Genomic DNA, 230,686 nt, shown 5'->3' with positions numbered 1-230,686 from the left:
TAGGGGATAGGAGTCAGGAGTTAGAAAGCTGGTGGTCATTTCGAATTCCTGTCCCGAGCTTGCGAGGGAGCTAGGGAATATGAGAAATCTATCGTTTGGCTTTTGGACACGTATTGCACAAATGTTCACGGATTGCAATGGCCCTGTCATTTCGAACCAACCGAAGGGAGCGTGAGAAATCTATCATTTGAGATTTCTCAATCGTCATTTCCCTCCTCATATCGAAATGACTTGGAGCCAGGTTTTCTTATTTGTGTTTTGGCATTCCGACACGAATGGCACCAATGTTCACGAACTGTATTGGATTTGTCATGTCGAGCGCAGTTGGGACATCAATGGGATTTCTCGTCGTCCCGACAGTCATCGGGACTCTGTCGAAATGACGTTCGGAGTCCTACAGAAAGGGTTTTACAAAAATGGCAACGAGGATATCCATAAAACCGGCCCCGATGGGGGACAACCAGAAATAATCGGCCAAGAAGAAAATGCCCAAAACAAGTATGGGGGAAACCAAATCCACCCATACCGCTTTCTTGCGCTTTGCCCAATCCAAAGCAAACAAGACCAAAGCAGGGAACATCTGTACTCCTTTGTTAAACAGTTGACTTTCATTTAGTTGCAGGTCAAAGGATGCCCTAAAAATCGCAGCGCTGGTGCACATTACCATACAGCCGAGCATCAGGCGCTTGTGTAAAAAAGCTTTTTTTCGGTAGGCAAATGCCAGAACAAACAAGAGGTATGCAGAAAGTAACCGAAACACATTGTGTCCGGCCGCATCTACCGTATTGGTCCCCGCATAGGCTTTGTAGACCACCGGGAAAAGACCCGTGGGTACCATGGCAGCCATGATCACTACACCGAGTATACCCAAGGTCATGTGTGTTTTGTAGTTTTTAACCCGAATCAAAAACACCTGTACGGCGTACAGCAACACCCACAAAGTAAATGAAATTCCATGTACCACCAGATGAATGGGCAATGGCTCTGGGTTGTCAAAATATTTGGAGAGATAGAAGGACGGCGCAAATCCCCAAAACACGATTAGGATAAACCAAATGGCCGAAAAGGCAAAATATTGATTTTCTGACGAGGCTTTCATACCCTGCAATGAATTGATACTGAAATGACTACCGGGGGAGATGGACAAGTTCGCACATTCTGCCCGAATCACCAACAGTTATGTACACAAAGGGACAGATTTATGAAAGCCGTTGGTTTACAGTGTATTCAAAAAGGTGATAAGGTCCGTTTCCTTGTCCAGCCCCAATTTCTTTTTGAGGCGGTATTTGGATTTTAGGATACTGTCCGGCAATACGTTGAGGGTGGCAGCAATTTCCTTGGTAGTAAGGTTCATGCGCAAAAAGGCGGCCAAGCGTATCTCCTTTTCCGAAATATCGGGATAGAGCGTCTTGAGTTTTTGGTCAAAGTCGTTGTGCACTTCGGCAAAATAGGTCTTGAAGATTTCCCAGTCCTTGTCCGAGGCATTTTCCTTTCTCAACAACATTACAATGCGGCGGAACTCTGTCTTGAACTTTTCGGGGGACGATTTAATGTTTTCCAGATTTTCCTTGAGTTCTTGGATAAAGGTGTTCTTTTGCACCAAATGCAGGGTCTGGCTGGTTAGCTCTTTCTTTTTGTGGGCGATTTCCTGTCGGTAGATTTCCTCCTGCTTCTCGCGCTCCACTTTGTTTTTCTTCATTCGCTGCCGGAACCCAAAGACCAACAGCCCTGAAAGGGCTAGGGCAGAGGCCATGCCCCCAGCGTAGAGTCCTTTGGTGAGTTGGTCCACCTCAGCCTGCGCATTCAAAGTGTTTATTTCTTCTTCCTGTAGGGCAATCTCAGCTTCTTTTTTTTCGGTTTCGTAGATGGTCTGGAGTTCGGAAAGGCGTTGGCCGTTTTCAATATTGTAAATGCTATCGTTCACGGTTTTGTATTCCTTAAAATAGGTCAAAGCTAAACCTTCCTTATTTTGTTTACTGGCTATTTCGGATAAAAGTTGGTAGGCCTTGGCCTGATTTTCCAACAGTTCGTTTTCTGTTGCCAGGGATAAGGCTTTTTGGGCCCATGACGCTCCTTCTTCCAGTGCACTCTCTTCTGTGGAAATTTCGGCCAAATGGATTTGGTTGACAACCACGTTTCCTGTTTGACCTATTGAATCCGCCAGAAAAAGTGACCGCTTAAAGTATGTTTTGGCTTCAGGGAATTCGCTTTTTAGTTGGTAGTATCTCCCCAATCCAAATAATGTGTTTATCTGACCCAATGGAAATTTCATGCTTTGGGAGAGTTCCCAGCTTTCATCATATTGTTTTTTGGCGGTTTCCAGACTATCCTTTTTATTCAGATATATATTGCCCAAATTGGTAAGGGAGGCAATAATACCATGTTTATCGTTGTCTTGCCTGTTCATTTGTTCCAATTGTAACAGATAGTTGATGGCGTTTGCGGTATCACGCATCTTCAAATAATTCCGGGAAATTCCTCGCATGGCATCTTTTAAACTGTTTCGGTCGTCATACCGTTCGTAAATGTCCATGGCCTTAATATTGTTTTCCAAGGACAATCGATATGCACCCTTGGAGAAATGCATTCCAGCAATAACATTATAACAGGCCGCAATTCCCGTGGAATCGTTCTTCTTTGCAAAATTCTCCATGGACTTGTTGGCATATAACAAAGTACTGTCATGCTGACTCATAATGGAATGGTTAATGGCTATGTTGATTTGCATGGCGGCGGTTGAGCGATACTCTTGGGCTTTTTCACTCAGTTTAATGGCTTTCCGGTAGTAGGTGTTGGAAGAAGGATAGTCATCTATATAGGAATAGGCAATCCCCATTCGTTGGTACCCGGTGTGTTGAATGGGAACGTTGTCCAGTTTCCTTCCCAAGTCAATAAGTTGGTCAGCATAGCCGAAAGCTTTGTCAATATCCCTGTTGATGTGTGCTCTCCATAGATCGACCAAAATGGGTGTTCGGGAAGAATCAATCGGGGATTTTTGCAAGGCATTCAATAAGCTGTCAATAACCTGAGGACTGGCATCATATTGCCCATAACCATCAAAGTGGGTTATCAAAAAACAGACAAGGAGAGGAATATATCGTTTCATGGTTCAAGGTTGATTGCTTTACCAAGATACCGATTAATTCCATTGGCCAGACTTTCGTTTCCATATGTAAAAACTCACTTGTCCATGAAAAGTCTATAAAATTTTCAGATTGATTTGTGTTGTATATCTCTGTAAAGTATTGATTTTGAAAGGTTTTTTTAATAAAAAACATATTCTTAAAAAACGAGCTGTCCATGCTTGGTTTTGATGGAATCCTAGGTAGCTGTCCATACTTTGTCCATGCCCAAAAATAGGTCGGTGGGTGATTGGGGGCTAATTTCGACAGCGTTGAACCCATTAAACCAATACGTTATGAAAACAATTGTAAAAAAATTAAATGTGTGCTCCTTATTCATTTGGGCCATGACTTTATGCATTGCTGTTTCGTGCAGTAAAGACAGCGGAACCGACCCGCCAGTAGAAAATGGGGGCGAGAATGGCGGTGAAAACGGAGGAGATGAAGAGAACAACAATCTCGAAGACATCAACTCTTCCATTGCCAGCCTCACCTACAACTCTGATGAGCTCTTGAATGTACAGGATACGGGAGGAGCCGCCGCCGAAAGAACCATGAATTCAGACAACACAGCCAATACAGGGCCCACTTTGGGCCAATTGTTCGAGTGTAGGACCATGGACTATAGCTTGGAATCCAATTATGACGATGTAGCCATCTTGCGGCCTACCAATGGTGTGGTCTATCCCGGGGCCTTGGTCATAGGCAATGCCGGAATGCTGGACGGTGCTCCCGACCCCTTGGCATTGGACCGTGCCCCGGTGACCCTTCGTTTGGATCTCCCCGGGATAGGAGCCCAAGGCAATATTGTGGTGGACAATCCCACCAATTCTTCCGTGCAATCCGGTATAGATGATGCCTTGGAGTGGTGGAATGCCAACGCCTATCAGGATGGTTATGTGAATGCATCCAATTCATCCTATCAAGCTTCGGAATCGTATTCCTCTAAACAATTCAGCATGGATGTGGGATTGAATTTGGAATGGGCCACAGGATCTTTGGCTTCCCAGTTCGATTATGAGAGCACAACTGAAAAGCGTTATGCCGGGGTGGTGTTCAAGCAGGTTTTTTATACGGTGACCATGGATACCCCAAGTTCGCCCGGCAGTGTTTTTGATGCTTCGGTGACCCAGGCACAGGTTGATGCCGCCATTGGTTCCGATACCCCACCAGCTTATGTGAGTTCCGTGTCCTACGGCCGTATCATTATGGTGCGCATGGAAACCACCAATACGGATACCTCCATTGAACTGGATGCCGTGTTGGAATATGCAGGGGGCGTAAGTGGCGTAGGGACGGTAAATTCCACGTATGATGAGATATTGAAAACCTCCAGTGTTACGGTGGTGACCATCGGCGGAAACGCCGAGGCAGCTTCCGAGGCCATTAATTTAGCGGATATCGACTCCGGTTTTGGGTCACTCAATAGTGTAATTACTGGGGAGAATGCCGTTTACAGTCGAGATAATCCTGGGGTGCCCATCGCGTACACCATTCGGTATCTTAAGGATAATTCGCTGGCTAAAATGGGTTATACCACAGATTATAGGGTGGAAAGCTGCCAAACTTTTAAGTATGACCATGCCAGTGTGGATGTGGACAATAATTCCATTTTTGATGTCCGTTACCGATTTGTCTATAAGACAGCAGGGACCAACAATACGGTTATTGGAGGGTATTATACCGTAAACAATGGTCAGCGTTCCGTGAAGAGTCCACCAGATGGTTCACATGATGTAGAGGTGGAGTTCCAGTTTCAGGATGCTTTTGTATGGAGACAATTGGGCAGTCCAAGATCCTATGGTTATCTGAGTAGTCAGAAGTGCTTTGAGGTGACCAACAACCTATTGCTGCAAATCACTTTGGCTCCCATTAGCTGTAATTGATATAGTGTCGACAGTCGGCCGCTCAGGTGGGGTTCAACTACCTGATGCCGGCTGTTTTATTCCAGTAAAAAAGGGAATCTGTTTTTTATTGGTATTAGGCTATCCGACACGAATTGCAATGTGCCTGTCATGTCGAGCGCAGTCGAGACATCCGTGGGATTTCTCGTCGTCCCGATCTTCGTCGGGACTCTGTCGAAATGACGTTCGGAATCTTATGGTCATTTCGAACTCCTGTCCCGAGCTTGCGAGGGAGCTGGGGAATGTGAGAAATCTATCATTTGGGATTTCTCAATCGTCGTTTCCTTCCTCATATCGAAATGACTGGCAGGAGTGAGGGAAACCTATTCCTCCCAATTTTTAAGTCGGTCTATGTATAAGTAGTCTTCCACAAACTGCCGATGCTCGGGACTGGTCATTTTTTCAACCAAATTCAAGGCCGAAATATAACTGGTCAAGTTTCCGTTGGAGGAACTGAACTTTCCATCCTCGACAAAAGTGACTACACTATCGTCCTGGACCTTTAAATTGGGATAATTCTCCTGTAATTCCTTTCCACCACCAATATAGGTAACGATTTTATGTCCGTCCGCAATCCCGGATTCTCCGATAAGCTGGGCTCCTGCACAATTACTCACTATGTATTGGGTCTCCTCGTTTTTCCTTTGGATGAATTCTATCATTTTCTGGTTACGGACCTGGGCATACATATCGTAACCACTTGGAACAAATAGCGCCGTGAGCTTGGGGCAGTTCTCAAAAGTATAATCGGGGACAAAATGCATGCCTTCCTCGGTGGTGATGGGTCTTTCGGTCTCCGCTATGGTGATTACGTTAAAAAGTTGCTCCATGTTTTGGTTGGGTTTTCCAAAAACATCCGATGTGGCAATGACCTCTCCCTGCAAAACGCCATTGAACATGAGAAGTCCTATGGTGGGCAATTCCGGATTGAACGGTTTTAAGTGTTTGGTAAGGGTATCCGAGGGTACCTCCACATAGTCAGTTTGCCCAACCTCAGAGCTGGATTTTGATTTTTCGGTATTGCAGCTCAAAAGAATGGCAGCAAAGAGTAGGGGTGTCAATAGTCCTAAATGTTTCATGTTATGTGTTATTTCTTTCTGTGGGTTTAATGATCATTCTAAAATATTGGTCCTTGTAGATATAATATCCGAGCCAGTTGTACAACGTGCGCACTTTGTTTTTAAAGTTCACAAGCCCCATAATGTGCACAAAAATCCATATAAGCCAGGCACCAAAGCCTTTTAGGGACCGTTTTTGTCCAGGGAAATCCAACACGGCCTTGTTTCGGCCAATGATGGCCAGGGAACCTTTGTCGGTATAGTGGAACGGTTTCCAATCTTGGCTTTTCCGTTTTAAATTATCAGCTAAATTTTTTGCTTGTTGTAGCGCGGGTTGTGCCAATTGTGGATGTCCATTGGGGTAGGCCTTATCCCCGAGGACCAAGGCACAATCTCCCAAGGCGTAAATGTTGTCACACAAATGCACTTGGTTGAAGGAATTTGTTATTAACCGTTTACCGGCCCCAAAACTGTCTTTTGGAAAACCCTCAAAGGTTTTGGCGGATACCCCTGCGGCCCAAATCAGGTTTTTGGATGGAATTTCAGTGTCATTGGACAATACAACAGTTTCCCCGTCAAAATCCTTGACTAGTGTGTTCATGGTCAAGTTAACGCCCAATTCCGATAGTTTTTTGGCGGTATAGGTCTGGGCATTCTTGGACATGGACGCCAAAACGGAATCTTGTCCATCAATTAGGTGGATTTCCCCTAGGTCTTTCTCCAGAAGTTCCGGATAATCCTTGATGATGATGGTGGCCTTCATTTCTGCCAATATGCCCGAAAGTTCAACTCCCGTAGGCCCTGCACCTGCAATGACAAAGGTGAGGTACTTTTTTCGTTCCTCTACATCATCGATTCTGGTGGCACGGTCCAAACGGGTCAGGATGACATTTCTAAGGGAAAGGGCATCACTGATGGTCTTCATGGGCAGGCTGTACTTTTCAATGTTGCCATTTCCAAAAAAGTTACTTTCCGTCCCCGTTGCCATCACCAGAATGTCGTATTCCAGCTCCCCGTTGCTCAACAATATTTTGTTTTCTTCGGGCATCACCCGTTCAAGAGAGCCTAACCGAAATCTAACATTCTTTAATTTCCTCAAAATCTTGCGGAACGGATAGCTTATGGCCGATGGTTCCATAAAGCCCGTGGATACTTGGTAGATCAAGGGTGGAAAAAAATTGTAGTTGTTGCTGTCCACCAGGGTGATTTGATATGATTCGGAATTCCCCAATTGTTTTACAAGTTCCAGACCTGCAAAACCTCCGCCTACCACAACAATTTTTTTAGTGTCCGCCATGTGTTTGACCTTTTCCCTTATTCGGGTAATACAAAGGTGGCCAAATGAACTTCAATAAAAATTAAGCTGGTTTAAGAAAATCACTTTCTTTTGATTTCGCTCAGGTATTCAGGGGTCAGGCCAAGAAAACTTGCGAGCACGTATTGGGGCACACGTTGCACAAATTCAGGGAAACTCTCCCGGAAACTGAAGAACATTTCTTCTTTGGAAAGACTATTGATGTATTTGATACGCATAAGGGCCGCTCCATAGGCCGTTTCGAAAATGGACCTATAGTATTTCTCCATTTTCGGGAATTTTTCCAGCAGCTCTTGGTATTTTGAAAAGGAGATGGATAAAACCGTTGATTTTTCCAAGGTTTCCACATAGAAATTGGAGGGTCTTTGGTATTGAAAGGCCAAAAAATCGGTCAGCCACCAAGTTTCCATGGCAAACTGGGTGGTCTTGGGGTTGCCCAAATCATCAATGAAGTAGAGTTGCAAACATCCTTTTGCTACAAAAAAAAGCGTGTCACAACGTTTTTCGGCATGCAGTAATTTTTCTTTTTTGCGATAGGATCTAATATCAAAAAAGCGGATGATTTCCGATAATTCCTCTTCTGAAAAGTTGACGTAGCTGCTGATGTGTTCCGTTAGGATCTGTTCGCTCATGGGCTAGGGCATAACAAGCAGTAAAGATACGCATCTGTTCGCTGAGTTTTCCAATCTTAGCAAGCCTGAACTTTTAATTAATTTTCTCCATTTGGACCCAGAACGGAAATATCTTTTTTTTGTCCACAAGATAATAGGGCAGTATTTCACATTCCATGTCTGGGAGATAGACATTGTTCATTTCAATAATATCCGTAATGGGACCTTGCACTTTTTTTCTAGTGACCACACTTCCTGCTTCAAACAATAAGTTTCCTCCGGTTGCTACAGGTTTGATGAACTTCAACTTTATATGGTACGTTCCGGCATTGACCTTTACGTTCCACTTTCCATAAACTTCCTCTTGGTTCCAGATGCCCCGTTCCCCATCCGCATCATTTCTGTTCAATATGGTGGGATTCTCGTTGGCATTTCCAATTTCAATGCGGGGAGGGTGTACAAGGTTCTCCGAGGAAATCAGTTCGTAGTATAAGGTGTCCAAATCCTTTTTGAAGGTTTCCGCAAGCTCTGTGTTTTTTGAAATGATATTGGATTGTTCATAGGGATCCTTTTTTATGTCGAACAATTCGAATTCGGTAATATGGGAATCATAGGAGGTATGCCCTACCAACTTGTAATCCCCTCTTTGTATGGCGATGTTGTTGTATAGTTCGGGATAGCGACGGGTCCAGTAGAAGAACAGGTGCCTTTCCGGCCAATCTGCAGACGTGGAGTTGATCAAGGGCACCAGACTGCGCCCATCTATCTTTTTGGATTTGGGCAAATCAACACGGCAAAGTTCTGAAATGGTGGGCAATAGGTCTATGTGTGCTGCTGCTGTTTCAACTTCTGTATTACTTTTAAATGAGGGGTTTTTCATAAAAAATGGAACCCTAACGCCGCCTCGGTACACACTACTCTTTTTTCCTCGCATACCCGCTATATATCTGGATTGCTGCGGACCATTATCGGTCATAAAAATGATAATGGTGTTATCAGCGATATTCAGCTCTTCCAGGGTATCCAGCAATTTACCCACATTCTCATCAATATTGGTGACCATACCATACACTTTTCGGGCGTCTTCTTTATCTTTTTCCGACATATGGGGAAACGGTCTGTCATCATTTTCAAAACCAGAGGCCGGGTCTATGTCCTTGTACATTTGGTAGTACTTATCGGGTACTTGCAAGGGCGTATGCGGGGCATTGAAGGATAGGTAGCAAAAGAATGGTCGTTCCGAGTTTTCTTTAATGAAATCCATGGCCTGTTCTGCAAAGATGTCCGAGCAATAACCGGTATAGGCTTCCTGTACCCCGTTGTGCCAAAGTACGGGGTCAAAATAGCTGCGGTCTCCCTTAAAGTAGTTGGTAACATCTCCCACTTGTCCCATGCCTCCGGCCAGATGGATCACCGATTCATCAAACCCTTGATCGTTCGGCCTGAACGGATAATTGTCCCCCAAGTGCCATTTGCCAAAAATACCCGTACGGTAGTTGGCTTGCTTGAGCATTTCAGCAATTGTCACCTCGTTTTGGGCCATGGTGGCACCACCATTGTAGGTGTCCCTGACCCCGGTGCGCAAACTGTATCGGCCTGTCATGATACTGGAACGTGTTGGTGCACAGACCGGTGATACATAAAAATTATTGAAACGGACACTCTCTTGGGCAAATTTATCCAAAACAGGTGTTTTTATATGGGGATTGCCGGTACTCCCTAAATCCCCATACCCTTGGTCATCGGTTATTATAATGATCACATTGGGTTGATTAGGAGCTTGGCCAAAAGCCAAATGGGCCATGCAAAAAATAAGGGTCAGAAGGAAAAATGTTGTCTTTTTCAAAGTGTTACTTTTTTAATTGCTCCAATCTGTTGATGGCGTTTTGGCTTTGTGGGTTCAATGCCAAGGATTTTTCAAAACTTTCAATGGCTTTATCCGTGTTGCCCATGAATAAATATCCCTCTGCTAGACTGTCATAGAGATTGGCAGAATCTGGGAAAAGTCGTGTGGCCAACAAAAACACCTTTATTCCTTGCGAAGATGTTTTTGGGTTGAAGACCAATTGTAACCCAAGCGTGTTCAGATTGCCTTCAGGGATGGAAAAAGCAGGATGACTTTTTACTATGGAGTCGTACAATTGGGATAGGTTGTTATAATTCTGGCCCGAAGCCAAATCGTTAAAATCCTGAAACGTGTAGGCTCTTTTTTTCGATGGTTTGATGCTTTGGGTTATCAAACCATCGGCAACTCCGTTTTTGGAAGGGTTATTTTCAATAAAATGCAGGGCGTTTTCATCCTTTTTTAGCACGGCATCCAAAAAATGTAACGCATAGGCCGATACCCATTTGTAGGACTCCATGATTTCCGAGTCATCTTTGTCCTGTCTCTTGTCCCTATCGGCAAAGAGAATCCCAAGGGTACTGAAATAGCTGTGCGTAAGGTCATGGAACTTCAATTGGTACGAGGTGGCTTGGGTTATGCTGTCGTACAACTGGAACTTTGTGTTGAGTTCAGCATCGATCTTGTCCTCTTTCAAAACGATATCGGGAATGTCTTTCTGCGCCATATGGATGTAGGGTACATCTATTTTTGCGGCGTCAAAAAAGTGGGATTGCTCCAGTAGTGCGTATTGATATCTTTCTGTGCCATCCAGACTTACAATGGCTTTGATATTATCATTTCTATTTTGCACGATGATATTGGATAGACCGCCAAAACTGAAGCCCATTACAGCAATCTTGTCATGATCTACTATGGGAAGTTTCCCAACTTCTTTTATCAAAAACTCCATATCCCTCGCCTGGGTTTCCATTTCCTTGGCGTAGTTGTTGCTGAACCAACGGGTCTCTGTGCCTCGACTTAGACTGGACACTACCACATACCCGTGACTTACCAAATATTCACAAAGCGCAAAGTTTTCTATGGAGGATGCCATGAAACTGGGGGCATAGACAACCACCGGAAATTTCCCCTTCAAAAAATCCAGTTCGGGATATGCTGTTGTTGGTTCTACAAGGTGTTTTTGGTTGTCGGGGGTGTTACGGTAGTAAAACCAATTCAAGATCTGTTCATTGGGCAAATGTTCCCATTCCTCTTCCTCTTTTAGTATCTCAAGGTAATCCAGAACCTGTAAGGGTTTTATGTCATCTGCAATTTGCCCTGCGGGATACCAAAGGCTTATGGAAATGGGTCGGGCCATCTTTTTGTTGGTATAGTCCATGGCCCTGTGGTACGTTCTTGAGCTATCCAGAGTAGGGTAGTGGCGAAACCCCACGGTGTACTTTCCGTTTTCAAGGTTGATTTTCTCGAGAGAAGTTTGTGCAGCCACCATACTGGCATGGAAGAGGACCAAAATTTGAAGAACCGGCAATCTTATACTACATCGGTCAGTATTCATTTTTTTTCTTTTGTAAGAAACTGCTTTTCTATGACTCACTCAGATTCTGTTTCATTGGTATTTTCCTCAAGTAAACTTTTATTGGTCGGTTCGGTAGTGCCATTAAGTCCAATTGGATTTGTAAGTGAATTCAGGTTCTTTATTTTTTCAACGTCGCGGCCACTAACTCCAATTATTTGGGATTTTTCAGAAAGGTACTTGTTAAAGGAGTTTATCAAATAAGTATTTGAGCTTTCATTTTTGTCCAATGAGACCACATAACGAGGTGAATGATCAAATGGGTCCGCCTTTCCAAGTCGTATAAAACTCACTGAAAGTATACTGGAACTCACAAATTGTAATGAAATGCTTGATTTGGTCACCTCATTTCTAGATTCCACGGAATCGTTCAACCCTCTTCCCGCTGTTATTCGGGACGATTTGTATTCTCCATTTCCATCTACAGAAATCAAAATGGATTCAAAAGCAAATTCCGATAGGAATAAAGTGCTTAGGGAGATTAATTTTAGACCAAAATTTATTATTCCCAAAGTAGTGACGGTAGAAAGTAAAAGTCCAATGAAAGTTTTGGCACCGCTGACAAAAGCTACTAATGCAATTAAACCGACTATTGCTCCTGCAAAGCCAATCTTGGATAAATTCTTGGCACTTTTATTCAATACAGTATCATTCAATGTAGCCTTGGGAATGGGTTGTGTCTCTTGCATTAATGCCATGCTGAATTTGCCATTGCCGGAGTGATAGTAATCGTCATAAATTCTGTTCACTATGCTTGAGCTGCCAAGTTCCGCCAAGCGATTTGAGATAATCCTGCGAATTTCATCAGGATGGACTCCAAGGTCAACATCGGTTTTGGATACGGATATCTCGTCATTAGTGTCTTCTATGTATACTCTTCTCTTCAATAAAAAGAAGAATGCAAAAAATATTCCCGCACTCAAAAGCACAAATATCAAGGTCACCAGGAATACACTTTTGGGTATTTCAGGGAGTTCGTAGTTAAAAGAAGATGTTTTGAGTATTAAAAACGTACCGATGGAACATACAGACAAGATTATGGCAATAATACTTTTTTTTGACTCATTCGTAATGGGACTAAAAGGGCTCCATGAAAATACCACTGAAATGGAAACCAATAACAATAGCCATTCAAACCTACTTCCGTAAAAAACATCTATGATTTCCAGATAGTCAAGGAACAATGCAACGAACAGGATCAAGAATGGGGAGAATGAAGATATCAGTGCATTTAGGAAATTTTGGGAAACGATAAAATATCTGGGTGGAATTTTTTTCAAACCCACAAACACCCTTGTGGTTATATTTTCAATCAAGGTTGTAGGCTTTATCAATTCCAGGTCTTTTTCCTGTAAAAGTTTAAACAATGAACCTTTATTATAAGCATAAGTTGATTTTTTACTTGAATTAAGGTCCTTTGCTAAACTTTCAGTTAATTTTTTGTCGGGGTCGAACTTAAATACAACGGATAAAGCAACGCGAAGATATTTTACGCCTATCCCCAGAAGAAGTGATCCTGTAAAAAGCTTTAATATAAATTGGCCAAAAGGTATTATTTGGCTCCCATCTTGACTTGAGACATGCTCTCTAAAGCTCTGAAAATCCCCTTTTGTCAACAACAAGAGCACAATGCCGCAGATTAGACAAATAATTGAAAATATTCCCCACAGTTTTCCTATCTCTTCAAATGGGTTTCGGATTGATTTTGTGTCGTTGTTTTCCATTTTTTGTTAGTTGGTTTATTGGTTTAAATCTTGGTTGATGCAATGGCGTATCTGCTTTAATTTTAAAAGTGTGATTTTTGGTTTGTCACCAATGGTTAAATACAATAATGGTTAAGGCTTTGGGGGAAGATGTGATAGCCTACCGATAAAGTTAATAAATTAGATCAGTTGCGGTACTGTTACCGCCTGTAATTAATTGTGTGTTAAACGGATATTTTGTTTTCGTTCAACTGTTTTTATCTGTTTTTTCAGTTGGATTTCAACATTCACGGGCTCTTTCGCGGAATACAGATTCCATGAAGATGGTAGAGTTCATCATGGGGCAATTGGCTTTTCAATCATATATTCTAATTATCTCCCCATTGCCTTTTCCGCGTACACTTCTCACATATCCGTTAAGTACTTTTTTCATTGGTATTGGATTATGTCCAGGGAAATAGTCCTTATATTTTTCATATGCGTCTTCTACCATTCCAGAAGAAACAACATTGACTCTTATACCATTCTCAATTTCAAGCGCTACTGCCTTGACAAAACTATGTATTGCGCCATTTACCATTGAAGCACTTGTAGTTTTGATTACCGGGTCATCAGCCAATATTCCTGTGGTCAAAGTTATTGAACCATTGAGGTGTAGATAGTTTTGCCCAATACGAACAAGATTCACTTGCCCCATAAGTTTGCTTTTCAGTCCAACGAAATAGTCTTTTTCTGAAAGTTTATTAAAATCATCCCATTTTGCTTCTCCTGCAATGCAAATAATGGCATCAAATTTCCCGATAGTTTCAAACATTGCCTTAATCGATTTACTATTGGCTATATCAACCATTATATCTCCTTTTGTTCGTCCAGCTATCAAGACTTCATCGTTTTGGTTAAAATGGGAAGCGACTACTTTTCCTATAGTTCCGTTTCCTCCAATGATCAATATTCTCATTTATTTTTGACTTAGTTTGTATTCAAAATGAAATCCAAGGACTTTGAAGTTTTGATTATAGTAGAATTTATGGGAACGTGTATTTTGTACATAAGTATTTAAACCAATGGATTGATATTCATTGGCTAGTGCCCATTGTTTGATCTTATCAATAAAATAGTTGCCAAAACCTTTGGATTGAATCTTTGAATCAATGATTACATTATCCAGTTCCAATTGTTTCCCACAATAGATCCTTACTGTTGTCCAACCGGATGAGATACCTATTAGTTTTTTACCTTCAAAGAGACCAAAGCACCTATAATTAGGTAATTGAGACATTTGATGTAATAACTTTTCTATGGTATCACTAGTCATTTCTGGGTTTAGAAGGTTAAGGAGATAAAGCACTCTTTCAAGGTTTTCAAGAGGGTCTATAAGTTCAAATCGGATGTTTTTCATATCTTTACTTCGGTATATATAGATGTGTTGAATTAAATAAAAACTAGTTTTTTAGAAAAAGACAATACTGATCGATCAATTTTTCATTTCTCCTTAAGTAAGACCACTTTCCGTGTCTTGTTGAAATTAAAAGCCCACACTTTTCCATATTGGTCAAATAGGTTGAAATTGTTGATTGAGAAAGTCCAGCTTTTTCTTGAATGTACGTTACGCAAACACCATCGTTAAAATGCTTTAAGGTTTCATGCGGCGGAAAGTTTTTTTTAGGCTCTTTCAGCCATTCCAATATTTGTAGTCTGGTCTGGTTAGATAAACATTTACCAATTTCGGTTGCACTTTTTAAATCCATGACGCAAATATATCTATAATTCTAGATATATGAAAATAATTATTTTGAGGTTCAGGTTATTTTGACTTATTGCCTAACGGTTTTGTGCAACCGTTAGTTACGGGAATTAAGGTAATGATTTTCGGTCAAGGGGTTATGAGGGCCATTTGGGGAGGATTCCAGACTGCTTCAAGCACAGTGGAAAGTAGGAGGGAAAGGCTCCATTTTTAGTTGAAATGTATTTTCATGCCTTCGTGGGAGGCCCTAAATCCTAACGCTTCGTAAAATTGAATCGCTTTTGGTCTTTTTTTGTCCGTGGTCAGTTGCAATAAATGGGCGTTTCGTTCCTTGGCTCTCTGTATGGCCCATTCGAACATGGTTTTTCCAATACCGAGTCCTCTTTGGTCTTTTCTGATCCGTACGGCTTCTATTTGAGCCCTGATTCCCCCTTTATAGGTAAGGTATTGAATAAAAGACATCTGTAAAGTCCCGATGATTTCAGCCCCTTCGTTTTCAACAACGATCAGTTCTTGGTTTGGGTCGGCATCTATTTTTTCAAATGCGACAAGATATTCCGTGGGCAAGGGGACTTGATAATTCTCCCTTGTTTTTCCGAGTTCATCATCCGCGATCATTTCCACAATTTTGGCCACATCGTTTTGGGTCGCTTTTCTAAATTTCATTTTTTGAACGGTCTTGGTTATGATTTCGTTGTGGGAAGTTTTTGCTCAATAGTCATACATTTCCAATTCGTCAAAGTCTTTTATGTTAGACAGTTTTATTACATGTTCTATTTCAACATCACTCCAGGTTTCATTGAATATCTCATCTCCGCCTTCTGCATTTTCATTGGTGTTTTCTTTGATCAGTTTCTTTTTTGTCAAGAAGTTGATGCTTGTTTCCCTATTTATGATTGGCCCATAATTACTGCTTGAATCAAACCCTATCAATTCAAAATTTGAGTTTTGAAACCTGAAAGTGTATTTCCAAAATCCATATCGGCCGTGTCCGTAGTGCACGTACAATTTTTCATTTTTGATCTCAATACTTAATTGGGGCGGGAAGTAAACCCCTCCATCTTCATTTTCGGATGAAAAACAGTCATAATTTTTATCGGCCAAGCGGTACTCTTTCCCGTTTTTGAATAGCACAATGATTCCACGCCTATTTCTATCCACTTTTTGGTCAAATCTGTTGGTGACGATATTTGCCGTATCGGTCTTTTTGATCAGCAAAACACAATCTTCCTGTCCATCATTGCTTAGGTCTCCATAATAGTTTTCAAACACTGCATAACCTTTTGGAATAAAATCGGACGGTTCATGGTTTTGCGCCTTGCAAGCAGCTATTATCAACAGAAAAAAAGGTAATAGTCTTAAGGTTTTGTTCATTCAATATTCACTTTGGTCATTGCCATGGAATCGTACTTCTATTCCGGTTTATGTACTTCAAGTTCGATTTCCACCATAAACTCTGGTAATGCCAATCCCTTGACTTCAAGCCAAGAGCCAGTTGGAAATCCGTTTTTATAAATTTCAGCCCGATATGCTGATTTTTCCAGCATTTGTGCCATATCAGTTGTAAAAATATCTTCTTTTACCACATCGTCAAATGTGCAACCAAAGTGTTTTAATATTTTGTCCAAATCGGCATAACAGTTTTTCATCTGTTGTTCCAGATCGCCAATTGCCGTTGGATTTCCTTCATCGTCCATACTTACAGCTCCGGATATTTTAATATCATTTCCAATTTTTACGGCGTGGGAATATCCGTAGGCCTTTTCCACTTCAGGTCGCAAAAGGAAATATTCAGGTTTTTCGGGTTCAGCCAAAACTTCCTTTTCAATTTCTTTGGTTTTTTCCTGGTGTTTTTGTTCACAACTTTGGCATATAACAGCCCATACTAAAAGTGCAGTGAGCAAGGTCAGTCGGTTGGTTGATTTTTTCATAATTCAGATGGTTTGGGCCTACTTTGGTCGGTTTTCGGCTATACCGGTCACCATTGGGTATCGTTTTGAGCGTATGGCATAACGATTTGCAAACCCGTTGGTTACGGTGTTTAAGGTAGTGATTTTTGGTCAAGGAGCTGCGTGGGTAGTTTGGGGAAGACTTCATGCTACCCTAAGGAAAGCGAACGGGCAGGTAAGAACGGTGCCATTACGTATAGCCACTGTTAATTTTACTCATTGATAGGTCTTATTCCAAAAATCAGTAAATAACCTATCATCCAAAATTCTCCAATGGTTGCGGGTAGAATAAGAAATCTATTAAAGCTAAAATCAATTCCTGCGTAGCGGATAACGGTGCTAATTAGATAGCCAATACCACCTAAAACAATAACTCTTCCTAACCAGACAGGCATTCTTTTAGATTTGATGACTATATATCCCATAGGAAATAGCCAAAGTCCAAAGAAAAGACCACCAATACCCCAAGCATTTGAAATTATATTTTGAAAAACCTGAATTAGTAAAACTTTGTCTGCCATAGCGCCTATATCAGAATTGGCAACACCTATGGCAGAGGCGATTGAAATTGCACTTATCATAATGGCTAAAGCATTCACCATTCCCCATATACCTAGAGTCCAAGCTTCCCATTCATAATTGTCTTTAAATAATCTATAAAACCAAACTGCGGTAAGTGCTTGTGATATTACTATGGCAAACTCTAATAACAACCTAATTCTTGCAGTAGATTTTAGTTCCACTAAATTCGTTAGCGTTTGTTCAGGATTACCAGATACAAATATTTCAGAATGAAAAATCATAAACCCTAAAATCCCCGAAATGGCCATCAATAAATACCATACACCTGTTATTCTTGCAGTTTTAATCGATTGCTTCTGTTCTTTATGTAAACCCATAGAATATTTGCTATTCGTGTTCATAATAAATTTGACGATGTAACAGGATTATTGTTACAGTTTTGCTCTAATGGCATACAACGGTCTCGGCTATGAGTAGTTGCGTGGTTTAGCACTTAACTTTGTAAGTACACACCAAACTGAAAATCCGCAAGGATTTTCAGAAGCCTGTCCTGAGCGAAGCCGAAGGGTAGGCGAGAACGGTGCCATTATTTATAGCTATTGTTGTTGCCAGTCGAGCTTAAAATCTGAAAACTTTGTCGAATAATCTTTCAGCAATCTTTTCTGTTCTCTCGATTATATTGGACTCATTCCAGTCAGTCGCATTTTTAATTTCATCATCAAGAAACACATTAGATCTTAAGTATATTGGATGTTTGATAGCGTAAGGCTTGTTGCCAAGTTTCCCGTTCAAACTCTCATCTATTAATAGTAGATTTCCTATTGCCCCAACATCCTCAATATCTATAGGTTTTGAAGTGTCTTTTTCCGCATGAATGTGCTCTATAGTCATTAAGTCATAGTCGATCGACGTGCCGGTCTTTGCTTTTTGAGAATAGTAATAGTCGTATTTTGTAAGAATGTATTTGACTAACGCCTTTTCTTTTGTGTAAACCGAACTATATTCGATTTCTAAAAAGTTTGCAATAAACTCATCTTTGGATGGCAATTTCTCACGTAGTTTTTGTTTTAGCTCATCCAAAGCTTTGGTCTTATCGTTTGGGGTCGCTTGATCTAGTTGTCTCGCATGGTAAGCGTACATGAATGAAATTCCTCCAGAAGATCTTTGTGAAGTCACTGCAGTAAAAATAAAGTGAAAACACTCTATGGCGTTTACTATGTCCTTAACTCTTCTGAGTTTTAAACCACCATTTTCATATTCACGCATTACAGAAAGTAGCATGGGTATTTGTTGCTTCACCCTAAACACAATTAATGCTTCCAAGGATTTCTTTAATTCAAATTCTTCTTTTCTCCATTCTCTGTATGTTGGATCTAGTGTCTCTCGGTAAATACGTGTCTCGTTTAAGATATCGTTGAGGAAATCTTTAGCATTTTTTTTATTGACAATTTGTTTTATTGACTTAAAAAGCTTTTTCTGTGTGGTATACTCATATTTTGAAAGCCAAAAGTGATGCAGGAAACTATCCATGTTTAAATCTGCATTTGAGCCCTCAATTATCGTTCGTGATTCGGTCCATTTATCTTTTGACAAATCAACAGCCTTATTTTTTTTAGGCAACATTTTTGTGAGGTGATTTTTCACTAAATCTGACACTCTTAAATCTTTCCCCCTTGTATTTAATGTCTCGAATATGATATACGCATCATCTTCATTCCCTAACTCTATATATATGACTTTGAGATTTAAAATTTTATCTCGAATTTTTTTTAACGCATCAACTTTTTCTGCTTGCTTTTCTTTGACTGAAAGTGTAGTGCTATTTTCAATTGACTCCAATTCTTTTAGCACCAATGATGTCAATAAATCAAATCCCTTTTTGATATGTTCCTCCTCCTTTTTTTCGGGAACATCAGTAACATCAGAAACATCAAATTTTTGAATATTTTCATGGAAATAGGGATAACTACTCTCTGTTTGAAGTACATAATTTAAATCATCATCTAAATCTTTTCTTTCAATCATTCCTTGCGTGCCTTTGGCAAGACTATCCTCACCAATACTCTTAAAAGCCTCTCTAATTGCTCCTAGAAGCATTGTAATGGTCGTCAAGCGTTGTTGCCCATCAACCACACCATAAGTGTCATCGGATATTTCATATACAACCATTGATCCAATGAAATAATCACCAGTACTTTCTCTGATTGAGTCATTCCAAAAATCTTCGATATGCTCCTTCTCCCAGGAATAGGGTCTTTGAAATCTAGGGATTTTATAGTAACTAGATTTTAGAACAGTCCTTATAGTTTTATCTATACTTGATATATTCATATTTTCTTTAATTGACTACAACTTGCTTGTATAAGCATACAATACATCTATATACCCCCAATATAGGCATAAAACCGATGAAATAGATCATCCTTATATTTTTGCCCAACCAAGGTTGGAGCTATTAATTTCACCCATTCTTGGCTTACTGCCAACCCTTTAACCCGTACAATTTCAAAGAGTTATCAACCACATTGCATTTAAAGTGTATATTTGCCTTGCTACACTTATCGAAATTAAGATGCCCTCTTCAACCTCATTGAATCAAGATTGGGCAGGCAAATGGGTGCAAGTCCCTAGACCTTCAAGGCATCGCTTTGATGAGTGTAGCTGTGACCTGTCCTCTTTGTTCAATTTTTAAATCTTTTGTTATGCTACACTCAAAAGGTCAAAAAAACTGTTCCTGTTGCACGCAGGGCGGTGCCGAAGATGAGGTGAAAATCACCCCCAAAATTTCCAAAATGCTCAGTCCCGCGCAGGTACAACTGCTGGACTACACCCATTATCTGGATGCCCCGGATTTGGTCAAGGCCCTAAAATTGGTACATGATGTTACCATCTACCATTCCCATGAACTCTTGGACGAGGCCGAGAAAGACGCCCTATTCAGTGTAAAAGGGCTTTGGGAGTGCATTGAGCGCATCAAGGAGTAAGATCTAGGAATCAGGAGTTAGGAAATAGGGGTTGGGAATTAGGAGTTAGGTGGTGGGGTGGAGAAAGAAAAGAGCCGCAAAATATCCCTGAAATCTGATATCAGAACTCAGACGTCAGATATCGGATATTTATTTTGCGGCACTTTGGTATAGTGTGTTGCCGGGTTACATTTCCCAACCCTCACGGTAGGTGCGGGTAACAAACTGGTTGGCATCCTCAAAGTTGGTCACCTTCATGTTGTCCCCGTCCCACAGTAACTTCTTACGACCGTAGAACTCCATGTTGCCATCGCCGTTGGGGCGTTGCAGCATATAACTTCGGATGGCCAGGTTGCCCATGAGTACGGTCTCGGTCATGGGACCGGCATACTCAAAGGAAGAGGTTAGGCCCATATGCTCGGGACTTCCGTATCCTGCTTTGCAGGCATCCACCCATTTGCGTTGGTGGCCGTATTCAGGTTCCGGCATGTCTTCCACTTCCGGACCAAATTCGGTGGTACCATCATTCAGGTACAGTTTGGGCGTCAATGGCGAACTGTCGTTGATGTTCGTGGAAATGACCCCGTTCTCGCCGTGGATCAACACGCCGTTTTGGCTTCCCGGACCTCCAATATCGCTATCGGCAGGGATGATCTCGGGGTGGGAGGGGCGTATGCCCCCATCGCTCCAGGTCATGATCAAAGGTGCCCCTGTTTTTTCGGTGGCATCATAGTTCAAGGTGATGAACGAGGTGGCCGGACATCCTTCTGGGTGGTAATCGGGGTTCCACATTTGGGAGAACACCGTGCCCACGCTACATTCGGCGGCAGTGGGGTAGCCCAGTTTCAAGGTTCTGTAGGGGATATCCACCAAGTGGCAACCTACATCGCCCAAGGCACCGGTTCCGTAATCCCACCATCCACGCCAGTTAAAGGGGTGAAGGTTGGGGGTATAGGGTTTCAACGGGGCTGGGCCTAACCAGAGGTTCCAATCCAAATCGCTGGGTTTGCTAGAAGGGTCTGGCTCGGGCATGGCATAGCCTTGTGGCCATACGGGCCTATTGGTCCAGATTTCTACCTTGGTGATCTTGCCCAGTTTTCCAGAATCCACCCATTGTTGCACCATGCCCAATAAAGGGTTGGAGCCACCTTGGTTCCCCATCTGTGTCACCACTTGCTTGTCACGCGCCATTTGCGTCAACATACGGGCTTCGCGAATATTGTGGGTCATGGGTTTTTGTACGTATACGTGCTTTCCGAGTCCCATGGCATAGGCCGCTGCGGGGCCGTGCACGTGGTCCGGGGTACTGATGGTAACGGCATCGATGCCCTTTACCTTATCCAGCATTTCACGATAATCATTGAAAAGCTTTGCTTTGGGGAATTTTTTCACCGTGTTCTTGGCCGATCCGGAAAAATCCACATCGCAAAGGGCCACCACCCGCTCACGGCCATTGACCGATGCATTGCTGATATCACTGGCACCTTTACCGCCCGAACCGATGGCCGCCAAATGGAGGCGATCACTGGGGGCCAAATATCCGGGGCCGCCCAGAACGTGGCGTGGAACGATAAAAATACTGGAAGCCAGTGCGGTACTTTTGATAAAACTCCGTCTGCTGGAGGGGGATGGTTTTTCTTTCATTGCTTGTTAAGGTTTGTTGAGATTAATTTTCCCCAACAAGATAGAAAAAATAGTGTTGGGAATGGTTTGGTTTTTTGTGATGTTGATTTTGGGCCAACAGAAAATAGTGGGTTCCGTTGATGGCTTAATCAAATTGAACTGGCTTATTTTTTCACTTTCGGAGGGCGTGGTTTAAGAAATTGCTGTTGCTGCAGCTGTTGTTGGGGTCTTTGCGGCATCTGCTGTTGCTGCTGTTGTTGCTGTTGTTGCTGTTGTTGCTGTTGCTGCTGTTGCTGCTGTTGCTGTTGTTGTTGTTGTTGTTGTTGTTGTTGTTGCCCTGACCTATATTGATATTCTTCAACTTTAATAAAATTCGGATGCTCAATTGGAGAATCAATTTGGTGTATTTCGGTCAATGTCCATCCCAAACCTTGCCTTTTTTTCATGGTATTTGCAATAAAGCCATATAGTTCGATCACATTAATGGAATTTGGGATGATAAAATCTGCATGTAGCGAATCTGATTCACCCGGTTCAATCTCAAATGGACCTTTATCCCAGTCCCATTTACGGTCGGCAATCAATGGCCATTCGACCTCGGTTCTATGCTGCTCCACGGGATCATAGCCTAAATTTATCCAGTATGTTACATCATCGGGAAAAGGGGAAACCTGTCGGAGTCGAACCTCTGCGTTACCTGACCTAAACACTACTGATCCAACATTGTCAATCTTCAGTTCAACATGTATCAGTGTCCAATGATTGAAGGTGCGGACATGGGTAATGGCCGGTACAATGTTTACTTTAGGCAATGCTAAACGTTGTCTAACAAACAACAAATAAGTCCATAGCCCCGCTATGATTATAGCTAGACCTTCAATGAGAATTTTTAAAATTTCCAAAACTTCTTTTAGCTCTTTCCAGTCCATTCAATCGAGTGTGGTTAAAGTAAATAATAGAGATATTTTAAAAATATTAAATACAGGATTGATTTTCAAACAAACAGGAATGTTTGTGCTAACTGTTATCATTTCGAGTGAGTCCCGAAGCCTTCCGGGACGACATTCGTCATTTCGATATGAGGCACTTAGTGCCGATTGAGAAATCTTTTAAGTTAGATTGGATTTCTCACGCTCGCATAGCTCGGTTCGAAATGACAAATGAACTGGTGTAACTGGTTCTTTGACTCTCTGGCCGCTCAGCAGCAATGTTATGATAAAGGTCATTTAGAGTGAGTCCCGAAGCCTTCCGGAACGACATTCGTCATTTCGATATGAGGCACTTAGTGCCGATTGAGAAATCTTTTAAGTTAGATTGGATTTCTCACGCTCGCATAGCTCGGTTCGAAATGACAAATGAACTGGTGTAACTGGTGCTTCGACTCTCTGGCCGCTCAGCAGCAATGTTATGATAAAGGTCATTTAGAGTGAGTCCCGAAGCCTTCCGGAACGACATTCGTCATTTCGATATGAGGCACTTAGTGCCGATTGAGAAATCTTTTAAGTTAGATTGGATTTCTCACGCTCGCATAGCTCGGTTCGAAATGACAAATGAATTGGTGTAACTGGTGCTTCGACTCTCTGGCCGTCCGGAAGGCGGGCGCTAACCAGTCACAGAAAAGGAGAAAATTACTTAACGAGGATGTATTGTCATTCCGCACTAGATGCGGAATCAAAATGAGGAAACAGTAGTGGATCCCTGCTTTTTTATCCCGTTGAAGTACGGGGCGCAGGAATGACATTGGTTATTTTTTGGCTTCCACCAAATCCAATTGGTCCACACTCACGTTGGTGGTGAACATGCCGTAATTCACAATGGCCTTGCCTTTTTCCAAGGCGTCTATACTGCCCACGGCCTTACCGTCCATCATGCGTACACGGTCGCCCACCTTAAAAACAGGTCTGGGTTTGTTCTTTTCGGCCTGGATCTCCTTTTTCTTTTTGATTTTCTTTTCTACCCTGACCTTCTTGATCTTTTGTTCCAACTCTTGGGCCACCTGTTGCTGCTGTTGCTTTTTCTCCTTGGCCTTTTTGGCGGTGGTTTTCTTGCGCTTGCTGTTTTCGGTCTCCACAATGCGGAGCATTTCGGATATCAAAGGACGTTTTTTGTTATCCAAGAAGTATTTCTCGGCCGCCGTGTTGATCTTGTTACCCAATTGGATCATCCGTTGGTTGTGGTCGTACAGTTCCTGATAGTTCTCCAATTTGGATTTGATTCGGGAATTCAGTTCTTCCAAACGGCTGGCCTCTTCACGGGCTTTGCTTTCCTCTTCCTTGAGTTTGGAGCCGGTCTGTACCATTTTGCTGCGCTCTTTCTGAAGCTTGGCGATTGTGGCATCAAAACGGACCTTGCTGCGTTCTATCTTTTTCTTGGCCTTGTTGATCAAAGAGTAGGGAATGCCGTTCTTTTGGGCCACCTCAAAGGTGAAGGAGCTACCTGCTTCGCCCAATACCAATTGAAAGGTGGGTTCCAAGGTTTTGGAGTTGAAACGCATGTTGGCATTGGTGGTATGCGGCAATTCATTGGCCAAGGCCTTTAAATTGGCGTAGTGGGTGGTAATGACCCCGTAAGCCTCACGCTCGTAGAACACTTCCAGAAATGCTTCCGCCAATGCACCTCCCAATTCGGGATCACTTCCTGTTCCAAACTCATCGATCAAGAACAAAGTGCGGTCGTTGCACTTCTTTAGGAAGTGGTTCATGTTCTTGAGTCGATAACTATATGTACTTAAATGATTTTCAATGGATTGGTTGTCTCCGATATCCGTTAAAATCTTATCAAAAAGACATACTTTGCTACGTTCATGAACTGGAATCAATAGGCCACTTTGCAGCATAGTCTGAAGTAGTCCAATGGTCTTTAGGGTGATACTCTTTCCTCCCGCATTGGGTCCAGAAATTACGATAATCCGATTCTCTTTATGCAGTTGAATGGTCTGCGGCCATGTCTTTTCATTCTTCCGTTTGTTGTTCAAGTACAGCAGTGGATGGTAGGCATCCCTGAGAAAAAGCTCCCGTTTCTCGCTGATTTCAGGAAGCAGTGCGTCCATTTCGGATGCGTACTTGGCCTTTGCCGCGGTAATATCGATATCTGTAAGATAGGTCTGATATAGTTTTAAAAGCGGGGCAAAAGGCCTGATGTTGTTGGAGAGTTGATTGAGGATGCGTTGGATCTCCTCCTTCTCTTCAAACTCCAGATTGTTGAGTTCCCGGGTGTGGGCTACGGTGGACTCTGGAATGATGTAAACAATGCTTCCGGTCTTGGAACTGCCCATTACGGTACCCTTTACCTTGCGGCGGTGCATGGCCTTTACCGCCAATACCCTTCGGTTTTCCACAACGGATTCCCGGATGTCGTCCAGGAAATCGGAAGATTGATACCGCACCAATGCGGCCGAGAAACTTTGGTTGATTTTGCCACGCACGCTATTGATTTGCGAACGGATGTGGCGCAACTCTTCGGAAGCGGAATCCTTGATTTCCCCAAACTTGTCTATGACGTGGTCAATGGCGGCCGGAATCTCGGTATTCGGCTCCAAAGCTTCGGACTTTTTAAAAAGTAAAGGGTAATACTCCTTGAATTTCTTGAAAAATTTTTGATGGATGGTAACCGTCTTGCAAATGCTTGAAATTCGCCTGAAACTTGGAATTTCAAGGGTGCTGTTTTCAATATTCAATAAGGACAGTTCACTATTGATGCTGTCAAAACCATGGTTTGGAATCCGGTTGTCATTGGAATAGGAGGCCAAGTACTCCGAAGTCTGCCCCAAAACCTCCAACAACGCTTCTTTGTCATCAATCGGAGCAATTTCCAATGCGGAATCCTTTCCCAATTCGGTATTGCAACGCGAGGAAATCTGTTGCAATACGGTGGGAAACTCTAAATCCTGTAATGTTTTGGGGTGAATGTTCTGCATCTTTTTCAACTGGCGGGGTAAAGATAGGATTTTGGCTTGGGAGGGAAAAAGGGTTTTTGCCGACAACTTGGCCATTTAAAGACATTCTATGCTTACATTTGAAAAAAACAGTGTCTTTTAGGCGCAAATTCTCATACAATGGGCAGGGACAACACCTTGATTTATGTAATAGCAGGTATCATCCTGCTCCATTTTATCGTGGGAATCGGTTATTTGCTCTACAAACTGACCAAGAAAAAATAGCAAGTATTTATGGATGTCAATATTGATCCAAGCTGGAAAGCCCATTTGGAGCAAGAGTTTCAAAAACCCTATTTCCAGCAATTGGTGCAGTTTGTGAAACAAGAATATAACCAGCATACCTGCTATCCCAAAGGCAAGGATATTTTTGCGGCCTTTGACCATTGTCCGTTTCAGGAAACCAAAGTGGTGATCATAGGGCAAGACCCCTATCACGGGCCCAATCAGGCCAATGGGTTGTGTTTTTCGGTAAAAGATGGTATCCCACATCCACCTTCACTAGTCAACATTTTTAAAGAAATCAAGGTGGATGTTGAAAAACCGTATCCTACAAGTGGGAATCTGGAACGATGGGCCGATCAGGGGGTGTTGTTGCTCAACGCCACCCTTACGGTTAGGGCACATCAAGCGGGCAGTCATCAGAATAAAGGCTGGGAGCAGTTCACGGATGCTGTCATCCGTACGGTTTCGGAGCAGTTGGACGGGGTAGTGTTTCTGCTTTGGGGCGGATTCGCCAAAAAGAAAGCAACTTTGATTGATAAGGGAAAACACCATATTTTGACTTCTGGACACCCCTCACCGTTGAGTGCGAATAGGGGATTGTGGTTTGGAAATCAACATTTCAGCACGGCCAATGGCCTACTTTCCCAACTGGGCAGACAACCGATAGATTGGTGATTTAAATATGGAAAAAACACGTTTCATTCGATAAAATTCGAGTAGTTCGTGTCAATCAGGGATTATTAGATTGTTGGACTATCTCCAGAGAAAGTTCTCAACAGGTTTCATTCCATCCACTAAATTAAGGTCAAATAATCTCGATTGAACCTCGTTTAGTGTTTTTTCTGAAACTTGTTCCTTTCCCCAAATGGTCTTGGACAGCCATTCCTGAATATCCTCCAATTTTTGTTCGTATCTGTTGGATAGCGTGCGGTCTATGCTTGGAATTTGTTTGAATTCTGAGGTGTAGGTATTGATTACTTCCAAAATATGGTCCAATATTCCGGAGTTTTCCTCCAGAAAAGCATTGGTTGCCGCCAAAACGAAACATGGCCATGGGGTAGGGCAGTCGCCCAACCATTTAAAGGTGCCCTCATCCACCAAAGGCTTGGTGGTAAAATGCTCCCACATAAAATAAGCTCCCGAGCCGTTGCTCAGGCTTTCCACGGCCCCGTCGAGGTTATTGATGGTTTCAAACTGCAGCTGGGCAGGGTCCCAACCTTGGTTATCGGCATTGACATAGGCCATTAAGTGGCTGCCACTGCCCAAACGGCTAATGGCCGCCTTGTCATCTTTGAGCTCGGATACGGATTGCCTTGGGCTGCCCGCAGCTACATGGATGCCCCAAAGTAGGGGTGAAGAGATGTACTCCATTACAATCTTGCTGGGATTCCCTTGGGAAATGCTCTTGACCATGCCTTCGGTAAGGATGATGGCTAAATCCGTTTCGCCATCTTGTAGCATTTGGGCCATTTTACCCGTTCCTTCGGGAACATCGGTCCAGATTAGTTGTATGCCACGATTTTCAAAAGCACCATCTTCCATGGCCAAGTGCCATGGCAGGTTGAAATGCTCGGGAACTCCAATAATTTTTACCTTTTTCATAAAGAGCAATCTTTAGTGTCCAAAAATACCCATTCCGTTTGGTATGATTTTTATGTTGAACAAAAAATCAAGGGATAAGATGACTTGAAACCAATTTTTCAAGAGTGAACTTGATAAGGTCTTCCACGGTCTTTCCCCCAACTTTTGAAAACTCACCAGTGGCACGGTTTGCAAGAATGGCATTCAAGGAAACGGCACGGTGTCCATGCATTTTGGCCAATCCGTATATGCCTGAAGTCTCCATTTCCAGATTGGTTATCTGCTGATTTTGATAAGTAAATGCGGCAAGGCGTTCATTGAAATCGGAAATCTTGGGGTTAAGTCGGAGGCTTCTTCCTTGTGGGCCGTAAAACCCTGAATTTGTACATGTTATTCCAAATCGTATACGATTTGAAGTGAAAATCCCCTCTAATGTTTTGTCGCAATCAACCGCATAGGGATGAATCTTGTGGCTACTCCATCTCAGAAATTCGTCAAGCTTTTTCTCTAGGTCGATATTGGTGCACTGTCCAGATTCATAAAAATGTAAAAGCCCATCAAGGCCAATGGCACTGGTGCTCTTCAAAAAGGAATCTACAGGAATGTTGGGTTGGATGCTACCCGATGTACCAATCCGTATAAAACTGAGCTGTATTTTATTGGATTTAACTTTTCGTGTTTTAAAATCAATGTTGGCCAGGGCATCCAATTCATTGAAGACAATGTCGATATTGTCGGTACCTATGCCTGTTGAGATTACGGAGATGCGTTTCCCTTTTAGAAATCCGGTATGGGTGTGGAATTCTCTTTTTTGCTTTTTAATTTCAATGGAATCAAAGTGCTTGCTCACGGAAGCTACCCGGTCAGGGTCGCCAACGGTAATAATGGTCGTGGCAATATCCTTTGGAAGAAGATTGAGATGGTAAATGCTGCCATCAGGGTTCAGAATCAGTTCTGAGCTTCCTAAGGACATTTTAGAGTTTTAGAATGCGGTCTGTGGATGTGTTGTATAGGAAGTTATACTTTAAAGAGCCGCCTAAATATAATTGATTATCACGTATTTGCGAATAATAATTAGTTTGATTATCCAAAACTTCCTTGCCTTTTTTGGTAAGTCTTACCGGGTTAAAGGAGCTGAACAGTGGGCGTAATGAAGTAATGATTCGTTCGTATTGTGTGTCACCAAAACCATAATAACCCTGATCGGTCAAAAGAGTTCCCAACAATTCCTTTCTTGATTTAGGCTTTTGGTTAAAGGATGTTTCCAAAATCTTGTTTTCCAATTCGTTGAGTCCATTTTTTATGGATGGGAATCGTTTTAGGTGGGTTTTCAAGGCATCGGCCAGATATTCAAATTGAAAATCGTTGTGGGCAATCAGGTTTTCCAATCGGATAGGATTGTCACTACAGTACAATTGCCAAACATAATCGGCAAATTCAATGTCATCTTGTGTAAGTATGGTTCTGTCCTCGTAGAGTTTTAAAAGCTTTTCGTCGCTCAATTCGTTCAGACCGTACATTTTGTCCGTTTCATCCTCTTTCCCACTGCAAACCAAGGATATCTCGGCATGTCTTCTATGGGTTTTCAGCCAACTTAGAACAGCCAGCATGTTTATCTGGCAGAAGAGGTCGTATTCAAACCAGAGGACAATCTGGTCCTGTTGTTTGTGGTTGCATAGAGACCGGTACTCTTTTAGGGTCTTTTCAACAAACCAAGACTTGGTGACCTTGTAGTTTTTGCTTAAAAAATCGAATCGTGTTTTCCAAAAGGATTCACTGCCTACAGTACAGAGGGTCTTTCCTTCGCAGAGCATTTCGCGCCATGTGATAATGTCTCCTTTTAACTGCAGTGATTGTAATCTTGACGTGAAACCGTCGCCGTTGGTGATGTGCAACAGTGATTTCATTTTCAGTTCAGTTTTCGTTGGTTAGGAAGAATAAAAGTAAGGTTTAAACCAAAAACACAAAAATTTTTTCGTAAAACATTGGTTATCAATGTCGAAATTTAACAGGGTTGAAATGTAAAATACACTTTTCAAAAGGCATGTAATCAGCCTCCTACCCGTTTTACCCTAAAACCATGGTCTTTTAAAAATGCCATGATTTTATCCCGATAATCCCCTTGTATGATGATGGAATCGTTCTTATAGCTCCCGCCAACCCCTAAATAGGTTTTAAGGTCTTTCGTCAATTTTTTAAAATCGGAATCAGCACCATTATATCCATCCAAAATGGTTACCGGTTTTCCTTTTCGTTTTTCGTATTTGCAAATTATGGGGTCATCTTGCAGCCAATACGATGCTGTTTCCTGTTCTGTGCTTTCCACTTCTTCCGGTTCGTGGTCCGGAAAAAGGTTTTTAAGTTGATCCTGTAGGTCCATAAATTATTTTTTCACCAATCCCAGTTCCACAAGCCGTTCATGCAAATATTCTCCTGCGGTTGTATCCTCAAAGGCTTTGGGGTGTTCTTCGTCAATACAATCTTCAAGACAATTGAGCGGCATATCGCTCACGGGGTGCATAAAGAAGGGTATGGAGTATCGTGAAGTGCCCCAGAGTTCCCTGGGTGGGTTCACTACTTGGTGTATGGTTGATTTGAGTTTGTTGTTGGTCAAACGGGAGAGCATATCGCCTACATTGATCATCAACTGGTCAGGGCGTGCAATGGCATCTACCCATTCGCCCTCATGGTTCTGGACCTGCAATCCTTTTCCGTGGGCGCCCATAAGAAGGGTAATCAAATTGATGTCCCCGTGTGCCGCCGCTCGTACCGCATTCTTGGGCTCTTGGGTAATGGGAGGGTAGTGAATAGGACGGAGAATGGAATTCCCATTTTTGATGTAATCGTCAAAATAGGTCTCTTCCAGTCCCAAATGCAGGGCCAAGGCCCGCAACACATATTGGGCGGTCTTCTCCAGCATTTTGTAGGTTTCCTTTCCCACGGCATTGAACTTGGGTAACTCACGGACGGTTACATTGTCTGGGTACTCCGCTTCCAACATTGGATTGTTTTCCACGTATTGTCCAAAATGCCAAAACTCTTTCAAATCACCCTCCTTCTTGCCTTTGGCGTGCTCTTTTCCGAAGGAGGTGTAGCCCCTTTGTCCTCCAATACCCTCAATCTCATAGGTATCCTTTACATTTTGGGGCAATTGGAAAAACTTTTTGATTTCGGCATAGAGCTGGTCTACCAGTTCGTCCGAAAGAAAATGACCGCTCAGGGCCACAAAACCGATATCTTCAAACGCGGCACCGATTTCTTTGACAAACTTTTCTTTTCTAGCTGGATCTCCTGAAACAAAATCCTCCAGGTTCACACTTGGAATTGCGCTCATGTCGTCAATTTTGGATTACATTCAAAAGTAATGATTTCAATGGAACGATTGGGAATTTGATAAAATATGAATGCTTTTTTTCTACTTTTATCAAACACGAATTTTAGGATATGCGATACCATATAGGGGATTTGGACCAACAGAAATTACTGGACTTGTACGCGGCGATGCTAAAGCCCAGGATGATAGAAGAAAAGATGTTGGTGCTGCTTCGGCAGGGGAAGATTTCCAAATGGTTCAGTGGAATTGGTCAAGAGGCTATTTCGGTAGGGGTCACCCATGCCCTGAAGGCTGAGGAGTACATTCTGCCCATGCACAGAAACTTGGGGGTGTTCACTTCCAGAAATATTCCTTTACACCGTCTTTTTGCACAATGGCAAGGAAAACAAAGCGGGTTTACGCAGGGACGGGACCGAAGCTTTCACTTTGGCACTCAAGAATACAAGATTGTGGGGATGATTTCCCATTTGGGCCCTCAATTAGGGGTTGCCAATGGTATTGCCTTGGCCAATATGCTGAAGCGCAACAAACAGGTGACCGCAGTTTTTACTGGTGAAGGAGCCACTAGCGAAGGGGATTTTCACGAAGCGCTCAATGTGGCCTCGGTTTGGAGTCTTCCTGTGCTGTTCTGTATTGAAAATAACGGTTATGGCCTATCCACGCCCACCAACGAGCAGTACAATTGCGAGAATCTGGCAGATAGGGCCAGGGGGTATGGGATGGAATCCCGAATCATTGACGGGAACAACATTCTGGAGGTCTATTCCAAAGTGGATGAGCTCTGCAGGACCATTCGCAAACGTCCCCGCCCCATTCTTCTTGAGTTCAAGACCTTCCGTATGCGAGGGCATGAAGAAGCCAGTGGCACCAAGTATGTTCCGGAAAAGCTGATGAAGAAATGGGCCAAGAAAGACCCTATCGCCAACTACGAATCCTTTTTGTTGGATGAAAACCTGATTGCCAAGGATGAAATAGAGGCCTTGAAGGAACGGATATCGGAAGAAATCAATGAAAATCTGCAAATGGCCTTTGATGAACCTGCTATTTCTTCGACTGAAAGTAAAGAGTTAAGTGAAGTATATCAAGATTTTAAATTTAAGGAAGTTAAAAATAGTAGTGAAATAAATAATATTCGTTTTGTTGATGCCATTTCCGAAGGTTTGGAACAATCCATGTACCGTCATAATGAACTCGTTCTTATGGGGCAGGATATTGCCGATTATGGCGGGGTTTTTAAGATTACCGAAGGATTCACTTCAAAGTTTGGAAAGAGCCGTGTGCGCAATACACCCATTTGTGAGTCGGTGATTGTATCTGCGGCGATGGGACTTTCCATCAATGGTATGAAGGCCGTGGTGGAAATGCAGTTCGCTGATTTTGTGAGCAGTGGATTCAATCCCATAGTGAACTATTTGGCCAAAGTGCATTATCGGTGGAATGAAAAAGCCGATGTGGTCATTAGAATGCCCTGTGGTGGTGGGGTTGGGGCCGGGCCGTTCCATTCCCAGACCAATGAGGCCTGGTTTACCAAGGTGCCCGGGCTCAAGGTGGTGTATCCTGCTTTCCCGTATGATGCCAAAGGATTGTTGAATACCGCCATCAATGATCCCAATCCTGTGTTGTTCTTTGAGCACAAAGGATTGTACAGGAGTGTTTATGGTGATGTGCCATCGGATTATTACACTTTGCCCTTGGGAAAGGCCAGTTTGGTGAAGGAGGGAGAAGCGGTTTCCATAGTGAGCTACGGCGCCGGGGTGCATTGGGCTCTGGAAGTATTGGAAAAATACCCGGAAATTGAAGCAGATCTCTTAGATTTGTGTACGCTACAACCTCTTGATGCTGATGCTGTCTATACTTCGGTAAGGAAGACAGGAAAGCTCATCATTTTGCAAGAAGATACGTTATTTGGCGGTATTGCGAGTGACATCTCTGCAATGGTCATGGAAAATTGTTTCGAACATTTGGACGCGCCCGTAAGAAGGGTGGGGAGTTTGGAAACACCGGTACCATTCGCTAAGGAATTGGAGGAGAATTACCTGCCCAAGAAAAGATTTGAAACAGCATTATTGGAGCTGTACAAGTATTGAATTACTGACGCATTAACAATTTTTTAATACCCCAAGAGGACATTTTAGGTGTCTCACTCGTATATATGTAAACTTAAACTCCAATTCTTATGGTAAAACAATCATTTTTAATCATTGCACTGGCAGGACTTTTACTTACGTCTTGCTCCGTGTCCAAAAGCGCAAGAACGCAACGTAACTTATTTAGTGGCACGTGGATTTTGGACAACATCTCCTACGAGAACAATTCCGGAAATTTTAAATCCGTCATCTTCAATGATGCCGAAGATATCTGCTTTGAGGGAAGCCAATGGTTCTTCAGGGACAACAACAGTACCGGAAGATACACCATTAACCAAAGTACCCTCTGCCAAGGCGGAGACCGTTTTTTCAGATGGTCCGTAGTGGAACCCTCCCAGAACTACAGCAGTCAATTGCAGTTCAAGTTCATCGATGAAAACCGAAAGGACATTTCCGGAGGATATGGGTACCGATTGAACATCGTTAACCTTACGGAGCAGGCCATGACACTGAAATCCAATGTTTCGGTGGATGGACAGCCAGTAACCATAGTTTATGAATTCACAAAAAGCTAACACATGAAAAGAGTTATATTAAAAAGTACAACAGCAGTCTTGGCATTGAGCCTTATTTTAAGCTGTAATGCCGTAAAGAATGCCAATAATACCCAAAAAGGCGCCGCCATAGGTGCCGGTGGTGGAGCTGTGATCGGTGGAATCATCGGGAACAACGTAGGAAAAGGAAACACGGCCCTTGGTGCCATCATTGGTGCCGTAGTGGGTGGTGCTGCCGGTGGTTACATCGGTAACCGAATGGACCGACAGGCGGAACGTATCGAAGAAGAGATCCCCGGCGCAGAGGTAAAACGTGTGGGTGAAGGTATCAATGTTACCTTTAGCGGAGAAAACGGAGTATATTTTGATACAAACAAATCCGATATCAAAGGAGCTTCCGCAACTACCTTGGATAAATTGGCCGGTATTTTTAAGGAATATCCAAAATCCAACATTTTGGTGGAAGGACATACGGATAGCGCTGGAAGCGACGCCTATAACATGACCCTGTCTCAACAGCGGGCACAATCCGTAACCAACTACTTGATGTCCAAAGGGATTTCAAGCGGAAGGTTTACCACCAAGTGGTATGGAGAGACCCAGCCTATAGAAAGTAATGAGACCGCTGAGGGAAGGGCCCAGAACCGCCGTGTGGAGCTTGCCATTGTAGCTAGCGATGAATTAAAGGAAGAAGCTTACGAGCAGACCAAAAACTAGTAAGCCACTGTAATAGACCAAAGCCCGATGTATTGCATCGGGCTTTTTTTTGCTGCATGATGAGAATTAACACAAATTTGAAGTTTGTTTTAAGGTTTAAATGTAGGATAATCATTACCTTAAGGGAAGTTTTACAGACTCCTAAAAACTCCAAAATATCATGAGTGATATCCTTGAAAATAACACATATCAGATTCAGGAATTATTGGTGAGAATGGAGCGAAATAACAAATTGATTCAACGTCTTGCCCAAAAGCTGGGTTCCTATACCTGTGAACCCCATGACTATTCTTGTTTTGAGAAGTTATATGAGCTCAAGCGAAGCTTCAAGGAATATACCAATGACCAAAAGCGCATTATGGATAGCCTCAAACAGAAAAAGGGACAGTCCACAGAGGATTTGGATGGGGAAATTGAACATCATTTTGCGCACTTCAAGCAGTTGGAAAAGGATATAGCTGCCTATTTATTGGATACGGACAAGTATAGTTGATTTTCAGCACTCTACTTTAAAATTCACTTTCTTTATAAACTAAGCAGGGAAATGTTTCATACTCCTGCAAACATCCGTAATATTGTAGGGCGATAAACCAGTCTTGCAATGGGAAAATCCTCAAACTCCGCCCTAGTTATACTAGCTTTTTTTGCCATATATGTAATCTGGGGGTCCACATACCTTTTGAACAAGATCGCGGTCATGGAATTGCCCCCGTTTATGCTGGCCTCATGCCGATTTACCACTGCGGGACTGTTGATATTTGCCTTGGCAAGATCCATGGGCATTTCACTAAAGATCACCAAAAGACAATTGTGGAATACCATAATCGCAGGAATCCTTTTTCTGAGTTTTGGAAATGGGGTAGTGGTATGGGCGCTGCGGTATGTGGATAGCGGCTTTGCCGCCTTGGAAATATCCGCCCAGCCTTTGATCATTCTTTTGTTGATGCGCTTTTTGCAGGGCAAAAAAATTCAGCCCATGTCTTTGGTGGGAGTGGCCCTTGGTATTATCGGAATCTACTTGTTGGTAAGTCAAAAACAGATTATTGCCCAAGAAAGCTCCATTGTGGGGATGATCATGATATTTTTCTGTATGCTCAGTTGGGCCTATAGCAGTCTTTTTGTCTCCAAGGCCGATTTGCCCACCAACTATTTTGTGAACACGGGATATCAAATGTTTATGGCAGGTATTATTCTGGCACTGATGAGCTTGGGTTTTGGGGAGGAATGGATATCTCCGTTGGATTGGAGCGGAAAGGTACAATTGTCTATGGTATTGCTGATTGTTTTTGGAAGTATCGTGGCATTTACATCGTTCAACTATTTGTTGAAAGCGGTATCCCCGGAAAAAGTGGCCACTTCAACCTATGTCAATCCCATTGTAGCGTTGCTGTTGGGATGGTATTTTTTGGACGAGCAGATAACGCTTCAATCTGTCATGGCAGCCGCAATATTGTTGACGGGGGTGTATTTTATCAATACCAAAAAGACCTTGGCTATTTTTGAGCGCTTCAAACGATAAGATGTACCGCCATTTAATTCAATAGATCAAAACGGTGGGTATATTTAATGGTAAGGGTCTGATTGTCCACGGCATCGATCAAATCATCGTCCTTCACCACATTGAATACCACAAACAAACCGGTATTGGCATTCTGTAACCATCCAAAACGGGCATTCACCGAAGTGATGTTGGATACGTTGTTTCGCTGGATGAGGCTCTGGATAAAGATTCTGGGTGTGAAGGAATAGGAAAGCCGCAATCCGCCCACCAAGGCCGTTAGATCCCCGGTATCCAGTTGAATATCGCTATGGCTAAAGGTCAACGAACTGTTGAATCTATCCCCGACCCTGTATTTGGCCGTCCCGCTGTTGGTGATTTGGTGTCCATTGAAATAGCCCCCGATAATGGTTCGCGTGTCAAAAGAAAGTGCGTTGTTGGGATTGGTAGTGATTACAAGCTGCAACTCTTCATTTTCATAATTGCCCACGGGTACGGTGACATCCGAAATGGTAAAATCCTCCAACACCCGTTCCGTGGTAAAGTTGATGCCGGTATGGACCTCAAAACCACTCTTGAATACCCAGTGATTGTCCACATGCAGGAAACTGGTGATCAATTGGTCGTCAAAATTCCAGTACCCACGATAAGAGACGTGTGGACGTATCTCCAGCATTTGCCCCGCATTTTTAAAGCGATGGGCCTTAAAGACCAGAAATTCAGGTTTTCTAAAGGCAGTTCGTTGTAAAAAGCCCACTTCAGGGTTGAATCCTTCACCAACTTCGGTATATCCCGCATTGATGTTCCAACCACTCCACTCATAATTGCCCAATATCTTAAAGGCATGGTCCCCATTTTCAATGCCCGGGGTGACACTTTTGGCCACAAAACCATTGATCGTGGCCTTGTTCCCAATGCCCCATTTGCCATCCATGGCATAGACCCGATTGTAGTCATCGTCCATCTCACCCAGACCGGCCCGGTTGACAAAAATGCCGCCCAAGGAAGATCGTGTCCCTCCAAAGTTGTGGTTGACGCGGGCCACGGTAAAGTTGTTCTTTTCAATATTGGCCTCGACCACATCATCTGTGAACATGCTCAAAAACCCTACGTTGGTCTGTCCCACTTTTCCGGACAATCGTGCCCCGCCTATGATGGGGACCAAACTACCCTCTTCTCCGATACCGATGCGTCTGCTGAAGAACAGGTCCACCTCTCCGGGGCTTCCCACGCCAAACTGACCTGCATTTTCCAAGAAAAATGCCCTTTTCTCAGGAAAAAAAAGGTTGAAGCGGTCCAGGTTCACCTGTTGGTCATCCACCTCTACTTGGGCGAAATCCGTGTTATAAGTAAGGTCCAGCGTAAGACTGGGTGTAACACTATACTTGATGTCCGCCCCCGCATCAAAATGGGTGTCCGTTTCGTTGGGTGATACCGATTTATCGTTCACATACTGTCCCAGCACATAGGGAATCAGTTTCAGGTTGCCGGGATTTCTCAGGTTCAATCCGCTTAGGTTTCCGGCCAAGGACAAACGTTTCATGTCAAAGCCCAAGGGGAGGGAGGTCCAGTATGCGGTTTCGGTGTTTTTGCTGATGTTACGCTGAAAATTGAGTCCCCAAGTCTTGTCTTTGCCCGGCGCAAAGCGCAGGGATCGGAAGGGAATGGCAAACTCGGCACTCCAGCCATAATCACCCAATTGCGAGCGTACCTTCCAAGTGGCATCCCAATTCAGGTTGGTGCCCCCAATGACACCGCCCTGTTGCCGATTGGCATTATTGTTCCCCTTACCCTCATTGTCAATTTGGGCATCATATTCCATCCCTTGCGCATTGGTGCCAAAAAGAAAGCCATTTTGCCTATCATGGTAGGTGTCAATGATAAAAAGGAAACTATCCTCGTCGTTCAAGTCCGCATCGCGTCTAGAGTCCGAGACCACAATTCCTTTCGCATTCTTGTCGTAACAGACCACGGCCACATAAAAGGTAGTTGCCGTATATGCCACTCGTACTTCGGTCCGTTCCGAGACCGCTTCCCCGTAATTGGGTTTTATCTGTATCAAATCCGTTATGGCAGGAATGTTCTGCCATAGAGGGTCATTGATGATTTCGCCGTCCACTTGAGGGTCGGTTTCAAGTTCCGTGGCAAAATAAGTGGGCTTGTTATTTTGGGTCGGGGTTTGTTGTGATGACGCAAAAAAAACGCTCAACAGCGCTAAGACCACAAAGGGTTTTCCGAAGGCAATTTTCATAAAATGAGGTCTGGTTTGGTGTTAAATATACTCTTTAAATCGGAAATCTTTCAGGGATTGATTATTTTGTAAAGACCTTAAACCATTGCAATGAAGACGGTTATAAAATATATATTCGTGGTATTGATACTAGGGGCCGCAGGCTGTGCCTCCAACCCTGGGTCCAAAGTTTCGACTGCAGAATTGGAAGCATTGAACAACGCTATTTCACAAAAATCCATTGATATCACTGCTCGTTGGGCCAGACCCATGCCCGATCAGGCCTTGACCAGTATTGCCAATGCAGGATTGATTTCTCCCGGCAGCTCCATTAACCGTATAGACATTACCGGAAGTGGCAGTTACTTGCGGGTGGTTCAAGATAGCGTTATGGCGGACCTCTCTTATTTTGGTCAAAGGCAAATAGGGGGTGCCTACAATCCACGTAAAGGGGGAATCCATTTTAAGGGATTGGCCAAGGACTTCACTGTGGAACCTACCAAAAAGGGGGACGGATATACTATTCAATTTTCGGTAAACGAGGGAGTGGAGAACTATCAAGTGACCGCCCATGTGTTCCCATCCCAAATCAGTAATATCAGTGTTGTAAGCTCCCATAGGGGACCTATCTGGTATGATGGCACATGGGAGCCTTATAACCCGGAATAATTTACTCCTAGTCTTGAATTACATCTTTTTGTCATAGCTTTATGCAAGAAATCCATAGCACTTAAAAATAGCGTGATGAAATATTCCCAAGTACCCTACAAATTGATTCTTGCATCGGCCATTTCTTTTATGGTCTTCTCCTGTAATGGAAAAAAGGAGGAAACCAATGAGGAACAAGCCAATGACCAAACCGAACCAGAGGTTATCCACACACCTTCCGAATCCAGCTTGCCCTTGGAGTTGTTGAACCTCCCCGAAGGGTTTAGGATTGGCACCTATGCTGAGAATGTGGAGGGCGCCCGTTCCATGGCTATAGGGGACAAAGGGACTCTTTTTGTGGGAACACGTAATGAAAACAAGGTATATGCCCTGCAAGATCTGGACGGCGACCTAAAGGCCGAGAAGATTTTTGAGATCGCTTCCGATTTGGAACAGCCCAATGGAGTGGCGTTCAGGGATGGGTCTTTGTATGTGGCTGCGGTGAGCAAGCTCTTGCGTTATGACAATATTGAGGACAATTTGGCCAATCCGCCGGAGCCTGTGGTGATCTATGACGATTATCCCACAGAGTTCCATCATGGGTGGAAGTATATCGCTTTCGGTCCGGATGGAAAATTGTATGTGCCCGTTGGTGCTCCCTGTAACATTTGCGAGCGAAGCAGTGAGGACGAGCGCTTTGCCACCATTACCCGTATGGACGCTGATGGAACCAACCGCGAGATTTACGCCAAAGGTGTTCGGAATACCGTTGGGTTTACCTGGCATCCAGAAACAGGGGAATTATGGTTCACCGATAACAACCGTGACCTGATGGGGGATGACCTTCCTCCGGGAGAACTTAACCGGGTGATCGAGGCGGGACAACATTTTGGCTATCCGTACTGCCATGGTGGCACCGTGAAAGATCCCGAATTTGGAGACCAGCGCCCTTGCTCCGATTTTGTGGCACCCGCACAGGCCATGGGTGCCCATGTGGCCCCATTGGGGGTGAAGTTTGATACCGGCTCCATGTTCCCCACCGAATACAAGGGACATGCCTTTGTGGCCGAACACGGCTCGTGGAACCGGTCTTCCAAGGTAGGGTACAGGGTCACTTTGGTGAAATTGGAAAACAGCGAGGCCGTGAGCTACGAGCCCTTTATCGATGGGTGGTTGGACGAAGAGAAACAGGAGGCCTTTGGCCGTCCCGTGGACCTTTTGTTCATGAAGGACGGTTCCCTATTGATTTCCGACGATGTGGGCAATGCCATCTACCGGGTCACCTATCAGCAGTAACCTAGACAAAAAATTTAGGGATTGGAAGGGGTAAAATCCTCCATTTTCCATGTGCTTGATGGATTTCCCTCACTGGAGATTTCCAAAAACACATGGGAGGCTTTGCCATATCTGCTCCTGGATACAATACGTTCAATGGTATAGGTCCATTTGCCGTGCTCAAAGATGAACTCGGCCTTATCCTTTCCCTTGCTTTTTTTCATGCGTCCGTTTTTCAGGACAAAGCAGGGCAGTTCCAAGGAGCTTTTTGGCCTTCGCCAGCAACAGTATTGGATGTCGCCGTGCGGCTGTTGTGTTATGGCGATGGTAAATTGTAGGTTTCGGCACAGGATGAGTGTCCGTCTCGGGGTCGGGTCAGTAAAAGAAATGGCGATTATTTTAGGTTGATTTGGTTTAAGAGGAACGGAATCCGTCAGTGAGTATTGTCACTAAAGGATATTTTTCCTTTTCCAACTTGTTCCATGGATGAATCCAAAGATGTAGATGATGAGTCCAACACAAATAAGACAAAAAATTTGTAGGGTATTTATAGTTTCTAGAGTAGTCATTTTCCTAAATTTTTTGGAAAGCTAACAAAGTCATGGGGTATTGCGCACTCCCAATTGATGAATGGCCCGTTTTAATTGATGAATGACCCATTTGAATTGACGGAGGCATTATTCTGCGTTTCAAAACCCCAAAAATTCTTCATACTGGGGTAGCTTTTTGTCCCGCCAATTTGTTATTTTCATAACCTAGGTGTAAGAAAACCAACACCTTGCACAACGACTAATTCAAAATAGACCGACCTCAGCATGAAAAAACTCACTTTCCTTTGCTTGGCATGCCTATGCATGGCCCCCTTTTCCTTCGGACAGCGGAAAAGCACCACACCCAACATCACCGAATCCCTGTATGGCTCCATGGCCTACCGCAACATCGGCCCTTTCCGGGGCGGTAGGGTAACCACCGTTGAGGGGATTCCCAACGACATCTTTACCTATTATATGGGTGCCACGGGCGGTGGCCTCTGGAAAACCACCGATGGCGGCGCTACTTGGAACAACATTTCCGATGGCTTTTTCAACACCACGGGCATTGGTGATATCACCGTGGCCCCATCGGACCATAACATTGTGTATGTGGGCACGGGCGAATCCTGCATCCGTGGGGTAAAGACCTCCCATGGCGATGGCATGTACAAATCCATCGATGCGGGCAAGACCTGGAAACACATCGGCCTGGCCGAGACCCGTCATATCGGCGAGGTGTACGTACATCCCAAGAATCCCGATTGGGTCTACGTGGCCGCACAGGGCAACCCTTGGGGCAAGGACGAACACCGTGGCCTCTACCTCTCCAAAAACGGAGGGGAAAGCTGGGAAAAGATTTTATATGTAAGCGATGACTCCGGCATTGTGGACATGACCGTAAGTGATGAGGACCCCAATTTTATGATGGTCACTTCGTGGCAGTTCCAGCGCAAGCCCTGGGCGCTTACCAGCGGTGGACCCAACAGCAAGGTCTTCAAGACCACCGATGGCGGCAAGACCTGGAAAGAGACCGGCAAGGGCCTGCCCCAGCTTAAGGGCAAACTGGGCATCGACATATCGCCAGCAAACCCCAACATTGTGTACATGGTGGTAGAGGCCAAGGAGCGCGAGGGCGGGGTCTACCGTTCCGATGATGCCGGGGAAACCTTTAAACACACCAGCAACGATGCCACGACCTTCGCACGGCCGTGGTACTACATCCACGTGATCGCCGACCCCAACGACGAGGACGAAATCTGGGTCATGAACAGCTTCGCCATGAAATCCATTGATGGGGGCAAGACCTTTAGCGGGGAACCGTTCACCCATGTGGACCATCACGATATGTGGATCAACCCCAACAACAGCAACATTATGATCAATGCCAACGATGGCGGCGCGGCCGTCACCTACAACGGCGGCAAATCGTGGTCCAGCATCTACAACCAGCCCACCGGGCAGTTTTACCGCGCGTTGACGGACAACGGCCATCCGTACCGGGTGTACTCCGGCCAGCAAGACAACAGCACCATCGCCATAGACAGCCGGGTCATGGACGACGGCATTGGGGAGATGCACTGGGACGTGATGCGCGCCGGGGAATCCTCCACTGTGGCCCTGGACCCCAACAATCCCCGTTTTGTGTACTCCACCTATTTTGCCAGCAATTTTGTGGAGTGGGACCGCGATATCGACAATACCCGCATGGTGCGGCCCTATCCGGAGCGCATCAGTGGGGAGCAGCCCAAGAATCTAAAGCTTCGGGCCAACTGGAACGGTCCCGTGATCGTATCGCCCCATAACCCCAATGTGATCTATTACGGCTCGCAGTACGTGATGAAATCCACCGACCGTGGTGTCACTTGGGAGACCATCAGCGAGGACCTTACCCGGAACAACAAGGACCACCAAGGTGAGGGGGGAGGGCCCATCACCAATGAGCAGATCACGGCCGAGAGCTACAACAACCTCTTCAACATAGAGGAATCGCCCCTGCGCGAAGGGGTGGTGTGGGTAGGCTCCGACTGCGGGCTGGTGCACGTGACCCAAGATGGCGGAAAGACCTGGGCCAACGTCACCCCCAAAGGATTGCCCGAAGCCATCATCAATGTGGTGGAACCTTCGCCCCACGATGCGGCCACGGCCTACATTGCGGTGGCGGGCTACAAACTCAACAATTTTACCCCCATGATCTACAAGACCACCGACTACGGCGCCTCTTGGCAGAAGATCACAAACGGGCTTCCCGGCGACACCTTTGCGCGTAGCGTGCGCGAGGACCCGGACCGCAAGGGACTGCTCTATGCCGGGACCGAGACCGGGATGTACGTCTCCTTTACCGATGGCCAACAGTGGCTGCCCCTGCAGAACAACCTGCCCGAAGTGCCCATTACGGACCTCCGCGTGCAGCGCAAGGACCTAGTGGTGACCACCCAGGGCCGTGCCATTTGGATCTTGGACGACCTTACGCCCCTTCACCAGATCACCGATGCGGTGGCCGCGGCGGACCATTACCTGTACCAACCCCGCGATATCCATGCTGAGCTCTCCGTGGCCTACAGCATAGATGGCGGATATGGCCAGAACCCGCCCAAGGGCGTACAGCTACATTACCTGAACAACAAGGCCGTAGGGGAGGGCACCCCCATGGCGTTGGAGATCTTGGACGGCAACGGCACCGTGATCCATGCCGAGTATACCGATCGCTCCCGTACCGGTTGCGATACCTTGGTAAAGCCCCAACTGAAAAAGGGCCTTGGCGCCCACCGCTATAGCTGGAACATGAAAGTGGGCCGTTTTGACTGCCTTACCGAACTCCATACCACCAACCGCGACCTGAGCGCCTACGATGCCGCCCCCGGCAACTACCAAGTGCGCCTTACCGTGGGGGACCAGGTGCAGACCCGCAATTTTGCCATAACCGTGGACCCGCGGATCAAGACCAGTGTGCAGAACGTGGAGGCCGCCTATGCCGAGCGCGATGGCCTCTCCCGATCCATTTACGAGGCCGCCACCCAAATGGCCAAGGGCGTGCGCGACCTGCGGAAGATCAAACAGCAACTGCATTTTGTGCTGGGCGAGACCCAGGATGCCCAATTGCAGGAAAAGGGCAAGGCCCTGGACCAAGCCGTGGATGAGTGGATCGCGAAGATCTTGCAAAAGGAAATGCGCACCTACCAGAGCAATTATATGTTCGAGGCGCGGCTATTGATCAAGTTCAAGGATTTTTTGAACGAGATCGGACAGGGCAATTTGCCCGTGAGCCAGGGCATGCGCGATGTTACCCGTGACTATCTGGCGCAATGGACCGCCCTAAAGGGCGAGCTGCAACATATAAAGGCCCAAGACGTGGCCCAGTACAATACGCTCTTACAGGAAGCGGGGCTGCCGGAACTGTATTGGCCGTAACTAATTTAAATAATATGAATTGAGAAAAGGGAAGGCTGAAGGGTCTTCCTTTATTTTATCTACAAATTATTAAAAAATTACTGGTTCCATATCGAATTATTTGCGTAATTCCTTCTTTTTGACTAAGAACTATACTACTTTTATTGGTTTTTATAACCAACGGTATGAATTTTGTAGATTTATTTTCAGGTGCAGGTGGATTATCTGAAGGGTTTATAAATGCGGGTTTCAATCCTATTGCTCATATTGAAATAGATAAGCATGCTTGTAGTACACTCGAAACTAGGCTTGTCTATCATAAACTAAAATCTGAAAATAAATTAGATTGTTATTACGATTATCTTACCAGAGCTATTTCTCGAGAAAAGTTAGTTGAATCATTTGGAGATAAATTGTTAACAGAATCCGTGCTCAATATTGAAATTGGAGGCAAGAACAATAAGCATATTTTTAACAAGATTGATGAACTAGCAGGTAATAAGGAGATTGATCTTGTAATAGGTGGTCCTCCATGTCAGGCATATTCCTTGGTTGGAAGGGCTAGGGATAAAGAAGGGATGAAGGATGACCCAAGAAACTACCTTTATAAGGAATATGCAAAGTTTTTAAAAAACTACAGGCCTAAAATATTTGTCTTTGAAAATGTCTTAGGACTTATCTCTGCTGAAAAGGGGATGTATTTTAAAAACATGAGGGCATATTTCAAACGCGTGGGTTATAATCTGGATTATTCTATTCAACATTCGGAGAATTTTGGCGTTCTCCAGAAAAGAAAAAGGGTTGTTCTTATTGGTTGGAGAAAGGATATTGACTTTAAATATCCAGAGTTTCATAAAGTTGAACATGATTTTAAGGTTAGAGATATTTTATCCGATTTAAAATCTTTAAAACCAGGTGAAGAGAACAACATTTCTGAATATTCAACTGGGACTACTGATTATTTGCAAGAATTTGACATAAGAAATGGAGTAGATTTTGTTTCCCAGCACATAGCAAGGCCACATAACCAAAGAGATTTATCTATTTATGAAATTGCCATTAGAAAGTGGCAAAACAAAGAACGACTTAAGTATCCTGACTTACCGGAAAAACTAAAAACACATAAAAATCAAAAATCCTTTTTAGATAGATTTAAGGTTGTGGATGCAGAAGGTTTATCTCATACCATGGTGGCACATATAGCAAAGGATGGGCACCATTATATTTATCCTGACACGAAACAGGTACGATCATTATCTGTTAGAGAGGCAGCTAGAATCCAATCTTTTCCTGATGATTTTTATTTTGAAGGAGGAAGGAGTGCTGCTTTTAAACAGATTGGAAATGCTGTACCTCCTTTAATGGCAAAAAGTATCGCGGAATGCATAAAAAGGGATTTATGATAGAAGTACGAAGGCATTCATTTTTACCAGGAGCAAGGTCAATCATACAAATGGGTGAAGAACTTATCGGGCACCCAACTTCAGCAATAAATGAACTGGTTAAAAATGGATATGATGCAGATGCAATAAGTGTTGATGTTTATATCCATATCGAGCCTAGCGTCGAAGATTCATTTGTTATTATAAAGGATAATGGAACAGGAATGTCTTCAGATGTTTTGTTCGGTGAATGGTTGCAACCCTCTGTGAGTTCCAAAAGAAAGAAAACACATAGTGAGGTTTTTCAAAGAAAATTTTTAGGGAATAAAGGCATTGGAAGATTAGCTGCGATGGCATTAGGCCAAAGATTAACAGTGATATCGAAAACCGATGGATGTAATTTATATAATTGGCTAAGTCTTGATTCTAATCAATTTCATGAGGAAGTTTTGCTCAATAAAATTGACTTCCCTGGTGATGAAATAGGGGAGTATAAAAAATTGTTTGAGGAAGATGATTATCTCTCATTGAGAAATCAAGATAAAAATGAGGAGTTAATTTCATTTTTAAATTCTAGCCATTGTGGCCACTTTTTGGAAGGAACTATTATTGTCATCGAAAACATAGATTATAGCCTTCATAACTTAATGCTGGATGAATTTAGTAAAAGTGAAAATGATTTAAAGTTTGAAGATACTAGTATAATGAAATCGCTTGGCGTTTTAATTACACCGCTGGCCATGAATGACATTATACAAAGAGAGTTAATGGAAAAGGGTGTTTTGTCCAATAAAGTTTCGATTGCAAATGAAAAGAGCACTTTTGAACTGAATTTTGGAACAAATCTACTTGATGGAGATTCAAGCTATTTTTATTTACATCAAGTTACTGCATTAAGAATTTTAGATGGATATAGCTATAGGGCAATTGGAAAGATTGATAATGATGGTCATTTGAAAGGCTATTTCTATTTTAATAGAATAGAAGGCGAATCTTTCTCAGAGAATTTAGATTTCGACGTTTCCGATTATAATAAAGTAAAGTCAAAAAGGAAAGAAAAGATAGAAGTTCTTGAGTTGTCTGATGTTGATAGAAATAAGGATATTGGTGAGTTTATTTTTGATATAAGAATTTATGACAGGGAGAAAGATGCTATAGAAAAATTAGGTAGGTTGTTAAATTCAAATACATCAGAAACAAAGAAAACACTTTCTAATTTACTTGGACTTCGGATATCAAAAAATGGTTTTGGAGTGAAACCATATGGTGATATAGATGGAGTTCAAGATTGGCTTGGACTTGGCCAAAAAAGGGTTCAAGACCCAGGTAAAAATATTGGCCCAAACCTTGTTCTTGGTTATGTTTATTTGTATTCACCACAAAATGACGGATTGAAGGAGAAAACAAATAGGGAAGGATTTTATGAAAACAGGGCATTCAATCAACTTAAGGGTATGCTTTTGAGAACTATGCAAGAAATAGGACAATTAAGATACAATTATAGGTTGAATAAGAACTTAGGTAGACCTACTGTAAAATTCAATGTTAGGCCCGAATCTGAGGAATACTTAAAGTTTGTCAATGAGAATATTAAAAATACATCTATTCTTAATCGAACAAGGGATTTTATAAAGGAAACAAATTCTGCCTTAGATAATGCAGAATTTAGACTCACACTTGCCGAAAAGCTAGCTTCGTTAGGTAGTAGTTTGGAACTCTTATATCATGAGTTGGCGCAACCTATAACCATTTTAGGTGGAGCAGAATTGGCTATTCATGATTCTAGTGATGAAATACAGCCTGTTGAAATAAGAAATAGAGTTTTAATTCAATTAGATTTCATTTCAGAAGCAGTTGCTACATTAGATGACCTGAAAGATTCCTTAGAGCCTGCGATAGGAAAATCTGTCAGTAGAAAATTTAAACCATTAACTTCATTTTCTAAAGTGCTGAGACTTTACAAAAAAGATATAAGTGACCACAATATTACCATTGATATTGATCAATCTCTTCAAAATTATTTTATAGTGGATAATGAATATGCATTATGGATTTCTTTTTTGAATGTAATAAATAATGCGATTTTTTGGCTTAAAACTAATTCCAACAATGATAAAAGGATTCTCTTTAGTCTTGAAGGTGAAGATATGGTAATAAGTAACACAGGCCCTTTAATTGCTGAAGAAATTATTGATATTATTTTTGAATATGGTGTTTCTAATAAACCAGGGAAGAATAAAAGTGGTCTTGGATTGACATATACTAGAAGTATCCTTGAAAAAAATGATTGGTCAATATTCGCTGAAAACAGAGATTATGGGCCAGCATTTAGATTAAGGAAAAATATTTAATTGAAACGAATGGGAAAAATTTTAATCTATGATGATGAAGAGTCAATTGTTAGACAAATTAAGTCAAGTGTTCGAAGGTTGAGACTAGGCTTAGTTCCGATTGAATTTACTTCTTTGGATACATTGAGAGAATACATCTATTCTGAAGATAATTGGGACGATGTAAAAGCAGTAGTTTTTGATTTGGCTCAAAAGAAAGAGGAGGATGAAGGAATAATGGATTTTGAAATCTTAGAGGATATAAAATGGTGTTATTTGAACAGAAGAATACCAATTTTTATTCATAGTGCATATGCTGATCAATTAGAAGTGCTCAAACAGTATCCAACTGTTTTGTTGTTTAAAAAGGGTGGGCAGTCTATAAAATCTGTAAGGGAATGTCTTGAGTTATTTGAGAAGACAGGTTTTTTTGATTTATTCTGTGAGGGTCCTTTAATAAAAGATGTTGTGAACCAGTTGAATAAAGACTTAAAATGGGGTGACGAAAATGTTAAGAAAATTATTCATGAAGGATTTATTGATTCATTTAAAGGTGGAGATATTATTCAGGAATTAAAAGCATTATTGGACGGAGAAGATGTTAGTAGGCAAACATATCTTAAATATTTAGAACCTGTAGAGGAACAAATAAAGAATTTAAAATAATATTTTTGAGTTATTTTAAATCCCCCCAATAACCTTCATACTCAACCCCGTATACTTTTTAATGGTTTCGGGATCTACGCCATCAGCTTTCATCCTTTTAGCCGCCTCCTTTAACCCTTCTTTTTTCGCCCGCTTGCGTTCCGTTTCCAGTTTAAACTCTTCCAGTTCTTGGCGTTCGGGGCTGGTGATCTCAAACAGGCCGCTTTCGCTCAGTTTGTCCATAAGCCCCAGGTCCTTAAAGCTCACATAGCCCTCCTCGGTAATGATCAGGTGGTCCAGTACCTCGATCTGTAGCAGTTGGCCCGCCTTTAGCATATGGTCGGTAAAGATCAGGTCGGGGTCGGTCACCTCCAGCGCCCCGCTGGGGTGGTTGTGTACCATCACCAGCTTGTTGGCCAGTTTGTAGATCGCCATTCTAAAGACATCGGGAGGTTCGGCGGTAATGCGGTTCACCGCACCCAAGCTGATCAGCTCCACGAACATGATCTTGTTGATGTTGTTGAGCCCCACCACCCAAAAATGTTCCTGGTTGCGGCGGATCTTGTTCTCGCGCAGCAATACCTGCTGCATAATGCTGTAAATGTCCCTGGCGTTGAGCACTTTGATCTTTTGTTCCTTGGTGAGCCGTACGTTCATAATCTCAAATTATACAAGTTATACAAGTCTGCAATGTGCTGGCCAATGCGCCTTTGGAAAATTGTCCATTCAGTGGCGTGCATCGTCCATTTTTTGAGGTTATGGATCGCGTCAACTTTGTACCATCAAATTAAGTATAATAATTTTTAAGTACAAACACCATGAAAAATGTATTCACAACACTAGTAGTCTTTACTACAACCATTACAGGGCTTTTTGCCCAATTGCCAGAACCCGGTTTCATTATAGACGAGCATACCGCCATAGTGATCACCGACCCACAGAACGATTTCCTTAGCCCCGATGGCGTGGCCTGGGGTGCCGTGGGACAGAGCGTACAGGAGAACAACACCATTGAGAACCTGGAAACGATCTTTAAGTTGGGCGAAGAGCACAACATTCCCGTATTTGTTTCTCCCCACTACTACTACGAGCACGATCACGTGTGGAAGTTCGAAGGGGTCTTGGAAAAACTCATGCACAACATTACCATGTTCGATCGTGGGGACCAATTGAACGTGGAAGGTTTTGAAGGTTCCGGCGCCGACTGGTTGCCCCGCTACAAAAAGTACATCAACAAGGATAGGGTAGTGGTGACCAGCCCACACAAGGTTTTTGGTTCCGAATCCAACGACTTGGCCCTGCAACTGCGCAAACAGAAGATAGACAAGGTGATCTTGGCCGGAATGTCCGGTAACCTTTGTGCCGAATCGCACATGAGGGAACTTGTGGAGAACGGTTTTGAGGTTGCCGTGGTGGGCGATGCCACTGCTTCGGCCAAACTCCCCGGACTGGATGGCGACCAAGCTGCACAGACCAACTACAAAATGATCAGTAGCAAGGTATACACCACCCAAGAATTGGTGGGCGAGCTGAAAATGCATAAAAAATAAATTCTGTGTTTAGTGTGATGGTGCGGTTGGAAAGGGGCCAGACTTATGTCTGGCCCTTTGCTTTTGGCGCAAATGGACATTTCGGGAAAAATGTCCAAGAGGATGTGAAGTTTGTCCATTTTATCCCACGACCCCGCGCCGCAACTTTGTACCATCATTAATCCATAATAAAAAACAAGACTATGACACGTTTACAAGCATTGGAACCCAAGGAAACTACCGGACGGTCCAAAGAACTTTTTGACGGTATCCAGAGCAAATTGGGCATGGTGCCCAACATGATGCGCACCATGGGAAATTCCCCAGCCGTTCTGGAAGGCTACCTGAACCTGAGCGATGCCTTGGGCAAAGGAAGCCTAGGCGGAAAATTGGGAGAGCTTATCGCCTTGGCGGTAGCGGAATCCAACACCTGCAACTATTGTTTGTCCGCACACTCCTTTATCGGGGAAAAATTGGTGGGCATTGACACCACCACCTTGGAAATGGCCCGCGAAGGGAAGAACAAAGATCCCAAGATCGCCGCAGCACTCTTTTTTGCCAAAACTTTGGTGGAAAAACGCGGTAGGGTAAGTGCCGAAGATGTAGCCGCCGTTAAAGCTGCCGGCCATTCGGATGGTGCCGTGGGTGAGATCGTGGCACATGTGGCCCTGAACGTCCTTACCAACTATTTCAACAACACCGCCAACACCGATATCGATTTTCCGGTAGTGGAGGCACAGACTGTTTAATCACGCAAATCAAATAAAAACAAGAATCATGAAAACAATTAAAAATGTAATTCTATTGGGATTGGCCCTTGTATGGGGAGCCCTTGCCCAAGCACAGATCGATCCCGTAAACGCAGATGGTTTGGCCATTGGCGGATACGATGTGGTGGCCTATTTTTCCGGAACGCCACAAAAAGGGACCAAGGCCCATGCGGCCAAGCACAACGGGGCAACCTATTATTTTGCCAGCAAGGCCAATAAGGACGCCTTTACCAAATCGCCCAGCAGCTATTTGCCCGAGTTTGATGGGTACTGTGCCTGGGGAGTAGGCGAAAAACAAGCCAAATTCCCTATCAATCCAGAGACGTTCGACATCATCGATGGAAAACTGTATCTGTTTTTCAATGGCGATTTCAACGGGAAACCTTTCAACACCTTCCCAGATTGGAGCAACCGCACCACCCAATTGGAAAAAGCGGCACATGCCAACTGGCCCAAGGTCAAGAACAGCAAATAATTTTTAGGGGCAGGTCGATGTTTTTCGGGCTGCCCTTTTTTCAACACACAAAAACACGCACAATGACACAAGAGAAAAAATTTCCGTTGCCTCCCTTTACCGAGGAAACGGCCCAAGAAAAAGTACAATTGGCAGAAGATGCCTGGAACAGCCAAGACCCCGAAAAAGTGTCCAAGGCATACACCGTGGATACCGAATGGCGCAACCGCTCCCAGTTTGTAAATGGGAGGGAAGAGGTGGTCGCCTTTTTGACCGATAAGTGGAAAAAGGAAAAAAATTACAAATTGAAGAAAGAATTGTGGGCCTTTACCGACAATAAAATAGCAGTTCGTTTTGAATACGAATACCAAAATGCCGAAGGAGCGTGGTTTCGCGCGTACGGGAACGAGAACTGGGAGTTCAATGAACATGGATTGATGCAGAAACGCTACGCGAGCATCAACGACCTGCAGATCACCGAAACCGAACGACGATTATAGTCAATAAAGGTTTGTCAGGTCGAGCGCAGTCGAGACCTCATTTAAGCAGTTGGGACTGAAGACTTCTCGACAGCTCCTTCGACTGCGCTCAGGATGACAGCTCGAAGTGACATATTCAATTTGTAAAACCAAAAAATGGACATCTACAATACCAACACGCTCATCAACGAACAGACCGGGAACCTTGCTTTTAAACTTTCCAGTTTTGAGGACGATTGCCAGTTCTGTTCCCTCAACCGATTCAATTATTATTCCTTGATCTGGATAAAAAAGGGGAGTGGCACCGCCCAAATAGATTTTACGGAGTTCGATTTTACACCCGATACGATGTTTGCCCTAACGCCCTATCAACCTTTTACTCTCAAGGAAAAAGATAAATTAGAGGGTGTGGTGTTGAATTTCCATCCAGATTTTTTCTGCATCCATAAACACAACGAACAGATTGCATGCAACGGGGTGTTGTTCAACAACATTTACAGTCCGTCCTATTTCTGCGTTACCGATGATACCCGCGGGGAATTTGAAATGATCCTTTCCCAGATGAAATCTGAAGTACGGAAAGCAGATCTGGCCCAATACGAGCTATTGGTCTCCTATCTGAAGATATTCTTGATAACGGCTTCACGGTCCAAGGCCAAACAACAACCGGAATCCTTGCAGGACACCCCCGATGAAAAGGAACCCTTTATCCTTCAAAAATTGAAGGACCTTATCGAGACCCACTTCAAGAGCAAACACTCTGCAGGGGAGTATGCAGATATGCTGAACATCAGCCCCAAGGCGTTGGCCAAGATGACCAAGAACCACTTTAACAAGACCATGACCAACCTTATTTCGGAACGCATTGTCATTGAAGCCAAGCGGGAACTCTACCTCACCGATAAATCCGTCAAGGAAATTGCCTTTGATTTAGGGTATGATGACGAGCACTATTTTAGTCGGTTTTTTAAGAACAATGCGGAGATATCGCCCAAGGTTTATCGTGATACTGTAGGCTTTGCCCGGGCCATGGCCTAAGATTTGGTATATTGCGCAGCATGAATCCAAAAGTCGATTTCTTTTTTGAGAAAGATACCCCATGGCAATCAGCTTACAAGCAATTACGGAAAATTATCTTGGATTGCGGATTGATTGAAGAACTGAAATGGGGCGTTCCATGCTACACCCATAATGGCAAGAACGTGGTGTTGATCCACGGGTTTAAGGACTATTGCGCACTGTTGTTCCACAAAGGTGTACTATTGAAGGACGCCGAAGGAATTCTTGTCCAACAAACCGAAAACGTACAATCCGCACGGCAAATTCGGTTTACGGGAGAAGCACAGATCCAAGAAATGAAACCTATCCTAAAAGCGTATCTGTACGAAGCCATTGAAGTGGAAAAAGCGGGGTTACAGGTAAAGTTGAAAAAGACCTCAGAATTTGAAATGCCCGAAGAGCTTCAAACCAAACTGGACACGGATACCGAATTCAAAACTGCTTTTGAAGCCCTCACCCCAGGGCGACAACGGGGTTATATGCTCTATTTTTCCCAACCCAAACAGTCCAAGACCCGCATATCCCGGATTGAAAAAAGTTTTCCAAAAATTTTGGATGGGAAGGGATATAATGAGCGGTAGACTTATTGAAAAAAAGGTCAATTAAAATCCTCATCAATAATCACTTTATCCGTGAGTAGATCTTGCAAATGCACTTTGGCCACTTCCCCCGCTCCTAAAAACTGGAATCGCATGCCCGCAATGTCTCCCATGGATTCGTTGTAGTTTCCAGTAAAAATGGGTTGGCCCTCAAGGAAGACGGTCAACTGCTTTTCCTGTACTTCAAGGGTAAGGTTCTTGAATTCGGACAGATCCACACCAAGACTGGACAGGTCGTGCTTTTTGCCACTGAGGTACACATCGCTCATCATCACCCCAATTTCCGAGACACAGCCAGGAATGGAGGTGCTGATCACCATACTGCTCTTGGTACCCAAAATAATGATCTGGGTTTTTTGGCAGACGGCCCATTTTTCGTGATAACTGTTTTTCAAACGGGTGGTGAGCCTAAAATTGTCCCCGGAAATGGCCCCAAAATCATCCACTATATGGAAGGTTGATGAAATGGGCTCGTCGCTTGCCTTTATTTCTTCCAATAGGGAAGGAGCGAATGCCAATTTACCTTGTAGGATATCCTTTTCATCTACATACTTGGGAATGGGTTCGTAATCCACAGTGCCCAACCACCCTTCGGACTTGATGAACAGGTCGTGTTGCTTAATGGCTTTGCCATCAACCACCAACTTGGCCCTAAAATACCCGGGATAATAGTATTGCCCCGTGGCCTGTTTCTGTCCCATTTCCAATGTAATGGTCTTGGTGGGGTCCCAAAACTGCTGAATGTAGATACTATCCGATTGGATGGAATCGATATCCAAATCAAAGACCACCGAGTTGGGAAGGCCTTTGGCGAGAGGCCTACTGTTGAAGTATACACCGGAGGTGTTGAGTTCCGTATCGGGTTGGGAGCCTTTTAAAGAATAGAAAGAGATAAAGACCACCGCCATTACCGAAGCGGCCAACATAATAATGCCCAGATTGGAATTCACTTTACTCAGCACTGAGATCTTTTTGGAGTCCTTGTTCTTGTTCTTGTTCTTGTTCTTGAAATCCCTCCAATTTTCAAAACCCGCAAACTGGGCCAAGGTGTTCAACGTAGTGATACTCGGGGCACTTTTGTAGTTCACTTTTCCCCAAACACGCTTCAGGGTAGTGGGGCTCAAAAGGACTTGGGTTTGGTTTTGGATTTTTTCGCTCAATTCAGAAAAGACATCGTTGTGCCAATGTTCGGAAGGCCCCCAACCAAGGCTTTGTTCAATTTGGGACAAACATTTTTGCACTAATGGATACTCCGGATACATAGGCGAATATTCTTCTATTGCAAATGTTGGAAAAAATCCGATACATGAACCATAATGAATCAACTTGCACGGGATTGTTTCCGCAAAAACAAAGGAATACGGGACCTTTCGGCCATAAATCATTCATCATGAAAAAAGCGAGCATTATCATCATAGCCCTTTTGGGCTGTTTTTTGGGGAAAGCCCAAGACATTATTCCTTTGGATACCATCAATTGGAACTTTGAAGCGGAGTCCTATATTTTGGAGGAGTTTAAGGGCAAAAAGTCCATTTACCTGCAAGGGGGGTCCATCATCCTAAAAGATGGCGATTTTTTGAACGGCACCATTGAGTACGACATCTATTTAAAGGAAGTTCAAGCCTTTCCGGGGGTCTATTTTAGGATGAACGGCAATGATGCCGAACACTTTTACATTCGTCCACACCAAGCGGGCAATCCAGATGCCAACCAAGCCATTCCCTTGACAAATGGGATTTCCCCGTGGCAGTTGTACTATGGTGAAAAGTATGCCTTTCCCTATGAATACAAATACGATGATTGGACCCATGTGAAACTGGTGGTCCATGAAGACAAGGCCCAAGTGTTTCTGGATTATTCAGAGGAACCGAACCTTTCTTGGCAATTGTTCCATGAACCCGTGGAGGGCGGCATCTCGTTGAATGGCGGAAATGCCCAAGGCATGCATCTGGCCAACATCAAAATTGATAGGGCCAAGCACGAACTCAAGAATTTTAAGCCCTTGGACCGCAAGCCCATTGAAGGACTTGTTCCGAAGTGGCAGCTCTCCGATAAGTTCGAGGAACAATTGTTGGATGATCATTCCAAAATCCCACAAATCATTGCCGACAGGACTTGGGGTGAATCCGTCGTGGTAGAAGAAGGTACGGCCGCCAATATTTCCCGAAAAGTGGAACGCTTCAATGATACCCCCGGCAACACTGTATTTGCCAAAATTGAGCTGGACGCCACATCGGATATGACCAAACTCTTTGAGTTTGGCTACAGTGATAGGGCAGTGGTTATCCTTAATGGCAAACCCATTTATAAGGGCAACAATAGATACCGTTCCCGGGACTATCGCTATTTGGGCACAATCGGTCTCTTCGATGCGGCATATCTCCACTTGAGAAAAGGAAAGAATACACTTTTACTGGCCGTTTCAGAGGATTTCGGCGGATGGTTGGTCACCGGGAGATTTGTGGATACCAAAGGATTGAAAATACAATAACACATCAAAAAAACGATAAAAAATGAACCTACGATTTCTAGTAATCGCATTAAACTTTGTAGTAATAAGTTGCCATATGGCCTTGGCCCAAGATATGTTGGTGGCCACAAAGGTCAGCCAGCGAGCCAGCATCATGCAGCGAATCGGCACAACCGATGTAACCGTGACCTACAACAGTCCGGCTGCAAAGCAGCGCAAGATTTTTGGCGGCATCGTACCCTATGATTTTGTGGTCGATGGGGTAGAATACCCTTGGCGTGCCGGGGCCAACGAGAATACCACCATTACTTTTACCCATGACGTAACGATACAGGGAAAACCCCTTGCCAAAGGCACCTACGGATTGCACATTTTTGTGCGGGATGGGGAGTGGACCTATATTTTTTCGAAGAACCATGAAAGTTGGGGAAGTTTCAGTTATGACCCCAAAGAGGATGCCCTTCGGGTTACCGCAACACCTGAACCAAGTGAATACCGGGAATGGCTCACCTATGAGTTCACCACAAGGGAGGCCGAAGAAGCCGTTTTGGAATTGCAATGGTCCACAGTGAAATGTGGAATTACCATCGGCACGGATGTTACCGCCAATGTACTTTCCGATTTAAAATCAAAGGAAGAGAAAACCTCTGATGACTACATCAAATTGGCACAATTGACCTTGACCCAAACCAAGAATGTGGATGCGGCCTTACACTATGCCGAAAAATCCATTGCCATGGGAGAGGAGTTCCGTAACCTGATGTTGAAATCCGAACTCTTGGCCCAAAAAGGAATGTCGCAGGAAAGTAAGACTTACGAGCAGAAAGCATTGGAAGTGGGAGAGGGCTTTCCCTATTTTTACTACTACCCTCTGAGTTTTATGCTATTGGAGGGCAATCCTGAAAAAACCTTTGAAATTTTGTCCGAAATGCTCCATAAAAATCCCAATAATTGGATTGCCAACCTGGCCATGGGAGAATACTACATCAAATTAAAAAACCAAGAGAAGGCGACCTATCATTTTGGGAAGGCCCATGAGTTTGCTGGGGAGCGGTCCAAGCCCTATGCCCGTTACATGTACCTCTCCAATACGTTGATATTGGATAGGATGTAGCGGTACTGATCGTGGGTCATATTGATTTTTGCGGAAATAAGGCAGGGTCTGGTCCGGATGGCTTCCGTAGTTTTCCTATATTTATGGACTCCCCCAGACACCTATTTGTTGTAGCCCAAAAATATATTGAAATGCGGAACAAGATTGCCTTTTTTCCATTGTTGACCCTATTTTTTTTATGGATAAGCCTTACCTCATTCCTTCCAAAAACAGAAGATGAACCCAATTTGGACGGACAGTCTTTGGTGTTCAATACCGATGGATTGTACTTTGCCGAATTTTACGATTACATTTTTCGGGGTCATTTTGAAAGTGTGGACATCAAAAGGGAAGATGTGATGTTTCCCACCATCTTTGGGGAGTATCTCAAAACCTTTGGCGCCCAATGCCCCAGTGCGTTGCCAGCGGATAAGGTGGAAATCATGAAATGGGTCTGTGCAAGGGAACAGGTAACCACCAACGGATACGGAATAGAGACCAGCCGGGTCTGTATAGATTGGGAGCTGGTGGGAACTGGCTTGTATGCACGCCGCGATCTGTACCACGCCAAACTGGTCGTGGAAAAAATTCAAAGCGACGATGCACTACGCACTACTTTGACCATGATGACCGACCCCAATGCCATGGGGAATTCGCTGGACATGGTACACAGGGCGAAGGGGCTACAAAACGATATGGCACAGATTTTTTCCTTGAATCCCTGTAACAGTGCCGGTTTGCGCCGTTTTGAGGAAAACCTGAAACGCTTTGCTTTGAACGAGCCTGCCATTCGGATGAAAGGTGCCAGTAAATATACTTTGATGAAGGAGTCGGGAGGTCCTACGGGAGCGCAGGATTTGGGAGAATTAGTGGAAGACCTCGTTGCCGATCAGGCCAGGACATGGGCCTTTAACCGGTTTGAGGCGGGGAGCATTTCCGGGGTAAGCACTTCTGAGGACGGACAGGGGAGGCCCAGGGAGCTCAGGGCCAACTATCGGTTTCGGGGATTCAGTGGCAGCAGTGCGGGCTCTGTGCGGATTGTTTTTGAGAATGGTCTGCCCAAGTGTATCTATTTCTTTGATTTCCCCCAAAACTGTAAGACCCCCAACAGTGGTATTTTGGCCGCTTATGCACAGGGGAAATACGCAAGGTAGGGTGTGAATTGGGATGGGCAGAACCCATTTGGACAAACCAATGCCCAACTTCTTCGTTCAACCATTTTATACCTCATATATTTGCAACGTTTTGATTATAAAACTGTAAACCAAAATTATGAGTAAAGTAAAAGAGAACGACACGGTAAAAGTCCATTATACCGGAAAACTGACCAATGGGCAAATTTTTGACAGCTCGTTGCAAAGGGAACCTTTGGAAGTGGCCTTGGGACAAGGTCAGCTTATCCCCGGGTTTGAAAAGGGACTTATTGATATGGCCGTGAATGAAAAGAAAACCATAACCATAGCCAAGGAAGAGGCCTATGGAGAGGTCAATGAATCGCTTTTTCAAAAAATATCCAAATCCCAATTGCCCGAAGATATCAAACCCGAAGTGGGAATGGGCTTGGTAGGCTCCAATGCCGATGGACAGCAACAGCAGTTCCGAGTGGCAAAGGTGGAAGCCGATGACATTATCTTGGACGGGAACCATCCTTTGGCCGGGCAAGACTTGGTGTTTGATCTGGAATTGGTTGAAATACTTTAGAAGACAACACCGCATAGTTACAACGTCTTATTCTTTTGGGTAAGGCGTTTTTTGTTTTATGCACCATGGATTTTTAGAACAGCCTCCTTAAGTTCCATGAGTACGTGGCAGGTGTTCTGCCGTTCCAATTCTGAAAAGGCATCTATGGACAGGTAGTGGAACATGTAAACGGCCTTGTCCAGCCATTGGGCAAAGGAAAGGAGATTGCCCTCGTGGCATTCTTCAAAGTAGGCGAGGAGGGGGTGTAGGTCATCTGGATTTAAGCTCATTTTGGATGATTTTTCGATTCGGGATGGCTTAAAACTAGTCAATATCAGATTTACAAGCAATCGAAAATTTTAGGGATGCATTTCAAACATATAGAAACATTGTTTTGTTCTATAAAAGTATATGGTAAAAGCATAAAAATTTTTCTACCTAAAAATTGAAAGTTTGTTATCAATCCTAGTTTATCATAATACTTTTAGGGTATTTTTTTGACTTTACCTGAAAGATACACTTGATAAAACCCCCAACATTTCTAAGGTTTTTCTGCAATCCGTTCCGGCAAACATTTTTTATCTTTAAAGAGTCAGGATAGCCTTCTTGATTTTTCCCCCGAACATCTATTTGGTCATCAAAAAACAACCGTCATGAGAAAATCGGGCACCAACAACGGCTTTAAACTGAACGTGATATCTGGCACCTATGTGGTGATGATGGGGTGGCACTTGCCCCAGAACCAGTGCGGGGGGCTTATGGGCTTTTCCATACACCGCGAGAGCCCTTCGGAGAACGAGGCCTTTTATTTAAAGGGCATGAAGGTCTTTCCAGAGACCGACCCGGGATTTCCACCAGGATCCATGTACGAGACCAGCAAGCAGCCCATTCAAGGGTTCCAATGGTCCGATTATTCGGCCAAACCGGGACTTACCTATACCTACACGGTCACGGCCTTGAAAGGTACCCCGGCCAATCTGCAGGACTTCAGTTCTGTTTCGGTGGACATTACCACCGAGAGCCCCGAAAATGGCGACCAAGATGTCTATTTCAACAGGGGTATCGCAGCCTCACAGGAATATGTGCGCCGTTTTGGGGACCAAAGACCGGAAGATGTGCCCAACGACAAGGCTTTTGAGTGGCTGTCGCGAGGGTTGTACGAGGCCTTGGAGAGCTACATCAACAGTTGTACGCCCGGAACGGACGAACTCTACATTGCCGCCTACGAATTTTATTATGACAAGGTGTTGTTGCTCATCAAAAACGCCATTGATAGGGGAGTAGTGGTAAAATTTGTGTACGATGCCCGCAAGGACAGCCCAAAAATTAAAAACCAAGAGGCCATGGTCACTTTTGGGTTGGACACCCATCCCTTCGCGTTTGAAAGGACCAGTCCAAAATCCTATATCTCACACAACAAGTTTATCGTAAAAGTGACCAACGGCGTGGCGAAATCGGTCTGGACCGGGGGCACCAATTTTTCGGAAGGGGGCATTTATGGACATTCCAATGTGGCCCATGTGGTAGAGGATGAGGCCGTGGCCCAAAAATTCAAACTGTATTGGGATGCCCTGGTGGAAAAACCGGAAAAGAGCAGTACCCTTAAGCAACGGGTGGAGGCCCTTTCACCGCTTCCTGTCAATAACCTGACCGACGGCACCCATGTGGTGTTCAGTCCCAGAAAAACCATCGATGCGTTGGATTGGTACGCACAATTGGCCAAAAATGCCCAAGAAGGGCTTTTTATGACGTTTGCTTTTGGGATGAACGACGTGTTCAAGGATGTTTACGAAAATGGACAGGCACCGTTCAGGGTCGCCCTGTTGGACAAACTCACCCGGGGTTTCCGTGACCCAGCAGACAAAACCGCCGAGGAACTGAAGATGCAGCTCCTTAGAAACAAAAAGGAAAATGTGTTTGCCGTGGGCAATTTTGTCCGAACCCATAAAATCGATGGTTGGCTCAAGGAGAAATTGACCACATTGAATTTCCACGTGCGTTACGTGCATAACAAGTTTATGCTGATTGACCCCTTGTCGGATTCACCCATTGTAGTGGCGGGTTCCGCAAATTTTAGTGAGGCCTCGACCATCAAAAACGATGAAAACATGGTGGTGGTCAAGGGCAATACCCGGGTGGCCGATATGTATCTGGGAGAATTTATGCGCTTGCATACCCACCATGCTTTTAGGGAATCGTTGGCATGGCGCAAGCCTAATGACCCACCTAGACCTTTGGGTACGGGCAATTGGTGGCAAGATTATTTTGGGGAAACCCCAAGGTCTATCCGAAGGCGGTTTTTTGCCAGGTTGGATGAATAAGATAATGTTGGAAATCAATTATTTGTCATTTCATAGAGAAACAATTAAAAGTTATAATCATGGGGTATGAAATTTTACATCACACAGAAAAAGATGAACTGGAAAAAATGGTCCGGAATTATTTAGAGCGTGGGTGGTCTCTGCAAGGAGGGGTTGCCGTAGGCGTTAAGAACGGTAATTCGGAAGCCTACTTTCAAGCAGTGAGCAAAAATTGATCATACCACTCTTTTTTAGGAGTTGGGCAAGTGCGCAATTGGGTTCTTGGACCGAGTTTCTTTTTATGGGCGGGAACATGTATTGTGTGCTCTGCAATGGCTGATATTTGTATTTTTTTTGTAAGTTGCTGTAGGCCAAAACCATATTTGCCAACCTCAAAGCTTTAAATTCCAGAACTTCTCTTTTTTTGAATTCGCTATGGTCAAAAGCAATTTTACCATGGAGAAACTCATCAAGCTTGTTGGACTGATGCATAAAAGTCCGATTATTTTCAATCTGGCAGTGTATACTTTTTTCACCATAAGTATCAGCGCTCATAGCGCCAAACTTCATAAAACCATTCCAACCGACAGCATTACGTTGGACGCCAGATATTACATCGAACTCAACACCTTAAAATCCATAGCTGCCGATCTGGATGCTTCAAACCCGCTCGATGTAAACGACGAGTGTGGGGAACAGACCTGCCAAAGTTTACGGGAGTACCACCACAAACTCTACAATCTAGAAGATGACTTAAGGGTATATCAAAATCTACTGTATTACAGCATCTATGCTTCCACACAAATTTTTGAAACCTATGCAGAGACCACAATAGCAAACGAGGAGTTTAAAAACAAGCTGCAAAATAGACTAATAGTAAAGGAAGGCATAGCCCAGTTTGCCTCGCTGCTTGCAGATATTCCCTCCATCTATGACCATATCAAGAATGGTAGTGGTCCGTTACCCAAAAAGACAGGTGACAAATTAGTACAATTGCTGAACAAAGCGGATGCCAATCTTACCGTTCTCAATAACGTGGTCAAGGTGGCCAAGCGAGATGGGGGTACTGATGCTGTCACAGAAATTACCGGCAGCCAAAACTGGTCCAATGTGTATGCGAGCCTTAAATCTGGTATAGATGCCTTAGTCTTGAATGAGCATTTCAAGACCTTGGTCGGTTCGGGCAATGCCACCAAGGTACAGTATTCCAGGGCCAGGGCAGGGGTTAGTACCCTTATTTTTAGATTGTTGGGCGTTTGGGCCAACCATGAACAGCAGCTCATGAGAGAATCCATCGGCGAACTGGATGAATATTTGCGGGTCAATCAACATGTATACCAGCAGCATTATCAGCGAAAAGTGTTGAAGCGTAGCATTTATGACTACATCGACACCCTGAAGACCAGAGTCCAAAAGCAAATGCGGAACGTGGAATGTAGCTCCCGCTTTTCTCGGGAAGACCGAAAAGATTTCCTCATGAACAAAAACACCTTTGGTGCCGGTCTTCTCTACTACAAGGAAAAGATAGTCAATGCTGCGGCTGACCATGGTTTAGTTTGGAAAAGCCCTCCCTGTGTAACCTATGCGCATCGCTTTTCGGTTAGGGATGGTGTGGGGAAGGAGTTTCCGGCAGAAATTAAAGTTGAGCAGTGGACCGGTACCAACAGTAACAGAAAAAAGTTTGAGGGGATTGCCAATGGCAACAAGGAATTCATGCTCCTACCAACCACCTATCTCCTTAGAATCCCACAGCAAACGGGTCCTGACCAAGTGTCCAAAAGCGATATTATACTTTGGAGTTATAAAATACCGGACAGCCAAAAACAGGTCATAAAACCCAATTCTGCAAGCAAAGATTCCATTCGCCAGATCACGGTAAAACCTTATGGAAGAGTTCAATTGGAAGTGTTTGACCCACAAGGAAACCCTATGCCCTTTAGCTATACTATTTCCAAAGGGAGTAAAATCGAGAGATCCACTACGTACCTAGGCAAGATATCCGAAGCCAAGAATGAAACCACCCAACCGGTTATTTTGGACCTCCCTGCGGGTGATACCCTATATCTGGGATTGGAAGACTTAAAACGTATTTTGGCACCTAGAGAGGTCAAGGATTTTGTCCTGGAGCCTGGAAAACTTAGAAAGTTCAGCTATACCCTTTACCCACATCCCTACAAGTTTACCATTATGGACGGTGTGGGTAAACCCATAACCCCTTACATCAACATTGCAAGGGTTTCCGATGGCCATGTGGTTTACGATGGACCCAGCAAATCCGAAGACATACGGTTAGCCCCGGGTAACTATAAGATTCATATCAAGGAATCTATCGATTTGAGTTTTTTCAGGGTATCCGAAGCTACCATTTCCTATCATAACATTTCGAGCTACGACCCCTATAGTATTACCCTGAATCCGTACGGTAGAATCAATTTGGATGTAGTGGACCAAGCGGGCAACCCCATTGATTTTAGATATGCTTTTAAAAATCTATCCAACGGCAAAACAATAGCTTCTTCGCTAACAGCACAAAACAAGACGGTAACTACCGATCTGCAAGCAGGGGTAGAACTGCAATTGGAGCTTATACATGCCAATGATTCCGATACCAAAGAAGTTGTGGTGGTTCCTGGAAAAATAAACCAACTCAAATACGTCTATGACAAGAGGAAGTTTTACGAGACCCCAAAAAAAGTCACCGATCCACAACCGTTGAATTCTAAACCAAATTCCACGGCCAAAACACTAAAGGAAGCTCCAGCTGGTTGGGCAAAGGGAGTTTTGTACAATTCAAATGATGGGACTTGTAAAAGATATACTGGATTGACCTTAGAGTTTGTGAACAGGAACAGTGAGTTCTTCAATTTGGAGACTGGGGAACGTTCTGAACGTATTTTGGTACCGCCCGGTCAGCAAGCACAGGTGGCCGCACCAAACAATGGCGGGCATTACCGGGTACAGGTGGTTGAGAAGGATGGTTCAAAAAATACCGTTTCATTTTGGTATTTGAAACGATCCGTGGACGGTTGGTGGTTTGCCGCAGGATGTGATGACGGTACAAAGCCAGAATCTTCCAATTGCTTTAACGGCATTGACAATAGGGGAGGGAAAAGCTATTCGGAATGTAGAACACTAGGAGAATAGTAATAAGTATTTCCATAGCTGGGCTATACGTAATTTGTAACCCCCATATGTTTCTTTGCTTTGAAAAGCAAAGTTTACTTTTCCAAGCTTCCAGAAAAGTTGAGCTAAAAACTTCCTTTTATAAATGTAATGGAACACTTATTTGTCGAGCCTGCGGAGTAGGGGAAGAAATGTGTGTGGAATGGGCTTTAAGCACAATTAGTTTGCTCAAGATGGATTTTTAAAACAGCTTCTTTTAACTCCATAAGTACATGACAAACATTTTGGCGCTCCGTTTCTGAAAAAGCATCTGTGGGAAGATAGTGGAACATATAAACGGCCTTGTCCAACCAATTAGTAAAAGAAAGCAAATCTCCCTCATGGCATTCTACAAAGTAGGAGAGTAGGGGAAGTAGGTTAATTTCATTGGGATTCATGGAGTTGGTTATTTAATTGTTGAAAAAAGCATAAATGACAGATATGATACGTTTTAATATTAAAAAATTAATTAAAACGATGCATAATTAAATTAAAATGGAATACAATTATCGTTTAAAGTTAATAATTAAATGCGAATTAGAGAACTAAGTTTGTTTAAAATGCTACAGATTTAACGTAAAACGATTCATATGAGCACTAAAAAGCCAATCAATAGAATTAGAGTAGTCCTTGCAGAACAGGATAGAACCAATAAATGGCTGGCCGAAAAAGTAGGGAAGAGCAGAACTACTGTTTCCCGATGGTGTACAAATGAGATGCAACCCTCACTTGAAACTTTGCGAGAAATTGCAGAAGCTCTGGGTGTGGATATTAGAGAGCTGTTAGTACCGAGCAAATAAAGAAATGTTTTGCAGATAGGGCATGAGATTATAAAATAAACAACCTTAAACTATAAAATGAATCAGGATTTCAATTTTATACAAGATCAGATTTTTAAAAGGATTCTAATTCGTGATTACATCGAAATGAATAATTGCCTTGAGGCTAAAGCATTCAAGGCAGTATTGGTTTTATCAGGTTCCATAATCGAAGCATTACTTCTTGAATTTCTGCTTAATAATCCGCCAAGCGGAACTACAAAAAATAAAATTGGCAAGTTGAAGTTTATTGAACTTATAGATTTATCAGAATCTGTTGGCCTAATCTCAAAAACAACAAAAGATTTAAGCTCTGTAATTCGGGAGTATAGAAATTATGTTCACCCAAATAAAGAGCTTAGGTCTAAATCAGAAATAAATGAAGACAAAGCAATTATAGCATGTAGACTTGTCAATATGGTTATAAATAGTGTTGAACACAAGCATCCTGAACTCTACGGTAGTAAAGCTGAAGATGTTTTCTCCAAACTCCAAACAGATGCTCATTCCAGGAAAATAATTAGACATATACTGGATAAAATGAACCAAAATGAAATAGACTTATTGTATCAAAAATTTATTTCCTTTTATCTTAACTCCGAGGAAGAAGATAATTATTCAGCAAGAACATTTGTTCAATTCGGTATGGAAAAATTAGAAACAGTTGTTTCGGAACATATAATCAAATCATATGTGTTAAAAATTGAAAAAGAAATAACCAATGGCAGTAGGGAACAGGCTGAAAAATTATTTCAGCTTTTTGGAGATAAATTGCACTACTATTCTGAAGAAGTGCAAAATACAATTCTTATCTATATGTATTCGTGTCTTGGAACATGCTCCCGATATCTTAACAATCCAAACTTACTCAAATACTCATCAAGAGGAATTATCGATAAAATGAACTCATATTTAGATAGTTCAAAACCATATTACAAAACGCATTTAAATGTAATGAGAACAATAGTCGAGAATATTGCAGATATTAAAGAAGATCCAGATAAATATGATGCGCGTGAAGCATTTAAAGCCTTAAAAAATGGAATTTCAGATGAGGAATATAATAAATTCATAGGTCAGGAAGCTTTACAACCAAACATTCCTGATTTCAACAAAATTTTGAATGATAAAGAACTGTTCCCATTTTAAAAAGGTAGAGTTAGGCCAGAAGAAAATGCGGGCCGGCGTCGGGGTGAATTTGTGGCTGGGCACACGCGATAAAAAGTGATTATCCAGTGGATGATTACTTTTTTCGGCGAGATGGAGAATGGAGCATTGCCACCAACGCGCCATCTGGCTCCTTCACTAAAAAGGTCTACCAGACCTTTTCTTTACGTTCGGCCCTGTGTGGGCGTAAACGCCCAAGTAGCGAAGCTATTAAGACACAAAGAGCGCGTGGAAGCATATTTTCTTCTTGATTTTTTGTTTCTTTTTTATCAAGAAAAAAGATAGGAGAATATAGCATAATTTTAATAGAAATGAATTTAGAAAAACCGGTAAAGAGCTTTGATGAAGTTAGTATCACATTCATTGTTCTAATCTTTATCTCCATTATTTTTTCAATTTCAATTGCTTTAATGGCAGATATTTCTGCTAGCTCAGGCCATGGAGGATTGATTTATGTCATCGGACCAACTTTGGTTGGATTACTGCTCATAGTTATCTATCTGGTCGTTTTGATCACTAAACCCCAATGGAAATATATTTTTGGAACCGCATTTATCATTGCGAATCTCATTACAGGTTTTATTTTCATGAATACAACTTTTTAAAAGCTATTTTAAAAAAGGGAAAGTTAGCAAGTGCTTAGAAATTTATGCGCTAGCTAAATTTTAAGCTTTTGCGACAAGCTGATGATATTTTCCTGAAATTTTTCTTTTCCAGATTTTCAATTAAACCAAAGGTTTCAACAAATACGAAAAGCTGAGCTTTTAATGGCGCTGGCCAAGTGGCTGAGAATTGCGTATAAAAATAAATGCAAGGGCATTTACTTTTTATGAAAGCAATGTGCTGTTGGCCGAGCGGCTATTTTACATAACGACAAATTATAGGTACAAATGTGCTTGCACATTCACGAACACCCGTAAAATAATTAGCACGTGAGTAAATGAAAACTAACGGTGCGCAGCACACCGAATTGGAATTATACATGACCCTGTTGCAAATTTCAATAAATAACGCTCACATGAGGGATATTTTACATAATGGAAAATTATAGCTTACGGATGGCGAAACCCTTAAAATACAACATGACGACATTTGTACTATAATTTACATTATGTAAAATAGAAAATGTATAAAGAAAGAGAAACCAATAATACTTCCCCTATTTTATTTAAGCCATCACAAATATCGGCACATTGGATTTCCGGACCAAATGCCTGGCCTGTGCCTTGTTGGGTACGCATAACAATTCTGTGTTGGTCCGGGATAGATAACTCACCAGACCATCCATGGCATTGGAACCTTCAGTAAATTCATAAGAAACTGTTTTTTGCCATAAACTTTGGGGTTGGTATGCGGTATCATGCTTCTTTATACGGAACAATCGCATGGGCTTTTCACTGTCGCGTTTTAAATCCTTAATGATTTCCAGACCTTTATTCTGTACCTCATTCCCAAAAAAGCCCAAATTCAAATCCTTGAACGTATGGAATTTATGATCTTCATCCATAACCAATACATTGGTATTGGCTTCCGATACCACATAATCGGCAAGACTATCGTTCCAAAGCCCCAACATTGACCTACGTTTGCCCAATACTATGATATCAAAATGTTGTTGGTCAAGATGTTCTTTAATGGTACTCTTCGCATTTCCGTACACCAAGGTATAGTTAATGGGAAGCCCCTCCCCTTTCTGAATATCTTGGATTATACGCTGCATCTTGGAACGGGTTTTTCGGTCGTCCTTGTAGATGGTGTCCAAGGCGGAAAACTGACTTTCCCGCTTAACCACATCGATGGCGGGCTTAACGTGTAGAACATCAATGGTTGCGTTGATTGCCTTGGCCATTTCCACGGCATTGGCCAATACATGTTCTGAGTTTTTGGATACCTCCAGCAAAACGGTAACTCGGTACTTCGCGGTTGTGTTTTTAGGGCTCATTTGCTCAAGATTAGATGTGTGACCTAAAGATACGACACAAACCCAAACCTTACCATAGTTTAACGTTTGATTATCGCAATAATTGTTTGATGCTCAACGATATGTGTTCAAAATTATGGATTCTTGACATTTCTAAAACAAGTGTCGTATTTTCTTGATCCAGCGTATGGGAATCTTATACGGAGCGTATCGGAGGGGTACATCCAACCAATTGGCACGTTTTACCACGGCCTTGTGATGGGAAAATAGGTCGAAGGAGTGTTTGCCATGGTACCCTCCCATTCCCGATTGCCCTACCCCGCCAAAGGGTAGCTGCTTATTACTGATATGGATGACAGTATCATTTATAGCACCGCCCCCAAAACGGTATCGGGACATGATTTTTTTCTGAAATGCACTTTTCTTGGAAAATACGTAAAGTGCCAGAGGTTCGGGATGACTTAAAATATATCGGTCCAGATCAGCTTCGGTGGTATAAGATATTATGGGTAATATTGGGCCGAAAATCTCCCCGTTCATCAGTGTGTCCTGCATATCGGGTTCATCCACCAAAGTGGGGGAAATATATTGGTCCGCATCGTTGCATTTCCCACCAAAGAGCAACTTCTGTCCGTCTAGGCTTTCCTTGAGTTCTTGATAATGCTTTGTTGTGGCCATTCGGGCAAAATCTGGGGAAGCTTCCGGCTCTTTTCCATAAAATTTTTGAATCTGCTGCTTTAATTCCCCCACCAATTGGTCTTTTACACTATCATGCACTAGAATATAATCCGGGGCCAAGCAGGTTTGTCCCGCATTGATGAACTTTCCCCAGGCAATGCGCTTTGCGGCCAGTTTAAGATGGGCCGATTCATCCACAATACATGGATTTTTGCCACCTAGTTCCAACGTAACGGGAGTCAAATGTTCGGCAGCGCTTTTATACACAATTTGCCCAACACGCGTACTCCCCGTAAAGAAGATATATTCCCATTTTTTGGACAAAAGTTCCTGAGAAACCCCCACTCCACCCTCAACAACGGCCACATACTCTGGTGGGAACACTTTTCCAATGATATCGGCGATGATTTTTGAGGTATTTGGACTTAGTTCCGAAGGTTTTAGCACTACCGTATTTCCAGCGGCTATGGCGCCTACAGCCGGAGCCAATGCCAGCATAAAGGGATAGTTCCAAGGAGAAATAATCAATACTTTGCCATAAGGTTCGGGTTGTATCCAATCTTTTGATGGGAAATTGGTCCAAGAAGTTTCCACGGGGGTTGGACGACTCCATGTAGCACATTTTTGAATAGCATATTTTAACTCGGCGAGCACCAATTGGGTCTCGGTGGCCAAGGCCTCAAACTTCGGCTTTTTAAAATCGGCATAGAGCGCGTCGCAAATGGCATCTTCACAATCTTTGATCTCTTGCATCAGCCGTTTTAGGTATTGCTTCCTAAAATGTACCTCCTTTGTTTGTTGCGAAGCAAAAAATTGGTTCTGCTGTTGTATTAGGCCTTCCACCATATTATATGCCGAATGATTTCCCTAAATATAACGAAACTGAATGTAGAAGCTCCAAGATCTTTTGGATTGAGGGCAAAAAAAGCACCGATTTAATCGGTGCTTGATATCTTTTTTTGAAGAATGGATTATATGGTTATTTCCTCAGTCACTTCATTGGGGTAGATTACAGTAGCTTTATCATCACATTCGCCATCACCAAAATCAACAGTCACTACAAGACCATTCTTGGAAACTATCATGGTACCTGTGGTGAAGTTTCCACATTGGGCATCGATTTCTACGCCATTGGTCTCGATGGAATAGGTATTTCCATTGGCTTGTATGGCCCAAGATCCCGAAATTCCAATAGTGAAGTTATCCAAGGTCTCACCAAAACTGAATGTGAAGGTTTTGTCGCCGGTTTCAACAATGCTGCTTCCATCAGCCAATTCAATGGTGATATTGCTGGTCACTGTGAATGAAATGGAATTTCCTTCGGTATCACCGCTCATTGTGAAATTCCTGGTTCCATTGATCTTGATATCGCCTACGTAAAAATCGCTATACGCTACACTGAATGAGGTAGCTTCCCCACTGGTGTCATATGTAGCAACAACGGTTCCGTTCACATTTTCGGTTCCGTTCAGGACACAATTATTGAAAGTGGCCGTAAAACCGGTTTCGGTATACTCGGCACTGTAACATTCGTTTGTTTTTGCCGTTTTGGCGGTCTCTCCATTATCGGCGAAGAGTTCTGCCAAAGCATTATCAGCCACACTGGTTAATTCGTCAGACGTCAAAATGGTCTGTACTTCTACTTGGGTCAGTTCTTGGTCACTTGGCGGTTTTGCATCATCGCTACAAGATTGCGCAATAAGCAAGGCCAAACCTATGAAAGCTATTTTTCCAATGTTTTGTATGGTTCTGTTCATGTCGTGTAAGTTAAGGTGTTACGGTGCTTAAACGGTCTTGGAAATACTTTAGTACATTTATTGGGTGTAGATCGATAAAATGTTAGGGAGCATTCAAATATTTTTTCTTGAAATCTGTTATTTTGATATATCAATCTAAAAACTCATGAAAAATATCTACAAAACCTTTTTGGGAATTGCTGCATGGATACTCGTTTTATCTTGTAGTAATGATGATGGTGCTGCTACTGGTGCTGCTAACCTAGAAGTGATAGGCATATGGGATTTGGCCCAAGTCAATGTCAGTTCGGCACAGGATATTGATATGGACGGCACTTCTTCAACCAACTTAATGAATGAGCTGGATTGCATTTCGGGTACTCTTTTGATTGATGGAGATATGGTATGGACCTTTGAACAAACCGGTATTAACATCACAGCCATTACCAATGGGCAGTTTGTGGCCCAATGTTCAGGCTCTGTGGCGGCCACTGGGGCCTGGTCTTCCTCAGGTACCGAAGTTGTCCTGCAGGGAAGCAGCCTTTTGGGTACCCTTACCATTGATGGAGATCAATTGACCAAGGATATTGGAGATGATTTACCGGGAATCCGCAGTTATGTCTATGTCCGAAGACCTCAGTAGTCTATAAGCGGGTCAAGGCTTTTGCGCCACAATGACCCACATTTGTTTATCGTCTTCACGTTCCCATTTCCCATGGTTTTCGATTTCCGAAATGATCGTGAAACCGGCCTGTTTCAGTTCTTCCCGGACATAGTCGGCAGACAGTGAATGGGATGCCACTTGCGTTTCCCTGGATTTTCCACGTACCCAATCCTTGAGTTTTTCCAGAACCATCACTTTTCCACCGGGTTTCAGAGCCGACTTTACATGCTGGAGTATTTTTTGATGGGCATCCATTTCATGGTAGGTATCCATAATAAAAATCATATCCAACTCCCTTTCGGGCAGTTTGGGATCGTCATAGTCTCCCAAAATGGTCACAATGTTTCCCAAGCTTCGCTTATGGGCATTCTCCCTTAGTTTTTCCAATCGGTCAGAACGGACATCAACCGCATACACTCGACCACTTTCGGTTACTTTTTTGGATAGATGCATGCTCAAGTAACCTTCATGGCATCCTATATCGGCCACTTTGTTGCCCTGCCCTACCCCGATTAGGTCCAGCAAGAATTCCGTTTTCATCCATTTGTCCCGCTCCTTCCAATCGGCTTCGGTGTATTGTCCCAATAGTGTTGTGGGTAAAGCAACCAAGAGCAATAAAAGGAAGGAACGGATGGATGATGTTGGCATAATTCGATTAGTTTTCAATAAGTCCTTGTCCCTCGATCCATGGAGCGCCTGCTGTTTTTAAGTCGGCTTCCAAGGAAGGCAAGGTATTTTGGACCAAGGTGGACAATTGTTTCTTGATTCCCTGCAATTGGTCATCAGCCCTTTTTAGGGCGGCTTTGTGGTTCCCGGTCGGGCCATAGGTATTGGCCAGTGCCACCATACCCACAAAATTGCCATCCCCAGGTGTAGGCGGATTGCTCTCCCCTATCTCATTTTTCGCAGGGTTTCCATTCATTTGTTGATTCAATTCCAGTAACTGCATTTTGGCCGCATGGATTCTTGAGGATAATGCTGCATTGGGATTCACGGCCTCATCCATGGCGCGTTTCATGGCATTCACTAGGCTGATACTTTTGCTTAACACCGTATTGGTGGCCGTAAGATCTTGTTGAAACTGTTGGAATTGGTTTCTAAAGGCATCTATTTCGGCAATCGGCTTGGAAGGCAAGGCTCCTTTGCCCAAAGCCTTTACTTCAAAAGTTTGCGGATTGGACAGTGGTTTCAGTTCTCCATCAACACGCTGGTATAATTCCACGGAATAGGTGCCGGGCGTAGCTAAGTATGGAACTGCAAAGTAGTCTTCATCACCACCTTGGGGACTCTCCAAGGAAATCCCCCCTCTAGATGCATAGGAAAGGTCCCATGCTACCCGATTAAACCCTTTTTTATTGGTTCCGGACACTGTATTTACCACTTTGCCGGAACCATCCTTGATCAAAAGGACCAATGCAGGCTCTTCTTGAGTGGTTTCCTGTGCCAGTTGATCCCATCCTGGGAACGGAACATTGCTCTTTTGCTTGTTGAGCTCTTTTTCCTTTTCGGTACGGATTTCCTTCAATGACTTAAGTTTTTCGGGAAGATAGTAGGTGAAAGTTGCCCCGAAAGATGGATTTTTGGCCGCATACTCGGAATGCCCTTGGCCATACACCTCATCTTTTTCAATATACCAATAGGCAGGTTTCACCTTGAACAACGTGGGAGTTTTGACTGAGGGGTCAAAATCCCGTAAAGGCGAAATATCATCCAAAATAAAGATGCCCCTTCCAAAGGAACCGCCCACAAGATCATCTTCCCGGCGCTGAATGGTGACATCCCTAAAGGAAATGGTAGGGACTCCCCCATCCAATTTGGTCCAACTGCTTCCACCGTTGTTGGTGAAATAGATGCCGAACTCCGTTGCGGCAAACAACATCCCTTTCTTTTTGTGGTCTTGGACGATTCTCCACGTAACCAATCGTTTGGGCAAGTTTCCGTTGATGAAGGTCCAAGTGTTTCCTTTATCGGTACTTTTTAATAAGTAGGGTTTAAAATCCCCTTCCTTGTGATTGTCGAGCACCAAATAAACCGTGTTTGCGTCGTGCAAATCGGCACGGACGTCGTTGACAAAGGCTCTATTGGGCACCCCTTTGATGTTGCCCAACATGATTTTTTTCCAAGTATCACCACCATTTTCAGTGACTTGCAGTATCCCGTCATCGGTTCCGGCATAAATAAGACCCTCTTGTAATGGAGATTCAGCTAGCGAGGTAATGGTATTGTAGTTGGACATGGCCCCGACATCCCACGGATTGTCCCAACTCTGTTGGCGCCCCATGATGGGTAATGGTAACCGCTCCTCGTTCCGGGTGAGGTCTTCCGAAATAGGGGTCCAGTCGTCTCCCCTATTTTCTGATTTCCATACGCGGTACGAAGCAAAATACAAACGTTCCGGTTTGTGTGGACTCACCAAAATGGGGGAATCCCAGTTGAAACGTTCAGAGGGTTCCCCTGCTCTGGGCTGGGGCTGTATGAATACAATTTCCCCGTTGGTCTGGTCTATTCTCCATAACCAACCTTGTTGGAATTCACCATAGGTGATGTCCGGATTTCCCGGTTCCGTGGCTGATTGGTGCCCATCGGCCCCCAAAGTGATCCACCAGTCTGAATTTAGGATACCCGCCTTGCTCTTGGTGCGCGAAGGTCCGCCATGGGAACCATTGTCTTGGGTGCCCCCAAAGACATTGTAGAAAGGTTTGGCATCATCAACCGCAATTTTATAGTATTGGGTCACGGGCAGGTTGGCAAAGAAACGCCATGTCTGGGTGTCATCATAGGATTCATAGAGACCACCATCGGTTCCAAATAGCACATAATCCGGGTCCGAGGGCTTAAACGCAATGGCGTGACTGTCCACATGCTTTTTGTCTTCGTTCATTGGTCGGAATGTTTTACCGTGGTCATCCGAAATCAAAACGATATAGCTCATTAGGTACAATCGCCCTTCTTGATGCGGCGAAGTATAGAGTTCTTGATAGTAGTGGGGTCCCGTTCCACCGGAAACCGCGTCGGACTGTTTGGTCCACGAAGCTCCGCCGTTTGCTGACATGAATACCCCTCCTTTTTTTCGGTCCAACTCAATGGCCGCATAGATGGTTTCATTGTCAAACTGGGAAATGGCCAAGCCAATTTTCCCCAAATTGGAAGTGGGAATACCACTTTTGAGTTGGGTCCAGCTTTCCCCTCCATCCGTACTTTTATGGATACCTGACCCAGGGCCACCACCCATATAGGCGGCAACCGTTCTGTGACGGTCCCAAGTGGCAGCATAGAGTACATCGGGATTGGTGGGGTCCATAATAAGGTCCGTAGCACCGGTCCATTCACTGTTGCCCAAGGTTCTGTTCCAGGTTTTACCGCCATCTGTGGTCTTGTAGAGGCCCCTCTCCCCTCCTTTTGACCATAAAGGCCCTTGGGCAGCGACCCAAACAATATCCGAGTTTTCAGGGTGTACAATGATTTTGGAAATATGTTCTGAAGTCTTCAGTCCCATATTGGTCCATGTTTTGCCTTCGTCATGGCTTACATAAACACCATCGCCAAACCCTACGTGTCTTCCACCTACATTTTCCCCAGTACCAACCCAAACCGTGCTAGGGTTGTTGGGGTCTATGGTAACGCATCCAATGGAATAACTGGATTCTTTGTCGAAAATTGGGGTCCATGTGACCCCAGCGTTCGTGGTCTTCCATACATTGCCCGATCCCACGGCAACATACCATGTGTTTTCATTGTTGGGGTGTATGGCAATATCGGCAATACGGCCCGATGTGAGTGCAGGTCCCAGATTTCGAAACTCCAGTCCCGCATATGGGGATGGCTCTGGTTTTTGGGCTTTGGAAGTAAAAGTTAAGGTGAAAAATAAAAATAATAGAGCGTAGACTTTGTAGTAATGTCCCATGTGTAACAGTTTAGTCGGTTTAGTAGTGTAATATAACTAAAAGCCTGTAGGTCAGTTCTAAAAGAAATGTGAAAAAAATATGAATTATAGTGGAGATAGGGTCATTTACGGTCTTTAAGGCGGTAGACAAATTTCAACCCGCTCCAGTCTTCATCGATAGCCGCAACTTTAGTATCCACAAGACCGATGGAAAGTAAATGCTCACGAATACGCTCTCTATTGAGATCTGTTTGGATTTTGGAGGTTCCCTTGGGCCAACTCACCCACAAACTACCGTTGGGCTTTAGATGTTCTTTGCAATGCTCGGATTGTAGAATCATTTCCTCTTGGGTAGTGATAAAAAGATGGATGAAATCCATTTTGCCCCTTCCAAAGCCCTGTTCTATGTTCAAGTTATTTGGAAGGTCAGTAAAGAGATGCCAATATTGTTCCGGGGCTTTAAGTACCAAAACGGAAAAGTCTTCTTTAATACCTAGTTTTTTGGCTAGCGGGGTTCCTGAGTATCCTGATGAATTCATTGTATAATCAAAATATGCAACCAAAAAGTTGCTTGTTTTAAAAACTTTCGTAAATTAGCAACCAATAAGTTGCATGAATATAATCAAAAAGCGATAGATATGAATGATGTAATTAAAAAAGAGCATGTATTTGCCCATCCCATTCAAAAAGTCTGGGATGCCATTACCAAAGCAGAAGAGATCTCCAAATGGTTTCTGAAAACAGATTTTAAAGCCGAAAAAGGCTTTAAATATACTTTTCAGTCCAGTGGAGAAGCGGACTGTACCCAAATTACCGGTGAAGTGAAAAGTGCGGATCCCTACATTTTAATCTACACATGGGTTGTGATGGATACCAATGTTGATACCGTGGTACGTTGGGAGCTACAGGAAATCAAAGGCGGGACAAAACTATGTCTCGAACATTCCGGTATCTCAAACTACCCTGAAAGTTCTGCCGTCACATTCTTCAATAGTTTCAATTCAGGTTGGGACCACTGTGTAAACGATCTTGTATCATTTTTAATGGAAGAGGTACATGCAAGATAACATTACAAAAATCCTCAAGGCCATTGCCGACCCAACAAGGCGTGAAATATTTCACGCCTTGGTCATTGCAACCTCTGCCCTATCCATTACACAGATTTGTGGTCAGTTCAGCATGAGCCGTCAAGGGGTAACCAAGCATATCAAAACCTTGGAAGATGCTGGCTTGGTGGATATTACCACAAAGGGCAGGGAGCGGTTTTGTTTGGCCGATGTGCAACCGCTCAAACAAGTTTCAGAGTGGATGAAATTCTATGAAAAATTCTGGGATAGTGCATTGGGCAATTTAGGTACTTACTTGGACGAAAGTTAATCGATTCTTCATTGACTAATTTAGAAGGGTTAAGCTAAGGATTTGTATTTTAGGGATATGAATCCAATTGGTGCCCTTCGGGATACAGTGAAAAACCACCTCCTTGTCCAAATCCAAAATGGAGCGTTGGAAGTGGGTAAAACTATTAATTTAGCCCAACTGTCCCGAGATATTGGAATAAGTGTTACCCCAATTCGGGAAGCTTTGAGTCAATTGGCCTATGCCGGGGTAATCAAGGCTGTTCGAAATAGAGGTTTTGTGGTTGCCCAATTGAGTGAAGAGGAAGCCAAGAATCTATATGAAACCATAGCACAACTTGAGGTGATGGCCTTGGAAGATTCCATTTTTACGGTAAACTCCGTGGAATCGTTACAGCAAACTTTGCATTTGTTCGATACTGAAAGGGACCCTGTTAAATGTTTAAACCTTCGGTTTGTATTTCATCATTTGTTGGTTCAGAATTGTCCTAACACCATTCTATTGCAAACCTTGGACAATTTAAAACTCAGATTGCGTTTTTATGAGCAAGGCTTGGTCAAAGACCCTACTTTTTATGCAGGAATGAAGCAGCAGAACGAGGCAATCCTACGCGCCATTGAAGAAGATAATCTGCCTACGGCCTGCCTTATTTTAAAGATGAGCTGGATGGGCGCTTTGGAATATATCACCAAAAAAATGGAAACCCCTTGAGTGCCAGAAAATAAATTCGATAGGATTCCGTTAAACACAAAAAACAACTTCGATGCAATTTTTGAATAGGGAAATAGAAGCATTGACCAAACGAAAAAAATCCAGGACATTGGTCAAAAGACAAGTGTCATGTGGAATTTTTCAGGATTTGGATACCGAGGGACTTCGTATCAATAAAAGAGCCCCAAGAAAATAGACTATTCTTTGAATAGTGACTTATCCAAACCGGGGATGAGCCCCAATGCATTCTTGTAGTATACTTTCTTTAGGACTTCATCTGGCAAGTCCAGACCATACATGGCCCAAAAGGCGTGGTATTTTTTATAATAGGGAAAATACTCATCGGCGGTTTCCAAAACCCTAAAATAGGTGGGGAACTCTTCAGGTTTCCAACTATCCTTTCCAAATAGTATCCGGTCTTGGTATTTTATGAAAAATGCCCGTGCCCGTTTGGGTTGTCGCCCCAACTCGGCAATAATGGCTCCAATACCCACATACATATTGGGCATTTCTTCCATACAGGCCTCCAATTTGTCCAAATCATTGGCGTACCATCCCATGTGCGCATTAATGAACTTGGTTTTCGGATGTTTTTTGAACATCCGATGCTGTTCGTCAATAATCTGTTGCCACGGGGCTGGGTCTGTTGCGGAGCGTTTCCTTCTGGGGTGGGTCTTTAGCTCCAGCCATCTTTCATTGTTACTGTCCATAGGGTCCCAGAATGACTTTGGGTCCGCTGAATGAATCAATACAGGGATTCCCAACTCGGCGCATTTTGCCCAAATGGGGTCCAATCGTGGATCATCCACGGCAATCCGATTGCCATTGATATCGTTGTTTCTGAGTCCTAAACTTTTGTACACCTTTAAACCTTTGGCGCCACTTTTCACATCTTCTTCCAGTTGTGATGAGGCTCGTTCTCCCCAATCGGGAGTTCCCACTCCGCTAAAGTCCACGTTGGCAAAAACAGCAAACCGATTGGGATAGTGTTGGTTTACATTTCGCAATTTGGCTTTCAGCTCTTCTCCAGAACCCCCGCTCAGATTCACCATAATGCCCTCATTGAGTTTATCCATATCTCTTACCAAGGTTGACAAATCTTGGGACCCCATACGGAACTGATGGCTATGTACATCGATAAAGGTGAATTTGGCCCGCTCCACAGGGTGTTCAGGAACCACTAAAGTAGACTTTGGGTTGTATTCCTCAAATCCCATTTCTTGCGCATTAATGGTTAAAAGAGTGGTGAAAAACGCTAAAGACAAAGCTATGCTTTTGATTCTCATGGTGTGGTTTTGGTTAACTGGTTATAGGTTTCTATGGTGTCAATATCAATTTCCTTTCCTTCTGGTTGAAGGACAGAGATTTGTTTTTTATGGGCATTGATAATTTGTCTTGCCCCAAAATCCCCACTCAATTGGGTAAGTTCCAAAAATAGATGTTTGGGGAAAATGGCGGGTGCTCCAACTTTCTCTCCATAAGCCGTGGCTGTAATCTTCGATAGGTCCTTTTCAAACCCACTTTTGAGTTGGTTCAGGTAAGGGGCGTCCAGCAGGGGTTGGTCCACCAACGTGATCAAAATTCCATCCGGGGAGGGATTCTCTTTCAAAATATGTTGCACACCTTTGGAGATGGAACTTCCCATTCCCAACTCCCAATCGGAATTTTGGATGGATTCGACTGTATTGGGAATAGCACTCTTGATCTGTTCCGAATTGGCACCATATACCACAGTGACGGAATCCGACACTTTTTTTGCTTGCACTATGGCGTGCCCTAACAATGTGGTGTCTTTCCATGGGAGCAATTGTTTGGCCTTGCCCTTCATTCGCGAAGAGGCTCCGGCTGCCAATATCAGAATGGAAATCTTGGCCATGCTAGGTATGTATTTTTCCCATTTTGTCCTTCAGGAGCTGCGGCTCCTTTTTGTTGATCACGGATAGAATTTCGGATAAGATGGAGATGGCAATCTCCTGAGGGGTTTCCGCGCCAATATCAATCCCTGCAGGACCATGGATTTGGTCCAGAAATGTTTCCGAAACATCAGGGCAACGTTCCAAAAGTTCATCAAATAGTTTTTCCCTTCGTTTAAAAGGTCCCAATAGCCCAATATAAGCACCGAGTTCATCCTTTAGGGCCATGACAAACTGTAGGTCCTTGACAAAACTATGGGTCATGATGACCACGGCCGTTTGTGGGTCCAGACTATATTGAAATGCTTCTGGTTCCACCTGAATCAGTTTATGGATGCCGGGGAAATCCTTTTCCGATTTTTCTTCCCTCGGGTTGACCACCACGCTTACCTCCCAGCCTGTAAGAGTCGCATATTTACACAATTGAACGGCATCGTGTTCCGCGCCTATGATCAACAACTGAAAGCAAGCCTGCATTTCTTGTTCAAAAACGGCAAGCCCTTCTTTTGGGCCAACTTCATCGGTCACGGGGAACATGTCGTCTCCAAACTGGAACTCGGAATGATAGTTATCGTTATCACTCTGTTCTTTTTGATAATAGGAAATGATTTGGAACGGCTTTCTGTTTTCAATGGTATTCCAGAAATGGGTCAAAAAGGTTTTATTGGGCTTAAAGATCTCCAACAAGATGTACAGAATACCTTCGCAACCCAAGCGATAACGTCCATCATACACCATGACCCGGGAGATTCCTGTGGTAAAGACGGTTTGGGCTTGTCGTAGCACCTCTTTTTCCACACACCCCCCACTTACGGCTCCGACCATGCCCCCATTTTCAAAAATCAGCATACGGACACCGGGTCTGCGGTACGATGAACCGTCCAAAGCGACCACGGTGGCCAGAACAGCGGCCTCTCCCCTTTCCTGATAGTTTTGGATGATGGTTTTTAACTCGTGTGTCATTGCCAAAGATTTCGGGTTGGTATAAACGTTGTTGTAGCTTCTTTCTGCAGGGTTTCCTTTGGGGGAATCGATACAAATCCATCTACTTTGGTAAGTCCTGCCAAATCCCCAGAACCGGATGATGATAGAACTTTCGCCATCAACCTTCCCTCCTTCATATCAATTTTGGCCCCAATAAATAGGGTCAAATCTGTCTCATTGGTATAGGAATCACTTAAAAATACGGTAAATCGTGGAGCTACCCTACCCAAAGTTTTGTTAAGCCAAGCCTTAAAATACAAATGATAGTTGACAAAGGTCGATACAGGGTTACCGGGGAATGAAAACAAAATGGTCTTGTGTTTCAGATGTTTTCCAAACCAAAACGGTTTTCCGGGGCGCTGCAATACCTTATGGAAGGCCTTTTCCACTCCCAGAACTGCAAAAGTTTCTGGCAAGAAATCGAACTTTCCCATGGAAACGCCTCCGCTGAGGAGCAAAACATCATAGGTTTTGATGAGATGCTCCAATGCTTTTTGGATGGCTGACGGTTCGTCCACAAGATGATGGATGTCCGCTGCAATGAGTTCCGTTTCCAAAAGCGCATAAAGGGAATGGGAATTGGACTTTCTAATTTGAAATGGTAACGGGGTTTCCTCTACATTTACCAATTCGTTCCCTGTGGAAATGACTGCAACTTTGGGAAGTTTTTTTACCACGACCTGTGCTTTTCCGACTGAGGCCAATACCCCTATTTCGGCAGAAGTAATGGAAACCCCAGATTGAAGTAAAACTTCACCTTGAGTAATATCACTACCTTGATAATGTATGTTTTGACCTTTTTTTATGGGCTTTTCAACTGTAAATGTGTCACCCGAGTTTGAAGTGTGCTCATACATGATTACTGTGTCGGTATTCTTGGGGACTATGGCACCGGTCATCACCTCTACACAATGCTCCGCTTGTTCCAAAGTAGCCTGTGGACTTCCGGCCTGTGCAACACCTTCGGATATAAAGGCTTGCTCTGTGGATTTTAGAGCTTCAAAACAGATGGCAATACCATCTTTGGTAGATCGGTCAAAGGGAGGGAAATCCCTATCGGCCAAAATGGTTTCGGCCAATACCCTTCCGTGGGATTTATCAAGTGGAACTATTTCGTTCCCATAGTCTTGTGCATGGTCCAGAACTTTTTTTAATGCATCGTTGAATCCAATCATGAAAAGAGATTTATTTCCAATCCATTTTTGAGCAGTACCCGAATCCCCACAAACAGCACCAAAAACCCGGTCAGCATTCGAATGCGTTTTGCCGATAGTTTTCCGATACTGAGCCGTACACCTAGTTGTCCGCCCATCAACACAGCAAACAACAACCCCAATATTTCGGGCCAGAAGATTTCAAAAGAGTCGCTGACAAACAATCCTCCAATACCTGAAACGGAATTGACCAAGATGAAAAAACTGGCCAAAGAGGCAATGACAATCGGTTTGTCCCATTTCATATGGTTGAGTACGGGCGCCAAGAATATCCCCCCGCCAATGCCTACCAAACCGGATAAAAGGCCAATTCCCGCTCCCAGAAGATAGGAAACATAGCTTGGATATTCTTGTAGGTTAAAGTTGGAGCGTAAAGAAAGGGTTTGATAAATCAGCGCTATGGCCGATACAATCAAGGCCAAGGCCAACAAAATGAAGAAAACCTGCTCCTTCAACCGGAATGAGGCCCCCAAAAAGGCCATGGGGATACTGGTGACCACAAATGGAACGAACTTCTTCAGGGGCAAATGCCCGTTCTTGTAATAAAGATAACAGCTTCCCGTAACCACGGTGAGGTTACATAACAAGGCAGTTGTCCGGATAGCAAAGAAACTCGTCAGGACCAAGGTAAGGATGGCCAAGTAGCTGGATCCACCTCCAAAGCCTACGGCAGAATACAGGGTAGCTACTACAAAGAACGCAAGGGTCAGTAAAATAAAATCTCCAAAGGCTAAGGACATAGGGTCATCATTTTGTTCATCCCACCCAGCACGTTGTAAAATCTTTTATTGGGATAAATGGGATCCAGTTGTCTTATGGCCTGCTCACTGCGTTTTCCCGATTGGCATATGACATATACTTCTTCCGCCCCAACAATGTGTTCCGAAGCGGATTCCAAATGATCCAATGGAGTATTGACGGATTTATTGAGGTGTTGACCACTAAACTCCTCAGGAGTACGCACATCCAATACAATGATACTTTGTTGGGAGTCTAGCAGAATCTGAAAGTCTTCCGCAGCTATTGAAGGGACCAGACCACAATCCAATAGCTCATATTGGTCCTGTAATTTTTTGATTTTTTTATTTTCGGGATTGGCTTTAAAACCAATTTTGGTGGACTGTTGGGTCAGTCCATCAAAGAGCAATAATTTTCCTGATAGGACCTCTCCTATTCCGGTCAATACCTTTACGGCCTCCAGAGCTTGAAGGGTACCAATGATTCCAGGAATTACGCCCAAAACCCCATTCTCGTTGCAATTGGGAACTTCTTCAGGACTTGGCATGTTGGGATATAAACAGCGATAGGTGGGGCCATTGTTGTAATTGAACACGCTCACATGTCCTTCAAAACTGTGCAATGCGCCATAGACAAAAGGTTTTTCCAAGATAACACAGGCGTCGTTGATGAGATACCGTGTTGGAAAATTATCTGTGGCATCCACGACCAAGTCATACGATTTAATGACCTCCAAGGCATTGTCCTTGGTCAAAAAGGTGTCATGTAAAATAAATTGTGTGTCAGAATTTTGTGCGCTCAATTTTTCATGGGTCACCTCCAGCTTCGACCTTCCCAAGTCATTTTCGGTATAGAGGGTTTGTCTTTGCAGGTTATGCAGTTCAACAACATCTTGATCCATCAATCCCAAAGTGCCCACACCCACGGCATTGAGGTATTGCAAGGCAGGTAATCCCAGCCCGCCCAATCCAACGACCAAAACTTTTGCGCTGGCGAGTTTTTGCTGTCCTTCCGGACCAAAATCCTTCAATTGGGTTTGTCTGATATACCTATTCTCCATGGTTCAACGCGATTTTTGATTTCGCAAACTCGTATTCCGATAATGAATTGGCATTGTACAACACCTCGTCATGTTCGGGGAATACCAACTTGGTATCCGTATTGAGTAAAAACTTTCGGGGACAGGAACTTTCAGATGTTTCCAAGTGGGTTATGGCCTTTTGAAGCCCTTCGGGTTCCCAAATGGTAATCAACGGCTCGGGAAGCTTCGTTTGGTTGGTGGCAAAGGAAGTGGCCGATGCATTCGGGTCCCTTTGTTCCACCAATTGTTTTATGCTTTCCAAATCCAAGAGAGGGAGGTCACAGGCCAACACTAACCAAGCAACATCTGGGTGCGAAGTATATGCGCTGAGGATACCATTAAAAGGACCGCGATATTCATTTCTGTCCACAATGGTCCTATATGCTTTGTCAACAGTTGATTCTTGTTCTTCGCGAACGCTCAAGAAAACAGTATCGCATAGCTGTTCCAATAACTGGTAGAGATATTCCTGCTGGGGAACGTCATGATAGGTAATCAACCCTTTATCAGACCCCATCCGGGTACTTTTTCCTCCCGCGAGGACCAATCCGTACAATTTGGGTGTTGTTCTTTCCATTTCGCTGCTGTAATCAGATCAAGATTTGGGGATTTACCCACCGATAGAGGTCATTGAATTGTCAAAAACGGTATTGGAATGCTCGTTTTGCGCTTCAAATCCTGTTTTGGCCCTCGAACCAATGGTTTTTAAAATGATTTCCTTTACCTTTTCTTCTGAGGACTCTTCACGAATGATATCCCGGAGATTGGCTTTGGATTTACCATACAAGCAGGTGATGACATCCCCGGTGGCCGTAATCCGCAAACGGTTACAACTACCACAGAACGTTCTACTGAAAGATGGGATAATGCCGAAAGTGCCTACATGGCCATCAATCTTATAATTAATGGATGTGGACTCCTTGGGCGATTCCAGTTTTTGGTAATTGGGGAAAGTGCCTGCAATGTGTTCCAGTATGGCCTTATAGTTCCATTTGATGGTGTTGAAGTTTTTACTTCCCCCATTGAATGGCATTTCTTCCAAAAATCGGACGGAAACCTTATGGTGTTTCATCACATCCAAAATAGGGATGATGTCCTGCTCGTTCTGCCCTTCCAAAACAATGAAATTGATGCGTACATTAAAACCTTCGGTAATCAGTCGTATCAAATTGTCATGGACAGTATCAAACTGTTTTCTGCGGGTTATACGTTCAAAGGTTTCCCGGTTGATGGAATCCAAACTCACATTGATATTGGTAATCCCCAATTCTTTGAGTTCATCAATATGGGGACCGATCAATGTGGCATTGGTCGTGACCGAAATATCATTCAGCCCTTCCAGCTGTGCCAAATGGCGTAGCAACACCATTAAGTCTTTACGGACAAAGGGTTCGCCTCCCGTGATTCGGATTTTGTCAATACCTTGGGAAACCAAAATCTCGCTTACTTTTTTAAGTTCCGGGATGGAGAGCAATCTATCATTTTGGACAAAGTCTATCCCTTCGGAAGGCATGCAATAGTTGCAACGGAGGTTGCATCTGTCGGTTACCGCCAATCGTAGATAATTAATTTGTCTTCCGTGATTGTCTATCAACATAAATCTAAATAACTGCTTTGTAATGGAAAGATACCGATTTTATGCGGATTATCCCCCACTCACTGGGGGGATAAGCGCAATCTCATCGTAGGAATTGATGGCATCGTCATCATCGGCATAGTTGTGGTTTACGGCCACGGCCAAGGAGGACAATTTGTTGAGTTCTGGGTAGTTGTTTCCCAAAAATTGTTTCAATTCCCTTACGGTTTTTGGTATTTGTTTACCGGTTACACTGGATGTGGGAACAGACAAAGTGGGACTTCCCACAATGTCCTTCGTGATTCCAAACAAAAGTATCGTCATATGATCAACCTATAATTTCCTTTTCTGGTACTTTTAAAAGTTCTGGTGTTTTGGTAAATGGTTGTTTATAAAGTCTATTTCCGGTAGCGGATTTAAAAGCATTGGCCACTGCACCTCCTGCTGGCGGCAGTGTGGGTTCGCCCAAACCGGTAGGTGAAAGCCCATTGTCTATAAAATGGGTTTCCACAACAGGGGCGTCCTTAATCCGGAGCAATTGATATCTGTCGAAATTATTGGCGGTGGGCTTCCCGTCCTTAAATGCCAATTCCCCGAACATGGAATGTCCTACACCATCCAACACACCGCCTTCCACCAAGTTTTTGGCTCCGAGGGGATTTACCACAATCCCGCAATCCACCACACAGGTGATTTTTTTCAGTACAGGCTCTCCATTTTCAATTTCAACATCGGCCACTTCGGCCACGTGGGTGTTGTGGCAGTAATAGTTCACAAAGCCTTGGTGTACATCCTCCGGCTTTTTGCCCCAACCTGATTTGTCGACCGCCACTTTGATGACTTCTTTCATGCGCTCGGGAGAATATTGGATACGTTCATCTTCCTCAGGATTTACGTTATCCAATAAATCCAATCGCAATTGTATTTTATCCACTTCCATCAGCTCGGCCAGCTCATCAAAGAAACTTTGTTCGGCATAGGCCAAAAAGTTGGTATATGGGGCACGCCATGCGCCTGTGGTAATGTTACTGTCGTATTTAGCGGTATCCACTTGGTAATTTTCAATGGCACCGGCTGGGAAGAAATTGGGAACGAGGCCGTACATATTGGAATTCACGGCGGCCTCTTTTAAGTGGTAGGCCGTTACTTTTCCATCTTTCACTCCTGCTTTAATACGGTATTTGATGGACATTCGGTAGATTCCATCTTCCATATCTTCCTCTCTGGAGAAAACCAACTTTACAGGTTTCTTCGCTTTATCGGCAATTTCAGCAGCTTCAATGGCAAAGTTACCATAGAGTCTTCGTCCAAAGCCACCACCAATACGGGTCATTTCCAAATGGATATCATCGGCTTCGCGGCCTAACAATTGTGCCACAAAACCAGCAGTGCCTTCTGGAGTTTGTATGGGGCCCACTAGGTGCACTTTCTCTTCGGTCACATTTGCGAAGAAATTCATGGGTTCCATACAGCTGTGCGGCAAGAAAGGAGATTCATAGGTGCGTTCCAGCACTTGGTCCGCTTCTGCCAAGGCTTTTTTTACATTGCCGTCCGAACGTAAGGTCTCAAACTTGTTTCCATCCAAAAGGTTGGTCAATATTTTGTCATGTTCCTCGGTACTTTCAGCTTTGGTTACCTCTTCCCATTCGGCCTTGATGGCTTTTTTGGCTTTCATGGCCTCCCATGTAGAGTTGGCGAGCACCACTATTTTATCACTGTCACTTATAATGCCTGTAATTCTTGGGACTGCTTCTGCAAGTCCTCGTAGTTTTTCACCTATGGTGAAGATGTCCACCACACCGGGCATGGCCCTTGCGGCGGAATCATCATAGGAAACCAATTTTTGTCCAAAAGCAGGTGGACGCAGTACTGAGGCATAGACCATGCCCTCGGTTTTGTAATCCATCCCATAAAGAGATTTTCCAGTGATGATTTTATCAATATCCACATTTGGGGTGTCTTTCCCCATAATCTTATATTCCGAAGTTTTTTTCAAGGGAACATTCTCAGGGACTTCAAGTTGGGCGGCATCTTTAACGACATCGCCATAGCCCAGGGTTTCTCCTGCTGCATTGGTGATGACCCCTTCACTCACGGTACATTCCGATGGGTCCACGCCCCAACGTGCTGCCGCCGCACTGACCAACATCTGTTTGGCCGCAGCCCCGGTCTGGCGTAGGGCATCCCATCCAAATCGGATGGATTGGCTACCCCCAGCCACCTGTCGGGTGTAATTATTGGTATCCAAAATACCTTGTTCCACATACACATTGTCCCAAGCAACATCGAGTTCCTCGGCAATGATCATGGGCATGGAAGTCTTTACCCCCTGCCCTACTTCGGGATTGGGAGAAAATATGGTGACCGCACCATTGTCTGCAATTTTGATAAAGGCATTAAAGTCGTTGTAGTCCAAACTGGCCAAATCTATGGCGGGTTCGGCAATGACCTTAGGTTTGCACGCCTGGAAAAGGTTGAAGCCAATGAGCAAACCTCCTCCGGCCAAGGAAGAGTTGCGCAAAAAGGCCCTTCTATTTAAAGTGTTGAATGTATTGTTCGTTGACATGATTCTGTTTTTAGGTGAAAAGCTGGTATCAATCCATATTCTCCGCAGCGATCTGCACCGCTTTGCGAATTCTGGTATAGGTAGCGCATCGGCAGATATTGCCGTTCATGGCGTTCTCAATGTCCTCTTCGGAAGGATTGGGGTTTTTCGCCAAAAAAGCGGAAGCGGTCATGATTTGTCCCGCTTGACAATACCCGCATTGGGGCACATCCACTTCTTTCCAAGCTTCTTGAACAGGATGTGTACCATCCTCTGATAGCCCTTCGATGGTGGTGATGGATTTCCCATCAATCTGGGCAAGGGTAAGGGAACAGCTTCTCATGGCAGTGCCATCAACATGGATGGTGCATGCGCCACATTGGCCAATTCCACATCCGTACTTGGTGCCCACAAGATCAAGGTGATCACGTAGCACCCATAAAACAGGGGTGTCTTCGGCCACATCTACTGTTTTGGATGCGCCGTTGACATTGATTTGATACGTTGGCATAGTTTTTTGATTTGAATGAATATAGTTTGTATGCTGTTGAAGTTACCAAAAAATGAATCGAACCTTACATTTTTAACAGCGACACACTTATTTTAACTTTTCTTTAAATCTATTGCGCATTTTGGGAATAATTTTTGGAGCAATTGAACGTTCTGCATGTTGAACCTTAACTTTTATGAAAATGAAAAATGTACTTCGTTATTTTTTCCTAACCTCTTTGGTCCTTGTTTTCTTTGCTTGTGGCAATGCTGATGATGATGTGAATTTCAACATCAATGATGGTGAGTTGGGTCAGGGCAAGGAACCGGACGACTGTCTAGGCTTTAGTGATAATGAGTTGTTACTTTCCATACAGGACCAGTTTACCACCTTACCGGGAAAAGTCTCCATTTTGTTCAAGGTTTCGGATGACATGGGAAATCCTATTTCTGGATTAACGGCCGACCAGTTCACCATTTATGAGCAAGGGAGGAACGACGATTGTTTCAATATTATATCTTCTTCGGAGTCCCAAGCTCGGATTTCCCCAAACTCCCAAGTATTCAACAACAATACGTTATTGGTGTTGGATTTGAGCAATAGTGTATTGGAGGGTAGTTTGGAGGAGTTAAAATCCGCTTCTGTCAGTTTTATCAATAATGTAATGCCTACGGGTGAAGAAGCAACAGGCTCCTTTAAAATGGCCATTTATTGGTTTGATGGGGAAGATGAATTGCATGCCTTGAATCCCTTGTCCTCAAACGCTGAAGAATTGACCGCTGCCGTAAATGGGATCACTGCCGATATCAGTAATGACCCTTCCACGGATTTGTATGGTGCGGTGATCAAGTCGACCAAAATAGCGGAAGACTTGCTCAAGGAGAACAATAACAGTGAAATCATTGGTGCCGCATCCGTAGTTTTGTTTACCGATGGAACGGATCAAGCTTCCCGATATAATGAGGCCGATGCGCTGAAAGCTGTAGATAACGCCAATAAAAACATTTCCTATTTCTCCATTGGACTTGGTGCGGAGATCGATACCGAGGTGTTGACCAAAATTGGAAAGACCGCCAGTGTATTTGCTTCCAATAAGGAAGAATTGGAGAATACCTTTAACCAGATTTCCCAACGAGTGGCAGAACAGGCCAACAGTTTCTATCTTTTTGAGTATTGTACCCCAAAACGTGATGGTAGCGGGGAAAGCAATTTGGTCATTCAGTTGACCGATGGTAACAGCAAAGGGGCCGTACAGACCAAATTCAGTGCCAATGGATTTACCGGTGGTTGCGAATAGCGGGACTTTTGAATAATCCCTATCTTGGGCGTCATAATTAATAAACAAACTATGACTTTCAGGAAAAAAACCTTGTACACTTTATGTTGTGCCCTATTCCTTGGGGCCGTCTTTGCAATGAATGCCCAAAATAAGATTCCATTGGAAGGTCGATGGGATTTGGAAATGGAGTTTGAGGGAAAGACCGTTCCTTCTTGGTTGGAAATCAAACATTCAGGGCATGCAACGCTTATAGGCCGCTTTGTTTTTGCTTTTGGTAGTGCTAGACCAGTTGCGGAAGTAAAGACCTTTGGAGACAACCAGTTTTCTTTCAGCATTCCCCGTCAGTGGGAACCCGAAGGAACCGATATGGTTTTTCATGGTGCCTTGGTGGATGGTAAACTTAAGGGAACCATGATCTATACTGATGGGTCTGTGAACCATTGGACAGGTGTTAGAGCCCCTAAATTGGCTTATACCGAAAATCCAAAATGGGATAAACCCATTGAAGTGTTCAACGGAAAAGACCTTGCAGGATGGCATACCGACCGAGACCCAAACCAGTGGGTGGTCAAAGAAGGCATTCTCACCAGCCCGGAGTCGGGAGCCAATTTGATTACTAATGAAAAGTTCCAAGATTTTAAACTTCATGTTGAGTTCCGCTATCCAGAAGGAAGTAACAGTGGTATTTACCTTCGTGGCAGGTATGAGGTGCAAATTGAGGATGATGAAGGATTGGAACCTTTGGATATTTATATTGGTGGGGTCTATGGTTTCTTGGAGCCTACGGAAAATGCAGCCAAAGCTGCAGGGGAATGGCAAACCTATGACATTACGTTGATAGGGCGAAGGGTTTCTGTGGTACTAAATGGCAAACCCGTGATTACCGATGCCACAATTCCCGGGATTACCGGAGGGGCTTTGGACAGTAAGGAAGGAGAACCTGGTCCATTTATGATCCAGGGAGACCATGGCCCAATTGAATACAGAAGCTTTGTGGTCACTCCATTGAAGAAATAATATACGTATTGATCGAACATAAAAAAAGCCGGAATTTAATTCCGGCTTTTTTGTATTTATGATTTTAGGGGTACAATCTTAATGTTGCGCCAGTTTACTTTAATGCCTCCTCCGTCATGAATCTGAAGTGCAATGGAACCTTTTCCTTCGCCAATCTTTTCATCGGTCAGTGTAACCATTTCAACTCCATTCAACCATGAGGTGATTTTAGATCCCTCTGCACGGATTTTCATGGTGTTCCACTCCCCCATTTTAAGGTTTTTGTCTTTCTCTGGGTCTGGTTTGATCAACCAGCCACGACCATAGGATTCGTAGATTCCTCCAGTATCCTTACCTGGAGGGGCCACTTCCACTTGCCAGCCACTTACTTTGGTGCCATCAACGGTAGAACGGATGAAAACGCCACTATTGCCATTGGCTTCTTGTTTGAATTCCAAGGTCAACTCAAAATCATCATAAAAATCATTGGTAGACAGATATCCATACCCGGCTTTAGGTCCACTTTCACAGATGAGCAGTCCGTCTTCCACGTACCATTTCTCATCTCCATGAACAGTCCAGCCGTCCAGATTTTCCCCATTGAACAATTCGATTGCGTTTTGTTGGGCACAGCCCACTAACGAGATACATGCCAACAAAAGGCCAAAAAAAGTTAGTTTCATAATGTAATGATGGTTTCTTGATTTTAAGATTCTGAAAAGATACTGAAACTTTGATGGATTTGACAAGACCCGTGGTAGGGTTTTTCTAACAAAGGTTGTTTATTATGTAGCGACCACAACTAAATTACATCCTAAAAGCTCTAACGTCTAACTCAAAAACAATACCATGGATGTAGTCAAAGAAATCATTCAGAACAGTGCCATCGGACCATTGCCGATGGGATACAAAAGATTGGTGCTTTCCCTTTTTGTATCCATTGTGTGCACATTGCTTTTTATGTTGATCCTGTTACTGATCAATGGGGCCACGGCCAATTTCCACTACGGTTACTAACGATAAATCAACGCATTTCCAAAGTTTTGTTCTTCAATGGGTTTGGATAAATCCAGCAGAAATCCATTGATGACGGCATGGGTGATTTTATCTCCTTTCTTTAAAAAGAAGGTTGGGTTTACGCCGGGTTGTAAACGAAAAGGGGTCAATTTAAAATCTTCCCCTACAAGATGGATAGGGGTACTCACAGCTGGATCTAGCTTTGGCAGCGCAGTTTTTAAATAGGCCACACCTTCTTTTAAGAGTTCTTGGGCATACCCCTCACCTGTAGCGGAAACCATTCTTGGAGGAACTATAGTATATCCCGAAGCATCAAAGGTTTCATATCCATAAAAAGTCGACAGGTCCCCTTGGTCCCCTACGGAGCTTCGATAATAAAAATGATTGTGGTCATTAAGGTCCACTTCGTTGCGGTAAATTCCTAAGTCCAGAATATAATCCTCACCCAAAAGATTATAGGTGGCATTCGCAATTTTTAGGTCGAACAACTTCCTGTCATTATGGGGGATTTTCTCGTAATCCTCAATGGGAATATTTTTGTAGGTGTCCTTGGCTATGGTATACAAGGCTGAGAGAATGGACACATAGTTCAACTTTCTGATTTCCTGTTTTTCCACATCATTGGCATAACCACCGGATTCTATCAAAATAAGGCTGGTTCCCCATTTGGCAATATTGTCCCCAAAAGCACGGGGTTCAAAATCATCGCTATAACGTCCAACCTGGCCCGGGGCATAATTCTGGATAATCTTGTTCATGTACACAATGATCTTCATGGCATTGGCCCTGATCTCATTGATGTCTTTTTCATAATTATAGGCTGTGGCCAAATAAGAAATAGTGGCGGGTTTATCCGTCAATTCTGCATTGTAGTACGTACTTTGATCATGTAGATTGAAACCGAAATCGGCATTTAAACTGTCCCGTATACGCTTTAAGGCCCTTCCTTCAGGAGATTGTAAGCGAAGCGCATCCCTATTGATATCTATTCCCAAGGTGTTTCTTCGTTGGTAGACTTCCGCTCCATCTGGATTGAGCATCGGTAAAAAATGAAGGGTCAACTGTGATAGGATGTCTTGTTTCTCGGTCTTGAAATCTTGGGAATCCAGAAAATGAAGGATGTCAAAAATAGCCTGGGTGGCCGTTGGCTCATTACCGTGCATCTGTGACCATAGAAAAACATTGATTTTTCCGGTTCCGATGCTGATCAAATTCAGATTTCTACCCTCAATGGATTCGCCCACTTTTTGGACCTTGAACTTCGGATTTGCATCAAATTGTTGGATCAGGGGCTGGATATCGGCGTGCTTCACCCGCCTTTTGTCCAAAGAAGGCTCCTTGTATTTCCCATAGGTTTCATATAATTGCGAAGTAATTGCTTCTTGTCCATAAATGGACAATGTGGTCAATACCAATATAAAGGACAACAGTTTTTTTAGCATCATCTTATTTTGTGGGTACAGGCTTAAAGTTATATTTTTTAGTGGCTTTTCGAACTTTTTCCATGAAGTCCATTCCAGGGTCTGTTTTTGTGGTACGGTAGCCATCATCCACTTCCAACCAAAGGGGATGACCTTCAAACTGTGTATATTCTTGATGGCCGATTACGTACTCAATATCGTATTTTGATGCCAAATATTCCACCAAATAAATATTGGATTTAAGCTGTGCTTTGGTTAACGGTAGGTCTTTTCCACCCCCCACGTTCTCAATGCCAATGGCACAGTGGTTCAATCCAATGGTGTGTCTTGCCATGGTGGTTTCTGGCATCAATCGGTAGATGGTACCGTCCCTGTCCACCAAAAAGTGGGAAGAAACGTTCAGCCCACTTACATTTTCCAGTGCAGGGCGCCAGTTGGGCAGTGTTGGGTTGTTGAATGCCCTGAATGATCCTTCCAAGGTTGGGATGACTGTCCAGTGCAACACGACCATTTTCGGAACAATGTTGGGGGTGTCCTGTTCCAGCTCATAACGCTGGGCCAAGTATTCCTTGGTAAGTTCTATACGTTGTTCGTTAAAAAGGATGGGGATATCCACAATTTGTCTTTTTACGGAACAAGACCATGTTGAGATTGCCAATAAGGAAAGGAACAGTATTTTTTTCATTGAAGGGTATTTTGCGTAAAAATAGTGTCCAAAGGGAGAGCATAGCAAATTTGCAACCTCTTTTTTCCCCATTCCCGCGCTTTTTTTACATCCTTACCCATGTAGATGTCAATTCGGTTTTTCCACTTCCAGTGCATTTTGTCCTTTACATAAAAGGTGTCTGGAAAGGTGTCTATTTTAACCATGGTATTATGCGTAAGCCCCATTTTAATGAGGTCGCGTGAGACCGCAATGCATTTCATGCCGGGTTTTAACGTATCGCCCCATGCCGCTACCGAAGGGGAAATACTATCCGTTTGCCAAAAGACCGAATTATAGGCCGAAGCCGTTACCTCATGCCCCAACCATTCAAACTGGGGAGGTTTAAGCTTGACCTCCTGCTTTTTGGAGCAAGCCGTGGCAAGGATAAGTATGAAGAGTAGTTTTCTCAATAGGCCTTGTGTTCATTCCTAAAGGTACATATTCCTTGGAATCAGCTAGGAAGTGGCACATAGGTGTCATCATCCGTCATCATGGGAAAGGTTTTGTTCTTCCATGCTTCCTTGGCCTGTTCTATGGTTTCCTTGTTTGATGAGACAAAATTCCAAAAAATATGACGTTCCTCTGGGAAGGGTTCACCGCCGAACAATAAAAGGTGTGTGTTTGGGCTAAGCTTGATGTTACAGGTGTCCTCTACCTTCGAAACCAATATATTTCCCTTTTCAACCACTTCGCCACAAGCTTCTATACCGCCTTCCACGATACAGATGCCGATTTCCCCTTTAAGTTTCCCATTCACATTGAGTGCATAGGGTTCAGCATTCTTTACTTCTATCATGAACAAGGGGGAATGTACTGGCACAGGAGAAACTTTTCCATAGCCCTCCCCTGCCACCAAGGTGAATCCTGCACTTTCATCCTTCCATTTGGGGAGGTCTTTCCCTTCGATATGATGGAATTGGGGCTCCATGTTTTCCAATTCTTTGGGCAGGGCCACCCATATTTGATAGCCATGTGCCGTGAACTCGTTCCCATGCCTCATATCCTCAGGGGTGCGCTCGGTATGGCTTACCCCCCTTCCGGCCGTCATCCAGTTTACAGAACCTGGCCGTATGCGCTGATGGGTTCCCATTCCATCCCTGTGGATAATTTCCCCTTCGAGCATAAACGTCAGTGTGGATAGACCAATGTGCGGATGTTGGTCTACATCCATATATTTTTGTGGCCCCAGTTGTGTAGGTCCCATATGGTCTATAAAAATGAAAGGACCTATCATTCGCTTTTTTCGGAACGGGATAAGTCTTCCCACCAAAAAATCGCCTATATCCCTGCTGCGTTCTTCAATGATCAATCCTATGTTGGACATGCGGTAAATGTTTATATTTAGAAACAGAAAGTTACAAATACATCCAACACCATGAAACTACTTAAACGTGTTTTGCTGCTCCTGCTCATTATTGTGGGGGTGGTCATCTATTTGAATTATCCCAAATTGAACATTATCTCAGGTTATGCTGCCAAAAATATGGCCTCTGGGGTCTTTGTGGCAGAGCGTTCGGCTGCCTCCATGAATCAATACGATAACAATGTGCCCTTGATCGAGCTGGCCGAAACCCAAGTGGATGAAACGGCAGAGTCAGCTTCCTCTAAAGTTTATGGGTTGATGGAGCGTACAGCGGTGTATCGTGATGGATTGGGAACGGTGCTGATCAATGATGGATATGATGCTGAAAAGCTCACCATTCGTCCCCATCGAAACAAAACTGCAGATACCATTCCATACCCTTACGGACAAGCAGAGCCTCTGGATTCCATTTTTGAGGAAGTGGATATGGACCAGCTCAACAAAGCGGTGGCCATGGCCTTTGGTAACCCTGAAGTTCAAAAGACGCGAACCCTTTTGGTGCTTTACAAAGGGCATTTGCTTACCGAAAAATATATAGAGGGCTTTACCAAGGACACGCCTATTTTGGGGTGGTCCATGACCAAGAGCGTATTGGCCACCTGTTTTGGGGTTTTGGAACATCAGGGCAAATTGGAAATGGATTGGCCGGCCCCAATTGCGGAATGGAAAGCCGATGAACGAAAGAACATCACCCTAGACCATTTGCTGCGCATGCAAAGTGGTTTGGAATGGGATGAGGATTACAGTGGGATTTCCGATGTGACCCAAATGTTGTTTTTGGATAGCGATATGACGCAGAAGCAAAGAGAGAAAAAGGCCATTGCCCCACCTACGGAGATTTGGAACTATTCTTCGGGAACCACCAATCTACTTTCCGGGATACTCAGACAACAGTTCAGGAGCCATCAGGAGTATCTGGATTTCCCCTACTCCAGTTTGATTGATAAAATTGGGATGTATTCCATGGTGTTGGAGGCCGATATTGACGGAAATTATGTGGGGTCTTCCTATGCTTGGGCCAGCACGCGAGACTGGGCCCGCTTTGGCCAGTTGTATCTGGACAGGGGTAAATGGAATGGGGAACAAATCTTTTCTCCGGAGTGGGTAGATTATATTACCACCCCAACCATACATTCCGATGGCACCTATGGAGCCCACTTTTGGCTCAATGCCGAAGGTAAGTACCCCGATGTACCCAAGGACCTGTTCTCCTGTAATGGCTACCAAGGACAATATGTGTTTGTGATACCGTCCAAGGACTTGGTCGTTGTGCGGACAGGTTTGGCCGAAGAACCGGAATTTGATGTGAACGGGGTGTTGTCAAACATCGTAAAAGCAGTACCGTAAATCGATGTGGTATACTAAAATGCCCGGAAAACCACAGTATAAGGGCACTTCACAACAATAATTTCATTTACGGGAACACGGGTGGTACATTTACCATGTAATTAATTCAGAAAGTAATTTTTTCATTTTCATATAGTGTTCTCGTGAAAGAGTCTTGACCCAAGTGGCAAGGCTCTTTTTGGTTTATAAAGGTTTTGGAACCCAATCCCAACTCTTCACAACCAAGAAATATTGAGAAAACCACAGTATAATGGTACTTCACAACAATAATTTCATTTACGGGAACACGGGTGGTACATTTACCATGTAATTAATTCAGAAAGTAATTTTTTCATTTTCATATAGTGTTCTCGTAAAAGAGTCTTGATCCAAGTGGCAAGGCTCTTTTTGGTTTATAAAGGTTTTGGAATCCAATCACAACCCTTCACAACCAAGAAATATTGAGAAAACCATAGTATAATGGTACTTCACAACAATAATTTCATTTACGGGAACACGGGGGGTACATTTACCATGTAATTAATTTAGAAAGTAATTTTTTCATTTTCATATAGTGTTCTCGTAAAAGAGTCTTGACCCAAGTGGCAAGGCTCTTTTTGGTTTAAGACCTTTGGGAAAATGGTTGAAGCGAATTTCTCGAATCCTTCTTATTGATTTTATGACTTTCCAAATAAGGAGGAAACCCCAATACTATGTGTATTATGGAATCCAGTTATTTTTCCCAAAGTTGGGTTTCCGCTTTTCCAAAAATGCATTTCGACCTTCCTTGGCTTCTTCAGTCATATAAGCCAATCGAGTGGCTTCCCCTGCAAATACCTGTTGGCCAACCATGCCATCATCGGTAAGGTTCATGGCAAACTTGAGCATTTTGATTGAGGTCGGCGACTTTTCCAGTATCTCCTGGGCCCATTCGTAGGCAGTATCTTCCAATTCCTCATGGGGAACAACGGCATTCACCATACCCATTTCATAAGCTTCTTGTGCCGAATAGTTTCGACCCAAGAAGAAAATTTCCCTAGCTTTCTTTTGTCCGACCATTTTAGCCAGATAAGCCGATCCGTATCCTCCATCAAAACTGGTTACATCGGCATCCGTTTGTTTAAAAATGGCATGTTCCTTACTGGCCAAGGTCATATCACACACTACATGCAGGCTATGTCCTCCCCCAACGGCCCAACCGGGCACCACGGCAATGACTACCTTGGGCATAAAACGAATAAGGCGCTGCACCTCCAAAATATTCAAACGGTGATAGCCATCTTCGCCCACATAACCTTGATGGCCTCTGGCTTTTTGATCGCCCCCACTACAAAAGGCCCACTTTCCATCCTTGGTCGAAGGTCCTTCGGCAGATAGCAACACTACGCCAATAGAGGTGTCTTCCTGGGCATCATAGAAGGCTTGGTAAAGTTCACTGGTGGTTTTTGGACGGAATGCATTGCGTACATTGGGCCGGTTGAATGCGATGCGTGCCACACCATCACATTTTTTATAGGTGATATCCTCAAATTCTATGGCGGTCTGCCAGTTGGGTGATTTCATAAAACAGTATTTGATGTCACAAAGTACGGCATTTTTAAATTTTTTGTCCCTACGCCAATAACGACTTTAGCCACTTTAAGGAATCCATGAATCTACTCGATTTCTTTTTTATTCCATCAAATAAGGTCAGGGTTGCATCAACATAAAAATCACTAAATTGGTATCTTTCACTAAATGATCCAATTATGCGAATCAACCTCCCAGTTTCTTTTATCCTAATTTCCTTGTTATTGGTTAATTGCTCTAAACCCCAAAAATTTGATGTGCTCATCAAAAATGGCCGTATCATGGATGGTTCGGGCAATCCTTCTTATGTTGGGGACTTGGGAATCAATGCCGATACAATTGCCGCCATGGGCGATTTGAGCAATGCAACGGGAAATATGGAGATTGATGCTTCCAACTTGGTGGTCGCCCCAGGGTTCATCAACATGTTGAGTTGGGCGGTGGAATCCCTTATTGAGGACGGCAGGTCCATGGGGGATATCAAACAAGGGGTTACCTTGGAAGTTTTTGGAGAAGGAGTGTCCATGGGACCATTGAGCGAGGAAATGAGACAGCAAGATCAGGAAAGTCAAGGCGACATCAAGTATGACGTGTCATGGACCACTTTGAACGAATATCTGGAGTTTCTTACCTCAAAAGGCATTTCACCCAATGTAGCTTCCTTTGTGGGGGCCACTACTCTAAGGGTCAACACCGTGGGGTATGAGGATAGGGAACCCACTCCAGAGGAAATGGACTCCATGAAATTGATGGTAAAACAAGCTATGGAAGAGGGGGCTTTGGGAGTTGGCTCTTCGTTGATCTATGCCCCAGCCTTTTATTCGAGTACCGAGGAACTTATAGAACTCTGTAAGGTCGCAGCTGCCTATGATGGCATGTACATCAGTCACTTGAGAAGTGAAGGGGGCCGACTTTTGGAAAGCTTGGACGAATTGATTCAAATAGCGCATGAGGCAGGAATTCGGGCCGAAGTCTATCACCTAAAACAAAGCGGAAAGGAAAATTGGGACAAATTTGATGCCGTGGTGGCCAAAGTGGACTCGGCTCGGGCAAAAGGCTTGAGCATTACTGCAGATATGTACAATTATGTGGCAGGTGCCACAGGATTGGATGCGTCCATGCCCCCATGGGTACAGGAAGGGGGGTATGAAAAATGGGCGGAACGTTTGCAAGATCCCGTCATCAGAAAAAAGCTCATGCAAGAAATGACGACCCCTACCGATGAATGGGAAAGTCTGATGCAGGCAGCAGGGGACCCCAGTAAAATCCTTTTGGTGGGCTTTAAGAACGATTCCCTAAAATACCTCACCGGGAAAACCTTGAAGGAGGTAGCGGAAATGCGAAACCTTTCCCCAGAAGAAACCGCCATGGACTTGGTGGTTCAGGATGGTAGCCGTGTGGGGACCATCTACTTTTTAATGTCCGAGGAGAATGTAAAAAAACAGATTGCCCTGCCGTGGATGAGTTTTGGTTCGGATGGACAGTCCATGGCCGCTGAGGGTGTTTTTTTGAAATCGAGCACCCATCCCAGAGCCTATGGAAATTTCTCCCGTCTATTGGGCAAATATGTCAGGGACGAAAAAGTAATACCGCTTGAAGAGGCTATTCATAAATTGACCACCCTACCTGCTACCAATTTAAAGATCAAAAAACGGGGCGCATTGAGCCAAGGCCATTATGCCGATGTGGTTTTGTTCGATCCAGAAGAGATCCAAGACCAAGCCACTTTTGAAAAACCCCATCAGTATGCTACGGGAATGATGCATGTTTTTGTGAACGGCACTCAAGTGCTCAAGGATGGGGAACATACTGGGGCTTTTCCGGGACGTGTGGTGCACGGCCCCGGCTATCAAGGAGACTAGATTAAAACCTTGTGTCACATTCATAAGTTTACATCCATGGATTCAATTATCACATTTTGTTACAGGTATATAGTATGCTGCATTGCCCCAGTGTTTTTATTTGGCTGTAAACCAAAACCGAAACCTGTTGAGACTGTTGAAATTGTCGAAATAAAGGGTGTTTATGGCAGCCCAAAACCTTTATGGGACAAGGGATACAACCTTAATGAGCTTGGGGTAAATGCCATTTTTGTACATAGTGGGTCCATAAATCCAGAAATGGTTGATAGGGCCAAATCCGAGGGGTTAAAAATCTATGCTGAATTTGCCACTTTGAACGGGAAAGGGTATGTGGAAGAGAACCCTGAAGCTTGGGCCATCAATGAAAAAGGTGAAAAAGTACAGGCCGCTACGTGGTTCATGGGGGTGTGCCCCACCGAGCCCGGTTTCCGACAGTATCGATTTGACCAATTGAGGGATTTGCTTTTGGAGTATGATCTGGATGGGGTTTGGATGGATTATGTGCACTGGCATGCACAATTTGAGGACCCTGAGCCTATATTGCCCGAGACCTGTTTCTGTGACCACTGTCTTGCCGAATTTTCAAAAAACTCCAATATTGAGATTCCTGAAGGGACCACCTCGGAAAAAGCCCAGTGGATTCTTGCTCAACATGATACAACCTGGCGGGATTGGCGGTGTAAGGTGATTTACGATTGGACTTATGAAATGAAAAAAATTGTCAAGGAGGTCAAACCCGAAGCATTGCTCGGATTGTATCACTGCCCCTGGGATGATAAAGAATTCGATGGGGCAAGACGACGTATCTTGGGACTGGACTATGACCTATTGAAGGAAACCATTGATGTTTTTTCCCCGATGGTCTATCACGGAAGAATGGAAAGAGACCCCAATTGGGTGAAAGAGAACATTCTTTGGTTTGGGGACCGCTTGAACATCAAAAAGGATGAATATCCAAAAGTATGGCCCATCGTTCAAGCCCTTAACGGCCCTGAGACCATTTCCGCAGAAGAGTTTGAAACAGTGCTAAGAGGTGGACTTTCGGGAGCATCCAGTGGGGTGATGATGTTTACCACTTCCGCAGTAGCGGAAGATGCAAGCAAAGCTGAAACGATGAAAAAAGTATATACAGAACCAATGGGAAAAATGGAGTGATATCCAAGCTATCTTCTATTTTTTGCCTCAATCCACTTGGCCATATATTTACTGCTCGCCAAAGTATGATGTTGCAATAGTCTTCCAATGAAGTTTTGATCGCGATGGGCATCGAGGTTTTGAGATAATGATTCCAAGGTTTCTTGCAATTGGTCTTGAAGCTTTTCTTTATCATACAGCGTATTGATCAAGACCACTCCATTGGCTTGTGCCTCTTTCCAAGAATCCGAGTTTTGATAGAGCAAAATCGCTGCTTGGGAAAAGGATTCCCAATCTTGGCAAACAGTTCCGTTCCAAGGCAAATTACCTTGCATTCCTTCTGCTCCAATGGGTGTCGTGATACTTGGAGTACCATATAGCATCGCATCCAATAACTTACCCTTGATGCCTGCCCCAAACTGGATCGGGGCCAACACCAAACGGGCCTTTTCCATGATGTCTCCGATATCTTCGCCCCAACCTTTTACGAGAAATCCCTGCTCGGGATGGTGCATTTCCATGATTTGTTGTGGCAGATAGGCTCCGTACACATGGACTTGGGCATCGGGCAACTCTTTTCGGATGAGGGGCCATATCTTGGTTTTTAAAACCTGTATCGAATCCACATTGGGGGCATGTCTGCCATTACCCACAGTAACAAAGTCCCTTCGGTCTTCAAAACTGGGCCATTGGTGATAGCCTTGTTTTGAGATGTTTTCCACCATAAAGGGAAGGTGCAGCAGTAGATTTCCCGGAACGTTGAGTGTTTCCTGTAAAATGGTCAACTCATAACTGGAAATCATCAAGGAAAGATCCGAACGATAGATGCTCGCCAATTCCCTCAAGGTTATGGGGTGGTTGGTCCATTGGTCAAGTGTGAATGGTTCCCGCTTCTTATGGGCCTCTTCCCTAGCCTTTCGGAGTCCGTGAAGATCTTCGGTGTTCAAAATACGAATGGCCTTGGGGGCAAAATCGGCCACACGCCATCCAAATTGTTCCTCCACCATAAATCGGTCAAGGACTACCACATCAGGAGATAGTTCCGTTACAAATATGTCAAAACTGGAATGGTTGAGCAGAATATCGACCGAAGTAATACCCTTCTTATCCAAATCAAGGCTATGTTCCGTTTTTTGGGCCGTGGATGCAAAGGTGATCTGATATCCGAACTTTTGGAAGGCGTCCAGTAACTGCAGCATTCGATGACCTGCCGCCGTGGTATTGGGTTCTGGCCAAACATGACCTATGAACAATGACTTTTTCATGCTTACATCAGTGCGGCAAATTTCTTGGAAATGCTGGAGCGTAGTTTACGCTCATAGTCCTCCTCCAACCACTCCTTGTAGTTTTTGGTGTTGTTCATGATGCAATAGGAATATTGGCGTACCCTATAGGCTATCTCATCTTTGAGTTCCTTGGCCAAGATACGGGCATCAAATACATCTTCACTGTTTTCCACACAGATTTGGGCATGCTGCTCTATGCTGCGCTCCAATACCTCTTTGGATTTTTTGCCTTGGGCAAAGACTTTCTTGTATTCTTCCTTGATATCGAACGTAATGTTGTCGGATTTACTGAATTTGGCACGGAGTTCTTCGGGCATTTCGTAAACGAAATCCCGTTCGATTTCCTCATCATTTTTGATGTTCTCCAGATAAAAATCTGGAAAATGGAAGATTTCTTGCCAATCCACGGGAGTGTCCCATGGTCCGAAACGGGCAATGTTGTTCCCAAGGTCTATCACGTTGAACTCGTCCTTGTTGGGCAATATCCGTGACCCCCGCCCTATCATCTGAAAATATAGGGTGAGCGATCTTGTGGCCCTGTTCAGGATGATGGACTGCACACTGGGCTCATCAAAACCGGTGGTGAGGATACTGACCGAGGTAAGGATGGCATCAGGAGTTTCGGCAAACCATTCCAGGATTTCCTTTCGTTCGTTGGCCGTGTTTTTGTTGTCCAGATGGCGGATGTTGTACCCTGCTTTTTTAAAGGTCTCGTAAACGTATAACGAGGTGTTGATCCCATTGTTGAAGATCAAGGTCTTGGTGCCTTTGGCCACTTCCTCGTAGGCAGACAACAGTTTGCCCAACATACTGTGGTTTCCGTAGAACTCATCAGAAGACTTTACGGTATAATCTCCATGGATGCCCAACTTCAAGGTTTTTAGGCTTACATCAAAATTATAGAGGTTGGCCCGTGCCAAGAAACGCTTTTCAATCAAGGATTTTATGGACTCCCCAATAATCAAATGCTTGTAATGATCCTTCATGGGAAGTTTAATGTTGGAACTCAGGGGAGTTGCCGTTACCCCCAAGATAGTGGCCTTGTCAAAGTACTTGAACAGTTTCCGGAACGAATTGTAGTGGGCCTCATCGATGATGACCAGACCGATATTGTTGATGGTCACCTTTTCTTCCTGTAACCGATTGTTCAGGGTTTCCACCATGGCCACAAAGCACATATAGTCATCTTGATCGTGCAGTTCCTTGACCTCGCTGCTGATCACTTTGTTGGCCACTCCAAAACCGTGTAACATTTGGGAGGTTTGCTTGCTCAGCTCGATCCTGTGGGTCAAGACAATGACTTTCTTACCCGTGTTTTGGATATATTTTCGGGTAATTTCGGAAAAGACCACGGTCTTGCCACCCCCTGTGGGAAGCTGGTAAAGGATATTCGTGCCATCAGGGAGCTCTTCCAAATGCTTGAAGATTTTTCTAAGATCTTCCTGTTGGTAATTGTATAATGTTTTCTTGTTTACAGCTTTTTTTACCTCCAAAAGAAAAGGGTTTTTGGTTCTTGATCAACAAACCTTGCAAAATTAGGAGTTTTTTACAGTAAGGTGGAACCCTATGGCCGCAATTCTATTAAGATACTATCAACAATGCGAACAATCCGAAACTTTTTTTGATGTTGCTCATAACATTTTGATAACAATAACATTTAGGGCTTGGAAAATAGGCTATTATAATGTATAATGTAAGCTTATGTATCACCTAGAAAACCATTTTTGAGCATGAGGCAATTAAAAATCATCAAACAGGTCACCAACCGGGAATCCAAATCTTTGGACAAATATCTTCAAGACATCAGTAAGATTGATTTGATCACTGCCCAAGAAGAGGTGGAGCTTGCCCAACGTATTAGGGCCGGGGACCAGGTTGCCTTGGAAAAACTGACCAATGCCAATCTGAGGTTTGTCGTATCTGTGGCCAAGCAGTATCAAAACCAAGGGTTGAAATTGCCCGATCTCATCAATGAGGGGAATGTGGGGTTGGTAAAGGCTGCCAAACGGTTTGATGAGACCCGTGGATTCAAATTCATTTCCTATGCGGTGTGGTGGATCAGGCAGTCCATTTTGCAGGCACTCGCGGAACAATCCCGGGTGGTACGACTCCCGTTGAACAAAATAGGTTCCATCAATAAGATCAAAAAGACATTTTCCTATTTGGAGCAGGCCCATGAGCGGCCACCTTCCCCTGAAGAAATTGCCAAAGAGTTGGATATGACCGTTTCCGAAGTGAAGCAGTCCCTGAGAAATACGGGGCGACACGTATCCATGGATGCTCCATTAAAAGAAGGGGAAACCTCCAACCTATACGACGTAATCAATACTGGGGATTCGCCCAAACCGGACAAGGGGTTGATGCACCAGTCCTTGAACACGGAAATCAACCGGGCCTTGGACACCCTCTCCCCTCGCGAGGCAGATGTGGTGCGTTTGTACTACGGTATCGGGAACCAACCTTCCATGACCTTGGAGGAGATTGGGAGCACCTTTGACCTGACACGGGAACGTGTACGACAGATCAGGGAGAAAGCGATCCGTAAACTGAGGCATACCTCAAAAAGTAAAATTTTGAAGTCGTATTTGGGATAATACCATTTCAACATAAAATAGAAAAGGGGATGTTTTTAACATCCCCTTTTCCATGATATCCACTTAAACTATAATTATTAAGAGCAGCTCAATTGATTGATATCAAAATCGATGAGCATATCGTTCAAATCTTGAATAAAGTTAAGATACGCCGTGTTTTCGTGGTTAAGATTTTTCATATTGCAACGTTTGGGGTTTTCTATAAATAATCAAGTTCGGCCAGTTCATTGATGCTCAAAATTTCGTTGAGCTCTTGTAAGAATGCCAAATATTCTTCTCCGTAGGTATCGTATAACATAATGATTCGAGGGTTTGATGTTGGTCTATGTTATTAACGTGAATCTATGGGAAAGATTATTGTCTATCAATTAATTGTGGTGAAAATGGGTGTTGCAGTTGTGAAATGCCCCATCATTGGGATAAGGAAAAATGGATTCAGCAATTACTCCGAATCAAGGATATCCAAGGATACACCAAACTCGAGGTCCGGGTCTATCTTGCTGGGACGAATGTTGAATTCATCATAGATGAAACATAGGCTCATGGGGAGCCTTCTGCGTTCCCTTTCGGCGTCCATTCCCAGCTTGGACTGAAGTGCGGTCCTGACCTCAAAGGCCTTATGACTGATCTTGGGATGGTCATGGCTTTCCAATTCCTTGAGCAAAGGAATTTCCTTTTTGTCCCCTACTTCCAGCATCTCGTCCAACAGCATTAGTTTGCACTCCAAATCTTTGGCATGCTCTAAAAGCGGGTGAAAAATACTTTGAAGATAATCGGGAAGGGTCGGGCTTTCCATGGGTCTTGTTTACATGGTTCGGAGGATTTCCATTTCAAAGTCCACTTGCTCCTGTACCTTGGGATACTCCATTACAAATTGGTCGTATAGGAAAGCGTGGTGCTTTGGGTCGTTGTCCGTTCTACAGAGCATGAGGATTTCCTTCACGATTTCCAACAAACCGTTGGCCTTCATCATCTCCAGACTGGGACGGACTTTCTGACAGGCCAGGTCCACTTGCTTAAAACTCTCGTTCTGCAAGTGCACCTTTACGCTACCAATAAATTCCATGAGGTTTTGTTTGAAGAGCCTCACCAGCTCTTCCATGAGTTCCATCTGCCCCATACAGTCCTGCAAAATGGGCTTTAAATTGATGGTATGGGCCAAATGGCCGGGTTCTAGTTCTTTCTCAATAAATTGTAGGTTCTGGGACATGGGCAGCTCCTTGCCCAATTGCTTGGCCACTTCTTTCATGGCTTTGGCGATCTTTTGCTGTTCATGTGACAAACGGGTATTCTCCATGGCATCGATCAGGGATAGGAACTCTTTCAGCTCATTGGGCATATTGGCAGTTTCTCCTGTATGGGTTTCCGAACCTTGGATGCCCACTTTTTTGTAGATGTTTTCCAATTGCTTCATTTCGGGAACGCCAAAAACCTTGTTTTCAAGCCCGTGTTTAAAGACCTGAAACGACTTTTTCAGCTCACCGGCCTCCACAACGCCCAATTCCTCATACGAAAAGCTGCTTAGCCCGATTTCCAATTTTTCCAAATACGTGAGTAGTTCCCTAGTTTCCAAAGTTTGTTCAATTATTGAATTATCACCTAAAAATCCGCATTGGATCAAGGGATTACAATTAATTGTTATGTAGCCCATGGATTTTGTTGTCAAATTGCTTTATTTGTAGGTGTAAACCACCAACTATGAAATACACTTCCCTTTTGTGCGCTGTAAGCCTCTTTTTTTCATGCGCCGAAAAACAATCCGATAAAACTGAGACCATGGAAGAAAAAGCCAGAAGAATCCATGATACCGTGATCACTGTGGATACCCATGTGGACATCAATGTGAGGAACTTTACGGACAGTATCAACTATACCCAAAGACTCGAAAATCAGGTAAACCTGCCCAAGATGGAAGAAGGTGGACTGGATGTGGCCTGGTTCATTGTCTATACCGGACAGGATTCCTTGAATGCCGATGGCTATGCCAAGGCCAAGGAGAATGCCATTTCCAAGTTTGATGCCATCCACAGACTGTGCGAGGAATATGCCCCGGACCGGATAGAATTGGCCTTGACCTCGGACGATGTGCGAAGGATTTCCGCAGCGGGCAAAAAAGCGGCCATGATCGGGGTGGAAAATGCCTATCCCCTTGGCGAGGACCTATCCCAAATAGCGGACTACCAAAAACGGGGGGCACGGTACATTTCCTTGGCCCATAACGGACACAGCCAGTTCAGTGATTCCAACACCGGAGAAGCGGACGGGGTGTGGTTGCACAACGGACTTAGCGAACTGGGAAAACAGGCGGTTGCCGAAATGAACCGCGTTGGGATCATGATTGATATCTCCCACCCTTCCAAAGAAGCTATAAAACAGATGATAGAACTATCCAAAGCACCGGTGATCGCCTCGCATTCCTCGGCTAGGGCACTTTGCAACCATAGCCGTAATCTGGATGATGAACTGCTCCTTTTGTTGAAGGAAAATGGAGGAGTGGCCCAAACGGTAGCCTTCACTTCGTATTTGAGTACGGAAAAGAACGATGCCCGTGCGGCCTATATGAAGAGCATCAATCAAAAAGCGGCGGATTCCCTAGGGTTGAACTGGTACGAGCGGTCCGAATTTGGCTCTCTCGATAAGGATCAACAGGAGGAATTCATGGAAAACTATCCCAAAGTGACCAAATTGGGTGAGGAAATGGCGGCAAACGACCCCAATGTCCCCCCAGCGGTGAACGTATCCGACTTGGTGGACCATATCGACTACATGGTGAAACTCATTGGGATTGACCATGTGGGCATCAGCTCCGATTTTGATGGCGGTGGCGGTATCGAGGGTTGGTCCGATGCTTCCGAGACCTTCAACGTAACCTTGGAATTGGTAAAACGTGGTTATACCGAAGAAGAAATCGCCAAACTATGGGGCGGTAACCTCCTACGCGTCTTGGACGAGGTACAGGCCGTTGCGGCTACCCTTGACTAAGATCTAGGCGTTCTCTTCCTTTTCTTTTTGGGCCAAGCGGTCCTTTACGAACTCTATCTTGGTCTTGCCATGGGCCTTTGGGTTGCCATGGTCGTCCAGGTTCACCATGATAATGTTGTCCACGGTAACGATGCTCTCGCGGGTCATTTTGTTCCGCACTTCGCAGTTCAACGAAATGGAGGTCACCCCAAATTTGATCACATCGATTCCGATCTCAATGATATCGCCCTCAACGGCGGTGCTCATAAAATTGATCTCTGACATGTATTTGGTGACCACTTTTTTGTTTTCCAGTTGTATGATGCTGTACAGCGCGGCTTCCTCATCCACCCATGCCAGCACCCTACCGCCAAACAAGGTCCCGTTGGCGTTCAGGTCTTCTGGTTTTACCCATTTTCTAGTGTGAAATCGCATTATTGTAACATTTAGCGTTATATCTGTGATACAAAATTAGTCCAAATCACGGCCAGAACACTCCATTTTAGCACTCCTTTACGATGGAATTACGGATTTGAAACATTTCATTATCAGGGAATACGGACTCTGCAATTTTGCCCGTCATAGATTCCACAATTGAAATTGGCTAGAACAAACGCTCCTGTGGACTGATGGTGGTTTTGGGAATGGCCAGACCACATCCCAGGGCAGGATTTAACTTTTCAATAAAATAGGCCGAAAGCAAGGGCGAGGCCAGCTCTAGGTTCTGGTGCACAAAAAAGTGGATGTTCTCCAATCCCAGCTCCTTCCACGCGGTCAATCGGGTCACCCAATCGTCCAGTCGGGGATAATCCGTTTCGTGGTTGGCACCCACGTAGCGCACAAAGGCCTCGTTGTTGGTAAGCCGCATGTGCATCAGGTCTCGCCTGCCTGCCGTGTCCACCAACACATTGGCCATATTGTTCTCTTCCAACAGATGGTAAAGCTCCTGCGAAACCATTTCATCGGTGAACCAATCTGTATGGCGGAACTCGAGTGCCAAGGGAAATTCCTTGGGCCAGTACTCCACAAAGCGCACTACCCTGTCCCAATTCTTGGGGTTGAAGTTGTTGTGCATCTGCAAGAAAATGGTGCCCAATTTCTCCTTCAAGAGCGAGGTTACCTCCAAATACTCGTCCACTATCCCATAAACTTGGTCGTTGAGACGTCTCAAATGGCTCACCGCATTGGTCATTTTAGGAAAAAACTTGAAACCCTCCGGGGTCTTGTCGTACCATTTTTGATATTGCTCCGCCGGAAAAATGCGGTAAAAAGTGGCGTTCAACTCAATACTGTTGAACTGGGTGGCGTAGTATTCCAGCTCGTCCTTGGTACCACGGGGGTAAAAGTTCTTGAGATCTTGCCGGTTCCATTTGGCGCAGCCCACATACACGTTGGGCGCTCCCCCACCCTTGTATTGGGACAACACCACGGCGGTGTCCGGGTGGTCTGGCGGGATGGTAAAATCAATGAGTTCCGGGTGGTCTACTTGGCCAAATTTCATAACGCTGCTTATAGCCCCAATGTTAAACAAATTCTGTGAAAAAGAAAAAGCCATCGGCAAATGGCTTGGGCATAAAAGAACAAGCGCCCAAACCTACCGTCTAATGGTCAAACAAGGGAGGTATTCCTTAAGGAATACGTACAGGTTGAACGATAGGTCCGGGCACTGTCCCAAAAAATACTTGGCTGTACCTTAAGGCTGGCACTCCGCGTAACAGGAAGCCATCATTTCTTGGCATTCCTGCTCGGTAAAGGAGCCCCCCGCGATGCAAGCGGCCAATTCCGCATCACAGAATGCGCAGGGAAACGTAAAGGCCTGTTCGGTCTCCGGGTTTTCCGGCAACTCGTTAAAGGCCCTTTCCTGGGGTGTGTTCAAGAACAGCAGCCCTACCAAAAGCAATACGGGGATCGCGAAAAAAAAGATCTGTTTTTTCATAATGTCAATGATTAAGTGTTTACTAGGTGTTTCTTGGTTAAGATAAGAATTACTTCTGAAATAAGTAGGAAAAAACATATAATTTTATGATTAATCTTTTGGAACACCTCCATATTGGGAATATGGGGCAAGATCTTTTGAAAATTCCTACATTTAGAAACGGACAACTTGGGTATGAGTCAAAACGAATAGTCGTGCACGCTGAAGAAAGTTTAGCATATGAATAAGTAGTACAATATTCAAGAAAATCGAGAAAATGAGTTGGGAGATTATACTGTTTAATTCAACACAAAAGATTAATTCGGTTGTAGAATTGGATGAAAATCAATTGGAACAGACCAATTTTAGTGGAATTTTAGAATCTTCATTTGACCGAATTAACAAAAAGGATAACTATAGGGAGATAATAGGTGCTGACTTTACTATTGACTATTTTGTAAGCAATGAACATACAAGCAATTTTATGCTGTCATTATATGGGGAAAATGGGATTTATGCCCTCATTGAATTAGCCAAAAAGCATAATTGGCAAATTTATGACTCTGGAACTGATGGAATGATTGACTTGGAAAATCCAAAAAAAAATGGATTTGAAAATCACGGAAAATACATTGAACAACTAGTTAAAGGTAAATCATAATGGCAGAAACAGGCGAACCAACATATGACTACGTCTGCTTTGGTGATTTAGCTTATGAATTTGACTTTTCTGACCTCAAAGAAGCCGAGCAAAAAATTAAACGGAAATTAAAATATTATGGGCTTGGTAAATATGACCAGGAAAGAATTGAATATGTAAGAAAATTAAAAAATGACTTGTTCAGAGAGATTGGACTTCAATCTAAATCAAAATTTTTTAATCCCTCGAAATCCAATTTTGCCGAATTTACAGACTTTGATAGCGAAAAAATGAAAAAGGATTATTTAGATAGATATGATAAAATAAGTGATTCAGATATGTCTCGAATTTTAAATTTTGCGATTTACCTATATCATATGAGATAATAAAAATGGTTTACAGCACTGGTTATAATCCGGCGTGGCAAAAGTGCAAAACCAAATTTAATAATTGCAGTAGAATAAAAAATGATTGTTCCTAATATAGAAATTGTAACATTTTTAGTTATAATTTTTTTCGGACTTCCGATAATCTGGAGTGCTCGAAAAAATGAACTTTTTAAATCCTTTAATTTTGTCGGACTAGTAAAAGCGATTAACAAATCCCTTATGGTTCAAGGAATAATCGGACTGTTTTTAATACTCATGACTTGGATATGGAATTCTGCGGATTTTAAATATGATAGCTTAATAGTGGGAACAACTTATACGTATGTGGTAATCGGGCTTTTTATGTATTTACCTGCATTGGGAATTTTGAATCTAATAAAATTGATTATAGAAAATAAGCTCAAAAATGAAAAAGTAGAATAAAAACGACACTCCCCACTACCACAAAATTGTATCTTGTGGTCAAACCAACCTCCCCAACCTAAAACCACCCAAACCCAAATATGCCTATCTTTCGAGCACAAACACCTAACCGTTGAACAAGACCGTGGCACATCTCCCAGATCACAAACAGACCGAGGAACACAAGCGCCTTTTTGAACTCCTGAAACGCGCCTACATCGATGCCCGTTATAACATGAAGGAGTACCACATCACCAAAGGTGATTTGGAATACCTGTCCCACAAAGTGCAGCAATTGAAACAGCTCACCGAAGAGATCTGTCAGGAAAAAATAGCGCAGATCGGGGAAGATGCGGCAAATGCAGGGCCATAACACCAAGTTGGACCAACGACAATACAATCAAAATCACCATACAATGAAACAAACAATCCACTACCCTATTTTTGCCTTACTGCTGATTTTTTTCGTATCCTGTCAGCCAGAGAAAAAGTCAAACCTTACGCTGCTCAGCGACCAAATCCCAACGGACACCGCCCTGGTTTTTGGGGAAGGTGTGGTCTCCACCGATGATTTTGAGTTTGCCATCACTTTTAGCCCAGAAATGGATGAAATGTTCTTCACACGAAGAAAACCGGAAGACGATAATGAGATTTTCACCATGAAACTGGAAAATGGGCAATGGTCCAAACCGGAGCCGGCCTTTTTTTCCACCGATGCGGGCTGGGATTTTGAACCCCACATAGACCCCACTGGAAAGCTGCTCTATTTTGGGACCACAAGACCCCTCAAGGATACCACCAAGGCCTCTGGGATGCACCAATGGTACAGCACAAAAACCGTAAAAGGATGGAGCGCCCCCGAGCCTTTGGGCAGTCCGTTCGTGGATCGAGTGGTCATGTACCTGACCGCTTCGGAAAACGGCAACCTGTACTTTACTTCAGGTGAGGAGGACGACAAGCCCGAGGATTGGGTCATTTATAGTTCCGATAAAGAAGCAAACGGCTATGGCGATGCCAAGACCATGGCAACGGACATCAATTTCTCAGGAAAGTGGATCGCCCATTCCTACATTGCACCGGATGAGAGCTACATGATCTATGATGGTGAAAGTGAAGACGGGTTTGGGGATTGCGACCTGTACATCAGTTTTAACCAGAACGGGACTTGGACAGAACCGTATAATATGGGCCCCGAAGTAAATACGGAACATTGTGAAATGACCGCAAGTGTCTCCCCAGATGGAAAGTACCTGTTTTTTCACCGCGGTGTCTCTGGAGATGATGAAGAAGTTGAAATCGGTAATATTTACTGGATAGACTTTGTCCAGCTAAAAGAGAAGATTCTAAGCAAGGTGGGCAACTGACCGCGACCATCTTCCAAGATACTTTCAAAATTACTACATTTAAGCAACCAATGGATTGTATCTCCCAAGGTTGAATACTAGGTAAGATGAAAGTCACCCCAGAACATAACGAACGAATGGCAAAGCTGACCTTTGCCGGGGTATATCCCCATTATGTGACCAAGGTGGAGAAGAAAGGTCGCACCAAAGAAGAACTGCACGAGGTGATCACATGGCTCACAGGCTTTGATGATGAGGCCGTTCAAAAACATATCGAATCCAAGAGCACTTTTGAAGATTTCTTCCAAGATGCGGAGCTGAACCCCAATGCCAGCCTCATTACCGGGGTGATCTGTGGGTATCGGATAGAGGACATCGATAATCCCCTGACCCAACAGGTCCGCTATTTGGACAAGCTGGTGGATGAGTTGGCCAAGGGCCGGAAAATGGAGAAAATACTGAGACAGAGCTAAAAATATTATGAATCTAACCTTATTGGATGAATCTTTTCAGGTGACCAAAGAACAGGTGGACTTTTACCAAAAGAACGCCTTCATCAAGATCAAGGAATTTTTATCGCCTGAGATCGTGGCGCATTTCAATGCGGTCATTTCCAAAAAGGTTGCGGAACTGAACAAGGTGGATGTGCCCATCAATCAACGGGATACCTATGGAAAGGCCTTTTTGCAACTCTGTAATCTCTGGGTGCAGGACGAGGAGATCAAAAAACTGATCCTAAGCAAACGGTTGGCCAAAGTGGCCGCAGACCTCATGCAGGTAGATGGGGTTCGTATCTACCACGATCAAGCACTGTTCAAGGAGGCCGGCGGGGGAATCACCCCTTGGCATGCGGACCAATATTACTGGCCGTTGTCTTCGGACAAGTCCATCACCATCTGGATTCCCTTGCAAGAAACACCTTTGGAAATGGGACCCTTGGAATTCAGTGCAGGCAGTCAAGAAATTCTGCTGGGACGCGAACTGTCCATCAGCGATGAGAGCGAACAAGTGATCCAAAAAAACTTGAAGATCAATAATTTTCCGCACACCATAGAAGCTTTTGATGTTGGCGAGGTCAGTTTTCATTCCGGTTGGATTTTCCACCGGGCCGGGGCCAATACTTCTGGCGAAACCCGGAAGGTCATGACTGTGATCTATATGGACAAAAACATGACTTTGAAGAAACCTGAGAACGACGGCCAAAAGAACGATTGGGAAACTTGGTGCCCAGGAGTGGCCATTGGTGAGACTATAGATTCGCACTTGAACCCTGTCGTATTTTAAAAATAATCGCTAAAAAACCTCATGAAAAACAAAGTTACCCTCCCCCTATTTTTATTATGGGCCATATCCGCCGTTTTCGGACAGGGCTTTACCGCTTCGCAGATAGATTCCTTAGTGAACCGATCCATGGAAATGATGCCCCAAGTGGGCCTTGCCGTGGCCGTAATAGAAAATGGGAAGGTTATCCACTCCAAAGGATACGGGAAGTTATCCGTGGATTCCAATGAAGAAGTAAATGAGCATAGTCTCTTCCAAATTGCATCGAACACCAAGGCGTTCACCGCGGCCGCCTTGGCCATTTTGGTGGATCAGGGAAAACTTAAATGGGATGATTGGGTGGTTCAACATATTCCTGAGTTTACCATGTATAATGCATATGTCCGGGAGAATTTCACCATTGTGGACCTATTGACGCATCGTAGCGGATTGGGGCTCGGTGCCGGGGATTTAATGTTTTTCCCTCCGGGAGCCGATTATAAAATTGAGGATGTGCTCAACAGTTTTCAATATTTTAAACCCACCTCGGATTTTCGCACCAAGTACGACTATGACAACTTGCTCTACATTGTGGCAGGCGAGGTCATAGCAAGGGTAAGCGGCCAGACTTACGATGAGTTTATCGAACAACACATTTTAGGTCCGTTGGGCATGGACAGGACCGCGGTGCGCTATAAGCGATTGAAATCGACGCAAAATGTGGCATCGGCCCACTCCACTGAGAACGGAAACATCCGAAAAGTTGAGCGCTACGTAAAGGGTGAAGGCCCTTTGGTTGCCTCGGGCGGAATCTATTCCAGCGTCCATGACATGTCCAAATGGATCATGGCCCAATTGCAGCAAGGAAAATACGGCGAAGCTTTGGACAAGCAGATTTTCAGTTCTGAGCGGCAAGTAGAAATGTGGCGCCCCTATACCTTTATCAGCTTTCAACCCAGACCGGAACCGGGCAACAGATACCATTTTGGGGCCTATGGCCTTGGATGGCGGATTTCCAATAGGTATGACCATACCGTAATTTCCCATGCAGGTGGTCTTCCGGGCATGTTGTCCTCTGTGGTGATGGTGCCCGAATTGAATTCAGCAGTCGTGGTGCTCACCAATGGGGCTCCCGGGGGCAACAGCTACCATACCATAAGTTCGGCTATTCGGGATGAATGGATCAGAAAGGACCGATGGGACTATTTGGCGTCCGCCAAGCAACAATTGGAGTCCGGACAGGCCGAAGCCGATGCTACCTTGGATGCCGTTTGGGAAAGTGCCACAATCTCCGATGTAAAAAAACTGGGTCCAAGCTCCTTTTTAGGAACGTATGAAGATAAATGGTTCGGAAAGGTATCCATCGAAAACCATGGCGGAAAACTTTGGTTCAGGTCACTACGTTCCCCGCAGTTGAATGGAGAAATGTTCCATTACAAGGACAACACCTTTGCCGTTAAAATGGCCTATACGGATATGCAGTGCGATGCCTTTGCCATTTTTGAGATGGATGCGTCAGGAAACCCGATCGGGATACAGATGAAGGGCATTTCCCCCAACATGGATTTTAGCTTTGATTATCAAGATTTGGATTTGGTTCGAATCAAGGAATAAAAAAGTAAAAATGAAAGTAATACTGATTGGAGGCACTGGCCATATTGGCACGTATTTGGTACCAAAACTTGTTGAAGCCGGTCATGAAGTGGTCTGTGTAAGTCGGCAGCAGTCCCAACCCTATGCCGATCATGACGCATGGAAATCCGTGGAGTTTGTTGGCATTGATCGGGAAAAATCTGAAGAGAACGGGGTTTTTGGGGCTCAAATCGCCTCCCTGAACGGCGAAGTGGTCATTGATTTGATTTGTTTCACCCCCCAGAGTGCCCAGCACCTTGCTGAAAACCTAAAGGGCAAAGTCCAACATTTTCTGCACTGTGGCACCATGTGGGTCCATGGGCATACCGTACAGGTCCCCACCACGGAGACTGCAGAGCGGAATCCCTTCGGTGCCTATGGAATCAACAAGGCAAAGATTGAAGACTACTTGCTCAATTTCCATAAAGAATGCGGGTTTCCGGTCACGATACTTCACCCTGGGCATATTACGGGACCGGGATGGTTGCCCGTGAATCCGGCCGGGAACCTAAATCCGGAGGTATTTCTGCGATTGGCCCAAGGCGAGGAAATCATCTTGCCCAACCTTGGGATGGAAACGGTTCATCATGTGCATGCGGAGGATGTGGCTCAGGCTTTTGTCAAGGCCATGGAGAACAGGGAAAATGCCATCGGGGAAAGTTTCCATGTAGTTTCGGAGCAGGCCCTTACCCTGAGAGGTTATGCTGAGGAAATGGCCAAACTGTTTGGGCAACGGCCCCAACTGCGTTTTCAATCTTGGGAGGAATGGCAAAAGAGCGTAAATAAAAGGGATAGGGAACTCACTTGGGACCATATTGCCCATAGCCCATGTGGCAGCATCGAAAAAGCAAAGAAGCTGTTGGGATATCAACCCAAATACAGCTCGTTGCAAGCAGTCAAGGAAGCCGTTGAACATTATTTCCAAACAGAAGGAATACAGATTATCCATAAAGGATGAGTATCTTAAAGACAATATATCATGAGTCATTATTTCAGCAAAAACTTAAAAACCTCATTGAAAAACTGTAAAGACATTTTTTTAAAAAGCATGAAATCAAACATATCATTGTTGGTTTTGGTCATGATGTTTTGTTGGTCGGGTTGCACGGAACATGAAACGCGAGATAAGGAGGGTCTTTTGTTGGCTATAGAAGCTTTTAACAAAGCCTTTAAGGAAAGCGATTTAGTGACCCTTGATGCCATGACAACGGAAAATTACCAGCATACCAATGGAAATTCAAGAGCCATTGGAAAGGAAGATTGGTTCAGCTATTTGGAGAAAAGGGATGCCCGGATACAATCCGGAAGTTTGGAGGTGATGGGGTATCAAATGGACGAAATGGAAGTGGAACTATACGGTAATACGGCCATAGTCACCGGTAGAATCATTGTGGTACAGGCGGAACATGGGGAAACTCAGACCAATGCGTACCGAATCACCAATATTTGGATCAATGATGATGGGAATTGGAAAAGGGCCGGATTCCACGACGGGAAGATAGAGTAATCTACAACTCCCTGATCTTGATGTCGCGGAACCACACCTCAAAATACCAATCCTGCAGGGTTATTTTCCCCTCTGTGGCTTGTCCAAATTCGGGGTAGTTTTTAAAATGGGTTCCTGAGATTTTTTGTGGCCATTCCGGTGCGGTAAAATCCTCCACTGCGGTAAGGACACCATTTAAATAGAATTCCACTTTTCCATTTTCCTGTTTGATACGGGTCTGGTTCCACTGGCCAGATTTGGTGATGGCCTCATTCTTTTGAGGGGAAAAACCATACAGGCAGCCCGATTTTTTAACGGCAACATCATGATCCATATGATTGGGGTCCAGAATTTGGAACTCGGGTCCGGTTTGATAGGCTGTGCCAACATCGGGCTTTTCCTGAACGTTGATGAATATGCCACTATTTCCACGGTCCGAGATTTTCCATTCCAAGACCAGCTCATAGTTTTCATAGGCCTTGTCCGTGACCAAATCCTCATTGTGCTCGGATTCCAGTTCCACATTTCTATGGAGTTCTCCGTTTTTCACTTCCCAGACTGTTGGCGCGCCAGCATTGTATACATGCCAACCGTTCAAGGTTTCCCCATCGAACAACAACTCCCACCCCTGCTCTTTTTCAATATCGAGCAATTGGTTATGGGTGGCATTTTCCGCTGCCAATTTTTTGGTGCGCCAAACCTGGGCGTCCTCTTTCTTGCTTTCGTTTTTACACGAAATGGCCGAGAGAACAAGTATAACAATGACAAATGATTTGATGTTCATGGAGGTGTACTATTGATTCTCCCTAAAAGTAGTCAAATAAAATTTTGGAGTGCATGTTCATAACATCGTTAACAACTATCGGCCTAACAAAAAATGAGCGGTGGACGATTGTGTAATTTTATTAAAACTATCAGCCATGGATTCACGATCTAAGAGTCTTTTGGACCTCCGCCCCGAAATTCTACAGTCTTATTTCAACAACCAAATGAGTGCGGACGAACGTTTTCAAAACCAAACCTTGCGACCTATCATTAAACTCCAGAACCTATTGTTGATTGAGGTTTTCAAGAACTATATCGGCAAGCACAAAGGGGTTTTTCATGACCTTTCCTTGGAGAAAAAGATGGAGTATATTGAACGGGCCATCCAAAAGGACATCAAGTTTAGGAACTCTCTCAAGGGAATGGTCATTGGACAATTTACCATTGAGGAATATCAGGAATACATTAAAAACTCCTCCGCTTTGAACAAACGGATGATGAATATGGTCATAGAACGCTTGAAGGACCAGATCCAGCTTTTGGAAAACGAGGTGTTAGTTCAAGGTTGATTCTCCATTGAGATTGGTGGTGAGGATATCGCTCATCAAATCAAAATAAGGTCGAATAGCCCGGTACGATTTGTCCACTTCCTCGATAAAATTCGGGGATAGTACCTCTTGGTCCGTAAAATTCCGTACAAAGACATACTGTTTGTTTTTGATTAGGTCAATATCCGGGTGGTCCTTATCAAACCCTTTTGGGGCCGTTTTTACCGCATCGCCTTGAAGTTCTCCCCAAATTTTGGTGAAATCTGGGTCATTGATGACCTTCCTAAAATCCGAAGCATCCATTTCCAACTCTTTTCGTATGCGGAACAGGTCTTCTTTATTGGGTGCCCAAAAACCGGTGGCCAGTAGAGAATTTCCCGGTTGTAAATGAATGTAATATCCTCCCCTTAGATGTGCGCCCAATCGGGAAAACGAACCTGCAAAGTGGGTTTTATATGGGGTTTTATCCTTTGAAAAACGTACATCCCGATAAATACGGAACAATTTCATTTTTTCAATATCATCATGTTGTTCCAAGCGTTCCTTCACATTTGCCAGGAAGGATTTTACCTCGGTTTCATGGGCTTTGAAAGTAGGCTTGTTTTTTTCAAACCACTCTTTGTGGTTGTTTTTTGACAACTCTTTTAAAAAATCAAATACTTTCTTGGAAATTTTCGAATCAGTCACGCTATATCAATAATATGTTATTTTTAAACTAAAGTTAGCTATTTCCTAAGGCTGTAGGTAAGGTTTTGTCTAAATTTAGGACAATAATTGTTGTATGGACAAGGAAAAAATAATTTCAGAGCTCAATAGGCATAAAAAATTGCCCTATTTGGACTATAGGTTAAAACAAGAAACCGAGGATTTCACGGATACGCTTTTTTATACGCTTTTTGATTCCAATACCCCGGTGGCCGTGAACCTTGAAATGTTGGAGAAAAAGTTTGACCGACTGACGGATATGGCTTGTTGGGATTTGGAAAGGCCCAGCAATGAACTTTGGAACAAATACATAAGCGGTTTGCCTGGAATTTTGGAAAAACTCAATCTGGACGCAGAGGCTATTCTTAATTGTGACCCAGCTTCACTGTCCCTCCAGGAAATTTATATGGCGTACCCAGGTTTTTATGCCATTTCCATTTACCGATTGGCCCATGAGCTCTACGTTCAAGGAGTACCCATGATTCCGAGGCTCATGACGGAATATGCCCATAGGCAGACAGGGGTGGATATCAATCCTGGCGCTACCATTGGCAAATCGTTCTTTATAGATCATGCCACCGGTGTGGTGATTGGGGAAACTGCCGTGATACATGATAATGTGAAGTTGTATCAAGGGGTAACCCTGGGAGCGTTGTATGTATCCAAAAACCTTCAAAAGACCAAAAGACATCCCACTATAATGTCAAACGTTACCATTTATGCCAATGCAACCATTTTGGGTGGTGAAACCGTAATCGGAGAAAATTCGATCATTGGTGGAAATGCATGGCTTACGGCTTCCGTACCTGCAAATTCAACAGTATATCACACCCCAGAAATTAAAATCAAGACAGCCCCAAATGTCCAATAGCATTCTCGACCTTATTGGAAACACCCCAATGGTGGAATCCAAAGTATTGAACCCCAACCCAAACGTAAGACTGTTTTTTAAACTGGAAGGCAATAATCCAGGAGGAAGTGTCAAAGACCGTCCCGCCTATAATATGATCAAGAGTGGGCTGGATCGTGGGGATTTTTCCACCGCATCCAAATTGATCGAGGCCACAAGTGGCAACACGGGTATAGCCTTGGCCATGATCGCAGGGATCTATGGACTTGACATTGAACTGGTAATGCCCGAAAACTCCACCAAGGAACGCGTACAGACCATGCGCGCTTACGGAGCCAAAGTGACTTTGACCCCATCAGATGTTGGGATTGAAGGTGCCAGGGACTATGCTGAGGCCAAGGTCAGGGATGAAGGATATATTATGCTCAACCAATTTGCCAACAACGATAACTGGATGGCCCATTACAAGACCACGGGACCGGAAATCTGGGCGGACACCAAAGGTGATATCACCCATTTTGTATCCAGCATGGGCACTACGGGGACCATTATGGGGACCTCGACCTATTTGAAGGAACAAGATTCCGGGGTACAAATCGTGGGCGTACAGCCTACCGATGATTCAAAGATTCCGGGTATTCGTAAATGGCCCGAAGCCTATCTCCCCAAAATATTCAATCCACAGAAAGTGGATACGGTATTGGAGGTCAGTGAGGAAGAAGCCACTGAAATGGCCAAGCGATTGGCCAAGGAGGAAGGTATCTTTGCTGGTATGAGCAGTGGTGGTGCTGCGGCCGCGGCCATTAGATTGGCCAGTACCTTGAAAGAGGGCACCATTGTTTCCATAGTCTGTGATCGAGGAGACCGTTACCTTTCTTCGGATTTATTTGATTAAGGCGGGTCCAATTCCATTTTAATACCGTTCCAATAAATTTCAAAATCACTTAAGTTATTGTGATTGCCATTGGATATGGTATACATTTTTTTGTTGCCGTTGGAGATGGAGTCATACAGTTTTTCCCCTGATGCATATGGAACCACATTGTCCGCGGTGCCATGAAAAATACGAATAGGGCAGTCCACCTTCTTTAAAAATTCATGCGATGGAATCCTATAGCGCAACAGATAGGACACCGGTAAAAAGGGAAAACGTTCTTGGGCCACGTCCAAAAGACTATAGAAAGGTGTTTCCAAAATTAATTTTTGTGGTTGATTTTTGGAGGACAATTGACTTGCAATGCCCGTACCCAAAGATCGTCCGTAAATGAGGAGCTGTTCTTCAGGATATTTTTCCATTGCATAGGCATAGAACAGTTGTGCATCTTGATACAGAGCATCCTCACTAAGTTCACCGGTACTTTTACCATAATTACGATAGTCCATCACCAAGACCTCATATCCCAAATCCACAAAAGGCAACACAATTTCACCCCAGCGAGACAGGTCTCCGGCATTTCCATGAAAGTATAGGATCAACCCTTTAGGGTTGTCCGTATAAAAGTGAAGGGCATTTAAACGTGCTCCATCAGTAGTATCAAGAAAAATTTCATCGAAATTGGCATTGAAGGCATAAACATGATCTTCAGCTAGCTTGGTGGGTAAAAAAATCAGTTTTTCCTGAAATGAATACAACATGACGGTGAGTAACATCAAAATAACAACCGTAAAAATACCAAAACGTTTAAGCTTTTGCATTGGCCCGTTTTGAGGAGTGTTTTACATTGATGCTTGATCCTTCCAGATTTACTTTGGTGGGTTTGCTGGTTATGATTTCCTCCAACATGCTGTGGTACGATTCAAAGTTGTTCAAATCCTTGTGTCCCCCTCCTATCACGGTGTATAGTTTTGATAGTTCCGGTTTTATTTTGGACAGCTTCACACTGGTTTTATAGGGAATGAGCCTATCGTCGGTCCCATGTATGATATGTATGGGGCAGTTAACGTACTTCAACCACTTGTATGTGGGCATGGGGAACTTTATCAGCAAGGAGAGCGGCATAAACGGGATGAACTTTTTGGCCACTTTGCTCAAGCTGTAGTAGGGCGCATCCAATATAAGCATGCGCGGTTGGTTCATGGAGGCCAGTTTGGCCGCAAAACCCGAACCCATGGAACGTCCATAGAGAATTATATATTTTTCGGGCACCTTCTCCTTGATCTTGTTGTACACTACCTGCATGTCACGCTTAATGGCTTTTTGGGTACGACGTCCCGTACTCTTCCCGAAACCACGATAGTCCACCATGATCACATCGTAACCATGACGGGTAAAGTCCACGGCAAACTTGCCCCATCCTTTAATGCTGCGGGAGTTTCCTTTTAGATAGAAGACCACGCCTTTGGGATCTTTGGATTTGAATCGAAGGCCATTGATCGTGGCCCCATCACGGGTCTCAAAGTTATATTCCTCAATTTCTTGGTTGTCGTAATAAAACTGAAAATCCTTGGGCAATTTTTCTGGTTTAAAGAGAAAATAGTCCTGTAGGTAATACAACAGGACACTCAGCAAAACGTATATCCCGAGTATCATGAGTGTGATGTAGGCCCAGTTTTGCATAAAAAACGTTTTATCCAAAATACGAAAAATACCAATACTTCATATGTATGGACTTAGGGATCAATATGTTGTGTCTTTGGATAAAGATTTAAGAATCGGCAAAGGGTAGAAAATTGGGCTTTTAATGTCAGATTATTATGATAATCCAACATTATATACGCTTCATCGATTTGTTTGAAATATTGGTTTCGGATGCACGTTATTTGTTACCATATTGAGCGTCCCAATCTCACAAACCTATGAAATACGTAAGCAAAATTTTACCTTGGAAAACAAATATTCTAATCACACTAGTAATATTACTGGCTTTAAATGTCTTGAACTTCTACGGAGTTTATACCAATAGGTTCTATTTTTTGAAACCTGATAATTATATTTTTCCGCTGCTGAGCACAGTACATTTTCTGTATCTGTATGTAATGTGGTTCAAAATTTCAGAAGACGAACTGCCCGATCCAAAAATGCGTAATGTAGAGTATGCCCTATATACCATAATGATTGTTTACTTTTTTAAGATTTATGATAGTGTTCAGACACTGACTTCTTTCCCGGAGTTTGTGGAGCATGTTATCCCATTCACTTTTAAACCTATGGCCATTCTCATGTTAGTACTCTATAGCTTGCTTCCTGTTTTTACAATTTCATTGTTTTGGTACAGGCGTAACTATGTTGGACACTACAATTTTGAAGACTACAATAACAATCTCAATATCTGGCAATAGGAACAGCCTATAATCCCCGGATATAACTGCCGTAGAGATCCTTGAATTGATACCCTTGGACAAAACGTTGCTTGCTCAGTTTTTTATGGGCCACCAAGCCCCAGAGCAACAACTCTTTCATAAAATAGGAGTCTTCTTTTGAAATATTGGGTTGATATTCCTTTAAAAGTGCTCCCAATGGGGTGACGGAATCCAATTTTGACCTATATTCATCATCGGTATCTTCATCCAAAAGGTCAAAGCCTTCTCCTTCAAAGAACCAATGGATAAGTTCATCGTATTCCGTTTCGGCATCTTTTCGCTGTAGCTTGTCAATTTTAGGGAAATAATGGGGGAATATGGATTTTATGGCCTCTTCCACAAGCGTTTCGGCCACAAAACCGGCTCCTTCCTGTTCCCCTTCATAAACCAACTCTATTTTTCCTGTGATGGAAGGGATCACTCCCATAAAATCAGTCAAACGGACGGAGGTCTTATCATCCCCTGATTTAATGGCCCTACGTTCCGCGGTGCTCAATAAGTTTTCAAAAGCGGTAATGCTCATACGGGCACTTACCCCACTTTTGGCATCCACATACTCACTGTTTCTGGCCTCAAAGCTGATTTGCTCCAATACTTCCATGGCTATATCGGGTACATATATTCCTTCGGATTGTCGCTGGTCCAGACGGGCTTCTTGTTGGGTGATTTTTTTGGCAATCTCAATAGTTTCGGGATAATGGGTCAAAATCTGAGACCCAATCCTATCTTTCAATGGGGTGACAATACTACCCCTATTGGTATAATCTTCCGGATTGGCGGTAAAAACAAATTGCAGGTCCAATGGAAGGCGAAGCTTAAATCCCCTGATCTGGATATCCCCTTCTTGAAGAATGTTGAACAGTGCCACTTGAATCCTAGCCTGTAGATCAGGAAGCTCATTAATGACAAAAATACAGCGGTTGGCCCTTGGGATCATGCCAAAATGGATTACCCGGTCATCCGCATAGGAAAGTTTGAGGTTGGCCGCCTTTATGGGGTCCACATCGCCAATGAGGTCTGCAACGGTAACATCTGGCGTGGCCAATTTCTCATAGAAACGCTCATCTCTGTGTATCCATTCAATCGGGGTTTCATCTTCTTTTTCCTTGATCAGTTCCGTGGCATATCTAGAGATGGGATGCAAGGGATCGTCATGTACTTCGGAACCGCCTACAATGGGCATCCACTCATCCAAAAGTTGCACCATCAATCGGGCCAAGCGGGTCTTGGCCTGACCACGCAACCCCAATAGATTGATGTTGTGCCGTGACAGTATGGCCCGTTCCAATTCAGGGATTACGGAGTTTTCATAACCCCACACCCCTTGAAAAGTTTCCTCGCCACTGGCAATTTTCCCTAACAGGTTGGTACGTAACTCATCTTTGATACTCTTACTTTGGTACCCTACGGCTTTCAATTCCCCGAGGGTCTTTATTTTGGTATGATCTAATTTCATATAAATCGTTATCCTTTGATTCGTCTTTTTCGGTTTTGTTCGTAATCCTCAAAAATCATCTCGCCCAGACCTTTTAGACCTGTGTAAAATGCCTTGCCCTTGTTGGCTTGGGTAAACTCTCTCACAAATTGCATCAAATACGGGTCTTGGGCAATCATGAAGGTGGTGATGGGAATATGGAGTTTTCGGGCCTGCTGTGCCATGGCATAGCATTTTTCCACGATGTACTCATCCAAGCCTACACTGTTCTTGTAATAATCCCCATTGGGCAGTCGTAAACACGACGGTTTTCCGTCCGTGATCATGAAAATCTGTTTATTGGTATTCCGTTTTCTTCGGAGCATGTCCATGGCCAATTGCAGACCGGCCACGGTATTCGTATGGTAAGGCCCTACCTTTAGGTAGGGAAGATCTTTGATGGGAATAGGCCACGCATCGTTTCCAAAGACCAATATGTCCAAGGTGTCCTTGGGATATCGAGTGGTAATCAATTCCGCCAAGGCCATGGCCACTTTCTTGGCCGGGGTAATCCTATCTTCACCATAGAGGATCATGCTATGGCTAATGTCAATCATCAAGACCGTGCTCATCTGGGCCTTATGCTGGGTGTCTTCCACCACAAGGTCGTCCTCATTCAATGAGAAACTGTCCAATCCATGGTTTACTTGGGCATTTTTTAGGCTTTCGGTCATGGAAATATGTTCCAGGGCATCCCCAAAGCGATATTCCCTAAACTCTCCCGTATGCTCATCGCCTCTGCCTGATTTTCCGGTTCTATGGTTCCCGGCACCACTACGCTTGAGCTTACCGAAGATTTGGTCCAAGGCCCGCTGACGCAGCATACGCTCCAACTTGGCGGTAATGGATAGATTGCCATTTCCTGATCCTTCTTCATCACCTTCCTCCGCTTGCCCCCCTTCAGGGTTATCCGTATCAAATTCCTCCCGGATATAGCCTTTTGCCTTGAGGTCCTCTATAAAATCGTCAATGGTATAATTGTCGTCGGTAAGTTCGTACTCCTTGTCCAACTCCCTAAGCCAGTCCAAAGCCTCCTCCACATCACCCGAAGTATGTGTAATGAGTTCCTGAAAAATCTCAAAGAGTTTTTCGAACGGGGTTTGGTCCGGCGCTTCGTAGGTGGTAAAACGAAACCCTTTTCTTGTATTCATAGCCATTACATAAAATTAACGCATTTTGATCTAATGGCTCAGCGTTTAAAGAAAACTTAACGCTAGGGCTTACTTGTGTCGCTTTTGAAGGGTCTGTACGATATCCTCCAAGGTATACCCCTTGGCCTGAAGCAAAATCAAATAGTGGAAAAGCAAATCAGCACTTTCGTTCAAAAATAGTTCTTCATCATTATCCTTGGCCTCGATCACGGTTTCAACGGCTTCCTCCCCCACTTTTTGGGCAATCTTGTTGATGCCTTTTCGGAATAGGGATGCCACGTAGCTGTCTGGGTTTTCCTGATCGTTCTTTCTGGAGGTGATGATTTGCTCCAAGGTAGATAGAAAACCATAGGTTTGGGTGTTTTCCTCAGCCCAGCAGGTGTCTGTTCCTTTGTGACAAGTAGGCCCAACTGGATTGACGGATACCAACAGGGTGTCGCTGTCACAATCATTTTTTATATCGACCAGTTCCAAGAAATTGCCACTTTCCTCCCCCTTGGTCCATAAACGTTCCTTACTACGACTGAAAAAGGTCACCTTTTGGGTCTTTTGTGTGGTTTCATAGGCCTCTTGGTCCATATAGCCCAGCATGAGGACATTCTTGGTGTTTGCGTCTTGGATGATAGCGGGTATCAGCCCATCTGGGCTTTTGGTGAAATCTATTTTCATATCCTAAATTCTTACAAAAATTCCTTCTTCCTTCAGTTCGTTCTTTAAATCGGTTATTTCAATCTCCTTAAAATGAAAAACACTGGCGGCCAAAGCAGCATCTGCTTTTCCATCTTTAAACGTATCCGTAAAATGTGGAATGCTCCCAGCACCGCCTGAGGCAATGATGGGAATGTTCACCAACTTGGATAATTTGGCCAGCGCCTCATTGGCAAAACCATTTTTGGTGCCGTCATGGTCCATGGAGGTAAACAGGATTTCCCCGGCCCCTCGTTGCTCCACTTCCTTTGCCCATTCAAAAAGGTCCATTTCCGTGGGGACTTTACCGCCAACCAAGTGTACTTTCCACTGTTCATCAATTTGCTTGGCATCTATGGCCACCACAATACATTGGGAGCCAAATTTGGCCACCAGTTCATTGATCAGCTCTGGTCGTTTCACGGCGGAAGAATTGATGGAAACCTTATCCGCGCCATTTTTCAGAAGGATGTCCACGTCCTCAATAGATGAGATACCTCCACCCACGGTAAAGGGAATATTGATGGTTTCGGCAACGTGGTACACCAGCTCCGCCAAGGTTTTTCGCTTTTCCTCGGTGGCCGAAATGTCCAAGAATACCAACTCATCGGCTCCTTCTTGGGCATAGATAGCCGCCAGTTCCACGGGGTCTCCTGCATCACGCAAGTCCACAAAATTGACGCCTTTTACGGTTCTTCCGTCCTTGATGTCCAAACAGGGTATGATTCGTTTTGTAAGCATAATTATCTGTCACCCTGAACTTGTTTCAGGGTCTTATTATTTAAGTAATCTCCAATGTTTTCAACTTTGGATTTAGATTTTTTATTAAATTAATTTTCCAGTCTCGATGCCAATTCTTCAATTGTTTTTCGCGGGCAATGGCATTATTTATAATCTGAAAAAGTTTCAAAATAAACCAAATCGGTAAGATTATATCTTTTAGTATGCCTTGAGCCAATTCCTTTAAAATGTTCAATCACCCTTTTGTACAAATCAGAAGTAACCCCAATATAGAATGAGGTCCTATATTTATTTGTCATTATGTAAACAAAGCTTTGTTGCATTGTTATGCGATTCCGAAACAAGTTCGGAATGACCTTTGATTTCGCTATTCATTTTTAATATTCAAGTCTACATTTTTATAGAACCCCAAATCAGTGTCCTTCAACAATTTGGTCCATAGGGCTATCTGCCCGGTATGATAGGATAAATGTTCCGCCACATGGATGATATTGCCCACTCCCGAAAATTGGAATCCCTGTACGGCTCTCTTTCGCAACAATTCTTCCAAGGGAGCTTCATAAAAAGCCCTCTTGGCCTCATCAATAGTATGACTGAGCTTTTGTATAAGCTCTGCCTTGGCGAACCCAGACGAAACGGAAAACTCCTCATCACGTGCACGGGTATCCTCCAAATTCTGGATGGAGGCAATCCCGTATTGGGTAATGTTACCGCAAAGGTGCAGGATAAGGTTTCCTATACTGTTGGCCGATCCATTGGGCTTCTTCCAGATATCGGACTCCGGAAGTTGATCCAGACAAATTTTGATCATCCGAAGGCTTTCGTCCATGCGATAGCCCACATTCCAGATGAGTTCTTCCTGAAGTTGTTTTTCCTTATCCATTTTGAAGAATATAAGCTTCCAATTGCTTTAGGCTGATTCGGTTTTCATAGATAGCCTTTCCAATGATGGTTCCTTCACAGCCCATTTCGGCAAGTTTGGGCAGTTCGTCAAAAGTTGAAATACCACCACTGGCAATAAGGTTGATGCCGATTACCTCTTTGTCCTCCACACCACTTCCCGTAACCATGGTCTCAAGTTTCATGGTCTTGGAGATGATCTTTTTATAAAGTTCGAAAGAAGGCCCTTCCAACATGCCATCCTTGCCAATATCAGTACAGATTACATACCGGATTCCCTTCTTTTGGTAGGACCGGATAAAGGGAACCAATTCTTGGTCAGATTCCTCCTGCCAGCCCGAAACCGCTACTTTTTCATCTTGGGCATCGGCTCCAAGAATGATCTTGTTGGGGCCATAGTTCTCCAGCCAACCCAAAAAAATGTCTGCATTCTTAACGGCAATGCTCCCTCCTGTTATTTGATGGGCACCACTTTCAAAAGCGATGTGAAGGTCTTCATCGGTTTTTAGACCACCCCCAAAGTCAATCTTTAAGCTTGTTTTGGAGGCAATGTTTTCCAATACCTTGTGGTTGACTATATGTTTGGATTTGGCCCCATCCAAATCCACCAAATGGAGGTTTTGAATCCCATGGGCCTCGAATTCCTTGGCCACTTCCACGGGGTCTTCATTATAAATTTTCTTGGTATTGTAGTCACCTTTGGAAAGACGAACACATTTCCCTTCAATAATATCTATAGCTGGAATCAATCTCATTCGTAATCGTATTTAGCGTTGTCCATGGCCATCCACATGGTGGAGTCCCCTATCTTTTTAAATCCCAATGGTTCATAAAGTCCGTGGGCGTCCATGGTCTTCAATCCAACGGTATGAACCGCTTTGATATCTGGATGTTCCAAGATAGCCCCAACCAACTTTTTACCCAACCCCTTTCCTTTGTGCGGTTCAAAAATGATGACATCCATAAGATAGGCAAAAACCACTTTATCGGTCAGTACACGGGCAAATCCCACTTGTTCACCCTTATTGGAATATACGCCAAAACACAGACAGGCATCAATGGTCTTTTGGGTCATTTCCGGGGTTCTATAGCCGCCCCAATAGGTAGATATCACCTCTTGGTGGATTCTGGGGACATCCAATTTTTCCTTGTCCGATGAGATATAGTACTCCATGATCAGATCACCGTTAGAAAGTTCTCCAAAATGGTACTGCCCACCTCACTGCTTTTTTCTGGGTGGAATTGTACCCCGTAAAAATTGTCTTTCTGCAATGCAGCACTATAGGGCAATGCATAATCGGATTCTGCAATGGTATCCTCACCCTTTGGGGCATAAAAACTGTGCACCAGATAGATATATGACCTTTCAGGGACTCCCTTGAACAAATCCGATTGGAGTTCCGTAATCTGGTTCCATCCAATTTGGGGCACTTTTACGGTATTGGGAAATTTAACTACATCCATGTCAAAAATACCCAAGCCTGTTGTATTGCCCTCTTCTGATGACTTGCACATAAGTTGCATACCAAGGCAAATGCCCAAAACAGGTTGCTTTAGTGTGGGAATGAGCTTATCCAAACCAGTGTCCCGAAGCTTTGCCATGGCTGAACTGGCCTCCCCAACGCCGGGAAAGATCACCTTGTCCGCTTGCCTGATTTCTTCAGCATCATGGCTCAAGACTGCCTCAAACCCCAAGCGCTGTATGGCAAACTTGATGCTCTGGATATTTCCTGCGCCGTAATCGATTATCACCAACTTCATCTACATTAATTTTTTTATTGTCATTTGGAACGTATTAAGAAATCTAGATTTCTCAGTCATAAACTCCTTCGAAATGACCTAGTTTATAATAAACCCTTGGTTGAGGGTAATACCATTTTCTCCGCATCCCGTTTCACGGCCATTTTAATGGACTTGGCAAAAGCTTTAAAAATGGCCTCTATTTTGTGGTGTTCATTGTCACCTTCGGCTTTAACGTTCAAATTGGCCTTTGCTCCATCCGTGAAGGATTTAAAGAAGTGCAGGAACATTTCGGTAGGCATGTCCCCCACTTTTTCCCTTTTGAACTCAGCATCCCATACCAGCCAATTTCTTCCACCAAAATCTATGGCCACTTGGGCCAGGCAATCATCCATGGGCAAACAAAAACCGTAGCGTTCTATACCTAACTTATTGCCCAATGCCTTTGAAAACACTTCGCCCAACGCAATGGCCGTATCCTCAATGGTATGGTGTTCGTCCACTTCCAGATCGCCATCCACTTTGATGTCCAAATCCATTTGTCCGTGACGGGCCAATTGGTCCAGCATATGGTCAAAGAAGGCCAATCCGGTTTGGATGTCACTTTTTCCAGTCCCATCCAAGTTCAATTTGATTTGGATATCCGTTTCGTTGGTCTTTCTTGAAATTTCGCCGATACGGTTTTCGAGCTTTAGAAACTCATAGATTTTTTCCCAGTCGTTGCTTTCCAAGGCAATGTACTCATCCAATTCCTCCCGCTTTACCGTAATCTCCCCTGTTCCCAAATGGGTGTCGTCATTGATGAAGATGCCCTTCGCACCCAAATTTTTGGCCAATTCCACATCGGTCAAACGATCTCCGATTACAAAGGAATTTTCCAAATCATAGGCATCGGAAAAATAAGAAGTCAACATCCCTGTTCCCGGTTTTCTGGTGTTGGCATTGTCCTTGGGAAAGGTTTTATCAATAAATACTTGGTCGAAAACCACTCCTTCATTCTCAAAAGCTTTTAGGATAAAATTGTGTACCGGCCAAAAGGTATCTTCTGGAAAAATATCCGTGCCCAAACCATCTTGATTGGTGATCATGACCAACTCATAATCCAGTTCTTTGGCAATTTTTCCCAGAAACGTGAAGGCCTTGGGGTAAAAAATCATTTTTTCAAATGCATCAATCTGTTCGTCGGCCGTTTCCTTTATAATGGTTCCATCACGATCAATAAATAATACTTTCTTGCCCATTATGGTAGTTGTTTTAAAATGGCTATCAGTGTTTTGTTCTCTTCGGGAGTCCCAACGGTAAACCGAAGGGTATTTTCACATAAAGGTTGGGTACTTCTATTGCGCACCACTACTTTATGCCCCAATAATTGTTGATATCGTTTATCGGCATCATCCACCTTGGCCAATACAAAATTAGCATCCGTGGGATAGATTTCCTGTACAAAAGCCAATGCTTTTAATGCCTCGATCAATGATGTCCGTTCCCTCAATATCTGGTCAACTTCAGTGGCAACTGCATCTTGATTCAACAGACGTTGCAAGGCTTGCTGTTGCGTAAGTTGATTGACATTATAGGGTGGTTTGATCTTGTTTAAAATGGCAATGATTTCTTCCGAGGCATAACAAATCCCCAGTCGAATACCCGCCAAACCATAGGCTTTGGAAAGGGTTTGGGTCACTATCAAATTGGGATATCCCGCTAATTTGCCCACCCAACTCTCTTCTTCTGAAAAATCAATGTAGGCTTCATCGATTACCACCAGTCCCGGAAAAGATTCCAATAACTGTTGCACCTTATCCACCGCAAAGGTATTTCCCGTGGGGTTGTTTGGGGAACAAATGAACAACAGCTTGGTGTTCCCATCCACCGCTTTCTGAGTTTCAGGGATATTGGGTTCAAAGTCTGGTGTCAGCAATACTTCCCGGTTTTCCACCGCGTTGATGCCTGCCAGAACCTTGTACATGCCATACGTGGGGGGCAAGGTGATGATGTTGTCTCGATTGGGCTCACAAAATGCTCTATAGATAAGATCCAAGACTTCATCACTGCCATTTCCCAGAAGCATGTTGCTCTCAGAAACTCCTTTCTGTTTGGCCAAGAGTGATTTTAGGCTTCGTTGGTAGGGGTCTGGATAACGATTGACACCATTCTCAAACGGATTCTCATTGGCATCCAAGAAAATCATTTCAGAGCCGTCCGAAACATACTCATCCCGAGCAGATGAATAGGGTTTCAATTGGTCCACGGATTCCCTGACCATATTTTTTATGTTGAATACAGTTTTCATTTTGAATTTTTTAATCTGAGGGTCACTGCATTTTTGTGTGCCTGAAGGCCTTCCGCTTCGGCCATGAGTTCTATGGCATTTCCAATACTCCTGATACCCTCTTCAGATATTTTTTGAAAGGTCATGCTTTTCATAAAACTATCCAGGTTCACTCCGCTGTACTGCTTGGCATACCCATTGGTGGGCAGGGTGTGATTGGTCCCCGAAGCATAGTCCCCAGCACTTTCCGGGGTATAGTTTCCAATAAACACCGAACCGGCATTTTGGATTCCGTCAAGGTAAAAACTCTCATTTCCCACACAGACAATAAAGTGCTCGGGGCCATATTCATTGATTAACTCCAAGGCTTCCTCGTCATTTTTTACCTGAATCAGTTTGCTGTTGGCAATGGCTTTCTCGGCAATGGAAACTCTAGGCAACACTTTTAGCTGAGTCTCTATTTCCTCCTCTACAGCATTGATTAAATTTTCTGAGGTTGATACCAAAATCACCTGACTATCGGCGCCATGCTCGGCCTGACTCAACAAATCAGAGGCCACAAAAGCTGGATTGGCCGTATCATCTGCCACCACCAAAAGTTCACTGGGTCCGGCAGGCATATCAATCGCCACACCATATTTGGTGGCCAGTTGCTTGGCCACGGTAACAAACTGGTTTCCCGGCCCAAAGATTTTATAGACTTTAGGGATGGATTCCGTTCCAAAGGTCATTCCTGCAATGGCTTGTATACCTCCAACTTTATAGATTTGGGTTACCCCGCAAAGTTGTGCGGTATACAGAATGGCCGGGTTGATTTCCCCTTTCTTGTCTGGGGGTGTACAGAGTACAATTTCTGAGCAACCCGCCAATTTCGCTGGAATGGCCAACATCAAAATAGTGGAAAACAGTGGCGCGGAACCCCCTGGGATATACAATCCAATTTTTTGGATGGGCCTCTTTTCCTGCCAGCAAGAAACTCCTGGCATGGTTTCCACTTCTACCCTTTCCGTACGTTGCGCTGCGTGGAACTTTTCAATGTTGCTTTGTGCCAGGCTAATGGCTTGTTTTAAATCTTCAGAAACAAGCGCTGACGCTTTTTTTATCTCATCAGAAGAAACCCTGAAGTCATTAAGGGCAACTCCATCGAAGCGTTCCGTATATTTTTTCACAACGACATCCCCTTCGGATTTCACTTCTTCAAAGATGGCATTGACCGTACCCTCAATGTCCGATACGGTTTGGGTAGGTCTTTTAAGGACCTCCCCCCAATTTTTTCGTTCTGGATAATTTATTCGCTTCACTACAGTACCATTTTTTCAATAGGACATACCAAAATTCCTTCGGCTCCGGCTTGTTTCAGGGCATCGATGACTTCCCAAAAGGTATCTCTTGTAATGACTGAATGTACGGAGCTCCAGCCCTCTTCTGCCAACGGCAATACTGTTGGACTCCGCATTCCGGGCAAAAGCGAAATAATCTCATCCAGCTTATCATTGGGTGCGTTCAGCAATACATATTTATTTTGGCGTGCCTGTAAGACCGATTTTATCCTGAATTGGATTTTCTTCAGAATCTCCAAACGCTCTTCGGATATGGTAGGTGATACCGCCAAAACGGCTTCACTGGTTAAAATAACATCCACCTCTTTTAAATTGTTTTTGAAGAGGGTACTTCCACTGGAAACAATATCACAGATCCCATCGGCCAATCCAATGTTGGGGGCAATTTCCACGGAACCGTTGATAATGTGCAAATCTGCCGTAACGCCTTTGGATTTCAGGTATTCATTTACCGTATTGGGATAGGAAGTGGCTATCTTTTTGCCTTCCAAGTCTTTTACGGAGTTGTACTTCACTCCCTTCGGAACTGCTAGAGAGACCCGACACTTGGAAAAGTTCAGTTTTTCAACAACGGAAATGTCCTGCCCTTTTTCCACCAGTACATTTTCCCCGATGATGGCAATATCCACTACCCCATCCCTTAGGTATTGGGGAATATCCCCATTACGAAGGTAAAACACTTCCAAAGGGAAATTTCGGGCGGTAGCCTTGAGTTGATCTTTTCCATTGTCTATGGAAATGCCACAATCCTTTAAAATAGCGAGGGAATCCTCATTTAACCGGCCACTTTTTTGAACCGCGATTCTAATCTTTGTCATTATTCTTTCTTTGGTGTTCAACAACCCAAACGGGCACAAAAACAAAACCCGTTTGATTTCTCAAACGGGTTAGAATATATTTTTAGTTACAGCAATACATCTCTACCTCGCTTGAGAGCAAGTATAAAAATGATGATGTACGTTTTTGTTTCTCATTATGGAATCAAAAGTAGGGCATATTTTTTTATCAAAAAAGACTTATTTAGTTATTTCCCAAAATTAGGGGCAAACCATCATCTCCAGACCCCACCACTACCACTTTTGCATTGGGGGATTCGGCGAGTTTTAAAGTGGCCTCAATACCTTTATCCTGCAATATCTTGTCCGTGAGCGAAGCACTCAAAATCTTATTTGCATCGGCTTTTCCTTGTGCTTCAATTCGAACCTTTTCTGCTTCTTTTTGGGCAGTGACCAATCTAAATTCATACTCCAATGACTCTTGTTCCTGTTTTAGCTTTCGTTCAATGGCGTCTTTGATGGTAGGTGGCAAAGTCACATCCCGTACCAAAACCTCGTTCAATTGAATATATTGGTCATCCACAATCTTTTGGGTTTCCTCAAAGATTTCCTGTTGAATGGCATCACGCTTGCTGGAATACAACTGTTCCGGGGTATATCGTCCCACCACGCTACGGGCCGCAGAACGGATTGCTGGCAGCAAAACACGATCTATATACTGTTCACTTTTTTCTTGGTGCAATTTTCCAAGCTCGTCATATTTTGGTTGAAACCAAACGGAAGCTTCCAATTTAATATCCAGACCATTTGATGAAAGTACATTCATTTTCTCGAGCTTTTCCTGTTGGCGAACTTCATATACAAACACCTTGTTCCATGGGGCAACCAAGTGGAAGCCTTCGCCCAAGGGCGGCTCATCCGTGACAACACCTCCTCCAAAGTATTTGTAAAGAACCCCAGCTTCACCGGAACCGATGGTCACTGTAGATCTCGACATAAATATGATCAGAAAAATAATGCCCGCTAAGGCTGGTAAAGCAATCTTAGGTAATCTATCCATGGTTTTATAACATTTAAATTAATCCGTTGTACTTTCTGATGAACCACTCCAAAGCAAGGGTAAGGACTATCAATCCCAATAGTATACGGAAATCTATTAAAGATACAATATTCTCTTTGCTCTTTTGCGTGGGGACGTATTGTTGCGAAGTGGTCAGTTGCTCCAACATGGCTTCGGTATTGTTACTGAAATACAGGTTACCGTTGGTCTTCTCGGCCAAACGGCCCAATTTTCCAAAATTGGAAGAAGTGAATTGATCTTCTGGGTTAAAATCCAAAATTTTAAAGCTTCCGGATTGTTTCAGGTTGGCGTCTTTTACCGTAACCGTGAACTGGTATTCCCCAGCTTCCAAGTCGCCAAGGTCTACTTCAAAAAAATTGCCTTTCAACAACATGGGGGATTCGCGGGAAAAGCCATTGTCTTTTCCCTGCACTTGGATGCTTATGCTTGCACTAGGGTCAAATTGATAGCTTTCATCAAAATAGGATGCCCGTATCTGTGCCAGACTTGCATTATCAAAGACCAAGTCGTAGTCGAGTTCCAATCGATTTCGTTGACCAGTACTGCCCAAATACACCATAAGTTTGCCCATAAAAGCATCAAAATTTTGGAAACTTTGGTCATTCCGGAAGGTCTGGGCACGCCATTTCCAGAGATTTTCCCCGAACAAAACGGCTTCTCTTTGATTTCCTTCGGATAAAACGGCAAATAATGGACTTCCCAAATCCACCCCACGAATCTGTTGGTAAAGAATGACCTCCACACTTTTGTTCAGCTGAACATTCCCGAGATAACCTTCTAATGGCGGAAACCCATTGACATTGAAATCATCCAACCCAAAGGTTTGGAATGTAGCGTTGCGAACGGGTAAAATATCTTCGGACTGGTTGTTGTTCTCTTTCTGAAAACTTTGTTGTACGCGGTTCAGGAAATTCCAATCCGTTTTGGTACCTGTTATGGTAAAGGTGCCCACACCGGATTTTGAAATATGGTCATATATGGCATTGAACTTTCGGTTGGGCTGGTATAGGATAAGAAGGTCAGCTTCTTCCAAAATTCTGTTGGAAACAGTTGGGGGATATATGGAGACGGTGCGCTGTTCATTGGATTCAATTGCTTTTTTCAATGCGCCCATATCGGGATGGAGCATATCGGAGACTATGACCACACGGGTTCTTTCATCAATCACCTCAATGGCGGTTTCCTTTCTATTGTTAGCGGTACTTCGTTCATTGACCAAGGTTTCCACATCAATGCGAATGGTTTTCATTCCAACGCTCTGGGCCTCAACCAATGTATGCAAAGTCTGGCTGTTTTTGGTTTGATCAAGTTCTACCCTTTCCCTATGGACCACTTTGCCATCCAAGGTTATGGTGACGTTCTTGGAAACGGATTGCTGGCCGTTGTACAAAACAGTGGCCTCCACGGGAAATCTATTCTTCAAAAACGCATAGGTATTGGTGTTGATGAGCCCAATGGAAATATCCTCATAACTTGTGGTATCACCTACCACAACTGGATTTACGGAAAGATTGCTTCCTAAGTTGAGATATTCGTAATCCCTACCCAAGGTTTGGTTCCCATCCGTTAAAAGGACCACGGCGTTGGTACCGTTCACAAAAATCTCATCAACTGTGGAGAGTGCCTTGGAAATATCGGTATTCCTTTGGTTGAACCTCAGGGAGTCCAAGGGACGAATGTCCTTTCCAAAGGCATATGCTTGAACGGAAAAATGCTCTTGAAGCGAAGGATTTCCCAAGAGATGCTGGGTTGTCTCCGAAATGGAACTTTCGGACTGGGCTTCTTGGATGGATGAAGAATCGTCGACCAACACGATGAGATTGGCCTTTTCCAAAAAATAATCGCGATGGACAAACTTGGGGTTGATCAATAACAAAAGGCCACAGAACAAGGTTAAAAACCGTAATGTGGCCAGTAGTATTCTTAGGGAACCCTTTTTTGGGATTCTATAAAAGTATTGATAAAGGACTATGGATAGCGCGGCAACCGCTGCAAGAACAATAAGGAGTACCGTGCTAAATTCCATGCATTTTATGTTAGCATGCCACCGTCCACGCTCAACACTTGTCCGGTAACATAATCTGAAAGATCGGAGGCCAAAAATAGGCAGGCATTGGCCACATCCTCAGGTTTTCCTCCCCGTTTCAATGGAATGGCATCTCGCCAACCCTGAACCGTTTTTTCATCCAACTTATCGGTCATTTCAGTTTCAATGAAACCAGGCGCAATGGCATTGCAACGAATGTTCCGTGAACCCAATTCCAAGGCAATGGATTTGGTGAACCCGATCATCCCGGCCTTTGATGCGGCGTAGTTGGCCTGTCCGGCATTTCCTTTGATTCCCACCACGCTGCTCATGTTGATGATAGAGCCTTTTCGTTGTTTCAACATGGTACGCTGTACTGCTTTGGTCATATTGAACACCGACTTTAGGTTGATTTCCACCACAGCATCAAAATCATCCTCTCCCATCCGCATCAATAAATTGTCCTTGGTGATTCCCGCGTTGTTGATCAATACATCGATCCTTCCATCAAAATCTTCCAAGACTTGGGCCACCAAAGCTTCTGAATCCTCATAACTGGCCGCATTGCTTTTATAAGCCTTGGCCTTTACGCCCATGCCTTCCAATTCTTTTTGCAGTTCCAAAGCTGGAGCTTCACTGGAACTATAGGTAAATGCCACATTGGCACCATGTTGTCCGAATATTTGGGCTATCCCTTTTCCAATTCCCCTACTTGCCCCGGTAATGATTACGTTTTTTCCTTCCAAAAGTTTCATATGCTGATAGTGTTTGAATGGTTATCAACCAAATATAGTTGTTGTTTTATGTTTTGCCGAAAAAAAATCCCGCTTTACACGGGATTTTAGATAAGTTTTAACGGTTAGGCTTAGCCTACCACTTCTTTTACTTTTACGCCAATTTCTGCTGGGGAATCCACTACGTGGATACCACATTCGCGCATGATTCTTTTCTTGGCTTGGGCCGTATCGTCGCTACCGCCTACAATGGCACCGGCGTGTCCCATGGTACGTCCGGCAGGGGCAGTTTCACCGGCAATAAACCCAATGATAGGTTTTTTACTTCCACTTTCTTTATACCATCTGGCTGCTTCGGCTTCCAATTGTCCACCAATTTCACCGATCATGACCACACACTCGGTTTCTGGATCATTGATCAATAGTTCCACTGCCTTTTTTGTAGTTGTTCCAATGATGGGGTCTCCACCAATTCCAATGGCAGTTGTGATTCCCAATCCTTGACGGACCACTTGGTCAGCAGCTTCGTAGGTTAGTGTTCCGGATTTGGAAACAATCCCTACTTTTCCTTTTTTGAATACAAAACCGGGCATGATACCTACTTTGGCCTCTCCGGGAGTGATGACACCGGGACAATTGGGACCTATCAAAGTACAATCGAAATTCTTGATGTAGTCGTTGGCCTTGACCATATCGGCTACGGGAATACCTTCAGTAATGGTAATAATGACCTTGATACCGGCATCAGCGGCTTCCATAATGGCATCTGCAGCAAAGGCGGGCGGTACAAAAATGATGGTAGTGTCGGCACCCACTTTTTCAACCGCTTCCAAAACAGTGTTGAAAACTGGTTTTCCCAAGTGTTCCTGTCCACCTTTTCCGGGGGTCACACCTCCTACTACATTGGTACCGTATTCAATCATTTGTCCGGCGTGGAATGTTCCTTCGCTACCGGTAAAACCTTGTACAATTATTTTTGAATCTTTGTTTACTAAGACGCTCATATGTTAAACTTAATTAGGTGTAAAAATAGGCTTTGCTATGCGTTTTGTCTATTGTTTTTTTAAATCTTTTTCAATTTTTCGAGGATTTCCGGGATTTTCTTAACCAAAGCCATTTGCTTCAGTTTATCACGGGCTTCTTCTGCCGGACTTCCAAAATAGGCCTTGCCGCCTTCCAAGGATTTGGCAACCCCGGTTTGAGCCAAAATAATTGCTTTTTTTCCAATGGTTGCGGCACTGGTAACTCCTACCTGTCCCCACATGATGACCTCATCCTCCACCACCACACATCCTGCGATTCCCACTTGGGAAGCAATCATACATTTCTTTCCAATAACGGTATCGTGGCCAATTTGGATTTGGTTATCCAGTTTTGATCCTGTTTTGATACGGGTGTCTCCCGTAACACCACGATCAATGGTACAAGCTGCTCCAATATCTACGTGGTCTTCAATGACTACCCTACCCCCGGACAATAATTTGTCCAGACCTTCGGGTCTATTCTTGTAGTAAAAGGCATCTGAACCCAACACGGTACCGGCATGGATGGTAACATGGTCCCCAATAATACAATGATCATAGATGGTCACATTGGGATGGATGGTACAGTGCTTTCCAATTTTTACATGGTTCCCAATAAAAACATTGGGCTGTATTGTGGTTCCCTCACCTATTTCAGCCGTTTCGGCTATGGAAGTATTGGCATTCTGGAAGGGTCTGAAAAATTTGGTCAGCTTGTTGAAATCCCTAAAAGGATCATCGGAAATCAACAGTGCTTTTCCTTCGGGACACTCCACATCTTTGTTAATGAGCACTACGGATGCCTTGGATTCAAGGGCTTTGTCGTAGTACTTGGGGTGGTCCACAAATACAATATCCCCTTCCTCCACCACATGGATTTCATTCATCCCAAAAATGGGAAAGGTTTCCCCTCCCACAAATTCCGAGTCAATAAGCTCCGAAATTTCTTTTAAGGTATACGCCCTAGGGAATTTCATGGCTGATTATTCTTTAGCACGTTCCATGTACGCCCCTTTTTCCGTATCGATTTTGATTTTGTCGCCTTCATTGATAAAAAGCGGAACGTTGATACGGGCACCGGTTTCCACTGTGGCCGGTTTGGTGGCATTGGTTGCGGTATTTCCCTTTACACCGGGTTCGGTATGGGTCACCTCCAAAATAACACTGGCAGGCATTTCCACTGAAAGTGGCATGTTGTCCTCCGTGTTGAAGATGATGGTAACTACCTCGCCTTCCTTCAATAGTTCGGGAGAATCCAACGCATCCTTTTGAAGGGCGATTTGGTTGTAATCATCCGTGTTCATGAAATGGAAGGTATCCCCTTCCGGATATAGATATTGATAAGATCGGGTCTCTACCCTAACATCGTCAATCTTATGCCCAGCGGAGAAAGTGTTGTCTATTACTTTTCCCGTAGTGACACTTTTCAACTTGGTTCGGACAAAGGCAGGACCTTTTCCAGGTTTTACATGAAGGAATTCAATGATCTTAAAAATGTCGTGGTTGTATCTAATGCACAACCCTTTTCGTATATCTGAAGTACTTGCCATAGGATTAATTTGAACTAAAATAGCCTTTCATGATTCCGCGTTGCGAATCCCTGATGAATTGAAGGATCTCATCGCGTTCCGGAGTTGCCTCCATTTCAGCTTCAATAATGGATGCCGCTTGGGAATTGTTATAATTTTTTTGATATAATATTCTGTAGATATTTTGTATCTCCCTGATTTTTTCAGCTTCAAACCCTCTTCTACGAAGACCTATGGAGTTGATGCCTACGTAGGACAAGGGTTCCCTTGCCGCTTTTACAAAGGGAGGTACATCTTTCCGTACCAATGAACCACCAGTGACAAACGCATGGTTTCCGATGGACACAAACTGATGTACGGCTACCATTCCGGCCAAAACCACATTCTGACCAATGGTCACGTGTCCGGCCAAGGTTGAATTATTACTGAAGATGCATCCATCCCCCACTATACAGTCATGGGCCACGTGGCAGTAGGCCATGATCAGGCAATTATTGCCAATAACTGTTTTCATACGGTCCGAGGTTCCTTTGTTGATGGTGGCACATTCCCTAATGGTGGTATTGTCCCCAATATGGACCGTGGTGTCTTCTCCTTGATATTTTAAATCTTGGGGCATGGCAGAGATAATGGCTCCTGGGAAAATATTGCAATTTTTTCCAATACGGGCCCCTTCCATGATAGTAACATTTGAGCCAATCCAAGTACCTTCACCTATGGTTACATTGTTGTGAATGGTGGTGAAGGGCTCTATGACCACGTTTTTGGCAATCTTGGCACCTGGGTGCACATATGCTAAGGGTTGGTTCATCTATTCGTCAGCGTTTTTGGTTTTTACGATTTGTGCCATAAGTTCGGCTTCTGAAACCAACTTCCCATTGGCATAGGCATAGGCCTGCATGTGACAAATGCCACGGCGAATCGGGGAAATCAAATCGCATTTAAAGATTAAGGTGTCTCCGGGTACCACCTGTTGTTTAAACTTCACGTTGTCTATTTTCATAAAGAACGTTAAGTAGTTTTCTGGATCGGGAACAGTGCTCAACACCAAGATGCCTCCGGTCTGGGCCATGGCCTCTACCTGAAGTACGCCTGGCATAACCGGAGCGCCGGGAAAATGCCCCACGAAGAACGGTTCGTTCATGGTCACGTTCTTTACGCCTACCACATGGGTGTCTGAAAGTTCCAGAATCTTATCCACCAACAAAAAAGGCGGACGATGGGGTAACATACCCATGATCTTGGTCACATCCATTAAAGGAGTCTGATTCAAATCATAGGTAGGAACCTTGTTCCTTTTCTCTATCTTGATGATCTTGGATAGCTTTTTGGCAAACTGGGTGTTTACAAAATGACCCGGCTTATTGGCGATGACCTTTCCTCGAATCCGTGTCCCGGACAAGGCCAAATCCCCAACTACATCAAGTAATTTATGTCTTGCAGCCTCATTGGGATAATGTAGGGTCAAATTATCCAAGATCCCATTGGGTTTAACGGATAGTTTTTCTTTGTTGAAGGCCTTTTCCAACTTTTTCATAGTGGATTCGGAAATTTCCTTGTCCACATATACAATGGCATTGTTAAGGTCCCCTCCTTTGATCAGGCCATGCTCCAAGAGCATTTCCAGTTCATGAAGGAAACTAAAGGTACGGGCATTGGCAATTTGCTCCTTAAAGTCGGAAATATGCTCCAAAGTGGCATTTTGGGTCCCTAAAACTTTAGTGCCAAAATCTACCATGGTGGTTATCTGATAATGGTCTGAAGGGATTACGGTAATCTCACTTCCGGTAGCTTCGTCCTTATAGGAAATAACATCTTTTACCACGTATTCCTCACGCTCCTGATCCTGCTCCACAATACCCGCTTCTTCCAACGCTTTCACAAAAAACTTGGAAGAGCCATCCATGATAGGAGGTTCTGGGGCATTCAACTCGATCATCACATTATCAATATCCAAACCAACCAAGGCGGCAAGAACATGCTCCGAGGTTTGGATTTTCACCCCATTCTTTTCCAGATTGGTGCCTCTTTGGGTGTTTACCACATAATTGGCATCGGCCTCAATGATGGGCTCTCCCTCAAGGTCTACCCGTTTGAATGCAAAACCATGGTTTTCCTTTGCAGGTAAAAAACTCATGGTCACATGTTCCCCTGTGTGGAGTCCTACTCCCTCAAGGGTTACTTTCTTTTCAATGGTGCGTTGCTTATTACTTGTCTTGCTCACCTTCAACTTTTTTTTCTATGTTGGAGATTTGATTTACCAGTTTTGGTAAATTCTTGAAGTGTACGTATGATTTATTGAAGTCGCCGTAGTTCAGTGCGGGTGATCCTTGCAGCACTTCATCATCCTTCACGTTTCGTCCAATCCCCGATTGCGCTTGTATCTTGACCCGATCCCCAATGGTAATGTGTCCCACGATGCCCACTTGGCCACCAATAAGACAGTATTTCCCAATTTTAGTGGATCCTGCTATGCCCGTTTGTGCCGCAATAGCGGTATGTTCACCAATTTCAACATTATGGGCAATTTGGATTTGGTTGTCCAATTTTACACCCTTTCGCAAAATGGTAGATCCCAGTGTGGCCCGATCTATTGTGGTGCCAGCCCCTACATCCACATTATCTTCCAAGATAACGTTTCCAGTCTGTGGCACTTTGCTATACTCTCCCTTGGCATTTGGGGTAAATCCAAAACCATCAGCACCAATGATCACACCGCTATGTATGGTGCAATTGTCCCCAATAATGGATTCTGAATATATTTTGGCCCCTGCAAAAATCATTACATTGTCACCGATAGTGACATTATCACCAATATATACGTTGGGATATACTTTTACATTGTCCCCTATTTTGACATTCTCGCCCAGATACGAAAAAGCCCCTAAATAAAATCCTTCCCCGTAACGGGCACTCTCAGAAATAAAGGATGGGCTTTCCACGCCCACTTTATTGTTCTTTACTTGATTGTAGTACTCCAATAATTTGGAAAAAGATTTATAGGCATCCTCTACTTTGATCAAGGTGGTGGACAGGGACTGTTCTGGAATAAAATCCTTGTTCACAATGGTTATGGATGCCTTTGTGGAGTAGATGTAAGAGGTATACTTTGGATTGGCCAAAAAAGTCAAGGAGCCTTTTTCGCCCTCTTCAATTTTGGATAATTTATGCACAGCGATTTGAGGATTTCCCTCAACTTCCCCCTCTAAGATTCCGGCAATTTGGGTAGCTGTAAATTTCATTTGTGCAAAAGTAACAAAATTTGTTAAACAGCTTCCTTAGGGTAGCAGCTATAATATTTGGTCACGGTCTTGGAAAGTGCCTTAAGGCTGAGTTGGTCAGATTCTTTGAGCACATCGGTTATTCTTCCATTCTTTTTCAGAATGTGTATGGCCTGTCCATTGCTGTTATAGGCCTTGTTCGAAATTTCTCCCTGAAACACAAAATTGGAGGCTTCTTCTTCTGAAAGATCGTATTTCTGGACGACTTCTTCCAATTTTAGTTGCATTTTTTCGGGGTTGGCCGGACGCTTTTTTATTTTGATGTGCAACAATTTTCTGTTGAGCACCATGCCGCACATTTTGGAAAGCACAAAATCTTCATGGAACTGCCACGATTTTATGGCTCCAAAAATGTCCACATCATCCAATTGGGCAAACTTTGCCAATGCCCCGCTGTCAAATTTCTTGGGCTCGTTTTCGCCCAAAAAGAATAGAAGGGCCCCACTACCGGACAAATGGCTTCCTTTGATCAAAAGTTCACGGGCACGTTGCATAATACGCACCAACAACTGCTCTGCCACCAAGCCTGTCTTGTGCAGGTATACCTGCCAATACATGAACCTCCGGGCCATTAAAAACTTTTCCACGGCATAGATCCCTTTCTCTTCCACCACTAGGCTCCCGTCCACTACATTGAGCATGGAGATAAGCCGTTCCGAATTGATGTTCCCTTCTGTGACCCCGGCATAAAAACTATCTCTTTTGAGGTAGTCCAAACGGTCCATATCCAATTGACTTGACACCAATTCGTTCATGAAAGGTTTGGGATAATCCTTTTTGAAAATGGCTATGGCAGTGTCCAAGGCTCCATTGAATTCCTTGTTGAGTTCCTCCATAAACAACAAGGACAGTTTTTCATGGCTTTGGTCTTTCACCACAAAACCTTCCAGGGCATGTGAAAATGGACCATGGCCAATATCATGCAATAGAATGGCGCATAGCAGTCCGGTTTCTTCTTCCTCACTGATATCCACCCCTTTCAGTTTTAGGACTTGAATAGCCCTATCCATAAGGTGCATACTGCCCAGTGCATGGTGAAATCGGGTATGATGGGCACCTGGATATACCAAAAAGGACATTCCCATTTGGGAGATCCTACGCAACCTTTGAAAGTAAGGATGCGCGATCAGTTGAAAAATTAGTTCATTTGGAGTTCCAATAAAACCGTAAATTGGGTCGTTGAAAACGTTAAGCTTATTGGTTTTTACCAAGGATTTTTGTTTTAATCCCACAAAGATAACTACTATATGAACAAGATAACAATTCTTTGGGTCGATGATGAGATCGATCTATTAAAACCTCACATTTTATTCCTGGAAGGCAAAAATTATAAAGTAGTTACCAGTCAAAGTGGACAGGACGCCCTTGAAGAGCTTAAAAATTCCTTTTTCGACATCGTGTTCCTAGATGAGAACATGCCTGGCCTATCCGGTCTGGAGACCCTGAATGAAATAAAGAAATTTGATGTATCCATTCCTGTGGTGATGATTACCAAGAGCGAGGAGGAGTATATCATGGATGAAGCCATAGGGTCCAAAATTGCGGATTATCTCATCAAACCGGTAAACCCCAACCAAATATTGCTGTCGCTCAAGAAAAGTTTGGACAACTCGCGTTTGATTTCAGAGAAAACCACCGCAAACTATCAGCAAGAATTCAGAAAGATTGCGATGGATCTTTCCATCATCAACTCGTTTGAAGAATGGGTAGAGCTTTACAAAAAGCTCATCTATTGGGAGCTTCAGTTGGAACAGATCGAGGATTCCGGGATGTTTGGGATATTGGAATCCCAGAAGGCTGAGGCCAACTCGCAGTTTGGCAAGTTTGTGGACAAGAATTACCGCAGCTGGTTTCAGGATGGGGACGCTCCCATAATGTCGCACACCCTTTTTAGAAACAAGATCCAACCGGAACTGGAAGGGAACAAGACCCTATTGGTGGTCATAGACAATCTTCGCTACGACCAATGGCTGGCATTTGAGGAGACATTGGCCATTCATTATAAAAAGAAACAAGAATCGGCCTACTACAGCATCTTGCCAACAGCCACCCAATATGCACGGAATGCCATTTTCTCGGGGCTGATGCCCTTGGATATGGAAAAGCAGTACCCCAATTGGTGGAAAAACGATACGGATGAGGGGGGGAAGAATCTTTTCGAAGCAGATTTTTTGGGAGCCCAATTAAAACGTTTGGGGCTTAACCTGAAATGGGAGTACCATAAAATCAATAACCTGAAACAAGGAAAGCAGTTGGTCCAAAATTTCAAGGCACAAAAAGACAACGACCTAACCGTGGTGGTCTACAATTTTGTGGACATGCTCTCCCACTCCAAAACAGAAATGGAAGTGGTGAAAGAGTTGGCATCCAATGATAAAGCCTATAGGTCGCTTACTCTCAGTTGGTTTAAGAATTCACCTTTGTTGGAGGTTATACAGCAAGCCCAAAGTTTGGGCATGAAACTGATATTGACCACTGATCATGGCACCATCAATGTAAAGCAACCTTCAAAAGTGATCGGGGACAGGGATACCAGCCTAAACCTGAGGTATAAGACCGGAAAAAGTCTCACCTATGAGGATAAAGATGTCTTGGCTTCAAAAAAACCACAGGATATCCATTTGCCCAACATCAATTTGAGCAGTAGCTATATCTTTGCTAAGAACGACTTGTTCTTCGCCTACCCCAACAATTTCAACCATTATGTAAGTTATTACAGAAATACCTATCAGCATGGAGGGGTCTCCTTGGAAGAAATGATCGTTCCTTTTGTAGTTTTGGATGCTAAATAATACCGATTTGAAAATTACATTCCGACTAGATGAAATCCAAAAGGCGGCACAAGAGGTCCTGCAAGCTGCCCCGAACAAAATACTATGTTTTTATGGGGAAATGGGAGCCGGAAAAACTACCCTTGTGAAGGCCATGCTCAAAGAATTGGGTGCTGTGGACGCAGGGAGTAGCCCAACTTTTGGGCTAGTGAATGAATACCATGATGACCAAGGCAAGGTTTTGGCCCATCATTTTGACTTTTATCGATTGAACGATGAGAGCGAAGCCTTGGATATGGGCTTTGAGGATTATTTGGACCCAAGCATATGGGTGTTTATTGAATGGCCTGAAAAAATCGCTTCCCTACTTCCGGAAAACGTTGTACCCATTTTCCTGCATTTAATCGATGAAAATACGCGTTCAGTCGAGTTAAATGTTTGTTAACGGACAATCCCCCTATATTCAAACCAGTTTATTGTACAGGACATCGATGAATCGACGAAGTGTGTTTTTTTAACGTTAAAACGCAAATTTTATCGATGAAGCGTAGGTGAAGTTGAAATATTTTCCTACATTTGTCCTGTAGATGAATTCATTTATTAACCAAAAACTCTTTTACGATGAACACTAAAAAAGTTTTTTTTGGATTACTAGGTGTTGCCTTTTTGGCCATGACTGTTGCCGTTGCAACAGTAGATTTGGACAAAAGTCAAACTACTAGTATCGAGAAGTCTAAGATTAGAAAGCTGTAATTTTTTCCAATCTTAACTGTAGTACAAATGGTCCTATTTTATGATAGGGCCATTTTTTTTGCAATAAAATCAGGTTTTTTATGTTATCATGAGTGATGAGTGACAAAAAAAGTATCCGTAAGAAACTGATCATGGAAGGTGTTTTTGCCGTTCTGATCGCAGTATCCCCCATCTTGTTCTACTGGTACAAATACATGCCGGAAGGTGCAGAGACATGGTCATTTTTGGGCATTGAATTTGGCACCAATGGATTTGATGATGTCGGGGAGGCTTTCTATTATTATTTTAATAAAATTGTTCCTTTATTACTCTTGGTGGTATGGTTCGTGACCTGTAAGAATTGGTGGTATTATGCCATTCTGATACCCATTTCCATGTACAGCTTCCAGTTGTTTGCCGTACTCACCTTTGACTCCAATATTGTTGATGAGAACGAGGTGATGTATGTGGTCGCCGTGACCATGGTGGTAACACCCATAGTATATTTCATTAGGGTGAAGTTGGTGGATAAACACGTGCATGGCATTGATTTGGACGCCATGGATGCCGAGTTAAACATACTGAAGGAAAAAGAAGAACTTCGAAAGGAAAGGGAGAAACTGGAACAACGCCAGAAGACCCTTTCAAAAAAAATGTAAATTTGTTTTAATGCCCATGGCATGACACTCAGATTTACAATGTATGAACCAGCCATCCTCCCCTTTTAGCAAACAACAGCTCCTGCCCCAAGAAGAAACCTTGGAAGTGCTTAAACAAAAGGGGGAACTCTTTATAGGTATCCCTAAGGAAAACCAGTACCAGGAAAAACGTGTCTGTCTTACACCAGACGCCGTGAATGCCCTTACCGCAAATGGTCACCGTGTTCTCGTTGAATCCGGTGCAGGGGAAGGCTCCAATTTCACGGATATTGATTATACCAATGCCGGGGCCGAAATAACCCGGGACACCAAGAAGGTTTTCTCTTGCCCCATCATTCTTAAGGTAGAACCCCCCTCGCTATCTGAAATAGATCTTTTGAATCCCCAGACCATTGTGATTTCTGCATTGCAGATCAAAACGCAGCGAAAGGAATATTTTGAGGCCATGGCCAAAAAACGACTTACCGCCATTGCCTTTGAGTACATTAGGGATGAAGACGGAAACTATCCCGCAGTGCGCTCATTGAGTGAAATTGCAGGGATTTCTTCCATCTTGATTGCCTCGGAACTCATGGCAGCGACCAGTAAGGGCAATGGACTGATGCTTGGAAACATCAGTGGCGTGCCCCCAGTGGAAGTGGTCATTATTGGAGCTGGTACCGTAGGCGAGTTTGCCGCTAGATCCGCATTGGGATTGGGTGCAAACATCAAAGTGTTCGACAATTCCATTACAAAATTGCGAACCCTGCAGACCAATCTTAACCGTACGGTATACACATCGACCATACAACCCAAGAACCTTATCAAGGCCCTAAAACGTTGTGATGTGGCCATTGGGGCTACCCGTGGAAAAAACCGCTCCCCTGTTGTGGTATCCAGTTCCATGGTGGAGAACATGAAAAAAGGAGCCGTTATCATTGATGTGAGCATAGATATGGGAGGCTGTTTTGAAACTTCTGAAATTACCAGCCACAATAAGCCCACTATGGAAAAATTTGGGGTGATTCACTATGGGGTCCCCAATATTCCATCCCGTTACCCTAGGACCTCTTCCATTTCAATAAGTAATATCTTTACGCCGTATTTGCTCAAGATAGGTGAAGATGGAGGGCTGGAACATTCCCTTCATTTCGATAAAGGTTTGCGAAACGGACTTTATATGTACCACGGTATTTTGACCAATAAATCGGTTGGGGACTGGTTTGGGCTCAACTATAGTGATATTAATTTTCTGATTTTTTAAGACGAATGGCTTTTTTACGGCGTTTGGGATGGTACCTGGTAGGGCTGTCCATTGGTATAGTTTTTTTGGTTTTCTTTTTAAAGAAAAAATCCGGGGAAGAAGGACTGGAGTTTTGTTACTTCCCCAATTGTAGGGTGCTCAAGGATATGCGGTCCAAATCCTTGGTTTTTGATGAAAATCTACCTGAACAGTTCAGGGATACGGTATTGATCAAATCCTTTTTGACCGATGGCGATGTGGATTTTGGAAAAAGTGATACCAAAGCGGAACCCTGTAAAACCTATTTCATCGAAAATGAGGGTAAGATTTTAAAGGCACAGAGTTGTGAGGATAAAATCGTGATTGAAAATATTAATTGAGAGTCACCCTAATACGCTGATTTAAAATTTCATCTGTAAGGCTAGCCAATGATTCATTCTTTTTGGGTTATATAATTTTATAATCCTTTCATCTATCAATTCAAAAGGGGCATTCGTCAATTTGTAGCCTAATCATATCAACTAAGTCTTATATTTCTCACTAAAACCTGAGAATTATATGCTTTTTTTTCTATTGATCGGTTTGGTCTTAATAAGTTATGGAATCATAAGGTTTCCCCAAGAGAAAATCCCTCATACTTTTGGACATGTTATACAGCAGAATTCAACAGTTAAAAAAGAAATTCTCGAAGAGATTTTGAGTAAAGTGGAATTTTGGGAAGCTCAAAAAGGATTTTTGGACAATCGGGTTACCCAGCAATCTTTAGCAAAAATATTGAACACCAATAGTGCGTATTTATCCAAGACAATTAATTTATACAAAAGGCAGAATTTTGCAAGTTACCTAAGGGGTGTTAGGATTTCTTATGCCATAGGCCATATAAAACAAAATCCTGAAATCCTCAAAACAAAATCAATGATTCAGATAGCTGAAATGTACGGGTTTAACTCTTTAAGTGTTTTTACAAAGTCATTTAAGAATAAGACTGGGATGACACCGGGGGTGTTTTTTAAAATATTGATAGAAAAGGAATTCAGGGGAAATATGCAATAACAAAATGATCAGCACATGAATTGATTGCTAAAGCGTAATTGTTGTATTATCCATGAAATTTATTGGCATAATACCCTGTAATAAAAGCTGCAATGAAAATTAGCAGTAGGGTTATATAAATAAAAATGTTCTGTTTTAGTTTGTTTTTACTTTTTAACATATTAGATTTTTTTGTTTAAAATACAGATGAGTTTAAGCTATATTCAATTCATTCGGTAAATAATTCCAGCTAAAACATTTAATTTATTTTCTAACAATCTTTGGGTGTCATGATCAATATTGAGGTTTTCTTGATTGCTTTTTGAAAAAGCTCTCTTCCTAAAAAGGAAAAATTCCTTCTTTTCATGGAATAGTAAGCCAGTTGATTCGTTGAATGGAAAGTTGTATCCAAAAGATACCATAAAATCAATGTTACGTGATTTTTCAATTTTAAGTGCAATATTTGGCTGTACTTGTAAACTTTTTTGTGAAAGATAGATATCGGTACTGTTACTATTCAATGTTTTTCCGTTAACCATAAAATCCTCAGTATCATAATTATCAAGAAAAACGTTTGTTTGCTGAAAACCAAATTCTAAACATGGAGAAATATATATTGGACGCCCCATTGGGTTAAGGTTTACGTTTTTAGAAAGCACCAAGTTATGCAACGTAATTCCAGATTTTGTAAGATTACTTTTGAAAGCATAGCCAATAAAAAAATCAGTAGTTGCCTCATACAAAAGTGAACTGTACAGACTTATTGAGCTTATATTCGAAAAGCTACCAGTTTGTTGAATTAAAAACGTTTTGTTCTCATAATACAGTGAATATGGGTTAATCATGATTGGATCCCAAGATATAGTCATTTGAGTACGAAACCTTTTTAGAATTTCAATCAAAGATGTTTTGCCCTTATTTATACCATTACTTGATGGGAGATTAGATTTGAACAATTGTTCCACCTTATCATCGGGTAAAATAATGTTATGATTACTCCAAAAATCTGTATTGTATGGCTTTGTTGAATTTAATAAAAAATCACGATACTGAAACCGCTCTAGATATGGAATCCCATGTGGGTTTACTTCTACTTTTGTAGTAACATAATCATTGGTCAAAATCAACTCTTTTTCTTTTTTCTCAAAAGCAGTTTTGTAATTACAATATTTAAACCTCCATAACCCATCCTCTCCTTGTTCATAGGTGATTTTAACATCCCTATATTTTCTTTTATACTGTCCAATATCCAAGAATGTTGCAAAGGAAGTATCATGGATTTCAACTTTTACGATTGCATACGTTGAATCTAGAACATAAACGTGACCAGATTGCCCTCTTTTATTTTGAAAGTAGATTTTATAGATATCCTTATCCCTTTTCCTTAGTGTATCCCTTATTAAATATGTAAAATTCTTTGGCTTTCCTAAGAAGGCCCTTCTCCTAGACACGATATCGAAACTATGGATATCATGACCTCCTCCATAGATTCTCACATCCAAGGAATCCAATTTATTACTTTCATATTTTCGAATTTCATTTAGTTTAACATCACCCGATAAATGCTCTCTTGAATATGATTTTTTTACCGATTCTATTACTGCCTCTACGATATATATAGGGGTTTCATTTGCTTTCCAACGGGTGGTTTCACGTAAGAACCCTGTATGGCGTTCTTCTTCTGTAGGGTAATTATATGGTATGGCCGTTCGTGCTTTGTTGATTAGTTCCAACCCATAATTTATAGGCTTTATGGTTACTCCTTTTAATTGCGTGGTTTCTGAATACAATGTATAAACCCGGTATTCTTCATTAAAAGCTACCTCTATGGTTTTGTAACCTAGTGAGGAAATAATCAAAGTGGAATGTTTTTTAACAGTGTCGCTGACCAACCTGAATTCACCATCCTCGTTTGAAACTGTTCCTTGATTGGTGTTTTTTATATGAAGATGGACAAAAGGTATAGGCTCACTGCTTTCATCCACAATTTTTCCAGAAATCATTGTTTGAGAAAAACCTGTGTGGAACGAAAAGAGGCACAATAGGCTAAAAACTGTACTGGAATCATATTTTATGACCATTCGAATAGTATGAGACATAACAACAATAAGGAGCTCTGAATAAAGCCCCTTATATTACTATCAAGACCAGAAAATGTTTGGGCATTATCTATGTCTATTGTTTAAATTATTTATGAATTGTCAAAAAGCTATCATTTGAAAGAAATCTTTACCAAGCACATAGGCAAAAGCCGCAATTGTTACAGTCAAAAATATCCCCCATAGAATTAAATTCATTTCCTTTTTTTGATTCATAATTATGATTTAATTATTATACATATGTATTTGAAACCATATTAATATATGCTTACTTGTTTGCTTGGATATCATATTTCCTTCTTAAAAAAAGATAAACAAAAGCCATACTAATAATCGATGCAATAATATCGTTGACATCAAAATTATGTCCGTAAAATACATTTCTATGAAACTCCATGAATAATGGGAGTGCAATCGATATCAAGAAAACTTTAAGAAAAGTGTAGCTGGAAAAATATCCAATTATTGTACCAAATAAATAGGTGCCAATAAAATTAGGTAAAACACCAACCACTAAAGCAAATAAACTTCTATCACAACAGGAGTAAATATATGGTCGGAAAAGCCAAAAGTTTAGCATATATAATATGCCGCCTACCAGAATCACCAAAAACAATCTCTTATGCCTGTTAAGAATTATCATATTTTAAAACTAAACTATGGGTATTGGTTTTTGAAAAATACCCAGTAAACTAGGGGACAACTAAGTTTGTTAAAAATAAGCAACTGTAGATATTAAGTAAAACACCTACCATTCTGGTTATATGTAAAGATTCACTTTATGTCTGAAAATGTATAAACCAATAATTTGAAATAGTGAAATTTTATTAAATAATAAACATTAGCTAGAATAAACCAAGCCAAAAAGAAATCATAAAAAAACGGAGTGTTAAATGGCTCTGGTTTTAAATACATTATGACACCTAAAACTATAAATAGAATTATAAGATTATAAGCCATAAGCCATTTCATGTTTATCGTTATTAAACCTGTAGCAAAATTCCAAGCTGTCAAATAACCCATCACCTCAATACTATCATTCTTATTTGATCTTATTTTACAATTGAGACCAAATCCTAGTTTGACCAAAAGGGTGTCTTCTCCCAACGATTTATATCTGAAATTCTTTTTACTTAACTGTGACTTTATTTTGTCCATTATATACAATGTGAGCCTTCGTCTTGTAAGATATGAATTGCGGCTGAATACCCTAACGCGCCCAAGCCTCCTCCTAATAAAAATCCAAACCCATCAGCCAAATATTGCTGACTCCTTGGTGTACATCCCTTTGCATGAACGGCTTTTCCTTTGATTTTATTTGAGGGGTAATCTGCCCAATATTCATCGGAATAACTGGTAAATACATCAAAAGCATGTAGAATTTCTTTATCTATGTCGGATAGTTTATTATTATTACTAAGATAACCTTTCAGGTATTCATGTGTACTTTCATAGGTCAATTCATTTTCAACAATATAGTCCAAAGCTTCCTGTACATTAAAACTTACCATACCTGTATAGGACTCTTTTATCATTTCACTAAATGTGTTATTTCCTTTATTTGTTAAAGTAAGTGAACTACTTTTTAGTTGGTATTCTTCATCAATTGCAATTAAATCATGGTATTTTTGACCATATAAATTTTGACTAGTTTCTTTTAAGTCAATAAGTAAGTTTTCAAAACTGGTAAATTCATATTTTTTGTTTTTATTCATGAATTCGCCTAAAACTTCATTATGATATCGTCCTATTTCCTCAACAGGGTAATTTAAGGATCTTAATTGCTTAATTCCTTGTGGTATTAGGTTTGTCTCTTGAGTATTATGAACATCTTCTGTTGCATGTTCACAGCTGATAAAAACTGAAAATAAAAGACCAAATAGAATTGTTTTTCCAAACATGATAATAAAAATAAAATAATGCCTACTCCCAGAATTTAAGGTCACTTTTTCAGCTTAATCCGACCCAAGGTTGATAGTACATTTTAGTGTTCATTCTTCTATATTGTGTGACGTAGACTTAGCGTAACATTTCGTTTCCAAATAATGATTCTTCCTAAATTTTGCAGCGCATAACTTTTAACGCACCTTTGAGAAAGTAGGCTTGAATTTTATTCTTTATGAGAAATTTTATATGGATTAAATATCCTTGCGAAAAATAAGATTATCAAAATAAATATTAGTGAGATTCATAAATATGAAGTCCAATTTATAAATCCTACATATTTACTGAGCTAAATAAAATGTAGGGAGTTGAATTAAATGAATCAATCCTCCAACTTCCTACGTTTGCGTTCTTTTTGCAACAGTGCCAATTCCCTGGAGGTTTGGCCGGCCACTGAAGTGTTTTCCTCTGCCCTTCGTATCAAATAGGGCATTACATCCTTTACCGGACCATAAGGCACATATTTTACCACATTGTACCCCTCTTGGGCCAAGTTGTACGTAATATGGTCACTCATTCCAAAAAGTTGTCCAAACCAAATATTGGTGTTCGAAGGCTCCAATTGGTGTTGCTCCATTAAGTCTACCAACATTAAGCAGCTTTTCTCATTATGGGTCCCGGCAAATAAAGTGATTCGGTCCAAATGCTGCATACCATAGGTAATGGCAGCATCAAAGTTTTCGTCTGTTTCTTGTTTGGATTTACAAATGGGACTTTCATAGCCTTTTTCGTGGGCCCTATCATTTTCCTTTTCCATATAGGCTCCCCTCACGACTTTTGCCCCTATCTTGAAACCTTCCTCATGGGCCAGGGCACAAAGCTTCTTCAAATAATCCATTCGGTCCCAGCGATACATCTGAAAAGTGTTGTACACAATGGTGTTCTCCTTGTTGTATTTTCGCATCATGTCCAGCACTAGATCATCCGCAGCATCCTGCATCCAGCTTTCTTCGGCATCAATCAATAAGGCGACTCCCAATGCATGGGCTTTTTTGCACACCTTTTCATAGCGATCTACAATCCTGCCCCATTCCGCAGTTTCCTTTTCATCCAATGGCTGTCCAGAACTCTTCTTTTCGTACAGTTTAAAACGGCCAAATCCTGTGGGTTTGAATACCGCAAAAGGCATAGCATCTTTTTCCTTGACAAAATCCAGGATCTCCAAGGTCTTTTGTACGGCAAAATCAAACTGGTTGTCCACTTCTTTGCCTTCGGCTGAATAGTCCAGAATGGAGTGCACCCCTTTGGTGTACATATTATCGATCACGGACAAGCAATCCTTTTCATTGACTCCTCCACAAAAATGGTCAAAAACGGTGGCCCTGATAAGTCCCTCCACAGGAAGATGTGCCTTGAGGGCAAAATTGGTCACCGCAGAGCCAATCCGAACCAAGGGTTCATTGGCAATCATTCTAAACAAAAAATAGGCCCTCTCCAGTTGGGAGTCCGATTTCAGCTCGAAAGCTATTGCGGTATTCTCAAAATTCGGTCGCATTATTGGCAATCTTTTAAAGATCCAAATATAAGTCGCGAATCTAGAAGATTATCAATAAAAATAATCTTTATTTAGCGGTGTAATTTGAATTATGGAATCCATTAAATCACAATCGTACGAGGTTCATTTAGGAGAGCTCGCAGAAGCTGCTCTAAGACAGCATATTGCCAAGAAAAACTATTCCAAGGTGTTTCTTTTGGTGGATGAAAACACCAAAGAGCATTGTTTGCCTGTCTTTAAGGGAATATTGGATTACCCGGTAGATTCCATTTTTGAAATTCAATCTGGAGAAGAAAACAAACACATCCATACTTGTTTGGAAATCTGGGAAAAATTGTCCAATCATGATGGCGACCGAAAAAGTCTCTTGATCAACTTGGGTGGTGGTGTAATTACCGATTTGGGAGGATTTGTGGCCTCAACCTTTAAGCGGGGAATAGATTTCATCAACATCCCCACTACCCTACTTTCCATGGTGGATGCATCCATAGGTGGTAAAACGGGTGTTGATCTTGGTGCATTGAAAAATCAGATTGGAGTGATCAATCAACCCCAGATGGTGTTGGTGTTCACTGAGTTTTTGAAAACCTTGGACCCCAGACAAGTGGTCAGTGGCTACGCTGAAATGCTGAAACATGGGTTGATAAAGGATGCTGCATACTGGGACGAGCTGAAGACACAGGGTAATTTTACGGATCCCAAGAGCATACAACGGTCCATAGCTCTAAAAAATGATGTGGTCCTGCAGGATCCCACCGAACAAGGCCTTCGGAAAATTCTGAATTTTGGCCATACCTTGGGCCATGCCATAGAATCGTACTGTTTGGAGAGCCCCAACAAGAAAACCCTTCTTCATGGCGAGGCCATTGCGGCAGGAATGATATTGGAAGGCTACCTTTCGCACGAGTTGAAAGGTTTGTCCAAATTGGCCCTGCTAGAAATCAAGGACACCTTCTCAAAACATTTTGAGCCGGTTGAACTGGATGATAACGATATCAAAGCCATACTTAAGCTTCTCAAATACGACAAGAAGAACTCCCATGGTGATGTCAATTTTGTGCTACTCCAATCCATTGGCGATGCCGTTACGGATGTTAAAGTGCCGGGGGAACTCTTTTATAAAGCATTTGCTTACTACAAAGAATAATCGCTTCATATACTAAATAATTCCGTTCACAACTCTTTGGTTTTACGGCTTTTAAAAATTCATAGTTTAGGATAGCATTAAACCTATCCATTATGAAACGTATACTCATTGACTACAAAAAGCTGGACCACAAGGTGGCCGCTGTTTTGATTGATTCCTACCCTTATGGGTATGGCGATGAAGATATTATTTCCTTGAAAAAACCAAATGGCGAAGTCATTGAGGCTGTAGAGGTAAAAACTGAGGACACCATATATTTGGTGAAAATCAGCAAGAGCCTTTCCAATTTCATTTCCAACTTTGAAGAAAACATTGAAAGGGAATTGGGCAAGGAAGAAGTCTTGGAAACCGATGAAAGTCCCATTAACGAAGCTGATTTTGAACCAGATTCCGAAGGGGATTACGAAAACGACAGCCTATACTAGACTTTTACGTTACAGATATCGCTCCCTGATAATTTTCAGGTGATGCACCTGATGTCCACTAATGATAAATCCGGTGGCCCTGACACTTAAAGGTGACCCACTGGAAACACCCAATCTTTGCAATGCCTCGTCATCAAAGGAGTTGAACAATAGAATAGTGGATTGCCGAACGGCCATATACTCTTTCTTTATATCCTCCATCGTTCGTTTTGAAGCGTTTGAGTGGGGTACATAAACGTCTTGATCAAAACCCGGCAATGGAGTTTTGTCATTCCGGGCAAACCTCAAGGCTCGGTACTGAAAAACTCTTTCCGCATCAATGATGTGCAATAGTACTTCTGCCAAGGTCCATTTTCCCTCGGCATAGGCATATTCAAGTTTTTCTTTGGGGGTTTCATCCAACAAGGACAAAAAAAGTTGCTTCCCATGGTGCAATTCTTCCATGAGACCCACATTGTCCAAAGCAAGGATATAGGTATGGTAAAAAGGATTGTATTCAGAAGATGGCAACTCTGAACTTCGCATGGCCCAAATGTTGAACGGGTTACAGCTCGTTAAAGATGGTGTGCATCAAACGCTTTTTGTCATTGATGCTCTCTTCCAACGAAATCATGGTCTCTGTTCTGCTAATACCGTCAATATCATCAATTTTAAAAATGATGTTCTTGGCATGGGTGGTATCCTTGGCCCTAATCTTGCAGAAAATATTGAACTTTCCGGTGGTAATGTGGGCCACGGTCACATACGGAATCTGGTTAAGACGTTCCAGTACAAACTTGGTCTGGTGGGTCTTTTCAAGAAAAATCCCAACGTAGGCAATAAAGGAATATCCCAGCTTCACATAATCCAAAGTAAGGGAGGAACCTTTTATGATTCCGGATTCTTCCATTTTCTTCACCCTAACGTGTACCGTACCAGCAGATATCAAAAGCTTTTTGGCAATATCGGTAAAGGGTGTACGTGTATTATCGATCAGCATATCCAATATCTGATGGTCGATTTCGTCTAGTTTTACTTTGGTCATTATATTGAATTTTTCAGCAAAATTAGTTAAATAAAGAAATTAACGTAATAAAAATGGTTCTTTTTTAAATAAAATGCAAGAAGCAAAGAAAGTTCCTTGTCTATTTTTTAACATTTTGGATAAAATCCAAGATTTCTTGGTGGCCGGACAGTAGCTCCAAATCCTTTTGATCTAAACAGTTAAAGGTCTCATGGCCATAGAACCCATTAAGTTTGCCCATATCGCCCAACTCGGGTCGGAACAAAATCCTGTTTCCGTCCAAGACCTCCTTGAAACGTATTCCGAGTGAAATTCCTGGGTCCAATTCTGGATTCAAAACCTGTGGGTCATGTACCAAAATATCGTAGTAAAGTTTCTCGTTCTCAGGAATTTTGAAATAATCCAATGTGGAATACTTATCTATTTCCCCTTTTGAAATAGTGGTCAAGGCTTTTATCAATGCATGGAAAATATATTTCCGGGTGTCCTCTCGCATATAATCCTTTGGGTAATGTCCTGCCTCAAACAATATAGTGGGCACTCCCAGCATTTGAAAGGTATCCCCAACGCAATTGGCGTTGAAGCCATCATCATATCGTCCTACTTGTTCGGGAACCATGCTCTGCAAGGTTTCGTTCATGGCTACAATCAATTTCATGGCCACTTCCCTATTTGGTGTGATGTCGCGCTCCTCGTTGCTGGCAGGGGACAAAAAAGACACTGTGGCAACCTTTGCAGAATGACCCGCGGAAAACAATGTTCTTTGGTCATGCAGGTTAAAGCAATAATGGGGCTTGAATTTTTTGAACAAATCCCTCAGCGCTTGACTTTCGGGTTGGGTGAGTTCTTGTGCATCCCTGTTCAGGTCCACTTCATTGGCATTGACCCGGGTATAGGCTTTTGCACCGTCAGGGTTTAACATCGGCACAATCATCAAGGTGCAGGTTTCCAAAATGGTCGATCCCTCATTGGACTCCAGATAATTTACCATGTCCCAAACCGCCTTGGTGGTGGTGGATTCATTTCCATGCATTTGTGACCACATCAGGATTCGAGTTTCCCCTTTCCCCAAGGAGAACGCATAGAGAGGTTCCCCCTGCACGGACTTACCCAAAATCTTCAAAGCGGATGCTGGTCTCGTATTGAGGCAAGCCTCCAACATCTCCAAATTGATATATCGGTTTTGTATGCTACGTTCTTTATATATGGAGTGGTCAGTCATAGGTTGTGTCATAAGTGAGTCGCAAAAATAGCACACAGGTTGTTTACAAATGTAATTCATGTGTTATCAAAATAGATACATTTGTAAACAAAAGCAAAGGTGATTTTAGTTAAATCGATACAATTGTGTCGTGAACTAAAATTGTAAGAGTTATTAATCAGTAAAACAGCTAGATATGATAAACCATTTAATCTTTTTCTTTTGATAAAATCAATGATTCTGAAAAACATTTTTCTAGTCCATTGCAATTTTTATTAGTTTTAGAATTGAAAAGTTACAATTGTGAATAAAGATATCATCCCACGTATACAAACCATCATGGATCATTATGGCCTGACGGTTTCTGCCTTTGCCGACCAAATTGGGGTACAGCGTTCCAGTGTTTCCCATTTGTTGAATGGGCGGAACAAACCCAGTCTGGATTTTGTGATGAAGTTGGCGGACACCTACCCCGAGGTAAATCTGTACTGGTTGTTGAAGGGAGTCGGGGAATTCCCTTCATCAATAAAAGGTGGGGAAATCAAAAAAGAGATTGCAGTTCCTGAAAAAATAAAATCTACGCAGGTTCAAACCAATCCCATGGTCGAGGATAAAGATACTCCCCAATCCACAAAAGTGATTGTTTTTTATGCTGATGGCACTTTTGAGTCCTTTCGAGCAAAAAAGGATTGACCCGCTTTAGTTCTTTCCGTTACTTTGTAACTATGGTAAACTATTTCTTCTCAGTAGTGCTCATTTTACTTTTTTGGGCATGTGGGCAGCCGCCCCAACGCAATTGCACAGACTTTAAAACCGGCGAATTCACATTCACCACCGTGATTGATGGAGAGGAAAAGAAAACTACGTTCCATAGGACATTGGATACCGAAGTGGACTTTTATGACGGAAAAAGGGATACTTCGTCCGTTCGCTGGATCAATGATTGCGAGTATATCTTAAAAAATAAGAATCCAAAGAGCAAAGCAGAGGAAAAATCAATACACATTAAAATATTGACAACTTCCGATTCTTCATATACCTTTGAGTACAATGCTGTTGGCGATAAACGAAAATTTAAGGGAACTGCCCACAAAATAAACTGACCATGTTTGAAATTTTTACCAGCCCAGATGCCTGGATGGCATTGATCACTTTGACCTTTTTGGAAATTGTCCTAGGGATCGACAATATTATCTTCATTTCCATCGCTGCTGGCAAATTGGAAAAGAAAGACCGAAAAAAGGCCACCAATATTGGTCTGGTTTTGGCCATGCTCATGAGAATTGTGTTGCTGTTTGGAATTACATGGCTTACCAAGATGAAAAAGCCCTTTATGCTTTTGGATGAATCTTGGATTACTGGTGGGATAAGCTGGCAGGCCATCATTCTCTTTTCTGGTGGACTGTTCCTTTTGTACAAGAGTACCAAGGAAATTCATGAGAAAGTTGAAGATCGCGGGCACGATGAGCGTGAAGTGGAAAAATCAAGATCATCTTCTTTGATGAGCGCCATTGTTCAGATAACCGTAATCAATATTGTATTTTCCTTTGATTCCATATTAACCGCAATCGGGATGACCAACGGCATCTCTCCCAACCCAACCGATGCCTTGATTCTTATGATTACAGCGGTGGTCATTTCCGTAGTGATCATGATGCTGTTTGCCAGTCCTGTAGGGGAATTTGTCAACCGACACCCGTCCATACAAGTGCTGGGGCTGTCTTTCTTGATCCTTATTGGGTTTATGCTGATTGCAGAAGCGGCCCATTTGTCCCACCTCGTGGTATTTGGAAACGAAGTAGGCGCCATACCCAAAGGATATTTGTACTTCGCGATTGCCTTCTCCTTAATGGTGGAATTCTTGAATCTCAGGATGCAGAAAAACAAAAACCCTGAGCAAGAAGCGGTTGAATAAATGTCAGTTTGGACGTTGATAAGCCAACTCCGGATGCGCTTCCTTGTGTTCCTCAAACAACTTTTGTTGCTGTTTTACGGTAAGGGTGCTTCCATCATGACTCCAGCCTGGAGGGCCAAAAATGTACATCAGCTTGTGGGATAGTTTATCCACTTTCTTAACATCGTTCCAAATGTCCTTGAATTCATGGGTGAGTATCACAACTGGATTAAAGGAGTTCGGGGAATGGATTACACCGTATTTCACATCGATGTCATCATCCAATTCCTTCCAAGTCCCAAAAACCTTATCAAAAATATTTAGAAAGCCTCCATGGTTCTTGTCCAAATACTCCACATTTTGGGCATGGTGTACTTGGTGCATGGTATGGGTGTTTAGGAATTTCTCCAAAAAGCCCAATTTGGGAATGTACACAGAGTGCAACTGAAACTGCCATAGTGCCTCAATGCCCAAACAAACCACGACCATTTCAGGTGGAAACCCTATGGCAGGCATCCACATGTAGAACAAGGGTTTGTATAGAATGGTGAACCAGCCATTGCGAACGGCCGTTCCCAAATTAAAATTGTCGGAAGAATGGTGGACAATATGTGCTGCCCACAAAATACGGATCTCGTGGTTGGCCCTGTGAAACCAATAATAGGTGAAATCATCGGCCAATTGACATAGTATCCACACGTACCAAGCATATCCAAAAGACTCATAGCCCAAAATATTTTGTCTGGTACCATTCTCTATAGGATTGAAGAACTCATACGTGGCCTCAAAAAGAACAATGGCAAAAATCACCTTGAAGAGGGGTCCCAAAATCGCGGAACCAATTCCCATAAAACCACTCGCTGCCAAATCTTTCCAATTGTAAAGATGGTCATCCCCATGGGTTTTACTATAAGTGAGCTCAAATAAAATAAAGGCAATAAAAACTGGTACGCCGTACACCAGCGGGTTGGTGAAATCCATAAAATATATTAGCTATGAGGTTAAGGAGTGCATATTACTGTTCAGGTTAGAATATAGGTAGAATATATGTCAAAACAAAGAGGTTTGGTCAGAACCATCTTTTTTGGTCTCAGTGTCGGTCTCATCGGTGTCCACATTTTCCTCGTCCACTACTTCCATGTCTTCCGCTTTGGGTTCTTCGGGCTCCTCAAAAACCAGAGGTTCCAAAAGGTTGATGTTCTTGACTTTTTCCGCAGTGAGCTGGTTTCCGATGGCTTTGATGCCCTTGACGGAAATGAAGTCTTCCACATCCACTTCAAGGTTGGGTTTTGGGTCTTTTCCGCGTGGCTTTACAAACTCAACCTCTATCACAGGTCTCCAATCCGTTGTGGCCAGTTCCATAAACGATTTAGGGTGCTCGGAAATGACCAATTCTTCCTTATTTGGATTCTCAACCAAAAAGCGCTTCAGATAATAGCGCTCTTTTTCACCTTCATAATGGACTACGGAAATGGGTTTCTTCGGATTCCATTTCTCCAGCACGATCATATCCTCATTGAAGTGGGTGGATAAATCCGGTGCAATGGTTCGTACCGTTCCCTTTTGGTCTATCACCAATAATAGATCATCTCCCCTGAAATCGCCCAACAGTTCTCCCCTGCCGTCCACATTGAGTCGACTTACCACTTCATCGAACCAAATCTTTCTGGGTTTTAGGGTGGAAACTCCTTTTTCCTTCAATTCGATACGCTTAACACTGTATTTGGTGACCAAATTTCCTTTTGAAGCACGTCCTTTGATGAGAACATCGGCAAAATCCAAGTCCCATTTCAATTTCTTGATACTGCCCGATTGCCTCAATAATACGGTAATCACCTCGGCTTCCCCATTGGGGTTGGCCGAAAAGTAAAGCACTTCTGCGGAGGCCTTATCGCCGGATAGCGGGTAAATCTTGTCACGCGTAATGCTGGTGACGTTGAATCGTTTGATGTAGCTCGCACCGCCCTTTCCATCCTTGTAGATCATATTATAGGTGGTGCGCTTGTCCTTTTTCTTGAATACGGCAACGTGGATGATATTCTTGCCCACAAAGACCTTGGAGTCTACCTTGGTGACCATCATCTCCCCTTTTTGGGTAAAAACGATGATATCGTCAATATCGCTGCAATCCGTAACATATTCATCCCGTTTCAGCGATGTCCCAATAAACCCTTCCTCCCTGTTTACATAGAGCTTGGTATTACGGATCACCACTTTGGTGGCCTCAATGTCGTCAAACACTTTAATTTCGGACTGTCGCTCACGACCATTGCCATATTTCTTTTTGAGTTCCTTGAAATAATCTATGGCATATTCCACCAAATGTTCCAGATGGTGCTTTGTTTGTGCTATACGTTCGTCCAGACTATCAATAAGTTGTTGGGCTTTCTCCAGATCAAACTTCGAAATACGCTTGATACGGATTTCGGTCAACCGAACAATGTCCTCTTCGGTCACCTCTCTTTTTAGATTTTTGGTGAAAGGTTTCAGGCCTTTATCGATGGCGGCAATCACACCTTCCCAGGTTTCCTCCTCTTCAATATCCCGATAGATCCGGTTTTCAATAAAAATACGTTCCAAGGAAGCAAAATGCCATTGTTCCTCCAACTCTCCCAGTTGAATCTCGAGTTCGGACTTCAACAATTCCACTGTATTTTCTGTGGAACGTTCCAACATCTCCTTGACCCCTATAAACAAAGGCTTGTTATCTTCAATGATACAGCCCAAAGGTGATATGGACGATTCGCAGGCAGTAAATGCATAAAGCGCATCAATGGTCTTGTCAGGTGAAATGCCATTGGGTAGATGCACTAAAATTTCCACTTCGGCCGCGGTATTGTCCTCTATTTTCTTGATTTTGATCTTCCCTTTGTCGTTGGCCTTCAGAATGGAATCAATTAAAGAAGAGGTATTGGTCCCATAAGGTATTTCAGTGATGACCAAGGTGTTCTTGTCCAATGCCGAAATTTTGGCCCTTACCCTAACCTTTCCGCCACGAAGGCCTTCATTATAATTGGTGACATCTATGATTCCACCTGTGGGAAAATCCGGATATAGTGTAAAACGTTGCCCTTTTAGGTGTTTTATGGAAGCGTCTATAAGTTCGTTAAAGTTGTGCGGCAGTATTTTAGTGCTAAGTCCAACCGCAATTCCTTCCGCTCCTTGCGCCAGTAACAACGGAAATTTTACGGGCAGGTGTACGGGTTCCTTCTTTCGGCCATCATAGGACAATTGCCATTCCGTGATTTTTGGGCTGTAGATTACCTCAAGGGCGAACTTGGAAAGTCTGGCCTCTATATATCGTGATGCCGCGGCACCATCTCCGGTCAAGATATTTCCCCAGTTTCCCTGAGTGTCAATGAGTAGGTCTTTTTGACCGATTTGAACCATGGCATCCGCGATACTGGCATCGCCGTGGGGGTGGTATTGCATGGTGTGCCCCACTACATTGGCCACCTTGTTGTAGCGGCCATCGTCCAATTCCTTAAGGGCGTGCATAATCCTGCGCTGCACCGGTTTAAAACCGTCTTCAATGGCAGGGACGGCACGTTCCAAGATTACATACGAAGCATAATCCAAGAACCAATCCTTGTACATTCCGGTCACCTTGACCAAACTGTCCTGGCTCTCTAAACCTTCCTCATTCAGTTCTTCGTTCTCTTCCATCTAGAAGGATGTGTATTTGTTTGGTTTATAGTTGGTTTTCTTCTATCAAGTCAAGTTCGACTTTAAGGTTATTTATAATAAATTCTTGTCGGTCAGGGGTGTTTTTCCCCATATAAAACTGTAAAAGGTTGTCTATGCTCATGGCCTTGTCCAACATTACAGGTTCCAAACGGATATCATCCCCAATAAAATGCTTGAACTCATCTGGGGAGATTTCACCCAATCCCTTAAATCGGGTAATTTCTGGCTTTCCGCTCAATTTTTCAATAGCATTTCGCCTCTCCTCCTCGCTATAGCAATAAATGGTCTCTTTTTTATTTCGAACCCTAAAAAGTGGGGTTTGCAGGATGTACAAATGATTTTCCTTGATCAGTTCCGGAAAGAATTGCAGGAAAAAGGTAATCAGCAACAACCGTATGTGCATTCCATCCACATCCGCATCCGTTGCGATGACAATATTATTATACCGCAAATCCTCCATGGACTCCTCAATGTTCAATGCTGCTTGAAGTAGATTGAACTCCTCATTCTCATAGACAATCTTTTTGGACATGCCATAAGAGTTCAAAGGTTTTCCCCGAAGACTGAAAACAGCTTGGGTGTTCACGTCCCTGGACTTGGTAATGGAACCTGAAGCCGAATCCCCTTCGGTGATAAAAAGGGTGCTCTCCAACCTTCGGTCTTTTTTCATATCCTGAAGATGTACACGACAATCCCTTAGCTTTTTATTGTGTAGACTGGCCTTTTTGGCACGTTCCCTTGCCAGTTTTCGAATGCCGGAAAGTTCTTTTCGTTCCTTTTCGGCCTGTACGATCTTACGTTGCAAGGCATCAGCCGTTTGCGGGTTTTTGTGCAAGTAATTGTCCAAATGGGTTCCCACAAAATCGTTGATATAGGTACGTACCGTAGGTAGGTCCCCTCCCATGTCCGTGGAGCCCAATTTGGTCTTGGTCTGACTCTCGAAAACAGGCTCCATTACTTTAATGGAAACTGCGGAAATAATAGATTTTCGTACATCCGAGGCATCGTAATTTTTCCCATAAAAATCCCGGATGGTCTTGACCACGGCTTCCCGGAATGCCGATTGGTGCGTTCCACCTTGGGTGGTATGCTGCCCATTTACGAAGGAATGGTATTCCTCACTGTACTGGGTCTTGCTGTGTGTCATGGCCACCTCAATATCATCTCCTTTTAGGTGGATGATGGGATATAGGAAATCTTCCTCATTGTTGTTGTCCTCCAACAAGTCCTTCAATCCGTTTTCTGAATGGTATTTTTCGCCATTAAAGACAATAGTAAGTCCCGGATTGAGGTATACGTAGTTTTTGAGCATGCGTTCCACATACTCATTGCGGTATTTGTATTTTTTAAAGATGGATTCGTCCGGAACAAAACTCACTTTGGTCCCCCTACGCCGCGAACTTTCTTCCAAAAGCTCTTCATTGGTCAGGTTCCCTGCTTCAAACTCTGCGGATTTGGATTGCCCATCCCGGTTGGACTCTACCCGAAAGTAGGTGGACAATGCGTTCACGGCCTTGGTTCCTACCCCGTTGAGTCCCACGGATTTTTTAAAGGCACGGGTATCGTATTTTCCCCCCGTGTTCATTTTGGAGACCACGTCCACCACTTTGCCCAAAGGAATGCCACGACCGTAATCCCGAACATGTACGGTATTTTCTTTGATGTTGATCTCTATGGTCTTCCCGGCACCCATTACGAACTCATCAATACAGTTGTCAATGACCTCTTTGAGGAGGATGTAGATACCATCGTCCGCGGAGGAGCCATCGCCTAATTTGCCAATGTACATCCCGGGACGCATACGGATATGCTCCTTCCAATCCAGCGAACGGATATTATCCTCTGTATATTGGGTTTCTGCCATGTGTAAAGGGTTAATCCTTGCTAATATAAAATTTAGGGGCAAAAATAAAAGTATAGCGGCAAGAATTTAATCAACAATGGGTGTTGATAGGCGAAAACCATTCTCAAAAACAAAAAAGGCCAAACCTAGGTTTGGCCATAAAATGAAAGAAAAATACTCTTTTCTTTCTCCTACTGTATCACAAAATCTTCCTCAGATTCACCAGTGAGTGAATCAGCGGTGACTGATATCTTGCCTGTACTGGCCCCTTCCGGCACCTTTACTTTTAATCTTGTTGCAGCAGAATCGACCTTGATGACCACGCTCTCCACATCGCCAAACTTTACCATGTTCGCTTGGGGGTTGGTCTTAAAGTTGATTCCTTCAATTTCAACAATGGTCCCTGCTTTACCCGAGGTGGGTGAAAACACAGAAATAGCTGGTATTTTTTCCAATACGGTGAAATCAAGTGATGAAACATCCGAACTGGCGCGAAAAGCAACAGATATGGGACCGGTACTTGCCCCTTCGGGAACAACCACGTCCAGCTTTCTTGTGGAAGCACTATTTACCTCGGCCTGCACTCCGTTAAATGTAACAATGTTATTGCGCCATACCCTGCTAAAGTTTTTACCCGTTATGGTCACTACGGTTCCAGGTTGTCCTGCTTCAGGGGAGACCCCTAAAACCTGGACATCTTCCAGTTCTAGTTCAGGGACTACATCCTCGTTTTCATTACAAGATGTGTAGAACGTCATACTTACCAAGGAAAGTCCGATCAAAATTGTTTTTTTCATGTCAAAAATTTGGGTTAATAATTATAACTAACCCCTAAAATCGATACTCTGGAACAAAAAAAGACCCATCAATATACCGATGGACCATATGAGTTGACGGATATAGGTTTTGGATTGACCAAGAAAACGGAGAATCCCCAAAAAAAAGGGAGTCTTATTTTTAAGACTCCCTTTTGGTTTACTTGTAAAACTGATAGACAGGAATTAGTTTTCAGGATCAGGATCAGGGTCAAATTCCCAGAAATCCTTCAAGCTGCCATTGGAACCATTTCCCAAACCAACATAGGCCTTACCATTGATCACAAAAACCGTTGCGGATTGCCGAGCTTCACCCGGAAAACTGGCAACCTGTACCCAAGTATCGTCGGTGGGGTCGTACTCCCAAAAATCTTTTAAAAGGTTTTGGTTTATAGGATCGTCTATGCCTGTTCCAATATAGCCTTTGCCCTTTATAGCAAAGCCCACGGCATTTGATCTTACGGTGCTCTCTGCTCCTACATCTGCTTTCTGTGTCCAAGTATTGTTACTTGGATCATACTCCCAAAAATCATTAAGAAAATTACTGTTTACATCAAAGCCAGTACCTATATAGCCTTTATCGCCTATGGCAAAACCCACAGAAAAAAATCTACCCACCGCTCCTACATCTGTTTTCTGCGTCCAAGTATCGTCATTTGAATCATATTCCCAAAAATCTTTCAGCAAATTTTGATTCTGATCTTTTCCAGTACCTATATAGCCTTTATCACCAATAGAAAACCCTACGGCAATACGTCTTGCAGATCCGAGAAATATAGTTTCTTCATTCCACATATCCGCACCTGAATCATAACTCCAAATATCTTGGTATAAGGTTGTTCCCAATGAACCTGTTCCTGCATATGCGGTATTATCAATTACAAAGCTTACTGCAGCACTTCTAAAACCGCCGCCAAAATCAGCCTTTTGTGTCCATTGATCTGTATTGGGGTCGTATTCCCAAATATCTCTAAATATTGAACCATCATGTACACCTGTTCCCACATAGCCTTTATCTCCTACTGCAAACGCTATCATTCCACTTCTCTCACCTCCCCCAAAATCCGCAACTTGGGTCCAACGGCCATGGAATACGGTGAACTCTTCACTTTCGGTGGTATTACCGCAGTTATCAGACACAATGAAAGTTCCCGTTCTGGCCCCTTCTGGTACATAGACATACATTTTGGTGGCTTCAGTGCCATCCAAGGAGACTTCTAAATTTTGCCCTTCTTTATCATTAAAATGTATTTTTAAGCCTTGGCCAAATGTACCCTGAATGGTCACTTCGGAGCCCCATTCACCTTCATTGATCGAGAGTCCTGTTATTACTGGTGCTGGATAAACTTCCAGTTGAGCTTCACTGAAGCCAGATTGGCCACTTACTTTTACCTCCACAAGTCCAGTTACGGCTGTTTGTGGTGCTTCAATGGTCAAGCTGTTTGATGCGTGTGCAGTTACGGTTGCTTGTTCACCATCGATATAAACGGCTGCGTCCTGGGCACTGGAGCCAAAGTTTGCCCCGCTTATGACAACCTCCCCTCCTGCGCAAATAGCGGACACATCCAATCCCGAAATGGTTGGGGCAGCTTGTGTCGTGGTCACCTCAAAGTTCGTGGCACTTGTGGCCGAACTGTTGCCCACCGTCACTTTAATTTTTCCTGTGGTTGCCCCATTGGGGACATCTACTTTAAGGTTTGTTGCCGTAGCGCTCTTTACCGTAGCGGCAGTTCCGTTAAAGGTTACGTTGTTCCCGGTCTTGGTGGTGCTGAAGTTTTTACCGGTAATGGTCACTTCGGTGCCCACCGTTCCAGATGCAGGGGAAAAACTGGTGATTTCTACTACTTCGGGTTCTGGGGCAGGGCCATCGTCCTTGCCGCAGGAAGTGTTCAGGGACAGGGCCAAAATGGATAGGCCAACTAGTATCGCTTTTTTCATATCAAAAATTTATTTGGGTTACTATTTATCTTAACCCCTAAAATCGATACTCTGGAACAAAAAAAGACCCATCAATATATTGATGGGCCATATGAGTTGACGGATACAGGTTTTGAATTGACGGATATTTTATTATCCTCTCAAGATTTTTTCAATTTTTACACGTTGAAGCGGAAATGCATCACATCGCCATCTTTAACAATGTACTCCTTGCCTTCCACCCGCATACGGCCGGCTTCCTTGACCTTGGCTTCGCTGCCATGTTTCACATAGTCATCATAAGCGATGACCTCGGCACGGATAAAGCCTTTTTCAAAATCGGTATGGATCACACCAGCGGCTTGGGGTGCCGTGGCTCCCACGGGAATGGTCCATGCACGTACCTCCTTGACCCCAGCAGTAAAATAGGTCTCCAAATCCAACAAACGGTAAGCGCCACGGATAAGCTTTGCGGAACCGGGTTCAGAAAGGCCCAAATCTTCCAAGAACATTTGGCGTTCTTCGTAGGTTTCCAGTTCGGTAATATCGGCTTCGGTACCCACGGCCAAAAAGATGACCTCGGCATTTTCCTGGGCCACAGCTTCCTTTACTTTTTCCACATAGGCATTCCCGGTAGCTGCGGCTTCTTCGCCTACGTTACAGACATACATTACAGGCTTGTCCGTAATGAGCTGTAGAGGTTTTACATATTCCAGTCTATCCTCATCGTTGAGTTGAATAGCCCGTACCGATGTGCCGGACTCCAAACCTGTTTTCAAGGCATTAAGAACAGCCTCTTCTTTCTGGGCTTCCTTGTTTCCGGTCTTGGCGGCACGTTTTACCTTGTCCAGTTTTTTCTCCACGCTCTCCAAATCCTTCAATTGGAGCTCCATGTCTATGGTCTCCTTGTCACGGATGGGGTCTACGGAACCATCTACGTGTACAATATTATCATTGTCAAAGCAGCGCAGCACATGAAGAATTGCGTCTGTTTCCCGGATGTTGCCCAAAAACTGGTTGCCCAGTCCCTCACCTTTACTCGCACCCTTTACCAAACCAGCAATGTCCACAATTTCCACTGTGGCAGGAATTACACGCTCAGGGTTCACCAATTCCTCCAGTTTTTCCAAACGGGTATCGGGAACGTTCACCACCCCAATGTTGGGTTCAATGGTGCAAAAGGGAAAGTTGGCACTTTGCGCCTTGGCATTGGACAAACAGTTAAAGAGGGTGGATTTTCCCACGTTGGGCAATCCTACGATACCGGCTTTCATCTATTCAGGTGTATTTTAAGGCTGCAAATATAAGTTGAAGTTTTGTTTTGGGCGTTTTAAAACCCTTTTATCAGGAAATAAAAGCCCATGGCAAAAAGTCCGATGATTCCAAAAATGGCCACAAGCGATAAAATACACCCGGCCTGCTTCCAAAAACCATTGTATGTTTTTTCTTTTTCTTGCATAAAAAACCCCGAAAATAAGTTCGGGGCTAAATTAGTGGTTTTTTATGGGCTATCCGTTGGGATGCATAAACTTCTGCTTGCCCAAAAGTTCTTCTTCGCTTTCCACGTGGTCTTCATCCGGTACACAGCAATCCACTGGGCAAACCGCGGCACATTGGGGTTCTTCATGGAATCCCATACACTCGGTACACTTATCGGGTGCAATGTAATAGATTTCGTCACTTACAGGTTCCTGGACCTCCTCAGCATTTACTGCTTTTCCATTGGGAAGGACTACATCTCCCTCCAAGGAAGTACCGTCACTATATCGCCATTCATCGGCTCCTTCGTATATTGCTGTATTGGGGCATTCTGGCTCGCAGGCCCCGCAGTTAATGCATTCGTCTGTTATAATTATCGCCATAATTTTCTTTTTCCGTGGTGCTGATTCATTTCAGCATGCGTATTTTTGGCAAAAATAAACCCTACCAAATTAGTATACAAATATAATGAGGGCACATCTCCCAATATTGAAAGCTTTTGTTAAACTTGGAAGTTACCTTGGCGATTTTTGTGAAAATGACAATGGCTCGTTGGCTTCATTTGATGAGGCCTTGGCCAAGGCTGAACAGCAAAATGGGTGGTTTACCCGGGACAACATCATTGTTGCGTTACAGCAATGGAGTGAATTATTGACCGAAGAAAACCTATCCCGATGGCTTTCCAAGTATGACTTTACGGTCGATAACGCTCCAAAGACCATCGGTATTGTCATGGCCGGTAATATTCCCTTGGTGGGATTCCATGATTTTTTATGTGTGCTGCTCTCTGGAAATAAAGTATTGGCCAAACTTTCTTCCAATGATAAGATATTGCTTCCCTATCTTTCCGATTATTTGATCAAAGAGGAACCGATATTGGCTGAACGGATTGAATTCACCGAAGGTAAACTGGAAAACTTTGATGCCGTCATTGCCACAGGAAGCAACAATACAGGTCGCTATTTTGAGCATTATTTTGGAAAAAAACCGAACATCATCCGAAAAAATAGAAGTTCGGTGGCCATCTTAACCGGGAATGAATCCCAAGATGAACTGGAAGCCTTGGGTGAGGATATTTTTAGGTATTACGGGTTGGGTTGTAGAAATGTTGCCAAACTCTTTGTTCCCACAGGATATGATTTTGATACGTTTTACAAGGCCATGTTTACTTTTCAGGATGTTATCCATCATCATAAATATGCCAATAATTACGACTATAACAAGGCAGTGTACCTCATGAGCGATTTTAAGATTTTGGACAATGGTTTTTTGGTGCTCAAGGAAGATGAAGGGTTCTCTTCCCCTATCGCGGCCTTATTCTATTCCCAATACGACTCCCAAGAAAAATTACGCGAACAATTATTGATGCAAGAAGAGCAAATCCAATGTATTGTATCAGCCGAGACCCAATCCAACGATATTGCTTTTGGAGAGACCCAAAACCCCCAACTGGGTGATTATGCGGATGGTGTGGACACCATGGATTTTTTACTTCAACTATAGAAAAACCGATTGCCGAAACCGTTTTTAGATCCAAGTTTTTTTTAGACCTTTACCTTCTAAATTAAGGGAATGAAAAAACACAATTTTAGCGCAGGACCTTGTATTTTACCCAAAGAGGTCATGCAGAAGGCTTCCGAAGCCGTAGTGGAACTGGACGGTATTGGTTTATCACTTATAGAAATCTCACATCGCAGCAAGGAATTTGTAGCCATAATGGAAAAGGCCCGTTCGTTGGCCCTTGAACTTTTGGGATTGGAAGGAAAGGGATATCAAGCCCTGTTCTTGCAAGGAGGGGCCAGTATGCAGTTTTTGATGGCCGCCTATAACCTTTTGGACAAAAAGGCAGGATACGTCAACACAGGAACCTGGAGCCAGAAAGCCATCAAGGAAGCCAAACTGTTCGGTGATATTGTGGAGGTGGCTTCGTCACAGGCCGCAAATTTCAACCATATCCCAAAGGGATACCATATCCCCTCAGATTTGGATTACCTGCACCTTACCTCCAACAATACCATTTTTGGAACCCAGATCAAGGAATTTCCCAAAACAAATGTTCCATTGGTTTGCGACATGAGTTCGGATATTTTTTCCCGTCAACTCGATTTTTCCCAGTTTGACTTAATCTATGCAGGTGCACAAAAGAACATGGGGCCAGCCGGGACCACTCTTGTTGTGGTAAAGGAGGATATTTTGGGCAAGGTTTCCCGAAAAATCCCGTCCATGTTGGATTATTCGGTACATGCGAGTAAAGAGAGCATGTTCAACACACCTCCTGTATTTGCAGTATATGTATCTATGCTCACCATGCAATGGTTAAAAGATTTAGGCGGTATCGCAGCTATTGAGGAAATCAACGAGCGAAAGGCCAGCCTTATTTATTCCGAAATAGAATTGAACCCCGTATTCTCTGGCTTTGCGGCCAAGGAAGATCGTTCCACTATGAACGCCACTTTCAACATCACTGACGATGGATTGAAAGAAGTTTTTGACAGCATGTGCAAAGAGGAAGGTATCAGTGGTATCAACGGGCACCGATCTGTGGGAGGATATCGCGCATCCATGTACAATGCACTACCCTTGGAAAGTGTAGGGGTTTTGGTCGACATTATGAGCGAATTGGAGAAAAAAGGATAGATTAGTGTTAAGTTTTTAGTTCTAAATCCTAAATATTGATTGAAGAAAGAAGTTTTGAATTTTCGTTGCGCATCATCAAATTAGTTAAAAATTTGAAGGAAAACAACGAGTATGTCTTCGCCGATCAATTATTGCGTTCATCCACCAGCATTGGAGCAAATGTAGCCGAAGCAGGTGCAGGTCAATCCAAAAAAGATTTCATTTCTAAAATGGCCATAGCTTCAAAAGAAGCACGTGAATCCAGATATTGGCTACGATTGATTCATAAAGCCAACTTATCTGACCTTGATTTGAAAGAGTACTTGGAAGAAATAGAGCAAATCATCAAAATTTTGACCAAAATTGTCAAAACCAGCCAAGAAACTATTTAAAACTTAAGACTTATAATTTAAGCCTATGAATATTGTACTGGCCAATGATGGCTTAGCCCAATCGGGAATAGATGTACTTCAAAAGGAAGGTTTTGAAGTGGTCACCACCCGAGTGGCCCAAGAACAATTGGCAAATTTCATCAACACCAATTCCATTTCGGTCCTTTTGGTCCGAAGCGCCACTGAGGTAAGAAAAAAAACTATCGATGCCTGCCCTGGCCTTCAATTGATCGGCAGGGCCGGTGTAGGTATGGATAACATAGATGTGGATTATGCCCGGTCCAAAGGAATCCATGTCATCAATACGCCCGAAGCTTCTTCGGAGTCGGTGGCCGAACTGGTCTTTGCCCACATGTTCAACGGAGCTCGATTTTTACATGATTCCAATCGGAACATGCCCTTGGATGGCGACAGTCAGTTCAAGCAGCTCAAAAAAAGCTATGCTTCCGGAACGGAACTGCGCGGAAAGACCATGGGAATCATTGGTTTGGGCAGGATAGGTCATGCCACTGCAAAAATGGCGATTGCCATGGGTATGAAGGTGCTCTATCATGATCACCATACCCAAGAAGTGACCTTGGAGGTTTCTTTTTATGATGGACAAACCGTACAGTTCAAGTTGGAAAACAGCAAGCTTGAGAATGTTTTAAAGAATTCTGATTTTGTCAGTATCCACGTTCCATCACAAAATGGGTATGTTATTGGGGCAAAAGAATTGGCGCAGATGAAACCTACGGCAGGCATCATCAATGCGTCGCGTGGTGGTGTTTTGGACGAAGTGGCCCTTGTGGAAGCCTTGGACGCTGACAAATTGGCCTTTGCAGGATTGGATGTCTATGAATCCGAACCCCACCCGGAAATCAAAATATTGATGCATCCCAAAATATCGCTTTCCCCACATATTGGGGCATCGACCCAAGAAGCACAGCAACGTATTGGCCTGGAATTGGCGCAACAGATTATCAAATTGCTAAAATAATTGGTTTTTTGACCCTCATACAGGTTCAAAACCTAGTTTTTCACTACATTGTCTTCCTAACCTTAACACAAATACAATGTCAGGATTATTGGATTTACTAAATAGCCCCATGGGCCAACAATTGATCAGCGGAGTGGCCGGACAAACTGGGCAATCCGAAAATAAAACCGCAGATGTTTTGAGTATGGCCATGCCCTTGTTGATGGGTGCCATGAAAAAGAACACCTCTACCCCTGGTGGGGCCCAAGGACTTATGAATGCGCTGTCCTCCAAACACGATGGCAGCATTTTGGATGACATGGGAGGTCTCTTTGGAGGTGGAGTGGACCAAAACGTAATGGACGATGGCGCTGGAATCTTAGGGCATATCTTGGGAGGAAAACAACCCCAAGTGGAAAATGCCTTGAGCAGCAAATCAGGTTTGGATGCCGGGACCATTTCCCAAATCCTTAAAATTGCAGCCCCCATCCTATTGGGATATTTGGGAAAGCAAACGCGTCAGCAGAATGTGAGTAGCCCTGATGGACTTAACGGTCTTTTGGGTGGACTTATGGGCGGTGGTAAAAGTGCCTCCAAACAACAATCCCTTATTGAGACTTTCTTGGACTCGGATGGCGATGGCAGCGTTATAGATGATTTGGCCGGAATGGTATTGAACAGTGGTGGACAGAAAAAAGGTGGCCTTGGCGGGATGCTGGGCGGACTTTTTGGCAAATAGTCTTTCTGCTTAACGATATTTAACAAAGCTGTTTGAAATTTCAAATGGCTTTTTTTGTATCTTAAACCTATGAAAAAGAGAATTTTATCCTTCTTAGTGGCCTTTGTGGCCACTTTTGGCCTATTGGTGTCCTGTTCTGCACAAAAAGAGGCCTTGGACATTTCCGACGAAGAACAGGCCGTTTTCAATTCACAGGAAGAAAAGGAAGTAGAGATCAAAGATGAGGAGAGTGAATATGAGATCATCATCATTGAACCCGGATTCTACAATTGGTTACTGAGTATTGCCCGACCCGAAGGCTACTACTCCCAATCTTTCCTGGAAAACAGGAATCAACTTCTTGTAATGGAATGGAACAGACGTGTTGTACAGCCCGGAAACTTTAATCCAAATCTGTATATGTTCCAAATTGATTATGACCCAAATATTGATTATGGCTATGAAGTAAATTATAAGCTCTATAATTATTTCGTTTATTTCCAGCGAAAATACAAACAGCGTCTTGGCCCCTTTCTTCCAAGGATTTAAAACCGTATTTTTGCATCGGAACATTCTTGCCGATGAAAAAAATAAGGGACCGCTGGGAAATTCATAAAGACTGGCAACTTTTCTTTCCATTTTTGGGCTTCGCCTTGGTACTGCTTACCGCTTACTGGATATCCAGACGTTTGTTACACACCTTTGGGCTTAACAATACTTTAGTGGAATGGGTTTTTACTTTGGGTTCCACCATCGGGTTGACTGTGATTATGATTCGGTTTTTTCTTTGGTGCTTTAAAAAGTTGGAGCATAAATGGAAAGTGGCCCACAAATGGGAAATGATTGCCATTTTCATTGTCTTCGCCATAACGGGAAGTGTTTCAGGAAAACTTGCCGCCCCCTTGGTGGAATGGATGGGACTTGGAGAAAACAATATCCATGGCGCCATCTATTGGACCGCACGTATTCTCTTGATCTTTCCTGTATACCAATTTATACTGGTCTTTGTTGGATGGTTGTTCGGGCAGTTCAAATTCTTCTGGGAATTTGAAAAGAAAATGTTGAAACGCATGGGATTAGGATTTCTCTTCCCATAGTTTTATGGTTTTGTTAACACAGAAAAAGTATTCGGATAGGTTACTTTGCCAAGATGACCTCATTGCTTCCTAAACGTATCATTGCTGTTGTTTCCTTTGTACTGGCCTTGGGGATACTTACCCCATCAGCAGTAAAGCTATCGCATGCGCTTTTTGGACACTCCAAGGAAAAACGTTGCATTGCTGAGGGCACAAAGCACATCCATGAGGCGGATATCCATTGTGAATTCCATGACTTCACCTTGGTCTCCAAAGTATTTGTTGCTTCTTCCTATGAATACGTTGCCTTGCAAGTACCGATTATTGGGCATCAACACAATTTTCACAACTCTTTTTTTAAACTTTACCAAAAGGAATATCTGGCTTTAAGAGCCCCTCCTACTGTTTCATTATAGTTTTCGTTTCCATTCAACACATTCAATAACGTAGTAATTTTTATAATGAAACAATTGTTCACGTCAATGCTTTTTGCATTGGCCCCACTATATATAGTTGCACAGAGCACAGTTACAGGTAACATATCGGATTCAGAAAATGGACAGCCTTTGGAACAGGTATCCGTATATATCCCTCAATTGGAGAAAGGAGCCGTTACTGGGACCGATGGCTCATACACCCTAAAAGACCTTCCCGAAGGTTCCTACAAACTCGTAGTGGCCTATTTGGGCTACGAAACCCATTCCACAACCTTGGAAATCCATTCAGGCACCAACTCCTATAGTTACGCCATGGTCCCTTCGGCCATTGAAATTGACGAGGTTGTTCTCTCCACTCCTTTCCATAAGCTTCAACGGGAAAATGTGATGAAAGTGGAACAAAAGTCCATCGCTGAGCTCAAAAGTGAAGGTGCCATCACCTTGGCGGATGGTATTACCAGAGTCCCCGGGGTAACCTCGGTTTCCACAGGGGTAGGTATTGGAAAACCTGTGATCAGGGGACTGAGTTTCAATAGGGTTTTGGTCTATACCCAAGGCGTACGATTGGAGAACCAACAATTTGGAGGCGAACACGGTCTTGGGGTCAATGATGCCGGAATTTCCAGCATTGAGGTCATCAAAGGCCCCGCTTCCCTACTCTACGGTTCCGATGCCCTGGGTGGCGTACTCTACCTAAATCCTGAAAGTTTTGAACTTCCCAACCAGACCTCGGGTCACATCAACCTAAACTATTTTACCAATACTTTGGGGTATGGGGCCAATGCAGGCTTTAAAACCTCGGGTGAAAAACTTAAGTTTTTGGTAAGGGGCGCTTATTCATCCAATGTCGATTATGAAACAGGCGATGGCACCGGCGTGACCAACTCCAGATTCAAGGAAGCCGATATTAAAACCGGACTAGCCTATCAGGCCACCAAGTTCAAGACGGAACTAAGATATAATTACAACGAATCCAATTTGGGCATCCCCGAAGAAATTGGGGTACAGGACAATGGCAGAGATCCTTTGTTACCGAATCAAGAGATTGCAACCCATATCTTGAGTTCGAAAAGTAATTTTTTCTTTAGAAAATCCAGTTTGGAAGCCACTTTCGGATATATTTTCAATGATAGAAAAGAGTTTGAGGAACACCATGAACACGAACATGAAGAAGGTGAAGAACACGAAGAGGAGGAACATGAAGAAGAAGAGGGTGAGGAAGGTCCCGCTTTGGACATGGACTTGAGCACGTTTAACTACAACTTGCAGTTTAACCCCCAATGGGGCAGTATGACCACTATTTTTGGTGTACAGGGTATGCACCAAAAGAACGAGAATTTTGGCGAAGAAGTACTCATTCCCAATGCCATTACCAATGATTTTGGGGTATTGGCCACTTCCCACATCCATTTCAATAAAAGTGATCTACAATTGGGGTTACGGTATGATTTAAGGTCAATAAATGGGGAAGAAAGTGGCATTGTTGGCGATGAGGAATATATTCCCAGTTTGGACAAGAATTTCAACAGTTTTAATGCTGCTGTGGGATATAGGGCGGATTTAACGGATAACATCCTCTTCCGTTTGAACATTGCCACAGGATTCAGGGCGCCCAACCTATCCGAATTGACTTCCAACGGACTCCATAGCGGCGCCAATCGCGTTGAGATAGGAAACCAAGATTTGGACAGTGAGCAAAATGTACAGGTAGATTTGGCTCTTGAATATGGCAATCAACATATTGAGGTGTATGCCAATGCCTTCTACAACAATGTGAGCGATTATATCTATTTGCAACCTACTGGAGAGTTTAGGGATGATGATCCCATTTATGTTTTCCAACAACAGGATGCCAAACTCTATGGTGGCGAATTTGGATTCCATTTACACCCCCATCCTTTGGATTGGCTGCATTTGGAAAGTAGTTTTGACATGGTTTTTGGAGAACTGGAAGACAAGACCGACCTTCCGTTGATTCCTGCCAACCGATGGAACAATACGCTACGGGTAGAATGGAACACCGCCAAGGGAACAAAGTCCAAGAGTTACGCCTTTGCCACGCTTCAATCTGTATTTGACCAAAATAAAGTAGCCACGTTTGAAACCCCTACATCGGGATATAGTCTATTCAATATGGGCTTTGGTGGAGAAATCACCATTTTTAACCAATTGGTGGGCTTCAAGATAAGCGGAAACAATCTTTTTGATAAAACCTATATCTCGCACCTATCCCGATTAAAGACCGATGGCATTGCCAATATTGGCCGTAACATTGCCTTTAATTTGAGTATTGGATTGTAAAAAAAGTATAAAAATTTCGAGAGCGGCAGATAGTTTTTACGGTTTGTCGCTCTTTTTTTTGCTCAATAGATAGGTGTAGATCCAAGTCAAGGTAAAGGTGGGCACAATATCCATACCGGGAATGAGCTCTTCGGCAAAGGTGATAAGACCAGCCGCTTGCCCTACCCTGCCCTTATACAATCGGGTCATGAGCCACCCTGCAATGGGAGCCCAGATTACATCGGAAAACTCACCTATTCCGGGAATCGCGAACGAAAGCATCCCAATGCCATCGAACAAAAGTCCTAAAAGTAGATTACGGTACTTGGGGTCTTTTTCTTCTGTCATTGTGGTAAAATAGAAAATCCAAATGAATTGAAGAAATGCCTTAAGACAAATCGGAGCTAATAAGTTTTAGAAACTCGTTTCTTGTCTCTTGTTTTTCAAACTGTCCTCGGAATCCTGATGTTGTGGTGACCGAGTTCTGTTTTTGCACCCCGCGCATCATCATGCACATATGGGCCGCTTCAATGACCACGGCCACTCCTTTGGGTTTAAGGGTGGCGTTTATACACTCCAAAATATCATGGGTCAATCTTTCTTGGACCTGGAGTCTTCTAGCAAAAACATCGACTACACGGGGTATTTTGCTGAGTCCCACAATATGTCCATTGGGAATATAGGCAATATGTGCTTTCCCAAAGAAAGGGAGCATATGGTGTTCGCAAAGGGAATACACCTCAATATCCTTGATGATCACCATATCGTCATAGCTTTCCGCGAACATGGCACTTTTCAGGATTTCCGTAGCATCCTGTTTATATCCCTGGGTAAGGAATAGCATGGCTTTTGCAGCCCTTTCTGGGGTTTTCACCAAACCATCTCGGGATACATCCTCCCCAATATCCCCCATAATCTTGGTAAAGTGGTCTTTTACCTCGTTTGTAATTTCAATATTGTACTCTTCCAGATTGCGATAAGGTGCCATAGGCTTTACTTGATAGTATTTATTCTTTTTTGAAAATAAGTGTTCAACTTTTTAATCTTGGGCTCTATAATGACCTGGCAATAGGGTTGTTGTGCATGGTCGTTATAATAATTCTGGTGTTCCTCCTCAGCCTTGTAAAAGGGTTCTTCCTTGGAAATGGCCGTTACAATGGGCGAAGCAAAAATCTGCTCCTTTTCCAACAGGGCAATGAACTCTTCCGCTTGCTGCTTTTGAGCAGGGTTTGTGTAAAAGATCTCACTCCTATATTGGGTCCCTACATCGTTTCCCTGACGGTTCAGGGTAGTGGGGTCATGGGTGGCAAAGAATACTTCCAGCAATTCCACATAAGATACTTTTGAAGCATCAAATGTAATCTTGATGGCCTCCGCATGTCCAGTACGTCCTGTACAGATTTCCCTGTAGGCCGGATTCTTAATGGTTCCCCCAGTGTATCCCGAAACTACTTCGTTCACCCCATTGAGGCGTTGAAAAACAGCTTCGGTGCACCAAAAACAACCGCCAGCGAATATGGCGGTCTCCCAATCCATGTTGACTTGTTTGTCCATGAAGTTTCAAAATTAGGTAAAGTTTAGTATCCCGCAATCCAGATAAAAAACTAATTTCCTGTCCTCAGTCGGAAAGATGCCCGAAAACTTAGTAAAAATTCCAATCTTTGTTACGCAATGGTGTATTGCGCCATAAGAAGCTGTTTTCATGATCAAGGCAACAAACATTCAAAAAAAGTATGGCGACCTGAAGGTTCTTAAGGGGGTCGACCTAGAAATCAAAAAAGGGGAAGTGGTATCCATTGTAGGGGCTTCGGGAGCTGGAAAAACCACCTTGCTCCAAATTTTGGGCACTTTGGATTCCCCTTCCAACGCACAGGAAAGTAATCTGTTGATCAATGACACGGAGGTGACCCAATTGAACGATAAAAATTTGGCCCGTTTCCGTAACGAACATATTGGTTTCATCTTTCAGTTTCACCAATTATTGCCTGAATTCACTGCACTGGAAAATGTTTGCATCCCAGCTTTTATCAAAAAAACACCCAAGGAGGAAGCGGAAAAACGAGCCATGGAACTTTTGGACTTTTTGGGTCTCAAGGACCGATATCACCATAAACCCAACGAGCTGTCAGGAGGGGAACAGCAGCGTGTGGCCGTAGCACGTTCCTTGATGAACAAACCATCCGTTGTGCTGGCCGATGAGCCCAGTGGCAATCTGGATTCTGAAAGTGCGGATAATCTGCACAAGCTTTTTTTTAAGCTTCGGGATGAGTTTGGACAAACCTTTGTGTTGGTGACCCACAATCTGGAGTTGGCCAATATGGCGGATCGTAAGTTGACCATGGTGGATGGTTTGATTGTTTCCTAGCGTACCATGACAGAATCGGAATTAAAGCTTTTTTTGGATGAAAAGGTCATTCAATACAACCATCCCCGTTTTTTGGAGGATGACCCCATTCAAATCCCCCATCGGTTCAGCCTAAAAGAGGATATAGAGATCAGCGCATTTTTAACGGCGACCATTGCTTGGGGTAATCGGAAAAGTATCATCAACAATGCTTCCAAGATGATGGAGCTTTTGGGAAATACCCCCTACGATTTTGTAATGAACCACTCCGAGGATGACCTGGAAAAACTTTCTCCCTTTGTACATAGAACCTTTAATGGAGTAGATCTGCAGTATTTTATCCGCAGTATGCAGCATATCTATCTTCATCATGGTGGATTGGAACCCATATTCAGTCAAAACGGCGAAAAAGACTCCCTGCAACCCGCCATTTCCAATTTTAAGAAAATCTTCTTTGAACTACCCCATCCCACAAGGACCACAAAACATGTTTCGGATCCCATGAAAGGTTCCGCCGCCAAACGCATCAACATGTTTTTGCGTTGGATGGTCCGCGACAACAGCACCGGGGTTGATTTTGGCCTATGGAAAACCCTACGCCCAAGCCAACTTTCCTGTCCCCTTGATGTACACTCGGGCAATGTGGCCCGAAAACTGAAACTGCTCAAACGCAAACAGAACGATGCCAAAGCTTTGGCTGAATTGGACCTAAACCTAAGAAAGTTGGATGCCTTGGACCCGGTAAAATATGATTTTGCCCTTTTTGGATTGGGTGTATTCGAGAAATTCTAAGTATGATTGCTTTGCTTTCTATCACCTCAACCTATAACCCTTGGGGTATTGGTCAATCCGACAAATTAGTCTTTTACCATTCTTTTAACAGAATAAGAGTCTTCTAATTCCCTATTTTTAGGCTTAGACTAATTAACCTTAAAAAATGAAAAATATCTATCTTCTTCTGGGCATGGTCCTATGCTCATCGATTGCTTTTGCTCAAAACCGCAAACTTCCTGTGGACACAACGGTGACCACGCAACACTCGGTTACCATAAATGGGGTGAACATTAACTACACGGCCACTACGGGAACGCAACCTGTTTGGGATGAGATGGGTGAGCCCGTAGCCTCACTCCATTATACCTATTATACTCGGAACAATGTAAAAGATAGGGCCAGTCGCCCCCTTTTGATCTCGTTCAATGGTGGTCCCGGCTCCGGTTCGGTTTGGATGCACTTGGCCTATACTGGCCCCAGAATCCTTAAGATCGATGATGAAGGCTATCCTGTTCAACCTTATGGGGTAAAGGAAAATCCTTTTTCCGTATTGGATGTTACCGATATTGTTTATGTAAACCCTGCCAACACCGGGTATTCAAGAACCATTCCTGAAACCGGGGAGAAGGTAGATCGTGAAAGATTTTTTGGCATTAATGCAGATACGGCCTATTTGGCCGAATGGTTGAACACTTTTGTGACTCGAAACAACCGATGGAGTTCCCCAAAATATATTGTAGGTGAAAGTTACGGTGGTACCCGGGTCATGGGGCTGTCCTTGGCACTTCAGAACCAACAATGGATGTATTTGAACGGAGTCATCATGGTTTCTCCTGCCGATTATAAGGTTTTCCGCGATAATGACCCTGTTTCCAGTGCGCTGAACCTCCCCTATTTTGCTGCCACCGCATGGCATCATAAAGCACTTCCTTCAGCGTTACAGAGCAAAGATTTATTGGAGGTTCTGCCCGAAGTGGAAGATTATACCTTAAACACCTTGCTTCCAGCTATTTCAAAAGGGGGTTTTATTCCTGATGCGGAAAAGAAGGCCGTTGCCCAGAAAATGGCGTATTATACTGGTCTAAAAGAACAAGATATCTTAGATCATAACCTGGATGTCCCAACCCAGTTTTTCTGGAAAGCCTTGATGAAGGAAAGAGGAGCCTATACAGTTGGCCGATTGGATAGCAGATACCTTGGGATAGATAGGCAGGTTTTTGGTGACAGTCCGGATTATTCCCCTGAATTGACGTCTTGGCTGCACAGTTTCACACCTGCCATCAACTACTATTTACAGGAAGAGCTCAACTTTAAGACCGATATTAAATACAACATGTTTGGGCCGGTACACCCATGGAACAATGATGATGATAATGTCAGGGAAAATCTTCGTCAGGCCATGGCCCAAAACCCATATTTGAATGTGTTGGTACAATCTGGTTATTACGATGGGGCCTGTACATATTTTGCTGCAAAGTATACCATGTCGCAAGTAGACCCAAGTGGCCGTATGAAAGATAGGTTTGAGTTTAGGGGATATCGCTCCGGGCATATGATGTACCTAAGACGGGAAGATCTGCAAAAGGCCAATGATGATATCCGAGCGTTCATTATAAGGACACAGGCCAACGGAAAGAGTGCCAAATATTAAGAATCCTCTTAAAAACATTCAAAACGGTAAAGTGGGCTCAGGCTGATTTTACCGTTTTTTTGTAACAAAATTTGGTAACTTACTACAAATAAGTAAACTACAAAACTATGGGCGGTGGCGGTTTCATGTTGGATGCGGTAAAGTCATTCAAGGCTAATCGCGAATTGGTAAAAAAGCGAAAGCTAAAAAACAAGGGCGATGTATATGGACGTGAAGTTGCTACCCAACTGAATTTAAAAAAATCCACCCCACTAGATATGTTGCGTATTCGGAAAAAAATTGCGCAGCGCAAGCGAAAAGATAAGAAAGCAACCTTCTACACAATTCTTACCATGATCTTGTTCGGACTAATACTCTATTATCTGTTCTCCTGATTTTAGAATCTGATTATTTGCGTATTTTTAGCAAAACCAAACATAGATGCAAAGAATAAAAATCCAATTACTTGTTTTGCTTTCATTCATATCATTTTCCGAAGCTCTAGAAGCGCAAGATTGGCCCAACCTTCAAAAGTTTCAGGAAGCCAATGCCGAAGTGATGAAAAATAAAAACACGGATGGCCGCATCGTCTTTATGGGCAATTCCATAACCGAGGGCTGGGAAGATGCCAATCCTTCATTTTTTATCGATAATCCATACATCAATCGAGGAATCAGTGGGCAGACCACGCCCCAGATGCTACTTCGGTTTCAACAAGATGTCATTGATCTACATCCCAAAGCCGTGGTCATCTTGGCGGGAACCAACGACATTGCCGGGAATACGGGTCCCATGACCTTGGAACAAATCCGGGACAATATCCTGTCCATGGTGCAATTGGCCAAGGCCAACGGTATACACCCTATCGTATGTTCCGTTTTGCCGGCCTACGATTATCCATGGCAACCTGGATTGCAGCCCAATGTGAAAATTCCAAAGTTAAACCAACTACTGAAGGAAATGACGGATAAGCAAGGGGTGATGTACCTTGACTATTTTTCAGCAATGGCCGATGATCGAAATGGATTGCCCGAAGCCTATACCACTGATGAAGTCCATGTAACCAAGGAAGGATATGTCGTGATGGAAAAATTGGTCAGTGAAGCCATCAGCAAAACCTTAAATCTTGAAAAGTAATCTGTTCATAGCGGTATTCTTTTTGGGAATTGCATGTACAGCCCAAGAAAAAACCACGGTTATGCCCGCATTGGTTATCCTCAAAGATTTTGACAAGGTCAGGGATTTTACCATGGATCAAAATGGGAACGAGGCCTATTTCACCATTCAATCCCAGACGGAAGATGTTTCTGTCATTTCCATGTCTTTAAAGAAGGGTAATGAATGGGGAACTCCTAAGATGGCGTCGTTTTCAGGTGAATACAAGGACATGGAACCCTTTTTGTCGCCAGACGGGCTTCGACTGTATTTTGTGTCCAATAGACCATTAAATGAATCTACCGCAGACACCAAGGATTTTGATATTTGGTATGTAGAGCGAGAGTCCCCCTCCAAGAACTGGTCCAGCCCCATTAATATGGGCACCCCGATCAACACGGAGCACAACGAGTTTTATCCTGCTGTATCAACCAATGGAAACCTTTATTATACGGGTGACCGACCAGATTCCAAAGGAGAGGATGATATTTTTTTCAGCAGTTATGAAAATGGAAAGTACAGCGAGCCCATTTCCTTGGGAGAGAACATCAACTCCAAAGGCTATGAATACAATGCCTATATCGCCAAAGACGAATCCTATTTAATTTTTGGAGGATATGCCCGTGAGGATGGTCAAGGTAGTGGCGATCTTTACCTAAGCTTCAAGGGGGATGACAACGAGTGGTCCAAAGCCAAACCATTGCCCGTACCCGTAAATTCAAGATATATGGATTATTGTCCTTTTGTGGATGAACCCAACGGTCTTCTTTACTTTACGAGTAGGCGTGTTCAAAATCCAGCGGGGACTATTCAAAACATGGACCATTTGAAGCAATTTTTGGATTCATATGAAAATGGGAATAGTAGGTTGTACAAGGTTAATTTCAATATAAACGAAATTGTACGCCAATAACAGCACCAAATTCAGAAATGCAAGACCCTACGGTAACTATTTATATTCCTTTTAAGGATACCGCACATTTTCTTCCTGAATGTCTGGATTCCATCCTGAAACAGACGTATCCCAATTGGGAAATCCTTGCCGTAAACGACCATTCCAGTGACCATAGCCTCGATCTTTTGAATTCCTATGCACAAAAAGACTCCAGGATAAAGGTATTCAACAATTCAGGCAAAGGCATTATTCCCGCTTTGCAGACTGCCTATGCCCAAAGTACCGGGGATTTGGTGACCCGAATGGATTCGGATGATATCATGAAGCCCCATCGTTTGGAAGTCATGGTCCGGTCACTTTTAGAATCGGGAAAAGGCCATGTGGCCGTTGGACAGGTCCACTACTTCTCAGAGCGGGGTATCAGCAATGGTTATGAGCGCTATGAGACCTGGCTCAACCAATTGACGGCCACGGGCGCCAATTACAGTGAAATTTATAAGGAATGTGTCATTCCCTCTCCCTGTTGGATGGTCTATCGGGAGGATTTTGAAACCTGTGGTGCATTTCGCCCCAACCGATATCCAGAGGATTATGATCTCACTTTTCGTTTTTATGAAAACGATTTGAAAATTATTCCTTGCCATGAGGTTCTCCATTTATGGCGCGATTACGACACCAGAACCTCCCGTACCCATGAGCACTATGCCCAAAACTATTTTCTGGACATCAAACTCCATTATTTTTTAAAGTTGGATTATCGGCCCAACCGCCCATTGGTCATATGGGGTGCTGGATTTAAAGGGAAAACCATCGCCAAAACCCTTTTGGAACAAAATATTGACTTTACATGGCTATGCGATAACCCGAAAAAAATCGGAAAAAAAATCTACGGAAAAGACTTGGTCCATTTTATGGTCTTGAAGGAGTTAAAACACCCGCAAAGCATAGTCACTGTGGCCAACGAGGAAGCGCAACAAGAGATTACAGCATATTTTTCCAATATGGGCCTACACCCCATGGAGGATTATTATTTCTTTTGTTAAGCTCCTCCCCTAACCTTCCATCACATTTACCACTCCCTTAACATTGAAATTTATGGGGCTGCACTATTTTAATCCCTATATTTGTCCAATCAAAGTTGGGAATGCAGTTTAAACATCCAGAAATCCTTTGGGCCCTTTTTCTCCTCAGTATTCCCATTCTAATCCATTTATTTCAGTTAAGACGGTTTAAAAAAACACCCTTTACCAATGTGGCCATGCTACAAAAGGTGGTCTCTGAATCACGAAAAAGCAATACCCTCAAAAAATGGTTATTGCTTGTTACCCGTTTACTCTTATTGGCCGCATTGATCATTGCTTTTGCACAACCATTTTCTTCCACAGTAACGGCATTACAGCAAAAGGAAACTGTGGTCTATTTGGACAATTCCTTTAGCATGCAGGCCAAGAACAATGGCCTTTCACTGCTGGAAAAGGCCATCCAGGATTTGGTCAAAAACATAGATACGGAGACTGTTTTTAGTCTGTTCACCAATGAGAGCACTTTTAGGGATGTTTCTGTAAAGGATATTCAAAACCAGCTATTGTCCCTTCCTTACACACATAGGCAATTGAGTCTTGAGGATATTCAGTTAAAGGCCAATACCTTGTTTTCCAAATCCAATGGCACCATAAAAAATTTGATGGTCATTTCTGATTTTCAACAGCGTATGGCAGCTGGACCAATACCGTCGGATTCCACGGTCCAATCTTATTATGTACCGGCCCGACCAAAGGGCTCCGTCAATGTTTCCATAGATTCCATATACCTTGAGGACGATTTTTCAGATCAAACCAAACTCCACATTCTCCTGAGCGGCGGTTCCAATGACCAAACCGTACCCATTTCCCTCTACAATGGTCCATCCCTAATCGCAAAATCTGCTGCCAAGTTTGACGGCAATACTACATCGGAAGTGATGTTCTCTATACCCAGTGGACAAGAGATCAACGGGAGAATCATCATCACGGATAATGGTTTGGGGTACGATAACCAGTTCTTTTTCAACATCAATACTAAGGAGAGAATTAAAGTCTTGGCCATAAGCGCTTCCACAGGTGATTATTTGGAACGTTTGTATCCTGAAGAAGATTTTAACCTGATCAAAGTGCCCATTGACCAATTGGACTACAGTGCCTTGGAAGGACAGCATATGGTTATTCTTGATAATTTGAACACCATTCCCAATAGTTTGCAAAATGTGCTTGCCTCTTTTAAGGAAGATGGGGGTACCTTGGTAGTAGTTCCGTCGCAAAATAGTGATCTAGCTTCGTACAATAGCCTATTTTCCCAGCTTTCCAATATCCAATTTCTTGAAAAAGTGAACAATAGTGTGAACATTACCGCTATTGCTTTTGGTCATCCTCTATACAAAAACGTGTTTGAGAATGAGGTGGCCAATTTCCAGTATCCGAAGGTAGGGCAGTATTATAGAATTCGTTCCAATCTACCACGGATATTGTCTTTGGATAACAACGAACCGTTTTTATTGGGAACTAATGGGTTGTATTGCTTTACGGCTTCCTTGGAACCGGAAAACTCAAACTTTACCGCATCCCCGTTGATCGTCCCCACGTTTTACAATATGGCTACATCCAGCTTGAAACTGCCCCAAATTCAACATACCTTGGGGCAAGAGGAATCCGTGGACATATCTACCCAATTGTCCAACGATGCCATTTTAAGCATGTCCAAAGGTGATGAAACGTTTATCCCATTACAACAGAGCCTCCCCAATAAAGTGAGGCTTGTTTTTGAACAGAACCCTACCTCGGATGGTATTTACACCATCACCCAAAATGGTCAGGCCATAAAAAACATAAGCTTTAATTACCCAAGATCCGAGAGCCAATTGGCCTATTTGGATATGGAAAGTTTGAACCCGACCAATACCCAAGAATCCATTGGCTCGCTTTTCACCTATTTGGAAGCTGAAAACAACATTGCCGCTTATTGGAAATGGTTTGTTATTTTAGCGTTGCTTTTGGCACTGGTAGAGGTAATCATCCAAAAAATCATTCCATGAACATTCTGCTGAAGTCCGCAAGAATAGTGTGCCCCGAGAACAGGGAACTGCACATGAAAAAACGTGACATCCTTATAAAAAAAGGCATCATTGAAAAGATTGCCGCATCCATTGATTCGCCGTCCAACACCAAATTGGTCGACTTGAAAAATCTCCATGTCTCCTTAGGTTGGTTGGATACCGGTGTCAGTTTTGGTGAGCCGGGCCATGAGGAAAGGGAAACCATTTCCCACGGGCTTCATGTGGCCGGGAGGAGCGGTTTTACCGATATTGTCCTATATTCCAGCACCAGCCCCGTGCCGGACACCAGCTCCGATGTGGTATTTTTAAAGGAACGCGGGCAAGGAAAAGCCACTAACCTATATCCCATGGGGACTTTGACCAAGAACTCGGAAGGGAGCGATTTGGCCGAACTGTTCGACATGAAAAATGCCGGTGCTGTGGCCTACTACGATTTTAAACGACAGATCAGCAACCCCAATCTTTTGAAAATAGCCCTACAATATGCACAGAATTTCGGTGGATTGGTCTTTTCCTACCCGCAAGAAGGTTCAATTAAAGGGATAGGGGTCGCGCATGAAGGGATAGTCTCCACCACCTTGGGATTGAAGGGCATTCCGGCTTTGGCCGAAGAACTTCAGATTGCCCGAGATCTTTTTATCTTGGAGTATACTGGCGGAAAATTGCACATTCCAACGATTTCAACGGCAGAATCGGTAAAACTGATTGCCAATGCCAAGAAAAAAGGGTTGGATGTCACCTGCAGTGTAGCGGTTCATAATCTGGTTTTTACAGATGAAAGTTTAAAGGATTTTAATACCAACTATAAGGTATCCCCTCCTTTGCGGACCCAAAAGGAAATCAAAGCGTTGATCAAAGGGCTCAAGGATGGTACCATTGATTACATCACTACAGACCACATTCCCATGGATGTCGAGGAAAAACGGGTGGAATTTGACAATGCCGCTGACGGTACCCTAGGTCTGGAATCGGCTTTTGGGGCCCTTAACCCCATATTTGGAGTGGAGGAAACTGTGGCCCTACTGACCAAAGGTCATGAGCGATTTGGGGTAGAGCCCCCTTCCTTGGAAGAAGGCCAAAAAGCTTGTCTTACCCTGTTCGACCCAGAAATGGAGTATACCTTTGAAATGGAAAACATTCTGTCCACTTCCAAAAACAGCATGTTCTTGGGAACACCTTTGAAGGGAAAGGTATACGGTATCATCAACAACGACCACATTTTAATCTGATATTTTGAACGAAGCCAAATCCGGTAAGACCACTGCAGTTATAGCCTATATCACCTTGGTGGGCTTTTTGATCGCCATGAGTATGAACATGGAGCCCCGTAACACGTTTGCACGCTTTCATATTAGGCAGGCATTTGGCATGCATTTGGTGTTCCATGCCATGGCCATCGTGCTTTCCTTCAGCCAGATAGTTTTTCTCACCTTGCCACTTTATGGATTGTATGTTATCGTGCTCATATACGGGCTCACCCAAGCCTCATCAGGAAAGAGCAATCCCCTGCCTTTGATCGGGGAGCATTTTCAAAAATGGTTTACCTTTATTTCTTAAAACAATACCATGTCCCCCACCCCATTATCGTTGGAATATCTTGTACGTCCGTCATCTGCTGAATCTGGTAAAAAGCCCGCTATTTTTATGCTCCATGGGTATGGCAGCAATGAAGAAGATCTCTTTTCCTTTGCTTCTGAACTCCCAGAAGAGCTTTTCGTGATTTCGGTAAGGGCGCCATACCACCTAGATCCTTTCGGATATGCGTGGTATGCCATCAATTTTGATGCGACCCATGGGAAATGGAACGATGTGGAACAAGCTTCGGAATCCCGTGAAAAAATCGTTGCGTTCATGGATGAAGCCATTGAAGCCTACGATTTGGATACTGAAAATATTACCCTTTTGGGGTTTAGTCAAGGGAGTATCCTAAGCTATGTCGTGGCACTTTCCTATCCTGAAAAAGTGAAGAATGTAATTGCTTTAAGCGGTTATATCGATGAGAATATCATAAAGGAGGGGTATACGGAAAATGATTTTGGCACCCTTCATATGTATGCGTCCCACGGACAAGTGGACCAGGTAATCCCCTTGGAATGGGCCCAAAGAACCCCGGATTTTCTAAAAAACCTTTCCATAGATATTACCTACGAAGAGTTTCCCATTGGCCATGGGGTTTCACAGCAGAACTTTTATTCCTTCCGAAAGTGGTTGGTGGAACACCTTTAATTGCTACGGGTGTACAACAAATGATCCAATAGGGTAAAGTCTACGCTCAGGTCATCCTTGAGTTCATACTTGATGATGAGATCTCCCCAGTATTTTCCGTCCGAGAAATCGGCCAAGATCCATTTGTGGTTCAATACCTTGATTTTGTTGATTTTAAAATCGCTTTCCATCCCTGCGTAGGGAATCAATGGATTGTCCCCGGATTTTTCATTGGTCTCCAAAAGCTTGTCCTCGATATAACGGGCTGGGTGTTCCAGATTGAGATGGTCATAATATGCCAAGGCATCGTCATTGTTTTCCAAGGAAAAATACTGCATGTCCAATAATCGCAATTGGGTCTTTTGGATGGAATCCTCAAGCTGCTCCACCTTGGTCTGTAACTCATTCACATCGGCAGTCATGGCCTTTTGTAGGTTATTGGCACTCACAAATTGATACAGCGCCAACAAAGCGGCAAATACAAATAGATATAAAAAAATCTTGTTCTTCATGGGTTAGATCTTCAATTTCAAATTATCATAGGCCAAATGTACGTTCTTGGGAAGTTTTTTCTCCACTTCCCCATGAAATCCCAACATATGGCTAATATGGGTCAAATAGGTTTTTTCCGCTCCTACTTCTTCGGCAAAGGCCAATGCTTCCTCCAAGTTGAAATGGGAATGATGCGGTTCTTCCCGTAGGGCATTGACCACCAAAACCTTTACACCTTTCATCTTGGCCATTTCATGGGCATCCACCCGTTTCACATCGGTCAGGTACACAAAATCCTTAAAGCGATATCCGAAAACCTGCAGCCGATTATGGTAGGCTTCTATTGGGATGATCTCCATATCTTCCAATTGAATGGGGGTGTCTTTGAACACTTGGATCACTTGGACTGCCGGAGCCCCGGGATACCGGTCTTCATCGGCAAAAATGTAATCAAAACGTCTTTGCAAAGAAGCAATGACCCGTTCATGGGCATAGATGGGAATATCTCCTTGCCGAAAGAAAAAAGGCCGGATGTCATCGATACCAGCGGTATGGTCCGAGTGCTCATGGGTAAAAAAAATACCATCCAGACGATTTATGGGGTTGGCCAACATTTGCTGCCTAAAATCAGGCCCACAGTCTATTACATAATGGTAATCCTTCCAAGAAACCAAGACCGATACCCGCAATCGCTTGTCCTTGGGGTCTTGGCTCAGGCACACGGGATGGTTACTGCCAATGACAGGTATTCCCTGTGAGGTTCCGGTGCCCAAAAAGGTGATGGTCATCACGTCGTCCATTAAAATCAAAATTATAACTTATTTATTTAATAGATTGAATGAAGAGTGTAACTTTGTGGTCAATAAAATACCGGATATGCCTACTGTACTCAGCAAAGAAGATGCTTTTGAAAACATCCCTTCGATAAAGGCAAAAACGCTGCGCATTAACCTTAACCCTAACATCTACGGCACCTTTGCCGAAATTGGTGCGGGACAGGAAACAGCCAGACATTTTTTTAGGGCCGGTGGTGCTTCAGGGACCATTGCAAAGGCCATGAGCGCTTACGACAAGTCGTTTAGTGATGCCATTTACGGAATTGAGGAAGATGGGCGGTATGTGACCCAGTCCCGTTTGAAAAAGATGTTGGACCACGAGATGCAATTGGTGGAGGAGCGTATCAGCAGGGAAAACAACCCCGACTATCTGTTCTTTACCTATGCCAATACGGTGGCGACCATCGATTTTTCCAAACGCTACAAAGGCCATGGCTGGGTAGGTATCCGATTTCAATTGGATCCCGATCAAAAAGAATATGATGAGATTGTCCTGCACATTCGCTTTAAGCAAAATGAAGCCCGTCTACAGCAGGAAACCCTTGGAATCTTGGGGGTAAATCTTATTTATGGGGCCTATTTTAAGTTCAATAAGCCTAAAAAACTTCTAAAATATCTATACGACCATATCGACAAGGACACTGTTGAGATTGACATGGTGAATTTTACAGGTCCTAATTTCAAGGAGGTCGATAACCGATTGATGAGCTTGCAGCTGATCAAAAACGACATGACGGACGCCGTGATGTTCGGTCCTGACGGGAACAACCTTTTGCCCGCTGCCGCACTCTACAAAAAGAACATCTTGGCTCTTCGGGGAAGTTTTAGGCCCGTGACCAAGGTGAATATGGACATGTTCCAGAAATCGTATGACATTTTTATCCGTGAACAGACCGTTGACATGGATAATACCATAGTGGTTTTTGAGATAACCCTATCCAACCTCAAGGCTTCTGGGGAAATTGATGAACAGGACTTCATGGATCGTGCGGAACTACTCTGTTCGTTGGGCCATACCGTTCTCATCTCCAAATTCCAGGAATATTACAAGTTGGTGGAGTATTTCAACAACTACACTAAGGCCCGAATTGGCCTTACCATGGGGGTGAACAATTTGGTGGACGTCTTTGATGAAAAATACTACCGCCACTTAAGTGGAGGCATCTTGGAGGCCTTTGGAAAACTGTTCTTCAAGGATTTAAAGGTATACCTCTACCCTATGAAAGATCCAGAAACCGGACAAATCATGACAAGCAACAATGTCAAGGTGCATCCGCGGATGAAGGAACTCTACAAGTTCTTCAAGTACAATGGCAAGGTGATGGACATCATTGATTATGACCCTGACATCATGCACATTTTCTCCAGGGATGTCTTGAAAAAACTCATGAGTGGGGAAAAAGGCTGGGAAGATGAGCTTCCGGAAGGTATTGCGGAAATCATAAAGGAAAAACACCTGTTCTCCCAAAAAGAACTTCCTGAGGATAAAACTCCAGAAAAGAAGAAAGAAAAGGAAAAAGCATAATTCCTTCAACAAATTCTGATTTACTTCCGCTAGAACATTCAAAAGCTATTTTGAAAGTTGGGCTATGAGGTAGAATTTGGATTGTTGGTATTTTAGATTTTCGGGTTTCTTCTTGGTTCTTGCATCTTTTGTCTTTCATCAGAAGTCCAACCTCCAATATCTGAATCCATCAAATCTATCATTCACCTAGCAACTGCGCCGCATGGTCCTTGGTCTTCACTTTTTCAATGACCTTTTCCACCACGCCTTCTTTGTCAATCACAAAAGTGGTTCTATGAATACCATCAAAAGTCCGTCCCATGAACTTTTTGGGGCCCCATACGCCAAAGGTGTTGATCACGGTATGGTCCACATCGGCCAATAAGGGAAATGGGAGTTTATACTTATTTTTAAAATTGGCCTGCTTGCGCTCCGTATCTGCGCTGACCCCCAAAAGTTCATAGCCTTCATCGGTCAATGCCTTGTAATTGTCCCGTAAATTACAGGCTTCCATGGTACATCCTGGAGTACTGGCCCTGGGGTAAAAGAAGACCACTAGCTTTTTGCCTTTGTAGTCGCTTAGATTAATTGTGTTTCCATCTTGGTCTTTTGAAGAAAATTCAGGTACTTTATCCCCTACTTTTAACATGTTCATATGCGAATGGTCTTAATTTTATTGTTTAATAATTATATTTCAAAATTAAACAAAAATGACTAAACAGGAAAAAGTTGATTTCACTATCAAAACCTTGGATGAGCTCTACTCCACCATTCCCATTCCTCTGGACCATAAAGACCCTTATACGCTTTTGATCGCGGTATTGTTGTCCGCCCAAAGTACGGATGTACGGGTCAACCAGATTACCCCACTGCTTTTTGAAAGAGCGGACAATCCCTTTGATATGGTAAAACTTTCCGTGGATGAGATACGGGAGATCATAAAACCCGTGGGGCTTTCCCCCATGAAATCAAAGGGAATCCATGGGCTATCGCAAATCCTGATTGAAAAATACAATGGAGAGGTTCCCAGAAACATTGAACTTTTGGAAGAGTTGCCCAGTGTAGGGCATAAAACCGCCAGTGTAGTGGTTTCCCAGGCTTTTGGGATACCCGCTTTTCCTGTGGACACCCATATTCACAGGTTGATGTACCGTTGGGGATTCAGTAATGGAAAAAATGTGGTACAGACCGAAAGGGATGCCAAACGTTTGTTTCCAAAGGAAATATGGAACCGTTTGCACTTACAGATCATCTGGTACGGCAGGGAATATTCCCCAGCAAGGGGGTGGGATTTGGACAAAGATGTCATCACCAGAACCATTGGCAGAAAAACGGTCCTTGACGACTATCATAAAACAAAAAAGAGCCGCTAATCGCGGCTCTTTCATTTTCCTTTTTGAAGCTAACTAGTTCAGTGTAACTTCAAATGCATGTTTTTTACAATCAACTACATGAATCGATTTGGAATAGCTAAGCAAAAAATCGATGGTCTTTTGGCTAGCTCTTACCGATGTAACGGCTTTTTGTTCTTCAGAGTAAATGTTTTCCATATTCTAGCATTAATGTTTCAAATAGATAACGCCGCTAGAATGGAAATATTGCAGGCTTCGATGTAATGCCCGATTAATTCGTTAAAACGATATTCTTACGATCTACGATTTTTCGAAGGTTGATCAAGGCATATCGCATTCTTCCCAATGCTGTATTGATGCTCACCCCAGTGTTTTCGGATATTTCCTTAAAACTCATGTCCTTATAGATACGCATTATCAACACTTCTTTTTGATCTTCGGGCAATTCCTCGATCAAAAGGGTAAGATCACTGTCTATTTGATCTTTGATGAGTTGTTTCTCTGCATTGAGCTTCTCATCCTTGATCACGGAAAAGATGTTGAAGTCATCACTTCCCTCAAACTTGGGCATCCGCTTGTTCTTACGGAAATGGTCAATGATCAGATTGTGGGCAATTCGCATCACCCAAGGCAAAAACTTGCCTTCTTCACTGTATTTACCCCTTTTCAAGGTTTTGATCACCTTGATAAAAGTGTCTTGGAAGATGTCCTCTGCAACATCCCGGTCCAAAACTTTGGAATAAATAAAACTGGAGATTCTTTGGTTGTGCCTGTTGATCAAGGTCTCAAGGGCCTTTTCGTCACCGGCAATATAGCTCTTTACTAATATCGAGTCATTAATCTGTAGTTCCATACAAATTACTTTTTTTGGTTAACATCTAGGGTTTCCCTTTTCCAAGGAAAGCCTTTAGGTATTTAGTTTATTGTAAAAAAGTAATTATCGCTGTATAGGCCTATCAGATTTTTAATTACATCCCAAATATAGAAAATTAGGTAGGTGACCTGAAAATCTATGTTGTGATTTGCCCGTTTTTATATGTTAACTGATGCAATATACGTATTAAGTGAGGTGTATCGTATCTTTGGGGATCTAATTTTAACAGATGGCAACCCCTATAAACGTAGATCCCAAGCAGAATATTATCATTAAAGGTGCCAAACTGCACAATCTCAAGAATATCGATGTGGTCATCCCCCGCAATAAACTGGTGGTAATCACGGGATTGTCCGGTTCGGGAAAGTCTAGCTTGGCCTTTGATACCCTCTATGCCGAGGGGCAACGACGTTATGTGGAAAGCCTATCATCCTATGCCCGACAGTTTTTGGGGAAACTGGACAAACCCAAAGTAGACTATATAAAAGGTATAGCCCCTGCCATTGCCATAGAGCAAAAGGTGAACTCCACCAATCCAAGATCTACGGTGGGCACCACTACCGAAATTTATGACTATCTGAAATTATTATATGCCCGTATCGGGAAGACCATATCCCCCATTTCTGGAAAAGAGGTGAAAAAACATACGGTGACCGATGTCATTAAGTATATAAAATCATTGCAGGAAGGTGCCAAACTATTATTATTGGCCCCGGTGACCATCAAGGAAGACCGCGACCCCATCAAATCCTTGGAACTTTTTTCAAAGCAAGGTTATGCAAGGATAAAACACAACGGCAAGGTCATCCGAATAGATCAAGTGCCCGATGATGTTGGTCGAACTTTTGATTTGGTCGTGGATCGTATCATTATAAAGGAGGACGAGGATTTTTACAATCGCTTGGCCAATGCGGTGGACAATGCCTTCTTTGAAGGGAAAGGACAATGCGCCATTGAAAATTTGGAAAACGGTGAGACCAAAACATTCAGTAACCAGTTTGAACTGGACGGCCTAAAGTTTTTGGAACCCAATGTACACCTCTTCAGTTTCAACAATCCCTACGGGGCTTGCCCCAAATGTGAAGGGTACGGCGATGTCATTGGTATTGATGAGGATCTCGTCATCCCCAACACGGCACTTTCCGTGTACGAAAATACCATTTTCCCTTGGCGGGGCGAAAGTATGGGTTGGTACCGCGATCAATTGGTCAACTCGGCCTACAAATTTGACTTCCCCATCCATAAACCTTGGTTTGAACTGTCCGAATCCCAAAAACAACTCGTGTGGGATGGCAACGAACATTTCATGGGTCTCCATAAATTCTTTGAACAGCTCGAAGAAAAAAGCTATAAAATCCAGAATAGGGTCATGCTTTCCCGTTATCGGGGGAAGACAAAATGTTCTGTCTGTAAAGGAAAGCGACTCAGGGCTGAGGCCAATTATGTCCAGATTGCCGGCAGATCCATTTCAGATATCATTGAGTTGCCCATCAAACGGTTGATTCCTTTTTTTGAGGAACTCCAACTTTCGGAGCACGACAGGACCATTGCCAATCGTTTGCTCAAGGAAATCACCACCCGTTTGGACTTTTTGGACAAAGTGGGATTGAGCTACCTCACCCTCAACCGAAAATCGAACACGCTCTCTGGCGGGGAAAGCCAGCGCATCAACTTGGCCACTTCCTTGGGCAGTAGCTTGGTGGGTTCCATGTATATTTTGGACGAGCCCAGCATCGGTCTGCACCCCAAGGACACCGAAAATCTAATCGAAGTTCTTATTTCCCTTCGGGATTTGGGCAATACCGTAATTGTGGTGGAACATGACGAGGACATCATGAAAGCCGCCGACGAGGTCATCGATATAGGTCCCGAAGCAGGAACCCTAGGTGGCGAGGTGGTGGCCACCGGAAGTTTGGAGGCCATTCTCAAGGCCCATTCCCTCACAGCGGATTACCTAAATGGCACCAAGGCCATTGAAGTGCCCAAGGAGCGTCGCAATTCCAAAAGCTATATCCAAATCAAGGGTGCCCGGGAGAACAACCTTAAAAATATAGACGTCACTTTTCCTTTAAATATGTTGACGGTGGTCACGGGCGTTTCCGGAAGTGGTAAAAGCACCTTGGTCAAGAAGATTCTGTATCCCTCCATATTAAAAGAAGTAGGTGGTTATGGCGAAAAAGCGGGTCAGTTCACCGCCATGGAAGGCAAATATGCCCACATCAAACACGTGGAGTTTGTGGACCAGAATCCCATTGGGCGTTCGTCCCGTTCCAATCCGGTTACCTATATCAAGGCCTATGATGATATCCGAAACCTCTTCGCATCGCAAAAACTGAGCAAGCTGCGGGGTTACCAAGCCAAACATTTTTCCTTTAATGTGGATGGAGGTCGTTGTGAAAAGTGCAAGGGCGAAGGTGAAATCACGGTGGAAATGCAGTTTATGGCCGATGTCCATCTGGAATGTGATGCCTGCGACGGCAAACGCTTTAAAAAGGAGATTCTGGAAGTACATTTTGAAGGAAAAAACATTGACGACATCCTTAACCTCACCATTGATGATGCCGTGGCACACTTCAAGGCCCACCAACAGGACAAAATTGTGACCAAGTTGCAACCTCTGCAAGATGTGGGATTGGGCTATGTGACCTTGGGGCAGTCCTCCTCTACCCTATCCGGTGGTGAGGCACAGCGGATAAAGCTTGCCTCTTTTTTGGTCAAGGGGAACACCAAGGAAAAAGCCTTGTTCATCTTTGATGAACCCACCACGGGATTGCATTTCCACGACATTAAAAAACTGTTGAAATCCTTTGACGAGCTTATTGCCAAGGGGCATTCGGTGATTGTGATCGAACACAATATTGAGCTCATCAAATGTGCGGACTACTTGATAGATCTTGGCCCTGAAGGCGGGGAAAACGGCGGGCATTTGGTGGCCGAAGGCACGCCCGAGGAAGTCGTCCAAAACCAAGCATCCCATACCGCGGTCTATTTGCGTGAAAAGCTCTGATCTTACCTCAGTCCCATTCCTTGGACCTTTGGTGTAAGATATTGTTCATCTGCATGGCAACAACCTGTTTTCAGGGCAAATCTATAGTAATTTTCCTTCAAGGTTGATTTTTATATCAACCCAAAACCCTGTTTTATCAATTGGGAAGCCCCATCCGTCAATTAGTGCCCATAAGCCCTTTACACATTCCTAAGTTTACATTGGGTAACATATAAAGGTATATGATATGAAAAAAATTACGCTGATCACAATCTTATTGCTTTGTCATACTGCATTTAGCCATTCAACTCCGGTTTGTAGTGCAGAACTTGTCCAAGATGAAATCATAATCCCGGACGTGGTACTTGAACAATCCATTTCCGAATATATCGAGAACAGAAATTATGCGGTACCCACCAAACTGGTTTTTCCAAATTTGGTCACCGTTAAAACACCGTTATATTTTGACCAAAATACAAACTTGGTCGAAATAGAAGCTCCCTTATTGGAAAATGTGGAAGATCGTTTGACCTTCACAAAAAACTCAGGTCTCTTAAAGGTTTCCTTTCCAAAACTTAACAACACCGGTTATCTAATTTTGGAACAAAATCCAGATATCATGGAGGTTTCTCTTCCCAGTTTAATGGATATAGAGGTTAATTTGGCCATATACCACAATCCTGTATTGGAATCCGTTGTCCTTTCCAATTTACAGAATATAGGGGGAAGTTTTAAATTATGGCAAAATCCCGTTTTAGGACTTTTGGATATCGTACAGTTAAAAAGTATCTGTGGCAATTTTTACCTTAACAATAGTCCCTCCATTACGTCACTTCATTTACCTAACTTCCAAAGCATGGGATATTGTGGTGAGTTCGATAACTATCCCACATCACTCCATATTTCGCACAATGCCAATTTAGAAATTGTCTATGCCCCAAATCTGGAGAAAGTATTGGATTTATACGTTCGGCACAATCCGCAACTCATAAAATTGAATCTGTGTAGTTTGGAGGTGTTGAATGAGTTTTCCGTAGCGTATAACCATCCTTCCATCAATCCAGGTCCCCCCTTTTGTTATACTGATGATGATGGGCAAACTGATGATGAAACAGAAGATGGGGCAGAAAACGTGGATGATGAAGAAGATGATACCAACAGAGAAGAGGAAGAGGAAGAGGAAGAGGAGAAAGAGGAAGATAGGGAGAAAATATATCCCAATCCAAGTGAGGATTATATCTATGTTGATACGGAAACCCAATTTACCGTAATCTCCATTTTTGATTTATCCGGAAATTTGGTCAAAACCTTCCGCTCCGAGGAAGAGCGATATGACGTTAGCGGTATTGCACCTGGCATGTATCTTATGATGGTCCAGTATCCTGATGGGGCAACGTCCCAACCAAAAAAAATCATTGTACGATAAACACCAATACCTTCTTAAAGCTTCGCTTTTGGCTTAGGTTGATTTTTCCCATCAACCCAAAACCCCTTTTCGTCAATTCATAAGGGGCATCCATCAATTGGCACCCTATAAAAATAGGCACACACCTTAATATAGTAGGTTAAAAGAGAACAAAATGATCTATCCATGATCAACAAACTTGTTTTACACCTATTGGAAACGAAAACATCTGGGCACTTCCTTTCAGATGGAGGCTTTTCAACCCCAAAAAACTTACAAACCCAAAAACTATGTACTCCCTCAAAAACCATCTAATACCGTATAGAAAAAGTCTACTTGGGCTGTTGCTGGCCTTTTTTGGACTTAGTTTTTTTCATCTCGGCCGTGGTGCCATAAACCTAAAGGTTGGAAACTTTGAAAACAATCTCTATGTTCCAAGTATTGCCGTAACCATGTCGGGAAGTGTGGCTGTTGACTGCTCTTCGGTACAATACGTTATCACAGTACGGAATACCAGTACACAAGGTGAGTCCTTTCTCCCTGCCGAAGTGATTATTGCGGAAGTTGGCAATGATCCCAACTTTACACATCAAACCCTGCCCTTTGCTGGGGACGATGGCGATAATATTTTTGAAGCTGGGGAATCATGGCAGTATAGGGCTGCTCGTGCGATTGACCCAGGTACTTTAACGCAATCGACCCTATCCAATCAGGTGCAAGTTACCGTTGGTGGTGTCGCTAGTGATCTTTCCGATGATACCCTCATTAATGAGGATGACCCAACGGTTACCAATGTAGCTTCTTGTCAAAATGTGGTGGCCACTATGACCGGGGTCAGAAATGGGGATTGTACGGCCATTGATTATACAATTATGGTTAGAAATCAAGGACCAAACTCCTACACCGAAGCTCAAATAACCATTGTAGACATCAACGATGTAGATTTTGTTGCCAATGTAGTTCCTTCCAATAAAAATGGTGACATCTCCCCAAACTCTTTCGATGCTGGTGATTCTTGGGAATATACAGCAACTAAGACATTAAACCCGGAAGACCTTAACCTTCCTGAAGTTTTAAACCAAGCCACCATTATGGCAGGTACCGCAGGTGACCTTTCCGATTCTGTATTCACTACCGAGGATAATCCAACAAGGATAGATATTGAAAGTTGTCGCCGTATTGGAGCAGTACTTGTTGTACAGACCAAAGACTGGTTTGGCAATGCTCCGGGCTGTGAGACCGTTGAATATCAATTGGTAGTCAGAAATTTAAGCGCAGTGGCCCAAGCCTTGACCAATGTACAGATTGCGAGTTTAGACCCCAACTTGAACTTTACATTTGTTACTGGGGATGACAACAACAATACTTTTTTCGATTCTGGTGAATCTTGGGAATATACTGCCACCCGTCCCTTGGACCAAAACGATTATTACCCCAATACACTGGTTGAACAGATAGATGTTACCGCAACGGTGGATGGTAACCCTTTGGCCACAGTCAGTGATTTGTCCCACCCCAGCGACTTTTTGGACAATGCCACCACGGACATAGTTCTTGAATGTGAAAAAGGCACCGTTGCTCTTATCAAAACCGCTGAAGACAACGATTCCTGCGATAACATTACCTACACATTTACTGTAATGCATCTAAACAATGTTCCCCACAGTTATATCAACATTACCGTTGAAGACCCTGCTTTTGGTGGGGTGTTCTTGGATGCCCCCATCGAAAGCATTACAACCAATGGTGAGTTGGAACCAGGGGAAACTTGGACCTATTTCAGGGTGTACAATGTAACCGCAGAAAACATAATTGATGGTGAAGTACTCAACCAGGCCTATGTCAAGGCTGAGACCAAAGATATTATTCCACCCCTAGTATCAGTGGACGCCTCCGACCCCAGTGACCCCGCCCAAGACCGCGAAACCGTTACAGACCTTACTGCCTGCGCTCCCCGTATTGCCATTGTTAAAAAAGGGGTTTCCAAAGACCCATTAGGCAATGATGGGGGCTGCTACGGCATTGAGTATACCTTTTATGTGACCAATGAAAGTGGCAATGGGAACGATTTACATATTCTCAGCGTAACCGATGACCATGTAACCAATATCACCTACGTTTCAGGAGATGATGGAGATAACATCTTGCAAGTTGGAGAAACATGGGAATATACAGGATTTTATGTCATCACAGCAGAAAACCTTGAAGCTGGAGAAGTGGAGAATACTGCCTATGTTTCTGCAGAGGATCAAATCTTGGGAGTAACCGTGGAAGATTGGTCCGATTTTGACAATGTGGACGAAGACCGCCCCACGGTCACCGATATTTCCGAATGCGCCCCAAAAATTGCCTTGGTCAAAACCGGGGTGGCCTATGGCGGCCAGGGAGAAGAAGGAGGTTGCGCATTCATTGACTATACCTTTACGGTCTCCAACGAGAGCACCAAAGGCCAAGTCTTGGAAAATATTACCATTGCTGACCAAGACCTACCGATCTTTATCGACATTAATTTTCCGCCTACCTCTGGTGATGTGGGCAATGACGGTCTTTTGGGCCCGGATGAAATCTGGGTGTACGAAAACATAGAATACCAACTCAACACAGATGATCGTCTTGCCGGACAAGTGGAAAACACGGCCATAGTCACGGCCACCATGGAAGGCTTTGCGGAAATTACCGTGGAGGATACCTCGGATTTTGAAAACACCTTGGAGGATAGGCCTACCGTTACCTTGCTTGGGGATTGTGAACCCCGCATTGCCCTTATTAAAGAAGGAGTGGTCAATGCAGACTGTTCGGCCATCGACTATACCTTTACATTGACCATTGAAAGCACAACAGACGAAAGTTTTGAAAATGTGGTGGTCACGGATTTAGATTTGCCTTTGGTGATCCAAGGCCCCCAAGGCGATGGTAACTTTATGGGTATCTTGGAACCTGGTGAAACATGGATCTACACCGCCACCCAACCCATAAGCCCTGACGATATTAATTTTGGGTGTTTCCACAACCAGGCGCAAGTCACCGCCAATGTACAGGCTTATCCGGATTATATGGTACAGGACCTTTCGGACGATGATAGCCCTGATGAGGACGATGTCACCGAAGTGGACCTGAGCACTTGCCAAAACCCGGCCGTTGGCTTGATCAAAGAGGCAGAACTGTTGGACATCAACAACGATAACTGCCCCGAGAGCGTGGCCTATACCTTTACCGTGACCAATACGGGAGATGTGGCCCTGCACGACGCCGTTTTAAATGATGATATGCTGAACGGTGAGGTCCCCGGTCCCACCCCAGAAAGTGATGACGGAGGGGACGGCATCCTTTCCGTAGGGGAAAGCTGGACCTACCAAGCCATTTACAATATTGTCCAAACGGATATTGACAACGGCTATGTGGAGAACACCGCTACCGTGACTATGTTCAATCTTTGTAATACTGCACAGGTAGCCGACACCTCTGATGATAACTCGAATACGGAGAACGACCCCACCAACATTACCATCCCCAACGACGCCTGTACCGATGGTAATGCGAGCCTCAGTCTGATCAAAGTAGGAGAACTGAAGGACTATAACCAAGATGGTTGCCAAGAAAGCATTTTATACACTTTTACGGTCACCAATAACGGGGATGTGGACTTGGACAATGTATTCTTGGAGGATGATAAATTAAGTCCCAATCCAATATCTGGGCCTGTTGATGGTAGTGATGATAATGATGATGATATCCTTTCCATAGGTGAAAGCTGGACCTATGAGTTCGTCTATGCCATTGTACAAGAGGATATCGACCTGACGTATGTGGAGAACACGGCACGGGTGACTGCTCAACCCGAAGGGATAGATATTTTGGTAATCGATTTTTCCGATTTTGAAGACCCGTTGGATGATAGACCCACAAAAACCGATGTCCCAGATACAGCATGTACCAATAGGGCGCCCAGTTTGGGATTGGCCAAGTCTGGGCAGTTGGTGGACATCAACTCGGACGGATGCAGTGAAAGTATCCTCTACACCTTTACCGTGACCAATACGGGAGCACTAGATTTGGAAAATGTGACCTTGGAAGATGATAAGTTGAATGGTACGGTAAACGGTCCTACCGAAGGAAGTGATCTTGGGGAAGACGGTATGCTTTCCGTTGGCGAAAGCTGGACCTACCAAGCCCTGTATGCCATACAACCAGCCGATGTTTCCAATGGTTCTGTGGATAATTTGGCCTCGGTATCGGCCAACCCAGTGGGATTGCAAGCGAACGTTTCGCAGAATGCTTCCGCAAATACCGTGGTGCCCAACGATGCCTGTACCAATGGGTCGGCGGGAATAGGGCTAATCAAAGTAGGCAATCTGGCTGATGCCAATGGCGATGCATGCCCCGATTCCATTATCTATACATTCACGGTATCCAATACAGGCGAGGCTGACTTAGAAGAACTCCTCTTGGAAGATGAAAAACTGGGAGGTTATATTCCTGGTCCTGTACCCGGAACAGACAATGGCAATGATGGCATATTGTCCGTTGGGGAGAGCTGGACGTTTAAGACCACCCACTCGCTTACCCAACAAGATATTGACAACGGCTCGGTGACCAACCAAGCTATGGTTTCTTCGCAACCCGTGGGCTTGGAAGCCCAAGTCTCGGATATGTCCGATGACGATAGCTTTGATGAAGACCAACAGACCGTCACCATAGTTCCCGCTGATGCCTGTCCCAGTGAGGGAACTGACCCAGACTTCGAGATTTATACCGGAATCACTCCCAACGGGGATGGCATCAACGATTATTTCAGAATTGATGGTATTGAGGCATACCCCAATAATTCCCTGAGAGTTTTTAATAGATGGGGCGCCTTGGTGTATGAAGCTGAAGGATATGGTATAGGCAATCAGGTTTTCACAGGGGTTTCTGAAGGTCAGGCCACGATCATGAAAGACCGAAGTCTGCCCAGTGGCACCTACTTCTACATTTTGGAATTTGAGACCGAAAACCCAGGTGAGGCCAGCTATTCGGGATACCTCTATATCAACCGGGATTAATGTATCCAAGCCATTATATAATGAAATCAACATTCAGAATACCTTTCATGAGAACACTTATTGCGATGACATTTCTATGCCTAGGGTGTATTTGTACTGTTCATGGGCAACAAGACCCCCAATACACCCAATATATGTACAACACCCAGATTGTAAACCCTGCCTATGCAGGTTCTAGGGAAGTAATGAGTATTGGGGTTTTGGGCCGTACCCAATGGTTAAGTCTGGAAGGTGCCCCACAAACAGGCACTTTTACACTCAACTCACCCATAGGTGTTTCAAAGAATATGGGGCTTGGGCTCTCCATCATATATGATCAAATTGGTCCGGCCACCGAGTCCAACGTTATTGTGGATTATTCATATTCCATACAGCTGGCCCGACATGATATCAGCAAACTATCCTTTGGGCTTAAGGCAGGGATAGACCTCTTGGATGTGGATTACACCAAGTTGAACATCTATGACCCCAACGATCCATTTTTTCAAAATACGGTGGACAATAAACTGCAACCCCAAGTCGGGGCCGGGATCTATTACCATACCCAAAAATTCTATGCTGGGTTCTCTGTCCCCAATTTCATGAATTCCAAACATTTTGACGAAGGCTCATTGAACGATGTGGACTTGGATAACATAGCTGTGGAACGCTTACACTATTTTTTTATCACGGGCTATGTGTTTGACCTCTCCCCCAACCTAAAGTTCAAACCCGCGACCTTGGTAAAGTTTGTCAGTGGATCTCCCTTACAATGGGATATGTCCGCAAACTTTTTGATCAATGAGAAGGTTGCCCTGGGCGCTTCCTATCGGTGGAATTCCTCCATAAGTGCCTTGGCCGGGTTCCAGATTTCCCCGTCCATGTTCTTGGGAGTGGCCTATGATTATGACTCAACCCCAATCAAAGATTACAATAGTGGTTCCTATGAAGCACTGCTCCGATTTGACCTATTCCATAAAACAGACAAAGTCCTTACACCTAGATTCTTTTAAAATTCACCTTATGAACCACAAAACCATCCTTGGGATCCTATGCACCATTTTTACCATATTCATTTCATACCCTCAAAACAGCGTTATTAAAAAAGCTAATGAAGATTTTGACTCCTACTATTTCATAGATGCCAGAGAAATTTATTTAAAAATTGTTGATGACGGTTATGAATCCCCACAAGTGCTCAAAAAATTAGGGGACACCTACTATTTTAATAGTGAATATACCGAGGCTGCGGAGTGGTATAAAAAATTGATGGAAAAATTTCCCAATGATGTAGACCCCATATATTACTACAGGGCTGCCCAAAGTTTCAAGAGTATTGGCGATTACCAAACCTCTAAAAAAATGATGGGTAAATACTCAGGTTTGTCCTCCAATACGGAGATTGCAAAAAATTTTATGGAGGGTTATGCCAAATTGGACAGTTTGGTAGGATTTAAATCCAGTACCTACGAAGTGGCCAATATTACTGGTCTACTCACCAGTTCTGATTTTTCTCCAGCTTTCTATGGGGATAAGGTGGTTTTTGCATCTTCTTCAGCAAAAACGGAAGGGGACAAAATACATAATTGGACAGGACTGCCCTATTTAGATCTATTTGAGGCCGAAGTGGATGAAGATTGGCGGTTGTCCCATCCTAAACCGCTTGAAGGCGATATCAATACCCCGTATCATGAATCCAATGCGGTCTTTACCAATGATGGAAAAACAGTATACTTCACTCGAAATAACTACTTCAAGGGACGAAAAAGAAAAAACAGGCAAAAACTGGTCAGCCTAAAAATATACCAAGCCACTAAAATGGATGACGGTTCTTGGAAAAATATCACCGAACTTCCTTTTAACAGCGATTCACACTCTGTGGCACATCCGGCCTTGTCACCAGATGAAAAGCGACTGTATTTTTCATCGGACATGGAGGGCACCCATGGAGAATCGGATATCTGGTATGTGGATATTGTAGGGGACGGTTCCTTTGGAACGCCCGTTAACCTTGGCCCAAAAATCAATACGGAAACACGGGAAGGTTTTCCCTTTATTGGGAAGAACAACAACCTTTACTTTTCCAGTGATGGGCATTTGGGACTAGGGGGACTCGATATATTTGTGGTTTCGCTGGAACCTGATGGAGAATTTGAAGAAGTGACCAATCTCAAGCAACCCATTAATTCCAATAAGGATGATTTTGGTTTTATCTTGAATGAAGAGAAGAAAATAGGGTATCTGGCCTCCAACCGGGATGGTGATGCCGGAAGTAGTTCCGATGACATTTATAGGGTTTGGGAAAGCTGCGGCTTAACCATTATCCAAGGAGCCATTTCTGATTCCAAAACAGGAAAACCCTTGGATGGGGCCACGGTTAGCCTCATGAACAAGAACAACAATAAAGTAGCCGAAACCACCACGGACAGTAGTGGCAATTACATATTTAAGGGTGTAGTGGATTGCAGCAAAGCATACACAGTTCATGCAGAGTACAAAGATTATACCCCTAACCAAAAAAGTACGGTCACTCCACGGGGTTCCCATACCGAACAAATGGATATTGAACTTACACCTCCAGAGTGCCCCATTGATGATTTGGGGTGTAGGCTTACCCTGCAGCCTATCTACTTTGACTACGGAAAGTCCAGAATACGGCCTGATGCCGAAGTGGAACTGGCCAAGATTCTCCAAGCCATGAAACAATATCCCGAACTTTCCATACATATTGAGTCCCATACCGATTCAAGGTCAAGTAGCCGGTTTAACCTTAACCTATCCGAAAGACGTGCCCAAGCCACTCTGGAATGGTTGGTGAAACAAGGGATAAACCGAAGTAGGCTATCTGCAAAAGGCTATGGAGAGACCCAATTGTTGAACAACTGCTCCAATGGAGTGAGGTGCTCAGAAGAAGAACACCAACTCAACAGAAGATCCATGTTCATTATCAATGATTGATTTTTATAGAACTAATAATCAACATGTTATAGAAATTTTAGTTTTTTGGCACGCTGCTTGATATTATCAAGGTGGATGTAAATAGGTACATCTAGAACTTAAAACCTTGTAGTATGAAAAAGTTAGTACTCTTTATAGCAGCGATCGCTTTCGGTACACTAGGTACCCAAGCCGCCAAAATAGAAGATAATGTTGTAACAGCTACAACATATCGATATGGAAACTCATTTATCTTCGTTGAAGACGGGGTAACTTTTTCAGTATACCCTGATGGTGAGTTCGATTTTTACATGGACAACCGAGTAAATGTTGGTGTTGGTGCCCGAATTGGAAATGTGGGCATTACCTTCAACTCTGGGTATAACTACGACCCTTATGTGCAGTATGATGATTATGGTGCCGTGATCCAAGTGGAAAACACCCCCATTTTTTACGATTACTATGGTCGGGTTTCACAGATAGGTGGTGTGGACATCTGGTACAATAATGGTAGGGTAAGACGCTTAGGTGGATTGCATGTATATTATAATGGAGGCGTGTTCAGTCATTATACAGGATTCATCAACATCTATAACAGACATTATGTGTACCGTCCTTTCCATAGGTATTTTGCCAGACCAGCTGTAGGGTTCTGTACCGTATATACCTCACCATATAGAAGATACTATAGACCGGTACGATATACGTACTATACTCCTTACCGACACAACTATAGAAGAACTTATGCCAAAGTTGGAAGGTCATACAAGTATAACCCCAATAGGAGAAGTAAAGTCTATAGAAACGATAGAAGAGTAGCGGTACGTGACAATGCCAGTATACGAAGAGGATACACAGGGCGTAGCAATAAAACGGTGGCCCGAAACGATTATAGGAAAGGTAATACCGTTTCCCGCTCCAACACCGTAAAAAGACAAGTTGCCCCTAATAGGACCAGTAGTAAAAGGGTGTACAAAAAAGCGGATGGTGTATCCCGAAACAGTGGTAGAACCGTGGCCCAAAAGCAGGTGACCCGGACCCCAAACCGGAAAACCGTAACGCAAAGAAAGGTTACCTCTACCCCTAATCGTAAGACGGTGACCAGGACCACTACAAGTACGTACAAAAAGCCTCAGACCAGAAGCAGTTCAAGTAGGTCTGTAGTAAGTAGAAAAAGTGCTCCCAAAAGAACGGTTTCCAGAAGTACCAAAAGTACTACTGTTAGAAAAAGCACTGGTAGAACAAGCAATAGAAGCAGTAACGCTGGAAGAACATCAAGAAGTTCCAGAAGGCAATAAAGATAGTTTTTAGGTTGGTTAGTTGTTTACCCCGTAGTTGGATTTATCCGCTACGGGGTTCTTTTTTGTATTATTCCTGCCTCTTCTTCAACCATTTGGAAAGCACGCCTGAAACATCCTCTGAAATTTCAAACCGATATAGAATCCCAACATACATCACAACAATCAAAATGGATTTCAGCAGAATATTGATGATGGGATGAAAAGAGAACTGCAACATATTGAACAATACCGCCAACAGGAGGAGTGTGGCAAAAACCTTGAAAGTAGCCCCCGTAAAAGGCAGAAAGCCAAACTTTCGTTTTACAAAACCCAACTTGACCACATTAAAAATAAAAATGGAAATAAAACTTGCCAAGGCTGCCCCTGTCATCCCCCATTTTGGAATTAATAGAAAGTTCAACACAATGGTCAACACGGCTAAGCAGACTCCAAAAATCAAAACTGTTTTATAGTATTTGGAGTTGTACAGAATGGAGTTGTTGTTGCCCAAGAGCGAATCGAATACCTTGGCCAAACCAATCAAGAAAACAATGATGAACCCGTTCCGGTACGATTCCGGGAGCAGGAGATATAAATCATTTAAGTTGAGTATGATCAGAACAAATAAAATCCCCGATGCAATAAACAACGTCAATGAGGTTTTTTGATACAGTTTTTTCAGACCAACTTGGTCGTTGGTATTCAACAATTCCGCAGTCAGTGGATAGGTAATCTGGTGCATGGCCCTGGATGGTACTATAATCACGGTGGCAATATATACGGCAACCCCATAGTAAGCCACATTTTCAATACTGATGAATTGATTGAGCATAACCTTATCGATTTCCAACAAAATCAAGGCGGCCGAACCCCCCAAAATAATCAAAAAGGAATAGGAGAGTATTTCTTTGGCATGTGCCGGAAATTTAAAATCCAACCGGGGAAACCTGAGTGTATAGGCATACATTTTGATGATCACGGTGCGCAATAGGTACAGTCCCACTAAACCTTTGAAAAAGAAATCCAGCGAAATAACTTCAAAATGCAATAGGATCAAAAGGATGGACACCCCTATCCTACCGAACACCTCTTTCATGAAATTTCCAAAAACCGATTTCAGATGTACTTTGCACCAGGCATAAAAAACCTCAAAATATGCCATGGCCAACCCCACAACAAAAACATACCAGAGATAATCCTTGACCATTGGGTTTACTTCTGAAATCAAATTCCCCAAAGGCTCATACCAAAAGAACCCGACCAAAGCAACAGGAACAATCCCCAGCAAGGGAATCAACAGCATCAATGTTAAAAAAGAATCCTTTTCAGAATCTTGACAAAAGCTATAATATTTCACCATAGTGTTGTGCACCCCAAAAGCCATTAAGGGCATTAAAATAGCACCAGAGGCCAGGATGAAGGTTACCAATCCATAATAGGCATCAGGCAAGATTTTGGTGTAGAGGAAAAGGGTGTTCACCGCACCAAACAAAAAACCCAGATAGGTGACTACAACATTTTGTATGGATTGCTTTAGTACGATTCCCATTAGATAAATTTAGCCAAACTATGGGTCAGAGCCCTTCTATGGTACTGCTCCACATCTTTTGAATTTATTTGCAGTTCCCCCTGTTGGTACTTCTTGAACCAATCCAAAAGTACCGATTTTAGGGATGCTACATCGGAATGCAGGAAGAACTCCCCCGCTTGAACCGTGGTCACCATGGCCCCCGCTTCCCAACCTTCCGGACCTAGGGCCAAAATGGGTCGTTTGGCGTTCAAATATTCAAAAAGTTTGCCCGGGATGATACCTTGGGTCTCTTGGGAATCAATTTCGAGCAACAACAATATTTGTGATTTTTGCTGTACCTCCAAAACTTGGTCATGGGAAAGATACCCCATCTGATTCAAGTAGGGATCAAGTCCAAATCCATGAATGGATTTGAGCACCTCTTCCCCAATCACTCCAGCCAATTGAATACGAAGGGTGTTCCCAAAATCTTTGTTTTCTTGAACAAGTTCAGCCAGAGCTTGCCATAAACCCACAGGATTCCTCCCTGTAAGCAATGACCCGATATGGGAAATCGTAAAGTTGTCATCTTGGGCCATAGGCTTTAAGGCCTCATCAAACCCATTGGTGATTACTTTAATGGGCTTGTCGGTAATTGCCTCGAACTCCTTTTTTGTGGTATGGCTGGTCACCACAATTTTATCGGCGGAAACCAGTACTTCTTGTTCCAGTTTTTTGTGCTTCCGCTGTGCATATGGGGTCAAGCGTAATTTTTTATGGTACCCTATGGTCGTCCATGGGTCCCTAAAATCCGCAATCCATTGGATGGCGTATCTCTTCTTTAAGCCCAAACCTATCAAGTGCAAACTATGGGGCGGTCCTGTAGTGATCACGGTTTTTATGCCTTCATCCGCAATGACCTTTGCCAAGTATTCCATGGAAGACCTTACCCACAACTTACGGGCATCAGGGATAAAAAAATTGCCCCGTATCCACAGTAACAATTTTTCCATGGTTGAAGGATTCGTTTCCTTAATAATCCCGGAACTGATGGTTTTTGTCTTCTTTTTGGAAAGCAAGGAGGCCCAAGCATAGGGTTCTTTTATGGGTTGTTTCAGTACTTTAATGTCCTTGGGAATTTCCCCAACCAGCTTTTCATCAATGATGGGATAGCTGGGATTCTCCGGGACATAGACTATGGGAGTGAATCCAAATTCGGGCAGGTATTTTGTAAACTTTAGCCACCGCTGTACCCCTGGTCCCCCGGCAGGAGGCCAATAGTACGCTATGACCAGAATCTTTTGCATCAGGATTCCTTGGATTTCTTGGAAACAAAGGAATAACCAACACCCCCCACAATGATCAGTCCCAGTAAAGTACAGGCCGCCAAGCTAATCTGACTCCCCGTTTCCACCACCTTGGGTTCAAATTTGAACTCGATTTCATGGGTTCCTGCGGGCACCTTCATCCCACGAAGTGCGTAATCCACCTTATAATGGGGTTCAGGTTTACCGTCAATAAAGGCATTCCAACCTGAAGGGTAATACATTTCGGAAAACACCGCAAAACCTTCATTGCTGTTGTTGGTCCTATATTTTAAATAGTTGGGGCGATAGTCTTCCAAGCGTATGGAGGCCAATGAATCCAACTCATATCGATTCTTGGTCAAACGGGGATATGCTGTGGTATTGACCACTGCCTCCGATTTTGAATCAAAATCCTTCAACGCTGCAATCTCCTCATTGGCCGATGAAACCGAAAGCAGTCGTTCCACAAACCAAGCATTGCCATTGGCATTATCGTTCAGGGCAGGAAAGCTGTTCCCTTCCTCATCTTGCTGGATGATGTATTTTACATTGAGCATGTTCAACACCTGTAGATTGTTTTGGTACAGATGGTACTCGAACAAATCTTGCAATGCCCTAGGCTTTGCGGCATGGTATCCTCCGATGGACTTGTGGAAATAAGAGGTTCGGGCACCGTTCAAGCCTTCCTGTGGATCAAACACCCGGTAGATGGAATCGTCCTGTTGGATCATTTGGTCCAGTTCACTTGCCTGGAAAGGGGTGTTTACCTGACGTTGGCGTACAAAATCACCTTCATTCACGTAACGAAGGGCCACCCCGACCAAATCAAACAATATCAATCCGCCCAGAGCCAATACCATGAAATTCTTGCCTATTTTCTCCTTTATGAATAGCCAAAGGACCACAGCGGCAAGGGTCACATAAATCAAAGACCGAATCGTGTCGCTAGTATACACTGCTTCCCTATCCCTTTGGATCATGGTCATGACGTCATCACCAAAATATCCGCGGTACATCTCATCGCGAAGTCCTTCAAAGTCGAAGAATCCTTTTAGGAGAAAAATAAACACGCCCAATCCCAAAGTGATGAAGAAACTCAACTTCAAGGCCTTTAGTTTTTCTTTGTCGTCCCCCGATTTTTTGAAAAGCTCCCACAGACCCAGTACGCCCAAAACGGGCAAACAGAGCTCCAATACCACCTGAATGGAAGAAACTGCCCTAAACTTATTGTACAGCGGGAAGTAATCGATCATAAAATTGGTGAGGGCTGGGAAATTTTTACCCCAAGAAAGCACTAGCGCCAATATGGCACCAGTTAAAAGCCACCATTTTCGCTTGCCCTTCGCCAGAAAAAGTCCTAAAAAAAACAGAAACACCACAATGGCTCCCACATAGGCTGGCCCTGCCACAATGGGTTGATCGCCCCAATACAAGGGCAGTCCACTGGACAATTCCAAAGCTTTGGAAGGGGGTAGACCCTGACCTACTAAATATTCAAACACCTTGGAGTCCGTTCCAAGGTCTTCATTGCCGGAACCTCCGAACATCCTTGGAACAAACAAGTCCAACGATTCAGCGATTCCATAGCTGTATTGTGTAATGTATTCCTTGTCCAACCCATTGGAGGCCTGCATAGGCGTTCCGTCCGGGTTTACGGTCAATTCAGATTTGCCCCGGGTACTCCAATCCGCATACTCCTTGGTGGCCATAAGCCCTGTGGCATTGGCCGCTATAGAAAGGGCCACGGCCAAAATTAAAATCCCTACGGAAAGGAACAGATGTTTTAGTGTCTTGTCCTTGATGGCATAAATAAGCTGAATCAGACCCAATACCAATACCAACAACATAAAATAGTAGGTCATTTGGTAGTGGTTGGCGCTGATTTCCAAAGCCATGGCCAGCGCGTTCAAGATAAAGCCCCAGAGATATTTTTTTCGAAACACCAAAACGATGCCCCCCAATACCATGGGAATATAGCCCAAGGCATGTGCCTTGGCATTGTGTCCCACCCCAAGGATGATGATGAGGTAGGTGGAAAACCCAAAGGCCAGTGCCCCCAAGGCCGCCAGTCTAAAATCTACCTTAAGGCAAAGGAGCAGAATATAAAACCCAATAAAGTACAGAAAAAGATAGTCCGCAGGTCTGGGCAAAAACCGAATCAAGCGATCCAATTTCTTTACGTAATCATGCGGATAGTTTGCCCCCAATTGATAGGTGGGCATACCGCCAAAGGCGCTATTGGTCCAATACGATTCCTCTCCAGTAAGTTCTTTGTAATCGTTACGTTCCTTGGCCATACCCTTGTACTGGGCAATGTCGGATTGAAAAATGGCCTTTCCCTGCAATACGGGATAAAAATAGACCAATGACGTAAGTATGAACAAGCCAAAAACACAAAGATGTACGATAAAGGCCTTGGGAGAAAGTTTCATGGATAGGTTTTGAAAAGACAAATATTAGTCAATTTCTTCAAAATCTATGTATTCTCCAACTTTTTTTGAGGGTTTGGAACCTTTGGAGGTTCCTTTAAAAATAGTAGTCTTTCCTTCCTCAGTAGGCTCATTTGTATAGTGTTGGTACTGTCCAAAATCCTGTCCAAAACGCTCTTGGGTCTTCTTCATGGCATAATTGAACAATCTGGGGGCCAACCACTTTAGCAGTAATTTAGCTGCGTAGTATACTAATATGAGGAATAAAATCGTTTTTAGTACAACCATATAACCTTAGTTATTGTATCAAAATTACACTGTTAGTTGCTTAATAAACCCAAACGTTTCATAAAATAGTATTAAAATCAGTTATATGGATTTTTCCTTCGTCAGAAAAGCACTGTTTCTCTCCCTTTTTGCCCCTACCCTTTTAAGTGCCCAATATACCGATGTCATCAATTCCAATAGACCTGGCCGGGCGGTCAGTGCCTATGCCGTTGGAAAAAATGTGGCACAGGTTGAAATGGGGCTGCTGTATGAGCAACGGGACGATTCTGAACAAAACTTTGACTCCAATATTTTTGGGACTGATATTGCCCTACGATACGGACTACTCTTCGAGCAACTGGAGATTGTATACGAGGGTTCCTTTATTTCGCAGAATATTGACTATTCCTCCCCGTTGGGAACGGATGGTAGGCTGACCGATTTTTCCAGAAATCGTGTGGGGCTAAAATATTTGGTCTACGATCCCTTTAAAAACCCAGAAAAAAACAAGCCCAATCTATATAGCTGGCGGGCCAACAATGTTTTTCAGTGGAAAAACCTGATTCCTGCCGTTTCCTTATATGGTGGGGCCACATTTACCGTTGGGGACAATCCCTTTTATGTGGGCGACCCCGTATTATCGTACCGTGGGGCCATTGCTACCCAGAGCAGACTATCCCCAAGGTTTGTGCTGATTTCCAACATTGCCTATGACCGTATTGGCACCGATTTCCCGGAATGGCGCTATGCCCTTTCCGTGACCCATGCCTTTAGAAACCCCAAGTGGAGTGTTTTCTTGGAAGGACAAGGCATCAACAGTGACCGTTATTCCGATATTTTGGCGCGCACCGGCTTGGCGTACCTGTTCAGCGAAAACTTTCAGGCTGATTTTCATTTGGGATCCAACTTTAAAAGTGACCCTTCCAGAATCTTCGTAGTGGCCGGCTTCTCCTACCGCTTGGATTTCCATAAGGACAAACTTATCCCCATTGATGAGCAAAGTGGCGGTCAAAATGGAAAAATCAAAAAGAATTCCAATAAGAAAAAATCAAAAAAGCGGGATAAGAAAAATAAAGACGATATAGATTTCTAAGTTTTTACCCCAACGCTTTTATGCTGTAGGTAATATTCCTATTATTGAACTTGTAAAAGTTGATGTATGATCACCGTTAAACAGGTTCAATCCAAAGCAGAATTAAAGGACTTTGTAAAGTTTCCCTTTTCCCTATATAAAAACTCCGACTATTGGGTCCCGCCCATCATCAAGGATGAAATGGAATCCTTTGATGAAACCAAAAATCCGGTCTTTAAAAATGCCGAAGCTTCCTTTTTCTTGGCCTACAAGGATGGGGAAATCGTGGGCAGGGTCGCTGCCATTGTCAATTGGTTGGAAGTAAACGAACAACAGCTCAAAAAAATGCGTTTTGGGTGGTTCGATTTTGTGGACGACCTTGAAGTATCCAAAACCTTATTGGACAAGGTGGCCGAAATTGGCAAGCACCACCAGCTTGAGTACATGGAAGGACCCGTAGGATTTTCCAATCTGGATAAGGTTGGGGTACTTATTGAAGGCTTTGACCATATCGGGACCATGATTACCTGGTACAACCACCCCTACTATCAATCCCATTACGAAAAACACGGATTTGTCAAGGAAAAGGAATACCTTGAAAACAAGTTTTTGGCAGCCAAGGCCGACCCAGCCTTGTTCCATAAGGCCAATTTACTGGTGAAGAAACGGTATGGACTTCGGGAAATGAACTTTACCAAAAGTGCGGACATTATGCCTTGGGTGGATAAAATGTTCGACCTGTTCAACGACACCTATTCCAAGCTTTCCTCTTTTGTGAAGATCACAGATATCCAGAAGGAATATTTCAAAAAGAAGTACATCAGTTTCATCAATCCGGAGTATATCAAGTTTGTGGTGGATTCCAATGATGAACTTGTGGCTTTCGCCATAGTGATGCCCTCGTTTTCAAAGGCGCTGCAAAAAGCCAATGGGAAATTGTTTCCCTTTGGTATCTATCACTTGTTGAAAGCCAAAAAGAAAAGCAAGGATGTCATTTTTTACCTAATTGGCATCCGCCCCGATTATCAGAACAAAGGGGTCACGGCCATTATTTTTAACGAGTATTATAAAACATTCAGTGATAAAGGTGTTGTGAACTGCATCCGTACCCCGGAATTGGAAGAGAATGTGGCCATACGGCAAATGTGGAAGCACTTTGATCCCGTGGTACACAAACGCCGAAGAACCTATCGCAAAGACTTGTAGCAGAAGAATTTGGTGGGTTTGTTAAAATAAAAGATTGCCAAAATGCACGAATCCCTACTACAAAACATATCCAAACATGTAAAGCTCTCTCCCGAAGAGATTACGCTTTTCAACACTTTTTGGACCACCAAGACTTTGGAGAAGGGAGATTATTTGCTGCAAAATGGAGAGGTGTGCAAAACGGACAATTATGTCATTTCCGGTTCATTAAAAGCTTTTTACATCAATCCTGAGAAAGGAACAGAGGAGATTCTCTATTTTGCCATTGATGATTGGTGGGCCACGGATATCCTCAGCTTTCAAAAACAAGAACCCGCCATGTACACCATTCAGGCGTTGGAAAAGACAGAAGTGCTCCAAATCCAATACCATGCATTTCAGAACATGTTGGTGGAAATCCCAAGGTTGGAACGGTATTTCCGTATCATTCTGGAAGGCTACACGGCCAGTTTACAACGGAGAATCGTCATAAACAATACGTACGATGCTGCCCATCGCTACGCCGATTTTTTGGAAAACTACCCCCAACTCGCCAAAAGGGTGCCCCAATACCTCATTGCCTCCTATTTGGGAGTGACTCCCGAATTTATAAGCCGAATACGAAAAAACAACCCGAAATTGAACTAGGTCAATTTTTAGGGTTTTCTTTTGGTACAACTTTGCTTTCAAAATGGAGAGCAAATGAAAAAAGTACTTATTATCAACGCCAGCGTGCGAAACGAAAGATCGCAGAGTAGACAACTTACCCAGCTGTTCTTGGACAATTGGCGAAAAAAGAATCCCGATGATTCCTTTACCCACAGGGAAGTGGGACTGGACGAAATCCCACCCATTGACGAAAATTGGATTGCCAGTGCGTTTGTAAGGCCTGAAAACAGGGAAGAACAAAACCAAATCGGAGTTGCTTTGAGCGACATACTGGTCAAGGAACTTCAAGAACATGATGTTTATGTCTTGGGAACCCCCATGTACAATTGGTCCATTCCCAGTGGTCTCAAGGCGTATATAGATCAGATCATGCGGATCAACGAGACTTGGAAATTCCGTTCGGGAAAGCCCGATGGGGATTATGTGGGACTTTTGGAAAACAAAAAACTGTTTATCCTGTCCACCCGGGGTGATACCGGATATGGGGAAAACGAAAAGAACGGGCACATGAACTTTCAGACCACGTATCTGAAGTTTATCTTTGGGATGATGGGTGTGACCGACACCACCATAATTTCATTGGACAATGAGGAATTTGGCGGGGAAATCTTTGAAAAGTCGAAACAAAGAATCTATGAGCAAATCAACGCCATTCCCTAAAGTCACTTCAAAAATTTTGAGCATAAAGTGGGCCATTGGGTTCACTTTTTTTGTTTTTGAAGGATTTTTATGATTTTAGAATACCCCAAATCACATCAAAAACCATTGACCGAGATGCATCATGGACCATACTTCCGTAAAAATCATTGAATGTTATACGATTACCGGCAGAGGGTTGTTGACTGAAATTCAGCATAGCCTTGATGGACTTCCTCCCAATACCGTACTGATGGACCCAAACTCCAAACAAGCATGGGTAGTAAAGAAAAGGGTCCTTTCCGGACTGCTTATGATGGCCGATTCTGAAATTTTCTTTGATTGCGAAACTGAGTTTGAGCATCTAAGCTTAGCCTTTAAGACAGAGGCAGAACGCGATAAAGCCTTCAATAATGAGCTGGAGAAAAGAAAACACAACATTTATGGGTACCTTTTAGCCCCGACCATGGACCATGCAAACGCCAAACCAGAAGCGGGAAGCACATTATTAGTCCAGACAGAGTCCTAAAACCCTTGGAATCTTGTCGCATCCCCTACTCCATCTTTGCAATCTGGTCCCGCAGCCTTTGGTTGGCTTGGTGCAACAGCTCGTTCTGATGTTTAATGATGCCCAAAGTCCTGTATCACGGTCAGGTTTTCTTGTTGGGTGCCAATAATGGCCTCTAGGTCAGATTTGGTGTATTTTTTCATTTGTCAAAAAGTTTAGAAATTCTATTTTATAGTTCGAAAATCAAAAATTATTATGACAGAATTAGGATTGTTTTTATCCAAAAAGTCAGCTAGCAAGGCCGAAATCTCCAGAAAAACTGGCATCAGTAAATCAAGGATAAGTGAATTGACCCTTAATCCCTCGACTCAACTTCGGGCTTGGGAACTTTATTTGATTGCATTGGCCTTGGATGTAGACCCGGGAGAAATGTTCAAAGAAATGTATAAGGATCTGTCCTTGAAAAATGATTAAAGAAGGAGTGGAAAAAATACTTTCAGATCTTTTTAAAAAATCATTGACCCAAGTAGGCAATAATTATTTTACTCCTCAACAAGTTCAAGAAAATTGGATAGGAAATCCTGCTGCAACCACTTCCGAAGTTCAAAAAACTGAATTAAGACTTGGAATCCAACTTCCTGAGGATTATAAAGAATTTCTTTCCATAGCAAATGGATACCCTACATACAATGATGCTGTAGAACCAAGTTTTTTAGAAGTAGGTCAAATTCAATACTTAAAAACTTACGACCATGAAATTGTTGAAATTTGGAAAGGAACTGGAAATGATGAAACAGGTGCTATACTTGAACAAAGCATTATCATTGCCGGAATGAACGAGGAGCAATATTTTTTGTTAATTCCTCCTAATAACACAACAACCGTATGGCGATATTGGAAGTTCGCCAGTTGGATTCCAGGTGAAATCGAATACAAAAATCTTACTGATTACTTTCTTGATGTAATAAGTAGTATAGATAGCATGTAAGCGCTTATTCTACTCGTTACTCCCCCATCGCGGCCGCTACGGCAGCAGAAAGTCTTTTATAGGTACCGTTTTCCAATCGCTCCCTAATGGATGAAAAGGCATCCAAGGTCTCTGCAATATCCTGTAGGGTATGGGTAGCCGTTGGGATCAATCGCAATAATATCAACCCTTTTGGGATAACCGGATATACCACAATGGAACAGAAAATACCGTGGTTTTCACGTAGATCCTTTACCAAGGCCATGGCCTCCGGGATACTTCCGTTCAAATAGACCGGGGTAACACAGCTACTGGTGGTTCCCAAATCAAAACCACGCTCGCGAAGTCCGTTTTGTAGGGCATTTACATTTTCCCACAATTTGGCCTTGAGCTCGGGTCTGGAACGAAGCATGTCCAATCGCTTCAATGCCCCTTTCACGTAGACCATGGGCAGCGATTTGGCGAACATTTGCGATCTTAGGTTGTATTTAAGGTATTCTATGATTTCTTTGTCGGCAGCCACAAAAGCCCCGATACCTGCCATGGATTTGGCAAAAGTGGCCAAGTATACGTCTATCTGGTCCTGCACACCTTGCTCCTCTCCTGCTCCGGCCCCTGTTTTACCAAGGGTTCCAAAGCCGTGGGCATCGTCCACCAACAAACGGAACTGGAATTTTTTCTTCAGCTCCACAATTTCTTTGAGGATTCCCTGCTCTCCGCGCATTCCAAACACCCCTTCGGAAATTACGAGGATACCACCTCCGGTCTCATTGGCCAATTTGGTGGCACGTTCCAGGTTTTTCTCCAAACTTTCCGGGTCGTTGTGCTTAAATGTGAAGCGTTTGCCCATGTGCAAGCGCACCCCGTCAATGATACAGGCGTGGCAGTCCACATCATAGACAATAATATCGTCTTTGGCCACCAAGGCGTCTATCACGGACATAAATCCTTGGTACCCGAAGTTCAACAAATAAGAGGCTTCCTTATGAACGAATTCGGCAAGCTCCTTTTCCAATTGCTCATGGTAATCGGTATGGCCGCTCATCATACGGGCGCCCATGGGATAGGCGGCACCGTGCTCGTAGGCGGCGTCCCCATCAACTTTTTTGATTTCCGGTAGATTGGCAAGTCCCAAGTAGTCATTGATACTCCACGTTATCACATCCTTTCCTTGGAATTTCATTCGATTTGAGATGGGTCCTTCCAGCTTCGGGAATACAAAATACCCTTCTGCCTGCGATGCCCATTTCCCTAGAGGTCCTTTGTTTTCAATGATCCTATCAAATAAATCTTTCATCTACCTTAAAATTGATTGAACTGCAAAAGTATAGATTTTTACGAAGTACGCACAACGAAATTTTTATACAAAAAAACGACAATGAGATCATTGCCGTCTTTATTTAGATTGTGCAGTACATCTTACTACTTTATATATTCTATTTTTTCTGGTACCTCGGCATTTTGGATATCAAAAAAGCCTTGGTTTTCCATCCATTCATTGCTGTACACCTTGCTCATATAACGTGAGCCATGGTCTGGGAAGATAACCACCACATTGCTGTCCTCGGTAAATTCACCTTCGGTATTCAACTGGAACAGTGCCTGCATGGCGGCCCCACTGGTATAGCCCACAAACATCCCTTCGGTATGGGCTATTTTTCGGGCCATATGGGCACTTTCACCATCGGTGACCTTTACGTAACGGTCTATACTATTAAAATCCGTGGCTGTTGGAATAAGGTTTTTCCCCAAACCTTCAATACGATAGGGATATACCTCATTATGATCAAACTCCCCGGTCTCGTGGTATTTTTTAAGTACGGAACCATAGGCATCCACGCCCAAAACCCTCACATTGGGGTTCTGTTCCTTTAAATACCGTGCAATCCCGGAAATGGTTCCCCCAGTACCGCTACAGGCCACCAAATGGGTAATGTTCCCGTTGGTCTGCTCCCAAATCTCCGGCCCGGTGGTCTGATAATGGGCCTCAATATTGAGTTCGTTGAAATACTGGTTGATATAAATGGAGTTCTCGGTTTCTTGGTGAAGACGTTTGGCCACTTCGTAATACGAACGCGGGTCGTCTGCGCTTACGTGGGCAGGGCATACATATACCTTGGCCCCCATGGAACGCAACATATCTATCTTATCGGGCGATGATTTTGAACTCACGGCCAAAATACAATCGTACCCTTTTACTATACTGACCATGGCAAGGCTAAAGCCCGTATTGCCCGATGTGGTCTCAATGATAGTACTTCCTGGCTTAAGGATTCCCTTGCGTTCAGCCTCCTCAATGATATGGACGGCTATACGGTCCTTGGAGGAATGTCCTGGATTGAAGGACTCCAACTTGGCATAAAAGTTTCCGGTTAGGGGAGCTGCAATGGTGTTAAGCTTAACTAAGGGGGTATTTCCAATTAGGTCAAGGATACTGCTGTGCGCATTTATCTGTTTCTTCATAACTGGTATTAGGTAAGGGACAAATTAGCCATATTTCGCCAAAAGTCCGGCACAAAAGTAACATTTTTATTTTTAAAAGGCTTTTCCTTCAAGATCTAAAATAAATACGTAATCCTTTACCGTCTCCCGTAAAGCCTCGAATCTACCGGATGCCCCGCCATGCCCGGCATCCATATTGGTGTCCAAAAACAATAGGTTATCATCTGTTTTATAGTCCCTTAGCTTTGCTACCCATTTAGCAGGTTCCCAATACTGCACTTGAGAATCATGCAGTCCTGTGGTAACATAAAGATTGGGGTAATCCTTGGCCTCTACATTGTCGTAGGGTGAATAGGATTTGATGTAATCGTAGTATTCCTTTTCATTGGGATTGCCCCATTCGTCATATTCTCCTGTGGTCAACGGAATGGTATCGTCCAACATGGTAGTGACCACATCCACAAAAGGTACCGACGCAATGACTCCATTATAGAGTTCCGGGGCCATATTTACGATAGCGCCCATCAAAAGACCTCCTGCGGAACCGCCACTGGCATACAAATGTTCCGGACTCGTGTACTTTTTCTCAATGAGAAACTCAGAACAGGCTATAAAATCGGTAAAAGTGTTCTTTTTTTGAAGCATTTTTCCATCATCGTACCAAGGTCTTCCCAAATACTCCCCTCCCCTTACATGGGCAATGGCATAAATGAAACCTCTGTCCAACAAACTCAACCGTACGGATGAAAAATAAGGATCAATGGTACTTCCATAAGAGCCATAGGCGTATTGCAACAACGGACTGGTCCCATCCAAAGGGGTATCTTTTCGGTACACCAAGGAAATAGGCACTTTTTTGCCATCCGATGCTGTGGCCCATAAACGTTCCGTGGTGTAATTGGCCTTATCAAACTTACCGCCAAGGACTTCTTGTTCCTTCAAAACTTTTTTGGTCTTGGTCTGCATGTTGAAATCGATGACGGCATAAGGCGCCCCCATCTCATTATAGTAATATCTGAGTTCGTTGGTATCAAAATCCAAGTTGACCGAAGCTCCAGCTACATACGTTTCACTATCAAAAGGCAAATAATAGCTGTCTGTACCGTCCCAACGGGAGATTTTGAGCTGGTTAAGGCCATTCTCACGCTCTGAAAGCACATAATAATCCCTGAAAATTTCAGCATCCTCCAACAGTACATCTTCCCGGTGCGGGATAAATTCTTCCCAATGTTCCGATGAAGTCTGGCCTTCACTGACTTTCATCAGTTTAAAATTGGTGGCCTTGTCCTTATTGGTAAGGACATAAAAATTGCCTTCGTAGTGCGAAATGGAATACTCCACACCCAAATCACGGGGTGAAAATATCTTGAAATCCCCATTGGGGTCATCGGCATTCAAAATTTGATATTCCGAAGTGAGCGTACTCACCGAACCGATTACGATAAATTTTCTGGACTTGGTCTTATAAACAAAGGTATTGTAGGTGTCATCCTCTTCATGGAACACCAATACATCATCCGCTGAAGAAGTTCCCAATACATGCTTGAAAATTTTGTCCGAACGAAGCGTAACGGGGTCTTTTTTGGTATAAAACAAGGTTTTTCCATCATTGGCCCAAACCGAGCTCCCCGTGGTGTTTTCTATTTTGTCAGGAAAAATTTCACCGGTCTGAAGGTTCTTTATTTGGATATTGTACTGTCTTCTGGATACCGTATCCGTGGCAAAGGCGGCCAAGGTATTGTCAGGGCTTATGGTAACCCCTTTTAGGTTGAAGTATTCGTGGCCTTCGGCCATCTGGTTGCCATCGAACATGAGTTCCTCCTCTGCCTCTAAACTTTCCTTTTTACGTGAGAAAATAGGGTATTCCTTTCCTTCCTCGTAGCGGGTAATATACCAGTAGCTATTCAATTTGTAAGGTACGGAGGAGTCGTCCTCCTTGATTCGGGATTTGATTTCCTGAAAAAGCGTCTCTTGAAACTCCTTCGTATGGGCCGTCATTTTTTGATAATACTCATTTTCGGCATTCAGGTAATCAATCACGTCCTGATCTTCCCTATTGTTCATCCAGTAATAATCATCGGTCCGCACATCACCGTGTTTCTCCAGTTTTGTAGGTTTCTTTTGGGCCACCGGGGGTTGTATACTCATGGATTCTTGTTTAGTATTTTGGCAAGAGCCTGCAAAAATAAGGCTTAAAATGATACTATAAGTGAGTGTTTTGGTATGTCCCATGGATTTAGATTTCTTCCAATGTATTACTTTTGAAGTCAATTACAACTAAAAAATTGCGACTATGTTTGGAGATTTAATGGGTATGATGGGAAAATTGAAGGAGACCCAGAAAAAGGTTGCCGCCACCAAAGAGCGTTTGAATACCGTACTGATTGATGAAGCATCCGCCGATGGCCTTTTGAAAGTAACTCTTACCGCCAATAGGGAAATAAAATCCATAAGTGTTGACGATTCTTTGTTGGAAGACAAGGAGCAACTGGAAGATTATTTGGTTTTGACCCTTAACAAGGCCATCACCAAGGCTACCGAGGTCAATGAAACGGAATTGGCTGCCGTAGCCAAAGAAGGGATGCCCAATATCCCGGGAATGGATTCCTTTATGAAATAAGCTATCCTATTTTTTTCAAAATAGTGAGGAAGTGGTCGTGCATGGCATCCGTATAGTCCAAATGGGTGACAATACGCAGCTTTCCCTGCCCCATTCCAATGATGGATATCTGGTTTTCTTCCAGCTTTTTCAAAAAATTTGGGGATGACACCTGGGATTCATCCAACTCAAAGATGATGATGTTGGTTTCTATGGGCTCCACTTTTTTAATAAACCCAAGCTTAGAGAGTACTTCCCCGATTTCGGCTGCTTTTTTGTGGTCGTCCGCCAATCGGTCAATATGGTTGTCCATGGCATAAATTCCAGCCGCGGCCAGAAAACCGGCCTGACGCATACCTCCACCCAGCACTTTACGGACACGAAGCGCCTTTGCAATAGTCTCGGAATCCCCTACGAGTACAGAACCCACAGGACACCCCATCCCCTTACTTAAACACACGCTTATGGTGTCAAAAAGGGCTCCGTAGCTTTTTGGGTCTTCTTTTTTTGCCACCAAGGCATTCCATAATCGGGCACCATCCAAATGGTATTTGAGATGGTGTTCGTCACAAACCTTTCTGATTTTTTGGAGTTCTGCAAAATCCCAACAGGCTCCCCCTCCCTTGTTGGTGGTATTCTCTATACAAACCAAAGAAGTCAAGGGACTGTGGTAGAAATCTGGAGGATTTATGGAGGCTTCCACCTGTTCTGCTGTCATCATCCCTCGATGCCCATCCACCAATCTACAACTTACCCCACTGTTAAAACTGACTCCTCCTCCTTCATAATTAAAGACATGGGCATATTTATCACAGATCAATTGCTCACCGGGCTGGGTATGGAGTTTTATGGCCGTTTGGTTGGCCATAGTGCCGCTAGGGAAGAACAAAGCCGCTTCCATCCCAAAGTATTTGGCCACTTTTTCCTCCAAAGCATTTACCGTGGGGTCGTTTTTAAATACATCGTCCCCCACTTTGGCGGCCAACATGGTCGCCAACATTCCCGCTGTAGGCCGGGTAACCGTGTCACTGATCAGATTGATTTCCATAAAAGTTCAAAATTCAATATCGAGGCTCAACATCAAGCCGTAGGATATTCACTTTAATTCCCCTTTCATCATTTATTATTACCTAAAACCTGCCCTCTTCAATATTATTTATACCGTGTTTTCTATGTACTTGAACTTGTATTTATCTTTAACTAATTCATACAATCCATTCCAATGGGAGATCCATCCGGAATTTTTGGGGTCGGTATCAATTTAAAATTTTCGGGTTTGTCCAAAAACGCATCGATACGCCGCACCATTTCCACGGCAATGGCTGTTTTTTCACCTCCAAGCAAGGAAGCCTTGAGGTTTTTAAGGGATTCATGGGCTACGGCATTTACCTGAGGGTGCACGGCATCATGGGCGGCCAAGTTCATGATATGGTACAACACCCGAAAATTAATCGTCTGCTGTACTTCATCCAGATAGGCATCACGGTTAGAGGCTCCGATGGTGTTTTTTATCGTTTCCTCCAAAACTTCCGAAAGTCCCAATTGGTTTTTGTCCAAGCTCTTTTGCTGAATCAATCTAGAGGCACGTTCTGGGTGCAATAAAAGTACCAAGGTCATATCGGCCGCGGTTTCGGCAGCGGAAAGGGCATCAAAGCTCACCCCTGTCCTACCATTGAACGATTCACGGGTTCTTGAATATCCAATGGCCCTGGGTGGAAAAAGCTCCAATTTATCCTGTGGAATGGCAATTACTTTGGCATCCAAGGTTTCCAATATGGATTCCAAGGCTTGTTCCTGTACCGCTTCGTTTATCATATGTACCGTACGTTGTCCGTCACCTTTGGTGGCATAATTGTAATCCAGTCCGCCTACAAGCTTGGCAACCGCTTCTGCCTGATAACGGTGAAAGAAATACAAAGGTGCAAATACATCTTCCAAAACCGAATTGGGTTCGCCGGTACGGATGTTGTCCATGGAAAAATTATTGATGGCCGTTTTCCTAACCTGCAAAACGTTTTCCAACTCTTGGCTCGCACTTTTACCGTTGTCCCACAAATGGGCCAAGGCATGGGCACCTCCTGTGGGTCTCGCATCCTGATCGGAAATATACCGCAAACCATCATCTTGGGCCTTTTTTAGGATGGCATTCAAGGCTGTTTTTTCATCAGTGCCCTTTGGAAAATCGGAATAGGAATAGGCCACGGTCACTTTGTCCCACTCCCCTATCCCCGTGTCATAGGCATTGGAGAAATCTATGCTGTTTCCATCCAATTCAAACTGGGGATGCGGATAATCCATCACCGATGCCCTGTCATTGGTACTTGCCGCAAAATTATGGGCAAATCCAAGGGTATGACCTATTTCGTGGGCAGAAAGCTGACGGATTCGGGCCAAGGCCATATTCAGCATGGGTTGGTAATTATCATCCCGTTCAGCAAATGGTTGGTTCATTAAAGCTTGGGCGATTAAAAAATCCTGACGAATACGCAGACTTCCCAAGCTCACATGTCCTTTTATGATCTCTCCTGTACGTGGATCGGTAACACTGCTGCCATAACTCCAACCCCTTGTGGAACGGTGCACCCATTGGATCACGTTATAGCGAACATCCAAAGGATCGGCATCATCGGGCAATACTTTTAGCTGAAATGCGTCTTTGTAGCCTATGGCCTCAAAGGCTTGGTTCCACCACCTTCCACCTTCCAAAAGAGCAGAACGAACGGGTTCCGGGGTGCCATTGTCCAAATAATACACAATGGGCTCCACAGCTTCGCTCACAGGGGCACTTGGGTTTTTCTTTTCCAATCGGTGGCGGGTCACAAATCGCTTTAAAATGGACTCTTGGACCGGGGTGGCATAATCATAATATGAAAATGGGTATGAACCACTACGTGGGTCGAACTCTCTTTTTTGGTACTTGTCATCTGGCAATTCAATCAGTGAGTGGTGTTGCGCCACGGTAACCAAGCTGGGGTTGGGGGTCACGGATTGTATCCAGCTTCCTGTAGGGGTCCCTTCAAAGGTAAGTATAGCATCAAACTCCACATTTTTTGGAAAAGCCTTGGTGCGTTCAAAATCCAACGCGCTTTTGGATTTGTCCAAACTGTACGCCCCCTGTTTGGTGCTTTTCAGCCTATTGGCCACCCCGTGGGCATCCCGCATCAAGAAATCAGTAAAATCAATCAAATAACTTCCACGGGACTCTTCCTCTATCTTGAAACCGTGCAATACCGATTTGGCAAAAGCCTGCTCCACGGATTTTCGTTCCAAATTGTTCTGGGTGATGGCCCTATATTCCAAATTGGGCTGTACCAATAACAATTTATTACCAGCTTTTTTGAAAAAGACCACCTGTTCGTTCCCGAGTTGTCCGCGATCCAGACCAATATCGTTGCTTCCTATCCCACTGCTCAGGGCATACACATATAGGAACTCCTTGTCCAACTCATCCACTTGGAGGTATATTTTGTCGGATTCATCGTCGTAGTAAAAGTTGAAATATCCGCTGAACTTTTGAAAATCCTTTGCCTTGTTAAAGGTCTGCGCTTGTAGTACAGTACAGAACGAATACAGTATAATCGCCAGAGTAATGTTTTTCTTCATAATAGTGTGGAAATTGGACTTAAAAATATGTATTTCATTTTTAAAAACATATGAAAACGTCTTTTTAAAAGATTGGGTGTGAGATGGGTTTGGCAGTAGCAAAACAAGTGTTGGTCTACCAATCAAGTTTGATTCAGTTATATTCCAAAAGAAGTTTATTTTTGTGCGAAAGTTAAGTATATGACCACTACAGATCAGCAGAAAGATCTTATTGAGCGCCTTGGTGCGTTAAGGAGGTATCTTTGACATTGATGCCAAACTTATTGAAATAGAGAACGAGGAGGAGAAAACCTTGGCTCCGGATTTTTGGGACAATCCGCAAGAAGCCCAAAAACAAATGCAATTTTTAAAATCCAAAAAGAAATGGGTAGAGGATTACAATGCTGCCCAAGCCTTATTGGGAGACCTTGAGGTCTTGATGGAATTCCAACAAGCTGGGGAAGTCTCCGAGGAAGAAGTGACACAACAATACGATAAAGCATTGTTGGTCATAGAAAACCTAGAGTTCAAGAACATGCTTTCCGATGAGGGTGACGAGCTTACCGCTGTGCTTCAGATTACGGCTGGTGCCGGAGGTACGGAAAGTTGTGATTGGGCTTCCATGCTTATGCGGATGTACCTCATGTGGGCCGAAAAGAACGGCTACAAGGTCAAGGAACTCAATTATCAAGAAGGCGATGTTGCCGGGATAAAGACCGTGACTTTGGAGATTGATGGCGAATATGCCTTTGGTTGGCTCAAAGGTGAGAACGGAGTGCATAGATTGGTCCGTATTTCCCCTTTTGACAGTAATGCCAAACGCCACACCTCGTTTGCTTCGGTATATGTGTACCCACTGGTGGACGATACCATTGAAATTGAGATCAACCCTTCGGATATTGAAATCACAACCGCTCGTTCAAGCGGCGCAGGTGGACAGAATGTAAACAAGGTAGAGACCAAGGTCCAATTGGTACACAAACCCACGGGGATACAGATTTCCTGTTCCGATTCGCGCTCGCAGCACGACAACAGGGCCACGGCATTAAAAATGTTGAAATCGCAGTTGTATGAAATAGAGCTTCGGAAGAAACAAGAGGCCCGGGCCGAGATAGAATCCTCAAAAATGAAAATTGAATGGGGGTCGCAAATCCGAAATTATGTGATGCACCCCTATAAACTGGTAAAAGACGTGCGTACTGGAGAGGAAACCGGTAACGTGGATGCCGTTATGGATGGGGACATTAGCGCATTCTTGAAAGCCTATCTGATGATGATGGGGCAAAAAGAGGAATAGTTTTTGAAGCCTTTTTTTAAATACATTCGGACATCGGACATCGGACATCGGACATCGGACATCAGACATCAGACATCAGACATCAGACATCAGACAATTATAGAAATATGATCAAAATATACCACAACCCAAGATGTAGAAAGTCCAGGGAAGGATTGGAACTTTTGGAGAACACAGGAAAAGAGTTTGAAATAGTAAAGTATTTGGAAGATATCCCGTCTAAAAGTGAGTTAAAAGAAATTTTAGGGTTTCTTGGCATGTCCCCAATGGAACTGATCCGTAAGAACGAAGCCATTTGGAAGGAAAATTATAAAGGGAAAGAACTTTCCGATGATGAAATCATTGCCGCCATGGTGGAACATCCCAAACTTATTGAGCGGCCTATTGTAATCAATGGAAAAAAGGCCGTTGTTGGTAGACCGGCTGAAAAAATCAATACCTTGCTATAAGATTGATGCTCAGAGGTATTTATATCAACATTAGTATAGATTTCCTATTTTTGAAAATTGAATCGACTGTCATGAAAAAAGTGCATACCTTAAGTATTATCACCCTATTGATAGGGTTACTTTTTACAAGTGAGACTTTTGCCCAGTATGGATATGGTTCTCCATATGGAAATCGATATGGTAGAAGACAAAGTACACTCCCTCAAGTACAGTCTACCCCAAAAGAAGAGGAGCCCCCCACAGCAGAAGAGGTGGTAGATTCGCAGATGCCCTCGATTACAGAG

The 230,686-nt window shown here is 43.4% G+C and carries 221 protein-coding genes (1 of these 221 only partly in view); 105 read left to right on the top strand and 116 right to left on the bottom strand.

The features are described 5' to 3' along the window. Positions 1 to 394 precede the first annotated feature (394 nt). Together ACPD8L_RS04110 and ACPD8L_RS04105 are read right to left on the bottom strand one after the other, a co-directional pair. Positions 395 to 1,099, bottom strand: coding sequence for a hypothetical protein (locus ACPD8L_RS04110; RefSeq protein WP_423942103.1), 705 nt, complete (start codon positions 1,097 to 1,099; stop codon positions 395 to 397). A 117-nt stretch (positions 1,100 to 1,216) separates the two neighbouring features. Further along, on the bottom strand, positions 1,217 to 3,106 hold the full coding sequence (locus ACPD8L_RS04105) for a tetratricopeptide repeat protein (protein WP_423942101.1): 1,890 nt from the start codon (positions 3,104 to 3,106) through the stop codon (positions 1,217 to 1,219). 312 nt (positions 3,107 to 3,418) lie between these two features. Between ACPD8L_RS04105 and ACPD8L_RS04100 the strand changes: the two genes are divergently transcribed. Beyond that, entirely contained in the window at positions 3,419 to 5,008 is a 1,590-nt protein-coding gene (locus ACPD8L_RS04100) for a thiol-activated cytolysin family protein (RefSeq protein ID WP_423942098.1), read from the top strand. Positions 5,009 to 5,349: 341 nt separating this feature from the next. Here ACPD8L_RS04100 and ACPD8L_RS04095 read toward each other — a convergent pair whose 3' ends face one another. The 14 genes from ACPD8L_RS04095 to ACPD8L_RS04030 form a co-directional block, all read right to left on the bottom strand. Then, positions 5,350 to 6,105, bottom strand: a complete 756-nt coding sequence (locus tag ACPD8L_RS04095) for a DJ-1/PfpI family protein (RefSeq protein ID WP_423942096.1) — start codon at positions 6,103 to 6,105, stop codon at positions 5,350 to 5,352. A 1-nt stretch (position 6,106) separates the two neighbouring features. Continuing rightward, entirely contained in the window at positions 6,107 to 7,381 is a 1,275-nt protein-coding gene (locus tag ACPD8L_RS04090) for an NAD(P)/FAD-dependent oxidoreductase (RefSeq protein ID WP_423942093.1), read from the bottom strand. 80 nt (positions 7,382 to 7,461) lie between these two features. Then, complete coding sequence (locus tag ACPD8L_RS04085) at positions 7,462 to 8,031, bottom strand: Crp/Fnr family transcriptional regulator (RefSeq protein WP_116217738.1); 570 nt, start codon at positions 8,029 to 8,031, stop codon at positions 7,462 to 7,464. Positions 8,032 to 8,104: 73 nt separating this feature from the next. Further along, positions 8,105 to 9,856, bottom strand: a complete 1,752-nt coding sequence (locus tag ACPD8L_RS04080) for an arylsulfatase (protein ID WP_423942090.1) — start codon at positions 9,854 to 9,856, stop codon at positions 8,105 to 8,107. Positions 9,857 to 9,860: 4 nt separating this feature from the next. Continuing rightward, the gene (locus tag ACPD8L_RS04075; RefSeq protein ID WP_293300752.1) at positions 9,861 to 11,411 is read right to left on the bottom strand and encodes a prolyl oligopeptidase family serine peptidase; all 1,551 of its coding nucleotides are present in this window, start codon (positions 11,409 to 11,411) and stop codon (positions 9,861 to 9,863) included. 35 nt (positions 11,412 to 11,446) lie between these two features. Then, positions 11,447 to 13,153, bottom strand: coding sequence for a hypothetical protein (locus tag ACPD8L_RS04070; RefSeq protein WP_116217735.1), 1,707 nt, complete (start codon positions 13,151 to 13,153; stop codon positions 11,447 to 11,449). Between the two features lie 334 nt (positions 13,154 to 13,487). Continuing rightward, positions 13,488 to 14,090, bottom strand: a complete 603-nt coding sequence (locus tag ACPD8L_RS04065; protein ID WP_421809472.1) for a short chain dehydrogenase — start codon at positions 14,088 to 14,090, stop codon at positions 13,488 to 13,490. Then, on the bottom strand, positions 14,091 to 14,531 hold the full coding sequence (locus tag ACPD8L_RS04060; RefSeq protein WP_116217733.1) for a GNAT family N-acetyltransferase: 441 nt from the start codon (positions 14,529 to 14,531) through the stop codon (positions 14,091 to 14,093). A 43-nt stretch (positions 14,532 to 14,574) separates the two neighbouring features. Then, positions 14,575 to 14,880 carry an ArsR/SmtB family transcription factor gene (locus ACPD8L_RS04055; protein ID WP_116217732.1) on the bottom strand — a complete coding sequence of 102 codons (306 nt, stop codon included), beginning with the start codon at positions 14,878 to 14,880 and terminating at the stop codon, positions 14,575 to 14,577. A gap of 206 nt (positions 14,881 to 15,086) precedes the next feature. Further along, on the bottom strand, positions 15,087 to 15,542 hold the full coding sequence (locus ACPD8L_RS04050) for a GNAT family N-acetyltransferase (RefSeq protein WP_423942085.1): 456 nt from the start codon (positions 15,540 to 15,542) through the stop codon (positions 15,087 to 15,089). Positions 15,543 to 15,587: 45 nt separating this feature from the next. Then, complete coding sequence (locus tag ACPD8L_RS04045; RefSeq protein ID WP_423942083.1) at positions 15,588 to 16,250, bottom strand: hypothetical protein; 663 nt, start codon at positions 16,248 to 16,250, stop codon at positions 15,588 to 15,590. A gap of 38 nt (positions 16,251 to 16,288) precedes the next feature. Further along, positions 16,289 to 16,807, bottom strand: coding sequence for a RidA family protein (locus ACPD8L_RS04040; RefSeq protein ID WP_423942081.1), 519 nt, complete (start codon positions 16,805 to 16,807; stop codon positions 16,289 to 16,291). A 230-nt stretch (positions 16,808 to 17,037) separates the two neighbouring features. After that, positions 17,038 to 17,748: a DUF4386 domain-containing protein gene (locus ACPD8L_RS04035; protein WP_423942079.1), complete on the bottom strand. Its 711-nt coding sequence runs from the start codon at positions 17,746 to 17,748 to the stop codon at positions 17,038 to 17,040. 217 nt (positions 17,749 to 17,965) lie between these two features. Next, a complete protein-coding gene (locus tag ACPD8L_RS04030) occupies positions 17,966 to 19,678 on the bottom strand; it encodes a DUF262 domain-containing protein (RefSeq protein WP_423942077.1) in 1,713 nt (570 codons plus the stop codon). Between the two features lie 371 nt (positions 19,679 to 20,049). On the opposite strand from ACPD8L_RS04030, the gene ACPD8L_RS04025 reads away from it, so the two are divergent. Beyond that, entirely contained in the window at positions 20,050 to 20,331 is a 282-nt protein-coding gene (locus ACPD8L_RS04025; RefSeq protein ID WP_129652449.1) for a hypothetical protein, read from the top strand. Positions 20,332 to 20,496: 165 nt separating this feature from the next. Here the strand turns inward: ACPD8L_RS04025 and ACPD8L_RS04020 are convergent, their stop codons facing one another. The 3 genes from ACPD8L_RS04020 to ACPD8L_RS04010 all read right to left on the bottom strand — a co-directional run bounded on the left by ACPD8L_RS04020 (position 20,497) and on the right by ACPD8L_RS04010 (position 25,849). Next, positions 20,497 to 21,954 carry a Gfo/Idh/MocA family protein gene (locus ACPD8L_RS04020; protein ID WP_423942072.1) on the bottom strand — a complete coding sequence of 486 codons (1,458 nt, stop codon included), beginning with the start codon at positions 21,952 to 21,954 and terminating at the stop codon, positions 20,497 to 20,499. Positions 21,955 to 22,097: 143 nt separating this feature from the next. Then, positions 22,098 to 22,862, bottom strand: coding sequence for a hypothetical protein (locus ACPD8L_RS04015; RefSeq protein ID WP_423942070.1), 765 nt, complete (start codon positions 22,860 to 22,862; stop codon positions 22,098 to 22,100). 815 nt (positions 22,863 to 23,677) lie between these two features. Then, complete coding sequence (locus tag ACPD8L_RS04010) at positions 23,678 to 25,849, bottom strand: endonuclease MutS2 (RefSeq protein WP_423942971.1); 2,172 nt, start codon at positions 25,847 to 25,849, stop codon at positions 23,678 to 23,680. A gap of 252 nt (positions 25,850 to 26,101) precedes the next feature. Here ACPD8L_RS04010 and ACPD8L_RS04005 point away from each other — a divergent pair, with 252 nt between their 5' ends. After that, positions 26,102 to 26,767, top strand: coding sequence for a uracil-DNA glycosylase (locus tag ACPD8L_RS04005; RefSeq protein WP_423942067.1), 666 nt, complete (start codon positions 26,102 to 26,104; stop codon positions 26,765 to 26,767). A 78-nt stretch (positions 26,768 to 26,845) separates the two neighbouring features. On the opposite strand, the gene ACPD8L_RS04000 is transcribed toward ACPD8L_RS04005, so the two are convergent. From ACPD8L_RS04000 to ACPD8L_RS03980, 5 genes are all read right to left on the bottom strand, one after another. Next, entirely contained in the window at positions 26,846 to 27,694 is an 849-nt protein-coding gene (locus ACPD8L_RS04000; RefSeq protein WP_423942065.1) for a substrate-binding domain-containing protein, read from the bottom strand. A 67-nt stretch (positions 27,695 to 27,761) separates the two neighbouring features. Beyond that, positions 27,762 to 28,646, bottom strand: a complete 885-nt coding sequence (locus ACPD8L_RS03995) for a nucleoside phosphorylase (RefSeq protein WP_423942062.1) — start codon at positions 28,644 to 28,646, stop codon at positions 27,762 to 27,764. 1 nt (position 28,647) lies between these two features. After that, positions 28,648 to 29,580, bottom strand: coding sequence for a DUF1835 domain-containing protein (locus tag ACPD8L_RS03990; protein ID WP_293300716.1), 933 nt, complete (start codon positions 29,578 to 29,580; stop codon positions 28,648 to 28,650). A gap of 143 nt (positions 29,581 to 29,723) precedes the next feature. After that, on the bottom strand, positions 29,724 to 30,053 hold the full coding sequence (locus ACPD8L_RS03985) for a translation initiation factor (protein ID WP_116217716.1): 330 nt from the start codon (positions 30,051 to 30,053) through the stop codon (positions 29,724 to 29,726). A 3-nt stretch (positions 30,054 to 30,056) separates the two neighbouring features. After that, a complete protein-coding gene (locus tag ACPD8L_RS03980; RefSeq protein WP_116217715.1) occupies positions 30,057 to 31,007 on the bottom strand; it encodes an isopenicillin N synthase family dioxygenase in 951 nt (316 codons plus the stop codon). 110 nt (positions 31,008 to 31,117) lie between these two features. Here ACPD8L_RS03980 and ACPD8L_RS03975 point away from each other — a divergent pair, with 110 nt between their 5' ends. From ACPD8L_RS03975 to ACPD8L_RS03955, 5 genes are all read left to right on the top strand, one after another. Next, on the top strand, positions 31,118 to 33,094 hold the full coding sequence (locus ACPD8L_RS03975) for an alpha-ketoacid dehydrogenase subunit alpha/beta (RefSeq protein ID WP_423942058.1): 1,977 nt from the start codon (positions 31,118 to 31,120) through the stop codon (positions 33,092 to 33,094). Positions 33,095 to 33,183: 89 nt separating this feature from the next. Next, a complete protein-coding gene (locus tag ACPD8L_RS03970) occupies positions 33,184 to 33,669 on the top strand; it encodes a lipocalin family protein (protein WP_293300711.1) in 486 nt (161 codons plus the stop codon). 3 nt (positions 33,670 to 33,672) lie between these two features. Further along, positions 33,673 to 34,365, top strand: coding sequence for a YiaD family glycine zipper/OmpA-like lipoprotein (locus ACPD8L_RS03965; RefSeq protein WP_116217712.1), 693 nt, complete (start codon positions 33,673 to 33,675; stop codon positions 34,363 to 34,365). 160 nt (positions 34,366 to 34,525) lie between these two features. Beyond that, a complete protein-coding gene (locus ACPD8L_RS03960) occupies positions 34,526 to 34,858 on the top strand; it encodes a hypothetical protein (protein WP_293300705.1) in 333 nt (110 codons plus the stop codon). A gap of 108 nt (positions 34,859 to 34,966) precedes the next feature. Beyond that, positions 34,967 to 35,884, top strand: coding sequence for an EamA family transporter (locus ACPD8L_RS03955; protein WP_293300703.1), 918 nt, complete (start codon positions 34,967 to 34,969; stop codon positions 35,882 to 35,884). Between the two features lie 13 nt (positions 35,885 to 35,897). Here ACPD8L_RS03955 and ACPD8L_RS03950 read toward each other — a convergent pair whose 3' ends face one another. After that, positions 35,898 to 38,114, bottom strand: coding sequence for a carbohydrate binding family 9 domain-containing protein (locus ACPD8L_RS03950; protein ID WP_423942054.1), 2,217 nt, complete (start codon positions 38,112 to 38,114; stop codon positions 35,898 to 35,900). 90 nt (positions 38,115 to 38,204) lie between these two features. Here ACPD8L_RS03950 and ACPD8L_RS03945 point away from each other — a divergent pair, with 90 nt between their 5' ends. Together ACPD8L_RS03945 and ACPD8L_RS03940 are read left to right on the top strand one after the other, a co-directional pair. Next, the gene (locus tag ACPD8L_RS03945; protein ID WP_423942051.1) at positions 38,205 to 38,762 is read left to right on the top strand and encodes a DUF4251 domain-containing protein; all 558 of its coding nucleotides are present in this window, start codon (positions 38,205 to 38,207) and stop codon (positions 38,760 to 38,762) included. 75 nt (positions 38,763 to 38,837) lie between these two features. After that, positions 38,838 to 40,037 carry a PQQ-dependent sugar dehydrogenase gene (locus ACPD8L_RS03940; protein ID WP_423942049.1) on the top strand — a complete coding sequence of 400 codons (1,200 nt, stop codon included), beginning with the start codon at positions 38,838 to 38,840 and terminating at the stop codon, positions 40,035 to 40,037. A gap of 14 nt (positions 40,038 to 40,051) precedes the next feature. Here the strand turns inward: ACPD8L_RS03940 and ACPD8L_RS03935 are convergent, their stop codons facing one another. Next, a complete protein-coding gene (locus ACPD8L_RS03935) occupies positions 40,052 to 40,240 on the bottom strand; it encodes a hypothetical protein (protein ID WP_293300695.1) in 189 nt (62 codons plus the stop codon). A 591-nt stretch (positions 40,241 to 40,831) separates the two neighbouring features. Between ACPD8L_RS03935 and ACPD8L_RS03930 the strand changes: the two genes are divergently transcribed. The 4 genes from ACPD8L_RS03930 to ACPD8L_RS03915 all read left to right on the top strand — a co-directional run bounded on the left by ACPD8L_RS03930 (position 40,832) and on the right by ACPD8L_RS03915 (position 48,314). Further along, a complete protein-coding gene (locus tag ACPD8L_RS03930) occupies positions 40,832 to 43,957 on the top strand; it encodes a WD40/YVTN/BNR-like repeat-containing protein (RefSeq protein ID WP_423942046.1) in 3,126 nt (1,041 codons plus the stop codon). 164 nt (positions 43,958 to 44,121) lie between these two features. Next, the gene (locus tag ACPD8L_RS03925; protein WP_423942043.1) at positions 44,122 to 45,339 is read left to right on the top strand and encodes a DNA cytosine methyltransferase; all 1,218 of its coding nucleotides are present in this window, start codon (positions 44,122 to 44,124) and stop codon (positions 45,337 to 45,339) included. After that, complete coding sequence (locus ACPD8L_RS03920) at positions 45,336 to 47,669, top strand: ATP-binding protein (RefSeq protein ID WP_423942040.1); 2,334 nt, start codon at positions 45,336 to 45,338, stop codon at positions 47,667 to 47,669. Before ACPD8L_RS03925 ends, ACPD8L_RS03920 begins: the two co-directional genes overlap by 4 nt. A 9-nt stretch (positions 47,670 to 47,678) precedes the next feature. Continuing rightward, positions 47,679 to 48,314 carry a hypothetical protein gene (locus ACPD8L_RS03915; RefSeq protein ID WP_423942037.1) on the top strand — a complete coding sequence of 212 codons (636 nt, stop codon included), beginning with the start codon at positions 47,679 to 47,681 and terminating at the stop codon, positions 48,312 to 48,314. Between the two features lie 15 nt (positions 48,315 to 48,329). Here ACPD8L_RS03915 and ACPD8L_RS03910 read toward each other — a convergent pair whose 3' ends face one another. Beyond that, the gene (locus tag ACPD8L_RS03910; protein ID WP_423942035.1) at positions 48,330 to 48,950 is read right to left on the bottom strand and encodes a JAB domain-containing protein; all 621 of its coding nucleotides are present in this window, start codon (positions 48,948 to 48,950) and stop codon (positions 48,330 to 48,332) included. A gap of 161 nt (positions 48,951 to 49,111) precedes the next feature. On the opposite strand from ACPD8L_RS03910, the gene ACPD8L_RS03905 reads away from it, so the two are divergent. The 6 genes from ACPD8L_RS03905 to ACPD8L_RS03880 all read left to right on the top strand — a co-directional run bounded on the left by ACPD8L_RS03905 (position 49,112) and on the right by ACPD8L_RS03880 (position 53,165). Beyond that, the gene (locus ACPD8L_RS03905) at positions 49,112 to 49,843 is read left to right on the top strand and encodes a cysteine hydrolase family protein (RefSeq protein ID WP_152130628.1); all 732 of its coding nucleotides are present in this window, start codon (positions 49,112 to 49,114) and stop codon (positions 49,841 to 49,843) included. Between the two features lie 182 nt (positions 49,844 to 50,025). Next, entirely contained in the window at positions 50,026 to 50,571 is a 546-nt protein-coding gene (locus ACPD8L_RS03900) for a carboxymuconolactone decarboxylase family protein (RefSeq protein WP_423942032.1), read from the top strand. Between the two features lie 28 nt (positions 50,572 to 50,599). Continuing rightward, positions 50,600 to 51,067, top strand: a complete 468-nt coding sequence (locus ACPD8L_RS03895) for a YHS domain-containing (seleno)protein (protein WP_421809447.1) — start codon at positions 50,600 to 50,602, stop codon at positions 51,065 to 51,067. Positions 51,068 to 51,129: 62 nt separating this feature from the next. Beyond that, positions 51,130 to 51,546: a DUF1348 family protein gene (locus ACPD8L_RS03890; protein ID WP_423942029.1), complete on the top strand. Its 417-nt coding sequence runs from the start codon at positions 51,130 to 51,132 to the stop codon at positions 51,544 to 51,546. Between the two features lie 135 nt (positions 51,547 to 51,681). Further along, positions 51,682 to 52,563 (top strand): helix-turn-helix domain-containing protein, encoded by an 882-nt coding sequence (locus ACPD8L_RS03885; protein ID WP_423942027.1) that lies wholly within the window; start codon positions 51,682 to 51,684, stop codon positions 52,561 to 52,563. A 20-nt stretch (positions 52,564 to 52,583) separates the two neighbouring features. Beyond that, on the top strand, positions 52,584 to 53,165 hold the full coding sequence (locus ACPD8L_RS03880; RefSeq protein ID WP_421809444.1) for a YdeI/OmpD-associated family protein: 582 nt from the start codon (positions 52,584 to 52,586) through the stop codon (positions 53,163 to 53,165). 17 nt (positions 53,166 to 53,182) lie between these two features. Here the strand turns inward: ACPD8L_RS03880 and ACPD8L_RS03875 are convergent, their stop codons facing one another. Beyond that, on the bottom strand, positions 53,183 to 54,412 hold the full coding sequence (locus ACPD8L_RS03875) for a hypothetical protein (protein ID WP_423942024.1): 1,230 nt from the start codon (positions 54,410 to 54,412) through the stop codon (positions 53,183 to 53,185). 161 nt (positions 54,413 to 54,573) lie between these two features. Here ACPD8L_RS03875 and ACPD8L_RS03870 point away from each other — a divergent pair, with 161 nt between their 5' ends. The 4 genes from ACPD8L_RS03870 to ACPD8L_RS03855 all read left to right on the top strand — a co-directional run bounded on the left by ACPD8L_RS03870 (position 54,574) and on the right by ACPD8L_RS03855 (position 58,447). After that, positions 54,574 to 55,674, top strand: coding sequence for a hypothetical protein (locus ACPD8L_RS03870; RefSeq protein ID WP_423942021.1), 1,101 nt, complete (start codon positions 54,574 to 54,576; stop codon positions 55,672 to 55,674). Between the two features lie 22 nt (positions 55,675 to 55,696). After that, positions 55,697 to 56,767 (top strand): DUF2911 domain-containing protein, encoded by a 1,071-nt coding sequence (locus ACPD8L_RS03865; protein ID WP_423942018.1) that lies wholly within the window; start codon positions 55,697 to 55,699, stop codon positions 56,765 to 56,767. Between the two features lie 131 nt (positions 56,768 to 56,898). Next, positions 56,899 to 57,900: a hypothetical protein gene (locus ACPD8L_RS03860; RefSeq protein WP_423942016.1), complete on the top strand. Its 1,002-nt coding sequence runs from the start codon at positions 56,899 to 56,901 to the stop codon at positions 57,898 to 57,900. Between the two features lie 118 nt (positions 57,901 to 58,018). Continuing rightward, positions 58,019 to 58,447 (top strand): FKBP-type peptidyl-prolyl cis-trans isomerase, encoded by a 429-nt coding sequence (locus ACPD8L_RS03855; protein WP_421809439.1) that lies wholly within the window; start codon positions 58,019 to 58,021, stop codon positions 58,445 to 58,447. Between the two features lie 56 nt (positions 58,448 to 58,503). On the opposite strand, the gene ACPD8L_RS03850 is transcribed toward ACPD8L_RS03855, so the two are convergent. After that, the gene (locus ACPD8L_RS03850; RefSeq protein ID WP_423942013.1) at positions 58,504 to 58,716 is read right to left on the bottom strand and encodes a hypothetical protein; all 213 of its coding nucleotides are present in this window, start codon (positions 58,714 to 58,716) and stop codon (positions 58,504 to 58,506) included. A gap of 363 nt (positions 58,717 to 59,079) precedes the next feature. On the opposite strand from ACPD8L_RS03850, the gene ACPD8L_RS03845 reads away from it, so the two are divergent. Both ACPD8L_RS03845 and ACPD8L_RS03840 read left to right on the top strand, forming a co-directional pair. Beyond that, positions 59,080 to 60,747, top strand: a complete 1,668-nt coding sequence (locus ACPD8L_RS03845; protein ID WP_423942010.1) for a phospholipase D-like domain-containing protein — start codon at positions 59,080 to 59,082, stop codon at positions 60,745 to 60,747. 435 nt (positions 60,748 to 61,182) lie between these two features. Next, complete coding sequence (locus tag ACPD8L_RS03840) at positions 61,183 to 63,870, top strand: hypothetical protein (RefSeq protein ID WP_423942007.1); 2,688 nt, start codon at positions 61,183 to 61,185, stop codon at positions 63,868 to 63,870. A gap of 188 nt (positions 63,871 to 64,058) precedes the next feature. Here ACPD8L_RS03840 and ACPD8L_RS03835 read toward each other — a convergent pair whose 3' ends face one another. Further along, positions 64,059 to 64,286 carry a hypothetical protein gene (locus ACPD8L_RS03835; protein ID WP_423942004.1) on the bottom strand — a complete coding sequence of 76 codons (228 nt, stop codon included), beginning with the start codon at positions 64,284 to 64,286 and terminating at the stop codon, positions 64,059 to 64,061. A gap of 192 nt (positions 64,287 to 64,478) precedes the next feature. On the opposite strand from ACPD8L_RS03835, the gene ACPD8L_RS03830 reads away from it, so the two are divergent. The 3 genes from ACPD8L_RS03830 (at position 64,479) to ACPD8L_RS03820 (ending at position 66,478) form a co-directional block, all read left to right on the top strand. Then, the gene (locus ACPD8L_RS03830) at positions 64,479 to 64,688 is read left to right on the top strand and encodes a helix-turn-helix transcriptional regulator (protein WP_127020419.1); all 210 of its coding nucleotides are present in this window, start codon (positions 64,479 to 64,481) and stop codon (positions 64,686 to 64,688) included. 57 nt (positions 64,689 to 64,745) lie between these two features. Then, positions 64,746 to 65,855 carry a hypothetical protein gene (locus tag ACPD8L_RS03825; protein WP_127020417.1) on the top strand — a complete coding sequence of 370 codons (1,110 nt, stop codon included), beginning with the start codon at positions 64,746 to 64,748 and terminating at the stop codon, positions 65,853 to 65,855. A gap of 329 nt (positions 65,856 to 66,184) precedes the next feature. Continuing rightward, entirely contained in the window at positions 66,185 to 66,478 is a 294-nt protein-coding gene (locus ACPD8L_RS03820) for a hypothetical protein (protein ID WP_119645484.1), read from the top strand. 563 nt (positions 66,479 to 67,041) lie between these two features. Here the strand turns inward: ACPD8L_RS03820 and ACPD8L_RS03815 are convergent. The 3 genes from ACPD8L_RS03815 to ACPD8L_RS03805 form a co-directional block, all read right to left on the bottom strand. Further along, on the bottom strand, positions 67,042 to 67,815 hold the full coding sequence (locus ACPD8L_RS03815; RefSeq protein ID WP_423942000.1) for a universal stress protein: 774 nt from the start codon (positions 67,813 to 67,815) through the stop codon (positions 67,042 to 67,044). A gap of 132 nt (positions 67,816 to 67,947) precedes the next feature. Beyond that, positions 67,948 to 69,318 carry an aldehyde dehydrogenase gene (locus tag ACPD8L_RS03810; RefSeq protein ID WP_423941998.1) on the bottom strand — a complete coding sequence of 457 codons (1,371 nt, stop codon included), beginning with the start codon at positions 69,316 to 69,318 and terminating at the stop codon, positions 67,948 to 67,950. Positions 69,319 to 69,443: 125 nt separating this feature from the next. After that, positions 69,444 to 70,229: a hypothetical protein gene (locus ACPD8L_RS03805; RefSeq protein WP_423941995.1), complete on the bottom strand. Its 786-nt coding sequence runs from the start codon at positions 70,227 to 70,229 to the stop codon at positions 69,444 to 69,446. Positions 70,230 to 70,374: 145 nt separating this feature from the next. Between ACPD8L_RS03805 and ACPD8L_RS03800 the strand changes: the two genes are divergently transcribed. Continuing rightward, positions 70,375 to 70,851 (top strand): hypothetical protein, encoded by a 477-nt coding sequence (locus tag ACPD8L_RS03800; RefSeq protein WP_423941994.1) that lies wholly within the window; start codon positions 70,375 to 70,377, stop codon positions 70,849 to 70,851. Between the two features lie 12 nt (positions 70,852 to 70,863). Here ACPD8L_RS03800 and ACPD8L_RS03795 read toward each other — a convergent pair whose 3' ends face one another. The 3 genes from ACPD8L_RS03795 to ACPD8L_RS03785 all read right to left on the bottom strand — a co-directional run bounded on the left by ACPD8L_RS03795 (position 70,864) and on the right by ACPD8L_RS03785 (position 75,294). Continuing rightward, positions 70,864 to 71,520 carry a class I SAM-dependent methyltransferase gene (locus ACPD8L_RS03795; RefSeq protein ID WP_423941991.1) on the bottom strand — a complete coding sequence of 219 codons (657 nt, stop codon included), beginning with the start codon at positions 71,518 to 71,520 and terminating at the stop codon, positions 70,864 to 70,866. 7 nt (positions 71,521 to 71,527) lie between these two features. After that, entirely contained in the window at positions 71,528 to 74,776 is a 3,249-nt protein-coding gene (locus tag ACPD8L_RS03790) for a WD40/YVTN/BNR-like repeat-containing protein (RefSeq protein ID WP_423941988.1), read from the bottom strand. A gap of 101 nt (positions 74,777 to 74,877) precedes the next feature. Next, entirely contained in the window at positions 74,878 to 75,294 is a 417-nt protein-coding gene (locus ACPD8L_RS03785) for a DUF3052 domain-containing protein (protein WP_421809403.1), read from the bottom strand. 99 nt (positions 75,295 to 75,393) lie between these two features. Here ACPD8L_RS03785 and ACPD8L_RS03780 point away from each other — a divergent pair, with 99 nt between their 5' ends. From ACPD8L_RS03780 to ACPD8L_RS03765, 4 genes are read left to right on the top strand one after another with little or no spacing between them, the layout of a single operon-like run. After that, positions 75,394 to 75,822, top strand: a complete 429-nt coding sequence (locus ACPD8L_RS03780; RefSeq protein WP_423941984.1) for an SRPBCC family protein — start codon at positions 75,394 to 75,396, stop codon at positions 75,820 to 75,822. Continuing rightward, positions 75,812 to 76,132 (top strand): ArsR/SmtB family transcription factor, encoded by a 321-nt coding sequence (locus ACPD8L_RS03775; RefSeq protein ID WP_421809402.1) that lies wholly within the window; start codon positions 75,812 to 75,814, stop codon positions 76,130 to 76,132. Before ACPD8L_RS03780 ends, ACPD8L_RS03775 begins: the two co-directional genes overlap by 11 nt. 57 nt (positions 76,133 to 76,189) lie before the next feature. After that, positions 76,190 to 76,822, top strand: coding sequence for a GntR family transcriptional regulator (locus tag ACPD8L_RS03770; protein WP_421809401.1), 633 nt, complete (start codon positions 76,190 to 76,192; stop codon positions 76,820 to 76,822). A gap of 52 nt (positions 76,823 to 76,874) precedes the next feature. Next, positions 76,875 to 77,018 carry a hypothetical protein gene (locus ACPD8L_RS03765; protein ID WP_293300605.1) on the top strand — a complete coding sequence of 48 codons (144 nt, stop codon included), beginning with the start codon at positions 76,875 to 76,877 and terminating at the stop codon, positions 77,016 to 77,018. 1 nt (position 77,019) lies between these two features. Here ACPD8L_RS03765 and ACPD8L_RS03760 read toward each other — a convergent pair whose 3' ends face one another. Genes ACPD8L_RS03760 through ACPD8L_RS03710 form a run of 11 tightly spaced genes read right to left on the bottom strand, consistent with a single transcriptional unit; the run spans position 77,020 to position 87,384 of the window. Next, positions 77,020 to 78,108, bottom strand: coding sequence for an amidohydrolase family protein (locus ACPD8L_RS03760; RefSeq protein WP_423941981.1), 1,089 nt, complete (start codon positions 78,106 to 78,108; stop codon positions 77,020 to 77,022). Continuing rightward, positions 78,105 to 78,698 carry a nucleotidyltransferase family protein gene (locus tag ACPD8L_RS03755; protein ID WP_423941978.1) on the bottom strand — a complete coding sequence of 198 codons (594 nt, stop codon included), beginning with the start codon at positions 78,696 to 78,698 and terminating at the stop codon, positions 78,105 to 78,107. The genes ACPD8L_RS03760 and ACPD8L_RS03755 overlap by 4 nt, the downstream gene beginning before the upstream one ends. Before the next feature lies 1 nt (position 78,699). Then, positions 78,700 to 79,698, bottom strand: coding sequence for an XdhC family protein (locus ACPD8L_RS03750; RefSeq protein WP_423941976.1), 999 nt, complete (start codon positions 79,696 to 79,698; stop codon positions 78,700 to 78,702). Next, a complete protein-coding gene (locus ACPD8L_RS03745) occupies positions 79,695 to 80,894 on the bottom strand; it encodes a molybdopterin molybdotransferase MoeA (RefSeq protein WP_423941974.1) in 1,200 nt (399 codons plus the stop codon). Before ACPD8L_RS03745 ends, ACPD8L_RS03750 begins: the two co-directional genes overlap by 4 nt. After that, positions 80,891 to 81,673 (bottom strand): sulfite exporter TauE/SafE family protein, encoded by a 783-nt coding sequence (locus tag ACPD8L_RS03740; protein WP_423941971.1) that lies wholly within the window; start codon positions 81,671 to 81,673, stop codon positions 80,891 to 80,893. The genes ACPD8L_RS03745 and ACPD8L_RS03740 overlap by 4 nt, the downstream gene beginning before the upstream one ends. Then, positions 81,664 to 82,731, bottom strand: coding sequence for a ThiF family adenylyltransferase (locus ACPD8L_RS03735; protein ID WP_423941968.1), 1,068 nt, complete (start codon positions 82,729 to 82,731; stop codon positions 81,664 to 81,666). The genes ACPD8L_RS03740 and ACPD8L_RS03735 overlap by 10 nt, the downstream gene beginning before the upstream one ends. Continuing rightward, complete coding sequence (locus tag ACPD8L_RS03730; protein WP_293300591.1) at positions 82,721 to 83,329, bottom strand: NTP transferase domain-containing protein; 609 nt, start codon at positions 83,327 to 83,329, stop codon at positions 82,721 to 82,723. Before ACPD8L_RS03730 ends, ACPD8L_RS03735 begins: the two co-directional genes overlap by 11 nt. 33 nt (positions 83,330 to 83,362) lie before the next feature. Next, the gene (gene moaA, locus ACPD8L_RS03725; protein ID WP_421809393.1) at positions 83,363 to 84,349 is read right to left on the bottom strand and encodes a GTP 3',8-cyclase MoaA; all 987 of its coding nucleotides are present in this window, start codon (positions 84,347 to 84,349) and stop codon (positions 83,363 to 83,365) included. Between the two features lie 48 nt (positions 84,350 to 84,397). Then, positions 84,398 to 84,652, bottom strand: a complete 255-nt coding sequence (locus ACPD8L_RS03720; RefSeq protein WP_152130593.1) for a MoaD/ThiS family protein — start codon at positions 84,650 to 84,652, stop codon at positions 84,398 to 84,400. Positions 84,653 to 84,656: 4 nt separating this feature from the next. Beyond that, complete coding sequence (locus ACPD8L_RS03715; protein WP_423941963.1) at positions 84,657 to 86,894, bottom strand: xanthine dehydrogenase family protein molybdopterin-binding subunit; 2,238 nt, start codon at positions 86,892 to 86,894, stop codon at positions 84,657 to 84,659. 28 nt (positions 86,895 to 86,922) lie between these two features. Next, positions 86,923 to 87,384 (bottom strand): (2Fe-2S)-binding protein, encoded by a 462-nt coding sequence (locus ACPD8L_RS03710; RefSeq protein WP_116218772.1) that lies wholly within the window; start codon positions 87,382 to 87,384, stop codon positions 86,923 to 86,925. Between the two features lie 175 nt (positions 87,385 to 87,559). Between ACPD8L_RS03710 and ACPD8L_RS03705 the strand changes: the two genes are divergently transcribed. Together ACPD8L_RS03705 and ACPD8L_RS03700 are read left to right on the top strand one after the other, a co-directional pair. Next, positions 87,560 to 88,660: a vWA domain-containing protein gene (locus ACPD8L_RS03705; protein ID WP_423941959.1), complete on the top strand. Its 1,101-nt coding sequence runs from the start codon at positions 87,560 to 87,562 to the stop codon at positions 88,658 to 88,660. A gap of 51 nt (positions 88,661 to 88,711) precedes the next feature. Further along, positions 88,712 to 89,659, top strand: a complete 948-nt coding sequence (locus ACPD8L_RS03700) for a 3-keto-disaccharide hydrolase (protein ID WP_423941957.1) — start codon at positions 88,712 to 88,714, stop codon at positions 89,657 to 89,659. A gap of 56 nt (positions 89,660 to 89,715) precedes the next feature. Here the strand turns inward: ACPD8L_RS03700 and ACPD8L_RS03695 are convergent, their stop codons facing one another. Continuing rightward, a complete protein-coding gene (locus ACPD8L_RS03695; protein WP_116218774.1) occupies positions 89,716 to 90,321 on the bottom strand; it encodes a 3-keto-disaccharide hydrolase in 606 nt (201 codons plus the stop codon). A gap of 166 nt (positions 90,322 to 90,487) precedes the next feature. Between ACPD8L_RS03695 and ACPD8L_RS03690 the strand changes: the two genes are divergently transcribed. Next, positions 90,488 to 90,655: a hypothetical protein gene (locus tag ACPD8L_RS03690; RefSeq protein WP_161594433.1), complete on the top strand. Its 168-nt coding sequence runs from the start codon at positions 90,488 to 90,490 to the stop codon at positions 90,653 to 90,655. Here ACPD8L_RS03690 and ACPD8L_RS03685 read toward each other — a convergent pair. From ACPD8L_RS03685 to ACPD8L_RS03670, 4 genes are read right to left on the bottom strand one after another with little or no spacing between them, the layout of a single operon-like run. Next, entirely contained in the window at positions 90,652 to 92,097 is a 1,446-nt protein-coding gene (locus ACPD8L_RS03685) for a M14 family zinc carboxypeptidase (protein ID WP_293304786.1), read from the bottom strand. The two genes, ACPD8L_RS03690 and ACPD8L_RS03685, sit on opposite strands and share 4 nt — an antisense overlap. Positions 92,098 to 92,101: 4 nt before the next feature. Then, on the bottom strand, positions 92,102 to 92,761 hold the full coding sequence (locus ACPD8L_RS03680) for a peptidoglycan recognition protein family protein (RefSeq protein ID WP_116218775.1): 660 nt from the start codon (positions 92,759 to 92,761) through the stop codon (positions 92,102 to 92,104). Then, complete coding sequence (locus ACPD8L_RS03675) at positions 92,758 to 93,192, bottom strand: 3D domain-containing protein (protein WP_293300572.1); 435 nt, start codon at positions 93,190 to 93,192, stop codon at positions 92,758 to 92,760. Before ACPD8L_RS03675 ends, ACPD8L_RS03680 begins: the two co-directional genes overlap by 4 nt. A gap of 41 nt (positions 93,193 to 93,233) precedes the next feature. Continuing rightward, complete coding sequence (locus tag ACPD8L_RS03670) at positions 93,234 to 94,106, bottom strand: pirin family protein (protein WP_423941954.1); 873 nt, start codon at positions 94,104 to 94,106, stop codon at positions 93,234 to 93,236. Positions 94,107 to 94,157: 51 nt separating this feature from the next. Here ACPD8L_RS03670 and ACPD8L_RS03665 point away from each other — a divergent pair, with 51 nt between their 5' ends. Beyond that, on the top strand, positions 94,158 to 95,492 hold the full coding sequence (locus ACPD8L_RS03665) for a serine hydrolase domain-containing protein (RefSeq protein WP_116218777.1): 1,335 nt from the start codon (positions 94,158 to 94,160) through the stop codon (positions 95,490 to 95,492). A 699-nt stretch (positions 95,493 to 96,191) separates the two neighbouring features. Here the strand turns inward: ACPD8L_RS03665 and ACPD8L_RS03660 are convergent. After that, positions 96,192 to 97,034, bottom strand: coding sequence for a 1,4-dihydroxy-2-naphthoyl-CoA synthase (locus ACPD8L_RS03660; RefSeq protein WP_116218778.1), 843 nt, complete (start codon positions 97,032 to 97,034; stop codon positions 96,192 to 96,194). A gap of 185 nt (positions 97,035 to 97,219) precedes the next feature. On the opposite strand from ACPD8L_RS03660, the gene ACPD8L_RS03655 reads away from it, so the two are divergent. Beyond that, entirely contained in the window at positions 97,220 to 98,902 is a 1,683-nt protein-coding gene (locus ACPD8L_RS03655; RefSeq protein WP_421809383.1) for an N-acyl-D-amino-acid deacylase family protein, read from the top strand. A 36-nt stretch (positions 98,903 to 98,938) separates the two neighbouring features. Then, on the top strand, positions 98,939 to 100,057 hold the full coding sequence (locus ACPD8L_RS03650) for a glycoside hydrolase family protein (protein WP_423941949.1): 1,119 nt from the start codon (positions 98,939 to 98,941) through the stop codon (positions 100,055 to 100,057). Positions 100,058 to 100,065: 8 nt separating this feature from the next. Here ACPD8L_RS03650 and ACPD8L_RS03645 read toward each other — a convergent pair whose 3' ends face one another. Next, positions 100,066 to 101,301 carry a glycosyltransferase gene (locus ACPD8L_RS03645; protein WP_423941946.1) on the bottom strand — a complete coding sequence of 412 codons (1,236 nt, stop codon included), beginning with the start codon at positions 101,299 to 101,301 and terminating at the stop codon, positions 100,066 to 100,068. A gap of 2 nt (positions 101,302 to 101,303) precedes the next feature. Beyond that, positions 101,304 to 102,815: a DEAD/DEAH box helicase gene (locus tag ACPD8L_RS03640; RefSeq protein ID WP_116218782.1), complete on the bottom strand. Its 1,512-nt coding sequence runs from the start codon at positions 102,813 to 102,815 to the stop codon at positions 101,304 to 101,306. 237 nt (positions 102,816 to 103,052) lie between these two features. On the opposite strand from ACPD8L_RS03640, the gene ACPD8L_RS03635 reads away from it, so the two are divergent. After that, complete coding sequence (locus ACPD8L_RS03635) at positions 103,053 to 103,916, top strand: sigma-70 family RNA polymerase sigma factor (RefSeq protein WP_116218783.1); 864 nt, start codon at positions 103,053 to 103,055, stop codon at positions 103,914 to 103,916. A gap of 442 nt (positions 103,917 to 104,358) precedes the next feature. Here the strand turns inward: ACPD8L_RS03635 and ACPD8L_RS03630 are convergent, their stop codons facing one another. Continuing rightward, the gene (locus ACPD8L_RS03630; protein ID WP_116218784.1) at positions 104,359 to 104,712 is read right to left on the bottom strand and encodes a hypothetical protein; all 354 of its coding nucleotides are present in this window, start codon (positions 104,710 to 104,712) and stop codon (positions 104,359 to 104,361) included. 9 nt (positions 104,713 to 104,721) lie between these two features. After that, on the bottom strand, positions 104,722 to 105,489 hold the full coding sequence (locus tag ACPD8L_RS03625) for a hypothetical protein (RefSeq protein WP_421809380.1): 768 nt from the start codon (positions 105,487 to 105,489) through the stop codon (positions 104,722 to 104,724). 125 nt (positions 105,490 to 105,614) lie between these two features. Between ACPD8L_RS03625 and ACPD8L_RS03620 the strand changes: the two genes are divergently transcribed. Beyond that, a complete protein-coding gene (locus ACPD8L_RS03620) occupies positions 105,615 to 106,898 on the top strand; it encodes a dipeptidase (RefSeq protein WP_423941940.1) in 1,284 nt (427 codons plus the stop codon). A gap of 3 nt (positions 106,899 to 106,901) precedes the next feature. On the opposite strand, the gene ACPD8L_RS03615 is transcribed toward ACPD8L_RS03620, so the two are convergent. From ACPD8L_RS03615 to ACPD8L_RS03605, 3 genes are all read right to left on the bottom strand, one after another. Continuing rightward, positions 106,902 to 107,312 (bottom strand): acyl-CoA thioesterase, encoded by a 411-nt coding sequence (locus ACPD8L_RS03615; protein ID WP_116218787.1) that lies wholly within the window; start codon positions 107,310 to 107,312, stop codon positions 106,902 to 106,904. A gap of 169 nt (positions 107,313 to 107,481) precedes the next feature. After that, positions 107,482 to 108,378 carry a DUF72 domain-containing protein gene (locus tag ACPD8L_RS03610; protein WP_423941937.1) on the bottom strand — a complete coding sequence of 299 codons (897 nt, stop codon included), beginning with the start codon at positions 108,376 to 108,378 and terminating at the stop codon, positions 107,482 to 107,484. 192 nt (positions 108,379 to 108,570) lie between these two features. Beyond that, complete coding sequence (locus ACPD8L_RS03605; protein WP_293300549.1) at positions 108,571 to 108,813, bottom strand: hypothetical protein; 243 nt, start codon at positions 108,811 to 108,813, stop codon at positions 108,571 to 108,573. A gap of 256 nt (positions 108,814 to 109,069) precedes the next feature. On the opposite strand from ACPD8L_RS03605, the gene ACPD8L_RS03600 reads away from it, so the two are divergent. The 10 genes from ACPD8L_RS03600 (at position 109,070) to ACPD8L_RS03555 (ending at position 115,965) form a co-directional block, all read left to right on the top strand. Next, on the top strand, positions 109,070 to 109,453 hold the full coding sequence (locus ACPD8L_RS03600; protein WP_293300547.1) for a hypothetical protein: 384 nt from the start codon (positions 109,070 to 109,072) through the stop codon (positions 109,451 to 109,453). Next, the gene (locus ACPD8L_RS03595; protein WP_116218791.1) at positions 109,453 to 109,818 is read left to right on the top strand and encodes a hypothetical protein; all 366 of its coding nucleotides are present in this window, start codon (positions 109,453 to 109,455) and stop codon (positions 109,816 to 109,818) included. Before ACPD8L_RS03600 ends, ACPD8L_RS03595 begins: the two co-directional genes overlap by 1 nt. Before the next feature lie 81 nt (positions 109,819 to 109,899). Continuing rightward, entirely contained in the window at positions 109,900 to 110,244 is a 345-nt protein-coding gene (locus ACPD8L_RS03590) for a hypothetical protein (protein WP_116218792.1), read from the top strand. Positions 110,245 to 110,356: 112 nt separating this feature from the next. Beyond that, entirely contained in the window at positions 110,357 to 110,596 is a 240-nt protein-coding gene (locus ACPD8L_RS03585; protein WP_116218793.1) for a HEPN domain-containing protein, read from the top strand. Positions 110,597 to 110,639: 43 nt separating this feature from the next. After that, positions 110,640 to 111,587, top strand: coding sequence for a TolB-like translocation protein (locus tag ACPD8L_RS03580; protein ID WP_423941933.1), 948 nt, complete (start codon positions 110,640 to 110,642; stop codon positions 111,585 to 111,587). A gap of 86 nt (positions 111,588 to 111,673) precedes the next feature. After that, complete coding sequence (locus tag ACPD8L_RS03575; RefSeq protein WP_423941930.1) at positions 111,674 to 112,039, top strand: DUF2200 domain-containing protein; 366 nt, start codon at positions 111,674 to 111,676, stop codon at positions 112,037 to 112,039. A gap of 7 nt (positions 112,040 to 112,046) precedes the next feature. Continuing rightward, complete coding sequence (locus ACPD8L_RS03570; RefSeq protein ID WP_423941927.1) at positions 112,047 to 112,850, top strand: phytanoyl-CoA dioxygenase family protein; 804 nt, start codon at positions 112,047 to 112,049, stop codon at positions 112,848 to 112,850. Between the two features lie 21 nt (positions 112,851 to 112,871). After that, positions 112,872 to 114,440: a serine hydrolase gene (locus ACPD8L_RS03565; protein ID WP_423941924.1), complete on the top strand. Its 1,569-nt coding sequence runs from the start codon at positions 112,872 to 112,874 to the stop codon at positions 114,438 to 114,440. A gap of 10 nt (positions 114,441 to 114,450) precedes the next feature. After that, positions 114,451 to 115,416, top strand: a complete 966-nt coding sequence (locus tag ACPD8L_RS03560; protein WP_423941922.1) for an NAD-dependent epimerase/dehydratase family protein — start codon at positions 114,451 to 114,453, stop codon at positions 115,414 to 115,416. Between the two features lie 90 nt (positions 115,417 to 115,506). Next, on the top strand, positions 115,507 to 115,965 hold the full coding sequence (locus ACPD8L_RS03555; protein ID WP_423941919.1) for a nuclear transport factor 2 family protein: 459 nt from the start codon (positions 115,507 to 115,509) through the stop codon (positions 115,963 to 115,965). A 1-nt stretch (position 115,966) separates the two neighbouring features. Here ACPD8L_RS03555 and ACPD8L_RS03550 read toward each other — a convergent pair whose 3' ends face one another. Then, on the bottom strand, positions 115,967 to 116,728 hold the full coding sequence (locus tag ACPD8L_RS03550) for a 3-keto-disaccharide hydrolase (protein ID WP_423941917.1): 762 nt from the start codon (positions 116,726 to 116,728) through the stop codon (positions 115,967 to 115,969). A 136-nt stretch (positions 116,729 to 116,864) separates the two neighbouring features. On the opposite strand from ACPD8L_RS03550, the gene ACPD8L_RS03545 reads away from it, so the two are divergent. Then, the gene (locus ACPD8L_RS03545) at positions 116,865 to 117,278 is read left to right on the top strand and encodes a glyoxalase (RefSeq protein WP_116218801.1); all 414 of its coding nucleotides are present in this window, start codon (positions 116,865 to 116,867) and stop codon (positions 117,276 to 117,278) included. On the opposite strand, the gene ACPD8L_RS03540 is transcribed toward ACPD8L_RS03545, so the two are convergent. Continuing rightward, on the bottom strand, positions 117,264 to 117,944 hold the full coding sequence (locus ACPD8L_RS03540) for a DUF2461 domain-containing protein (protein WP_116218802.1): 681 nt from the start codon (positions 117,942 to 117,944) through the stop codon (positions 117,264 to 117,266). The two genes, ACPD8L_RS03545 and ACPD8L_RS03540, sit on opposite strands and share 15 nt — an antisense overlap. Before the next feature lie 94 nt (positions 117,945 to 118,038). Between ACPD8L_RS03540 and epsC the strand changes: the two genes are divergently transcribed. Next, positions 118,039 to 118,833, top strand: a complete 795-nt coding sequence (epsC, locus tag ACPD8L_RS03535; RefSeq protein ID WP_116218803.1) for a serine O-acetyltransferase EpsC — start codon at positions 118,039 to 118,041, stop codon at positions 118,831 to 118,833. Continuing rightward, a complete protein-coding gene (gene cysM / locus ACPD8L_RS03530) occupies positions 118,823 to 119,707 on the top strand; it encodes a cysteine synthase CysM (RefSeq protein WP_293300523.1) in 885 nt (294 codons plus the stop codon). Before epsC ends, cysM begins: the two co-directional genes overlap by 11 nt. Here cysM and ACPD8L_RS03525 read toward each other — a convergent pair. The 25 genes from ACPD8L_RS03525 to ACPD8L_RS03405 all read right to left on the bottom strand — a co-directional run bounded on the left by ACPD8L_RS03525 (position 119,704) and on the right by ACPD8L_RS03405 (position 144,074). Continuing rightward, on the bottom strand, positions 119,704 to 120,507 hold the full coding sequence (locus tag ACPD8L_RS03525) for an alpha/beta hydrolase (protein ID WP_423941913.1): 804 nt from the start codon (positions 120,505 to 120,507) through the stop codon (positions 119,704 to 119,706). The genes cysM and ACPD8L_RS03525 overlap by 4 nt on opposite strands. Further along, entirely contained in the window at positions 120,494 to 121,369 is an 876-nt protein-coding gene (locus ACPD8L_RS03520) for an alpha/beta hydrolase (protein ID WP_116218806.1), read from the bottom strand. Before ACPD8L_RS03520 ends, ACPD8L_RS03525 begins: the two co-directional genes overlap by 14 nt. 729 nt (positions 121,370 to 122,098) lie before the next feature. Next, positions 122,099 to 123,568 carry a MoxR family ATPase gene (locus ACPD8L_RS03515; protein ID WP_423941910.1) on the bottom strand — a complete coding sequence of 490 codons (1,470 nt, stop codon included), beginning with the start codon at positions 123,566 to 123,568 and terminating at the stop codon, positions 122,099 to 122,101. Between the two features lie 8 nt (positions 123,569 to 123,576). After that, complete coding sequence (locus ACPD8L_RS03510; protein WP_116218809.1) at positions 123,577 to 124,743, bottom strand: vWA domain-containing protein; 1,167 nt, start codon at positions 124,741 to 124,743, stop codon at positions 123,577 to 123,579. A gap of 63 nt (positions 124,744 to 124,806) precedes the next feature. Then, the gene (gene hisIE / locus ACPD8L_RS03505; protein WP_423941907.1) at positions 124,807 to 125,406 is read right to left on the bottom strand and encodes a bifunctional phosphoribosyl-AMP cyclohydrolase/phosphoribosyl-ATP diphosphatase HisIE; all 600 of its coding nucleotides are present in this window, start codon (positions 125,404 to 125,406) and stop codon (positions 124,807 to 124,809) included. 3 nt (positions 125,407 to 125,409) lie between these two features. Then, the gene (gene hisF, locus ACPD8L_RS03500) at positions 125,410 to 126,165 is read right to left on the bottom strand and encodes an imidazole glycerol phosphate synthase subunit HisF (RefSeq protein WP_423941905.1); all 756 of its coding nucleotides are present in this window, start codon (positions 126,163 to 126,165) and stop codon (positions 125,410 to 125,412) included. Between the two features lie 143 nt (positions 126,166 to 126,308). After that, positions 126,309 to 126,464, bottom strand: a complete 156-nt coding sequence (locus ACPD8L_RS03495) for a GIY-YIG nuclease family protein (RefSeq protein ID WP_423941903.1) — start codon at positions 126,462 to 126,464, stop codon at positions 126,309 to 126,311. Between the two features lie 68 nt (positions 126,465 to 126,532). Further along, a complete protein-coding gene (locus tag ACPD8L_RS03490) occupies positions 126,533 to 127,048 on the bottom strand; it encodes a DinB family protein (protein WP_423941901.1) in 516 nt (171 codons plus the stop codon). Further along, entirely contained in the window at positions 127,041 to 127,820 is a 780-nt protein-coding gene (locus ACPD8L_RS03485) for a 1-(5-phosphoribosyl)-5-[(5-phosphoribosylamino)methylideneamino]imidazole-4-carboxamide isomerase (RefSeq protein WP_423941898.1), read from the bottom strand. The genes ACPD8L_RS03490 and ACPD8L_RS03485 overlap by 8 nt, the downstream gene beginning before the upstream one ends. Beyond that, the gene (locus ACPD8L_RS03480) at positions 127,817 to 128,239 is read right to left on the bottom strand and encodes a GNAT family N-acetyltransferase (RefSeq protein WP_116218814.1); all 423 of its coding nucleotides are present in this window, start codon (positions 128,237 to 128,239) and stop codon (positions 127,817 to 127,819) included. Before ACPD8L_RS03480 ends, ACPD8L_RS03485 begins: the two co-directional genes overlap by 4 nt. A gap of 2 nt (positions 128,240 to 128,241) precedes the next feature. Further along, positions 128,242 to 128,826 carry an imidazole glycerol phosphate synthase subunit HisH gene (hisH, locus tag ACPD8L_RS03475; RefSeq protein ID WP_116218815.1) on the bottom strand — a complete coding sequence of 195 codons (585 nt, stop codon included), beginning with the start codon at positions 128,824 to 128,826 and terminating at the stop codon, positions 128,242 to 128,244. A gap of 83 nt (positions 128,827 to 128,909) precedes the next feature. Further along, on the bottom strand, positions 128,910 to 130,046 hold the full coding sequence (gene hisB, locus ACPD8L_RS03470; RefSeq protein WP_423941893.1) for a bifunctional histidinol-phosphatase/imidazoleglycerol-phosphate dehydratase HisB: 1,137 nt from the start codon (positions 130,044 to 130,046) through the stop codon (positions 128,910 to 128,912). After that, positions 130,046 to 131,095 (bottom strand): histidinol-phosphate transaminase, encoded by a 1,050-nt coding sequence (gene hisC / locus ACPD8L_RS03465; protein WP_423941890.1) that lies wholly within the window; start codon positions 131,093 to 131,095, stop codon positions 130,046 to 130,048. The genes hisB and hisC overlap by 1 nt, the downstream gene beginning before the upstream one ends. Beyond that, complete coding sequence (hisD, locus tag ACPD8L_RS03460; protein WP_423941888.1) at positions 131,092 to 132,375, bottom strand: histidinol dehydrogenase; 1,284 nt, start codon at positions 132,373 to 132,375, stop codon at positions 131,092 to 131,094. The genes hisC and hisD overlap by 4 nt, the downstream gene beginning before the upstream one ends. After that, positions 132,375 to 133,232, bottom strand: a complete 858-nt coding sequence (hisG, locus tag ACPD8L_RS03455; RefSeq protein ID WP_116219318.1) for an ATP phosphoribosyltransferase — start codon at positions 133,230 to 133,232, stop codon at positions 132,375 to 132,377. Before hisG ends, hisD begins: the two co-directional genes overlap by 1 nt. A gap of 202 nt (positions 133,233 to 133,434) precedes the next feature. Then, a complete protein-coding gene (locus ACPD8L_RS03450; protein WP_116218819.1) occupies positions 133,435 to 134,250 on the bottom strand; it encodes a prohibitin family protein in 816 nt (271 codons plus the stop codon). Between the two features lie 13 nt (positions 134,251 to 134,263). Continuing rightward, positions 134,264 to 136,297: a VWA domain-containing protein gene (locus ACPD8L_RS03445; RefSeq protein ID WP_423941884.1), complete on the bottom strand. Its 2,034-nt coding sequence runs from the start codon at positions 136,295 to 136,297 to the stop codon at positions 134,264 to 134,266. 5 nt (positions 136,298 to 136,302) lie between these two features. Then, a complete protein-coding gene (fabG, locus tag ACPD8L_RS03440) occupies positions 136,303 to 137,052 on the bottom strand; it encodes a 3-oxoacyl-[acyl-carrier-protein] reductase (RefSeq protein WP_293300486.1) in 750 nt (249 codons plus the stop codon). A 110-nt stretch (positions 137,053 to 137,162) separates the two neighbouring features. Next, positions 137,163 to 138,035, bottom strand: coding sequence for a succinate--CoA ligase subunit alpha (gene sucD, locus ACPD8L_RS03435; protein ID WP_116218822.1), 873 nt, complete (start codon positions 138,033 to 138,035; stop codon positions 137,163 to 137,165). Positions 138,036 to 138,094: 59 nt separating this feature from the next. Then, positions 138,095 to 139,030 carry a UDP-3-O-(3-hydroxymyristoyl)glucosamine N-acyltransferase gene (locus ACPD8L_RS03430; RefSeq protein ID WP_293300484.1) on the bottom strand — a complete coding sequence of 312 codons (936 nt, stop codon included), beginning with the start codon at positions 139,028 to 139,030 and terminating at the stop codon, positions 138,095 to 138,097. 6 nt (positions 139,031 to 139,036) lie between these two features. After that, positions 139,037 to 139,603 (bottom strand): elongation factor P, encoded by a 567-nt coding sequence (gene efp / locus ACPD8L_RS03425; RefSeq protein ID WP_116218824.1) that lies wholly within the window; start codon positions 139,601 to 139,603, stop codon positions 139,037 to 139,039. Between the two features lie 4 nt (positions 139,604 to 139,607). Further along, positions 139,608 to 140,393 (bottom strand): acyl-ACP--UDP-N-acetylglucosamine O-acyltransferase, encoded by a 786-nt coding sequence (lpxA, locus tag ACPD8L_RS03420; protein ID WP_116218825.1) that lies wholly within the window; start codon positions 140,391 to 140,393, stop codon positions 139,608 to 139,610. Next, positions 140,394 to 141,806, bottom strand: coding sequence for a bifunctional UDP-3-O-[3-hydroxymyristoyl] N-acetylglucosamine deacetylase/3-hydroxyacyl-ACP dehydratase (locus ACPD8L_RS03415; protein ID WP_116219319.1), 1,413 nt, complete (start codon positions 141,804 to 141,806; stop codon positions 140,394 to 140,396). It lies immediately after the preceding gene. Beyond that, a complete protein-coding gene (gene lpxD / locus ACPD8L_RS03410) occupies positions 141,790 to 142,824 on the bottom strand; it encodes a UDP-3-O-(3-hydroxymyristoyl)glucosamine N-acyltransferase (RefSeq protein WP_116218826.1) in 1,035 nt (344 codons plus the stop codon). The genes ACPD8L_RS03415 and lpxD overlap by 17 nt, the downstream gene beginning before the upstream one ends. A gap of 23 nt (positions 142,825 to 142,847) precedes the next feature. Continuing rightward, positions 142,848 to 144,074, bottom strand: coding sequence for an HD domain-containing protein (locus ACPD8L_RS03405; RefSeq protein WP_116219320.1), 1,227 nt, complete (start codon positions 144,072 to 144,074; stop codon positions 142,848 to 142,850). Positions 144,075 to 144,110: 36 nt separating this feature from the next. Here ACPD8L_RS03405 and porX point away from each other — a divergent pair, with 36 nt between their 5' ends. The 6 genes from porX to ACPD8L_RS03375 all read left to right on the top strand — a co-directional run bounded on the left by porX (position 144,111) and on the right by ACPD8L_RS03375 (position 149,300). Further along, positions 144,111 to 145,655 carry a T9SS response regulator signal transducer PorX gene (gene porX / locus ACPD8L_RS03400; protein WP_293300472.1) on the top strand — a complete coding sequence of 515 codons (1,545 nt, stop codon included), beginning with the start codon at positions 144,111 to 144,113 and terminating at the stop codon, positions 145,653 to 145,655. Between the two features lie 7 nt (positions 145,656 to 145,662). Then, positions 145,663 to 146,079, top strand: coding sequence for a tRNA (adenosine(37)-N6)-threonylcarbamoyltransferase complex ATPase subunit type 1 TsaE (gene tsaE / locus ACPD8L_RS03395; protein WP_423941876.1), 417 nt, complete (start codon positions 145,663 to 145,665; stop codon positions 146,077 to 146,079). A gap of 403 nt (positions 146,080 to 146,482) precedes the next feature. Beyond that, positions 146,483 to 147,025, top strand: a complete 543-nt coding sequence (locus ACPD8L_RS03390) for a hypothetical protein (protein WP_116218828.1) — start codon at positions 146,483 to 146,485, stop codon at positions 147,023 to 147,025. A 43-nt stretch (positions 147,026 to 147,068) separates the two neighbouring features. Beyond that, on the top strand, positions 147,069 to 148,268 hold the full coding sequence (locus tag ACPD8L_RS03385) for an alanine dehydrogenase (RefSeq protein WP_116218829.1): 1,200 nt from the start codon (positions 147,069 to 147,071) through the stop codon (positions 148,266 to 148,268). A 5-nt stretch (positions 148,269 to 148,273) separates the two neighbouring features. After that, the gene (locus ACPD8L_RS03380; protein ID WP_423941873.1) at positions 148,274 to 148,627 is read left to right on the top strand and encodes a DUF4258 domain-containing protein; all 354 of its coding nucleotides are present in this window, start codon (positions 148,274 to 148,276) and stop codon (positions 148,625 to 148,627) included. 178 nt (positions 148,628 to 148,805) lie between these two features. Next, on the top strand, positions 148,806 to 149,300 hold the full coding sequence (locus tag ACPD8L_RS03375; protein ID WP_423941871.1) for a helix-turn-helix domain-containing protein: 495 nt from the start codon (positions 148,806 to 148,808) through the stop codon (positions 149,298 to 149,300). Between the two features lie 203 nt (positions 149,301 to 149,503). Here the strand turns inward: ACPD8L_RS03375 and ACPD8L_RS03370 are convergent, their stop codons facing one another. From ACPD8L_RS03370 to ACPD8L_RS03360, 3 genes are all read right to left on the bottom strand, one after another. After that, positions 149,504 to 151,282 carry a carboxypeptidase-like regulatory domain-containing protein gene (locus ACPD8L_RS03370; protein ID WP_423941868.1) on the bottom strand — a complete coding sequence of 593 codons (1,779 nt, stop codon included), beginning with the start codon at positions 151,280 to 151,282 and terminating at the stop codon, positions 149,504 to 149,506. A gap of 1,253 nt (positions 151,283 to 152,535) precedes the next feature. Continuing rightward, a complete protein-coding gene (locus tag ACPD8L_RS03365; RefSeq protein WP_423941866.1) occupies positions 152,536 to 153,324 on the bottom strand; it encodes a hypothetical protein in 789 nt (262 codons plus the stop codon). 320 nt (positions 153,325 to 153,644) lie between these two features. Then, entirely contained in the window at positions 153,645 to 154,817 is a 1,173-nt protein-coding gene (locus tag ACPD8L_RS03360) for a proline dehydrogenase family protein (protein WP_423941864.1), read from the bottom strand. A gap of 91 nt (positions 154,818 to 154,908) precedes the next feature. Between ACPD8L_RS03360 and aroB the strand changes: the two genes are divergently transcribed. Then, a complete protein-coding gene (gene aroB, locus ACPD8L_RS03355; protein ID WP_293300461.1) occupies positions 154,909 to 155,964 on the top strand; it encodes a 3-dehydroquinate synthase in 1,056 nt (351 codons plus the stop codon). A gap of 92 nt (positions 155,965 to 156,056) precedes the next feature. After that, complete coding sequence (locus ACPD8L_RS03350; RefSeq protein WP_421809349.1) at positions 156,057 to 156,389, top strand: hypothetical protein; 333 nt, start codon at positions 156,057 to 156,059, stop codon at positions 156,387 to 156,389. Positions 156,390 to 156,398: 9 nt separating this feature from the next. Here ACPD8L_RS03350 and ACPD8L_RS03345 read toward each other — a convergent pair whose 3' ends face one another. The 3 genes from ACPD8L_RS03345 to ACPD8L_RS03335 form a co-directional block, all read right to left on the bottom strand. Beyond that, on the bottom strand, positions 156,399 to 156,914 hold the full coding sequence (locus ACPD8L_RS03345) for a DinB family protein (protein WP_423941859.1): 516 nt from the start codon (positions 156,912 to 156,914) through the stop codon (positions 156,399 to 156,401). A gap of 19 nt (positions 156,915 to 156,933) precedes the next feature. Then, positions 156,934 to 157,413, bottom strand: coding sequence for an Lrp/AsnC family transcriptional regulator (locus ACPD8L_RS03340; RefSeq protein ID WP_116218835.1), 480 nt, complete (start codon positions 157,411 to 157,413; stop codon positions 156,934 to 156,936). 100 nt (positions 157,414 to 157,513) lie between these two features. Beyond that, positions 157,514 to 158,614, bottom strand: a complete 1,101-nt coding sequence (locus tag ACPD8L_RS03335) for a M14 family metallopeptidase (RefSeq protein WP_423941856.1) — start codon at positions 158,612 to 158,614, stop codon at positions 157,514 to 157,516. A 282-nt stretch (positions 158,615 to 158,896) separates the two neighbouring features. On the opposite strand from ACPD8L_RS03335, the gene ACPD8L_RS03330 reads away from it, so the two are divergent. The 3 genes from ACPD8L_RS03330 to ACPD8L_RS03320 are packed head-to-tail and all read left to right on the top strand — an operon-like array spanning position 158,897 to position 160,508. Then, complete coding sequence (locus ACPD8L_RS03330; protein WP_293300453.1) at positions 158,897 to 159,286, top strand: helix-turn-helix domain-containing protein; 390 nt, start codon at positions 158,897 to 158,899, stop codon at positions 159,284 to 159,286. A gap of 32 nt (positions 159,287 to 159,318) precedes the next feature. Further along, on the top strand, positions 159,319 to 159,696 hold the full coding sequence (locus ACPD8L_RS03325) for a DNA topoisomerase IV (RefSeq protein WP_116218837.1): 378 nt from the start codon (positions 159,319 to 159,321) through the stop codon (positions 159,694 to 159,696). A gap of 2 nt (positions 159,697 to 159,698) precedes the next feature. Then, a complete protein-coding gene (locus ACPD8L_RS03320) occupies positions 159,699 to 160,508 on the top strand; it encodes a TerC family protein (RefSeq protein ID WP_423941852.1) in 810 nt (269 codons plus the stop codon). A gap of 3 nt (positions 160,509 to 160,511) precedes the next feature. On the opposite strand, the gene ACPD8L_RS03315 is transcribed toward ACPD8L_RS03320, so the two are convergent. The 7 genes from ACPD8L_RS03315 to ACPD8L_RS03285 all read right to left on the bottom strand — a co-directional run bounded on the left by ACPD8L_RS03315 (position 160,512) and on the right by ACPD8L_RS03285 (position 170,611). After that, positions 160,512 to 161,468 (bottom strand): sterol desaturase family protein, encoded by a 957-nt coding sequence (locus ACPD8L_RS03315; RefSeq protein ID WP_116218839.1) that lies wholly within the window; start codon positions 161,466 to 161,468, stop codon positions 160,512 to 160,514. Positions 161,469 to 161,537: 69 nt separating this feature from the next. After that, positions 161,538 to 164,153: a DNA gyrase/topoisomerase IV subunit A gene (locus tag ACPD8L_RS03310; protein ID WP_293300422.1), complete on the bottom strand. Its 2,616-nt coding sequence runs from the start codon at positions 164,151 to 164,153 to the stop codon at positions 161,538 to 161,540. 25 nt (positions 164,154 to 164,178) lie between these two features. Continuing rightward, positions 164,179 to 166,038: a DNA topoisomerase IV subunit B gene (locus ACPD8L_RS03305; protein WP_116218841.1), complete on the bottom strand. Its 1,860-nt coding sequence runs from the start codon at positions 166,036 to 166,038 to the stop codon at positions 164,179 to 164,181. Positions 166,039 to 166,208: 170 nt separating this feature from the next. Beyond that, complete coding sequence (locus tag ACPD8L_RS03300; RefSeq protein WP_423941849.1) at positions 166,209 to 166,814, bottom strand: IPT/TIG domain-containing protein; 606 nt, start codon at positions 166,812 to 166,814, stop codon at positions 166,209 to 166,211. A gap of 204 nt (positions 166,815 to 167,018) precedes the next feature. Next, positions 167,019 to 168,770: a Kelch repeat-containing protein gene (locus ACPD8L_RS03295; protein WP_423941847.1), complete on the bottom strand. Its 1,752-nt coding sequence runs from the start codon at positions 168,768 to 168,770 to the stop codon at positions 167,019 to 167,021. A 158-nt stretch (positions 168,771 to 168,928) separates the two neighbouring features. Next, positions 168,929 to 170,023: a redox-regulated ATPase YchF gene (gene ychF, locus ACPD8L_RS03290; protein WP_423941845.1), complete on the bottom strand. Its 1,095-nt coding sequence runs from the start codon at positions 170,021 to 170,023 to the stop codon at positions 168,929 to 168,931. A gap of 234 nt (positions 170,024 to 170,257) precedes the next feature. Continuing rightward, complete coding sequence (locus ACPD8L_RS03285; protein ID WP_116218846.1) at positions 170,258 to 170,611, bottom strand: 4Fe-4S dicluster domain-containing protein; 354 nt, start codon at positions 170,609 to 170,611, stop codon at positions 170,258 to 170,260. 106 nt (positions 170,612 to 170,717) lie between these two features. Between ACPD8L_RS03285 and ACPD8L_RS03280 the strand changes: the two genes are divergently transcribed. The 9 genes from ACPD8L_RS03280 to ACPD8L_RS03240 all read left to right on the top strand — a co-directional run bounded on the left by ACPD8L_RS03280 (position 170,718) and on the right by ACPD8L_RS03240 (position 178,726). Beyond that, positions 170,718 to 171,731 carry an acyl-CoA reductase gene (locus ACPD8L_RS03280; protein ID WP_423941842.1) on the top strand — a complete coding sequence of 338 codons (1,014 nt, stop codon included), beginning with the start codon at positions 170,718 to 170,720 and terminating at the stop codon, positions 171,729 to 171,731. A 69-nt stretch (positions 171,732 to 171,800) separates the two neighbouring features. After that, the gene (serC, locus tag ACPD8L_RS03275; protein ID WP_423941839.1) at positions 171,801 to 172,865 is read left to right on the top strand and encodes a 3-phosphoserine/phosphohydroxythreonine transaminase; all 1,065 of its coding nucleotides are present in this window, start codon (positions 171,801 to 171,803) and stop codon (positions 172,863 to 172,865) included. Positions 172,866 to 172,900: 35 nt separating this feature from the next. Further along, a complete protein-coding gene (locus tag ACPD8L_RS03270; protein WP_313786764.1) occupies positions 172,901 to 173,236 on the top strand; it encodes a four helix bundle protein in 336 nt (111 codons plus the stop codon). A gap of 25 nt (positions 173,237 to 173,261) precedes the next feature. Further along, positions 173,262 to 174,215: a D-2-hydroxyacid dehydrogenase gene (locus ACPD8L_RS03265; protein ID WP_423941835.1), complete on the top strand. Its 954-nt coding sequence runs from the start codon at positions 173,262 to 173,264 to the stop codon at positions 174,213 to 174,215. Between the two features lie 76 nt (positions 174,216 to 174,291). Then, positions 174,292 to 174,933: a DUF937 domain-containing protein gene (locus ACPD8L_RS03260; protein ID WP_423941832.1), complete on the top strand. Its 642-nt coding sequence runs from the start codon at positions 174,292 to 174,294 to the stop codon at positions 174,931 to 174,933. Between the two features lie 69 nt (positions 174,934 to 175,002). After that, entirely contained in the window at positions 175,003 to 175,461 is a 459-nt protein-coding gene (locus tag ACPD8L_RS03255) for a DUF6146 family protein (protein WP_423941831.1), read from the top strand. Positions 175,462 to 175,493: 32 nt separating this feature from the next. Continuing rightward, complete coding sequence (locus ACPD8L_RS03250) at positions 175,494 to 176,009, top strand: DUF6787 family protein (RefSeq protein ID WP_423941829.1); 516 nt, start codon at positions 175,494 to 175,496, stop codon at positions 176,007 to 176,009. A 53-nt stretch (positions 176,010 to 176,062) separates the two neighbouring features. After that, positions 176,063 to 176,404, top strand: coding sequence for a hypothetical protein (locus ACPD8L_RS03245; protein ID WP_116218853.1), 342 nt, complete (start codon positions 176,063 to 176,065; stop codon positions 176,402 to 176,404). A gap of 45 nt (positions 176,405 to 176,449) precedes the next feature. Beyond that, positions 176,450 to 178,726 (top strand): TonB-dependent receptor, encoded by a 2,277-nt coding sequence (locus ACPD8L_RS03240; protein ID WP_423941828.1) that lies wholly within the window; start codon positions 176,450 to 176,452, stop codon positions 178,724 to 178,726. A gap of 36 nt (positions 178,727 to 178,762) precedes the next feature. Here the strand turns inward: ACPD8L_RS03240 and ACPD8L_RS03235 are convergent, their stop codons facing one another. Genes ACPD8L_RS03235 through msrA form a run of 3 tightly spaced genes read right to left on the bottom strand, consistent with a single transcriptional unit; the run spans position 178,763 to position 180,259 of the window. Continuing rightward, positions 178,763 to 179,053: a hypothetical protein gene (locus ACPD8L_RS03235; RefSeq protein ID WP_116218855.1), complete on the bottom strand. Its 291-nt coding sequence runs from the start codon at positions 179,051 to 179,053 to the stop codon at positions 178,763 to 178,765. Between the two features lie 40 nt (positions 179,054 to 179,093). Next, the gene (gene folE, locus ACPD8L_RS03230; protein WP_423941826.1) at positions 179,094 to 179,693 is read right to left on the bottom strand and encodes a GTP cyclohydrolase I FolE; all 600 of its coding nucleotides are present in this window, start codon (positions 179,691 to 179,693) and stop codon (positions 179,094 to 179,096) included. Positions 179,694 to 179,698: 5 nt separating this feature from the next. Next, a complete protein-coding gene (msrA, locus tag ACPD8L_RS03225; RefSeq protein WP_423941825.1) occupies positions 179,699 to 180,259 on the bottom strand; it encodes a peptide-methionine (S)-S-oxide reductase MsrA in 561 nt (186 codons plus the stop codon). 148 nt (positions 180,260 to 180,407) lie between these two features. Here msrA and ACPD8L_RS03220 point away from each other — a divergent pair, with 148 nt between their 5' ends. From ACPD8L_RS03220 to ACPD8L_RS03170, 11 genes are all read left to right on the top strand, one after another. Next, entirely contained in the window at positions 180,408 to 181,070 is a 663-nt protein-coding gene (locus ACPD8L_RS03220; RefSeq protein WP_421809329.1) for an ABC transporter ATP-binding protein, read from the top strand. Between the two features lie 6 nt (positions 181,071 to 181,076). Then, positions 181,077 to 181,841 carry a TIGR02757 family protein gene (locus ACPD8L_RS03215; RefSeq protein WP_423941822.1) on the top strand — a complete coding sequence of 255 codons (765 nt, stop codon included), beginning with the start codon at positions 181,077 to 181,079 and terminating at the stop codon, positions 181,839 to 181,841. A gap of 145 nt (positions 181,842 to 181,986) precedes the next feature. After that, positions 181,987 to 183,474, top strand: a complete 1,488-nt coding sequence (locus tag ACPD8L_RS03210; protein WP_116218860.1) for a S10 family peptidase — start codon at positions 181,987 to 181,989, stop codon at positions 183,472 to 183,474. 107 nt (positions 183,475 to 183,581) lie between these two features. Next, positions 183,582 to 183,848, top strand: a complete 267-nt coding sequence (locus tag ACPD8L_RS03205; RefSeq protein ID WP_423941820.1) for a hypothetical protein — start codon at positions 183,582 to 183,584, stop codon at positions 183,846 to 183,848. Positions 183,849 to 183,894: 46 nt separating this feature from the next. After that, the gene (locus tag ACPD8L_RS03200; RefSeq protein WP_293300385.1) at positions 183,895 to 184,590 is read left to right on the top strand and encodes an SGNH/GDSL hydrolase family protein; all 696 of its coding nucleotides are present in this window, start codon (positions 183,895 to 183,897) and stop codon (positions 184,588 to 184,590) included. Then, the gene (locus ACPD8L_RS03195) at positions 184,580 to 185,521 is read left to right on the top strand and encodes a TolB-like translocation protein (protein ID WP_423941818.1); all 942 of its coding nucleotides are present in this window, start codon (positions 184,580 to 184,582) and stop codon (positions 185,519 to 185,521) included. Before ACPD8L_RS03200 ends, ACPD8L_RS03195 begins: the two co-directional genes overlap by 11 nt. A gap of 17 nt (positions 185,522 to 185,538) precedes the next feature. Beyond that, a complete protein-coding gene (locus tag ACPD8L_RS03190; protein ID WP_423941817.1) occupies positions 185,539 to 186,546 on the top strand; it encodes a glycosyltransferase family 2 protein in 1,008 nt (335 codons plus the stop codon). A gap of 101 nt (positions 186,547 to 186,647) precedes the next feature. Then, the gene (locus tag ACPD8L_RS03185) at positions 186,648 to 188,570 is read left to right on the top strand and encodes a BatA domain-containing protein (RefSeq protein WP_423941816.1); all 1,923 of its coding nucleotides are present in this window, start codon (positions 186,648 to 186,650) and stop codon (positions 188,568 to 188,570) included. Further along, complete coding sequence (locus ACPD8L_RS03180; RefSeq protein WP_423941815.1) at positions 188,567 to 189,820, top strand: dihydroorotase; 1,254 nt, start codon at positions 188,567 to 188,569, stop codon at positions 189,818 to 189,820. The genes ACPD8L_RS03185 and ACPD8L_RS03180 overlap by 4 nt, the downstream gene beginning before the upstream one ends. Positions 189,821 to 189,824: 4 nt before the next feature. Continuing rightward, on the top strand, positions 189,825 to 190,148 hold the full coding sequence (locus ACPD8L_RS03175) for a magnetosome magnetite crystal formation protein family (RefSeq protein ID WP_116218867.1): 324 nt from the start codon (positions 189,825 to 189,827) through the stop codon (positions 190,146 to 190,148). 9 nt (positions 190,149 to 190,157) lie between these two features. Beyond that, complete coding sequence (locus ACPD8L_RS03170; protein ID WP_423941813.1) at positions 190,158 to 190,817, top strand: alpha/beta hydrolase; 660 nt, start codon at positions 190,158 to 190,160, stop codon at positions 190,815 to 190,817. Here ACPD8L_RS03170 and ACPD8L_RS03165 read toward each other — a convergent pair. Continuing rightward, positions 190,814 to 191,308, bottom strand: a complete 495-nt coding sequence (locus ACPD8L_RS03165) for a hydrolase (RefSeq protein ID WP_423941811.1) — start codon at positions 191,306 to 191,308, stop codon at positions 190,814 to 190,816. The genes ACPD8L_RS03170 and ACPD8L_RS03165 overlap by 4 nt on opposite strands. Before the next feature lie 3 nt (positions 191,309 to 191,311). Further along, on the bottom strand, positions 191,312 to 192,076 hold the full coding sequence (locus tag ACPD8L_RS03160; protein ID WP_423942968.1) for an MBL fold metallo-hydrolase: 765 nt from the start codon (positions 192,074 to 192,076) through the stop codon (positions 191,312 to 191,314). Positions 192,077 to 192,164: 88 nt separating this feature from the next. Between ACPD8L_RS03160 and ACPD8L_RS03155 the strand changes: the two genes are divergently transcribed. Then, a complete protein-coding gene (locus ACPD8L_RS03155; protein ID WP_116218870.1) occupies positions 192,165 to 193,649 on the top strand; it encodes a TonB-dependent receptor in 1,485 nt (494 codons plus the stop codon). Between the two features lie 178 nt (positions 193,650 to 193,827). On the opposite strand, the gene bcp is transcribed toward ACPD8L_RS03155, so the two are convergent. Then, positions 193,828 to 194,283: a thioredoxin-dependent thiol peroxidase gene (gene bcp, locus ACPD8L_RS03150; RefSeq protein WP_423941809.1), complete on the bottom strand. Its 456-nt coding sequence runs from the start codon at positions 194,281 to 194,283 to the stop codon at positions 193,828 to 193,830. A gap of 55 nt (positions 194,284 to 194,338) precedes the next feature. On the opposite strand from bcp, the gene ACPD8L_RS03145 reads away from it, so the two are divergent. After that, positions 194,339 to 195,001, top strand: a complete 663-nt coding sequence (locus tag ACPD8L_RS03145; RefSeq protein WP_423941808.1) for an endonuclease III domain-containing protein — start codon at positions 194,339 to 194,341, stop codon at positions 194,999 to 195,001. Positions 195,002 to 195,251: 250 nt separating this feature from the next. Here ACPD8L_RS03145 and ACPD8L_RS03140 read toward each other — a convergent pair whose 3' ends face one another. Then, positions 195,252 to 195,833, bottom strand: coding sequence for an RNA polymerase sigma factor (locus ACPD8L_RS03140; protein WP_116218873.1), 582 nt, complete (start codon positions 195,831 to 195,833; stop codon positions 195,252 to 195,254). Between the two features lie 250 nt (positions 195,834 to 196,083). On the opposite strand from ACPD8L_RS03140, the gene uvrA reads away from it, so the two are divergent. The 6 genes from uvrA to ACPD8L_RS03110 all read left to right on the top strand — a co-directional run bounded on the left by uvrA (position 196,084) and on the right by ACPD8L_RS03110 (position 209,501). Then, complete coding sequence (uvrA, locus tag ACPD8L_RS03135; RefSeq protein WP_423941806.1) at positions 196,084 to 198,861, top strand: excinuclease ABC subunit UvrA; 2,778 nt, start codon at positions 196,084 to 196,086, stop codon at positions 198,859 to 198,861. A gap of 226 nt (positions 198,862 to 199,087) precedes the next feature. Further along, positions 199,088 to 200,266: a T9SS type A sorting domain-containing protein gene (locus tag ACPD8L_RS03130; RefSeq protein ID WP_423941804.1), complete on the top strand. Its 1,179-nt coding sequence runs from the start codon at positions 199,088 to 199,090 to the stop codon at positions 200,264 to 200,266. Between the two features lie 269 nt (positions 200,267 to 200,535). Continuing rightward, positions 200,536 to 205,287 (top strand): T9SS type B sorting domain-containing protein, encoded by a 4,752-nt coding sequence (locus tag ACPD8L_RS03125; RefSeq protein WP_423941803.1) that lies wholly within the window; start codon positions 200,536 to 200,538, stop codon positions 205,285 to 205,287. 47 nt (positions 205,288 to 205,334) lie between these two features. After that, positions 205,335 to 206,279 carry a PorP/SprF family type IX secretion system membrane protein gene (locus tag ACPD8L_RS03120; protein ID WP_423941801.1) on the top strand — a complete coding sequence of 315 codons (945 nt, stop codon included), beginning with the start codon at positions 205,335 to 205,337 and terminating at the stop codon, positions 206,277 to 206,279. A 10-nt stretch (positions 206,280 to 206,289) separates the two neighbouring features. Continuing rightward, a complete protein-coding gene (locus ACPD8L_RS03115) occupies positions 206,290 to 208,224 on the top strand; it encodes an OmpA family protein (RefSeq protein ID WP_423941800.1) in 1,935 nt (644 codons plus the stop codon). Between the two features lie 113 nt (positions 208,225 to 208,337). Beyond that, positions 208,338 to 209,501 (top strand): hypothetical protein, encoded by a 1,164-nt coding sequence (locus tag ACPD8L_RS03110; protein ID WP_423941798.1) that lies wholly within the window; start codon positions 208,338 to 208,340, stop codon positions 209,499 to 209,501. A gap of 70 nt (positions 209,502 to 209,571) precedes the next feature. Here the strand turns inward: ACPD8L_RS03110 and ACPD8L_RS03105 are convergent, their stop codons facing one another. From ACPD8L_RS03105 to ACPD8L_RS03090, 4 genes are read right to left on the bottom strand one after another with little or no spacing between them, the layout of a single operon-like run. Continuing rightward, complete coding sequence (locus ACPD8L_RS03105) at positions 209,572 to 211,032, bottom strand: lipopolysaccharide biosynthesis protein (protein ID WP_423941796.1); 1,461 nt, start codon at positions 211,030 to 211,032, stop codon at positions 209,572 to 209,574. Beyond that, the gene (locus ACPD8L_RS03100) at positions 211,032 to 212,300 is read right to left on the bottom strand and encodes a glycosyltransferase (protein WP_423941794.1); all 1,269 of its coding nucleotides are present in this window, start codon (positions 212,298 to 212,300) and stop codon (positions 211,032 to 211,034) included. Before ACPD8L_RS03100 ends, ACPD8L_RS03105 begins: the two co-directional genes overlap by 1 nt. Beyond that, a complete protein-coding gene (locus tag ACPD8L_RS03095) occupies positions 212,300 to 214,732 on the bottom strand; it encodes a YfhO family protein (protein WP_423941792.1) in 2,433 nt (810 codons plus the stop codon). The genes ACPD8L_RS03100 and ACPD8L_RS03095 overlap by 1 nt, the downstream gene beginning before the upstream one ends. Before the next feature lie 24 nt (positions 214,733 to 214,756). Further along, complete coding sequence (locus ACPD8L_RS03090) at positions 214,757 to 215,017, bottom strand: DUF4834 family protein (RefSeq protein ID WP_152130499.1); 261 nt, start codon at positions 215,015 to 215,017, stop codon at positions 214,757 to 214,759. 85 nt (positions 215,018 to 215,102) lie between these two features. Between ACPD8L_RS03090 and ACPD8L_RS03085 the strand changes: the two genes are divergently transcribed. The 7 genes from ACPD8L_RS03085 to ACPD8L_RS03055 all read left to right on the top strand — a co-directional run bounded on the left by ACPD8L_RS03085 (position 215,103) and on the right by ACPD8L_RS03055 (position 220,054). Then, the gene (locus ACPD8L_RS03085; RefSeq protein ID WP_293300346.1) at positions 215,103 to 216,089 is read left to right on the top strand and encodes a transporter; all 987 of its coding nucleotides are present in this window, start codon (positions 215,103 to 215,105) and stop codon (positions 216,087 to 216,089) included. Between the two features lie 66 nt (positions 216,090 to 216,155). Continuing rightward, the gene (locus tag ACPD8L_RS03080) at positions 216,156 to 217,274 is read left to right on the top strand and encodes a type 1 periplasmic-binding domain-containing protein (RefSeq protein ID WP_423941790.1); all 1,119 of its coding nucleotides are present in this window, start codon (positions 216,156 to 216,158) and stop codon (positions 217,272 to 217,274) included. Between the two features lie 42 nt (positions 217,275 to 217,316). Next, on the top strand, positions 217,317 to 217,901 hold the full coding sequence (locus ACPD8L_RS03075) for a Crp/Fnr family transcriptional regulator (RefSeq protein ID WP_423941789.1): 585 nt from the start codon (positions 217,317 to 217,319) through the stop codon (positions 217,899 to 217,901). A gap of 54 nt (positions 217,902 to 217,955) precedes the next feature. Then, on the top strand, positions 217,956 to 218,582 hold the full coding sequence (locus tag ACPD8L_RS03070; RefSeq protein WP_421809304.1) for an FMN-dependent NADH-azoreductase: 627 nt from the start codon (positions 217,956 to 217,958) through the stop codon (positions 218,580 to 218,582). Positions 218,583 to 218,703: 121 nt separating this feature from the next. Then, positions 218,704 to 219,087, top strand: a complete 384-nt coding sequence (locus tag ACPD8L_RS03065) for a hypothetical protein (protein ID WP_421809303.1) — start codon at positions 218,704 to 218,706, stop codon at positions 219,085 to 219,087. A 234-nt stretch (positions 219,088 to 219,321) separates the two neighbouring features. Next, complete coding sequence (locus tag ACPD8L_RS03060) at positions 219,322 to 219,540, top strand: helix-turn-helix domain-containing protein (RefSeq protein WP_129654367.1); 219 nt, start codon at positions 219,322 to 219,324, stop codon at positions 219,538 to 219,540. Continuing rightward, positions 219,533 to 220,054 carry an SMI1/KNR4 family protein gene (locus tag ACPD8L_RS03055; RefSeq protein WP_421809302.1) on the top strand — a complete coding sequence of 174 codons (522 nt, stop codon included), beginning with the start codon at positions 219,533 to 219,535 and terminating at the stop codon, positions 220,052 to 220,054. Before ACPD8L_RS03060 ends, ACPD8L_RS03055 begins: the two co-directional genes overlap by 8 nt. 16 nt (positions 220,055 to 220,070) lie before the next feature. Here ACPD8L_RS03055 and capB read toward each other — a convergent pair whose 3' ends face one another. The 3 genes from capB to ACPD8L_RS03040 form a co-directional block, all read right to left on the bottom strand. Further along, positions 220,071 to 221,330 (bottom strand): cysteate-C-fatty acyltransferase, encoded by a 1,260-nt coding sequence (gene capB / locus ACPD8L_RS03050; protein WP_116218891.1) that lies wholly within the window; start codon positions 221,328 to 221,330, stop codon positions 220,071 to 220,073. Between the two features lie 125 nt (positions 221,331 to 221,455). Next, entirely contained in the window at positions 221,456 to 222,496 is a 1,041-nt protein-coding gene (gene capA / locus ACPD8L_RS03045; RefSeq protein WP_116218892.1) for a cysteate synthase, read from the bottom strand. A 72-nt stretch (positions 222,497 to 222,568) separates the two neighbouring features. After that, a complete protein-coding gene (locus ACPD8L_RS03040; protein WP_423941788.1) occupies positions 222,569 to 224,623 on the bottom strand; it encodes a S9 family peptidase in 2,055 nt (684 codons plus the stop codon). 145 nt (positions 224,624 to 224,768) lie between these two features. Between ACPD8L_RS03040 and ACPD8L_RS03035 the strand changes: the two genes are divergently transcribed. Then, positions 224,769 to 225,095 (top strand): YbaB/EbfC family nucleoid-associated protein, encoded by a 327-nt coding sequence (locus ACPD8L_RS03035; protein WP_423941786.1) that lies wholly within the window; start codon positions 224,769 to 224,771, stop codon positions 225,093 to 225,095. 1 nt (position 225,096) lies between these two features. On the opposite strand, the gene ACPD8L_RS03030 is transcribed toward ACPD8L_RS03035, so the two are convergent. Together ACPD8L_RS03030 and ACPD8L_RS03025 are read right to left on the bottom strand one after the other, a co-directional pair. Beyond that, positions 225,097 to 226,122 carry a threonine aldolase family protein gene (locus ACPD8L_RS03030; protein ID WP_423941784.1) on the bottom strand — a complete coding sequence of 342 codons (1,026 nt, stop codon included), beginning with the start codon at positions 226,120 to 226,122 and terminating at the stop codon, positions 225,097 to 225,099. Between the two features lie 152 nt (positions 226,123 to 226,274). Beyond that, positions 226,275 to 228,677, bottom strand: coding sequence for a zinc-dependent metalloprotease (locus ACPD8L_RS03025; protein ID WP_423941782.1), 2,403 nt, complete (start codon positions 228,675 to 228,677; stop codon positions 226,275 to 226,277). 180 nt (positions 228,678 to 228,857) lie between these two features. Between ACPD8L_RS03025 and prfB the strand changes: the two genes are divergently transcribed. The 3 genes from prfB to ACPD8L_RS03010 form a co-directional block, all read left to right on the top strand. Then, positions 228,858 to 229,953, top strand: a protein-coding gene (gene prfB / locus ACPD8L_RS03020) for a peptide chain release factor 2 (RefSeq protein ID WP_423941780.1) whose coding sequence is annotated in 2 segments (ribosomal slippage) — positions 228,858 to 228,920 and positions 228,922 to 229,953 — 1,095 coding nt in all. Because the reading frame shifts where the segments join, the coding sequence is not laid out codon by codon here. A 107-nt stretch (positions 229,954 to 230,060) separates the two neighbouring features. Beyond that, positions 230,061 to 230,402: an arsenate reductase (glutaredoxin) gene (gene arsC / locus ACPD8L_RS03015; protein WP_116218898.1), complete on the top strand. Its 342-nt coding sequence runs from the start codon at positions 230,061 to 230,063 to the stop codon at positions 230,400 to 230,402. 71 nt (positions 230,403 to 230,473) lie between these two features. Next, on the top strand, positions 230,474 to 230,686 hold the 5' end (the start) of the coding sequence (locus ACPD8L_RS03010) for a hypothetical protein (RefSeq protein WP_421809296.1). The gene runs 258 nt beyond the window's last position; 213 of the gene's 471 nt are visible here — the first part of the coding sequence; its start codon is at positions 230,474 to 230,476; its stop codon lies beyond the right edge, outside the window.

This window comes from Flagellimonas algicida (assembly GCF_049629585.1).
Classification (GTDB): domain Bacteria; phylum Bacteroidota; class Bacteroidia; order Flavobacteriales; family Flavobacteriaceae; genus Flagellimonas.
The sequence above is the reverse complement of the archived record's forward strand: the minus strand, read 5'-3'. Positions and strand labels throughout refer to the sequence as shown.

Coding starts and splice junctions, on each gene's coding strand:
- ACPD8L_RS04110 (WP_423942103.1), bottom strand. CDS start 1,099: ATGAAAGCCTCGTCAGAAAATCAATATTTTGCCTTTTCGGCCATTTGG.
- ACPD8L_RS04105 (WP_423942101.1), bottom strand. CDS start 3,106: ATGAAACGATATATTCCTCTCCTTGTCTGTTTTTTGATAACCCACTTT.
- ACPD8L_RS04100 (WP_423942098.1), top strand. CDS start 3,419: ATGAAAACAATTGTAAAAAAATTAAATGTGTGCTCCTTATTCATTTGG.
- ACPD8L_RS04095 (WP_423942096.1), bottom strand. CDS start 6,105: ATGAAACATTTAGGACTATTGACACCCCTACTCTTTGCTGCCATTCTT.
- ACPD8L_RS04090 (WP_423942093.1), bottom strand. CDS start 7,381: ATGGCGGACACTAAAAAAATTGTTGTGGTAGGCGGAGGTTTTGCAGGT.
- ACPD8L_RS04085 (WP_116217738.1), bottom strand. CDS start 8,031: ATGAGCGAACAGATCCTAACGGAACACATCAGCAGCTACGTCAACTTT.
- ACPD8L_RS04075 (WP_293300752.1), bottom strand. CDS start 11,411: ATGAATACTGACCGATGTAGTATAAGATTGCCGGTTCTTCAAATTTTG.
- ACPD8L_RS04070 (WP_116217735.1), bottom strand. CDS start 13,153: ATGGAAAACAACGACACAAAATCAATCCGAAACCCATTTGAAGAGATA.
- ACPD8L_RS04065 (WP_421809472.1), bottom strand. CDS start 14,090: ATGAGAATATTGATCATTGGAGGAAACGGAACTATAGGAAAAGTAGTC.
- ACPD8L_RS04060 (WP_116217733.1), bottom strand. CDS start 14,531: ATGAAAAACATCCGATTTGAACTTATAGACCCTCTTGAAAACCTTGAA.
- ACPD8L_RS04055 (WP_116217732.1), bottom strand. CDS start 14,880: ATGGATTTAAAAAGTGCAACCGAAATTGGTAAATGTTTATCTAACCAG.
- ACPD8L_RS04050 (WP_423942085.1), bottom strand. CDS start 15,542: ATGAAATTTAGAAAAGCGACCCAAAACGATGTGGCCAAAATTGTGGAA.
- ACPD8L_RS04045 (WP_423942083.1), bottom strand. CDS start 16,250: ATGAACAAAACCTTAAGACTATTACCTTTTTTTCTGTTGATAATAGCT.
- ACPD8L_RS04040 (WP_423942081.1), bottom strand. CDS start 16,807: ATGAAAAAATCAACCAACCGACTGACCTTGCTCACTGCACTTTTAGTA.
- ACPD8L_RS04035 (WP_423942079.1), bottom strand. CDS start 17,748: ATGAACACGAATAGCAAATATTCTATGGGTTTACATAAAGAACAGAAG.
- ACPD8L_RS04030 (WP_423942077.1), bottom strand. CDS start 19,678: ATGAATATATCAAGTATAGATAAAACTATAAGGACTGTTCTAAAATCT.
- ACPD8L_RS04025 (WP_129652449.1), top strand. CDS start 20,050: ATGCTACACTCAAAAGGTCAAAAAAACTGTTCCTGTTGCACGCAGGGC.
- ACPD8L_RS04020 (WP_423942072.1), bottom strand. CDS start 21,954: ATGAAAGAAAAACCATCCCCCTCCAGCAGACGGAGTTTTATCAAAAGT.
- ACPD8L_RS04015 (WP_423942070.1), bottom strand. CDS start 22,862: ATGGACTGGAAAGAGCTAAAAGAAGTTTTGGAAATTTTAAAAATTCTC.
- ACPD8L_RS04010 (WP_423942971.1), bottom strand. CDS start 25,849: ATGCAGAACATTCACCCCAAAACATTACAGGATTTAGAGTTTCCCACC.
- ACPD8L_RS04005 (WP_423942067.1), top strand. CDS start 26,102: ATGGATGTCAATATTGATCCAAGCTGGAAAGCCCATTTGGAGCAAGAG.
- ACPD8L_RS04000 (WP_423942065.1), bottom strand. CDS start 27,694: ATGAAAAAGGTAAAAATTATTGGAGTTCCCGAGCATTTCAACCTGCCA.
- ACPD8L_RS03995 (WP_423942062.1), bottom strand. CDS start 28,646: ATGTCCTTAGGAAGCTCAGAACTGATTCTGAACCCTGATGGCAGCATT.
- ACPD8L_RS03990 (WP_293300716.1), bottom strand. CDS start 29,580: ATGAAATCACTGTTGCACATCACCAACGGCGACGGTTTCACGTCAAGA.
- ACPD8L_RS03985 (WP_116217716.1), bottom strand. CDS start 30,053: ATGGACCTACAGGATCAACTTAAAAACCTTTTTCCGGACCACGAACCG.
- ACPD8L_RS03980 (WP_116217715.1), bottom strand. CDS start 31,007: ATGAGCGCAATTCCAAGTGTGAACCTGGAGGATTTTGTTTCAGGAGAT.
- ACPD8L_RS03975 (WP_423942058.1), top strand. CDS start 31,118: ATGCGATACCATATAGGGGATTTGGACCAACAGAAATTACTGGACTTG.
- ACPD8L_RS03970 (WP_293300711.1), top strand. CDS start 33,184: ATGGTAAAACAATCATTTTTAATCATTGCACTGGCAGGACTTTTACTT.
- ACPD8L_RS03965 (WP_116217712.1), top strand. CDS start 33,673: ATGAAAAGAGTTATATTAAAAAGTACAACAGCAGTCTTGGCATTGAGC.
- ACPD8L_RS03960 (WP_293300705.1), top strand. CDS start 34,526: ATGAGTGATATCCTTGAAAATAACACATATCAGATTCAGGAATTATTG.
- ACPD8L_RS03955 (WP_293300703.1), top strand. CDS start 34,967: ATGGGAAAATCCTCAAACTCCGCCCTAGTTATACTAGCTTTTTTTGCC.
- ACPD8L_RS03950 (WP_423942054.1), bottom strand. CDS start 38,114: ATGAAAATTGCCTTCGGAAAACCCTTTGTGGTCTTAGCGCTGTTGAGC.
- ACPD8L_RS03945 (WP_423942051.1), top strand. CDS start 38,205: ATGAAGACGGTTATAAAATATATATTCGTGGTATTGATACTAGGGGCC.
- ACPD8L_RS03940 (WP_423942049.1), top strand. CDS start 38,838: ATGAAATATTCCCAAGTACCCTACAAATTGATTCTTGCATCGGCCATT.
- ACPD8L_RS03935 (WP_293300695.1), bottom strand. CDS start 40,240: ATGAAAAAAAGCAAGGGAAAGGATAAGGCCGAGTTCATCTTTGAGCAC.
- ACPD8L_RS03930 (WP_423942046.1), top strand. CDS start 40,832: ATGAAAAAACTCACTTTCCTTTGCTTGGCATGCCTATGCATGGCCCCC.
- ACPD8L_RS03925 (WP_423942043.1), top strand. CDS start 44,122: ATGAATTTTGTAGATTTATTTTCAGGTGCAGGTGGATTATCTGAAGGG.
- ACPD8L_RS03920 (WP_423942040.1), top strand. CDS start 45,336: ATGATAGAAGTACGAAGGCATTCATTTTTACCAGGAGCAAGGTCAATC.
- ACPD8L_RS03915 (WP_423942037.1), top strand. CDS start 47,679: ATGGGAAAAATTTTAATCTATGATGATGAAGAGTCAATTGTTAGACAA.
- ACPD8L_RS03910 (WP_423942035.1), bottom strand. CDS start 48,950: ATGAACGTACGGCTCACCAAGGAACAAAAGATCAAAGTGCTCAACGCC.
- ACPD8L_RS03905 (WP_152130628.1), top strand. CDS start 49,112: ATGAAAAATGTATTCACAACACTAGTAGTCTTTACTACAACCATTACA.
- ACPD8L_RS03900 (WP_423942032.1), top strand. CDS start 50,026: ATGACACGTTTACAAGCATTGGAACCCAAGGAAACTACCGGACGGTCC.
- ACPD8L_RS03895 (WP_421809447.1), top strand. CDS start 50,600: ATGAAAACAATTAAAAATGTAATTCTATTGGGATTGGCCCTTGTATGG.
- ACPD8L_RS03890 (WP_423942029.1), top strand. CDS start 51,130: ATGACACAAGAGAAAAAATTTCCGTTGCCTCCCTTTACCGAGGAAACG.
- ACPD8L_RS03885 (WP_423942027.1), top strand. CDS start 51,682: ATGGACATCTACAATACCAACACGCTCATCAACGAACAGACCGGGAAC.
- ACPD8L_RS03880 (WP_421809444.1), top strand. CDS start 52,584: ATGAATCCAAAAGTCGATTTCTTTTTTGAGAAAGATACCCCATGGCAA.
- ACPD8L_RS03870 (WP_423942021.1), top strand. CDS start 54,574: ATGAAAAAAGCGAGCATTATCATCATAGCCCTTTTGGGCTGTTTTTTG.
- ACPD8L_RS03865 (WP_423942018.1), top strand. CDS start 55,697: ATGAACCTACGATTTCTAGTAATCGCATTAAACTTTGTAGTAATAAGT.
- ACPD8L_RS03860 (WP_423942016.1), top strand. CDS start 56,899: ATGCGGAACAAGATTGCCTTTTTTCCATTGTTGACCCTATTTTTTTTA.
- ACPD8L_RS03855 (WP_421809439.1), top strand. CDS start 58,019: ATGAGTAAAGTAAAAGAGAACGACACGGTAAAAGTCCATTATACCGGA.
- ACPD8L_RS03850 (WP_423942013.1), bottom strand. CDS start 58,716: ATGAGCTTAAATCCAGATGACCTACACCCCCTCCTCGCCTACTTTGAA.
- ACPD8L_RS03845 (WP_423942010.1), top strand. CDS start 59,080: ATGAGAAAATCGGGCACCAACAACGGCTTTAAACTGAACGTGATATCT.
- ACPD8L_RS03840 (WP_423942007.1), top strand. CDS start 61,183: ATGGAGAAACTCATCAAGCTTGTTGGACTGATGCATAAAAGTCCGATT.
- ACPD8L_RS03835 (WP_423942004.1), bottom strand. CDS start 64,286: ATGAATCCCAATGAAATTAACCTACTTCCCCTACTCTCCTACTTTGTA.
- ACPD8L_RS03830 (WP_127020419.1), top strand. CDS start 64,479: ATGAGCACTAAAAAGCCAATCAATAGAATTAGAGTAGTCCTTGCAGAA.
- ACPD8L_RS03825 (WP_127020417.1), top strand. CDS start 64,746: ATGAATCAGGATTTCAATTTTATACAAGATCAGATTTTTAAAAGGATT.
- ACPD8L_RS03820 (WP_119645484.1), top strand. CDS start 66,185: ATGAATTTAGAAAAACCGGTAAAGAGCTTTGATGAAGTTAGTATCACA.
- ACPD8L_RS03815 (WP_423942000.1), bottom strand. CDS start 67,815: ATGAGCCCTAAAAACACAACCGCGAAGTACCGAGTTACCGTTTTGCTG.
- ACPD8L_RS03810 (WP_423941998.1), bottom strand. CDS start 69,318: ATGGTGGAAGGCCTAATACAACAGCAGAACCAATTTTTTGCTTCGCAA.
- ACPD8L_RS03805 (WP_423941995.1), bottom strand. CDS start 70,229: ATGAACAGAACCATACAAAACATTGGAAAAATAGCTTTCATAGGTTTG.
- ACPD8L_RS03800 (WP_423941994.1), top strand. CDS start 70,375: ATGAAAAATATCTACAAAACCTTTTTGGGAATTGCTGCATGGATACTC.
- ACPD8L_RS03795 (WP_423941991.1), bottom strand. CDS start 71,520: ATGCCAACATCATCCATCCGTTCCTTCCTTTTATTGCTCTTGGTTGCT.
- ACPD8L_RS03790 (WP_423941988.1), bottom strand. CDS start 74,776: ATGGGACATTACTACAAAGTCTACGCTCTATTATTTTTATTTTTCACC.
- ACPD8L_RS03785 (WP_421809403.1), bottom strand. CDS start 75,294: ATGAATTCATCAGGATACTCAGGAACCCCGCTAGCCAAAAAACTAGGT.
- ACPD8L_RS03780 (WP_423941984.1), top strand. CDS start 75,394: ATGAATGATGTAATTAAAAAAGAGCATGTATTTGCCCATCCCATTCAA.
- ACPD8L_RS03775 (WP_421809402.1), top strand. CDS start 75,812: ATGCAAGATAACATTACAAAAATCCTCAAGGCCATTGCCGACCCAACA.
- ACPD8L_RS03770 (WP_421809401.1), top strand. CDS start 76,190: ATGAATCCAATTGGTGCCCTTCGGGATACAGTGAAAAACCACCTCCTT.
- ACPD8L_RS03765 (WP_293300605.1), top strand. CDS start 76,875: ATGCAATTTTTGAATAGGGAAATAGAAGCATTGACCAAACGAAAAAAA.
- ACPD8L_RS03760 (WP_423941981.1), bottom strand. CDS start 78,108: ATGAGAATCAAAAGCATAGCTTTGTCTTTAGCGTTTTTCACCACTCTT.
- ACPD8L_RS03755 (WP_423941978.1), bottom strand. CDS start 78,698: ATGGCCAAGATTTCCATTCTGATATTGGCAGCCGGAGCCTCTTCGCGA.
- ACPD8L_RS03750 (WP_423941976.1), bottom strand. CDS start 79,698: ATGACACACGAGTTAAAAACCATCATCCAAAACTATCAGGAAAGGGGA.
- ACPD8L_RS03745 (WP_423941974.1), bottom strand. CDS start 80,894: ATGATTGGATTCAACGATGCATTAAAAAAAGTTCTGGACCATGCACAA.
- ACPD8L_RS03740 (WP_423941971.1), bottom strand. CDS start 81,673: ATGTCCTTAGCCTTTGGAGATTTTATTTTACTGACCCTTGCGTTCTTT.
- ACPD8L_RS03735 (WP_423941968.1), bottom strand. CDS start 82,731: ATGGAGAATAGGTATATCAGACAAACCCAATTGAAGGATTTTGGTCCG.
- ACPD8L_RS03730 (WP_293300591.1), bottom strand. CDS start 83,329: ATGGAAAGAACAACACCCAAATTGTACGGATTGGTCCTCGCGGGAGGA.
- moaA (WP_421809393.1), bottom strand. CDS start 84,349: ATGTTGATAGACAATCACGGAAGACAAATTAATTATCTACGATTGGCG.
- ACPD8L_RS03720 (WP_152130593.1), bottom strand. CDS start 84,652: ATGACGATACTTTTGTTTGGAATCACGAAGGACATTGTGGGAAGTCCC.
- ACPD8L_RS03715 (WP_423941963.1), bottom strand. CDS start 86,894: ATGTCAACGAACAATACATTCAACACTTTAAATAGAAGGGCCTTTTTG.
- ACPD8L_RS03710 (WP_116218772.1), bottom strand. CDS start 87,384: ATGCCAACGTATCAAATCAATGTCAACGGCGCATCCAAAACAGTAGAT.
- ACPD8L_RS03705 (WP_423941959.1), top strand. CDS start 87,560: ATGAAAATGAAAAATGTACTTCGTTATTTTTTCCTAACCTCTTTGGTC.
- ACPD8L_RS03700 (WP_423941957.1), top strand. CDS start 88,712: ATGACTTTCAGGAAAAAAACCTTGTACACTTTATGTTGTGCCCTATTC.
- ACPD8L_RS03695 (WP_116218774.1), bottom strand. CDS start 90,321: ATGAAACTAACTTTTTTTGGCCTTTTGTTGGCATGTATCTCGTTAGTG.
- ACPD8L_RS03690 (WP_161594433.1), top strand. CDS start 90,488: ATGGATGTAGTCAAAGAAATCATTCAGAACAGTGCCATCGGACCATTG.
- ACPD8L_RS03685 (WP_293304786.1), bottom strand. CDS start 92,097: ATGCTAAAAAAACTGTTGTCCTTTATATTGGTATTGACCACATTGTCC.
- ACPD8L_RS03680 (WP_116218775.1), bottom strand. CDS start 92,761: ATGAAAAAAATACTGTTCCTTTCCTTATTGGCAATCTCAACATGGTCT.
- ACPD8L_RS03670 (WP_423941954.1), bottom strand. CDS start 94,106: ATGTCCAACATAGGATTGATCATTGAAGAACGCAGCAGGGATATAGGC.
- ACPD8L_RS03665 (WP_116218777.1), top strand. CDS start 94,158: ATGAAACTACTTAAACGTGTTTTGCTGCTCCTGCTCATTATTGTGGGG.
- ACPD8L_RS03660 (WP_116218778.1), bottom strand. CDS start 97,034: ATGAAATCACCCAACTGGCAGACCGCCATAGAATTTGAGGATATCACC.
- ACPD8L_RS03655 (WP_421809383.1), top strand. CDS start 97,220: ATGCGAATCAACCTCCCAGTTTCTTTTATCCTAATTTCCTTGTTATTG.
- ACPD8L_RS03650 (WP_423941949.1), top strand. CDS start 98,939: ATGGATTCAATTATCACATTTTGTTACAGGTATATAGTATGCTGCATT.
- ACPD8L_RS03645 (WP_423941946.1), bottom strand. CDS start 101,301: ATGAAAAAGTCATTGTTCATAGGTCATGTTTGGCCAGAACCCAATACC.
- ACPD8L_RS03635 (WP_116218783.1), top strand. CDS start 103,053: ATGAGGCAATTAAAAATCATCAAACAGGTCACCAACCGGGAATCCAAA.
- ACPD8L_RS03630 (WP_116218784.1), bottom strand. CDS start 104,712: ATGGAAAGCCCGACCCTTCCCGATTATCTTCAAAGTATTTTTCACCCG.
- ACPD8L_RS03620 (WP_423941940.1), top strand. CDS start 105,615: ATGAAATACACTTCCCTTTTGTGCGCTGTAAGCCTCTTTTTTTCATGC.
- ACPD8L_RS03615 (WP_116218787.1), bottom strand. CDS start 107,312: ATGCGATTTCACACTAGAAAATGGGTAAAACCAGAAGACCTGAACGCC.
- ACPD8L_RS03610 (WP_423941937.1), bottom strand. CDS start 108,378: ATGAAATTTGGCCAAGTAGACCACCCGGAACTCATTGATTTTACCATC.
- ACPD8L_RS03605 (WP_293300549.1), bottom strand. CDS start 108,813: ATGAAAAAACAGATCTTTTTTTTCGCGATCCCCGTATTGCTTTTGGTA.
- ACPD8L_RS03600 (WP_293300547.1), top strand. CDS start 109,070: ATGAGTTGGGAGATTATACTGTTTAATTCAACACAAAAGATTAATTCG.
- ACPD8L_RS03595 (WP_116218791.1), top strand. CDS start 109,453: ATGGCAGAAACAGGCGAACCAACATATGACTACGTCTGCTTTGGTGAT.
- ACPD8L_RS03590 (WP_116218792.1), top strand. CDS start 109,900: ATGATTGTTCCTAATATAGAAATTGTAACATTTTTAGTTATAATTTTT.
- ACPD8L_RS03580 (WP_423941933.1), top strand. CDS start 110,640: ATGAAACAAACAATCCACTACCCTATTTTTGCCTTACTGCTGATTTTT.
- ACPD8L_RS03575 (WP_423941930.1), top strand. CDS start 111,674: ATGAAAGTCACCCCAGAACATAACGAACGAATGGCAAAGCTGACCTTT.
- ACPD8L_RS03570 (WP_423941927.1), top strand. CDS start 112,047: ATGAATCTAACCTTATTGGATGAATCTTTTCAGGTGACCAAAGAACAG.
- ACPD8L_RS03565 (WP_423941924.1), top strand. CDS start 112,872: ATGAAAAACAAAGTTACCCTCCCCCTATTTTTATTATGGGCCATATCC.
- ACPD8L_RS03560 (WP_423941922.1), top strand. CDS start 114,451: ATGAAAGTAATACTGATTGGAGGCACTGGCCATATTGGCACGTATTTG.
- ACPD8L_RS03555 (WP_423941919.1), top strand. CDS start 115,507: ATGAAATCAAACATATCATTGTTGGTTTTGGTCATGATGTTTTGTTGG.
- ACPD8L_RS03550 (WP_423941917.1), bottom strand. CDS start 116,728: ATGAACATCAAATCATTTGTCATTGTTATACTTGTTCTCTCGGCCATT.
- ACPD8L_RS03545 (WP_116218801.1), top strand. CDS start 116,865: ATGGATTCACGATCTAAGAGTCTTTTGGACCTCCGCCCCGAAATTCTA.
- epsC (WP_116218803.1), top strand. CDS start 118,039: ATGGACAAGGAAAAAATAATTTCAGAGCTCAATAGGCATAAAAAATTG.
- cysM (WP_293300523.1), top strand. CDS start 118,823: ATGTCCAATAGCATTCTCGACCTTATTGGAAACACCCCAATGGTGGAA.
- ACPD8L_RS03525 (WP_423941913.1), bottom strand. CDS start 120,507: ATGCAAAAGCTTAAACGTTTTGGTATTTTTACGGTTGTTATTTTGATG.
- ACPD8L_RS03520 (WP_116218806.1), bottom strand. CDS start 121,369: ATGCAAAACTGGGCCTACATCACACTCATGATACTCGGGATATACGTT.
- ACPD8L_RS03515 (WP_423941910.1), bottom strand. CDS start 123,568: ATGAAATTAGATCATACCAAAATAAAGACCCTCGGGGAATTGAAAGCC.
- ACPD8L_RS03510 (WP_116218809.1), bottom strand. CDS start 124,743: ATGGCTATGAATACAAGAAAAGGGTTTCGTTTTACCACCTACGAAGCG.
- hisIE (WP_423941907.1), bottom strand. CDS start 125,406: ATGAAAATAGATTTCACCAAAAGCCCAGATGGGCTGATACCCGCTATC.
- hisF (WP_423941905.1), bottom strand. CDS start 126,165: ATGCTTACAAAACGAATCATACCCTGTTTGGACATCAAGGACGGAAGA.
- ACPD8L_RS03495 (WP_423941903.1), bottom strand. CDS start 126,464: ATGACAAATAAATATAGGACCTCATTCTATATTGGGGTTACTTCTGAT.
- ACPD8L_RS03490 (WP_423941901.1), bottom strand. CDS start 127,048: ATGGATAAGGAAAAACAACTTCAGGAAGAACTCATCTGGAATGTGGGC.
- ACPD8L_RS03485 (WP_423941898.1), bottom strand. CDS start 127,820: ATGAGATTGATTCCAGCTATAGATATTATTGAAGGGAAATGTGTTCGT.
- ACPD8L_RS03480 (WP_116218814.1), bottom strand. CDS start 128,239: ATGGAGTACTATATCTCATCGGACAAGGAAAAATTGGATGTCCCCAGA.
- hisH (WP_116218815.1), bottom strand. CDS start 128,826: ATGAAGTTGGTGATAATCGATTACGGCGCAGGAAATATCCAGAGCATC.
- hisB (WP_423941893.1), bottom strand. CDS start 130,046: ATGGGCAAGAAAGTATTATTTATTGATCGTGATGGAACCATTATAAAG.
- hisC (WP_423941890.1), bottom strand. CDS start 131,095: ATGAAAACTGTATTCAACATAAAAAATATGGTCAGGGAATCCGTGGAC.
- hisG (WP_116219318.1), bottom strand. CDS start 133,232: ATGACAAAGATTAGAATCGCGGTTCAAAAAAGTGGCCGGTTAAATGAG.
- ACPD8L_RS03450 (WP_116218819.1), bottom strand. CDS start 134,250: ATGGATAGATTACCTAAGATTGCTTTACCAGCCTTAGCGGGCATTATT.
- ACPD8L_RS03445 (WP_423941884.1), bottom strand. CDS start 136,297: ATGGAATTTAGCACGGTACTCCTTATTGTTCTTGCAGCGGTTGCCGCG.
- fabG (WP_293300486.1), bottom strand. CDS start 137,052: ATGAAACTTTTGGAAGGAAAAAACGTAATCATTACCGGGGCAAGTAGG.
- sucD (WP_116218822.1), bottom strand. CDS start 138,035: ATGAGCGTCTTAGTAAACAAAGATTCAAAAATAATTGTACAAGGTTTT.
- ACPD8L_RS03430 (WP_293300484.1), bottom strand. CDS start 139,030: ATGAAATTCCCTAGGGCGTATACCTTAAAAGAAATTTCGGAGCTTATT.
- efp (WP_116218824.1), bottom strand. CDS start 139,603: ATGGCAAGTACTTCAGATATACGAAAAGGGTTGTGCATTAGATACAAC.
- lpxA (WP_116218825.1), bottom strand. CDS start 140,393: ATGAACCAACCCTTAGCATATGTGCACCCAGGTGCCAAGATTGCCAAA.
- lpxD (WP_116218826.1), bottom strand. CDS start 142,824: ATGAAATTTACAGCTACCCAAATTGCCGGAATCTTAGAGGGGGAAGTT.
- porX (WP_293300472.1), top strand. CDS start 144,111: ATGAACAAGATAACAATTCTTTGGGTCGATGATGAGATCGATCTATTA.
- ACPD8L_RS03390 (WP_116218828.1), top strand. CDS start 146,483: ATGAGTGACAAAAAAAGTATCCGTAAGAAACTGATCATGGAAGGTGTT.
- ACPD8L_RS03385 (WP_116218829.1), top strand. CDS start 147,069: ATGAACCAGCCATCCTCCCCTTTTAGCAAACAACAGCTCCTGCCCCAA.
- ACPD8L_RS03380 (WP_423941873.1), top strand. CDS start 148,274: ATGGCTTTTTTACGGCGTTTGGGATGGTACCTGGTAGGGCTGTCCATT.
- ACPD8L_RS03375 (WP_423941871.1), top strand. CDS start 148,806: ATGCTTTTTTTTCTATTGATCGGTTTGGTCTTAATAAGTTATGGAATC.
- ACPD8L_RS03370 (WP_423941868.1), bottom strand. CDS start 151,282: ATGATTTCTGGAAAAATTGTGGATGAAAGCAGTGAGCCTATACCTTTT.
- ACPD8L_RS03360 (WP_423941864.1), bottom strand. CDS start 154,817: ATGCGACCGAATTTTGAGAATACCGCAATAGCTTTCGAGCTGAAATCG.
- aroB (WP_293300461.1), top strand. CDS start 154,909: ATGGAATCCATTAAATCACAATCGTACGAGGTTCATTTAGGAGAGCTC.
- ACPD8L_RS03350 (WP_421809349.1), top strand. CDS start 156,057: ATGAAACGTATACTCATTGACTACAAAAAGCTGGACCACAAGGTGGCC.
- ACPD8L_RS03345 (WP_423941859.1), bottom strand. CDS start 156,914: ATGCGAAGTTCAGAGTTGCCATCTTCTGAATACAATCCTTTTTACCAT.
- ACPD8L_RS03340 (WP_116218835.1), bottom strand. CDS start 157,413: ATGACCAAAGTAAAACTAGACGAAATCGACCATCAGATATTGGATATG.
- ACPD8L_RS03335 (WP_423941856.1), bottom strand. CDS start 158,614: ATGACTGACCACTCCATATATAAAGAACGTAGCATACAAAACCGATAT.
- ACPD8L_RS03325 (WP_116218837.1), top strand. CDS start 159,319: ATGGTAAACTATTTCTTCTCAGTAGTGCTCATTTTACTTTTTTGGGCA.
- ACPD8L_RS03320 (WP_423941852.1), top strand. CDS start 159,699: ATGTTTGAAATTTTTACCAGCCCAGATGCCTGGATGGCATTGATCACT.
- ACPD8L_RS03315 (WP_116218839.1), bottom strand. CDS start 161,468: ATGGATTTCACCAACCCGCTGGTGTACGGCGTACCAGTTTTTATTGCC.
- ACPD8L_RS03310 (WP_293300422.1), bottom strand. CDS start 164,153: ATGGAAGAGAACGAAGAACTGAATGAGGAAGGTTTAGAGAGCCAGGAC.
- ACPD8L_RS03305 (WP_116218841.1), bottom strand. CDS start 166,038: ATGGCAGAAACCCAATATACAGAGGATAATATCCGTTCGCTGGATTGG.
- ACPD8L_RS03300 (WP_423941849.1), bottom strand. CDS start 166,814: ATGAAAAAAACAATTTTGATCGGACTTTCCTTGGTAAGTATGACGTTC.
- ACPD8L_RS03295 (WP_423941847.1), bottom strand. CDS start 168,770: ATGAAAAAAGCGATACTAGTTGGCCTATCCATTTTGGCCCTGTCCCTG.
- ychF (WP_423941845.1), bottom strand. CDS start 170,023: ATGAAAGCCGGTATCGTAGGATTGCCCAACGTGGGAAAATCCACCCTC.
- ACPD8L_RS03285 (WP_116218846.1), bottom strand. CDS start 170,611: ATGGCGATAATTATAACAGACGAATGCATTAACTGCGGGGCCTGCGAG.
- serC (WP_423941839.1), top strand. CDS start 171,801: ATGAAAAAACACAATTTTAGCGCAGGACCTTGTATTTTACCCAAAGAG.
- ACPD8L_RS03265 (WP_423941835.1), top strand. CDS start 173,262: ATGAATATTGTACTGGCCAATGATGGCTTAGCCCAATCGGGAATAGAT.
- ACPD8L_RS03260 (WP_423941832.1), top strand. CDS start 174,292: ATGTCAGGATTATTGGATTTACTAAATAGCCCCATGGGCCAACAATTG.
- ACPD8L_RS03255 (WP_423941831.1), top strand. CDS start 175,003: ATGAAAAAGAGAATTTTATCCTTCTTAGTGGCCTTTGTGGCCACTTTT.
- ACPD8L_RS03250 (WP_423941829.1), top strand. CDS start 175,494: ATGAAAAAAATAAGGGACCGCTGGGAAATTCATAAAGACTGGCAACTT.
- ACPD8L_RS03245 (WP_116218853.1), top strand. CDS start 176,063: ATGACCTCATTGCTTCCTAAACGTATCATTGCTGTTGTTTCCTTTGTA.
- ACPD8L_RS03240 (WP_423941828.1), top strand. CDS start 176,450: ATGAAACAATTGTTCACGTCAATGCTTTTTGCATTGGCCCCACTATAT.
- ACPD8L_RS03235 (WP_116218855.1), bottom strand. CDS start 179,053: ATGACAGAAGAAAAAGACCCCAAGTACCGTAATCTACTTTTAGGACTT.
- folE (WP_423941826.1), bottom strand. CDS start 179,693: ATGGCACCTTATCGCAATCTGGAAGAGTACAATATTGAAATTACAAAC.
- msrA (WP_423941825.1), bottom strand. CDS start 180,259: ATGGACAAACAAGTCAACATGGATTGGGAGACCGCCATATTCGCTGGC.
- ACPD8L_RS03220 (WP_421809329.1), top strand. CDS start 180,408: ATGATCAAGGCAACAAACATTCAAAAAAAGTATGGCGACCTGAAGGTT.
- ACPD8L_RS03215 (WP_423941822.1), top strand. CDS start 181,077: ATGACAGAATCGGAATTAAAGCTTTTTTTGGATGAAAAGGTCATTCAA.
- ACPD8L_RS03210 (WP_116218860.1), top strand. CDS start 181,987: ATGAAAAATATCTATCTTCTTCTGGGCATGGTCCTATGCTCATCGATT.
- ACPD8L_RS03205 (WP_423941820.1), top strand. CDS start 183,582: ATGGGCGGTGGCGGTTTCATGTTGGATGCGGTAAAGTCATTCAAGGCT.
- ACPD8L_RS03200 (WP_293300385.1), top strand. CDS start 183,895: ATGCAAAGAATAAAAATCCAATTACTTGTTTTGCTTTCATTCATATCA.
- ACPD8L_RS03190 (WP_423941817.1), top strand. CDS start 185,539: ATGCAAGACCCTACGGTAACTATTTATATTCCTTTTAAGGATACCGCA.
- ACPD8L_RS03185 (WP_423941816.1), top strand. CDS start 186,648: ATGCAGTTTAAACATCCAGAAATCCTTTGGGCCCTTTTTCTCCTCAGT.
- ACPD8L_RS03180 (WP_423941815.1), top strand. CDS start 188,567: ATGAACATTCTGCTGAAGTCCGCAAGAATAGTGTGCCCCGAGAACAGG.
- ACPD8L_RS03170 (WP_423941813.1), top strand. CDS start 190,158: ATGTCCCCCACCCCATTATCGTTGGAATATCTTGTACGTCCGTCATCT.
- ACPD8L_RS03165 (WP_423941811.1), bottom strand. CDS start 191,308: ATGAAGAACAAGATTTTTTTATATCTATTTGTATTTGCCGCTTTGTTG.
- ACPD8L_RS03160 (WP_423942968.1), bottom strand. CDS start 192,076: ATGACCATCACCTTTTTGGGCACCGGAACCTCACAGGGAATACCTGTC.
- ACPD8L_RS03155 (WP_116218870.1), top strand. CDS start 192,165: ATGCCTACTGTACTCAGCAAAGAAGATGCTTTTGAAAACATCCCTTCG.
- bcp (WP_423941809.1), bottom strand. CDS start 194,283: ATGAACATGTTAAAAGTAGGGGATAAAGTACCTGAATTTTCTTCAAAA.
- ACPD8L_RS03145 (WP_423941808.1), top strand. CDS start 194,339: ATGACTAAACAGGAAAAAGTTGATTTCACTATCAAAACCTTGGATGAG.
- ACPD8L_RS03140 (WP_116218873.1), bottom strand. CDS start 195,833: ATGGAACTACAGATTAATGACTCGATATTAGTAAAGAGCTATATTGCC.
- uvrA (WP_423941806.1), top strand. CDS start 196,084: ATGGCAACCCCTATAAACGTAGATCCCAAGCAGAATATTATCATTAAA.
- ACPD8L_RS03130 (WP_423941804.1), top strand. CDS start 199,088: ATGAAAAAAATTACGCTGATCACAATCTTATTGCTTTGTCATACTGCA.
- ACPD8L_RS03125 (WP_423941803.1), top strand. CDS start 200,536: ATGTACTCCCTCAAAAACCATCTAATACCGTATAGAAAAAGTCTACTT.
- ACPD8L_RS03120 (WP_423941801.1), top strand. CDS start 205,335: ATGAGAACACTTATTGCGATGACATTTCTATGCCTAGGGTGTATTTGT.
- ACPD8L_RS03115 (WP_423941800.1), top strand. CDS start 206,290: ATGAACCACAAAACCATCCTTGGGATCCTATGCACCATTTTTACCATA.
- ACPD8L_RS03110 (WP_423941798.1), top strand. CDS start 208,338: ATGAAAAAGTTAGTACTCTTTATAGCAGCGATCGCTTTCGGTACACTA.
- ACPD8L_RS03105 (WP_423941796.1), bottom strand. CDS start 211,032: ATGGGAATCGTACTAAAGCAATCCATACAAAATGTTGTAGTCACCTAT.
- ACPD8L_RS03100 (WP_423941794.1), bottom strand. CDS start 212,300: ATGCAAAAGATTCTGGTCATAGCGTACTATTGGCCTCCTGCCGGGGGA.
- ACPD8L_RS03095 (WP_423941792.1), bottom strand. CDS start 214,732: ATGAAACTTTCTCCCAAGGCCTTTATCGTACATCTTTGTGTTTTTGGC.
- ACPD8L_RS03090 (WP_152130499.1), bottom strand. CDS start 215,017: ATGGTTGTACTAAAAACGATTTTATTCCTCATATTAGTATACTACGCA.
- ACPD8L_RS03085 (WP_293300346.1), top strand. CDS start 215,103: ATGGATTTTTCCTTCGTCAGAAAAGCACTGTTTCTCTCCCTTTTTGCC.
- ACPD8L_RS03080 (WP_423941790.1), top strand. CDS start 216,156: ATGATCACCGTTAAACAGGTTCAATCCAAAGCAGAATTAAAGGACTTT.
- ACPD8L_RS03075 (WP_423941789.1), top strand. CDS start 217,317: ATGCACGAATCCCTACTACAAAACATATCCAAACATGTAAAGCTCTCT.
- ACPD8L_RS03070 (WP_421809304.1), top strand. CDS start 217,956: ATGAAAAAAGTACTTATTATCAACGCCAGCGTGCGAAACGAAAGATCG.
- ACPD8L_RS03065 (WP_421809303.1), top strand. CDS start 218,704: ATGGACCATACTTCCGTAAAAATCATTGAATGTTATACGATTACCGGC.
- ACPD8L_RS03060 (WP_129654367.1), top strand. CDS start 219,322: ATGACAGAATTAGGATTGTTTTTATCCAAAAAGTCAGCTAGCAAGGCC.
- ACPD8L_RS03055 (WP_421809302.1), top strand. CDS start 219,533: ATGATTAAAGAAGGAGTGGAAAAAATACTTTCAGATCTTTTTAAAAAA.
- capB (WP_116218891.1), bottom strand. CDS start 221,330: ATGAAAGATTTATTTGATAGGATCATTGAAAACAAAGGACCTCTAGGG.
- capA (WP_116218892.1), bottom strand. CDS start 222,496: ATGAAGAAACAGATAAATGCGCACAGCAGTATCCTTGACCTAATTGGA.
- ACPD8L_RS03040 (WP_423941788.1), bottom strand. CDS start 224,623: ATGAGTATACAACCCCCGGTGGCCCAAAAGAAACCTACAAAACTGGAG.
- ACPD8L_RS03035 (WP_423941786.1), top strand. CDS start 224,769: ATGTTTGGAGATTTAATGGGTATGATGGGAAAATTGAAGGAGACCCAG.
- ACPD8L_RS03030 (WP_423941784.1), bottom strand. CDS start 226,122: ATGGAAATCAATCTGATCAGTGACACGGTTACCCGGCCTACAGCGGGA.
- ACPD8L_RS03025 (WP_423941782.1), bottom strand. CDS start 228,677: ATGAAGAAAAACATTACTCTGGCGATTATACTGTATTCGTTCTGTACT.
- arsC (WP_116218898.1), top strand. CDS start 230,061: ATGATCAAAATATACCACAACCCAAGATGTAGAAAGTCCAGGGAAGGA.